Origin of the sequence: Rhodococcus sp. USK13, from assembly GCF_018343855.1 — a bacterium.
In the GTDB taxonomy this organism is placed as follows: Bacteria; Actinomycetota; Actinomycetes; order Mycobacteriales; family Mycobacteriaceae; genus Rhodococcus_F; species Rhodococcus_F oxybenzonivorans.
The window spans coordinates 1,665,778-1,893,749 of record NZ_CP069242.1 but is presented as its reverse complement, the minus strand read 5'-3'; the positions used below and the strand labels follow the sequence as shown (position 1 = coordinate 1,893,749).

Here is a 227,972-nt window from a genome sequence, read left to right as displayed (position 1 = left end):
GCGGTGGCGAGTCCGAGTCCCGACGCGCCGCCGGTCACCGCGGTGGAGATGCCTTTGAGTTCCATTGCCTGTGGGGTCCCTTCGGAAAAGTGGTGGTTCAGAGAAGTTCGAGAATGGTGGCGTTGGCGAGTCCGCCTGCCTCACACATGGTCTGGAGGCCGTATCGGATGCCGTTGTCGCGCATGTGATGGACCAGCCGGGTCATCAGGATCGCTCCCGATCCACCGAGCGGGTGCCCGACGGCGATGGCGCCGCCGACCGGGTTCAGCCGGTCCATGACGGCACCGGTCTCCGCCTGCCAGGCCAGCGGAACCGGAGCGAAGGCCTCGTTGACCTCGAACGCGCCGATGTCCTCGATGGTCAGTCCTGCCCGCGAGAGGGCTTTGTCCGTGGCTGCGATGGGACCGGTGAGCATGATGACGGGGTCGTCACCGACCACCGCGCTGGTGTGTATCCGGGCCATCGGACGCAGTCCAAGCTGCGCAGCCTTGTCGCTCGTGGTGATCAACAACGCCCCCGCGCCGTCGGAAATCTGCGACGAGTTGCCCGCGTGGATCACGCCGTCGTCCTTGAACACGGTCTTCAGTTTCGCGAGGGACTCGAGCGAACCACCGCGGCGGATTCCCTCATCTCCCTCGAGCACGCCGGGTATCGGTGCGAGTTGCCCGTCGAAGGCGCCGCGGTCAGCGGCACGCGCCGCGAGTTCGTGAGAGCGGAGGGCGTATTCGTCGAGCACCCGACGAGTCAATCCCCATTTCGCTGCCACCATTTCTGCGCCGGTGCCCTGGCTGAAGCCGTCGACGCCGTACCGGTCGAGAACGGTTGCCGGGAAGTGCTCGCCGTTCTTGCTGGCACTGCCCATCGGAACGCGGCTCATCGATTCGACACCGCCGGCGACGACGATGTCCTCGTGGCCGGCGATTACGGTAGCGGCGGCGAAGCTCACCGCCTGCTGGCTCGATCCACACGCCCGGGTGAGCGTGGTGCCGGGCACCCTCTCGGGCCAGCCGGCGGCGAGCACCGCGGTCCGGGCGACGTTGCCCGCCTGCTCGCCTGCCTGGCTGACGCAACCCCAGATGACGTCGCCGACCTCGTCCGGGGAAAGACCGGTACGGGCAACGAGGGCTTCGAGCACGTGGGCCGACACATCGGCCGGATGAATATCCGAAAGGGACCCTCCGCGCCGGCCGATAGGTGTGCGGACTGCGTCGATAATTACTGCATCATTCATCGCGTGCTCCTCACACTGTCGCCTCGAACCAATTTCTTGTCGCGTTCAGGGTTGGCCAGGATCAACGCGAGGACGGCGCATACCGCGGCGACCAGACCGAGCGCTTGGAACGCGGTCGCGTAGCCCGCGGCCGGCGAACTGGCGGCGTCGACGATCAAGCCGGTCGCATACGGGGCGACGAGGCCGCCGACCGCCATGATCGCGAGGAACACCCCGAGCGTGCCGGCCGTCTGACGCGGCGGGCAGATCTCGGAGATCGCGGAGTTGAGCAGCGGGAACACCGAGGCGGCGAAACCGTACCCGACCGACACGACGAGCACGGCCAGGGCGGGGGTGTCGATGGACGGCAGGGCAAGAAGGATCGCTCCGCAGATGAGCACCCCGACGGCCGGGACGATGATCCGCACGATCCGGGACGTCGAGCCGCGCACCAGGAGGCGGTCGCCGATCACGGAGGTGAGGAGCATCAGGATCAGCCCCGCGATGCTCGGGAAGGCGAACATCGATCCGGCCTGCAGGCGGCTGTAGCCGAGGCCGACCTCGAAGTAGGAGGGCAGCCAGGTGAGCACCACTGCGACCAGTGCGTACACGCTCATGACGAGGAGGGCGCCGCTGATGAACGTGCGTGTCCGGAAGATACGACTCCACGGTACGGCGGGCTCACCGGCGTCACCGTCGGGAGCGGTGGTCGCGCTCTTGCCGCTGCGAATGTAGGGACCCTCGGACCACGCGGTCAGCCAGACGGCACACCAGACGACTCCGATCACCGACAGCGCGATCAGGGCGTAGCGCCAGCCGAACGTGACGGTGACGAATGCGAGTGCCGGAGCAACAGCGATCTTCGCGATGGATGCCGCGCCGGCCAGCAGCGCGCTGGGCAGTCCGCGTTTTGCGGGCGCGTGCCAGGAGTACGCCCCGGTGTGCAGCAGCGCCGAGCTCGGGCCCTCGGCGAGGCCGAGGAGTAGTCGGCTGCCGAGTAGCACCACGAAGCTTGCGGCGACGACGAGCGGCAGCATGGCCACCGACCAGGCCAGCGCGAGTAGCACGAGCGCCCACCGCAGGGACATCCATCGGTTGAGCACGCCTGCGAAGAATCCGCCGATCGTGAAGGTCAGGAAGAACAAGCTCCCGACCAGACCGATCTGGGAGGAGCTCAGTCCCAGCTCCTGGGCGAGCGGTTGAGCGATGATGCCGAGTACGGCCTTGTCGGCATAGTTGACGACGTAGAGCAACACGAGGAGGGCGGTCAAGCCCCACGCACGGCGGCGGGACTCGGAGCCGATGTCGACGGGTGCGTCGAGGGTGGCGGTGGAGTGGGTCACCTGGTGATCCCTTCGGAGAATGGGTGGTGCAGGTCACAGCGTCAAGCCCATTCAACGGATGCGGGCCCACCCGATCAATACGCACTCGGCGAACGCACCGGCTGCCACTACCTATGGGTCAGGGCCGCCGCAGGTCACAAGGGAGATGCAAGAAGCATTGGAGTGCGCTATCCGACCGATAGCCGAAGGCCTCTAGCCGCTCCACGGGAAGTCGGGCAAGCTGAAATCCGACCTCGCGGCTCCCGAGGCGCTCGTCCGCGCCCCGGTTCCGCACTCCCCTGCTCGGTACAACTCGTACTCGGAGGACCCCTATGAGCCGCCTCGCCCAGACTCTCGGCCTCACCGAGTTCCAGACCGAGATCATCGACACCGTGCGAACCTTCGTCGATCGCGACGTCATCCCCGTCGCACAGGAACTCGAGCATTCCGACACCTACCCGCAGGCCATCGTCGACAAGATGCGCGACATGGGCCTGTTCGGGCTGATGATCCCGGAGGAGTACGGCGGCCTCGGCGAATCCCTCCTCACCTATGCCCTGTGCGTCGAGGAACTCGCGCGGGGCTGGATGAGCGTCTCCGGGGTGATCAACACTCACTTCATCGTCGCCTACATGCTGCGTCAGCACGGCACCGATGCCCAGAAGGAGCATTACCTTCCCCGGATGGCGACGGGTGAGGTTCGCGGGGCCTTCTCGATGTCCGAGCCGGAACTCGGCTCCGACGTAGCCGCCATCCGCACCAAGGCCAAGCTCGGCGCCGACGGAAACTACGTCATCAACGGCCAGAAGATGTGGCTGACCAACGGTGGCAGCTCCACCCTCGTCGCCGCCCTGGTTCGTACTGAGGAAGGTGCCGCCAAGAAGCACGACAATCTGACCGCGTTCCTCATCGAGAAGCCCGCCGGATTCGGTGAGGTCGTCCCGGGCATCACCATCCCCGGGAAGATCGACAAAATGGGGTACAAGGGCATCGACACCACCGAGCTCCTGTTCGACAACTACACCGCCGCGGCCGATGACATCCTCGGTGGCACACCGGGTCGAGGCTTCTTCCAGATGATGGACGGGATCGAGGTCGGACGGGTCAACGTGTCCGCGCGCGCGTGCGGTGTGGCGATCCGCGCGTTCGAGTTGGCGGCCCGATATGCGCAGCAGCGCAGTACGTTCGGTAAGCCGATCGCGCAGCATCAGGCGATCGCGTTCAGCCTCGCCGAGATGGCGACGAAGGTCGAAGCGGCGCACCTGATGATGGTCAATGCCGCACGACTGAAGGACTCCGGCGAGCGCAACGACGTGGCCGCCGGCATGGCCAAGTACCTCACCAGCGAGTATTGCTCGGAGGTCACCCAGGCCAGCTTCCGTATCCACGGCGGTTACGGTTACTCGAAGGAGTACGAGATCGAGCGGCTCATGCGTGAGGCACCGTTCCTGCTCATCGGCGAAGGCACCAGCGAGATTCAGAAGACGATCATCAGCAAGGGCGTACTGCGTAGTTACGCACTGTAAATCGAAGGAGAGATCCGTGCAGCGTACGGTGTTCAACGAAGATCACGAGGCGTTCCGGAAGACGATCCGCGACTTCATCGCCAAGGAAGTGGCTCCCGTCCACCATGATTGGGAGGTACAGGGACATCCCCCGCGTGATTTCTATCGTCGGCTCGGCGAGCTCGGGGTGCTGGGGATCCAGGTGCCGGAGGAGTACGGCGGGGGCGGCGAGAAGAGTTTCAAGTTCTCCGCGGTGGTCGGTGAGGAGACGGCGGCGGCCGGTGTCACGTTCGGCAGCTTCTCGGTGCACACCAATCTGATCCTGCCGTACCTGCTCGAATACGCGAACGATGAGCAGAAGCAGCGCTGGCTCCCGGGATTCGCTTCGGGCGACATCATGTTCGCCATCGCAATGACCGAACCCGGCACCGGTTCCGATCTCGCCAACATCGCGACTTCGGCCAAGCTGTCCGGGGACGGCAGCCATTACGTGTTAAATGGCGCCAAGACGTTCATCACCGGCGGCGCGCTCGCCGACCGCATTCTCGTGGTGTGCCGCACCGCTCCCAGCACGCAAGAGAACCGCCGGGCGGGGCTGTCCATTCTCGTCGTCGACACCGCCGCCGAGGGTTTCGCGGTGGGCCGTAAGATCGAGAAGATCGGCCTCAGGGCGTCCGATACCGCCGAGTTGTCGTTCACGGACGTCAAGGTTCCGGTCGAGGATCGGCTCGGTGAGGAGGGTGCCGGATTCAGCTACCTCACCCACAACCTGGCGCAGGAGCGGCTGACCATCGCGCTCGGCGCGTCGGCCACCGCCGCGGCCGCGTTGCAACACGCCCTCGCCTACGTCAAGGAACGCAACGTCTTCGGAAAACCGGTGGCAGCATTCCAAAACACCAAATTCGTGCTCGCCGAGTGCGCCACCGAGGTCGAAGCAATCCAGCTGATGGCCGATCGCGCACTCGAACTCCACGACGCCGGTGAACTGTCCGTGCCCGACGCGGCGAAGGTCAAACTTTTCTGCACCGAGGCCGCGGGCCGGGTGATCGACAAGTGCCTGCAGCTGCACGGCGGATACGGCTACGTCCTCGAGTACCCCATCGCGCGCCTGTACGCCGACACCCGGGTGTCCCGCATCTACGGCGGCACCAGCGAAGTCATGAAGACGATCATCGCCAAGGATCTGGGCCTCTGACCAACAGTATGGGCGTACTGTTCCGGGCGAGGAGGACTACATGTGGGATCCGAACAAGTACCTCGCCTTCGCGGACCATCGCGGGCGCCCATTCTACGAATTGCTGTCCCGAGTCGACGCGCGGTCACCGCGCCGCGTCGTCGACCTCGGCTGCGGCCCGGGAAACCTGACCGTCAGCCTCGCCGAACGATGGCCAGACGCCGTCCTCGAGGCCTCCGACAGCTCACCCGAGATGGTCGAGGCCGCGCGTGAACGCGGCCTCGACGCCAGCAGGCAGGACGTGCGCGACTGGACGCCGAAGCCCGACACCGACGTCGTCGTCTCCAACGCCGCCCTGCAGTGGGTGCCCGAACACCGGCAGCTGCTGCGTCGCTGGGCGACCCAACTGACGTCGGGGGCGTGGATCGCAGTGCAGGTTCCCGGCAACTTCGACGCGCCCTCGCATACCGTCGTCCGAGACCTCGCGTCGAGCGGCCGATGGTCCCGGTTGCTGCCGGACGCGCCGTTCCGGGAAAACAAGGTCGTCGACGATCCCACCGACTACGCCTGTTTACTCGCCGACGCCGGGTGCACCGTCGACGCCTGGGAGACCACGTACGTGCAACAGCTGACCGGGGAGAACCCGGTTCTGGAGTGGATCACCGGCACTGCGCTCCGCCCGGTCAAGGACGCCCTCGCGGCGCCGGAGTGGGACCGCTTCCGCGACGAGCTCGTCCCGCTGCTCGACGCGGCGTACCCTCGGCAACCGGACGGCAGCACGTTCTTCCCGTTCCGGCGCATCTTCGTCGTCGCCCAGGTGCAGTGATCGACCAGGTGCAGTGATCGACCGGCTCAGCCGTGATGTCTCCGGTACGCCGCGGCGGCACCAGGGTGCAACGGCACTCCGGCGGTGACGATCAGCGACTGCCGATCGAGGAACTGGCTGCCCGTCGCCTGTTCCGGCACCAGTTCCGCGGCATGGTCGATCAACACTTCCACGAGTGCACCGGCAGCGTTGTCGGTCACCGTGGGGCCGGCGAGGAGAAGGTTGGCCAAACCGATTGTCGCGACCGGTGTCTCACTTCCGTACGTGCCCGGCGGAATGAGCACGGACTCGTAGCGGGGGCCGAACCGTTGTCGCAGCAACTCTAGTTCTGCGGACAGATCGAGGAGTCGCAGCGCGATACCCAGGTTCGCAAACGATGGTGTGGGCACTCCGCCTGCCCACAGGACGGCGTCGACGCTGCCGTCGCGCAGAGCGTGGCCCGCGTCCGTCATCGACAGGTGCAGGCGCGTGACGTCGCCGGGACGGCCGAGGCCCAGCACCTCGAGAATCCGCTCAGCGGTGAGTTCGGCACCTGATCCTCGCGCTCCCAAACTTATTCGCGCTCCGGCAAGTTGGGACGTGTTCTCGATCCCGGAATCGGCGCGCACCGCGAGCTGCATGTAGTTCTCGTACACCCTGCCGATGGCGGTGAAATCGGCGACGGCATCTCTGGCCGACACCGCGGCAGTGTCCATGGCCGTCACCGCGGCAGTGTCCATGGCCGTCACCGCGGCGTCGGCGAGGCTCAGGGCGAGCTCTGCTTCCCCGGACCCCAGCGCCGCGAGGTTGTCGACGGACCCGGCAGTCCGCAGCGGGACGATCGTCACACCCAGGTCGGCACGTGCCGCGGCAGCAGCGGTCAGCTGTGCGAACTCCCAGAAGAATCCACCTTCCTCACCGGCGGCGAGTCGCAGCTGTTCACGGCTGCCACCGGAACAGGCGACGCCCGAGCCGGCCACCGCGGCCACTGCGGTGGCGGCGAGACCGCGGAACAGTTCGCGCCGGGAAATCACATCGCCTCCCCGGTACCGTCGGGCGATTCCGGCAGCGTCACGGTTACCTCGAGACCGTGCGGCTGCGCGGACGCCACCGTGAGGGAACCACCACCGTTGTCAGCGAGAGCGGTGGCGATGGACAACCCCAGCCCGGTGCCCGGCCCGCCGGATCCGGACCCGCGAAAGAAGCGCGAGCACAACTTGTCGACCTCGTCTTCGGACACCCCGACGCCGTCATCGCTCACCCGGATACGGATGCCGGACTCCGTCTTCCGCGTGTCGATCCGCACCGTCGACCCGGAACCCGCGTAGGTGTGCGCGTTGCTGAGCAGCACGTCGAGGATCTGAGCGAGCTGGCTGGACCGGAAGTCGGCGAACAGGGGTTCGTCGGGACCGTCCGATGTCGCGACCATCCCCGACTCCGCCAGTGCCTCCGCCCACGCGTCGAGCCGGTCGGCGACCACTGCGCCGACGTCGCAGCCGCCGTGCGAAGTCTCGGCGGGTGACTCGGCGACTGCCAATGCCAGCAGTCCGTCGAGGATTCCGCCGAGGCGGTCCACTTCCATACTCGTCCGGCGATAGGTTTCCGCCCCCGCCTCGCGGATGTGCGGGGCGAGCGAATCCAGTCGGATATGCAATGCCGCCAGGGGGTTCCGAAGTTGATGCGCGGTATCGGCGATGAGTCGGCGCTGCGCGTGGGCGGAAGCCTGAACCGCACCCGCCATGGTGTCGAAGGCCCGGGCGAGTTCCTGCACCTCCGGCGGTCCGGTGTAGCGGCCCCCCGAGTTGGCGGCAGCGCGACGGGTCCACGGCTTCGGCGACGGGACGGCGTCCGCGAGGGCACCGACGCGGGCGGTCAGTGCGCCGAGTGGACGAACGGTCCAGCGCGACAGCGCGATGGCCACAGCGGTCACCGCCACCAACGCCGCGAGCGCCCCGGCGGTGATCACCAGCCACGACGTCCGGATCGACTCGCGCGCCGCTCGGGTGGACACCTCGAGGACGACGGCGCCGTCGACCTGCGCTCCGGTGCCGACGGGGACGGCCGAGAGGACACGGTCCGCCGACCACGGTGCCAGCGAACCGCCGATGCCCTGCTTCTGATTTCGGAGTCCGGCCGTGATCGCCTCGCCCACGCCCGGGTCGGCCGGCGACAGCCCCGCTCCGGCGCGGACACCACCCCGAGCGTCCACGATGAGAACTCCCTCGCCGTACAACTCGTGGTAGCGCGCCACCTCCTCCCGCAACAACGCAGCGCTGCCGGTGGCCTGCGTCTGTCCGGCGAGGCTGGCGAAATGTGTCGCATCCGCTTCCCGGCTCAACCGGAGGGCCTGCGTTCTCCCGGCACCGGTGGCCAGAGCGAGGGGAACCGCGAACGCCACCACCGCGAGGGTCGCGAACACCAGCAGGACGGCGAGGACCCGTCGCCGCACGTCAGGTACCCCAGCGGTAACCGTACCCGCGGATAGTCGAAATGAGACCCGGCCGAGCAAGTTTCGCTCGCAGTCCGGTCATGTGCACGTCCAGGGTGCGTGAGATCGCCACATAGGCGTCGCCCCACACGGCGTCCATCAGCTGCTGGCGGCTCACGGCGGCGCCGGGCCGGGTGACGAGCACCTCGAGAAGCTCGAACTCTTTGGTCGTCAGCGCGATCGGTTCGCCTGCGACCTCCACTTCGCGTGCCGCCAGGTCGACCACTACGTCGCCTTCGGTGATTTGCTGCGAGGCCGGTCGTTCTGCGGCTCGGCGGCGCTGGGTCACCACGTCGAGCCTGGCCAGCAACTCCGCGAGACGCGCCGGCTTGACGAGGTAGTCGTCAGCCCCGCCGCGCAACCCGCGGACCACCGAACGCTCGTCGTCGCGGGCGGTGAGGATGACGACCGGAACGTCGCTGACGGCCCGCAGCTGCCGAAGCACCTGCAGGCCGTCCGCATCGGGGAGACCGAGATCGAGGATCACCGCGTCCATACCGCGATGGCCGAGGAGGAGGTCGGAGCCGCGTCGCATGCGCACCGTGTCGTGGCCGTGGTTCGCCAGCGCCTCCACGAGTGCGTCGCCGACTCCGTCGTCGTCCTCGACCACCGCGATCTGCACTGTCCGTTCCCTTCGATCAGCCCCGCGAGTCGACCAGCTCGACATCGTCGTCCGGGCTGTCGGCCCGGCTGCTCGCCCGGTCGAGCGGCGAGCCTTCCGACGTCTCCCGCATGAAGACGTAGACGACGAGCGAGATCGCGATGCATCCGGTCACATAGTAGAAGAAGAGCGATTCGTGACCGGCCCGTTTCAGGGCGAGGGCGACGGTCTCGACCGTGCCGCCGAAAATCGCCAGCGTGAGGGCGTACGGCAGTCCGACTCCGAGCGCGCGGACCTTGGTCGGGAACAGCTCGGTCTTTACAATCGCGTTGACCGACGTGTATCCGGTGACGACGGTGAGACCCAGCATCATCAGCCCGAAGGCAACCAGCGGATTCGACGTGTTTCCCAGCACGGTCATGAGCGGGACCGTCAGCAGGGTTCCACCGACACCGAAGAAGATGAGCAGCTTGCGGCGGCCGATGCGGTCCGACAGGGCTCCGCCGAGCGGCTGCAACACGATGAAGACCAACAGGGCCGCAAAGTTGATCCATGCGACCGTGTCCTTGGAGATGCCGGAGGTGTTGATCATGAACTTCTGCATGTACGTGGTGTACGTGTAGAACGCCACACACCCACCGAGTGTGAGGGCACACACCAGCAGGCACTCGCGTGGATACTGCAGCAGCATCCGGAGCGAACCTTCCTTCGGCCCGTCGTCCGGGGTGTCTGTGTCACGCTTCGACTCCACCTCGTCGGTGAAAGCCTCGGACTCGTCCATCGTGCGACGCAGCCACATCACCGCGACGGCACCTGCCGCACCGATGACGAACGGAATTCGCCAGCCCCACGACTGCATGGCCTCGGCAGGCAACAGCAGTTGCAGGACGATCTGCACACCCAGCGCGAACAGCTGTCCGGCGACGAGGGTGACGTACTGGAAGCTCGAATAGAACCCGCGCCGACCCGGTGAGGCGACCTCGGCGAGGTAGGTTGCGCTGGTGGCGTATTCACCGCCGACCGACAATCCCTGGAGCATGCGGGCGAGCACGAGGAGCACCGGAGCCACCAGTCCGACGCTGTCGTACGACGGCGTGAGTGCGATGACGAGCGAGCCCGCCGCCATCACGGTCACCGACAAGGTGAGCGCCGAGCGGCGGCCGTGCCGGTCGGCGTACCGCCCCATGACCCAGCCGCCGATCGGCCGCATCAGGAATCCGACTGCGAAAACAGCTGCTGTCGAGAGCAACTGGGCCGTGGTGTCGCCCTCGGGGAAGAACTCCTTCGCGAAGTACACACTGAACGCCGCGTAGACGTACCAGTCATACCACTCGATCAGATTACCGACCGAACCTTTCAAGACGTTGCCGATCACTCGGCGCTCACCAGTCTGTGTGGTGCTCACGCGGACTCCTTCCGATGTCCTGAATCTCTCCGTTCCCACCACAGTGGGGCAGGTCACAGACATTCGGAAGGGTCCGCGGGGGTTCCTAACACTCTCTTAGGAAAGTCCCCCTGTGAGTACTTCTTAACCACGAGGGGTTAAGAAGTACTCACAGGGGTGTCCTCTCCCAGCAGCGGCGGCGCGCTGCGGTACCTCGCCGGAGTGGCACTGAGCCGGATCGGGTTCGCCACCTGTCGTACCGGTGTGTCCCGGCGTGGATCGTCGATCTCGACCACCGGATTCAGGCCGAGCCGCTCGGCCAGCGCGACCGCATCGGCGATGTCGTTGAGCGGCCCGCACGGGACACCCTGCGCGGTCAGCTTCTCGAACCATTCATCCGCAGATCCTGCGGACAGCGCCTCGGTGAGGTCCCGGACCAGTTCTTCGCGGTGCGCCACCCGTTGCGTGTTGGTGGCGTACCGCTCGCCGTCGGCGAGGTGCGGAACTCCGAGAACCTTTATCAGAGAGGTGAATTGGCGGTTGTTGCCCACCGCGAGCACGAGCGGGCGGTCTCCGGTGTCGAATACCTCGTACGGCGCGATGCTGGGATGCCGGGTGCCCATGGCCTGCGGAACGACACCCGCGCCCACATACCCGGACGTCTGGTTCACGAGGGCGGACAGCAACGACGACAGCAGGTTCACCTCGACCCGCTGTCCCTCGCCGGTCCGGTCACGGTGACGCAACGCAGCCAGGATCCCGACCGCGGCGTGCAGCCCGGTGATGACGTCGACGACGGCCACCCCAACCTTGGTCGGGACGCCGGGTTCGGGACCGGTGATGCTCATCAACCCGCCGACTGCCTGGATGAGCAGGTCGTAGCCGGGCAGGTTGTTGTGCCCACCGAACCCCGTCACCGAGCAGTAGACGACGTCGGGATTGGAATCCCGCACCGCGTCGTAGCCGAGGCCGAGGCGGTCCATCGTGCCGGGCAGGAAGTTCTCCACCACGACATCCGCTCGGGCGACGAGTTCCCGCGCCTGTTGCAGGTCGGTGGGGTTGCGCAAGTCCCACGCGACGGACTGCTTGTTGCGGTTCACCGATTGAAAGTAGGTCGACTCCTCACCCACCCACGGCGGCCCCCACTGCCGGGTGTCGTCCCCGACGCCGGCGCGCTCGACCTTCACCACCTCGGCGCCGAGATCGGCGAGAAGCATCGTGGCGTACGGTCCGGCCAGCACCCGGCCGAAATCGGCGATCAGCAGACCGTCCAGCGAAGCACGCCGACCCGACTCGAGCGACCCGCTCACCTGAACGCGGCCTCGCCCGTCAACGCCTTCCCGATGGTGAGTTGGTGCACCTCGGACGTACCCTCGTAGGTGAGTACGGACTCGAGGTTGTTGGCATGCCGAATGACGGGGTACTCCAACGTGATTCCATTGGCACCGAGAATGGTGCGGCATTCGCGGGCGATGGCGATGGCCTCGCGGACGTTGTTCAGCTTGCCGGTGCTCACCTGTTCGGGCCGGACCTCGCCGCGGTCCTTGAGACGTCCGAGATGGTAAGCGAGCAGGTGCCCCTTGCCGACCTCGAGCGCCATGTCCGCGATCTTCACCTGAGTGATCTGATAGGCGGCCAACGACTTGTCGAACACCTGACGGTCCTGGGCGTAGGAGATGGCGGTCTCGAGGCAGTCGCGGGCGGCACCCATCGCACCGAAGATGATGCCGAATCGGGCCTCGTTGAGGCAGCCGAGCGGACCGGACAGCCCCTTGGCCTCCGGCAGCATTGCGGAAGCGGGCAGCCGGACATCCTCGAGCACGAGTTCCGAGGTGACGGACGCCCGCAGCGACATCTTGTGCTTGATCTCCGGCGCCGAGAAGCCGGGGGTATCGGTGGGCACGACGAATCCGCGAATGCCGTCGTCGGTGCGCGCCCACACGACCGCGACGTCCGCGACGGACCCGTTGGTGATCCACATCTTCGTGCCGTTGAGAATCCAGTCCTCACCGTCCCGCTTGGCATTGGTGCGCATGCCTGCGGGGTTGGAACCGAAGTCGGGCTCGGTGAGGCCGAAGCAACCGATCGCCTGGCCGGCGGCCATGCGGGGCAGCCACTCCTGCTTCTGGTCCTCGCTGCCGTAGTGGTGAATCGCGTACATCGCCAGCGAGCCCTGCACCGATACCAGGCTCCGGATTCCGGAGTCGACGGCCTCGAGTTCGAGGCAGGCCAGACCGTAGGCGGTGGCGCTCATACCGGCGCAGCCGTACCCCTCGAGGTGCATACCCAGCACGCCGAGCTCACCGAGGCCTTCCGCCAGCTCGCGCACCGGCAGCGCCCCGGCCTCGAACCACTCCCCGATGTGGGGGCGGATGCGCTCGTCGGCGAAGCGGCGCACGGTGTCGCGGATCGCGATCTCCTCGGTGTCGAGGAGGGAGTCGAGAGCGAAGAGCTGGGACAGGGACTGCGGGTCGGACATGGTTCCTCCACGGGGCCGGTGGGGCTGGTGTGCAAACGTTCGCGAGAACGATTGCACAAACGATTTCGTCACGTAGACTAGGGCGCGTTCCCGCTTGCCGTCAACCACGCGGCAGGCCGTACCCCCACCCCCGAGCGCGAGGATTGCCTGTGAACTTGCCGGACCGCCCGACACGCACCTCCGGGCGTCCGCCGACCCTGCGAGAGATCGCGGAACGCGCCGGGGTCCACGTATCGACGGCGTCCCGCGTGCTCAGGCAGCCCGAACCCGCGGACGGCTGGTCGGAGGCCGCGCTACGGGTCCGCGAGGTGGCGGTCGAACTCGGCTACCAGCCGAATTTGTGGGCCGCCAGCCTGCGGACGCGCAAGACCACCACCCTCGGTGTCGTCATGCCGCGACTCACCGACGGCGTGGTCGCGACCATGTTCCAGGGCATCGAGGAGACCGCTACGGCCGCAGGATATTCGGTGCTGTTGTCCAGCCCGCCGGACGATCTCGATGCCCAGCGCAAAGCCATCGAGTTCCTCGTCAGCAGGCAGGTGGACGGGCTGCTGCTCAGCAGCCTGCACAGCCCCGGACAGGAGTTCGTCGAATCGCTGTCGGTGGGTGCTCTGCCGATGCTCCAACTCAACCGGCATGCCGACGTCGGCCTGCCGTTCGTGGCCGGTGACGACCACCGGGGCGGATACCTCGCCGGCCGGCACCTCCTCGATCGGGGTTTCACCGACGTCGCCGTCATCGCGGGGCCCGAACACGCCAGCACCTCCCGCGGCCGGGTGGCAGGGTTCCGCGACGCGCTGGCCGAAGACGGGATCACACTGCCCGCGAACCGCCTCGTCCGCTCGGACTTCGACGTGTCGGGTGGCGTCGAAGCCGCCGGCATCCTACTCGACCGCGACGCACGTCCCGACGCGATTTTCACCGTCAGCGACACCATCGCCATCGGTGTTCTGGGTGTCGCCCGCGACCTCGGTCTGCGCATACCGGACGACCTCGCACTGGTCGGCTACAACGACATTCCGGTGGTCGCCCAGCTACCGGTGCCGCTGACGACGGTGCGATCACCGGCCCGTCTCATCGGGGCGACAGGCGTGCGTCACCTGCTGTCGCTGATCGCCGGTCACGACGTGGAGTCGGTGCAACTTCCCGTCGAACTCGTCGAGAGGGCGTCGACCAGGCGGTGATCAGAGTGCCGCTCTCAGTTCCCTTTTGAGCAACTTGCCGCTTTGATTGCGAGGCAGTTCGTCGACGAAGACCACCTGCTTCGGCACCTTGAACGGCGCGATGCGCTCCTTGACGTGCGCGATGAGCCCGTCGGGTGTCACTCCGGCAGCGTTCTCCCGCAGCACCACCACCGCGGTGATCGCCTCGATCCATTTGTCGTCCGGCGTCCCGATGACGGCCACCTCCGCCACGTCCGGATGCGTGTAGACGGCGTCCTCGACCTCCCGTGAGGCCACGAGAATGCCGCCGGTGTTGATGACATCCTTGATGCGGTCGACCACGGTGATATAGCCGTCCGCGTCGCGCGTGACCAGGTCACCCGAGTGAAACCAGCCGTCGCGGAACGCCTCCGCGGTGGCGTCGGGGTTGTCCCAGTACCCCAGGCACAGCTGGGGTGAACGGTAGAGCACCTCACCGGGGGTGCCGTCCGGGACGTCGTTGCCGTCCGGATCCACCACCCGCGTCTCGACGAAGAACACCGCCTTGCCACACGACGACGGCCGATCCTCATGTTCCTCCGGTTGCAGCACCGTGGCCAGCGGACCGATCTCGGACTGCCCGAAACAGTTGTAGAAGCCGAGGTCGGGGTAGCGTTCACGCAGCCTGTTCAGCACCGTCACCGGCATGATCGACGCGCCGTACTGCGCCTTCTTCAGCGAGGACAGGTCGCGTGTCTCGAGATCCGGATGTCCGGCGAGCGGCACCCACACCGTCGGGGCGAGAAACAGCGATCCGATGCGATCGGCCTCGATTCGCCGCAGAATCTCCGGGATGTCCGGAGCCTGCATGAGATTCACCGAAGCTCCCACCGACAGGTAGGGCAACATGAAGACGTGCATGCCCGCCGAGTGATAGAGCGGCATGCAGATCAACGGATTGTCGCGGTCGTTCAGCGCGAGCGCGATCACGGAAGACACGTACTCGCACACGAGGCCACCATGAGTCATCATGGCGCCCTTCGGCTTCGATGTCGTGCCCGACGTGTACAGCAATTGGGCCAGGTCGGTAGAGGCGACCGGCTCCGCGAGGACGGGTACGTCACCGGAACTGCTGTGGGACAGCAAGGAACCCTCGGCGTCGCGCAGGGGTACGACGTGGCGCAGGTCGAGCCCATCGCGGACGGAGTCGAGTGTTCCTGCCAGCGCCGGGTCCACTAGTGCCGCACTGCTGCCGGACTGCGTCACCAGGTAGGTCAGCTCGTCACCCTTCAGTGCGTAGTTGACGGGTACGTGCACCAGACCGGCACGCGAACAGGCGAGAAACCCGATGACGTAGGCATCCGAATTGGTGCCGTACGCGGCGACGCGGTCCCCCGTCCGAAGCCCGAGGGACCGCAGGTACGCGGCGGCCCTGCTCACCGCGTCGTCGAGTTCGCGGTACGTCCATGTGCGCTCCTCGAAGAGCAGAGCCGTTCGGTCGGGGAACTTGGCCGCCGAGCGGCGGAGCACTCCGTCGACGGTGTCGGTACGCGGATCCAGACTCATGCCCGAAGGTTATAGGACGTCCAACTATGCCGCCAGAGGTTTCACCATGCCGACGCCTACTTCCCCTGCCACTGCGGCGCCCGCTTCTCCACGAACGCCTGCATGCCTTCCTGCGCGTCACACGTGACGGCATTGGCCGCCATCGTGTCGGCCATGGCCTCGTACGCCTGATTCTGCGGCAATTCGATCTGCCGGTAGAAGGCCTGCTTGCCGATTTTCACCGTCAGTGGACTGGCCTGCGTGATCTTCCGGGCGAGGGCAGTGGTCTCGTCCGCGAGCTTCGCGGCGGGGACAACGATGTTGACCAACCCCCAGTCGGCGGCCGTCGCCGCGTCGATCGTGTCGCCGGTGAGAAGCATTTGCAGCGCCCGCTTCCGCCCGATCGTGCGGCTGAGCGCCACCATCGGAGTCGAGCAGAACAGTCCGATCTTCACACCCGGAGTCCCGAACACAGCATCCGACGACGCCACCACGAGGTCGCACGACGCGGCCAGCTGACAGCCCGCCGCGACAGCGGCGCCCTGCACCGACGCGATCACCGGCTGCGGAATGTCCTGAACCGTCTGCATCATTTCCACGCAGGTGTCGAAAATCGCCTGCTCGTCCTCGAGGGTGCGACCGATCATCTCCTTCAGATCGTGCCCCGCGGAGAAGACCGGTCCTTCAGCCCTGATGACGACGACACGGGTGGTGTCGTCGCCGCCCAGTTTCCGAAGCGCTGCGGTGACCTCCCGCATCGCCTCGGACGACAGCGGATTGCGCTGTTCGGGCCGATTCAGGGTGAGGAACGCGACGCCGTTGTCCGGCTCGACGGTGGTGTCCACGAAGTTCTGGGTCATGCCTACTGCCTACCACCTGTGAGCACTTGTCAACCGTCCGCGGTTAAGAAGTACTCACAGGTGGTGTTGCCGGCAGAATACGACCGCGGACGTCACCGAAGCCGATGCGACTGCCGTTCGGGCCCGGTGCGGTGGCGGAGATGACGATCTCGTCGCCGTCCTCGAGGAAGGTACGGGTCTCGTCGCCGACCTGGACCGGTTCCTTGCCACCCCAGGTGAGTTCGATGAAGGCACCGCGCTGATTCTTCTCGGGACCCGAGATGGTGCCCGACGCGAACAAATCGCCGGTACTGGCGGCGGCACCGTTGACGGTGGTGTGTGCGAGCATCTGCGCAGGCGACCAGTACATCTGCGCGTACGGCGGCCGCGACACGACGTGCCCGTTCCACTCGACGGTCAGATCGATGTCGAGGCCCCACTTCTCCTCGCCGCGCAGGTACGGCAGCGGCTCGGGATCCTGGGTCGGGGTGTCGATGCGAGCGGCCTCGAGGGCGAGCAGCGGCACCACCCACGGCGAGATGGAGGTGGCGAAGCTCTTGCCGAGAAACGGGCCGAGCGGCACGTACTCCCACGCCTGGATGTCGCGGGCCGACCAGTCGTTGACGACCACGGCGCCGAACACGTACTGCGCGAACTGGTCCGGGGTGATGGTCTCCCCCAGCTTCGTCGGGACGCCGACGAGGAAACCCATCTCCGCCTCGATATCGAGGCGGAGGGACGGACCGAAGTCGGGGGCGTCCTGAGCCGGGGCTTTGCGTTGCCCGCACGGCCGGATGACGTCGGTGCCCGACACGACGACGGTGCTCGACCGACCGTGGTACCCGACCGGCAGGTGCTTCCAGTTCGGTATCAGCGGCTCGGAGTCGGGCCGGAACAGCCGTCCGAGATTCGTGGCATGGTTCTCGGACGCGTAGAAGTCGACGTAGTCCGCCACATCCACCGGCAGATGCATGGTGACCTTGTCGACCGCGAACACTGCAGCCGAGTCGACGTCTCCCTGCACCAGTTCGGTGATCTGCCGGCGGACCTCCACCCAACGGTCCCTGCCCTGCGCCATGAAGGCATTGAGGGTCGGCTGCGCGAAGACGTCCTCACCGAGCGCGACGGCGAGATCCACGACGGAATCCCCCACCCGCACGCCGACCCGTGGGGCCGAGCCGGCGGTCGAGAACACGCCGTACGGCAGGTTGTCGATCCCGAAAAGCGAATCGTCGGGGATGTAGAGCGTGGTCATTTGGAGGTTCCCTGTTCTGTGGAGAGGACGGATGACGGAACGAGCTGCAGCCCGACGAGGTCTTCGAGCGGCTCGAGGACGCTGCAGGTTCCGAAAGAACGGAACGAGGAGCGCACGGCGTCGACCACGTCGCCGGAGGGGTCACCGAGCTCCTGCGCGAGAAGTGCGCCGTCGCGTTCGGCGAGTGTCGCGGCGAGTTGGGTGACCGTGGCGCCGCCGAGTGCGTGCCTGGTGGCGAGTAGCACGTTGAGGAAACCGTGCTGCTCGAACCCAGTGTCCGGGTCCGTGTTCCGCACGGCATGGTGCAGTCCGGCCGTCGCTTTGAAAGGGACCCCGGTCGCGACCACGGTGTGGATGGCGGCGGCGAGTTCACCTTCGTCCGGGTAGGCCTCCGCAACGACACCGCCTGTACGGAACTTGGCCGAGACCGCCGTACCCACGAGTGCGGCCAGCACTTCACGACGCCTCTCGTCGCGTGGAATCTCGACGAACACATCGAGTCCGGCCGTCAAGGTCTCGAGGGCCTGCACTGCGGTCATGAAGTCCGCGGCCGACTGCTCCGCCGGAACCGCGATTTCGAGGGCGACTGGGGTGACTCCCTCCACCGCGGCAATGCGCGTGAGCGCGGCCTCGAGAGTGGCAGGGCCGCCCGGCAGAGTAAGACTCACGTCGAGCTCGGCCGGGGAGAGTTCGTTCACCCGGGACGCCGGAAAGACGAACGGGCCGACCAGGTCTGCGTACGGTGATGTCCGGTGACGTGCGTGCGCGGGGATGGCATCGGGCAAGGGCGCATTGCCGGGGGGAAACAGGGCGGCGTCGTCGCACAGACCAGTGAAGAGCGCGGGAATGCCGGTCACTGCGCCGGCCCCCGTCCCGCCCAGGTCCAGGCGTAGCCCGAATCCTCGCACGCCAGCGCTCCTTCGCCGAGCTCGAGGGGCCGGAAGGTGTCCACCATGACCGCGAGTTCGTCGAAGAACTCGGCCCCGATGCTGCGTTCGTAAGCACCGGGTTGCGGACCGTGGGCATGCCCGCCGGGATGGACTGAGATGGAACCCTGTCCGATGCCGGAACCCTTGCGGGCCTCGTAGTCGCCGCCGCAGTAGAACATGATTTCGTCCGAGTCCACGTTGGAGTGGTAGTACGGCACCGGAATCGACAGGGGGTGATAGTCGACCTTGCGGGGCACGAAGTTACAGATGACGAAGTTGTTGCCCTCGAACGCCTGATGCGCCGGCGGCGGCTGGTGCACGCGCCCGGTGATGGGTTCGTAGTCGGAGATGTTGAAGGTGTACGGGTAGAGGCAACCGTCCCACCCGATCACGTCGAACGGATGTTTGGCGTACACCATCCGGGTGCCGACGATGCCGTGCGAGGTGCGGTGCTTGACGAGCACCTCGACGTCGGTGCCCTCGGCCTGCAATGTCTCGCCGGGACCGTGGAGGTCGCGTTCACAATATGGTGCGTGCTCGAGCAGCTGCCCGAACCGAGACAGGTACCGCTTCGGCGGGACGATGTGACTGTTGGCCTCGATTGCGTAGGCGCGCAACGGGTCCGGACCGGTCGGAATCCACCGATGGGTGGTCGACATCGGGATCAGGACGTAGTCGCCCTGCTTCGCCTCGAGCGCACCGAAAACTGTTTCCACTGTGGCCGCGCCGGATTCGACGTACACCATCTCGTCGCCGAGAGCGTTGCGGTAGAGCGGCGATTCCTTGCCGGCGACGACATACGAGATGCGCACGTCACCGTTGCCGAGGATCAACCGACGTCCGGTTACGGCGTCGGTTCCCGCCCATACCGACTCCGGGAAGAGGTCGTGAAGCTTCAGGTGCCTCGGCGAGAGCGGATGGTTGGGCGTGGTTGTCTGGTCTGGCAGCTCCCACACCGTGGCGTCGACGATCGCCGAGGGAATGTGCCGGTGGTACAGCAGCGACGAATCGGAGGAGAAACCCTCCTCACCCATCAACTCCTCGAAGTAGAGCTGACCGTCCTCGTCACGGTGCTGCGTGTGCCGCTTCGGCGGGATGTTGCCCGCCTGCCGATAGAACGCCATGACCGGCCTCCTCGATGTGTCGTCGCTTAGTAAACACATTAACTAGTTTGAGGGCGTGATGGCAAGCACAGACCGATAACGACGCCGGGAAGGATCTAGTTGCGTCCGCGAACGTCGAACTGGCTACGGTTGGTGATCAGCTTGTCGAGCAGCATGACGAGGATGCGCTGCTCAGGTTCGGTGAGCACGCTCGCCCACGCATGTTCGCGCTCGTTCTGCTCACGATAGATCTCCCCGATCTCCCGGCGACCGCGCTCGGTGAGCGACAGCTGCACAGATCGGCCGTCCCGCTCATCGGGTGTTCGTTCCATCAGACCGGCGCCGACCAGGGACTTCGTGAGATTGGAGACCGCAGCCCGACTCATGCCGGTGAGCTCGGCCGCACTCTTCGCATCGATCGGCCCGGCCAGCCAGGTGACGAACATCAGCCGGAACGACGACCACGACAGCCCTCGCGGGCGGTGGATCGACGACTCGAGGTCGTAGGTCACCACATTGGACGCTCGGTTCAGTGTGAGCAGAACCTGCGTCGCCAGTTGGTGCGTCGATCCGTACTCGGTGCTCAGACGTCGGTTGGCCAGCTCGATGAACGACCAGAAGTCGAGGCGCTCGGGCACCTCGACAGGCACCGGCGCAGCGTCATCGGTCATAAGGAAACCCTATCGCGACCGGGTGGCGGGCCGACTGCCTGCCACCGTCACATTTAGTATATCTATTAACTAACTGCGCCCGTGAGTACTTATTAACACTCGGTGGTTTGTTGAGTCTGGGGACATGTGAGACAGATGATGTCCACCCAGATGTGAGACACGCTGCTGTCGATTGAGGTGTGAGGCACCTGACTGGTCGTGGACTTGGTTCATGACCGGAACGGAAGCCGTCATGGAACTGCTACACGCCTTGCTGGTGGTCTCCCAGACCACCGGCGCCGACATGTTCGACGGGAACTTCGCCCGCTGGTGCGCCGACCACGGGATCTCCCGCGCCACCGCCTACCGGCACAAGAAACGGATCGAGGAGGACGGCCGGTGGACCGCCCGGTCCCGCCGGCCCTCTTCCTGCCCGCACGCCACCGCGTGGGAGGTGGAGGCCGAGATCGTGCGGCTTCGCCTGAACCTGCCCCATCACGAGCGCGGCGCCGACACCATCGCCTACCACCTGAACGCGGTCGCCGAGAAGCAACACTGGTCCGAGCAGGGCTGGACCATCCCGTCCCGGGCCACGATCAACAAGATCCTCTCCCGCTACCACCTGGTGATCCCCGAGCCGAAGAAACGCCCGAAATCGTCCTACCGCCGGTTCTGCTACCGCAAACCCCGCGACTGCTATCAGATCGACGCCACCGAACTCCGGTTGGCGACCGGGGCCAAGGCCACCGTCTTCGAGGTCCTCGACGACTGCACCCGCACCCTGGTCGCCACCCGGGTCGCGGACGCCGAGACCGCCGCCGGGGCGATCGCGGCGATCACCGCCGCGTTCACCGACTTCGGCGTCCCGGCACTGGTGCTCGCCGACAACGGCAGCGCGTTCACCTCCCGCCGCACCAGGGGCGGCACCTCGGGCTTCACCCGGGTCGTGGAGCGGGCCGGGGCCCGGCTGATCCACTCCACCCCGTACCACCCGCAGACCTGCGGGAAGGTCGAACGCCACCACCGCACCTTCAAGCAATGGTTGGCCACACACCCCACCCAACCGACCACTCTGATCGAACTGCAGCAGCTCTGCGACACCTACCAGCGGTTCTACAACACCGACCGCCCGCACAGTGCGGTCAAGATGCCGCCGCGGCAGGCCTGGCAGAACGCGCCGCTCCTCGGTGGGCCACAAGCACTTCCGATCCAACACGACGCCACCGTGCACGCCCTGATCGTCTCCTCCGCCGGCACCGTGTGCGTCGACTCCCACACCCGCCTGAGCGTCGGCCGGCGCAGAGCCGGGCAGACCATCACCCTGCTGCGCGACGACGACCACGTCACCGCCTACACCGCCGACGGCAACCTGATCGGACACCTACACCTCGACCACACCAAGCGCTACCAAGGACAACTTCAACCCGTCTAAAATCTGTCTCGCATCTACGTAGACACCCGTGTCTCACATCAACGTAGACAGCACAAACACTCGGTGGTTAAGAAGTACTCACAGGCGGCGGAGCCGCCGCCTCAGCGCTGGTAGCCCCTACGCATGTCGTCGACGATGCGCGGCCTGTCAAGCGTGGAGGGCTCGAGTTCGCGCGGGGGTCGGTCGCGGGAAAAGACCGCGGACGCCGCGAGAGTGGGGCCGTCCAGGAATCGCAGTTCGGGCGCGTCCGACGGGAGGCGTAGCGACGGCGCCTCGGACTCCGGGGAGGCGAGGACGAACCCCCAGTCGCCGAAGCTGGGCACCAGTACGTGGTACGGCGTGACACTCAGGCCCGCCGACGCGACCGTGGAGGTGGTCCGCCAGAACGCGTCCGGTGTCGAATAGGGGCTCCCCGCTTGCACGACCATCAGGCCGCCGGGTTCGAGCGCTCGGGCCGCGAGCCCGTAGAACTCGGTGGAGTACAGGCGTCCGAGTGCCGGGGTGTCGGGATCCGGAAGATCGACGATGACGGCGTCGAAGCCGGTGACGGGTGGATCCCGCAGCCACCGGAAGGCGTCGTCGATCACGACGTGCACGCGGGGATCCTGCAGTGCACCCTTGTTGAGGTCGGCGAGGCGGGTGGTGGCGAGTTCGATTACGGCGGGGTCGAGTTCTACTTGCACGATCTCTCGCACACCGTTCAGCCGCAATACTTCGCGGGCGGCGAGACCGTCACCCCCGCCTAGGATCAGCACCCTCTCCGGGTTGCGGGCCATCGCCGGGTAGACAAGGGATTCGGTGTAGCGGTGCTCGTCGGCGCTCGAGAATTGGAGGTCGCCGTCGAGGAACAGTCGCACGTCGCCGCCGCGTTCGGTGATGACGATTTCCTGGTACTGCGACCGTTCGGCAGCCACCACCGGGTCGGTGTACAGCCGTTGCCGTGATGTGGTTTCGATATTGTCGGCGCGCACCAGCAACACCGCGATACTTGCGGCCGCCACGAGCAGCGCGACCACCGCGAGCAGTCGGGTGCGCACGCTCAGCTGCAACCTCAACAGGATCAGCGCCACGACCGCAGCCGCCACGAGATTGATGATCCCGGTGATGGCGGCGCCGCGGATCATGCCGGCGATCGGAAGTAGGACGAACGGCCACAGCAACCCACCGACGAGTGCGCCCGCGTAGTCGGCGGCGTTCAGGTCGGCCAGCACCTTGCCCGTCGTTTCGGCGTCGTTGTCGCTCCGCCCCGACTGCAGCAGAGTCATCAGCAGCGGCACTTCGGCGCCCACCAGGACACCGATGAGCGCTGTGGCGAGGACGAGAACCACTGCGCTGGAACCGAAGAACGTGAACGTCACATACAGCGTGACTGCGCTGAATCCCCCGGCGAGGCCCAGCACGATCTCCACGGCGACGAACGACACGGCGGCGTGGGAGAGCAGTGGTTTGGCCGCGAGAGCGCCCACACCCAGGGCCGCCACGAATCCGGCAACGATCAGGGAGGTCTGGGTGATGCCGCCGCCGGTGAGGCTGATCGAGAGGGTGAGCAATGCCAGTTCGTAGATCAAACCGCAGGCTGCGCAGGCGGCGACCGCCGCGAGCAGGAGGACGCGGGAACGTCCGTCGAGCGCCCGCTTCGCTTCGGACTGTGCCGCCACCGTGGTCATCGGTTCAGGTGAGCGCGGCGGCGTTGACGAGCCCGATGGCGAAGAGCGACGTTCCGACCGCCCACGCGGCGCCACACATCTTCGGGTTGCCGACCAGTTCAACGAGCTGCCCCGGCAGTAGACGGTTCATGAGACGCAGCGCGATCACCTGCAGGAGCACCCCGAACAGACCGTAGACCGCGGAATCGGCGAGACCCTGGGCGAACCCGTCGTCGCTCGTGAGGATGGCCGAGACGACGATGACGGCGAGAGCAAGGTGGTTGGACGCGAGCAGGATGGCCGCATTCGGGTTCTTGTCGATGTACACCTGGTGCCGGAGGTTGCCGGGCGTGGCCAGGTCGAGAACCAGGAAGCCGACCCCGAGGACGGCGATCCCGACCACGAAGTACGCCAGAGTTCCGAGCATGCCGACTACGAGGAGCCCGGCGTCGACGGTGCCGATTTCGGTGGCTGCGGCCGTATAGGTGATGTTCACGCACTACTCCCGAGTTGTAAGTCGATGGTCATTTGGCATCGCCGGATCCGCCACTGCCGCCCGCGCCGCCGGCCGGTGAGCCGGGGTTGAATCCCGGCCCCAGGTAGGCGAATCCACCGCTTCGGTATCGGCCGTCGATGTCTTCGACGCGGATGAGGCTGCCGCCGCCCGGAGCCCCGCTGACGGTGACGATGTCGTCGTCGTAGCGCAGGTACTCGCTGCCACCGTCGGCTTTGCGGGCGGCCGGGGCTTCTTCGCTGACAATTTTCGACACCGTGGTTCCGATGGGGTCCTTGGACGTGTACGTCCTGGCGTCGCCGGAGGTGTTCTGGAGCGCGTACGTGTCTCCGATGAAGTCGCGGATGTTGCCGCCGCAGGCGGTGAGCACCAGCATCACGAGTAGGAGCGGGGCGATCAGCGCCCGCCTGGCGTTGCGTGTCATGGCTGCCACCTGCTTCGCGTCTCCACGATTACCCCGTCCTTCTCGCCCGGATACAGGTGCCAGGTCTGCCAGGCCCACCCGCCCGCGTGCCCGGACTGTGCGGTCAGGGCCGTCAACGCGGTGGGGTCGCCGGGGAACGATCCGCAGATCCACCCGTCTGCCTCGGTGGCCTGACGGCGCAACCAGTCGGCGGTCTCTTCGAGGTGGACGCGGTCGACCGTCCGGGTGTCGGAAGTGAAGTGGTATCCACTCGCCGTCTCGGACACGGGCAGCGGCTGTCCACCGGCCCGCACCGCATCACACGACACCTGCTCGGTGATGTGGTGCCCGCCGAGAGAGGCTCTGACCGCGTGTGACGCACCGAGCACACCGAGGACGACGGAGTCGTCGCCGTTCACGACGGTGAGTTGTGCCAGCGGAACCGGTATTTCGGCGTTCACGACGAGACCGAGTGCGCGGGCCGTCACATCCCGTGACTCGACGTCCAGGATGTGCAACGTCATTGCGGTGGACCCGAATGGATGACGGTGAGCTCACTGCGGGTGACGGCGCGGCCTGTGGATACCTCCCACGACTGCGTCCGGGCCCAGCGCTCGAACGACAGCAGTCCGGTCTTGTCGGCGGTCTCGTAGTCCGCGTAGTCGACGATGCCGCTGGGCGCCGTCCCGGTAGTGCCTTCCGCGGTGAACGAGGCAGTACCCCGCTCGATCTGCCGGTGCACCCGGTCGTCGAGGATGACGTCACCGTTCGGCTCGAGTCCGGTGCCTTCACGCCGCATCCACAGCGTCATCTCGAGGTTGCCCTCGTCGTTCTCGACGGTCAGCCACCGTTGCCCGGTCGAGCCGTCGAGAAGGTGTTCGTGCCAGATGTATCCCTCTTCGTCGAGGGTGATCGTGCCGCGCACCACGTGGTCGATGCCAGCGTACGTGATGATGTCGCCGACACCGATCTTGTACGGGTCGTACACCTCAGGGTAGTCGGCGAGCGGATCGACGCGGGCTGGGGGCGCAGACTTCTTGCCTGTCCGGCTCCGCAGAATCAGCACGATGCCGACGATCACGACAACGATCAGCAGCAACAACAGCAGCTTGGTCAACGGTCTCTCCTGGCTCGGCGGCTCCGGCACGTGAGGCCCGTGACCGGCCCCCACCGGTGTGTCACCTTACTGTGCGACGCCTCCTCCGGTCTTCCCCAGCGCAGGACGTACCGATTGCACAAGCGATCGAGCAAAGGTTAGCCTAACCGAATGTCCGAGGGGTTCTTCCAAGGCTCGACCGACAGTGAGGGAATACATGGCCATCCCGCCGATTGCGACGTACCCGATTCCGGATGTTTCCGAAGTACCCGAATCGAAAGCCTCCTGGCGTCTCGACCCTCGACGGTCCGCACTGCTCATCCACGACATGCAGAACTACTTCATCGACGCCTACGACGTGCACGCGGAGCCGATGTCGACCGCGCTCGCCAACATGATCCGGATCCGCGAAGCCTGCTCGCTTGCAGGGATTCCCGTCGTCTACACGATGCAACCGGGCGACCAGCACCCCTCACGACGTGGCATTCTCGCCGATTTCTGGGGCCCCGGACTTTCGTCGGGCCGCGACACCGAGGTGATCGAACCGCTGGCACCACGCGCCGGCGACATCCAGGTGACGAAGTGGCGGTATTCGGCATTTCAGCGCACCGACCTCCGGCAGTTGCTGGGCCACCACGGTCGTGATCAGCTGATCGTCACCGGCGTCTACACGCACATGGGGTGCATGCTCAGTGCGGCCGAGGCTTTCATGTCGGACGTCCAACCCTTCCTCGTTTCCGACGCGACCGCGGATTTCAGTCGCGAAGAGCATCTGATGGCATTGACGTACGCGTCCAAGCGATGCGGCTCGGTGCTCACCACCGACGCCCTGGTATCCGCGCTCGCCCCCCTCGAAGTCGGCTGACCACCGCAGAGGTCGCAATCCGGAAATACCACGCCGACAACTACCAGGAGCACCGTCAGATGTCCCTCTCGATATCGTCGCCGTCCGCCGCGGAAACTGCGGAGGGCAGTACAGCACTGTGCCTGACCGCTGCTCAATGTGAGTTGTGGGCCGGGCATCAGCTCGACGAGACCGGATCGGCCTACACCACAGCCGAGTACGTCGACATCGACGGAACCGTGGACATCGGGGCGCTGACGAGGGCCGTACGCACGGTGATCGACGAAGCCGAGGTGCTGTCGGTTCGGTTCGACGCCGAGCCGGATGCCGAACCCGTCGACGTACTGCAGCTGCACGATCACAGTCCCGAGGTCGAAACCTTGGAGCTGAGCCGGGACGCCGCACTCGAGTGGATGCGGGCGGATGTCCGCCGACCGCTCGACCTCCTCTCGGCCCGTCCGCTGTTGCGCACTGCCGTCATCCGCGTGGACACCGGTGCTCTCTGGTATCTGCGGGCCCCACACGTCCTTCTCGACGCGTACGGCTATTCGCTTCTCACGCGACGGGTCGCGGCCCTCTACACCGCTTTCCACCAGGGCACCGATCCACGGCCGGCCCGATTTCCCACACTGCGGGATCACGTCGAGCAGGCCCGGCAACTCGACTCCGCGCTACCCGAACCGCAGCCGCGAGCAAGCACTTCCGTCACCTTCACCGACACCACCCGCCGCCCGACTGCGGATCCGCACCGCGTCGCACTCACACTCGGGCCGGACGTGTCGACCGGCTTGCGCGACTCCGCCTCTGCGCACGGCGCCACGTGGGCGGACGCGGTCTACGCTGCGGCCGCCGGCTACCTCGCCGCCCACACCGGCGCCGACGAGGTGACTCTCCGGGTCCCGGTGCTCGCACGCACAGGCGTGGAACTCGCGTCGCCGGTCACCGCGACGAACGTCGTGCCGCTCCGCGTCTCACTCGGCGGGCGCCCTACCTTCGGCGACGTGATCGCCAGGACGACGGCCGAGCTGACGAAAGCGCGCCCGTTCCAGCGGGTCCGGAACACCCATCGGAGTGCAGTCGGCGGGCCGGTGGTCAACGTCAAACCCTTCGACGCGACACTACGTTTCGGCCCGTCGCGCGGTGTGATCCATCAGGTGGCCACCGGGCCGGTGGACGACGTGGTGATCTCGGTGACCGGCGCAGGTGACCACCTCACCCTCGAATGGGCCGGAAATCCGCTGGTGTACAGCGCAGACGAGATGCGGGTCCACCTGCACCGGTTCGCGCAGTACCTCGAGCGACTCTCGTCCGCGCCCGGGCCGGTAGCCACCGTAGACCTCTGCGCCGACGACGAGTGGGCGCTGTGGCAGTCGTCGGCCGGACTGCACCGGACGCAGCAGGCCGATGCCGATGCCGATGCCGATGCCGATGCCGAAACGATCGTCTCGACGTTCCTTGCGCAGGCCGGCCGTCACGCGGATCGTCGGGCGGTGAACGAGCTGACTTACCGGGAACTCGCCTGCCGCAGTGGGATTCTCGCGCGTCGACTTCAGGACGCAGGCGCCGGCCGCGGCACCGTGGTGGCCGTCAGCCTGCCGAGGGGCACCGAACTGATCGTCGCGATCCTCGCTGTCCTGCGGTGCGGTGCGACCTACCTGCCCATCGATCCCTCGTCACCGGCAGAACGCGTCCGCTTCATCCTCGAAGACGCCGAACCGACTCTGGCCATCGGCTCCACCGAACTGCTGGGCCACCTCCTCCGTATCGACCACCACGTCACCGAGACCGAACCTTCGACCTACCCGGACAGCAGGGTTCGCGCCGGCGACATCGCGTACATCATCTACACGTCCGGCTCCACCGGTGTGCCCAAGGGAGTTCCCATCCCGCACCGCAACGTGATGCGCCTGTTCGCGGCCTCCCGTGAGTGGTTCACCTTCACCGCCGACGACTGCTGGCCACTGCTGCACTCGTATGCCTTCGACTTCTCCGTGTGGGAGATGTGGGGAGCCCTGCTCTACGGCGGGCGTCTCGTCACCGTCCCGGAGGATGTCGTCACCTCGCCCGCGGACCTCGCGGCGCTGCTGGTCGACGAGGGTGTCACCGTGCTGAACCAGACACCGTCGGCCTTCGGCCATCTGGTCGATGCACTGGACGCCGAGGGTGCGCGGGAGCGACTTCGCCTGCGCTACGTCGTCTTCGGCGGGGAGGCACTCGATCCCGCCGTACTGCGTTCCTGGTTCGCCGCGGGTTCGCCTGGTGACACCGAACTGATAAACATGTACGGCATCACCGAGACCACAGTGCATGTCACGGCAGCTCGGGTCACCACTCCAGATTCCCTCGACATCGGGGTTCCCCTCCGTGATCTGCGCACCTACGTCCTCGGACCGGGGCTGCGTCCGGTACCGCCGGGCATCACCGGAGAAATCTATGTGTCCGGGCCCGGTGTGTCGCCGGGGTATCTCGGCCGTCGCGGGTTGACCGCGAACAGGTTCGTCGCCGACCCGTTCGTGCCGGGTGGGGAACGGATGTACCGCACAGGCGATCTCGCGCGCTACGACGCCACCGGCTCTCTCGACTACCGTGGCCGGATCGACGACCAGGTCCAATTGCGTGGGTACCGCGTCGAACTCGGCGAGATCACGGCCGCGATGACCGCGGTGTCCGGGGTACGTGCCGCCGTCGCCACCGTCTATGCACCGAAGTCCGGGGACGACAGGATCGTCGGGTATGTCGTGCCCGAACCCGGGACCGATCCGGACGACATCGAGGACGCGGTGCGGGGGCACCTGATACGCACGCTCCCCGGGTACATGACACCGTCCACGTTGATGCTTCTCGATCGGTTGCCGCTCACGTCCCACGGCAAGGTCGACAAGGCAGCACTGCCCGTCCCGCGCTGGCGTGGGGCATCCGCCGACGGTCCCCACACGGACACCGAACACCGCATCCTTCCCCTGTTCACCGCTGTGCTCGGGGCCGAGCAGATCGGCATTCACGACGACTTCTTCACGCTGGGCGGCAACTCCCTGCTGGCGGCCGCGCTGGTGTCGTCGATCGGTGCGGAACTCGGTGTCGCGCTGCGTGTCGCGACGATATTCGACAATCCCACCGTGGCTGCAGTGGCCGCGCGCGTCGACGAGACCGGGAGAACGGGCACCGCCTCCGGCCCCCGGTCCCGGAACATCACCGAGGGCACGGCTGTGCCGTTGTCTCCTGCCCAGGAACGGCTCTGGTTCCTCGACAGCGCCGCGGGCGGCGGAACGTATCTTCTCGGCCTGGCAGTGGACTTCGACGTCGCGCCGGACTCCGACGCTCTCACCCTTGCACTCGCGGACGTCGTCACGAGGCATCAGTCGCTGCGTACGGTCTTTCCCCTCGTCGACTCCGTTCCGCAGCAGGTTGTGCTGCCCGCCGAGCAGTCGCAGGTCCGCCTCGAACGCATCGGCAACATCGGCAACATCGGCAACATCGAAGCCCACATCTCGGCAATCACCACGGTGGGCCTCGGACTGGCCGAGCAACCACCGCTGCGTGCCGTCCTGTACGAACCGCAGCACACCCTCGTCCTGTTGATCCATCACATCATCGGGGACGAGTGGTCGCAGTCGAAACTGCTCGGCGACCTGGCCTTCGCCTACAACGCCCGCCGCGCCGGCCGCCCGCCGGTGTTCGAACCTCTCCCCCTGCAGTATCCGGATGTCGCGGTCTGGCAGCGAGAACGTGCCTCCGGCGGCCGGCTCGACTACTGGGAGAAGCAACTGGCAGGGCTGCCACTGGAGCTCGGTTGGCGCACGGACCGTCCGCGCCCAGCGTTGCCGACCCATCGCGGTGCCAGCGTGCACCGCACCTTGCCGCCCTCGCTGCATGCCGCGATCGAAGCGCTCGCGACGGAACGGCGCGCCAGTTTCTTCATGATCGTCCACGCCGCCGTCGCGGTGCTGCTGGAGCGACTCGGTGCCGGTGAAGACATCGCCCTGGGCGTCCCCGTCGCCGGCCGCAGCCACCCCGACCTCGACGGCATGGTGGGCTGCTTCGTCAACACCGTCGTCCTTCGCACCGATGTGTCGGGGGCTCCCACATTCGACGAGCTGCTCGACCGCGTGCGGAGGGTCGACCTCGAGGCGGTCGACCACTCCGACGTCCCCTTCAACCGCATCGTCGAACTGGTCAACCCGCCGCGGTCCAGCGCCCGCCATCCGCTCTTCCAGGTGATGCTGTCGCACTGGAAGGACGACGGTTCACCGCAGCGGTTCGACGGCACGGAATCGTCGGTGCGGATGCTCGACGCCACGTCCGCGAAATTCGACCTGGCACTTCGCTTCCAGGAACACGCCGGTCAGGGTGGGGTCGACGTGACCATCGAGTACTCCACCGAACTGTTCGACGATACGACCGTCGATTCGCTGGCCGATCGCCTCGCCGTGGTGATCGAGCGACTCGTTGCCCGTCATGGCGAATCCATTGCCAGACTCGACATCCTCACCGACGTCGAGCGTGCGCAGGTGCTCGGTACGTGGTCGCACCGGGGCCACAGCATCGAGGCCCGCGCGTTCGACGAGTACTTCTCCGCGCAGGTGGCCCGCACGCCGGACGCCGAGGCTCTCGCCGTGGGACGCGGTGTCAGGCCGGCGACGTCCCTTTCGTACGGCGAGCTCGACGCGCGCGCGAATATGCTTGCACGCCTTCTCATTGCGAGGGGCGCCGGACCGGGAGACGTGGTCGCCCTCGCGCTCGATCGATCAGCCGAGTTGATCGTCGCCGTTCTCGCCGTGTTGAAGAGCGGTGCCGCCTACCTACCGATCGACCCCACGTATCCGGCGGACCGGATCGCGCACATGCTCGCCGACGGCTCCCCGGTCGCCGTCGTCACCTCGTCCGTCGGGGTACCGGATCGCAGCGCGCTGGGCACCGGCGTTCCGCTGATCGACCTGGACGACCCCGAGGTTCGGACGCTTCTGTCCGCGCACCCCGCCGTACCTGTCACGGACCGTGATCGCATCCGGCCACTGCGACTCGATGACGCGGCGTATCTGATCTATACGTCCGGTTCGACGGGTGTGCCGAAGGGCGTCGTGGTTCCGCATCGCGGTATCGCGGACCTGTTGTCGTTGCAGTCGGACGTGATCGGGATGGACTCCACTACCCGGGCACTGCACTTCTCCTCGATCAGTTTCGATCTCGCGTTCTGGCAGATCATGTGGGGTCTGCTGTCGGGCGGAACCCTGGTGGTCGCCACGGACGCAGACCGGGTCCCGGGTGAACCGCTCGCGCGCGTCATCCGCGACCACCGCGTGAACTTCGTGGGTGTCCCCCCATCTTTCGCGGCCGCGTTCCCGCCCGAGCATTCGATCCCCGACGGAGTCGACCTGATGCTCGGTGCCGAGAAACTCCCTGCCCAGCTGATCGAGCGGTATGCGCCCGGTCGGCGGTTGTTCAACGCCTACGGTCCCACCGAATGCACGGTCAATGCCACGCTGGCCCTGGTGCGGCCGGGACACGAGGGCCCGGTGCCGATCGGCGTCATCGATCCGGGTAAGCATGCGTACGTATTGGATTCCGGCTTGCGGCCGGTGCCACCCGGGGTATCCGGTGAGCTGTATCTTGCCGGAGCCAGTGTCACCCAGGGCTATCGTCACCAGAGCACCAGAACCGCCGAACGATTCGTCGCCGACCCGTTCGGAGACCCCGGCACCCGCATGTACCGGACATCGGACGTGGTGTGGTGGGGTCGGGACGGGCAGATCTACTTCACCGGCCGCGCCGACACGCAGGTCAAGGTGCGGGGGTTCCGCATCGAACTCAACGAGATCGAGTCCGTGCTCGCCGGCGACCCGGACGTCGAGCACGTCGTGGTCGTGGTGCGTGAGGACCGGCCCGGTGATCAACGTCTGGTCGCGTATGCCACGTCGGTTCCCGGCGGCCGCATCGACCCCGACCAACTGCACCGCCGTGCCGCCAGCCGCCTGCCCGACTACATGATTCCCGCGGCATTCATTGCGGTCGAGAGGTTTCCGACCCTCCCTAACGGCAAGCTCGACCAGTCGTCGCTGCCCGTCCCGCACCTGTCGTTGCAGGTGTCCGAACGCGGTCCCCGCACGGCACGCGAGGAAGTGCTGTGCCAGTTGTTCGCCGAGGCGCTCGGTCTCGAGCGAGTCGGTATCGACGACAGCTTCTTCGACCTCGGTGGCCACTCGCTGATGGCCGCGGGGCTGATGAGTGAGATCTCGAAACGGCTGTCCGTGACCGCGACGGTGGCGTCATTGTTCGCCGCGCCGACCGTCGCGCAACTCGCGGGCCGCCTCGACGACGATTCCGACGCCGACGCGCTCGCCGTCCTGCTGCCGTTCCGCACCGAGGGCTCGCGGCCGCCCGTGTTCTGCTTCCACCCGGCAGGCGGGATCAGCTGGGGGTATTCGGGACTGCTGCGGCACATCGACTCCGACTACCCGCTGTACGGGGTGCAGGCGTCGAACCTGTCGACCTCATCCCGCCCACCCGAGACCCTTCAGGACATGGCCGCCGAGTACCTCGAGCACATGCGCGCGGTGCAACCGACCGGGCCGTACCACCTCCTCGGTTGGTCGCTCGGTGGCGTGGTGGCACACGCTATCGCGGGCGCGCTTCAGGAGCAGGGTGACGAGCTGGGCATGCTGGTGATGCTCGACTCCTTCCCGTCCGACGCCTGGGCGTCCATGCCGACCGAGCAGGACGCGCTGGCCGCACTGCTGTACATGGTCGGGTACGACCCGGAACCGCTGCTCGCGGAGGGACTGACGAGGCAGCAGGTGATCGACATCCTCCGCGGCGAGGGCAGCGCACTCGCCGGCATCAACGAGCACACCCCCGCTGCGATGATCGACAACTTCGCCAACGCCGTGCGCCTCGAGTCCGAGCCCTCGCAGATCGTCGTCAATTCCGACCTGCTCTTCTTCACGGCGGCACGCAATCCCGCCACTGCGGCCACGCACCGACTCTGGGAGCCCTTCGTGAACGGCACGATCGTCAATCACGACCTCGACTGTGAGCACAAGGACATGACCCAACCCCGCTGGATCGGGGAGGTCGGCACGGTGGTGAACGAGGCACTGGCCGCGTTCGGCTCACACACCCCACAGACCCATCAAGTAAGAGAACAGGGAGATCGATGACAACGTCCGGAAGATATTGGCGCAGAGCCGGGATCGTGATGCTCGCGGCAACCGCTCTGCTCGCCGGTGCCTGCAGCGAGTCGACATCCGACTCGACCGACTCGGCGGCATCCGCCACCGGACAGGCCGATGCGTCGGCCTTCCCGGTGTCGATTTCGTCGGCACTGGGCACCGCCGAGATCACGGAATCCCCCGAGCGTGTGATCACGCTCGGCTGGGGCAGCGAAGATGCCGCACTCTCGCTCGGCGTCGTTCCCGTCGCCGTCCAGAACATGAAGTCCGATACCGGAACCGATGACGGCCTCCTGCCGTGGTCGCGCGCACGCCTCGAGGAACTCGACCCGAACGCCGAGCCCACCCTGCTGACGGCGTCGAGCAAGGAGATGCCGTACGAGCAGATTGCATCGCTCGATCCCGATGTCATCCTCGCCGTGCACTCGGGACTGAACCAGGAGCAGTTCGACAAGCTGTCGGCCATCGCACCCACGGTGGCATATCCGGAACGGCGCTGGGCGACCAGCTGGGAAGACCAGATCACCACCGTCGGAAAGGCTCTCGGACGGTCCGCGCAGGCCGAGGAACTGGTCACGAAGACGCAGGAGACGCTGGCCGAGCAGAAGTCGCAGCATCCCGAGTTCGCCGGCAAGACCGTGGCGTTCGGTAGCGGCACCGAGCCGGGCTCGTACAACTTCTATTTCGACACCGATCCGCGGCTGAAGATGCTCGCGAGCCTCGGGTTCACCGTCGACCCGCTCGCGCAGCAGCTTCGGGAGAAGAGCGATCAGACCAAGTTCGCGGCTCCGGTCAGCCTCGAACTGCTGCCCACGTACGACCCGGATGTTCTGCTCGCGTGGTATCTGTCGCCGGAGCTGAAGAACGAGGTGCAGTCGAACCCGCTGTTCGCCGGTCTGAAGTCGGTGCGCACCAACTCCTACATCGGCCTGACCGACCCGCCGCTGGTGTTCGCGTCGAGCTCCCCGAATGTCCTGAGCATGCCGTGGCTGCTCGAGAAGCTGGTTCCGCAGCTCTCGCAGGCCGCAAACAACGTCTCGACCAGCTAATTTCTGCCCAGCGTCACTGTGCCGCCGCCGAGAGGTCTTCGGCGGCGGCACTGCTGTAGGTGCGCAGCCCCTTCAGGACGAGCGCCAGGACGGCGAGCACGACGATGCCACCGGCGCCGTAGAGCAGGAACGCTTCCCGCGGCCCGACTGCGGCACCGACGGCACCGGCGACGAGTGCTCCCGCTGCCGAACCGGTGGAGATCTGCGCACCCCACACACCGGCGACGCGGCCCCGGTATTCCTCCGGCGTCTCGGTCTGGATCACGGCGTATCGAAGAATGTCGCCGACTACCCGCCCGAATCCGTGTGCTGCCAGGCCGAGGAACGTGACGGCGAACATCGGCACGGCGCCCACCCCAACCAGGCCTCCCGCTGCGATCATCGCGGCCGAGAACACCACGAGCCCGCCTCGACGGGCCGTCCCGGTCCAGCCGCTGGTGAGCGATCCGGTGAGAGCGCCCACGGCGGGGGCGCTGTAGAGGAATCCGGTTGCGGCGGGGCCGGTGTGGAGCACCTCGCTCGCATAGGCGGGTAGCAGAACGTTCCAACCCGTCAGCATCATCGCGCAGAAGCCCACGAGCAGCGTGCCGCCCACCACGGAATCCTTGGCGGCGTATGTGAACCCGCTGGCGATCGAACGCAGGGGACCCTCGGTGTTCTTGACAGGTGGTGGCAGCGAAGGCAACCGGGCGATGCAGTAGGCCGTGATCGCCGACGAGACAGCGGCGAGCACGTAATTGGTGCCCACCGACGTGGTCGCGATGATCACGCCACCGATCGCCGGCGACGCGACGGTGCCGAGGTCGGCCATGACCGTCATCAGTGCCCCAGCGGCCGCCATCTTGTCCTTCGGCAGCAGCGATGGGATCACGGCCATCAAAGCCGTCGACGAGATTCCGCCTGCCAGTCCCTCGATCACGCCACACAGGTAGATCACCCACAGCTGCGGCGTCGGCAGAAACGCGTTGACCGCCAGGATCGCGAAGGCGATACCCGCGCTGGCTCGCGCGAGGGCAATCACGGGTCGTCGGTCGTACCTGTCCGCGATCACTCCACCGAACAACGTTCCGATGAACACCGACGACCCCACGACGATGCTGGCCGCGCCGACCGAGAGTGTGGAACCGGTCATGTCGTACACCTGCAGCGGCACCGCCACGAGCAGCAGTCCGAGGCCGAAGATCGAAATGGTACGGGCAACGAAGATGTACCGGAATTCGCGACTCGTCCGTAGCGGTGTCAAGTCGATTGCGTACCTCGAGAATCCAGCCATCGTCATCCATTCACACTCGGTCGCAGCAGTTCGCCATTCCCGCTCGCGGACGCGACGAACTATGCTTAGGCTTCACTAACCCAGCAACCTACCCCATGTCGCCGAAGACGCTCAACGAGTCGAGTTCCGAGCGACGAACCGGAGGGAAACCCGTGAGCTCTGCCCCGAAGACCGCACTCAGCCGGAACCGAATTCGCGAGGACGTCGCCGACGTGCTCGGCGTTCCGGTGACCGAACTGGACGATTCGGCGAACCTCCTCGACGAGGGCATGGACTCGGTGCGCGTCATGGCGCTGGTGGAGCGGTGGCGGACGGCCGGGGCCTCCGTCGATCTCGTGGACCTCGTCGGCGAGCCGACCCTCGACGCCTGGTTCGACGTCACTGCGGCCCGATGAGTGCGCCCCGCCTCCCACTTGTTCTGCGGGTCGCCGACATTCGACCGGTCACCCCACGGATGACCTGCGTCCGGTTCGCCGGGACGGAGGTACTCGACTACGCCGCGGGATCGTGTGTACCCAACATCAAGTTGTGCTTTCCGCATCCCGTGCACGGACTACTGCTTCCCGATCCCGACGTGGACGGCCGCTACCAGTGGCCGGAGCCCGAGGGACGGCAACTGGTACGCACGTACACGGTGCGGCGGCTCAGCCAGGAGAACGCCGAGCTGGACGTGCATTTCGTCGACCACGGCGACGACGGTGTCGCGGCGCAATGGCTCCGGAGCGCCGCGCCCGGTGATCGACTGGGTGTGCTCGGCGGCGGCGGTAAATCGATCCGTCCCGCGCAGTGGTACCTGCTGGCGGGCGACGAGTCGGCACTTCCCGCCATCGCGGCCATCCTCGAGGAGCTGCCCGCCGATGCGTCGGGGCGGGTGCTGATCGACGTCGCCGACGAGCACGAGCGCCAGGATCTACGTCATCCGGCCGGAGTCGAGGTGGAATGGCTGTACCGCCGCGGCGGTGCCAGTCGCCTCGCCGACACCGTCCGTGCCGCTGTCCTGCCCGCCGACCGGTCCGCGATGTTCGCGTGGGTGGGTGCCGAATCCGCGACGGTCCGCGAACTCCGCCGATACCTGCGCACCGAGGTCGGGCTCGATCGGTCTCAGGTGCTGCTCATCGGGTACTGGCACCGCGGCATGTCCGAATCGGCGTACAAGGCGGCCGCCGACAACGACCGGGATCCGGCCGAGTCCTCGAGTCGGCCCGGCATTTCCCGGACGACCGCCTAGGCTTGACCCGGCTGGTCGGGTGTGCGGGTCGACCGGTGTCGACACGGGAGGACGCGAGGGGCAATGGCACACGAGACGAGCGGGTCCGGCAAGACGAGCGTGCTTCGGACACCACGCTTCTGGATCGCCCCACTGCTGCTGGTGTCGATCGTCATGTCGCTGTTGGCCGCGCTGTACATGGGCGGCATGCTCGACCCCACCAAGAACCTCGACCATTTCCCGATCGCGCTGGTCAACCAGGACGAGGGTGACACGCTGCCCGGCTCGACTCCGCCCGAGCAGCAGAACCTCGGCGACCAGATCGAGGCGGGGCTGATCGAGGGTGTCGACCCCGAGAAGGTGGAACTCCGGCGAATCGGAATCGCCGAGGCGCAGTCGAAACTCGACAACGGTGACCTCTACGGTGCCATCGTCATTCCGAGCGACTTCACGAAACGCACGTTCATCCTGGCTCAGGCGAGTGTGATTCCCGGTGACGTGGAGCGGCCCGTCATCACCATCTACACCAATCCGCGTGCAGGAACGATCAGCGCCAATCTGGTGTCGAACATCGGTCAGATGGCGATGGACAAAGCCAATCAGACGATGGGCGAGCAACTCACCGCCCAGGTGACGCAGCAACTCGCTGCCACCGCACCCGATGCCCAGCTGTCGGGCGCCAGCCGGCTCGTCCTCACCGACCCCATCGACGTCCGGACCGTCGCCCACAACCCGCTGCCCGAAGGCACCGGATACGGTCTGGCGGCGTTCTACTACGCCCTGCTCCTCGTCCTCGCAGGATTCACCGGCGCCACCATCGCGAGCACTCTCGTCGACGGCATGCTGGGATTCACCCCCACGGAGGTCGGGCCGCTGTACCTGCACAACGAGGCGGTGCCGATTTCGCGTTTCAATACCTTGCTGGTCAAGTGGGCCCTCATGACACTGCTCGCGGGAATCGTTTCCGGGCTGTACTTGTGGATCAGCTCGGCCCTGGGACTGCCGATCACGGACCCGCTGGCCCTGTGGGAGTACGGCGCTTTCGCCATCGCCGCTGTGGGTATCACGGCAATGTCGGTGATGGCCGCGTTCGGCAATCTCGGGCTACTCATCAATCTGATGATCTTCGTCGTCCTCGCGCTGCCCTCCTCGGGAGGAACCATCCCGCTCGAGGCTGCACCACGCTTGTACACCTGGCTCGGCGAATTCGAGCCGATGCACCAGATCTACATCGGGGTGCGCGCCATCCTGTTCTTCGGTGCGAAGGGCGACGCAGGACTCATCCATGCAGTGTGGATGACTGCCGGAGGTCTGCTCATCGGCCTGATCTTCGGGGCCGTCGTCACCCGTTTCTACGACCGTAAGGGACTGCATCGCCGCCACAAGGCACCGAACGCACCCGAAACGGTGGACGTGGCCGGATCATGATCAGGCGGACGAACTCGACCAATACGTTCCGAACTGTTCGTACCAGGGATGCAGGGCCGGCGCGGCCGCCAGGATCCTTTCGACGAACTGATCGGGATCGCCGAGTTCGGACACTCTGACTCCCCGAGCCTTGTAGTCGGCGAATGTGGAGTGAAGTCCGGCGATCACCTTGTCGGTTACCGACCGCTCGAACTCCTCGATGGTTGCCATCGGATGCGCCTCCTTCCGGCGAGAAGCATCTTGCCTCAGTGTACTGCCCTACCTGCGGGTTTCCTCGCTGCCGACGGGGGCGTCCCGGCCTGTCGGAGGTGGGGAGCAGACTGGGCCCGTGAGAGTGGTGATGGTTCCGGACGCCGACGGTGGTGCGACGACGATCCGCACCGATCCGGCCGGGGTTCCGCTCGAGTCGCCACGACATCACTCCGACGCCGCGACTGCGGTGGCCGACATCGAAGCCGCCGATCATCCCCGCTGGATCTGGGTCGGCACCGCGGCCGTCTACCCGTCGTTGCTACGGGCCGGAATACGGGTGGGGCGTTGTCACGACCTCGCCCTCACCCACGCGATCCTGAGCATGCGCGACGGGGTTCCGGCGCCGCCCGCCGAGGAACCGCTGACCGACGATCGTCTCGGCCTGTTCGACACCACACCGGTCGCCGATCCTGAACAGGTAGTCGCCGATTTCGCTGCACAACGGAAAACGATCGGCAGCGATTCCCGGCTGGATCTTCTGGTGGCGGCGGAGTCGGCGGGCGCGCTCGCCGCCGCGGAGATGGGCTTCGACGGATTACCCTTCTCGGCTCCCGCCCACGAGGCGTTCCTCGAAGCCGCGCTGGGACCACGCCCCGAGGGGTACGACCTTCCCCAGCGCATCCAGACAGTGTCCGCAGAGATCGGCGCGGCGTTCGGCCGCAGCATCAACCCGGCGTCCCATGTGGAGGTAATCGACGCCTTCCGCCGCGAAGGCATCGAACTGGTGTCGACGCGCAAGCACCTGCTGCGCGAGATCGACCATCCCGCCGTGCCCCTCCTCCTGCATCACCGCGACCTGTCGAAGTTGTTCAGCACCAACGGCTGGCAGTGGCTCGACAGCTGGGTCCGCGACGACCGCTTCCGGCCGGTCTACGTGCCTGGTGGTGTGGTGTCCGGCCGCTGGGCGAGTCGTGGTGGCGGGGCGCTGCAGATTCCGAAGCCGCTCCGGTCGAGCGTGATCGCCGACCCGGGTCACACCTTCGTCATCGCCGACGCCGGTCAGCTGGAGCCCCGCATTCTGGCGGCCATGTCGGGTGACCCGCGCATGGTGGCTGCGGCGGGCGCGGACGACCTGTATGCCCCGGTAGCCGCAGAGACGTTCGACGGTGACCGCGCCAAGGCCAAGGTGGCGATCCTCGGTGTTCTGTACGGTGCCACGGCCGGTGAGGCCCGTTCGCTACTCACCCTGCTGCGCACACGTTTCCCTGTCGCAGTCGAGTACGTGGAGAAGGCTGCCCGGGCAGGCGAACGGGGTGAGGTGGTGCATTCGTGGCTCGGCCGGGCCTGCCCACCGCCGGCACCCGATTTCTGGTCACACGGTGACGCCCGTTCGCGTGGGCGGTTCACGCGCAATTTCGTCGTGCAGGCCACCGCCGCCGAATGGGCGCTCTGTGTGCTGGCCGATCTGCGACGCCGGCTCGCCGACGATTCCGACAGCGAACTCGTCTTCTTCCAGCACGACGAGGTGATGGTGCACACCCGGAACCCGGAGACGGCTACCCGGCACGTTCTCGGAGCCGTCGAGGTGGCCACCCGCCTTCTCTTCGGTGACACCCGGGTGCGGTTTCCCATGGACGTGGCGGTGCGGGACTGCTACGGCGAGAGTTCTATCGAGCCCTGACCACACCAATTTCCGGTGTCGCCGACGGGCTACGCGTGGTGTACTGGGACCCATTGCTGGTGGGGGCGGCGAAGGAGAACCCATGACCAAGTTGGATTCGACGGGCGCGAGCACAAGCGGTGAGGCGCCGCGCAAATTCCGCTGGCCCGCGTTCACCATCGTGGCCATCGCGATCATCGCCTTCTTCGCGGGGGGATTCGGTGGGTCGTTCCAGGGAAAGCTGGCCGAGGTCCAGAAGAACGACAACGCCGCCTACCTGTCGAGTACCGCAGAGTCGACCGTCGTCACCAACGAGTCGTCGAAGTTCCTCACAGTGGAGACGATTCCCGGCTTCGTACTGTTTCATCGCGACTCGGCACTCACCGATCAGGACAAGGCTGCCATCGCGCAGGCCCGCGAGGACATCGCCACCGTCGAGGGCGTCGATGCGGAGGGGATGTCACAACCCCAGTACTCCGAGGACGGCACCACCGCGTCGATTTTCGTTCCCCTCGTCGCAAAGGAGAACGGCACTGCCGTCGCCGGTGACGTGCTCGCCACCACGGAACAGGAGGTGCTCACCGCAGCCGAGAACGCGGCCGGCGGGCTCGAGGTGCTCCCCGCGGGACCCGGTGGTCTCCTCGTGGCCTTCATCGACGCGTTCGCCGGGCTCGACGGCGCCCTACTCGGTGCCGCCCTGCTCGTCGTCGTCCTGATCTTGCTGGTGGTGTATCGGTCCCCGGTGCTGTGGTTCTTCCCGCTCTTCTCGGCGCTACTCGCCCTGGGCATGGCGTCGATGGTGATCTACTTCCTCGCGAAGGCGGAGGTGCTCACGCTCACCGGTCAGAGCCAGGGCATTCTCTTCGTCCTGGTGATCGGTGCGGGCACCGACTATGCCCTGCTCTTGATCTCTCGGTATCGGGAGGAGCTCCATTTCTATCCCAGCCGCTTCGACGCGATGGCCAAGGCCTGGCGGGAGTCGGCTCCCGCCATCACGGCGTCCGCGGTCACCGTCATCCTGGGCCTGCTGTGCCTCACATTCTCGGAGCTCAATTCCAACAAGAGCCTCGGTCCCGTGGCTGCCATCGGCATCGTCTGCACGTATCTGGTGATGATGAGCTTCCTGCCGGTGGCTCTGGCCACCGCAGGTCGGTGGGTGTTCTGGCCACGCAAGCCTCGGGTGGACGAGGCAGCGGATCTCACCACGCACGGTCTGTGGGGCAAGATCGCCGCCCAGGTCGGCAGCAAGGACCGGCCGTTCTGGATCGGTACGACAGTGCTGTTGGCCGCACTGTTCCTGGTGGGCATCGGCAGTTTGAAGACGGAGGGGCTGACGTCCTCGGAGAGCTTCACCAACCGCCCGGACGCCGTCGTCGGACAGGAACTCTACGACTCCAAGTTCGATCCGGGCGCCGGCGCTCCGGCCGTCATCCTGACCAACGCCGCACAGACGCAGGCAGTCATCGACGCGGTCAGTGCTGTCGACGGGGTATCGAAGGAGCCCGGCGCCGTGTGTCCACAAGTCGACGTGGAGAAGCTGTCCGCATTGGTCAAGGCGAACCCCGAGGCGGTGGCGTCGGCCGCAGCAGGACAGACGGGCTGCCCGCCCGACTTCCTCACCGCGGCGCCGATCGACGGTCGCATGGTGGTCAACGCGACTCTCGCCGACTCGTACGATTCCCCGGAAGCCCTAGCGACCGTGGAGCGACTACGTGAGACGGTGCACGCCGTTCCCGGCGCCGACGGCTTGGTCGGTGGAGGCACCGCAACCACCCTCGACGTGCAGACGGCGTCCGTGCACGACCGGAACCTGATCATCCCCATCGTGCTCGTCGTCATCTTCCTGGTGCTGGCCGTGCTCCTGCGCGCACTGCTGGCACCGGTCATCCTCATCGCCACGGTGGTGTTGTCCTTCGCGGCGACTCTGGGCGTGTGCGGATTCTTCTTCACACACGTCTTCCACTTCGCCAACGCCGATCCGGCGTTCCCGCTGTTCGCGTTCGTGTTCCTCGTGGCACTGGGCATCGACTACAACATCTTCCTGATGACCCGTGTGCGCGAGGAAACCCAGGAGCACGGCACACGGTCGGGCGTGTTGCGCGGACTGGCGGTCACCGGTGGTGTGATCACCTCGGCCGGTGTCGTCCTCGCAGCAACGTTCGCGGTGCTGGGTGTGCTACCTCTGGTGTTCCTCGCCGAGGTCGGTTTCGCGGTGGCCTTCGGCGTGCTCCTCGACACGATCATCGTGCGCAGCATCCTCGTTCCCGCCCTCTCGCACGACATCGGCAAGAAGATCTGGTGGCCGTCCGATTTGGCGAAAGCGAAGGACTAGGTTCCCGAAAGCGAAGGGCTAGAACGCTTCTGCGGTCCAGAGGTGGAAGAGGGCATACGCGCGCCACGGCCGCCACGCCTCGGCGAGAGCGGCAGCTTCGCTGCCCTTACCCACCCCGAGTGCCCGCCTGAGAACGAGATCGTCGGCAGGAAACGCGTCCGGGTCGCCGAGCACTCGCACCGTCAGATAGTCCGCCGTCCACGGACCGATTCCGGGCAGCGCGAGTACACCGGCCCGGAACTTCGCCGGTTCGGTGTCGGCGTCGAGTGGCAACCCGTCCGCGGCGGCGTCCGCAAGCGCGTGCACGGTGCGTGCCCGGGCTCCGGTCAGACCGATCGCGGAACGCAACTCCTCCGGCGATCGATCGGCCAGTACCTCGGGTGTGGGAAACGCACGGAACTCGCCGTGCACCGGCCGCCCGTAGGCGGCGACCAACCGGGCACCGAACGTCCGCGCCGCGGCGAGCGACACCTGCTGGCCCAGCACGGTGAGGACTGCGGTCTCGAAGCCGTCGACGCTGCCCAGCCGCCGCAGCCCCGGTCGCGACGCCACCAGCGAAGCAAGTTCCGGGTGCCGGCCGAGTGCGGCGTCGATCGCGAGCGGGTCTGCGTCCAGATCGAGCCAGCGGCGCACGATATCGGTCAACTCCCCGACATCCGCGGAATGCGCCGGGACGATGCGGGTCTCGACATGCCGTTTCTCGGGGCGGACGACAACGGTGACCAGGGCGGGTCCGTGTGCGGCGTTCACCACGCGTGTGTGGGCACCGGTGTCGGGATCGTGCCGCTCGAGACCGGCGATGGTGTGGGCCCGCAGTGCACTCCACAGCGGAGCGTGGGTGAAGGGGTCGCGGTAGGGCAGGAGAACCCTCACGCTGCAGCTTCCAACGTCAGTAGCAGGGACTTCGCTGCGGCCCCGCCCACGTACTGACCGAGGCTGCCGTCGCTGCGTACCACTCGGTGGCAGGGCACCACCACCGGCAGAGGGTTTGTCGCGCAGGCGGTTCCGACGGCCCGCATGGCCCGGGGACTGCCCGCAGCGGCCGCCACGGTGGCATAGCTCCACGTCTGGCCATAGTGGATCTCGGGTAGGTGGGTGAGCACCTCCCGCCGGAAGCCCTTGGCCAGGCGGAAGTCGAGCGGGACGTCGAACGACGTGCGTTGCCCCCGGAAGTACTCCTCGAGTTCGCGGGCCACCGCGTCCAGCCGGGCCGGCGCGCGGAGTATCCGGGGACTGATGCGCTCGGCGAGTCTCTGCAACACGGCATCGTGGCCCTCGCCGGCGAAGGCGACACGTACCAGGCCACGGTCGGTCGCCGCCAGGAGCAACGAACCGACAGGACTGTCCACGGTCCGGTACGCGACGTCGAGGAGTCCGGCGTCGGCGGCGGCGGCGGTGAGCCGGGTGCGGAGTCTTCGCTCGACATCGGAATCCGATACCGACAAGGCGTCGATGATGTCCGGAATGGTGTTCATCCTCTTTCTCCACTCACTCTGTCTCCCAGCATCGAGATCGAGCGGGACCTACGCAGGGCCGCAATACCGTCGGCCGCGGCGCGTCTGGCAGCGTCCGGCGAGTTGCCGAGGATCACTGCGATGTCGGCGTAGGGCAATCCTGCCAAGTAGCGGTAGGCCACGGCGGCGCGTTGTTTCATGGGCAAGGCGCCCACCGCCTCCCACAATTCGGGGTCGCTGCTTCCGGGCAGCCCGCGGTCGGTGGTCTGCTCGGGAACGTGATCTGTCGGAACGGCCCGGCGTTCCCGGGCCCGAATGTGATCGAGCGCCTTGCGGTGCGCGATGGTCACGAGCCAGGCCTCGACGTTACTTCCAGGCCGCAGATCCGGATACGCGCGCATGGCGGCGAGAAACGTGTCCGACCAGGCGTCTTCGGCGTCTATCGGCCCGACCACCGCCCGGCAGACCCGCAACACCGTGGGGCCGTGCTCGGCCACGATCTGCTCGAACGGAATCAGGCCCATCGGCTCAGCCGGATTCCCGACCGTTCCGCCTCCTGGTTCAGCAGGAAACGCTTGCGGTCGAGCCCTCCCGCATACCCCGTGAGGCTGCCGTCGGTTCCGACGACCCGGTGGCACGGAACGATGATGCTGATCGGATTCTTGCCGTTCGCCGCGGCCACCGCCCGGATGGCCGTGGGACTGCCGAGCGCCTCCGCCAATTCGCGGTACGTCCACGTCTCCCCGTACGGGATGGTCCGCAGCGTGTCCCATACCCGCTGTTGAAACGGTGTGCCGCGGGCGGCGAGGGGCAGCGTGAACTCGGTGCGTCCACCGTCGAAGTACTCGGTGAGTTGTGTCGCGGCGGCTTCGAAACCACCGTCGCCGCGCTCACCGAAAGTCGCGACTTCGGGCTGATGCCGATGTTCGGCCATGTAGATGCCGCTGAGAACCCCTTCCACGCTGACCAGCGTGAGGGGACCGATCGGGGAGTCGATGACGGTGTGCGCTGCTCGTTCGGCATTCACGGGAACAATCCTTCCAGGTGTGCTGACCTCTGACAGGTAGACGCCTGGGAACGCCGAAACGTGAGATTGTCCCGATGCCCCGTTCTCGCGGGCCCGTCGTGAGACGGCCCCGCGAGGGCATCAGGCAGGATGTGGGAATGGCTCTCGCATTCCCCAGCCCTGACGACCTCGTGCGCACTGCCACGGGTGTGGCCCGCTGGTCGATGGACACTGCTGGTTTCGCTGCCTCACTCCCCGATCGGGTCGCCGCGCTGCTCGACCGAGTGGAGGTGCTCATCACCCGGATCGAGACAATCAGCGAACGCGCCGAAATGGCCGTCGCCAAGGCGAACGAGGTAGCCGACCGAGCCGCGACCGTGGTCACCTCGAGCACGGAGTTGTCCACCTCGGCTCAGACCCTGATCGGCCTGTACGAGCCGCTCGCAACCAAGGCGGCGCCGATGGCTGCCCGGTTCGTCGAGGACCTGTCGGAGGACGAGATTCATGCGGCGATCGGGTTGGTGAATCATCTTCCCGAGCTGACACTGCGTATGGAGGGGTTGCTGCCCATCCTGGCCAGCCTCGACACGGTGTCCCCCGAGATCCACCTACTCCTCGAAGAAGTGCAGGGTGTGCGTCAGGCGATCCAGGGCGTTCCCGGCTTCAAGTTCTTCCGTAAGCGCGGCGAAGCGAAAGGGGACGACGAGGTCTGACGTCCGCTCAGGCTCGGTACCCGTCCGTTCCCGCGCGCCCGACGACGATCTTGGGCACCACCGCGCGGGACGACAGTCGCAGCAGCGCATCGACCAGTTCGACGATGTCGTTTACCTCGATCATCGACTCCGGCGGAATCTTGTCGTGGGTCCACGCGGACATATCGGTGTCGACGAACGCGGGAGCAAGGGCCGTAGCGGACACTCCGTTGCCCGACTCCTCCACGTTCAGTGTCTCGACCAGTGACATCAGGGCGGCCTTGGTGGCCCCGTAGACGGCCAGTCCCGCTTCGGCGTAGACACCGGTGATCGAGGCCAGGGCGATGACCTTGGCGCCTTTCGCCGGATTCTCGGTCGCGGCGGTCCGGAGCATCGGCAGCGCCTGCTGCAGCAAGCTGAACGGGGCCCGCAGATTCACATCGACGCTCTTGGCGAAGCGGCGCATCGGAAACTCGCCGATCGGCCCGGCCGTCCCCACACCTGCGTTGAGCACCAACGCATTCAGTGAACCGAAGGTGTCGGCATGCGCCGTTGCCACGCGGCCGGCAGAGGCTTCATCGGCGAGGTCGCCGGCCACGACGACCACCTCCTTCGCGCCGGCCGCGCGCAGCTCGTCTGCCACCACTTCGAGGCGCTCGGCGTCACGAGCACTGAGGGTCAGCCCGTAGCCTGCTTCGGCGAGGCGGGTGGCGATACCGCGACCGATTCCGCGCGACGCTCCCGTGATGAGTGCAGACCTGCTCATGCGGACTTCCCCTTCAGTGCGCGCAGTCCGGCGTCGACGAGCGCGGGCACCGCCTCACCTGCCTTGTCGAATCCCTCGGCTGCCGTGGCACCCGCGCGGTACCGGTGGTGGATACCCTGGGCAATGACAGCCAGTTTGAAATTGGCCAACGCCAGGTAAAAATTCCAATTCTTCAGTTCGCGACCGGACGCCACGGTGTACCGCTGGGCAAGGTTGTCAGCGGACGGCATCCGCGGACTCGTCCACGCCGCTGCTTCACCGAGCACGAGGTCGAAGGCGGGTGCGCGATAGACGCACATCAGCGCCACGTCGGTGAGAGGGTCGCCGAGAGTCGACAGTTCCCAGTCCACTACCGCCGCAACCTTGGTCACGTCCGCCGCCGACAGGATGGTGTTGTCGATCCGGTAGTCGCCATGCACGATCGACGACTCCGACCGATCGGGCACGGATTCCGCGAGAGCGGCGTGCAGACGATCGACGTCGGCCGAATCCTCGGTCTTGACCCTGGCCCATTGCCCCGCCCACAGCTTCACCTGCCGGGCGACATATCCGTCCGGGCGCCCGAACTCTCCCAGGCCGACGGCCTGATAGTCCACGTTGTGCAGGTCACCAATCACCCGGACCAATTCGTCCACACAGGAATCGATTTCGTTGTCGGACAGCGCATCGAACTCCGACTGGGTGCGGATCACCTGCCCCGTGACATGTTCGACAACGGTGAAAGGGGCCCCCATCACGCTGTTGTCCTCACACAGCGCCACCGTGGCTGCGACGGGAACGCTCGTGCCCTGCAGCGCCGACGTGACCCGGTATTCGCGGGCCACGTCGTGCGCGGACGGTGTGAGCCCCGCGGTGGGCGGCCTTCGCAGCACCCACCGCGAGGAGTCGTCGAAAATTGTGTAGGTGAGGTTGGATTTTCCGCCGGAGATCAGTTCGGCCCGCAGTTCGCCGTCGAGCGGAACCTCCATCTCTGTCAGGAACTTCTCCAGAGCAACGAGGTCGAGCCCGCGATGCTCGGTCATGCCCCCGCCTCCCGCGCCGCTTTCTTGGCAGCACCGATGACACGCTTGGCGATCGCCCAGCGATGCACCTCGGACGGGCCGTCGTACACCCGGAAGGGACGCACCTCACGAGAGAGCCGTGCGAGAGGCAGATCGCCGGACACTCCGAGACCGCCACACATCTGGATCGAGCGGTCGACGATCCGGAAGATCGCCTCTGCGGCATAGGTCTTGGCGATGGAAGTGGCGTTGCTCGCGTGCCCGCCCTGATCGAGTTCCCAGCACGCCTGTGTCAGCAACGCCCGAGTAGCGGCGATGTCGATCTCGTTGTCCGCGACCATCTTCTGGACCATGCCCAGATCGCCCAGCTTGCCGCCGAACCCTTCACGCCGAGCGACGTGGGCCACCGCGACATCGTGACCGCGCCGCGCCGCACCGAGCCAGCGCATGACGTGCGTCATCCGCGCCGGGCCGAGCCGCACCTGCGCGTAAGCGAATCCCTCGTCCACCTCACCGAGCACACCGCTGTCGGGTATGAACAGATCGTCGAAGAACACCTCGCAGTGGCCTCCGATCATGGACTTGTCGAGCGTGTCGATGTGCCGGCCCACTTTCAGACCGGGCACGTCGGCTGGGGTGAGGAACATGGTGGCACCACCGCGGTCGCCGGGCTGCCCCGACGTGCGCGCGAAAATGATGAAGAATCCGGCACCGTCGGCGCCGGTGATGAAGTACTTGTGCCCGTTGATCTTCCACCCACCGGGCACCTTCTCGGCCCTCGTGGTCAAAGCCGACGGATCGGACCCGGCGCCCGGGGAGGGCTCGGTCATGGCGAAAGCCGACCGCACGTCACCGTGGGCGAGGGGAGCGAGGAACTGCTCCTTCTGCTCCGCACTGGCGATATGCGCGAGCATGTGGACATTGCCCTCGTCGGGCGCGCCGATGTTGAGGGCGATAGGGCCGAACAGCGAGTAGCCGGCTTCCTCGAAGACCGGGGCGCGGTCCGTCATGTTCAACCCGTGTCCGCCGTATTCGACGGGAGCGTGCGGGGCGAAGACACCGGCCTCCTTGGCGGCCTTCTGCAGCTCGACTCGCAGGGTGTCGCCACCTGCCGCGGTGATGTCGCCGCCGTGTTCGTCCTCGACAGGCAGCACCACCTCACGGGTGAACGCCCTGGTCTTCTCGACCAGCACCGTCACCTCCGGCGCATAAGACAGATCGATCGCCACCACTACCTCCAGTCAAAACGAACACCGGGACCGACCGATCACTCGCTCGGTCGCACTGGCGTCGACCATCCCACAGGAACGCGACGTGGTCAAGACGTCAGTCGACGGCCCCTACCGTGCTACGAGCAATCACCAGATACCGTTCGACGATTTCGTCGGGCGACAACGGCCCGTCCTCGCGGTACCAGGTGGCGACCGAGACACACATCGTCACGACAGCGCGGCTCGCGTCCTCCGGGAAGGGTGTCCGGAACAGGCCGGCCGCGACGCCGTCGCGCACGATGTCGTCGACCAGTTGCTGCTGCTCGTCCCGCAGGGCAATGTAAGCCTGCCTGCTGTCGGGCTCCATGCTCCGCGTCTCCCGGGACGCAACGAAGGACTGTTCACGCCGATACATGTGAAAACGCAGCAGTGATTCGATCACCGCGTCGAATCGCTCGCCAGGAGTCGGCCCTGCCTCGGCGACGGCCGCGCGACTGCGGTCGAGCAGGTCACGCATCACCGCGTTGGTCAACCCCACGAGCAGTGCCTGCTTCGAGGGGTAGTGATGGTAAAGACCGGGTACGGACAGTCCGGCACGGGCCGCGATCTCACGAATCGAGGCGCCGTCGTACCCCTTCTCGACGAACGCAGCCAGGGCGGCCGCCAGAACCTTGGACAACCCCTGGTCCGTGTATTCGCGCCACGAACTACCGGCCTCCGTGCCGTTAACCGTCATGGGTCATACGGTAGAGCGTCCCCTCAGTAGTCGTCGTCCGAGTACACGATCAGCCCACGCAGGTTCTTCCCGTCGAGCATGCCCCGGTATCCGTCGTTGACCTGCTCGAGGCGATATGTCCGGGTTACCAACTCGTCGAGCTTCAGCGTTCCGTTGCGATAGAGGTCGAGGAGCGCCGGGATCTGCGACCTCGGGCCGACGCCGCCGAAGATGGCGCCCTGCAACCGCTTCTGCAGCAAGGTGAGCTCGAAGAGACTGAGGGTGACCTGCGTGTCTGCCGCGCTACCCATTCCCGTCACCACCACTTGGCCGCCCTTGCCGGTGATGCTCATCGCCGGCTGAATCATGTCGCCTTCGATCTCACCGACCGTGATGATCGTGACCTCGGCCATCCGCCCCCAGGTGATCTCGCCGATCGTCGGAGCCGCCTCTTCGAGCGACGCAAAGGCGTGGGTGGCACCGAATTCCTTCGCCTTCTGCCGCTTGAACTCCACCGGATCGATGGCGACGACGAAACGCGCACCGGCACTGGCCGCGCCCTGCACCGAATTGATGCCGACACCACCGACGCCGATCACCACGACGGTGTCACCGACCTGCGTTCCACCGATCTGCGTGGCCGAGCCCCATCCGGTCGAGACGCCGCAGCCGAGGAGCGCCGCCTTGTCGAGAGGGATGTCGTTCTCGATCTTGATGACCGACGCCTCGCTCACCGTCACGTAGGGGCAGAAGGTGCCGAGCAGGCACATCTGCAGAACAGGCTCACCGCCCAGGGTGACCCGGAAGGTCTTGTCGGCGATCGCCTGCCCGGTGAGGAGACCGGCACCTTCGTCGCAGATGTTCTGCATGCCCTTCGCACAAGAACGGCACCGTCCGCACGCCGGGACGAAGGCGAGGACCACGTGGTCCCCTTCGGCAAGATTCGACACTCCGGGCCCACCTTGGTCACCACGCCTGCGCCCTCGTGGCCGCCCAGGACCGGAAAGAAGGGCAGGGGGGTGGCCAAGCAAAATCAGCCGCGCATCGACGGCCCAGAAGGAAGGGGGGACCCGGCGACGCCCTGCTTCGGTACCGGGAGTTCACTAGACTCGAGCGAGGTCGCCCAGATCGACAGTCATTTCCGACAGAGAGCCAGGGACCACCCGATGATCCACGTCCGTCATTCCGCGGTAGCCGCCGTCCCCATCGACGTGGCGTTCACGTATATCGACGACTACAGGACGGTCCCCGACTGGATGTTCGGCGTGTCTGATTTCCGTCCCATCGGCGGTTTCGATCAGGGATTGGGCTCGACGTTCGATGCGGCGATCCACATCGGCCCGACCACGCTGCGGTCCCGCCTCGAGGTCACCGCCTGGGAGAAGGATCGGGTGATCACCTTGGCATCGCTCGACGGCGCGGCCAACTCGTCTACGTGGACGTTCGTGGCGCTCGGCCCGGACAGGACCGAACTCGGCGTCGACTTCGCGTACAAGCTCCCCGGAGGTTTGGCCGGCAAGGCCCTCGGGCTCATCGTCGAACCGTTCGTCGAGACGGCCGTGAAGAACACCGAGGCGACCTTGCGGCACAACCTCGAGGAGCTGTACGAGAAACGCGACGCCGACGGCAGCTAGCGGCCCGGCAGGAAAGCGAGCCGGCCGACCGTCGTTCCCTCGCCGAGTCGGGCGAGTCCGTCCGCTACCTCGCTGAGTCCGAGGCGTTCACTGATCATCGGCTTGATGTCACCGGCATCGGCCAACCGTGTCAGCTCTGCGTGGCACTCCCTGATCGCCGCGGGATCGTAGGCGTTGTAGAGACCCCAATGCAGTCCGATGATCGAGTAGTTCTTGATCAGCGCATGATTGAGGCCGGGCGAGGGAATGGTGCCACTGGCGAAACCGATCACGACGATTCGCCCCTCGAACGCGATGCACTTCGTGGACTTGGCGTACGAGTCGCCACCCACCGGATCGAACACGACGTCCGCGCCCCGCCCCCCGGTGAAGTCCTTCACCGCGGCGACGAAGTCCTCACTGTGCCGGTCCACGACCAGATCGGCGCCGAGAGCCCGGGTGTACTCGGCCTTCTGAGGGCCGCCCACCACACCGATCACCTTTGCGCCGGCCGCCTTGCCCAACTGGACGGCCGCGCTACCCACTCCACCGGCTGCCGCCTGCACGAGAAGTGTCTCGCCCGCCCGCAGCTGTGTCCTGCGGTGCAGCGCGAACCACCCCGTCTGATACCCGATCGACAACGCCGACGCCTCCGCGTCGTCCAATGTGGCCGGTGCCGGGAAGGTCGTGGCCACCGACATCACGGCGAGCTCCGCGAAACCGCCGTTCGGCAGGCTGGGCATGCCGATCACCCGGTCACCGACCGCGAACTCGGTGACACCCTCGCCGAGCGCCACCACCTCGCCGCACAATTCCACCCCGGGAGTGAAAGGCAGCGGCGGCTTGATCTGGTACTCGCCGCGGCACAACAGCACGTCCGGGAAGTTGGCGGGAGCTGCAAGAACCTTGACCAGCAGCTCCCCGGACTTCGGCTCGAGGTCGGCGACGTCCTCGAAAGTGAGGACCTCCCTGGGTTGTCCTACTTCGTGCACACGCCATGCCTTCATCGATCAGTCCTTCGGTCCGCCGGCGACGTAGACGACCTGCCCGGAGACGAATCCGGCGCCTTCACTCGCGAAGAACGACGCGGTGTGGGCGATGTCCTCGGGCTGACCGACACGAGCGACAGGAATCTGTGACGCCGCGGCGGCTTTGAAATCCTCGAAGCTCATACCGACGCGCTCGGCCGTGGCGGCGGTCATCTCCGTCTCGATGAATCCGGGTGCAATCGCGTTCGCGGTGACGCCGAATTTGCCGAGCTCGAATGCCAGCGTCTTGGTGAAGCCCTGCATGCCTGCCTTGGCGGCAGAGTAGTTGGCCTGGCCACGGTTGCCGAGCGCCGACGTGCTGGACAGGTTGACGATGCGGCCGAACTTGGCGTCCACCATGTATTTCTGGACGGCACGTGACATCAGGAAGGCGCCACGCAGATGCACGTTCATCACGGCGTCCCAGTCGTCGACCGACATCTTGAACAGCAGGTTGTCGCGGGTGATCCCGGCGTTGTTGATCAGGATCGTCGGTGCGCCCAGTTCGGATGCCACGCGCTCGACCGCCGCCGTGACCGAGGCCTCGTCCGCCACATTGGCACCCACGGCGAGGGCCTCGCCGCCGGCCGACGTGATCGCGTCGACCGTCCCGGCACAGGCGGACTCGTCGAGGTCGAGGACGGCGACTGCATGTCCGTCGCTCGCCAGCCGCTGTGCGACGGCGGTGCCGATACCGCGGGCCGATCCGGTGACGATGGCGGTTCTACGGTCCTGGCTCACTTGTTTCCTCCATGGTGGTTGTTGCCGGTTGTCGAACGGTATTTACGCAGTTCTCGTCTTGCGATGGAAAGTTTGTGCACTTCGTCCGGACCGTCCGCGAGGCGCAGCGTCCGCATATGGGCATACATCATCGCCAAGGGGAAGTCATCGGTGACACCCGCGCCGCCGTGCACCTGGATCGACCGATCGATGATTTTCAGCGCAATATTTGGTGCCGCCACCTTGATCGCCGCGATCTCCGTGCGCGCCTCCTTGTTCCCGACGGTGTCCATCAAGTAGGCCGCCTTGAGCGTCAACAGGCGCACCATCTCGATCTCGATCCGGGCCTCGGCGATCCAGTCCTGAATATTGGCGTTGTCGCTGACCGGTTTCCCGAACGTCACCCGCGACGACGCCCGCCGGCACATCAGCTCGAGCGCCCGCTCGGCCATCCCGATCGCCCGCATGCAGTGGTGAATGCGTCCCGGGCCCAACCGGGCCTGGGCGATCGCGAAACCCTCCCCCTCCCCTTTCAGCACGTCCTTGCCCGGAACCCGCACGTCGGCGAAGTCGATTTCCGCATGCCCCTCCCGGTCCTGATATCCGAACACCGGCAGGCCCCGCATCACCGTGACACCGGGCGCATCGATCGGAACCACCATCATCGACTGCTGCCGGTGCGGCGCCGCCGACGGATCGGTCTTACCCATCACGATCATTACCTTGCAGTTGCGATGCAAGGCATTGGACGCGAACCACTTCCGGCCGTTGAGCACGTAGTCGTCGCCGTCGCGGACCATCGACATCTCGATGTTCGTCGCATCCGAACTCGCCACCGCGGGCTCCGTCATCGCGAACGCGGACGCCATCGTCCCGTCCAGCAACGGCTTCAGATACTTCTCCTTGTGCTCATCGGTGCCGAACAGCGTGAGCACTTCCATGTTCCCGGTGTCGGGTGCGTTGCAATTGCACGCCTCAGACGCGAGATGGCTGCGGCCCATGATCTCCGCCAACGGTGCATACTCGAGGTTCGTCAGGCCCGGACCCCACTCCGGATGCGGATGAAACAGATTCCACAAACCCTGGCTACGCGCCTCCGCCTTCAACTCCTCGAGGATCGGCGGCTGGAAGTGCGGATCGCCCGATTCGCGCATCTGCTCGTCGTACACCCTCTCCGCGGGATACACGTGCGAGTCCATGAACTCCAGTAGATCGGTCTGATACTTCTTCGCGCGGTCGGATACGTCGAACACAGACATGCGAACTCCTCGTGGAGGTGGGTCAGGAAGTCTGGCCGAGTAGTGCGGCCTGATAGCGGCGCATTCCCCGGATCCATCGGTCGTAGTCGGCGCCCTTGTGTCGATACATCTCCAGCACCTCGGCGTGCGGAAGGATCAGGAACTGCTCCGCTTCGATTGCCGCGAGAGCACATTCGGCCACGTCGGCCGGTTCGAGTACCGCTCCGGCAGTGGTGACAGCACGTGCAGCCGTGGCCGACAACGCAGCGTCGTCCGTCAACAGCTTGGTGTTGACACCCATCGGGCACAGGCAACTGACGCGCACACCTTGATCGCCGTAGGTGACGGACAGCCACTCGGCGAAGCCCACGGCCGCATGTTTGCTCACCGAATAGGGCGCCGAGCCGATCTGCGTCAGGAGTCCGGCCGCCGAGGCCGTACTGACGAAATACCCTTCGCCGCGCTCGACCCAGCCCGGTACCAGCAGACGCGCGGCCCGAATGTGCGCGCGAACGTTGACGTCCAGTGCGAGGTCCCACACTGCGTCGTCGAATTCGAGGTCGCTGCCTGCCGCCACACCTGCGTTCGCGAAGTAGAGGTCGACGGGACCGAATTCGCTTTCCGCTGCCGAGATGAGCGATGCGATCTGCGTCGTGTCCGATGCGTCGGCTCCCACCGCGATAGCGGCACCCGGACTGGTGGCGGTGATCCGGTCGACGACGGACTGCGCCGCCGCGGCGTCGAGGTCGGATACGACCACGCGGGCGCCTTCCGCGGCCAGCCGCTCCGCCAGAGCACCACCGATTCCGCCTCCGCCTCCGGTGACGATGGCAACTTTCTGCGCGATCTGCACGAGATTCCTCCCTCGGGGGACACGCTGATGAGCCCCAGTCTTCCACAGAACATATCTGAATCCGGTGTCGGATTCAGCTTTGCGGACCTGGTGTTGCCGTCACCGAGCCACGGTGTTCAGTCCCGATCGGGGAACCGCAGGCCGTTCGCCCAGATTCGGGTAGTGGTGAAGACGACGTCGTCGAATTCGATGGGGGTGCCTCCCGAGCCGTGCTCGTTTGCCACGAAGGCGCTGTAGGCCAGGCGGCTGACCATCCCGGACAGCGCCCGAGACGCCAGCATCGGATCCAGCTTCGTGTCGGCAATTCCGCGCGCCTGCAGTTCGGCGATGCCCCTGGCGTTGCGGGCAATGAAGGCGTCGGCACGCTGCCGGCGCAGATCCGCGAATACCGGGTCGATGTGAGCTACCTGCTCGAGGAGTCCCATGAGCTTGGCATTGCGACGATAAGCCTCGAGGTACGCACGATTACTGGCCTCGAGCACCGCGTACGGATCATCGGTGTCCTGCACCCGCTTCATCCCCGGGTGCATCATGTCTTCCTGCGCCGCCTCCAGGACAGCGGCGAACACCTGCTCCTTGTTGTCGAAGTAGGTGTAGAACGACCCCGTCGAGCACTGCGCTTCCTTGGTGATGTCGGTGAGCCGCGCGTCGAGGTACCCGGACCGCTCGAACACCGTGCGCGCTGCCGCCACCAGAGCCGCACGAGTACGTGCACCCCGAGGGGTCGCGGGCGGCTCCCGCAGCAGAGCGGTGGCCGCCATCGACGGGGCGGGTTGATCGTCCCAGTCTTCGTGGGCGGTGCGCGTGGTCATTTCCTACTTATACGCCAGCGCACCGACCCCGCCCAATCCGACGCTCAGGTGATCGTGATGCCGCCGTCCACCGCGATCGTTTGTCCCGTGACGTACGCGGCAGCGTCCGACGCCAGCCAGACCACGGTCGCAGCCAGTTCCTGCGGGTCACCGAGTCGGCCGAGCACCAGCCGCGACCGCATCGATTCGAGGTACCCGTCCTGGTACTGGTCTGTCATCTCCGTCTCGAAGAATCCGGGGGCGATCGCGTTGACGCGGATCCCCTTGCGGGCACCCCACTGCTGCGCGAGGTCGCGAGTCAAACCGATCACCCCGGCCTTGCTCGCGGCGTACGCGGCCTGGGGTAGCCCCGCGGTGGTCAACCCGAGCACGCTCGCAATGTTGACGATGGCACTGCCTGGCTTCATTGCCTTGCCGGCCGCCTGAGCCGCCCAATAGGAGCCGTTCAGGTTGATGTCGACGACCTGCCGGAACTGCTCGGGGGTTTCCCTCGTCGCGGGCACGGCGGTACCGACGCCTGCGTTGTTGATTAGCACGTCGACTCGACCGAACTGCTCCATGGCCTTGTCGATCATGTTCTGCGCTTGCGCCGGGTCCGCGATGTCCGTCGCCACACTGAGCGGCGTCCTCCCCGCAGCCCGTACCAGCTCCGCAGTCTTCTCCAGACGGTCCGTGCGCCGGGCGGCGAGCACCACATCGGCGCCCGCCTCCGCCGCAGCCTGCGCGAACGCAACCCCGAGACCCGAAGACGCACCTGTCACGACGACCACCCGGTCGGTCAAGCTGAACTTGTCGAGAACGGACATACGAAGCGACTCCTTTGTCGTCGGGCTACGGGGTACGGGCTCAGAGGCCGAGGTCGCGGCCGATCAGTTCCTTCATGATCTCGTTGGAACCGGCCCAGATCTTGGTGACACGCGCATCCATCCACGCGCGGGCGGCGCGGTATTCCGTCATGAAGCCGTATCCCCCATGGAGCTGGACACAGTGGTCGAGGACCTCGTTCTGCACCTGTGCAGTCCACCACTTCGCCTTGGCCGCGTCCACGGCAGTCAGTTCACCGGCGGCATGGGCGGCGACACAGTTGTCGACGAAAGCCTGGGTCACCTCGACGCGCGTCACCAGATCTGCAAGAAGGAACTTGTTCCACTGCAGCGATCCGATGGACTGCCCGAACGCCTTGCGCTCCTTGGCGTACTGGATCGTCTCCTCGAGGATCGGCGCTGCGTGCGCAATGTTCGAGATGGCGGCACCGACGCGTTCCTGGGGAAGCATCTCCATCATGTGGATGAAGCCGCGGTCGATCTCGCCGATGATGTTGGTGGCCGGCACCCGGACGTTCTCGAAGAACAGTTCCGCCGTATCGGCCTCGTGCTGGCCGACCTTGTCGAGCTTGCGGCCGCGCTCGAAGCCCGCCATCCCGGTCTCGACCGCGAACAGGGTGATTCCCTTGGACTTCTTCTCCGGGCTCGTGCGTGCAGCGACGATCACCAGGTCGGCGTTGTAGCCGTTGGTAATGAAGGTCTTGGAACCGTTGATGATCCAGTCGTCGCCGTCCTTGACCGCGGTGGTCTTCAGCGCAGCCAGGTCGGAACCGCCGGACGGCTCGGTCATCCCGATTGCGGTGAGCAGCTCGCCGGTGCAGAACTTCGGCAGCCAGCGCTGCTTCTGCTCCTCCGTGGTGAGCTGAACAAGGTAGGGCGCGACGACGTCGGCGTGAATCCCGAAGCTCGACGACACAGCAGCACTCGCCCGTGAGAGCTCCTCGGCGAGAACAGCGTTGAACCGGTAGTCGCCGGCTTCGCTTCCGCCGTAGGCCTCGGGGACTTCGAGTCCCAGGAGGCCGTTACGGCCGGCCTCGAGCCAGATTTCGCGGTCGATGAAGCGCTGCTCGATGAGCTTGTCTGCCACCGGCAAGATGTTGCGGTTCACGAACTCGCGGGCGGACTCGCGGAACGCCTCGTGATCGGGGCCGTACAGGGTGCGTCGCATGACCAATCCTTCTGGGTTCGAACTCTTCGCTGTGTGACACTTCGGGCATGTAAGCGTCTGCTTATTTTCTAAGCGCTTGCTTATAGTGATACTGCGACACGGTATTGTCAACCGCCGCAGAGCCGAGGATGGAGAGAGTCATGAGCGAATCACCGAGTCAGGTGATCAGCCCCTCCAAGGCTGCCGCGCGCATCCGCGCTGCTGCTGTCGACGCCTTCGCCACCAATGGGTACGGCGGGACCACTACCCGCGAGATCGCGGCCCGGCTCGACATGAGCCCGGCAGCCATGTACCCGCATTACCGGTCCAAGGAAGAATTACTGTTCGCCATCAGCTACGAGGGGCACACCGCGGCCCTCGACGTCGTGACCGGTGCCGATCTACCGGACGAGCCGCCGTCGACCCGACTGAAGGCGCTGATCGGAGCCTTCGCCAGTTGGCAGGCCACCCATCACGCCCAGGCCCGTGTCGTCCAGTACGAACTCAACGCCCTCACCCCCGAGCACTATCGCGACGTCGTCAAACTTCGACGGGACATCACCCGCATCGTCCGGGCCGTCGTCGATGCCGGTGCCGCCACCGGCGAGTTCACCGTTCCGGACGGCGAAGGCGTCACTCTGGCACTCATGTCCCTGTGCGTCGATATCTGCCGATGGTTTCCGGCCGGCGCCTATACCGAACCCCACGTCGTAGCCGACCTCTACGCAGACCTTGCCATGCGCATGGTGGCAGCCAACTGACCCTTGCTCTTGCCTCGCCCTGCGAGTACTATCGAACATAGGTTCGATTCGGGGGATTCGACGGTGGGGGCTTTCGGTGGATTCAGCAGCAGTGTCTACATTTCTGGCCGAGTTGCCGGAACTGGGCAGCGATATCGGTGATGCTGCGCGAATCGACCTACTCCGCACGTTGGAAGAACTGAAGGCCGCATGCGCGGGGGCACAGGCCCGTGTGACGGCCGACCTCGATGCCTCCATCCGCGCGTCCCGCGCCGATCAGGGAGTGCCCAGGAATCAGCAAGGGCGGGGCATCGCCAACCAAGTGGCGTTGGCACGGCGCGACTCCCCCTTTCGCGGTGGGCGCCATCTCGGAATGGCCACCGCGCTGGTCCACGAGATGCCTCGCACGCTCAGGCTGCTCGAGCAAGGAATCCTCAGCGAGTGGCGGGCCACCATCCTCGTCCGCGAAACCGCCTGTCTCACGCGAGAAGATCGCACTGCCCTCGACTTCCTGCTCTGTGCCGATTCCTCGACACTCGACGGACTCGGCGACCAAGCCGTGTGCGCCAAGGTCCGGGCTGCCGCCGCGCGGATCGATGCGGAGGCGGTAGTTCGTCGGGCACGGAAGGCCGTCTCCGATCGGCGCGTCACCTCACGACCGGCACCCGACACCATGGCCTACGTCAGCGCACTCCTGCCAGTGGCGCAGGGAGTAGCCGTACATGCCACCCTCGCCCGCGATGCCGACGCGATCCTGGCCGCAGGCGATGCGCGAACCAGGTCGCAGATCATGGCCGACCTCCTGGTCTCCCGCGTCACCGGCAGCACCACCGCTGCCGAACGGCCCGTCATCACAGTGAACCTGGTGATCTCCGACCAAGCCCTTCTCGGCGGCGGATGCGAACCCGCTCACGTGCAAGGGTACGGTCCTGTTCCCGCAGCGCTTGCCAGGCAATGGGTTTCGGACGCCGCCAGCGCCGAGTCCGAGTCGGGAGCGTTGTTGCGACGGGTGTACGCCAACCCGCAGTCGGGGGCGTTGACCGCCACGGAGTCGCAGGCACGGTGCTTCCCGACGGGACTGGCCAGGCTGATCGATCTCCGCGACAAAACTTGTCGAACGCCATGGTGTGACGCGCCGATACGACACCACGACCACATCCAGTCCCGGCATACCGGAGGCCCCACCACCGCACACAACGGTGCCGGGCTGTGTGCTGCGTGCAACTACGCCAAGCAGGGGGTCGGGTGGAACGCCAGTGCGCACCAGCCGCCCGGCAAGGCACACGAAATCGAACTGCGCACGCCCACCGGACACCGATACCGGTCAACGGCACCCCCGCTGCCCAGGCCGCTACGAATCCGCGGAACCGAGGTCACCTCCCCGATCGAGCGCCTCATCATCCACTACCTTCACGCGGCCTGAACATCAGCAAGATTTGCAATCCGACCCCAACACACGCGTGCGGTAGCATCACCGCACGCGACCGTGGGGGTCCAGTCGAGCAGGGGGATGGGGAATGAGCAACACACTGCGTCTGGATGATGACGCGATCGAAAAGTGCGTGGGGGTCTGCGACACGATGTTGGAGCAGATTGATGATGCGATCGTGCGCGTTGACGGGCTACGAGCGGTAAGTGGCTTCGGAGGATTTGAGTCCGCACAGGAACTGCAGTCCGGTTACCAGCAAAAATTCACTGGAAATAGCGAATCCGTTCGGCAACGACTGAACGATTTCCGTTACGCGATCGAACTGATGCGCGAAACATTCGCCGCTGGCGGTCAGGCATTCGGGGATGCCGACAGCACGATTGGAATAGCACTGGCCACACTCCAGGAGAGTACTGATTCATGAACCGTCCAATTCGCTGGATCGGCACGATCTCGACGGTTATCGCTCTGACTGGATGCGGAACTCCTGCGGGTCAGGAAGACTCAACTGCGGACGCGGCCTCGGCATCGACAACCACCAGAGCTCCCCGTCATATTGACAAATCGGATCGGCCACAGGTGACGTTTGATCCATGCCTCGACATACCTGACTCCGCGCTGATCGAGGCTGGTTACGACCCACGAAGCGAAAGGAACGCTGACTTCACTCCGGACGAGTACACATTCCTCGGTTGCAGCTATAAAACGCCCCAACGGCTCTACGGAATGAACGTACTTTCTGGGAACATCACTTTCGCCGAGGAGCAAGCAAAGACTAAGAATCTCGCCACGCCCATAGAGATCAACGGTCGTCGTGCTCTTCTAAAATTCGATCCCGGAATTGCCGACGCTTGTGACCTAAGCATCGAAACCGCGGACGGGTTCATGGGAATTACCCGCACCCTCTTCAAAGGCACGGGAATGCCCGCACCCGAGTCTGAGTGGTGCGCCGGCCTGGAGGACACCGCCCGCATTTTCGAACGCTACATCCCGAAGGAGGGATGACTCGTGGCACCGAAGGACGTCGTATCGGAGTTGCTCACTTCGCTGAGTCCGAACGGAGCAGGGCAGGACCGCCGATCGACCTTGCAGACCTCCGCAACTACGCTTACCGGCGATGCAGCGATCGATGATCCATACATCCGAACCATGGAGAGTTTCCACGGTATGAGCCATGAGGAGATGTACTCGCAGGTTCAATCCATGGTCCCCGACGCCATTGGCGAGCTCGCACAGGCCTGTCACGGCATCTCCAACTCGCTACCCCTCGCCTTCGGTTTCGCAATTCTCCGCAACACAATCAGCGAGAAGTGGGAGGGCGCAGCCGCCGACGCCGCGTTGCTCGCCACGGAAAAACTGGCACAGACCAGCGGTCAGCTCACCTCCAGCCTTGCCGCAATCGCGGTCAAACTGGACATCTTGAGCAGTACGGCGGCAGATGTCAAAGCCGCTGTGCCACAGCCTGATAATTCTGTTGGCATACTCAGCCAGCTCCCACTCAGTCCGCTTGCGGCGGAAAACTCGGAGACGGCGCGCGAAGCTGCGCGCCTCGAGGCTGTCCGGAAGCTGGAAGCAATCTACGTTCCGAACTATCGCGATGTTGGAACCAACGTCCCGCGATTGCCCGAGCCTTACGCCCCATCAGGCGCAGCTGCTGACGGTGCGCGAATCCTCGGCGTGGACGGCGCGGGTTCTCCGGGTGCGACTGACCGATCTGTGCTGAATGGCGACGGAGGGTTCACGTCCGGCACCGGCGACTCCCCCGCGATCGGTGATGCCGCGACGGACGGACAACATAACGCCAATGACCCGGCGGCTACGTCTGCCGCCAGTGCCGAGGGTGCCGGACAGGGCGGAGGTACTGGATCCGGATCAGCAGGTACTGCGGCCCCGACTACCGCCGCGAACAGCCAGAACGCCGGGGCGGCCGGTTCGGGTGTGGGTGGTTCCGCAAATTCCGGCGGTGTCGGCGGCTACGGCGGAGGTTCGCGGTCGGGCAGCTCCGGACCGGGTAGTGGTGGCAGTGGCGCTGGCGGATCGAGCACCCGCAAGCGCAATGACAAGCGGGACAACGAATCACAGGGAAGCTCCGTGGTATCGGGAAGCCCGATACCCCCTGGTGGTGCAGCGGCAGGAGCTGGTGCTGCGGCCGCCGCAGCTACGGCGACACCGGTGAAGCCGAGCATGAGCCGACCCGGAATGGGCATGGGTCCAGGCATGATGGGTGCCCCCGGACGGGTAGGCGGCAACGGTGATGGTGACACCGAACACCAAACCCCCAGCTACCTGATCAACGTCGACAACGGCAACGAATTGATCGGCAAACTCGACCCCGTAGCCCCACCGGTCATCGGCGCATGAACTGGCAGCTGTCCTCGGCGCAGTTCATGTCTCTCTGGGAGGCAACGAATCTCGACAGAATGCCGTACCCGTTGTTGTATCGTTCGGCGGCTGCGACCGCGGACGGGTACGCCCGCCAACAGCGCGAACTGGAAGAGTGGCGGCTCGCCCTCCGCGAGCCGGAACTCGACGCCGCGATAGCTTCCCTACGGAACCCCGACATGTCGGTTACCGTCGTCGCCCCCTCCACCGAAGCCGACTCTGGGGTACGGCGGAGGGGCAGCATCCGCGGCCCGGTTGCGGTCGTCGCCGAACAATTGCGTGGTGCCCCCGGGCGCGGAGACATACAACTCGACTTGAACACCTCCACGGACAGCGCAAACCTCGACTGGCTCACTACCCGGTTGCTGCTCGATCTTCCCGACTGCACAGCCGGACGAACCCCCTCGCTGACGGCACACCCCGACGACCTCGGCACCGGTGGCCACCGTTCCTCGGTACTCCAAAATGCTCAGGCTTCGGACGGCGCATTACTGAGGCGACTGGTCACTCGACCACGGACGGGAATCGGATACATCTGCATCCGGGGACCACGTCGGGAGCTCGACGAGCCGGTGCTCGGTGAACTGACGTGGATCGATGTGGAAACCGACGGACGATACCTCTACCACCAGCATCACGGCGTCCATCTGCGATCGGCGACCGTTGAGACCGTCCGCGAAGAGCTTGGGAAACGTCTGGGCAGTGCGCTGGCCGCACCTTCGCCGAGACGGCGCTGAGCGTTACTCTGGTCGCATGGCCGATCGGGACAGGGACGGAACAGGCAAACCCGTCAATGCGCGCCCCCGCGACGAACTCGGCCGCCCGCTGCCGCACGACGCCGAGGGTGTGCCCCGAATCCCGGATGACTTGCGGTTACCACCCGACGAGTCGATCACCGAAGCGCAACGCCTCCTGGACCACGGTATGCCCTTCCACGCCCATGAAGTTCTGGAAGGCACGTGGAAAATCGCGCCCGAGGATGAGCGGGAACTGTGGCAAGGACTGGCCCAGCTCGCCGTCGGATTGACGCATCTGATGCGCGGCAACAAGACCGGCGCCCGCTCACTTCTGCGCCAAGGTCACGACCGTATCCGGCATTACGAGGTCGAGGCACCGCACGGCCTCGACATCTCCGGACTGCTGACGTGGTCCGAACACCTCACCGATGAGATCGATCGCGTCGACCCGCTGCCGGCGACGCCCGTCCCCCGATTGCGAATCCCCTGATGCCACTGCTCCCCATGTTCCCGCTGGGATCGGCGATACTGCCCGGCCAGCAGCTGCCGTTGCACGTCTTCGAACCGCGGTACCAGGAGTTGGTTCGCGACTGCCTCGCTTCACCTGACGGCCCCCGCTTCGGTGTCGTTCTGATCGCCCGCGGCCACGAGGTGGGTGGTGGTGACGTGCGCCATGATGTCGGGACCATCGCCCGCATCGAATCCCATGCCGTTGTCGGCGACGGGCGTTACGAGCTGTTCTGCCGGACCGAAGATCGCATCAAGGTGTCGAAGTGGCTGCCCGACAATCCTTATCCGATCGCCGAGGTCGATCTGTGGCCAGACGAGAACACCGGCACACAGACCGCCGACTACGAATTTCCGGCCCTCGTCGAGCGACTCGAGTTCCTGTACGGCCTGTTGCGGCGGCTGGCGATCGCCACCGACAACGTCCCACCCGAGGTTCCCGTGGTCAGCGGTTTCCGAGGTGACCTGGGTGCGCGGCTCTACGAGCTGGCCACCTACATCCCGATGGGCGACGCCGATCGCCTCGAAATTCTCGCCGCTGCCGGCGCCGACGAACGGACCAGGGTGGTGTCCGAGGCCATCGAGAACGCCATCGAAATGGTGCAGTTCCGGCTGCTGTGATCCACCCCTCCCCGAGGGTGGTCAAGAGCGGTCCGGAGAGCGTGTACAGTAGGAAATGCAACGCGGGGTGGAGCAGCTCGGTAGCTCGCTGGGCTCATAACCCAGAGGTCGCAGGTTCAAATCCTGTCCCCGCTACCACAGAGAACGGCCCCGGAGATTTCGATCTCCGGGGCCGTTTTTGCATGCGTACGCTCATGCCGCCCCATCCTCCCGAACTAGAAACTATTCTCGACGGGGAGGCTCAGGAGGCGGCGTGCAGCTCGAAGACGTGGATCTTTACGACCCGGACACGTATGTGAACGGCGTGCCGCACGAGATGTTCGCCGCGCTTCGACGAGATGCACCGATCTATCGGCATTACGACCACAGCGGTCAACCGTTCTGGTGCGTCACCCGCCACGCAGACATCGTGGCAGTGAACCGGGATGCCACCACCTACTCGTCCTGGCGAGGCGCCACCTACATCGACGACCTCGACCCAGCGGATCTGGCCGGCCAGCAGTTGATGATGCTGAACATGGATCCGCCCGACCACACGGCATTGCGCAAAATCGTCAGCAAGGGCTTCACACCGCGGCGGATCGGTGAACTCCACGACATCCTCGCGCGCCGAGCCACCACGATCGTCGATGCGGTGATCGAACGGGGCGAATGCGACTTCGTCGTCGATGTGGCGTCAGAACTTCCGTTGCAGGCGATTGCCGACTTCCTGGGTGTACCGCAGGAGGATCGTAAGCTCATCTTCGACCTGACCAACCAGATGATCGGTTCGAGCGACCCGGAGTTCCATGGGGAGGCAGGTCAGGAGCGCGACGCCGCCGCTCAGATGTTCGCGTACAGCCAGTCGATGTTCGAGGACCGTCAGCAGCATCCGCGCGACGACATCGCGACCGCGTTGATCAAGGCCGACGTCCACGGTGAGAAACTCAGCGAACTCGATTTCAACATGTTCTTCATGCTGCTCGCGGTCGCCGGCAACGAGACGACCCGCAACGCCATCTCGCACACGCAGTTGGCCCTGATGGAACACCCCGACCAGCGCCGGAAGGTGCTCGACGACCCAGCCAAGCTCGACTCCCTCATCGAGGAGGGTCTGCGCTGGGCCACCCCGGTCATGCAGTTCCGGCGCACCGCGACCACCGACACCGTGCTCGGTGGTGTGGAGATCGCCGAGGGTGATCGAGTGGTGATCTGGCACATGTCCGGCAATCGCGACGAAGCGGTATTCGATGACCCCTATGCGTTCGACATCGACCGCTCCCCCAACCACCACGTTGCGTTCGGCGGCGGCGGTCACCATTTCTGTCTGGGCGCCAATCTCGCACGGGCCGAGATGAAGGTGATGCTCGCGGAAATTCTGCGTCGTATGCCCGACATGGAGCAGACCGAGCCCGCCCAGCGACTGCGATCCAACTTCATCAACGGCCTGAAACACCTGCCCGTCCAGTTCACGCCGGCAGCTCCTTCGTGACGGGGCACCGCGAAAACACCGCCCAGCCATAGCTATTCGACGGGCAGGCTGCGGCCTACCGGTTTTTCTGTCAGGCTGAGAGAGTGAACAACGTCGACGCAGTGGTCATCGGATCCGGCCCCAACGGCCTCGTCGCTGCCGCGACTCTGGCGGACGCAGGGTGGGATGTCGCAGTTGTCGAGGCACAGCCCACAGCTGGTGGCGCCGTGCGATCCGCGGAGCTCGTGCCCGGATACTGTTCCGACCTGTTCAGCGCCTTCTATCCGCTGTCCGCGGTCTCCCCTGCGATCCGCGGGCTCGACCTCGAGGCGCACGGGCTGCGGTGGAGTTACGCGCCCAAAGCCCTCGGACACGCCCGGTCGGCGGACGACGAGGATGCGCCCGTCATTCATCCGGATCCCGCGGACACCGCCGCGGATCTCGAACGCAGGCAGCCCGGTGACGGTGACGCGTGGATGCAGCTGGTCGAGCAATGGCACGACATCAAGGACCCGTTGATCAACACCTTGTTCAGCCCGTTCCCGCCCGTGCGCGGCCCGGGTCGTCTGCTGCGGCAGCTGGGCACTGCGGACACTCTGCGGCTGGCTCGGTTCCTCCTCCTTCCTGCCCGGCGGATGGCTCACGAGCTGTTCCGCAGCGAGGCTGCCCGCGTGCTGCTGCTCGGCAACGCGATGCACGCCGACGTTCCGCCCGACTCGGCCGGCAGCGGCGTCATGGGCTACATCCTGACGATGCTCGCCCAGGACCACGGCTATCCCGTGCCGATGGGTGGGGCGGGTGAGCTGGCAGCCGCCATGGTGCGGCGAGGAGAACGCGCCGGGGCGCAGTATCACTACAACGACGCCGTCACCGCCATCGACGTGCGCGCCGGGCGCGCCGTCGGCGTGCGAACGGCGTCGGGTGCACACTTCCTCGCACGCCGGGCTGTGGTCGCCGATGTCTCGGCACCGGCCCTCTACGGATCACTGCTCCCGGACGCCGCCGTCTCGTCTCGGCTGCGCGACGATCTCCGGCACTTCGAATGGGACACACCGGTCGTCAAGGTGAATTATGCTCTCTCACAAAAGATTCCTTGGCGTTCCGCCAGCCTTGCCGGGGCGGGCACCGTCCATCTCGGGGCCGGCGACGACGGACTCGTGCATTGGATGGCCGATCTGACCACCGGAATCGTTCCCGAGATTCCGTTCCTGCTGTTCGGTCAGATGACCACCTCGGATCCGACGAGATCACCAGAAGGCACCGAAAGTGCGTGGGCATACACGCATCTTCCGCGCGGCGTCAGCGACGACGCGTCCGCCGAACTGCTGGCACAGCGGGTGGACGACGTGCTCGAGGCGCACGCGCCCGGGTTCAAGGACATCGTCGTCGGGCGCGTCGTGCAGCGACCCTCCGATTTGGAGGCGTCCAATGCCAACCTCGTCGGGGGCGCCGTGAACGGCGGGACTGCGCAGCTCCACCAGCAGCTGGTGTTTCGGCCAGGACCGGGCAATGCCCGCGCAGAGACGCCGATCAGCGGTCTCTACCTGGGCAGTTCCTCGGCTCACCCGGGCGGTGGCGTCCACGGCGTCTGCGGGCTGAATGCCGCCCACGCCGCGCTGAGCGCGGACGGTCCGCGCGGTTGGCTGCGACGGCGCACCTCGACCAGTGTCATCGACCTCTTGTCGAAGGGACCGAAAGGGAAACCCTTCGAGAAATGATCCCGCGCGTCCCGTGATTCACGCCTTGCCGAGCCCCCTTACCGTGCGATGATCTGAGTCGTCGAACTGGGACAACGAAGGGGCGTCATGCACCATCGAGAATCATCCTTCGCCGGTGTCGGTGGAGTCCGCATCGCCTACGACGTGTGGCTCCCGGACCGTCGCCCTCGCGGCGTGCTGGTCCTGTGCCACGGATTCGGCGAGCATGCCCGGCGCTACGACCACGTGATCGAGCGGCTCGGCGAACTCGACCTCGCGATCTACACTCCCGACCATCGTGGCCACGGTCGATCGGGTGGCAAGCGAGTTCATCTGCGAGATTGGACCGAGTTCACCGACGACCTGCACCAGTTGTTCGGTATTGCGTCCACCGACTGGCCCGGCACCGATCGTTTCCTCCTGGGCCACAGCATGGGAGGTGCCATCGCCCTGTCCTACGCGCTCGATCATCAGCAGGACTTGAAGGCCTTGATGCTGTCGGGGCCCGCCGTCGACATCACCAGCGGGACGCCGCGGGTGGTCGTCGAGATCGGCAAGCTCGTGGGCCGGTTCCTTCCCGGGCTGCCGGTGGAGTCACTCGACGCGAAACTCATTTCCCGCAATCCGGCTGTGGTGTCGGCCTACGAGGATGATCCGCTGGTGCATCACGGGAAGGTTCCAGCCGGCATCGCCCGCGGCATGATCGTCACCGCCGAGAAGCTGCCCGAGCGGCTGCCATCGTTGACCATCCCGCTCCTGCTCCAGCACGGCAAGGAGGACGGACTCGCCAGCGTCCGTGGTACCGAACTGATTGCCGAGTACGCCGGTTCCCCGGATCTGACGGTCGAGATCTACGAAAACCTCTACCACGAGGTGTACAACGAACCTGAGAACGAAGAGGTTCTCGACGACCTCGTGAACTGGTTGCGTCCCCGCGTTCAGAGCTGATCGCGCGCGTCCGCGGCAGGGGTGCACTGCACACCCGTTCGGAGGATGTCAGGATGGGCGGATGAAACGTCACGTCTCCGCCACTCTCGACATCGAGGTCACCGACGCCACCAGTCTCGAGTTCAAGATTGCGGTGGCGCGGAATCCGGCCTCCGAATTGTCGGAGTCGCTGACGTTCACCCTCGACGGCGACCGTATCGATGCACGGGAGATCTTGGCAGAGCACGGTACTCGCGTGCACCTGCTCGAGGTAGCGCCGGGATCACTGCACGTCGAGTACTCGGCTTCCGTTGCGGGCAAGGGTGACCCGCCGCCGGTCACCGACTACGACATCTCGAAGTACCTGCGGCCCAGTCGATATGCCGAGGCGGACAAGTTCTTCGGATTCACCGGTGGCGAGTTCGATCTATCCAAGCCGAGGGCCGAACTCGTGCAGGACATCACGAACTGGGTGGGGTCACGGTTGCTGTACCAAGGTGGATCGAGCAGATCCACCGACAGCGCGGTAGACACCATGCTTTCCGGCGCTGGGGTATGCCGTGACTTCGCACACCTCACCGTGGCGCTTCTGCGCGCCGTCACCATTCCTGCCCGCCTCGTGGCGGTGTACGCACCGGGGTGTGATCCGATGGATTTTCATGCCGTGGTCGAGGCGTTCGTCGACGAGCAATGGCGGGTGGTCGACCCAACGCAACTTGCCCCACGCGAGTCCCTGATGCGGATCGCGACGGGTCGCGACGCCGCCGACACGGCGTTTCTCGACAATCACGGCGGGGCCATCACTCTCGAGAACACGGTTGTCACCGCCGTGGTGGACGGCGAATTCCCCTCCGACGACTACCGCACTCCGACGTCACTCACCTGACGGTCAGGTTGCGTCCGAGAGCTTTTCGTTGAGAACGGCCAACTGAATCTTCTTGGCGTCGGCGTGCACCTGACGCCCGTGTTCGGTGACGTCCACGAACACGCCCCTCCGATCTGCTTCACACAAGGAACGGGCGACGAGGCCGGCTTTCTCGAGTCTGGCCACGCTGCGGGACAACGCGCTGGCGCTGAGGTACATCTCTGCGGCCAGGTCCTGCATGCGCGGCCGGTCACATGTGGCGTCCATGAGGCGGTCGAGCGTCTCGAAATCACTCATGCTCAAGCTGTGAGCGTGTTGCATCTCACGGTCCAACTCGCAGGCTATGTCGTTGTACCTGCTTGCAAGCAGCCTCCACGTGTCGCGCAGGTCTGCATTCGATCCCATGTCCGCATCCTAGCGCGGGATCGAATTAGATGCAAAGGAATTAAATGCAGGAGAAATTAGTGCTTGCGCATTGATTGCATGTGCATCTACATTCCCTTCTGTGACTATCCTCGAGACCACCCCGCCGACCGAGCAGACCTGGACTCCCCGCCTCTGGGGCATCCTCGCCGTGCTGTGCCTCGTAATGTTTCTCGACGGTCTGGACGTGTCGATGGTGGGCGTCGCGCTGCCCTCCATCGGCACCGAATTAGGACTGTCGACCACCTCGCTGCAATGGATCATCAACGGCTACGTCCTGGGATTCGGCGGACTGCTGTTACTCGGTGGCCGCACCGCCGACCTGCTCGGGCGGCGTCGGGTGTTCCTGATCGCCCTCACCGTGTTCGCAATCGCGTCCCTGGTCGGCGGTCTCGTCGACAACGGCACGCTGCTCATCGCCAGCCGCTTCGTCAAGGGACTCGCCGCGGCGTTCACCGCGCCTACCGCGATGTCGATCCTCACGACGACGTTCAAGGAGGGCCCGGCGCGCAACCGGGCGTTGTCGATCTTCTCGGTGTTCGGAGCAAGCGGCTACTCGTCCGGGCTGATCCTGGGTGGCCTCCTGACCAGCGCCGGCTGGCGTTGGACCTTTCTCATGCCCGTGCCGTTCGCAGTTCTCGCACTGGTGGCCGGCACCATCCTGATTCCACGCGACCGAGCAGCCGACACGGGCGGGCACGACGTGGTCGGAGCAGCGACACTGGTGTCCGGGATGTTGCTCACCGTGTACACCGTCGTATCGGCGCCGGCGCGCGGATGGTCGGAACCGCTCACTCTGGGGTCCTTCGCGCTGGCCGCAGCACTTCTCGCATCGTTCTTCGTGGTGGAGCAGCGGGTGGCACATCCACTGGTGCGGCTGAGCATCCTGCGGGTGGGAACGATCGTTCGGGCCAACCTCAGCATCGTCGCGCTGTTCGGCTCCTACTTGAGCTTCCAGTTCATGATGACGATCTTCTTGCAGTCGGTACTGGGCTGGTCGCCCCTGGAAATGGCCCTGGGCCTGCTCCCCGCCGGCGTGATCGTCGCCTTCGGATCGCCGTTCGTCGGACGGCTCATCGATGCGTTCGGCACGGCACGCATGATCATCGCCGCGCTGACGTCCCTGAGCCTGGGCTACCTGTGGTTCCTCTTCGCCGGTAGTGACGATCCGAACTACGTTTTCGCCATCCTGCCCAGTGTGATTCTGCTGGGGGTGGGATTCGCCTTCGGATTCACGTCGATCATGGCCCAGGCCACGTCGGGCGTCGACGACTCCGAGCAGGGCCTGGCGTCGGGACTGGTGCAGACCTCTGCACAGGTGGGTGCCGCACTCGTTCTGGCACTCACGACTGCGCTGGTCACCGCCGGCTCACATGCCGCGACCAGCATCAGCGGTACCGGCTTCCACCAGTTCCATTCGGGTCTGGTACTTGTCACCGGGGTCGCGCTGGCCGGCCTCCTGGTCACTGTCTCACCGTTGCTTCGCCGAGTAATCAACCCGGCGTAGCGGATTGGAGGCGGCGTTCGGCTCAGGCCGAGCGCTGCCCTCGATCGCGACAGTGCCCGGGCCGCAAAGTCGGTCGAGTCCGTTCGGCTGTTCAGCTCTCCAAACGGCGCTCGAGCTGCGCAATGATGTCGGCGGCCACCTCGGTGGGCGAACCACCCACGTCCACGACGATGGCGTTCTCGTCCGGTTCGATCGGCTCGAGCGTCGAAATCTGCGTGTCGAGAAGCGAAGCCGGCATGAAATGGTCGAGCCGGGTGGTCAGTCGCTGCCCGATCTGTTCTCTCGATCCGGCGAGATGGACGAACACGACCTGATCGCCGCGCAGCACGTCACGATAGCTGCGCTTGAGGGCCGAGCACGTGATGATTCCCGGGAGACCCTTGTCGGTGTGGTCCTTGATCCAGGCCGCGATCAGGTCGAGCCACGGCCACCGGTCTTCGTCGGTCAACGGCTGCCCGGACGCCATCTTCGCGACATTCGCCTGCGGATGCAGGGCGTCACCCTCCTGCAGGTCCCATCCCATGGCGCCGGCGATAATTCCGGCCACCGTGGACTTCCCCGACCCGGACACACCCATCAGTACCAGTACCGGAATTGTCTTGTCGTTACGCGTCATTGGTCTGTCCCTCAGATGAATGCGCTCAGCGCGAGGACACCGGCCAGGCCGGTCACGGAAATGATGCACTCCATCACCGTCCATGTCTTCAGGTTCTGAACCACGGTGACTCCCAGATACTCCTTGACGAGCCAGAAGCCGGCGTCGTTGACGTGGGAAAGGAAGAGTGATCCGGAGCCGATGGCGAGAACCATCAACGACACGTGAGTGGACGTCAGTTCGGCAGCGACCGGGGCGAGAATCCCGGATGCGGTGACGGTCGCGACGGTGGCCGAGCCCGTGGCGACACGGATCAATACCGCGACCAGCCAGGCGAGGAACAGCACCGGAAGGGCGCTGCCCTTGATGGCCTCGGCGATCACATCGGCGATACCCGTGTCGATGAGAACCTGCTTGAATCCGCCGCCCGCTCCGACGATGAGGAGGATTCCCGCGATCGGGGGCAGCGAACTCTCGAGCGACGACGCAATGGCCTTGCGGTCCATACCGCCACCGCGGCCGAGCAGCGCCATCCCGGCGAGCACGGCCAGACCGAGGGCGACGACCGGGGTTCCGAGGAAGTCGAGCAGGTTCTTGGCGGCGGCCTCCGAATCGGGGGCGATGACGTCGGCGATGGCCTTACCCAGCATCAGGACGACGGGCAGCAGGATGGCGGCGAGGGTCGCCGCGAAACCGGGGCGTTGACGCTCGGCGGCTGCCTCGGCACCCTCGAGGTCCTCGGTGGTGACATACAGCTCGGGTACCGGCACGTCCACCCAGCGCGCCGCCAGCTTGCTGAAAAGCGGGCCGGCCACGATCACGGTCGGAATCGCCACGACAACACCGAGCGCGAGGGTGAGCCCCAGATTGGCGTTGAGGGCCGACACCGCGACGAGTGGTCCGGGGTGCGGTGGGACGAGGCCGTGCATGGCCGACAAACCGGCGAGGGTGGGGATGGCGATGCGCATCAACGACAGGCCCGACCGTCGAGCTACCAAGATGATCACCGGCATCAGCAGCACGAGGCCGATCTCGAAGAACATCGGCAATCCGATGACCGCGCCGACCAGAGCCATCATCCAGGGCAGTGTGCGTGGTCCGGAACGTCCGACGAGCGTGTCGACCACCCGATCTGCGCCACCGGAGTCGGCAAGCAATTTTCCGAACATTGCGCCGAACCCGATGAGGATGCCGACGCTTCCCATCGTCGCGCCGAAGCCCTCCACGAAGGCGGCCACCGAGTCCGTGGCTCCGAGCCCGGCGGCGATACCGACACCGACGGCACCGATCGCCAACGCGAGAAAGGGATGCAGCTTGAGCCAGGTGATCATCGCGATGATGGCGGCGACGCCGACGACGGCGGCCGTGATCAAGCGCGCGTCATGACCGGCGCTGTCCGCGGCGGCGAGTAGTGAAGCGGTACCCATCTGTTGCTCCCGGGTTATCGGTGGTGGACTCGGCCCATGTTCGTGATGCCCGTCACTTTGCCTCATAAATCCTACGATTACAAGATGTCTAGTGATTACGTAGTACTTAGAAGCGAAGTTGGGCGTCAATGTGTGTTCAGGGCGGGCGACCATGGGAGCATCGGCGAATGACCAACTCAGACGCCGTCGAGTACCGGCAATTGCACGAGACGGTGCTCGACCGGTTGGGAAGCGACATCGTGGCGGGTGTCGTCGCGCCTGGCACCCGCATCTCGGCCGACGACGTGGTGACGCAGTACTCCGTCTCTCGCACCGTGGTCCGGGAAGTGGTGCGCGTCCTCGAATCTTTGGGACTTCTCGCGGTGCGGCGCAGAGTAGGCATCACCGTCCTCGGCGAGGACCACTGGAACTCCCTCGACCCCAGCGTCATTCGATGGAAGCTGGCAGGGCCACAGCGCTTCGAGCAGCTGTCCAGCCTGAGCGAGTTGCGGTCGGGTATCGAGCCTCTCGCGGCCCGTCTCGCAGCAGAGCGCGCCACACCGGAACAGTGTGGCGCGCTGACAGCGGCAGTAATCGGCATGGCGTCCACCGCCCGGGCTGCGGACACCGACGCCTATCTCGGCCACGACTCCGACTTTCACCGGACGTTGCTGGCCGCCTCGGGCAATCCCTTACTGAGGGCGATGTCGCAGATCGTGGTGGAGGTTCTCGAGGGCAGGACCCGGCATTCGCTCATGCCGCACGTCGCCGAAGACGAGGCCATTGCGCTCCACGGCGTCGTCGCTTCGTCCGTTCAGAGGGGCGATGCGGCTGCCGCGGAGGCGGCCATGCGGGCGATCGTCACCGAATCCGCCACCGCGATCGAAGAACTGAAGGACGACGCCGAGAGCTGAATATCTACACCACCGGATCCGATTGCATGGCTTCGAGTTCCACACCCTTGGTCTCTTTGACCCAGCGGAGGACGAAGACGAGCGACAGCACCGCACACACGGCGTAGAAGCCGTAGGAGATGCCGAGCGAGAAATCCTTCATCGACGGGAAGCTCACGGTGATCAGCCAGTTCGCCGCCCATTGTGCGCCGGCCGCCAGGGACAGGGCCGCCGCCCGGATGCGGTTGGGGAAGGCCTCTCCGAGCAGGACCCAGACCACGGGTCCCCACGACATTCCGAAGGCCACCACGAAGAGGTTGGCGGCGATCAGCGCGATCGGACCCTGCAGACCTGTGAGCTGGGGAGTTGTCACACCGTTCACGACGGTGGTGGAGGCGGTGCCGAAGATGACGGCCATGGTCGCGAGCGTCACGGCCATGCCGGCCGAGCCGATGATCAGGAGCGGTCGACGGCCCACCCGGTCGATGTACGCGATCGCGATGAGAGTGGTCGCGATGTTGACCACCGAGGTGATGACGGTGATCTGCAGCGAACTGCCCTCGTCGAAACCGACCGCCTGCCACAGCACGCTCGAGTAGTAGAAGATCACGTTGATGCCGACGAACTGTTGAAAGACCGACAGACCGATCCCTATCCACACGATCGGCAGGAGACCGAACGCCGGCCCCTTCAGGTCCTTGATGGAGGGTTCGTTCTCGCGAGCAAGAGTGGCACGAATGCTCTCGACTTTGAGGTCGAGACCCTTCTCCCCGAGAAGCACTGCGAGAACGCCACGGGCCTCACCGAGACGACCCTGGGCAATCAGGTAGCGGGGCGATTCAGGGATGGTCAGCGACAGCAGTCCGTACGCGAGCGCGGGAATGCACATGGCGAGGAACATCCATCGCCAGGCTTCGAGTCCGAACCACAATTCCTCCTGGGACCCGCCGGCAAGGGCGGCCAGTGCGTAGTCGACGAGGAGCGAGACGAAGATGCCGGTGACGATCGCGAGCTGCTGCAATGAACCCAGGCGTCCCCGCACTCGAGCCGGAGAAATTTCCGCGATGTATGCGGGGGCGATCACCGAGGCCAAGCCGACACCGAGGCCGCCCACGATGCGGAACACCACCAGGACTTCGACATCAGGGGCGAACCCCGTCCCCAGCGCGCTGAGCAGGAACATCACCGCGGCAGCCTGCATCGTGACGAGCCGTCCGTACCGGTCGGCGATGCGGCCGGCCACCATGGCGCCCGCGGCAGCACCCAGCAGGGCCGAAGCGATGGCGAAGCCGAGCAAGGCCGACTCGACCTGGAACTTGCCTTCGATCGCCGTGACCGCGCCGTTGATCACCGCGCTGTCGTATCCGAACAAGAGGCCGCCCAGGGCAGCGACAGCCGCGATCCGGAAGGGCACAGCCGTGCCCTCCCCTGTGTCGCCGGGCGGCACCGTTGCGCCGGGTGACAGAACGTTTTCGGTCATGGGACTCCTCGGGAGGAAGGGGGGTATGCGAGGCCGAGACCCGCCGCGCGGCGAAGGCGCACGCAGTAAATGTGGTGTGGACCACAGTAGGCAAGAAAGGCGCGAATCGTCAACCTATGAACATAGGAACCCGAAAATACCGAGCGTGATGTTCGGAAATGAATACTTCGAGTCAGGCAGGTAGTGCAGAACGCAAGCCCAGCGCGACGGCACCGAGCACCTGAGCCCGGGAGCCCAACTCGGCGACACGCACCTCGAGCGATCGCACTGCGCTGGGCACGGCGTAACGCGCCAGCACCTCACGAAGGGGACCGAGCAACAAATCGCCCGCAAGGGCGAGTTCCCCGCCGATGACGAGACGCTCAGGGTTGAGGAGGTTGCAGAGGCTCGCGGCGGCGACGCCGACATGCCTGCCGGTGTCGGCGAGCACCCTGACGCAGGCGGCATCACCGTCCTCGGCCATGGCGACGACGTCGGCGATACTCAGGCCGGTGCCGCGGCTCGGCTCGAGCAGGGCGATGACGACGTGGGAGGCGACGAGCGTCTCGAGGCATCCACGGTTGCCGCAACGGCATACCTGACCGAACTCGTCGAGAGTAACGTGGCCGATTTCGCCTGCGGTGCCGCCTCTTCCACGGTAGAGCCGGCCGTCGAGGACGAGGCCGGCGCCCACACCGTCGGACAGTTTGATGTATGCGAGATCGGTGGTTCCCCGGCCTGCGCCCCACATGTGCTCGGCCAATACACCGAGGTTGGCATCGTTGTCGACGTGGACGGCGATACCGAGATGATCGGACGCGATGGCGGCGGCGTCGACACCCACCCAGCCGGGGAGGATCGACGGGCCACCGACCTCACCGGTGTCGGTTTCGAGCGGCGCGGGCAGGCCCATGCCGACGGCCAGGACGGACGTGCGGCCGCAGCCGAGACGATCGAGGGCCGCGTCGAGAAGGGTGCCCGCCTGCACCACGCCTTCTTCGGCGCGATGTCCGGCTGCGAGTTCGACTCTCTCCTCGGCCAGGACATCATGCGCCATGTCGGCGACTGCGACGGTGAGGTGCCGGTGGCCGAAGTCGATCCCGACCGCGAGCCCCATCTTCCGCGTCAGTCGCACCGCCCGACCGCGCTGGCCGGGGTGGTCGCCGTCAGGCACGGTGACCATTCCGGCCGCGGTCAGTTCCTTGACCATGTTGGAGACGGTGGCGGGAGCTAAACCGGTGCGCCGGGCGATCTCGGCCTGGGTCAGCTCGCCCGACATCTGCAGGGCGCGCACCACTCGGTGCTGATTGGCGGACTTCAGCGAAGACTGCGAGCCCGGCCGTCCTGGATCACCGTTTTCCTTGTCTCGCACGACCTCACCGTACCGCGCGTTCTCGGCCTAACGAGCGAGTGCTGCCGCCTCACTGGCCAGCGCGCTGATCCGGTCCCAGTCCTTCTGCTTCACGGCGTCGGAGGGCGTGAGCCAAGATCCGCCGACGCACCCGACGTTGGGCAGTGCCAGGTAGTCCCGCACATTCGAGGTCGACACCCCGCCGGTGGGGCAGAACCTGGCCGCGGGAACGGGCGAATGGATCGAGCCGAGGAACTTGGCACCCCCGGACGCCTCGGCCGGGAAGAACTTGAGCTCCCGGTAGCCGTGTTCGAGGAGGAACAACACCTCGGACACGGTCGCGGCACCGGGGAGGTGCGGCAGACCGGTGTCGGTCATCGCCTTCAGCAGCGACTCGGTGCTACCCGGCGACACCAGGAACTGGGCACCGGCTTCTGCTGCACGCGCCGCCTGGTCCGGTCCCACAATGGTGCCTGCACCCACGCAGATGTCCGGCACCTCGGTCGCGATCGCCTTGATGGCGTCGAGTGCACAGGATGTGCGCAGGGTCAGTTCGATCATGGGGATGCCGCCGGCCACCAGCGCGCGCGCCACCGGAACGGCATGTGCAACGTCGTCGATCACGACGACAGGGATGACCGGGACACGGTCGAGGAGAGAAGGACTGACAGTCACTGGAGTTGCTCCTTAAGCGGGTTGGGGATGAAAGACGCTGGCGCCCTGGGTGGCCGGCCCGACGGCGGCGCGGAGTCCTGCGAAGAGTTCACGCCCCGTGCCGACCCATTCGTCGACACCGAGCGCACGACCGGTCGCCGGACGGGCGGCCAGTTCTTCGTCGTCGAGATGCACGTTCACAGTTCCGGTCACGGCATCGACGGTCAGGAGGTCGCCGTCACGCACACGCGCGAGCGGTCCGTCTGCGGCCGCCTCCGGGGTGAGGTGAATAGCTGCCGGCACCTTGCCCGAGGCGCCGGACATCCGGCCGTCGGTGACTAATGCGACCCTCCGGCCCTGGTCCTGCAGGACACCGAGTACAGGTGTGAGCTTGTGCAATTCGGGCATGCCGTTGGCGCGTGGGCCCTGGTACCGGAGCACGGCCACGAAATCGCCCGTCAGCGTGCCCGCCTCGAACGCGGCGAGGAAGTCGAGCTGGTCGTCGAAGACCCTCGCCGGGGCGGTCACTACGCGGTGGTCCGGGTGGACGGCCGACGTCTTCATCACGCACGAACCCAGATTTCCGGTGAGCATCTTGAGCCCACCGTTGACGTCGAACGGGTCTTCCGGTCCGCGCAACACGCTGGTGTCGAGGCTGATTCGCGTACCCGGCTGCCATTCGACGCCGTCCCCGGACAGCTTCGGCTCTTCCGTGTAACGGCGGAGTCCGGAACCGGCAACGGTCTTGACGTTCTCGTGCAGCAGGCCCGCATCGAGCATGGAGGAGACCACGTAGCCGAGGCCGCCGGCGGCGTGGAAGTGGTTCACGTCCGCCGAGCCGTTGGGGTAGATGCGGGCGAGCAAGGGCACGACCGCGGACAGCTCCGCCAGATCGTCCCAGGTCAGCGTGATTCCCGCGGCCCGGGCGATCGCGACGAGGTGCATGGTGTGGTTGGTCGATCCGCCGGTCGCGAGCAACGCGACGCAGCCGTTGACCACGGCACGCTCGTCCACGACCTCGCCGACCGGCGTGTAATCGTCGCCGAGTGCGGTGAGCCCGGTGACGCGCTTCCCCGCTTCGGACGTGAGGGCATCACGCAGCGGGGTACCGGGGTTCACGAAGCTCGATCCGGGCAGGTGCAGGCCCATGACCTCCATGAGGAGCTGGTTGGAGTTGGCCGTGCCGAAGAACGTGCAGGTGCCTGCGCCGTGGTAGCTGGCCGCCTCCGCGTCGAGCAGTTCCTCGCGTTCGGCCTTGCCCTCCGCGTAGAGCTGGCGAACGCGGGACTTCTCGTTGTTCGGCAGACCGGATGTCATCGGTCCGGCCGGAACGAAAATCGTTGGTAGATGCCCGAATCCCAGTGCGCCGATGAGCATTCCCGGCACGATCTTGTCGCACACGCCCAACATCAGCGCGCCGTCGAACATGTCGTGTGACAGTCCGATCGCCGTCGCCATCGCGATCACGTCACGGCTGAACAACGACAACTGCATGCCGTCGCGGCCCTGGGTGATGCCATCGCACATCGCGGGAACACCACCGGCGAACTGGGCGATGCCACCGGCCTCCATGACCGCGGCCTTCAGCTGTCGCGGGAAATGCTCGAACGGCTGATGCGCCGACAGCATGTCGTTGTACGACGAGACGATCGCGATGTTGGGCTTGACGAAGCTGCGCAGCGCCTTCTTGTCGGCCGGGCCGGACGCGGCGAAGCCGTGCGCGAGGTTCGCGCAGGCCAGTTTGCCGCGCGCCGGTCCGTGGTCGCCCGCCTGCCGGATCCGGTTCAGGTAAGTCGTGCGCTCGGGCCTGCTGCGTTCGATGATTCGCTCGGTGACGGCGGCGAGGACGGGGTGCACGTCGGCGGTCGGTGTGGGTGCGTCGGTCATGCGGGAACTCCTTCGTGCCAGGCGCGGCCGTCGCGCTCGATCAGGGTGGTCGCGTCGGTGGGTCCGTTGGTGCCGGCCGGGTAGCGGCGCGGGCCGCGCTCGGACTTCTCCCAGCCGACGAGGATCTGCTCGACCCACTCCCAGGCGGCCTCGACCTCGTCGCGGCGCATGAACAGGGTCGGGTTACCCCGGACCACGTCCATCAGCAGCCGCTCGTAGGCGTCGGGTGACGGACGCTTGAACGTTTCGATGTAGTTGAGGTCCAACGACACCGGCCGCAGGCGGATACCGCCGGGGCCGGGTTCCTTCGCCGTCATGTGCAGCCGCATGCCCTCGTGGGGCTGGAGCTGGATCACGAGACGGTTGGGTTCGCTGTGGCCTTCACTGCCGGGAAACATCGGGTGCGGGACGGGCTTGAACTGCACCACGATCTCCGAGCATCTGCGGTCCATCCGCTTGCCGGTGCGCAGGTAGAACGGCACACCGGCCCACCGCCAGTTCTGGATCTCGGCCTTCACGGCAATGAACGTCTCGGTGCGACTGTGGGGGTTCTCGACCTCGTCTCGGTAGCCGGGAACGGCCACACCCTCGGCCAGTCCGGGACCGTACTGTCCTGCGACGGTGCACCGTTCGACGTCGTCCGGGCTCATGGGCTTGAGAGCTTGCAGCACCTTCAGCTTTTCGTCGCGCACAGTCTCACGATCGACGTAGGTGGGGGGTTCCATCGCGACGAGGCACAGCAGCTGCAGCAGGTGGTTCTGCAGCATGTCGCGCAGCGCTCCGGCCGACTCGTAGTACCCCCCGCGACTCCCGACACCCAGCGATTCCGCGACATTGATCTGCACGTGGTCCACCGACGTGGAATTCCACAACGGCTCGAGAAACGTATTGGCGAAGCGAGTGACGAGGAGGTTCTGCACACTCTCCTTGCCGAGGTAGTGATCGATGCGGAAGATTTGCGATTCGTCGAATACGGCGCCGACCGCGTCGTTGACGGCGCGTGCCGAGGCAAGGTCGTGTCCGATCGGCTTCTCGAGTACCGCCCGGGACTGCGCACTCGCAAGGCCGTGCAACTGCAGGTTCTCGCAGATCGGCCCGAAGAGTCCCGGTGCGCATGCTAGATAGAAGACTCGGATGAGCTCCTCCCGCCCCGCGAGACATTCGGTGATGCCCGTCCAGGTGTCGGGATCGGCGAGGTCGACGCTCACGTACTCGAGCCGACGGAGAAATCGGTCACACGTCTGCGCATCCAGTTGATCATTCGGGACGAACCGCGCGAGTTCCCCCCGGACCTTGTCCCGATAGCCCTCGGTGTCGAGGCCCGCTCGCGAGGCGCCGATCACCCGGGTCTCCGGTGGTAGCTGTCCGTCGCGATCGCGCAGGTAGAGCGCCGGAAGCAGCTTTCGGACGGCGAGGTCGCCTGTTCCGCCGAAGACGACGAAGTCGCAGGGATCCACCGTCTTGGCTGGAAAGACCGTGTTCGCAGGTGGCATGTCATTCTCCCTCTGAAAGCCGATGTGTGGGCCGTCACAGATGAGAGTAAGGCAACTTCGGCGCTCAATCAATACAGACTTAGGTCTTTTTAAGAACAAAGGCGCATCGCTTACGTTGTCAGTCGAGCGACCGGGTTGGTTGAATGGCCATATGCGGACGACGCCACGATCGACTACTTCCCCGGCGACGGGCGGCGACGTCTTCGCGCTCATCCGCGACGGCCAAGCAACCACCCGAACCGAGATCGGGAATCTCACCGGCCTGTCCCGCACGGCGGTGGCGGCCCGCGTCTCGACACTGCAGGCGTCCGGACTCGTCGTGGAACGAGAAGAAGGCGTCTCGACCGGCGGCCGGCCACCGGTCAAGCTCTCCTTCCACGTTCAGGCAGGGGTGGTGCTGTCCGCCGCGATCGGCCGGAGTCGCACCCAGCTCGCGATCTGCGACCTGGCCGGGGACGTCCTCGTCGTCGAGGACGTCGAGCAGGAAATCGGCACGAGCCCAGCGGAATTGATGCCGGTCATTGCGCAACGCCTGATCGCGCTCCGCGAGAGCCTGGGCGAGACGGCCCGCCGCGCCGTGGGAGTCGGGATCAGCCTGCCCGGCACCGTCGACATCGAGCGCGGGTGCAGCCTCAACTCACCGATGATGTCGGGGTGGGACGGGGTGCCGTTGCAACCATTTCTCGCCGAGGTGACCGATGCGCCCGTCTTCGTCGACAACGACGCCAACGTCATGGTTCTGGCGGAGCGGCGTGGAGAGCGCCGCGACTTCGCCGACATGCTCCTGATCAAGGCATCCACCGGCCTCGGCGCCGGGATCGTGTCCGGAGGAGCCCTTCAGCGGGGCGCTCTCGGCGCTGCCGGTGAAATCGGGCATACGAAAACCGCAGCGGCACAAGGTGTGGTGTGCCGCTGCGGCGACGTGGGATGTGTCGAGGCCGTTGCGGGTGGGTGGGCCTTGGTCCGTAACCTTCAGGGACAGGGACGCAACGTCACCCACATCCGTGACGTAATCACGCTGGCGCTCGCGGGCGACGCGGAGGCGCGGCGGATGATTCGGGAGAGCGGGCGTCAGATCGGCGAAGTGTTGTCCGGCGTGGTCAATCTCCTCAACCCGGAGGTCGTCATCGTCGGCGGCGACATGGCACAGGCCTACGACACTTTCGTCGCCGGACTTCGGGAAACCCTGTACGGCAACGCTATTGCCGTGGCCACCCAGCAGCTACAGATTCTGCCCTGGACGCACGGGGAGCTGTCCGGGGTGGTCGGTAGCGCCACCATGGCGCTCGACCACGTCCTCAGCGTGCGGGCCGTCGACCGGCTCCTCGCGCAACAACGATAGGGCGCTCCGCGCCTCGTGAGTGGTTGACGAGTCCCTGGACTCGTTAACCACTCACGGGCGGCGGAGCCGCCTACTTGACGTCGGAACCGTGCCGGGTGAGCGCGGTGATCTCGATGTTCATGTAGGGGAACAGCGGCAGATTCCACAGTATTTCGTGGAGTTCGTCGGCCGAGTCGACGTCGAAAATGCTGATGTTGCTGTACTTTCCGACGATTCGCCAGATCTCCGGCCACTTACCGGAGCGCTGCAGCTCCTGAGAGTATGCCTTCTCCTTGGCGATGGTCTCGTCCCGGACGTCCGGGTCGAGGTCGCGGGGAATGTTGACGTCCATCCGGACGTGAAAGAGTGCCATCGGGTGGTGTTCTCCTCAGTTCCTGGTCCAAGTCTTGACGGCATCCATGTTGAGCTCGACTCCGAGCCCGGGACCTTCGGGCAGATGCACCTTGCCGTCGCCGTACCGCAGTGGTTGCTGCAGCAGTTCTTCGCTGAACAGCAGGGGTCCGAACAGTTCGGAACCGAAGTCGATGCCGGGTTCCGAGCAGGCGAAGTGAATGGACGCCGCTGTGCCGATCGGCCCCTCGATGGACGTGGCTCCGTGGCAGGCGATGCCGGCCGCCTTGGCGATGGCCACCACCTCGCGACTGCGCCTGAGGCCACCGCATTTGGTGGTTTTCACGGCGATGACGTCGGCCGCGCCGCGCCGCGCGACCTCGAGAGCATCGTGCGGCGTCTGGACGCTTTCGTCCGCCATCACGGGGACGGGGACGAGCCGGTTGAGTTCGGCGAGGACCTCGAGCTGTTCACCGGGGGTGGGCTGCTCGATCAGTTCGACGCCGCCTTCGACGAGGAGGGGCACGTACTTCAGCGCGGTGAGCCGGTCCCAGCGGGCATTGACGTCGATACGGACGCCGGCCTTGCCCTGCAGTGCCTGGGCGATCCGGACGACCCGGGCAGTGTCGACCTCCGGGTCGAGGGCGCCCATCTTGAGTTTGAAACTGAAGTGCCGCTTCGACTCGACGAGGCCGAGGGCCTCCTCGACGATCTCCTCGGCGGGAGCGGCGCCGAGAGCCCAGGTGACCTCGACGCTGTCCCGGAAGGCTCCGCCGAGCAGCGTATGCACCGGCACACCGAGGCTGCGCGCCCAGGCGTCGTGCAATGCGACGTCGACGGCGGCCTTCGCGAAACGCGCGTTCGCGACCACCCTTTCGATGTCCGACATGATGCCGGTGATCTCGTCGACGCCCCGGCCCAGCAGGACCGGGACGAGGTAACGCTCGACGATCGCCTGCATCGTCTCCACCGATTCGCCGCCCCACCACGGGCCGCCCGGAACGACACCTTCGCCGTAGCCGGTCACGCCGCCCGCGGTGGTGACGGCGACGAGCAGCAGCGGCTGCGCCGTCATCGATGTGGTGGCGAACTTGTGGGGACGCACCAGCGGCACATCGAGGATCGTCGTTTCGACGGAAACGATAGACAGGTCGGTCATCGAATCACTCTCTCTACGGGTGGAACAGCTCACGCGGGGTCGAGCACGAAGTTGTAGGTGACGTAGTTCTTGCCGTCGTCACCGGTCTTCGGGTCGAGGATGAGCTCGGGCTTGGTGGCGGACGCGACGTCGCTGTCGATCCACTCGCCGCCCTTGAAATACAGCTGCGTGGTCACCGACTCCTTACCGGGAGCCGACACGATGAGATGCAGGTGCGCGGGACGCCACGGGTGACCGTTCTGCGCCTCGATGAACTGACCGGTCGGGCCGTCGGTCGGAATCTTGTAGGGCGCCGGCTGGATCGTGGTGATCTCGTAGCGGCCCTCCTCGTCGGCGATGATCGTGCCGCGCAGGTTCCACTCGGGCAGGTGCGGGGCGAACTGCGAGTAGTAGCCGTCGTTGTCGGCGTGCCACAGCTCGACCTTCGCGCCGGCGAGCCCGTTCCCCTCGAGGTCGGTGACCTGGCCGGAGAAGACCAGCGGGGTGATCTTCCTGTCTTCCTCGCGCATGGGCAGGGTGCAGGTGGCGGGCAGTTCCGGCGCACCGGCGATGTAGTACGGGCCCTCGATGCTGCCCTTGGTTCCCTTGCGGGTGCGGGCGAGAACCTCTTCGACGGAGTGCTCGATGAACACGTCGAGGAACAGCGGCCACTCCCCGCCCTCACCGACGTCGATGAGCCACTGCTTGAACACGCGGTACTCGGGGTAGGTGACGCCGTGCTTCAGGATCACGTCGTTGAGCGCGCCGAGGGCATCCTTGGCGATCGCCGCGAGCCGCTCCGGTGAGGTGTCGGCGCTGACGCGTTCGGACTTGAACTTGTCGGTGGCTGCGGAGCCGGAACCGGCGGCGGTGGGGCTCTCGGTGGTGGTCATCTGTTTCTCCTTGGGCTGGGAGGGAAGCGGATAAGGCTGATATCGAGTTGTGGGCGACACGGTGGGTGTTCACGTGCCGAGGTCTTGCGTGATGTACGCTGTGCGTACTAGTATCACGCTGTGCGTACACATCTACTGTGCGCGCAGTCACATTGAAATGTCAACCCCGACTTCCGTGCACCCTGACGAAACCGCTGGTGGAGGCCGCAATGCCCGAGAACGATCGCGACTACATCCAGAGCATCGAGCGTGGCTTCGCGGTGCTTCTGGCCTTCGATGCGCAGCGCCCCAACCCGACACTGGCCGAACTCGCCACCGAAGCGGGGCTCTCGCGTCCCGCGGTCCGTCGGATCCTGCTCACCCTGCAGAAGCTCGGTTACGTCGCCGGCTCGGGAGGCCGGTGGTCGCTCACCCCCCGCGTGCTCAGCATCGGGCAGCACTACTCGGAGTCGCACGCCCTCATCGAGGCGGCGATGCCCCGACTGCTCGAGGTGGCGGAGAAAACGCAGGAGTCGGCCTCGCTGGGAGTGCTCGACGGGGCCGACGTGGTCTACGCAGCGCGCGTTCCCGTCCGCCGAATCATGAGCATCAACGTCTCGGTAGGCACCCGGGTTCCCGCGTACGCCACGTCGATGGGGCGCGCACTGCTCGCATGGGCTCCCGCCGACGTCGTCGAACGCGTGGTCAGCGAGTCGACCTTCGCCAAACTCGGACCCGACACCATCGGCAGCGCCGCAGAGCTCGAACGTGAACTCACCAAGGTTCGTGAGCAAGGATTCGCGTTGACGTCCGAGGAGCTCGAAAAGGGACTCATCTCGCTGGCCGCCCCGGTCCGCGACGCGGCGGGCTCCGTCGTGGGCGTGGTGGCCTGCTCCACCTCCACTGCACGCAATACGCCCGCACAATTCCGGGAACAGGCCGTGCCGTGCGTCCTCGCCGCCGCGGCCGCCCTCAGCGCCGACATGGGGTTCGCGGGCTGACAGCTGCAGTCCGGCTACAGCGGGTCGAGCACGAATTCGCACGACATCTGGTGCGTTGCACCGGGCGGCGGCACCACCCGCGTCCCGAGCGAGCGGTAACCGCGCGCATGCACGATCACGTTGATGTGACCCACCTCGTTACCGCTTGGGACGCTGGAGAATTCGCACGGCGCGGGCTTGATGGTGGCGATGTCGAAGCGACCCCCGGCGCAGGTGACGACGATGCCGCGCAGGTTGTTGCGCAGAATCTCCACGGAGTACCCGGAATAGCATCCGTCGGCGTCCGCGTGCCACACCTCGAGCTCTGCCCCCGACAACGTTTCGCCGTCGCGCGACCGCACCACTCCCGTGATGCGCAGCGGAGTTCCGGGTTCACCGGGGAGTGCCGCGAGGTTTGCCTTCCAGGGCAGCACTCGCTGGGCGGGGAGGTAGAACTCCAGGTCGACGTGGTCGAGGCTTGCCCGGTCCACGTGCGGTGCGGACGTGGTCGACGTCGAGGTCATTATTAGATCCGATCACTCTCGTACGCTATGCGTACCGCGAGAACGCTGTGCGGTCGCTTCCGAGTGTGCTTGTAGTCACACGGTTCGTCAACCCGCGGCCCGTTCACATCGGGGACGGGTGGGTCCGGTACATCCGTGGGATAATTACCCCGCCATCGGCCGACAACGACGTTTCGCCGCCCCGGTTCGCGCTTTGTGCCGGCCACGTCGCATCCCCGAGGATTACATCGATGAACACCCCTCCCCGCAGCATCACACTCCGCTTCCTCGCGGCCCCCACGGAGGTAGCAACCCTGGGCGGATCGATCCAGGGCGGACGCATCCTCGAGTGGATCGACAAGGCCGCCTACGCGTGCGCGGTCGGCTGGAGTGGCGGCTACTGCGTCACCGCCTATGTGGGAAACATCCGCTTCACCCGATCGATCGAGTCCGGTCACCTGGTGGAAGTTGAGGCGAGGCTGGTGCACACGGGCCGCTCGAGCATGCACATCCAGTGCACGGTGTCCTCCGCAGACCCGCGGACCGGTGAGTTCACCGAGGCCAGTAACTGTCTGGTGATCTTCGTGGCCGTCGATGATTCCGGTAAGCCGAAAAACGTCCCGGCGTGGCTGCCCGTCACCGCCGAGGACCACGCCGAAGCCGACGAGGCGATCATGCGGATCGGGCTCCGCGCCGACATCGAAGAGGCAATGAGCAGGCAGGAATACACGGACGAGGGCACGGCACCCGTGTCGGTCATGCGATTCCTCGCAGCCCCCACCGACGTCAACTGGGGTGGCAAGACCCACGGTGGCACGGTGATGCGCTGGATCGACGAGGCCGCCTACCTCTGCGGTACCGCCTGGAGCGGCGGTCCGTGCGTCTCGGTGTACGCCGGTGGGGTCCGGTTCTACCGGCCGATCCAGATCGGTCACGTCGTCGAGGTCGATGCCCGACTGCTCCATACCGGGGCGCAGACCATGCACATCTCGGTGCACGTGCGATCAGGCGATCCGCGCACGGGTGAGATGAATCTGACCACCCACTGCCTCACCGTGGTCGCCGCGATCGACGAGGAGGGCGCCGCAACCACAGTGCGGCAATGGATTCCGCAGTCCGACGAGGATCGCGGGCTCGATGCCCACGCCCGGGAACTCATCGCGCTGCGGGCCCGCGCGCGGATCGGTGCCCTGTCGTAGCCAGGCCGAACGGCGACCGACCAGACGACGTCAGCCGCGCAGCACGTCCGACGGCGCCGCCCCGTACTTCTTCCGGAACGCCGCCGCGAACCGGCCGGTGTGTGTGAACCCCCACCGCATCGCGACATCGGACACCGTGGCCGAGGTGTCGGCGCGGAGCAGGTCGGCGTGGACACGATCGAGTCGCACGTCGAGCAGGTAGTCGCGGGGGCTCACCCCGACGTACTCCTGGAATCCCTCTTGAAGGCGGCGGACCCCGACACCCGCGATCTCGGCCATCTCGGCCGCCGTCCACGCCCGCGCGGGGTCGGCGTGGATCTCGTCGATGACCCGCTTGACGATGCGCGGCCGGGTACCGGCACCGGCCGTCTCGTCGTCCGGGATCGCTGCCAGGACGAGTGCCGTGGTGACCGCCCCCGACAGCTGCTCGGCGACGAGGGGGTTGGCGTAGACACCGTCCGAACGCAACATCTGATCTAGGAGTGAACGCACCAACGCCAGCCAACTGGCACCGTTCGCGCTGGTCAGATCGAATTGCGGGGGAAGTCGCAGCCCTGGTCGCGCCAGAATCCGCGCCATCTCCCTGTGGAGGTAGTCGCGGTCGACCCGCACCCCGATGATCGAGCAGTCCTTGCTCCAGTCGGTGATGAGCGTCGTGGTGTCGGGTGGACAAATGGTCCCCGACCCGGGTGCCGACGACACCTCGGTTTTCCCGGTCACCGACTCCAGGTGTCCCGACAACGGCACGTTCACCGCGTACGCACCCGGGTGATCCGACTGGATCGATACGTCGGCTCCCCACCCGATGTGGGTGATCTTCACCGGGCCCAGCTCCACGGCTTCCGCGACTGTATTGCCGGCGGTCTCTCTGCTCAGCGGGGTCAGGCGGTGCGGGAAGTAGACGTCCGACACCACGTGCGACGCCTCGTCCCAATCATCGGAACGGACGAACCTGGACGTGGTCGACATGGCACAAGTGTGACTGCGGACACCATCGATTGCAATTTCCGCCGTGATCCGAGTCACTGCGCAAAGTGGATCGGCACCTCGCACAGCGGATCGACGCGCGGTGGACCTGGTCGTACCTTCGTGTTCACCGCACCAGCGCCCCGACACGAAGGGAGGCTTCCGATCATGGAACAGCGCGAACTCCGGAACATTTTCGGACAGTTCGCCAGCGGAGTCACTGTCATCACATGCAGCAACTCCGACGGCGAACCGCACGGGGCCACCGTCACCGCCTTCACCGCCGTCTCCCTCGAGCCACGGCTGTGCCAGGTGACGCTGACCCGTAAGTCGAAGGCGTGCCGCTACCTCAGCAACGCGCCCTTCGCGGTGAACATCCTGGCCGCCGACCAGGTCGACACAGCACTGCATTTCGCCGGCCGGCCGCAGGAGCCGCAGCCGACGTGGACGGACGGCCCCACCGCCCCCGTCCTCTGCGGCTCGGCCGCCACGCTGTCGTGCGTGCCGTGGGCCGAGTACGACGGCGGCGACCATCTCATCTTCATCGGCGAGATCGTCGACGCTCAGACCACCGGAAAGGATCCGTTGCTGTTCTACCGCAGCACATTCCACGACCTCGGCGCCCCGTCGGCTTCGGCCGCCTGGAACGGTTCCATGGACGACCCGCACAGTGGCTGGTTCGACGCCACCACCTCGTTCACCCCGTTCCATCTCCACACCGTCTCCTGATTCCGATTCCCGAAGAAAGGCCATCTCGATGACCACCACCGAATCCGCCCCCGACACCGCCGTCGACCGCACCAAGGTCAACGTCGCCGCCGACAGCGAGGTGAATCGCACGAAGAACTTCGCGTCGCGGCCGATGACCGGCGACGAGTACATCGAATCGTTGCGTGACGATCGTGAGATCTGGTTACACGGCGAGCGTGTCGAGGACGTCACCACACACCCGGCGTTCCGGAACCCCATTCGCATGACTGCCCGTCTCTACGACTCGATGCACACCGGTGAGCACGTCGACAAGGTCACCACCCCCACCGATACCGGCAACGGCGGCGTCACCATGCCGTTTTTCAAGGCGCCGACCTCGTCCGACGACCTCCTGAAGGAGCGCGACGCCATCGCTACCTGGGCGCGGATGACCTACGGATGGATGGGCCGCAGCCCCGACTACAAGGCGTCCTTCCTCGGAACCCTCCACGCGAACAAGGAGCTGTACTCGCCGTTCCAGGACAACGCCGAGCGCTGGTACAAGGAGTCGCAGGAGAAGGTCCTGTATTGGAACCACGCCATCATCAATCCTCCCGTGGACCGGCAGCTGCCTCCGGACGAGGTCGGCGACGTGTTCATGAAGGTGGAGAAGGAAACCGACGCAGGCATCATCGTCTCCGGTGCCAAGGTGGTCGCGACCGGTTCGGCTATCACCAACTACAACTTCATCGCCCACTACGGTCTGCCGATCAAGAAGAAGGAATTCGCGCTCATCTGCACGGTGCCGATGGACGCACCGGGCGTGAAGCTGATCTGCCGGTCCTCGTTCACCCAGAACGCCGCGGTGATGGGCACCCCGTTCGACTACCCGCTGTCGAGCCGGATGGACGAGAACGACACCATCTTCATCTTCGACAAGGTCCTCGTGCCGTGGGAAAACGTTTTCATGTACGGCGACGTCGACAAGATCAACGGCTTCTTCCCGCAGTCGGGCTTCCTGCCCCGCTTCACCTTTCAGGGCTGTACCCGCCTCGCCGTCAAGCTCGACTTCATCGCCGGCATGTTGATGAAGGCACTCGACGCCACGGGAGCGGGCGGCTTCAGAGGCGTGCAGACCCGCGTCGGTGAAGTGATCGGCTGGCGCAACCTGTTCTGGTCCCTCACCGAATCGATGGCACGCAACCCGGAGCCTTGGATCGGCGACACCGTCATCCCCAAGCTCGAATACGGCCTCACCTACCGCATGTTCATGATCCAGGGCTACCCCCGCATCAAGGAGATCATCGAGCAGGATGTGGCATCCGGGCTGATCTATCTGCCGTCGTCGGCCGCCGACTTCAAGAGTCCCGACGTGCGTCCGTACCTCGACAAGTACGTTCGCGGCTCGGACGGCATGACCGCGGTCGACCGCGTGAAAATCATGAAGGCACTGTGGGATTCGATCGGCACCGAGTTCGGTGGCCGCCACGAACTCTACGAGCGGAATTACTCCGGCAACCACGAGAACGTCAAGGCGGAGCTGCTTTTCGCCGCCGAGAACCGTGGTGACGTCGCCTCCATGAAGGGCCTGGCCGAGCAGTGCCTGGCCGAGTACGACCTCGACGGCTGGACGGTGCCGGACCTCATCGGTAACGACGACGTCTCGTACTTCGGCAACAAGTAACTACACACGCGCAATCCCCGTCAGAAGCGCACGAGCTCTGACGGGGATTTGCCGTACCTGCGGCGATATGCAGCGGAGAACCGGCCGGCGTGGGTAAACCCCCACCGCGCAGCGATGTCGGAAACCGTGACACCTGGCTCCCGCGCCCTCAGATCGGCGTCGGCGCGGCTCAAGCGGATGTCGAGGAGGCATTCGGACGGGCTGCGCCCGACGTACTCGCGAAACCCTTCCTGCAGCCGGCGAACGCTGGTGCCCGCCAGCTGGGCCATGTCTGCCGCCGTCCACGCGCGGGCCGGGTCGTCGTTCAGCCCGTCGAGTACGCGCTTGACGATGCGGGGACGCGGCGCCGTCCTGCGCACGTCCTGATCCGGTGTGACTGCCAGGACGAAGGCTGCGGTGATGGCGCCGGCGAGCTGCGGTCCCACTACCGGATTGGCGAGCAGGTCGGATGGTTCACGCAGTTGCGCGGTCAGCGACCTCAACAGTCGAAACCAGCTGTTGCCCGAGGCGTCGGTGAGGTCGATCTGGGAGGGCAGCAGCAACTTCGGGCGCACGTCGGTGCCGAGTATGCGATCCGCTTCCCGTTCGAGGTATTCGCTGTCGAACTTGACGCCGAGCACCGAGCAATCCCCGCTCCATCGGCTGATCAAAGTGGGTTCGTTCGCCCGGAACACCGTCGCCTGGCCGGGCCGTGACACCACGTCGCCCGCCGGGGAGCGCGACTCCAGGGAGCCGCAGAGCGGGATGTTGACCTCGTACGCGCCCGGGTAGTCGCAGGCGATCGATACGTCCGCACCCCAGCCCAGTCTGCCGAGGGTGACCGGCCCGAAATCGACGGTACGCATCGAGAGTGTCAGGGAGCCGTCCGGAGACAGGTCCGTCAACGTGTGCGGGAAGTACGCACCGGCCACCGCCCTCGACGCCGCGCCCCAGTCATGCGTCTCGGTAATCGTCGATGCCATCGCCTACACCTGCCTCGTCCACACGTCGTTCCGACCTCCATTGAAGCTGTGCCGTCCCGCTGAGTCGAGGATAACTGAGATACCAATCACAACTAGTCGCGCACATCGTCCAGCCGTCGCGCGAATCGGCTAGACGCGCCCGAGAGCCGGCCCCTACATTCTCCTTAACCCGCCGTTGCAGCGAAAGTTGTTATCGAACAAGGAGAATCACATGACTGCGACCCTTTCCTGGATCGACGAGATCACCATGACGGAACTCGAACGCAACCCTTACCCCGTGTACGAGCGGTTGCGTACCGAGGCTCCACTGGCGTACCTCCCGGTTCTCGGTTCCTACGTGGCGACCACTGCGGAGCTGTGCCGAGCCATCGCCACCAGCCCCGACTTCGAGGGGATCATCACCAAGGCAGGCGGCCGCACGTTCGGCCACCCCGCGGTGATCGGGGTCAACGGTGATATCCACCGCGACCTCCGCTCGATGGTCGACCCCGCTCTGCAGCCGTCGGAGGTGGACCGCTGGGTCGATTCACTCGTCCGCCCCATTGCCCGGCGTTACGTGGAGCAGTTCGAGAACCACGGGAAGGCCGACCTGGTGTCGCAGTACTGCGAGCCGGTGAGCGTGCGGGCATTGGGCGACCTGCTCGGCCTGAACGACGTCAGCTCGGACACGCTACGCGACTGGTTCCACCGGCTGTCGAACTCCTTCACGAATGCCGGCGTGGACGAGAACGGTGAGTTCACCAACCCGGAGGGCTTCATCCAGGGCGATGACGCGAAGGCCGAGATCCGGGCCATCGTGGACCCCCTGATCGACAACTGGATCGTCAATCCCGATGACAGCGCCATCTCCCACTGGCTGCACGACGGGATGCCCGAGGGACAGGTACGCGAGCGGGACTACATCTATCCCACACTCTTCGTCTTCCTGCTCGGCGCGATGCAGGAGCCCGGGCACGCAATGGCGTCGACCCTCGTCGGCCTGTTCAGCCGTCCGGAGCAGCTCGAGGCGGTGATCGACGAACCCGCGTTGATCCCGCGGGCCATCTCCGAGGGCATGCGCTGGACTTCCCCGATCTGGTCGGCGACGGCCCGCATCAGCACGAAGGACGTCACAGTCGGCGATGTCTTCCTGCCCGAGGGTTCGGTCGTTCTGATGTCCTACGGCTCCGCCAACCACGACGCCGAGGTGTACGACGCTCCGACGGAGTACGACATGACGCGCCCACCGCTGCCCCATCTGGCGTTCGGCGCCGGACAGCACGCCTGCGCCGGTATCTACTTCGCCAATCACGTGTGCCGCATCGGGCTCGAGGAGCTTTTCGAGGCGATCCCCAACCTCGAACGGGACACCGGCGCCGACGTCGAATTCTGGGGCTGGGGTTTCCGCGGCCCGACAGCACTGCACGCCACCTGGGAGGTATGACCATGACCCGCACCGAGACACACACCGTGTCCGTCGGCACCGACACAGTCCAGTGCGGTCCCGATCAGGCCATCCTCGACGCCTTTCTCCGCGGCGGCGTCTGGATGCCCAACTCGTGCAACCAGGGCACGTGCGGGACCTGCAAACTTCGGGTCGTGTCGGGTTCGGTGGATCATCGCCGATCTCCCGACAGCACACTGAGTGCGGCCGAGCGCGACGCCGGGTTCGCGCTGGCCTGCCAGGCTGCTCCCTGCGGTGACACGGTGGTGGAGCGGCTGGACTCGGCACCCGCGACGACCGTTCATGCCCTGCGGGATCTGGTAGGCACGGTCAGCGGAATCGAGGACATCGCCCGCGACACCCGGCGCTTACTCGTCACTCTCGACAGTCCGCTCGAGTTCTCGGCCGGGCAGTACGTGGAACTACGGGTGCCGAGCTCGGATCAGGGGCGCCAGTACTCGATGGCGAACTCCCCCAGTGAGTCGAAAGTGCTCGAATTTCACATTCGCCGCCAAACCGGCGGGCTGGCCACCGACAACTGGATCTTCGGACCGTTGAGTGTGGGCGATCGGGTCGACATGGTGGGTCCGCTCGGCGACTTCTGCCTCGACACCGACGACGACGGGCCGATGATCCTGCTCGGCGGCGGAACCGGGCTCGCGCCGCTCAAATCGATAGCAGCCCAGGCACTCAGGGCTATACCCGACCGCACGGTTCATCTGTATCACGGCGTGCGCGAAAAAGCCGACCTCTACGACGTGGACCTGTTCCAGGAGTGGGAACGCGCGCACCCCGGCTTCCGCTACCGGCCATGCCTGAGTGACCAGACGTGGCCCGGTCGGACCGGCTACGTCACCGATGCATTCGTCGACGATTTCGATACCTGTCGCGGCTATTCCGGTTACCTGTGCGGGCCACCCGCCATGGTCGACGCCGGTGTCAAGGCGTTCAAGCGTCGGCGTATGGCTCCGCGGCGGATCTTCCGCGAGAAGTTCACCCCGGCCGTCTGATCGTCGCGCACACCGGGGTTGCCGGCCCCGGTGTGCGCATCGCGAACATGTCCTAGGCAGTACTCGGTAAATGCCTAGTGTGATGCAGCGCACAGGCTGTAAGAGTGGAATCCATTGCCGGACCCGGGCGCCCTCGCAGGGCGCAAGCCCCCGGAGATCTTGGAGGATCCCATGACTGAAACCCTGTACACAGCGCCGTCCGACGACGTGCGCGCCAAGCTGGCCGACGCACTGATCGAGGACGCGGAAACCGGACGCTACCAGGTGCGACGCAGCGTCTTCACCGACGAGGACCTGTTCGAACTCGAGATGAAGCACATCTTCGAGGGCAACTGGATCTACCTGGCCCACGAAAGCCAGATCCCGAACGTCGGCGACTACTTCACCACGTACATGGGCCGTCAGCCGATCGTCATCTCCCGGAACAAGGAGGGCGAACTCAACGCCCTGGTGAACGCGTGCAGCCACCGCGGCGCCATGCTCTGCCGGCGGAAGACGGACAACCGGACCACGTTCACCTGCCCGTTCCACGGCTGGACGTTCAACAACTCCGGCAAGCTCCTCAAGGTCAAGGACCCGCGTGAGGCCGGCTACCCGGAACAGTTCAACAAGGACGGTTCCCACGACCTCACCAAGGTCGCGCGGTTCGAGAACTACCGCGGATTCCTGTTCGGCAGCCTGAACCCCGATGTCCCGCCGCTCGAGGAACACCTCGGTGACACCACGAAGATCATCGACATGATCGTCGACCAGTCACCCGAGGGCCTCGAGGTGCTGCGCGGTGCGTCCACCTACACCTATGACGGCAACTGGAAGTTGCAGACCGAGAACGGCGCCGACGGCTATCACGTGTCCGCCACCCACTGGAACTACGCCGCGACCACCTCGCGTCGGGAGTCGGGCGAATCCACCAACGCCACCAAGGCGATGGACGCCGGCAAGTGGTCGAAGCAGCAGGGCGGGTACTACTCGTTCGACAACGGTCACCTGCTGCTGTGGACCAAGTGGGCCGACCCCGCCAACCGTCCCCTCAACGAGCGTCGTGACGAACTCGTCGCCGAGTACGGCGAGGACCGCGCCGACTGGATGATCGGGGTGTCCCGCAACCTGTGCCTGTACCCGAATGTGTACCTGATGGACCAGTTCGGTTCGCAGATCCGGCATTTCCGTCCGATCTCCGTCGACAAGACCGAGGTCACCATCTACTGCATCGCCCCCAAGGGTGAGAGCCGGGCGGCACGTGCCGCCCGCATCCGCCAGTACGAAGACTTTTTCAACGCCACCGGCATGGCCACCCCGGACGATCTCGAGGAGTTCCGCTCCTGCCAGAAGACGTACCAGGCCGGTGCCGCACCGTTCAACGATCTCAGCCGCGGTGTCACCCACCAACTGCGGGGCCCCGACGAGGATGCAAAGAAGATCGGTATCAACCCCATCTCCAGTGGTGTGAAGACCGAGGACGAGGGCCTCTACCCGATCCAGCACGGCTACTGGGTGCAGGCGCTCACCAACGCGCTCGACGCCGACGCTGCCGCTGCCGCGAACAACCGCTGAGGGAGAAAAGTTACATGACTGCAGTAGCCGAAAACACCGTCACCCAGCACGATATCGAGCAGTTCCTCTACCGTGAGGCCCGCTACCTCGACGACCGTGAATTCGAGAAGTGGATCGAGTGTTATCACCCCGACTCCGAGTTCTGGATGCCGGCATGGGCCGACGACGGTGAACTGACCACCGACCCGATGACCGAAATCTCCCTGATTTACTACGCCAACCGCGGCGGCATCGAGGATCGGGTGTTCCGCATCAAGACGGACAGGTCGAGCGCAACGAGCCTGCCGGAACCGCGTACAGGTCACAACATCTCGAACGTCGAGGTGACCGAGCGTCGCGGCGAGGTCGTGGACGTCCGTTTCAACTGGTTCACGCTCTACTTCCGGTACAACACGGTCGACACGTACTTCGGGAATTCGTTCTACACCATCGACTTCTCCGGTGAGCAGCCACTGATCCTGAAGAAGAAGGTCGTGGTCAAGAACGATTACATCCACCACGTGGTCGACATCTATCACATCTGATCTTCTTTCCCATTCTTCGCGAATCGAGCTGTTTTTCATGACTTTCCAAGTTGCACTGAGTTTCGAAGACGGGATCACCCGCTTCATCAAGTGTGACGGCGACGAGACGGTCGCCGACGCGTCCTACCGCGCGCGCATCAACATCCCCCTCGACTGTCGGGACGGGGCGTGCGGCACTTGCAAGTCGCTCTGCGAATCCGGCACCTACGACGGCGGCGACTACATCGAGGAAGCACTCACCGACGACGAGGCGGAGCAGGGCTACTGTCTTCCGTGCCAGATGATGCCGGAAAGCGATCTGGTGCTACAGATCCCGACGACCTCCGACGTCGCCAAGACCGCCGCAGGAACGTTCTCGTCGACGATCACGGAGATCCGCAGGTTCTCCGACACCACCATCGGGTTCACGATCGAGATCGCGAACCGCGACGATCTGGTGTTCCTTCCCGGGCAGTACGTCAACATCACCGTGCCCGGGACCGAGGCGACGCGCTCGTACTCGTTCAGCACCGGGCCCACGTCCGAGGAACTGTCGTTTCTGGTCAAGATCACCGACGGCGGCCTGATGTCGGAATACCTGCGCGACCGCGCACAGGTCGGCGACACGCTCGAGTTCACCGGCCCGATGGGAAGCTTCTTCCTCCGCGAGCAGAAGCGTCGCGCCCTGTTACTCGCCGGCGGCACCGGGCTGGCCCCGCTGTTGTCGATCCTCGACAAGATGCGCACCGACGCCGCCGACCACCCCGTGCACCTGGTCTACGGAGTCTCGTCCGACGCGGACCTGGTGGAACTGGACAAGCTCGACGCATACACGAAGTCGCTGTCCCAGTTCACATTCGACTACTGCGTATCGGATCCGGCGAGCAGCGCGCCGAACAAGGGATACGTCACCGGGCTGTTCGAGCCGGCGCATCTGAACGACGGTGATGTCGACGTGTACCTGTGCGGGCCGCCGCCCATGGTCGAAGCCGTCCGCGACCACCTGAAGTCGGAGGGGATCACGCCGGCAAACTTCTACTTCGAGAAGTTCAACAACGCGGCGACGTCCCACGGATCCGAGACACCCGCTCCGCGACCGGCCGACACGCCCGAATCCGCTGTGCCCGAGTACGAGATCGGCGAGGAGCACCAGCCGCTGTCCGAGTCGGATGCGCAGTTCGACGCCCGCATGGCACTCGAGCTGGGCGCGCTCGAACTCACCATCGGCAGACTGACTCCGGAACAGCTGGGCGAGTACCGCATCCTCGCCGAAGCGTCCGGCGCTTCGATCGACCGGGACCACTTCACCGACGCCGACGCGTTCACCGACGCCAACTTCCGATTCCACGAGTTCCTGTTCCGCTGCACCGGCAACGAGGTGCTGCTCGAGGCGTACAACCGGCTCGAGGTCACCCAGCTGATGCGCAAGGTCCTCCGGAACTCCGGCTGGGTCGACGAGCACATCCCGCAAGAGCATCTCGACATCGTCGCCGCATTCGACAGGGGCGACCGCGACTCCGCGCGGAAACTGATCGTCGCGCACAGCGCACACGCGAAAGCCACCATGTGCCGCGCCATCGAGAACAGCACAGTCGCATGAGGCCGGCGTTCTACGCGAATCGGTTCGACGGCAGGGCCGTCACCGTCACCGGCGCCGCACAGGGAATCGGGCTGGCCGTCGCAACCCGGCTCGCCGACGAGGGCGCGTCCGTCGTCCTCGTCGACCGCGCCGAACTCGTCCACGACGTCGCCAAGGAACTGCGGGAGAAAGGGGCCGAGGCACACAGCATCACCGCGGACCTCGAACAGTTCACCGACGCGCAGGACGCGATCGACGAGGCCCGCGCCCAGCACGGCCGGATCGACGTGCTGATCAACAACGTCGGCGGAACGATCTGGGCCAAACCGTACGAGCACTACACGCCGGAACAGATCGCCGCGGAGGTGCAGCGGTCATTGTTCCCGACGCTGTGGACGTGCCGCGCCGCACTGCCGCACCTCATCGCGCAGCACAGCGGCACGATCGTCAACGTGTCGTCGGTTGCAACCCGCGGAGTCAATCGCGTGCCCTACGCAGCCGCGAAAGGCGGGGTCAACGCTCTCACCGCGTCGCTCGCGCTCGAGGCGGCGCAGTACGGAATTCGCGTGGTGGCCACCGCTCCCGGAGGGACCGAGGCACCGGCGCGCCGCGTCCCACGCGGTCCTGGTACGGAATCCGAGCAGGAGAAGGCGTGGTACCAGAACATCGTCGACCAGACCGTCTCTTCGTCGCTGATGAAGCGGTACGGCACCCTCGACGAACAGGCCGCTGCGATCCTCTTCCTCGCCTCCGACGAGGCCTCCTACATCACCGGCTCGGTACTGCCCGTCGCCGGTGGCGATCTCGGCTAGCAGCCCCACATATCTCCACCGCCTCATCGGCGGGCAATCCGGCTCGCCGTCACACTTCCCGAGCGGAGATCATCATGAACCCGTCCACGACCGACAGCTGGGCAAGCCCTCGCCATCGCAGGGCCGTCACCTGGATCGTCACACTCGCGACCATCGCCATCGTCTTCGACGGCTACGACCTCGTCGTCTACGGCACCATCCTCCCGATGTTGCTCGACGACCCCAGTCAACTCGGGGCGATCTCGCCGGCCCAGGCCGGCGCGCTCGGTTCCTACGCCCTCGTCGGTGTGATGGTCGGCGCGCTGGCGTCGGGCGCCATCGGCGACTATCTCGGCCGCCGCCGGATGATGCTGATCAACATCGTGTGGTTCTCCGTGGGTATGGGGCTCGCGGCGCTTGCCACGAGCATCACCACCTTCGGACTGCTCCGATTCTTCACCGGGATCGGTGTCGGTGGACTCGTCGCCACCGTGGGCGCGATGGTCGCCGAATTCGCGCCTCCCGGAAAACGCAATCTGTACAACGCCATCGTCTACAGCGGAGTACCCGCCGGCGGTGTGCTCGCATCTCTGCTGGCCATAGTGCTCCGCGACGCGATCGGCTGGCGCGGCCTGTTCTGGATCGGCGCACTCCCGCTCGTCACGCTGCTGCCACTGGCCCTCATGAAGCTGCCGGAGTCCCCGAAGTGGCTCGTCGCACGCGGGCACGATGACCAGGCCCGCCGCATCTCCGAACACACGGGTATCCCCATGCCCGACGCAGAGGAGATCGCCCTCGAACACGCTTCGGTCGAGAAGGTCGGATTCGCGGCCCTCGCGACCCGACGGTATGCCTGGGCGACAGGACTTCTCGGTGTGATGAGCTTCTCCGGTCTCCTCCTCACCTACGGACTCAACACCTGGTTGCCGAAAATCATGGGAGACGCTGGTTTCAACGCCAAGGGGTCACTGTCCTTCCTGCTGGTCCTCAACGGCGGCGCCATCATCGGCGGTCTGATCGCCTCCAAGATCGCCGACGGTATCGGCCCTCAGCGCGTCGTGGCCGCCACGTTCTTCCTCGCTGCGGTCGCGCTGGTGGTGCTCACCCTGGGATTCCCGCTCCCGGTGCTGCTCGCCTCGGTTGCGGTTGCCGGAGTGGGCACGATCGGAACTCAGGTGCTGATCTACGGTTTCGTGTCCAACTACTATTCGACCTCTGCCCGCGCTGCGGGAGTGGCATGGTGCGCCGGATTCGGCCGATTGGGCGGGATCTTCGGACCCCTCATCGGCGGCGCACTCATCAGTGCAGGGATCAGCAGCCAGGTCGCATTCTCCGTGTTCGCGGGCATTGCCGTACTGGGCGCCTTCGTCACGTTCTTCGTACCGCGCGCACGAGTCGCCCTCCGCGCCGAGGTTGCGCCCGTCACCGCCTAAACGGTCCAGGTGTCGTGACCGGTCAGAAGCCGCTGGAGCGAGCCGTCGTCTACGGGATCCCTCTCGCGGGCGAGGTCGTTCTGCCTGCGTACCGCATCGTCGTAGGTGTCGCGCACAACGCTGCGGAATACGCCGGTCACCGTGTGGGTGAGGTCCTGGTCGGACAGCCGCGAGAGGGCGTACGCGTAGTCGGGATCATCGGTATGGGCGTCGTGCACGACGATCTCGTCACGGTCGACGTCGGCGGTCTCGACCACCTTCAGACCGAAACCGGCACGCACGACGCAGTATTCGCCAGCGTTCCCGAACACTATCGGTTCTCCGTGGGTCAATGGAATCAGCCGCTGCTCCGCACCATCCTTGCGGAGCACGTCGAACGAGCCGTCGTTGAAAATCGGGCAGTCCTGAAAGATCTCCACGAACGACGTGCCCCGGTGCGCCGTGGCCGCACGCAGTACCTCGGTGAGGCCCTTGCGGTCGGAGTCCAGGGCGCGGGCCGCGAACGTCGCCTCGGCACCGAGCGCCAGGGACAACGTGTTGAACGGGTGGTCCACCGACCCCAGCGGGGTGGACTTGGTGACCTTCCCGACCTCCGAGGTCGGTGAGTACTGGCCCTTCGTGAGGCCATAGATCCGGTTGTTGAACAACAAGATCGTCAGATTCACGTTGCGTCGCAACGCGTGGATCAGGTGGTTGCCACCGATGGAGAGGGCGTCACCGTCACCGGTGACCACCCACACCGACAGGTCCGGACGCGTAACCGCCAGCCCGGTCGCGATGGCCGGGGCACGGCCGTGGATCGAGTGCACGCCGTACGTGTCGAGGTAGTAGGGGAACCGGCTCGAACATCCGATGCCGGAGACGAACATCATGTTCTCGCGCTTCAGGCCGAGCTCCGGCAGGAAACTGCGGATCGTGGCCAGGATGACGTAGTCGCCACAGCCCGGACACCACCGCACCTCCTGGTCCGTGGTGAAGTCCTTGGCTTTCTGCGCTACATCGGTGTGTGGGACGTGCGCGGTCGCGCTGAGCCCGAGAGTCCTCCCGATGCGATTGATCATCTGGGTCACGCCGGTTCCTCCTGCCGGGGGCGGTTCGTCCGATAGGTGGCCGAAGCGAGCGCGTCGGAGGTCTTGGCCAGCTCCTGCTCGCGCAACGTTCCCGCCAGCGCCGCGTCGATCACCCTGTGTATTTCGTCGCTGAGGAACGCGAGACCCTGCACCTTGGTGACCGACTGCACATCGACGAGGTACCTCGACCGAAGAATCATCGCCAGCTGCCCCAGGTTCATTTCGGGTGCCACCACTGTGGGATAACTGCGAAGCACCGCACCGAGATTCGACGGCAAGGGGTTGAGGTGTCGCAGGTGCACCCGGGCCACCTTCTTCCCCTCCCGCCGGGCCCGGCGGCACGCCTCACCGATGGGACCGTACGAACTACCCCACCCGATCAAGAGCAACTCCGCCTGACCGGACGGATCGTCGACCACCACGTCCGGGACGGTGATGCCGTCGATCTTCGCCTGCCGCAGCCGGACCATGAGGTCGTGGTTGGCGGGATCGTAGGAGATGTCACCGCTGCCGTCGGCCTTCTCGAGCCCACCGATCCGGTGCTCGAGCCCGGTGGTGCCCGGCACCGCCATGGCGCGGGCCAGCGTCTCCGGGTCGCGCGCGTAGGGCGCGAACACCCCCTCCGGCGGAGGCACCTTCTCGTAGTCCACGTCGATCGGGTCCATGTCCGCCACATTCGGAACAGCCCACGGTTCACTGCCGTTCGCGATGGCACCGTCGGACAGCAGAAGCACCGGCGTGCGATAGGTGAGGGCTATCCGCGCGGCCTCGACGGCGGTGTCGAAGCAGTCGGCGGGTGACCGGGGCGCCAGCACCGCGACGGGCGATTCACCGTTGCGCCCGTACATCGCCTGCAGCAGATCCGACTGTTCCGTCTTGGTCGGCAGTCCGGTGGACGGCCCACCGCGCTGCACGTCGATCACCAGCAACGGCACCTCCGTCATCACCGCCAGCCCGATCGCCTCACTCTTCAGCGCCAGGCCCGGCCCGGACGTGCTCGTCACCCCCAGCGCCCCGCCGATCGACGCCCCGAGGGCCGCCCCGATACCGGCGATCTCGTCCTCCGCCTGGAAGGTGGTGACACCCAGGTTTCGATGCTTGCTCAGCTCGTGCAGGATGTCCGACGCCGGAGTGATCGGGTACGTACCCAGGAACACCTCGCGCGAGGCCAGCTGCGCTGCCGTCACCACTCCGTAGGCCAGCGCGGTGTTGCCGGTCACCTGACGGTAGGTGCCCCGCGGCAGGGTCGCGGCCGAGACTTCGTAGGTGGTGGCGAAGGTTTCCGTCGTCTCCCCGTAATTCCACCCCGCCGTGAAGGCGAGGAGGTTACCCTCCGCAACCTGGGGTTTCGCCGCGAACTTGGTGCGCAGGAACTGCTCGATACTGCGTGTGGGCCGGTTGTACATCCACGAGAGCAATCCGAGCGCGAACATGTTCTTGGCCCGCTCACCGTCTTTTCGGCTCAGGCCCGCAGGTTGCACCGCGCCCACCGTCAGCGTCGTCATCGGGACCGGGTGCACCGTGTAGTCCGCGAGGGAATCGTCCTCGAGCGGACTGGCCGCATACCCGACCTTCGACAGGTTCCGCTTGGTGAACCCGTCCATGTCGACGATGATCATCCCGCCGCGCGGCAGGTCGGGCAGATTCGCCTTCAACGCGGCCGGGTTCATTGCCACCAGCACATCGGGGCGATCACCGGCGGTGAGAATGTCGTAGTCGGCGATCTGGATCTGGAACGACGACACCCCGGGCAATGTGCCCTGCGGGGCACGAATCTCGGCGGGGAAGTTCGGTTGCGTGGCGAGATCGTTGCCGAATGCGGCCGCCTCCGAGGTGAACCGGTCCCCGGTCAGCTGCATGCCGTCACCCGAATCGCCGGCAAAGCGGATCACCACCCGCTCCAGCTTGGTGGAGTTCGCGTCCGTCGTCATAAGTGCACCGGATCTCTCGACTGCTGCGTCCGTGTCGATCAGCTGCTTCTCACCTCACGTTACAAGCGTTCCGCCGTTCTGCCAGGCACCCGCCCGAAATCGCGTCGCGATACGGTGAGCCTTGTGAGTGACCCAGCCAACAGCGAACTCGTCGGCCGTTCGCGTGAGCTCGCAAGTCTCGAGGCTTTCCTGCACGGGGCGACTCCCGACATGCCGGCCGTCGTGCTGGTCGAAGGGGCCGCCGGCATCGGCAAGACCACGCTCGTCGAGGCGTTCCTTGCAGCGCACTCCGAGGTACCGACGCTTGCCGCAGTGTCTACGCCCTGGGCGACGGGGCACCCGTTCGGCGTGGTCGAGCAATTGCTGGGGTCCGCAGGTACCGCACGACATCCTCTGGGCGTCGCCCACGAGCTCGCCGCCGCGGTGACCACACTTCCCGGGGAGAAGGTCGTGGTCGTGCTCGACGACGCACACTGGGCCGACCTCGAATCTTTGCAGGCCGTCACGTCGGCGACTCCTCTTCTCGACCGCCCTGCCATGCTGGTTCTGATCACGACGTCGGAACCGACCGCCGACGTCTCGCCCGACGTGCTCGAGCTCCTCGACAGACATCACCGTCACCGGCTGTGCGTCCCGCCCCTCGATGCGTCCGACATTCGAACACTCGCGAACCGTATTGCGCACGTGGACCTTCCAGCTCCCGTAGCGCACCAGCTCACGCAGCACACGGCCGGAAATCCACGACACGTCACGCAACTCCTGCACGAAGTGGATCCGGACGCCTGGTCCCACTGGCAACCCGTGCTGCCCGTCCCCCGGGCGGTCACCGCGTCGGTGCGCTCGCGGCTCACGGCGTGCTCGGCGCCCGCGCGCGCCCTGGTCGAATCGGCCTCCGTCCTCGTCGGTGATCCGCGTTTCGCCGATGCCGCCGAACTTGCGGACATCGCGAATCCCGTCGAAGCACTCGACGAGGCGCACCGAGCGGGACTGCTGACGATGGGCGAGCATCGCGGCGTCACCGTGCTGGTGTTCCCGTCGGCACTCACTCGGGCCGCCGTCTACCGGGACCTCGGCCCGATCCGTCTGCGCGACCTGCACGAGCACGCAGCACGCATCGTCGACGACGACAGTCAGCGCCTCGACCATCTGGCCGCCGCGTCGCCGTTTCCCGACCCCGAACTCGCCGATGAACTCGACCGCCACGCCGTCCACCGGGCCACGGTCGGGGCCTGGTCCGCCGTCGCGGACGCCCTGATCAAGTCGAGCCGTCTCAGCGCAGACCGACGAATGCGAGAGCAACGCCTCATCCGCGCCGTCGACGCCCTGGTCGGGACCGGAAATTTGCCGCAGGCGATCGCGTTCGCACCCGAGATCGAAAGCTTCCCCGCAAGCCCGCTCCGTGACGCCGTCCTCGGCTATCTGGCCATCCAGCGAGGCCGCCCCGCGGAGGCCGACCTGCTGCTCACGCAGTCGTGGTCTGCCTGCGACCCCGCCGCGGATCCGGCGACCGCCGCACTGATCTGTCAGCGCCGGGTCCTCGACTCCCTGGCCCGGTGGCACGGGCCCGACCTCGTCCAGTGGGGTTCGCGGGCAGTGTCACTCGTCGACCCGAGCGATCCTTCGGCCGTGGAATCCGCGGCGATCATGGGCCTAGGACTGGCAGCGACGGGCAAGACAACCGAGGCGCGGGCCGCGTACGACCACCTGTCGGCCACAGTCGCACTGGGCGCCCAGTCGCAACGCTTCGAGATGGCCCGAGGGTGGCTCGACCTGGCGTTGGACGAACCGCAGGCCGCGCGGCAGGAACTCGAAAGTGCCGTGCCGACGGCATTCCGGATGGGGTCTGCCCGTATTTCGCTGTGGGCGCAGGCCTGGTTGGCACGCACCCAGTTCGCCCTCGGTGACTGGAGTGGAGCTGTGACCACCGTCGAACGTGCCGCGCGTCAGCTGGAGGATGTCGGGCTGGACCTACTGCGGCCACTCGTGCACTGGACGGGAGCACAGACGCAGGCGCTGCGTGGCAACCGCGATGCCGCACAGCACCACCTCCGGCGGGCGGCCGCGAGCCTCCACGACTACCCGATCATGTTCCTACCTTCCTCGCTGGCACGCGCCCAGTGCGCCGAAGTGGAAGCCGACTACCCCACGGTGATTCGCGCACTCGAACCCCTCACCCGGCTCCAGCCGCGAGAGGGCGTCGACGAACCCGGGTTCTGGCACTGGCCGGACGTCTACGCGAATGCGCTCGTCATGGTCGGGAGGGTGGACGACGCCGACACCTTCCTCATCCCCCACGAGGAACGGGCCGCAGCGCGACAGCACCGTTCCGCCCAGGCGCGGCTCGGCTATGCCCGCGGACGCATACTCGGTGCCCGCGGCGATATCGACGCCGCCCGAGCCGTCTTCGAGCAAGCACTGCAGCATCTCGACACGCTGCCCCTGCCCTACGACCGCGCCCGGGTCAACTTCGCGTACGGCCAGACCCTGCGACGGGCCGGTAAACGCCGTGAGGCCGATGCGGTGATCCAGGCCGCGCGGGAGGGATACTCGGCCCTCGGCGCAACGTCGTACGTGTTGCGGTGCGACCGCGAGATCAAGGCGGGCGGACTCAACCTCGAGCGCAGTCGTGTCTCACTCGCGGACCTGACGCCTCAGGAACAGGCGGTGACGGAACTCGTCGCAGGTGGTGCCAGCAACAAGGAGGCAGCGGGAGAACTGTTCCTGTCGGTCAAGACGGTGCAGTACCACCTGACACGGGTCTACGCGAAACTCGGCGTTCGCTCCCGCAGCGAACTCGCGGCGCAGTTCCGCAACGACGGCTGAGGTCGGGCGGGGGCCGGAAACCACCCCAGGGTGCCTTTTCCCGGGCACCCGTTGCGCGAAGGCTGGCACCTGAGCGTCCTGACAACCAGGCGCCCATCCGACCACAGGAGGTCTTCGAGATGAAGGACACGATCGACGCGGTCGAGGCCGACCGCGAGCTGAAAACCCGGCACCGCGCCATGTGGGCGCTCGGCGACTACCCGTCGCTGGCCGGCGAGGTGATCCCGGACCTCGGACCGGTGCTGGTGGCAGCGTGCGAGGTGCGGTCGGGCGACCACGTACTGGATGTCGCAGCGGGGTCGGGCAACGCCGCTATTCCTGCCGCGCTCGCAGGGGGACACGTCGTCGCCAGCGACCTCACCCCGGAACTTTTCGATGTGGGACGCCGGGAGGCTGCTGCGGCGGGGGCTGCTGTCGAATGGCAGCAAGCGGACGCCGAGGCACTGCCCTTCGACGACGAGGAGTTCGACGTCGTCATGTCCTGTGTGGGTGTCATGTTCGCGCCGCACCACCAGCAGAGCGCCGACGAGATCGTCCGTGTCTGTCGTCCGGGTGGAAGGATCGGACTGCTCAGCTGGACGCCGGAGGGTTTCATCGGTCAGATGTTCGCGACGATGAAACCGTATGCCCCTGCTCCCCCACCCGGCGCGCAACCCCCACCGCTCTGGGGTCGCGAGGAACACGTCCGGGCGTTGTTCGGCGACAGAGTCACCGATCTGACGTCGACGCGGCAGACATTGCACGTCGAGAAGTTTCCGACGCCCGAGGAGTTCCGCGACTATTTCAAGGAGCGTTACGGCCCCACGATCGCCGTGTACCGCAACATTGCCGGTGACCCGGAGCGGGTGGCCGCACTGGACGGTGAACTCGCCGACCTCGCGCGACGCCACTTCGACGGGACCGCCATGGAATGGGAGTACCTCCTGGTGACCGCGCGCAGACGGTGACCACCCCGGGACGGTAGGGTCGTCAACGGTGCGCCGGGAAGTCTGGTCGGCAAGTATTTTGTCGACCCGATTTCCAGGAGTGTGCCGTGAACGAATCCCAGACCCGATCGACGCTGTTTTCCCGCGGATCGTGGGCGGAGACCGCACGGATCTCGGACATCCTCCGCAAGGAAACGGTGGGCGGAGCGCTGCTCCTGATCGGCTCGGTCATCGCTCTGGTCTGGGCGAACTCGCCGTGGTCCGACGGGTACACGGCGCTGCGCGACACCACCGTGGGGCCGGCCTCACTGCACCTGAACCTCTCGCTCGGGACGTGGGCCGCCGACGGTCTGCTCGCGATCTTCTTTTTCGTCGTGGGCCTCGAACTCAAGCGGGAGTTCGTGGCCGGCGACCTGCGTGATCCTCGCCGCGCCGCTCTTCCCATCGCCGCAGCCGTCGGCGGCATGGCCGTCCCCGCGCTGGTCTTCGTTCTGGTCAACGCCCGCACCGGCGAGGGGGCGCTCGCCGGCTGGGCGATTCCGACGGCCACCGACATCGCGTTCGCGGTGGCCGTCCTCGCCATCGTGAGCACTCACCTTCCGGCAGCCCTGCGCACCTTCCTCCTCACCCTCGCAGTCGTAGACGACCTGCTGGCCGTCACCGTGATCGCCGTCTTCTACACCGACGAGCTCGCGTTCGGTCCATTGCTTCTCGCGCTGATCCCACTGGCACTGTTCACCGTTGCCGTGCAACGACGCGTTCGCTCCTGGTGGATCCTGCTGCCCCTCGCCGCGGCCACGTGGATCCTCGTGCACGAGTCGGGGATTCACGCGACCGTGGCAGGCGTCCTCCTCGGCTTCGCCGTTCCCGTGATGCGCAGTGAGAAGGCCGGCGGTCCCGAGGCCGGACCCGGTCTGGCCGAACACTTCGAGCATCGAATTCGGCCCATCTCGGCGGGATTCGCAGTGCCACTGTTCGCCTTCTTCGCCGCAGGGGTCACCATCGGCGGATTCTCCGGACTGAGCACCTCACTACGCGACCCGGTCGCGCTCGGTATCGTCGCCGGCCTGGTGATCGGCAAGGCGGTCGGAATCTTCGGCACCACCTACCTCATGTCGCGGTTCACCCGGGCGACCCTCGACTCCGGCCTCGCCTGGCTCGACGTCCTCGGAGTCGCCCTGCTCGGCGGCATCGGGTTCACCGTCTCCCTCCTCGTCGGCGACCTCGCTTTCGGCATGGACTCCCTGCGGGGTGATCACGTCAAGGTGGGCGTACTGACCGGATCGTTGACCGCCGCGGTCCTGGCCGCGGCGGTCCTGCGAATGCGCAACGGCGCTTACCGCACCATCGCGCTTGCGGAGAGCCGGGACGACGACGGCGACGGCATCCCCGACGTGTATCAGCGGTGACCGTCTGCCCCGGTAGTTCCGGTGGCCCCGGTAGTTCCGGGCTTCGTCTGCGCGTCGGATGAGCCGGTCTCCCCGACCGGACCGGCCGCGTATTCGGCCATCAGCCGGGTGATCTCGTCGCGATCGGCGAGTCCCGGAAGTCCCCACCCGTCCCGGTAACCGTAAAGCTCGGCGAGAGTAGTCGCGCGGCGGTTGCCGTCCGCGACCTCCACATCCGAAGCCGTGATCAGTCCGGGATGTGCGACTCCGCACGCCTCGGCCACCTTGAACACGTCCCGCCGCAGCGATCGGATGTAGTTGTCGGCCCGCACCGACTTCGCCTGGGCGTCGAGGCCGTGTTCCAGCCAGCTGCTCTGGGTGGCCACTCCCGTGGGGCATCGATCGGTGTGACATTTCTGGGCCTGGATGCAGCCGATTGCGAGCATCGGCTCGCGGGCAACGTTGATCATGTCGCAGCCCAGAGCCATCGCCACCACAGCGTTGTCGGGCAAGCCGAGTTTCCCGGAGCCGATGAACGTGACGCCGTCGGTGAGTCCCGCCTCGGCGAACATCGAGTACACCCGGGCGAATCCACTGCGGAACGGCAACGAGACCGCGTCGGTGAACACCAGCGGCGCCGCCCCCGTGCCTCCCTCGCCGCCGTCGATCGTCACGAAGTCGACGCCCCGGTCGGAGTGGGTCATCTCCTCGATCAGCGATTCCCAGAACCGGGAGTCTCCGACGGCCGACTTGATGCCCACCGGCAGTCCCGTCTCGGCGGCGACGAGTTCCACCCAGTCGAGCATGCTGTCGACGTCGTGGAACGCGGTGTGCCGTGAAGGACTGACACAGTCGCTGCCTTCCCGGACGCCGCGGATCTCGGCGATCTCGGCCGTGACCTTCGCGCCGGGCAACAGGCCACCGAGGCCCGGCTTCGCACCCTGGCTGAGTTTGATCTCGATGGCCCGTACCGGGGCGGAGTCGACGAGGGACATCAGTCGATCGAGATCGAACCGGCCGTCCTCGTCCCGGCACCCGAAGTAGGCGGTACCGATCTGGAACACCAGATCCGCACCGTTCCGGTGGTACCGAGACAGCCCGCCCTCACCGGTGTTCTGCAGGCAGTCCGCCGCCGTGGCACCGCGATTCAAGGCGGTGATCGCCGCCGACGACAGCGAGCCGAAACTCATCGCCGAGATGTTGACGAGTGAGTGTGGACGAAAGGCCTTGGCCCGGCCGCGTGCCTCACCCAGAACCTTGGCCGACGGAAGCTGAAGTGTGTCACCACCCCCGGGAACGGCTGACGGGGCGATGTCGGAAAACGTGCGGTGCTTGATGATGGTGTAGCCGTCGGTGAACTCGATGTCGTTGTCCGTGCCGAACCCGAACGTGTTGGTTTCCTTCTTCGACGACGCGTACACCCAGCGACGCTGATCGCGGGTGAAGGGACGCTCCTCGTCGTTGTTGGTCGTGATGTACTGCCGAAGCTCCGGCCCGAGCGACTCCAGCAGATATCTGCCGTGGCCCAGGACGGGAAAATTGCGCAGCAGAGCGTGCCGTCGCTGGAGCAGGTCATACGAGGCCACGGCGGCCAGCGCGGCGGCCGGGATCCCGAGGGCGTTCGACCACTTCATGAAGCCACCGTACGTCGCGGTCCGGGGGCGCCGTTGGCGATTTCGGTGTGGTCGCCGGCTTCCGGTGCCACGCTTGTCGGTATGAAACCTATTCGCCCCAGGAGTGATCGATACAGGAGTGATCGATAATGGCCCGGCCGGTACGCGTCGTCGTTCTCGGAGCGGGCTCGTGGGGAACTACTGTGGCCGGACTGGCGGCGCGGAACACACCGACCCTCTTGTGGGCGCGGAGCTCGGACACCGCCGACGAGATCAACACCGTCCACAGGAACTCCCGGTACCTCGGTGACCGCGTCCTCCCCGACTCGATGCGCGCCACCGCCGACCTCGTCGAGGCAGCGCAGGAGGCAGACGTCCTCGTCGTCGGGGTGCCCTCACATGCCGTCCGCGGCACCCTCTCGCAGATCGCCAACGAGGTGCGCGCGTGGGTACCGGTGCTGTCGCTGGCCAAGGGACTCGAGCCCGGCACCCGGTTGCGTCCCACCGAGGTGATTGCGGAATGCCTCCCCGGCCATCCCGTCGGGCTCCTCGCGGGGCCGAACATCGCTCGCGAGATCGTCGACGGACTTGCCGCTGCTTCCGTCGTGGCTACCCAGGACGTTCGAGTGGCCACCGCCCTGCAGCCACTGTTCGCGTCCCCCGTCTTCCGCGTCTACCGCAACACCGACGTGCTCGGGTGCGAGCTCGGTGGCGTGCTCAAGAACATCGTGGCCATTGCGTCGGGCATGGCCGACGGACTCGACGTCGGCGACAACACGCGGGCCATGGTGCTCGCCCGAGGGCTGGCCGAGATGACGAGGCTCGGCGAGGCGATGGGCGCCAACCCGCGAACCTTCGCCGGCCTCACCGGTGTCGGTGACCTGATCGCGACGTGCATGAGCCCCAGTTCCCGTAACCGCCGGGTGGGCGAAGCGCTGGCCCGCGGGCTGACCGTGGAGGAGGCCGTCGCCCAACTCGGCCAGGTCGCGGAGGGTGTCAAGACCGCACCGACCGTCATGGAACTCGCCCGTGACCACGGCGTGGACATGCCTATCGCCGCCGAGGTGGAAGCCGTGGTGGCGGGGCGACAGACGGCGGAAGGTGCCTACCGCGGCCTGCGCAAGGTCGCCGCGGGCAGTGAGCACGAGGTCGCGTGACGAGCGGGGCACCCGATCACGCCCAGACCGGACGGAGAATCCACCAGCCCCCGAGCAGGAGACATCCGATGTTGACCAGCAGGAAGAGACCCACCCAGACGATGCCGGGAACACGGGTGAGCCGCGCCAGCTGATCGGCGTCGGAGTCTGGGGCGGCCCGCCGTGCCCGACTCCGCTGTAGTTCGATGACCGGCCGCGGCGACGCCACCAGCATGAAGGACGTGATCAGGTAGGCAGCCGCCACTTGTTGTTGCTCCGTGCCGAGCCAGACCAAACCGAACAGGAGGGCCCCGACGACGGTGAGGGAGAACAGCCCGTAGAGGTTCCGAACCAGGATCAGCATGGCGGCGAGTGCCACCACCCCGATCCAGAGCACCGCGACGGCATGACGGGTACCGAGCACCCAAGCTGCGCCGAGGCCGAGGACCGCGGGACCCACATACCCCGCAAAGGTCATGAGAACGACACCTAGTCCCGTGGGCTTGCCCGACGAGATCGCGACCCCGGACGTATCCGAGTGCAGCCGGACACCTTTCAGTCGCCTACCGAAGAGCAGCGCGACCACGAGGTGCGCACCCTCGTGGATGATCGTCACCACGTTGCGCGTGATGCGCCAAGCGTGGGGCTCGAGTACGAGCACCACCGCTACCACTGCCACCACCTGGACGATCCACGTCGCCGGGGTGGGGCTGATCGCGCTCACGCGCTCCCACAGCGATCGAATACCGTCTACACCCGCCGCGTCGTATGCGGCGGCCCCGCTCACTCGAGTCATCGGCGCCGAGTGTACGGAGGAGCGGCGTGGCCCGAGGAGCAGGATCGTTCGCAAGGCTACGGTCACGAGTAGGTAAACATGCGGAGAGCTACGGTAGCGCTGGCCTAGGCTCGATAGTTGCCCGCGATCGACCCGGCGGGTACGAGTGCGGATGGATCGGGGTGTCCAGATGCGGATCGCGGATGTATTGCGGAGCAAGGGTACGGCGGTAGCGACGGTCGACGCCGATACGTCGGTGAGCAGCGTCGTCGACGAGCTCGCCCAGCACAATGTCGGCGCGCTGGTGGTGCTCGAGAAGGGCTCGCTGGTCGGCATCGTGACCGAGCGCGACGTCGTGCGCAAGATTCACGAACGTGGACCCGACGTGCTGAAGGCACGGGTCGCGGACATTATGAGCACCTCGGTGTTCACCTGTCTGCCCACCGACAGTGTGGACAGCCTCGCCGAGACCATGACCGAGCGCCGGATTCGGCACCTGCCCGTGGTGGTGGAGGGGCAGCTCGTCGGCATCGTCAGCATCGGTGACGTGGTGAAGAGCCGGATCGGCGAGCTGCAGAGCGAACGCGACCAGCTCGAGCACTACATCGATCAGGGCTGACCTCCACGACTCCCGCTAGCGTCGTATTCGACTCTCTAGCGATGAGCCTAGAAAGCGGTAGATTGCACTACCGATCCCTCAGTCACTCTGGCCGCGCAGATACCGGCCGAAATGCGGGACGGTGAACCCGATCGATCCGCGCTCGGCCGAATAGATCAATCCCTTCTTGATCAGCCCGTCCCGGGCGGGTGACAACGAGGCCGGTTTACGACCGAGTTCGGCGGCGATCGCCGCTGTCGCGACCGGGCCGTCGTCGCCGGCGAGATCCGCCATCGCCCGCATGTACTCGCGCTCGGCCGGGGTGGCGCGCTCGTAGCGGGAACCGAAGAACCCCACCGCGAGTTCCTCTTCCGCGGTCGGTGCCGCCACCCGCACGTCTTCCTCGGTGATCGGGCTGGCCGCAGCCACATCCCAGGTGGCCTTCCCGTACGCCTGCACGAAATAGGGATACCCGTCGGCGGCCGCGTACAACGCATCCAAGGCCTCATCGGCGAACTTCACATCTTCCCGCTCCGCGGGCGCGATGAGCGCGCGATCCGCCGACGCCCGGTCCAGCCGGTCGATGCGGTGGTAACTGAAGAGGCGCTCCGAGTAACTCTTCGATGCCGACAACACCGCAGGGAGGTGCGGGAGACCGGCACCGACCACGATGAGCGGCGCCGCGTCCTGGCTGAGTTCGTGGCACGCGCCGCAGATCGCGGAGACGTCCGCGGCACCGAGGTCCTGCATCTCGTCGATGAACAGCGCGATCCCGACGCCCACATCTCGCGCCAGCGAGGAGGCGTCGAGCAACAATTCCACCAGATCGATCTCGATGTCTCCCGAATCCGCCCGACCCTTCACGGCCGGGGCGTCGATCCCGGGTTGCCATCTCTCCCGCATGCCCTTGTCCGCCGTCGCCCGCAACGCAAACGACTTCAGCACGCCCAGGAACTCCTCGACTCGATCGGGGTTGCGGTGTGCCCCCGCGATCTCGCGCACAGCCATGTGCAGCGCCGACGACAGCGGTCGGCGCACGTCCTGGTCAGGGCGGGCCTCGATCTTGCCGGTTCCCCAGCTGCGGGAGATGGCCGCCGACCGCAGATGATTGAGCAGCACCGTCTTCCCGACTCCGCGGAGTCCGGTGAGCACCACACTGCGTTCCGGACGGCCGCGGGCGATCCGCTCGAGCACCACGTCGAACGCGTCGAGCTGTCTGCTTCGGCCCGCGAGCTCCGGTGGACGCTGGCCTGCACCGGGGGCGTAGGGATTACGGACGGGGTCCATGGCCTCGAAGGTAACAACCTCGATAGCCGAATCTGCGGACATCTAGCGCGTGTCCTAGATCCCGCTATGAAGTCCACGACGCGCACGAGGGGGTGGGTGTTCGTCACCCTTCGGTGCCTATCGACGGGCGCCCGTTCCGCCGAGGCTGGAAGCAGTCACACGGAACGGGAGAACACCATGATCGAGACGGACGTCAGAGCGCAGCTCGAGCGCCTCGCACCCCTCGCCGCCGTCGGGGACGAGGAGGCCGTGGAGGAGATTCTCCGCATCGCCCACCCGGTGGTGCATCGCTACTGCACGTCCCGACTCGAATCGGTGGAACACCCGCACGCCTCGGCCGACGACGTCACCCAAGACGTTTCCCTCGCATTGATGAGCGCACTGCGCACCTACCGCGACGAAGGTAAATCCCTGCTGTCGTTCATCTTCGGTATCGCCGCACACAAGGTGTCCGATGCCCGTCGGCGCGCCAATCGCCTGTCGGTGCCCACTGCACAATCGGCCACCGCGCATCACACCGTGGATATCGACGAGGGGCCCGAGCACCACGTGCTGCGCGCCGAACTTCGGGGGGAGATGGACGAACTGGTGCAGACGCTCCCGGTCCGGCACCAGCAGATCGTGTTCATGCGCATCGTGGTCGGGATGTCCGCCGAACAGACCGCGCGCGTACTCGACACCACCCCCGGGGCCATTCGCGTCGCCCAGCACCGCGCGCTCGCCCACCTGCGGTCCCGGATCCACGCGTCGCATTCTCTCGCCAGCTGACCTGGCCATCGAGGTGCGATCGCACCATTGCCATTCGCCGGACCGAGTGGTCCGATGTAACGATGAGCGCAGCCGACACAGTTTTGCTCGCGATCGGAACCAAGAAGGGCCTCTGGCTGGCCACCAGCCGAAACCGCACCGCGTGGTCGTTTTCGGGCCCACATTTCTTGATGCACGAAATCCCCAGCATCGGCATCGACACCCGCGCGGGCCGCACCCGCATTCTCGTGGGGGTCCGGTCGGAGCACTGGGGACCGACCGTCGCGCACTCCGACGACCTGGGCGCCACATGGGTCGAACCCGACCACGGGGCGATCCGATTCGGTGACACCGACGACGCCGCGCTCGAGCGAATCTGGCAACTCCAACCGGACAGCGAAGACCGGCCCGGTGTCGTATGGGCGGGCTGTGAACCGATTTCGGTGTGGCGATCCCTGGACAACGGCGAGCACTTCGAACTCGAGCGCGCACTGTGGGACCACCCGCACCGGTCGCAGTGGGGTGCCGGGTTCGGCGGCGCTGCAGCTCATTCCGTGGTTCCGCATCCCCGCGACCCGGAGACGGTGCACGTCGCCATGAGCACGGGCGGCGTCTACCGCACCACTGACGGCGGCCGCACCTGGCAGCCGCGGAATGCGGGCATCTCGGCGGGCTTCCTGCCGGATCCGAATCCGGAGTTCGGGCAATGCGTCCACAAGATCGCCCGTGACGCAGTGTCCGAGAATCGGCTGTATGCGCAGAACCATCACGGCGTGTACCGATCCGACGACAACGGCGACACGTGGAAGTCGATTGCCGACGGGTTGCCGTCGGACTTCGGTTTCGTCATGCTCACCCACCCGTCTCGCGAGGGCACGGTGTGGGTGGTGCCGATCGAGGCGGACGCCGAACGGATCCCACCGGACGGCCGCCTCGCCGTGTACCGCAGCGAGGATGCCGGCAATACCTGGACCCGGCTCGACCGTGGCTTACCGGAACGCGAGTACAACGTGGTGCTGCGTGACGCCGCGTCCGTCGACACCGCCGACCCGGTGGGAGTGTATTTCGGTACGCGCGGCGGTGCCGTGTATGCGAGCGCCGACGAGGGCGCCACGTTCACCGAGGTGGCCGGACACCTGCCCGACGTCCTCTGTGTGCGCGCGGCGGTAGTGGCCGCGCCGTGACCGGGGCCGTGTCCGTTCGGGTTCCGCGCGCCCTCGCCTCGATCGTGGGCGGTGAACGCACCGTCGACGTGGCTCTCGACTCCGTGGCGACAGTGGCCGCCGTCCTCGACGTTCTCGCCGAGAAATACCCGGTGCTCGGCAGGCGCATTCGCGACGAGACGGGCGCCCTGCGCCGGTACGTCAACGTCTACGTGGACGGCGAGGACGTTCGCCTACTGAGCGGCGTGAGCACCGAAGTGGCGCCGGGACAGGAAATACAGATTCTGCAGTCGGTCGCCGGAGGCTGACACTCACCGCACGTGCACGTCGTTCTGGCCCGCCGTCGACATCAGTACCCGAGGTCGAGTGCCACCGCACGGGTGGGGGCGCCGTCCGAGCCCTCGATGGTGATCGGCAACAGGCTGACGAGGGGGTCGGGGAAGTCGATGAGGTCGAGGCGGCACAGGTTCTCGCCGATCACTCCCCCGGCAGCGGCGATCAGGTGGTGCACCGGATATCCCTTCTCGGCCTGCCCGTCGGCCGGCGTCTCGTCGACACTCGGTGCGTCGACGCAGAATGTTCGAACTCCCCGAGCGAGCAGTAGTTCGCAGGCATCGGGATCGAGGTAGGGATGCGTGTAATAGGCGTCGCTGCCGTAATAACGCGACCATCCGGTATGGAACAGGGCGATGTCGCCGGGCCGTACGCGTTCAGCCGCGGCTCGGATCGCATCAACGGTAATACGTTCGCGCGCACCGAGATCGCGGACGTCGAACAACACTCCGCGGCCGACGAACAGCTCGGGCGGCAGGGCGTCGACGGTGGCGCCGGTTGCGTCCATGTGGACAGGCGCATCTACATGGGTGCCGGATTGAGATCCGAAGCGGACACCCAAGACGTTGTAGCCATCGCGTTCGATCGTGCGGTGCGGCGTCAGCATCGGCACCGGATCACCGGGATACACCGGCATTCCGGGACCGATCGTGTGGGAAAGGTCCACGATTCTCCGCACGTATGGCATCGTTCGATTGTCCACGGTTCGCGGGCATGTGCACGCTGTGGCGGCGGCACGGCACTGCGCGCCACGATATGCTCGACGGCGAGCAAAGAGGTGGTTGCATGCCCGCGCGGTTGCTGACGCCACAACGTCAGGTCGAGGCCGACGATGGCCGAATTTGATCCGCTCGCGACTCAGCGTGGCGCTGCTCCCACGCTCGCAGCCGAACTCTCCGCAGTCGGGCTCGAGGATGCCGTAGAAATCGGCCGCGGCGGATTCGGAGTGGTCTACCGCTGCGTGCAACCCCAGCTCGACCGGACCGTCGCCGTGAAGGTGCTCACCGCAGAACTCGACGCAGAAAACCTCGAACGATTCTTGCGCGAACAACGCGCGATGGGCAGATTGAGCGGACACCCACACATCGTCAACATCATGCAGGTCGGCGCTACGGACAGCGGCAAACCCTTCATCGTGATGCAATTTCATCCCCACGACTCGCTCGACATGCAGATCCGCAGAAGGGGTCCCGTGCCGTGGAGCGAGGCGCTCCGAATCGGCGTCAAACTCGCCGGCGCCCTGGAGACCGCCCACCGGGTGGGAATACTCCACCGCGACGTGAAACCCGGCAACATCCTCCTCACCGAATACGGCGAGCCGCAGCTCACCGACTTCGGCATCGCACGGATGTCCGGGGCATTCGAGACCTCGGCCGGCACAGTCACCGGATCACCGGCGTTCACCTCCCCCGAAGTGCTGTCGGGGCGGGCACCGACCGCGGCGTCCGACGTGTACAGCCTGGGCGCCACGCTGTTCAGCGCCATCACCGGTCATGCCGCGTTCGAGCGGCACCACGGCGAGGAGGTGATCGCCCAGTTCCTGCGGATCACCACCCAGCCCGTGCCCGATCTGCGCCAGGAAGGCTTTCCCGCCGACGTGAGCGACGTGATTCAACGGGCGATGTCCGGCAACCCGGAGGAGCGTCCGGCCTCCGCCGCCGCATTCGGAGACGAACTCCGCGACATCGAACGCCGTCACGGACTGCCCGTCGACGAGATGGCGATGCCCGTCGACAAAGGCATCGTCGTCGTCCATCCCGCCGATGCCGCGCCGTCCGGCACCGGCACCGGTGACACCCCTCGTTCCACCACCGGCAGGCGACGGGACACCTCGACGCCTCCGCCGACGCCGGCTACCCGGTTCCGGCCGCCCGTGCCCACCCGGCGACTGGTGGAGCGTGCACGCCTCATCGACTTGTTGCGGGCCGGCCGTCGCCGGCTACTCACAGTCATCCACGGCCCGACCGGTTTCGGGAAGAGCACCCTGGCTGTGCAGTGGCGTGATGTCCTGACCGCGGACGGTGTGGCCGTCGCATGGTTGACCGTCGACAACGACGACGACAACGTGGTCTGGTTCGTCGCGCACCTCATCGAGGCGATCCGGCACGTGCGGCCGAGTTTGGCCGAGGAACTCGGTCAGGTTCTCGAGGAGCACGACAACGAGGCCGAGCGGTATGTACTCACCTCCCTCGTCAACCAGATCCACACGAGCGGTGAACGCGTCGCGCTGATCATCGACGACTGGCAACGGGTGTCCGATCCGGCGACGATCGCCGCCCTGGAGTTCCTCCTCGACAACGGGTGTCACCACCTGCAGGTGATCGTCGCGAGCCGAACCCGGGCGGGCTTGCCGATGAGCCGAATGAGAGTCAAGGACGAACTGGTCGAAATCGATTATGCCGAGCTCCGTTTCGACAACGGTGAAGCGCGAGAGTTCCTCGTCGACCTCGGTGGCCTGCCCCTCGAGAACGACGACGTCACCGAACTCCGAGATTCCACCGACGGCTGGGTGGCGGCGCTGCAACTGGCCTCGTTGTCGTTGCGGGGCCGATCCGATCCCGGGGAACTCATCGCCGGGCTGTCGGGACGGCATCATGCGATCGGCGAATTTCTCGCCGAGAACGTCCTCGACACCCTCGAACCGGCGATGCTCGACTTTCTGCTCGCCACGTCGATCACCGACCGCATCTGTGGACGCCTCGCCTGCACCCTCGCGGACACGGCACGTGGGCAGGCCATGCTCGAGGAGGCGGAGGACCGGGATCTGTTCCTCCGTCACATCGACGACGAGCGGACGTGGTTTCGCTACCACACCCTCTTCGCCGAATTTCTCCGCAGGAGGCTCGAACGCGATCAGCCCGAACGTCTTCGGGAACTTCATCGGGCAGCGTCGGATTGGTTCTGCAACCACGGACTGCTCCGGGAGGCTGTCGAACATGCTCTCTCGGCCGGTGACGAACAACGGGCGCTCGAGTTGGTAGAGGCCGACGGGTTGTCGCTCTTCGAGCATTCGCAGACCGCGACGCTGCTCTCCCTCGTCGGCAAGCTCCCGCCGCGGTTGGTGCAGCGCAGCGCCCGACTGCAGATCACCGTGGCATGGGCAGACATGATGTTGAGCCGCATGGAACCGGCGCGGCGGGCGCTCGAACTGGCTGAGCGTGCCCTTGAACACAGCGCACTCGCCCCGGGGGACATCGCGGATCTCCGCGCCGAGATCGGTGCGGTTCGCGGGGTCGGGGAGCTGCGCGTCGACCGGATCGACGATATCGACGAACTCGTCGCCGAGAGCCTCGCCCAGCCGGAATCATTGCACCCCTGGGTGGTGTCGGCCGCTTCCAACGTCGCCACCTTCGCCGCAGTGTATCGATTCGACTTCGCCGAAGCGCGACGGCTCCAGGAACGAGCGCAACCCTATTACCAGCGGAACAAGGGACCGCACAACATGGTTCACGGTGAGTGCTACGTGGGCATCTGCGCGCAGGAAGAACTCGACGTCGACGAGGCGGAGAAGCGCTTCCGCAAGGCAAGGGGTGGCGCGAGGAAAGCCGGCGGAGTGCACGCGCCCTCGGGCCGGCTCGCGGGTTCCCTTCTCGGCGAGCTCCTCTACGAGCGGGGCGAACTCGACGAGGCGGAGCAGCTACTCGACGACGGGTACCGCCTCGGCGCGGAAAGCGGCGGCGTGGACTTCAAGATCGCCCGGTACGTCACAGGGGCCCACATCAAGGCACTCCGCAACGACCGCGACGAAGCCGCCCGCCGGTTGCACGAAGGCTACGAAATCGCCACTGCGCATCGACTTCCGCGCCTGAAGGCCCGGGTGGAGAACGAACGCCGAAGATTGGGAATCTCCGCCCATCCCGCACTCGGAGCAGCCACACCGATCACCTATGCAGAGCGGCGCCGACCGGTGCACGGCCTGAACTCGATCACAGCGCAGGTAGAAGAAGCCACCGCCATCCGTCTCCTCCTCGCCACCCGTTCCCGAGAGAACATCGAGCTGGCCTGCACATGGGCGCACGAGTGGACCGGCAGGCTGGAGGGCAGCGGACGCCGACGGGCGCTGCTCCTGGCCGATCGACTGCTGGTGGCGTGCCTTGCCGCGGCGGGCCGCGAAGACGAGGCCAAGAAAGTACTCGCTTCCGTGGCGTCCATCTGCGCCGTCCGGGGCCTTCGCCGCATTCTCCCCGACGGTGGACCGCTCGTCGTCGCCCTCTGCGCGGATCTGCGGGCAGATCAACTGGCCGGCGACTGGCAGCCGGAGTGGCCTGCCGTCCCACCCGAATTCCTCGAACAGATCCAGGCGTCGACTGCCCCGTACACCTTGTGACGATGGATTACCGTGAGCGGATGACGAACCCCGGCACGCCCCTCCTTCTCGATGTCCTGCGCACCGAAGGGCAGCGCATCGCGTCGATGCCGGCCGACGCTCTAGCCGCGCCGGTACCGTCGTGCCCGGGTTGGACGCTCGAACACGTGGTCCGGCACACCGGCAAAGTCCACCTATGGGTGACCGCCGTGATGCAGGCAGGCCCCGGAGCCACCCTCGACCAGGCTCGACCGGCGCGGCAGATGCCGCGGGGACCGGAGTGTCTCGACGCGTACCGTTCGGCTCACGAGTCGATGATGACCGAGTTCGAGCAGCGAGACCTCGACGAGCCCGCACCCACCTTCGTCGGACCGGCAACCGCGCGGTGGTGGGTTCGCCGACAGGCCCACGAGGCGACGGTCCATCGTTTCGACGCCGCCGATGCCGTCCACACGGCCGGTGGGCCACTGCCCGAACCCGCAGACCCCACCGCAGCGGCCGACGGCGTCGACGAGTGGATCCAGGCCATGGCCTCACGATTTCTCGGTGCAGGGCAGGTGCCCGAAAGCCTGCTCGGCCGCACCGTACACCTGCACGGCACCGACACCGGTGACGCCGAGTGGCTGCTGGCCTTCACCGACGACGGCATGGCCGTCACGACCGAACACACGAAAGCCGACGTCGCGTTGCGCGGCTCCGCGCAACAGCTACTCCTCGCCGTGTGGCGGCGGCGGCCGCTCGACAGCCTCCAACTCTTCGGCGACGCAGCAGTTGCCGAAGCCCTCCTCGACACCGTGCAGGTCTGAGGCGTTTCACCCGGGCATGGGAGCGAGTCAGCTCGATCCCATGTCTGCCGATCGCCAGTGCTCGGGCCGGAGGTAGATCGCAACCTGCTCGCCGAGTTGAGCCTTGGCGAAGTGGAGGTAGGCGTCGACCTTCTCCGGCGCGAGATAACGCTGAGCCATTTCCCGCATCATGTCGTCCGTTCCCGGGGCGGTTCGCGTCACCGCGCCCTCGACGGAGACGTATCGGACGGTGGGTTCCACTCGTTCGACCATCATCGTGAATCGCCCGGCCGCCTCGATGAGGCGCGCCTTCTCCGACCCGGGGCCGGTGAGCACCCATACTTCGCCACCGGGGTGGTACTGGTACCAGATCGGGACTGTCAGGGGTCCGCGGTGCTCGCCCGCGGACACCGACAGCGCCGCGATGTGCGGCTCGGCCAGGAACTGTTCGCGCTCGTGCGCAGAGAGTGGCATGTCGCCGACGGTAGACGCACCCACCGACATCGTGTTCCGTCAAGGATTGCGGTCCCGAGTCGACGGATTCAGCCGAGGGTGTTGAATGGGACCCGTCGGTCGGTGCAGCGTCGTTGTCGAGATGATCGGAGGCCGTGATGCCGGGTCCAGTGCCGAGATTGGCTGCGCAAGCCGTTCTCACACCACCTAGTGCGGCGTCGCTCTTCCTCGTCGTGGTGGCGGGTGAGTCGCGCGAGGACGCGCTGACGGTCCGCGACGTCGTCGCCGACCTCGAAAGTCTTCTCAAGGCCGTGGGTTTCCGGGAACTGGCGGGTTCGCTGTCGTGTGTGGTGGGCATCGGATCCGAGTTCTGGGACCGTGTGAGCCCCGCCGCCAAACCGGCTCTCCTGCACCGCTTCCTCCCCCTGTCCGGACCCGTCCACAGCGCCCCGTCCACTCCTGGTGACGTTCTGTTCCACATCAAGGCTGCCCGCGCCGACCTCTGTTTCGAGCTGGGCCGCTTGCTCGTCGCAGCGCTCGGGTCCGCTGCCACCGTTGTCGACGAGGTGTCCGGCTTCCGGTATTTCGACGCCCGCGATCTCCTAGGATTCGTCGACGGCACCGAAAACCCCACCGACGCCGAGGCCGACGAGGCCGCCCTCATCGGAGACGAGGATCCGGATTTCCGTGGTGGCAGCTACGTGATCGTGCAGAAGTATCTGCACGACATGAGCGCCTGGACGTCGCTCAGCGTCACCGAGCAGGAACGCGTCATCGGGCGTACCAAGCTCGAGAATGTCGAGTTGGACGAGGACGCACAGCCCGGCAACTCTCACGTCGCCCTCAACACGATCGTCGACGATGACGGTGTCGAACACCAGATCCTCCGCGACAACATGCCGTTCGGCAGCCTGGCGGCCGGTGAGTTCGGCACCTACTTCATCGGTTACGCCAGGGATCCGGGCGTCACCGAACTGATGCTGCGACGCATGTTCCTCGGCGAACCGCCCGGCAATTACGACCGCATCCTCGATTTTTCTACGGCCGTCACGGGCACGCTGTTCTTCGTTCCGAGCCGGGACGTTCTCGAGTCCCTCGCCGATGAGCCGGAGAGCGCCGAGGCGCCATCGAATGCCACCGGCGAAGCCGAGCAGCCGGACCCGTACGACCTGTCCTTGAACATCGGTGGTCTCAAAGGAGTATCGCAATGAGTGATTCGAGCAATCTGCACCGCAACCTCGCCCCGGTGACGGAGGCAGCGTGGCAGCAGATCAGCGAGGAGGCGGCTCGTACGTTCAAGCGCCATGTCGCCGGGCGACGGGTCGTCGACGTCGCGGGGCCGTTCGGTTACTCCTACTCCGCCCACAACATCGGGCGGGTCACCCCGATCAGTACCTCCGACAGCCGAATTCGGGCACAATTGCGCCAGGTCCATCCCCTCGTCGAACTGCGTTTCCCGTTCACGCTCAGTCGCGCTGAGGTCGACGACGTGGCCAGGGGCTCTCTCGACTCCGACTGGCAGCCCGTCAAGGACGCCGCGAAGGCCATCGCGTTCGCCGAGGACCAGTCGATTTTCGACGGGTTCGAGCAGGCCGGGATTCGCGGCATCGGCGCGTCCAGCGACAATCCCGTCCTGAGCCTGCCCGAAGATCCGCTTCTCGTTCCCGACGCCGTGGCCTCGGCATTGTCGGCGTTGCGTCTCGCCGGTGTCGAGGGACCGTACTCGGTGGTGCTCGACGCCGACACGTACACGGCAGTCAGCGAGACCCGCGACGCCGGGCACCCGGTGTTCCACCACCTCGACGCCCTGGTCACCGGCGACATCATCTGGGCCCCGGCGATCCGCGGCGGGTACGTGCTCTCCACCCGTGGCGGTGACAACCAACTGACCCTCGGCGCCGACCTGTCCATCGGCTACGACAGCCACACCGCGACCGACGTGACGCTGTACCTCGAAGAGACGTTCACGTTCTCCTCGCTCACCGCCGAGGCCGCCGTCGTTCTCCAACGCTGACACTCTCCACGCCGGGCGGGCGCTTCAGCCGCCGAACAGCAGGTACAGCCCACCGAAGGTGTACGTGACCATGGTGAGCAGCAGTGCCAGCTGTCCGGTGAGCTGATGCCCCCGCGGCAGGATCCGCACCGATGCGTCGTGTGCCGCAACCACGCCCAGGACGTGCCCGATCAGCACACAGAGCACCTTGATCGACGCGGTCGCGGACGGGTGTTCGGACAGTATGTACGCCACCTCGGCGTTGCCCAGTCCGAGCAGATTCCATCCGCGTCCCAGCGGGTCGGCCAGCAGGATCACCGTCGCCTGACCCTTCTCCACCAGGTACGTCAGGTAATGGGCGAACACGTAGCCGATGATGATCGGGATCAGCGAGTGTGAGAGCAATCCGGGGAGGGCGGCGCGCTGTTCTGGACGTAGTCCGCCCGTCGCCCTGGTGGCCGCCCAGAACGACACACCCACGAAGCCGATGAAGACAAGCAGTCCGGCCGTGCGCGCCAGCGTCTCCGCTACTGGCCCGCCGGCTGCGTCGAGGGTTCGCTGCCACCATGGAAAGGCGGAGAAGCTGTCGAACGCCGTCGACCCCAGCAGGGTCGCCATCAATGCCACCGACCCGGCGCGCACGGGCATCGACCCCAGATGGTCGAGCGGATTACGTAAGGCGATCCGGCCGTCACCGCGATTGCGGCTCAGCGGCGACAACCGGGATGCGAGGGTGCTGTAGACCTCGAAGGGATCACCTCGCTCGCACCAGCGCTCCCCCGCGACAACAGCGCCGGCCAACGTCACGACGAGGTAGGCCACACACCAGGTACGCACGGCGGCAACCGAACCCGGATCCGAATACGCGAGTTCGAGCCACACGAAAGCGAACAGGCCCACCACCGCCGGCCGATATCCCCAGGAGTCGCCGTACCGCCGGTTCCGTTCTCCGGGTGAGCGCCCGAGCACAGCGCACACCATTCGGTGCACTGTCCGTACCGGGGACAGCACCCGCCAGATCGGGCCGAACGCCAGCGACACCGCGACCAGGCCCACCCACAGCAGCACGTAGAACACACCGGGCAACGCATTATCCGCGGACGTGGACGGGCCGAAGAACGCGGCCAGAGCCACCCACACGGTGAGGACGAGCGCTACACCCGCCAGGACGTTCCGGGTGATGGGCGAGTCCGCAAACCGCGTGACCCAGTCGGGGAGGGCGCGGCCGGGCCGGTCGGGATCGAGTTTCGGGGTCTTCCACGCGAAGGCCAGAACGACGAACGACACGGTCAGCGCCCAGCTCGCGCCGATCAGGGCAAAGGTGAAGGGAATCGGAAGATCGGTGGACCCACCGAGCCCGTGTGCGAGCACAGCGGTCATGGACGCACGAGCAGGGTGGCCACCGTCTTGCCGGTCTCGTGCAGCTCCAAGGCGACCTGGCCCGGAACCTCTACCGAGAACTGGGTCTGCTGGCCCGTCCCCGGGTGGATCTCGAACGAGTGCTCCGGCACCGCATGTACGTGCAGTTCATCGTCGGCGTCGCTGTCGACGCGCACGGTCACGGTCTGTCCTACCGCGACGTCGATGCGCTCGTTGGTGGGCGTCACCGTGCCTTGGCTGATCCGGACGTCGATCACGACACTGTCCTCGGGAGTACCGCTGCCAGGGGCTTCGGTTTCGGTACCGCACCCGGAAGCTCCGACGAGAACACCCGCGGACACCGCCACCACGGCGGTCAACCGCCTGATCACCTAGACGTCCTCCTCTTTCCGCTTCGTTGATTCGTCATCGGTGTTCTCGGCATTCTCGGCTGCCTCGGCTTTACGGTCCCGGACCGCCAGATAGACGATCAGACCGACGACGAGGAATGCCGGAACGAAGGCGGGAATCGCCAACAACACCGAGTGGTCCGCGAGATACACGACATTCGGGTCGCTCGCCGGACTCATGTCACGTTCACGTCCTCGCGGGTGTCGGCGGTCGCCTGCCCCCGGGTGTACTTGCCGATCCGTCCGGCACCCCATGCCAGGGCGGAGACGAGTGCGAGCGTGCAGGCCAACACGACCAGGGAGGCGGCGGCGAACAACCAACTGGGATGATCGAAGTTGCGCTCCCGCTGCAAGATGGTGATTTCCGGGACGAACTCACGGGTGAACGACGATTCCGCGGGCAGTTCCTCGGCGCCGATCCCCGGGTCGCTCGGCAGGAAGATCGGCACCGCCGTCATGGTGCGCCCGTCCTGCACGCGCAGCAAAGTCTTCCACGTTCCGTGCACCGGCACGGGCTCGTTGGTCCGGTAGGTTCCCGGCCCGGTGCGTTCGAGGTTGTCCACGGTGAAACCGTTGTCGAGGTCGGGCCCGCCCTGCCAGGACAGGATGGACACCCAGGCCGGATCGTCGCTCGCCAGATCGGGCGGATCGATGGTGACCTCGGCATTGACCATTCGGCCGCCGTCGGGTGCCGCGTCGGTGAGGACCACTGTGGCGGTCGCGTTCTCCGGGACGGTGGCAATCAGGCCGTTGGCGGTTGCACCGCCGATCACCAGAACGGTGGCGACCACGATGGTCCGGCTGAGCGCGGGACGCGGCAAACCCTCGGACCGCAGCACCCGGCCGAGCAGCGCACCACAGGCTCCTGCTGCGATACCGACGGGCACGGCCATCGCCAGTGCCTCCGGCCACATGCTGGTGGGCCAGGGGTAGAGGTACATGGCGTCGATCCACAACGATTCGAGCCAGAGTCCGACTGTGGCGACGAGGAATCCGCCCACGGCGCCGAACGCCACCCGATTCTTGATCAGCGGGGTGAGGGCGAGCAGTTCGATGACCACGGCCGCGCCGAGGCACAATTCGAAGACGTTGGTCGGGGCCCCGAGTACCGGGCCCACCATCAACGCGGTCGCAGCGCGCACCACTCCGGCGACGGCGACCGCGACGAGTGCCGCGAAAGGACCGAGGACGATGCGCGCGGCAACCAGTGCGAATGCGGCAGCACCGGCGATCATCATCGGCTGCAGGACCAACCGGAACTGTTCGACACCGAAGTCGTACTCGATCTGGAAGACGGACAAGCCGATGATCAGTCCACCGAAAGTGCCGCACCGGAGGAACCAGATGAGCCGACTGTCGGCGGCCGTCTCACCCGTCTTGGCGGCGCGACCCTCGAAGTCGAGGAGGAGAACGCCGATCAGGGACAGTCCCGCTCCGCCGATCAGCATGAGGTGAGTGGGGCCCCACAACGTGACATCCTGACCGAAGATGCGGTGCCAGACGTCGTCGAGCGGAAAACCGATGAGGGCGTACAAGCCTGCCCCGGCAACCAGGACCCCGCCGACCGGGACGTACCAGGTGCGGGTGATCTTCAGCGCGGCCGGACCTGGCTTCTCGTCGCGGGGCAGGATCATCGCCAGCATGCCGGTGATGAACAGCAGGAAGAGACCCACGAGGATGAAGTAGTGCGCCGGGTTCGCCAGCGGGCCGTCGTCACGCCCGCGTCCGATGTGCAGACTCACATCCCAGATGAAGCCGAAGAACGCGGTGAGAATGGTGCCCACGAAGGTGAACAGCGGGAGCGCCACCCACGCGGGGCGGTCCAGCTTGCGACCCGCGGCATCGGCAATCGACTGTAGCCACGTGATCTTCCGCGTACGGTGCAGGTACGCGATCCACAGCAGGCCGATCGTGATGACCGCCGTCGCCACCGTGATCCCGATGATCTGGTCGAACGCTGCGCCGCCACCCTCTCCGCCAGACTGCGCGAAGATGAGTGAACTCGAAGTAACAGTAACTTGGCTCACGTGGTGATTATGTGCGTCCCGCGCCGAAAATGCCAGCCCCTCGTCGGGGAGGTCACCGTTCCGTAGACGAATCTATGCCTTTCTGCGATCAGACGTAGATCTGCGTAGAAGCCGCTATCGCAGTCTCTACCAGGACTAATCGCCAACGTCCGCAACTGCAGCCCGTGTAGGACACCACCCCTGTACTCGTCAGATGTCGCGATACTTCCCGCCAGGCGTGCTCGTGCCGTTCACTCATGGCTCCAGCGTGATGTAATGGCATTGTGCATCTCAACCCTTACGGTGAGTATGCGGTGGAACTCGCCGCTGATCTGGCGAATCGCCGACCCCGGACCATCGACGAGCTGGTGGCCCGATGCATCGAGGCCGGAGTCGTGGTCGATTTCCCGGTCTCCGAGGACGACCTCGGCGACGTGCTCGCCGTGCTCGACCGGTGGGCGGTCATCGTGGACGCCGGAAACGAGCAGGACCGCGCAGAGCAAGTCAATCTCCTCCTCGCACAGGCGTCCGCCTACCCACGTCTGACCAACCACGCCGGCGACGGCTGGCATCTGCACTATCGCGACGACCAGCGTTCCCTCGCCGGAGTGCTCGAGGCACTCATTGCCGTCGGAACCGCATTGCATCTCGTCGGCCGAGGGATGAGCCGGCTCGGCCGGTGCGCGGTGGAGGAATGCACAGTGATCTATGCAGACACCTCGCGGAACGGGCGGCAACGCTACTGCTCGCCTCGCTGCGCCAACCGGGACGCCGTCCGCCGTCACCGGTCGCGCTGCTGATCGTCCTCGGGCGAGCTGACTGTTCTGGGATGATCAGTGCGGGAAATCTTCGCCCGTGAACTCGCGCTTCTCGACCAGCACCAGCCAGTTCCCCGAATTGTCGCGCATCACCGCCTCGACCCCGTAGGGGCGTTCGGCCGGAGGCTGCGTGAACTCGACCCCCTTCGCGCGCAACTCCTCGTAGGTCTTGCGGCAGTCGGTGGTGGTCAATCCGAACCCGCCCATCGTCCCACTCGCCAGTGCGCGCCGGATCGCCTCTGCCATGTCGGCGTCGAGCGGCGGTCCCGGCTTCATGAGGGTGACCTCGAGCTCGGAGTGGTCCGGGTGCATGATCGTCACCCAGCGGAACCCGTCACCCATCGTGACGTCGGTGCCCTCGACGAAGCCGAGCGTGTCGACATAGAACTTCTTCGCCTCGTCCTGATCCGTGACGTACAGCGTCACGAGGGATACGCCTGTAATCATGTGCTGCCCCTGCCTGTGTGGTGTTCTGCACCGAACCTACGTCGGGGCCGCTTCGTCGTGCTTCTCCGAAATTGCGACGTTCAGCGGCGATCACTCAGGCCGTGCATGAAGACGTAGCAGCCCGGGATGCGCGGGGCACCGTTCTCGGCGAACTTGGCCTGATACATCGACGGTGAGGTCCCGACAAGCTGCCGGAACTTGGCGCTGAACGACCCGACGCTCGTGTAACCGACGAGATGACAGACCTCCGTCACGGTGAGGTTGGTGGCCCGCAAGAGGTCCTGGGCTCGTTCGATACGCCGCTCGGCGAGATAGACCCCGGGTGTCTTCCCGTACACGGCGGCGAAGCACCGCAGGAAGTGGTACTTCGACACGGCAGCCGATGCCGCCAACTCCCCCAGCTCCAGCGGCTCCGCGTAATTGCGGTCGACGAGATCGCGGGCGCGGCGCAGGTGCGGGAGAAGCTCCTCGGGAACTCGAGCAGCCGCCGTCATGCTCCCAGTCTGGCAGGACCTACCGACGAGAGGACAGGAACGCCGTCGAGCCCGACAGGTCGCCCGGGCGGTGGCTGCGTGGCTGGACGAGCCCGCGACGCTCGAGAATGGGCCGCACGCCCTCTCCGAAGCGGTACGACTCCTCGAGGTGGGGATAACCGGACAGCACGAAATGGTCGAGTCCGAGTGCCGCGTATTCGGCGATGCGGTCGGCGACCTCCTCGTGCGAGCCGACCAGCGCAGTGCCGGCGCCACCCCGCACCAGTCCGACACCTGCCCACAGGTTGGGCGCCACCTCGAGACTCCGCGCGTCACCCGCCTGTGAATACGCGCTACCTCCGCCGTGCAGCTCACGCATCCGCCGCTGCCCCTCCGAGCCCGAGCGGGCGAGGCTCTGTTGCGCCTGTTCGACCGTGGCCGGATCGAGCGCTGCCAACAGCCGGTCGGCTTCGGCCCAGGCCTCCTCGGAGGTGTCGCGGCTGATCACGTGCAGTCTGATGCCGTAGTCGAGCGTGCGTCCCTGCACCTCGGCGAGGTCCCGGATCCACGCGATCTTCCCGGCGACGGCACTGGGCGGCTCACCCCAGGTGAGGTAGGTGTCGGCGAACTGGGACGCGACGGTACCGGCCGCAGGTGACGACCCGCCGAAGAAGATCGGCGGCACAGGATCGGGAATCCGCTGCAGCGAAGCGTTCTCGACCCGGATGTACTCGCCGGCATAGTCGACCGGACCGTTGCCCGACCACAGACGCCGGATGACGTCGAGGAACTCTCCGCACCGTGCGTATCGCTGATTCTTGTCGAGGTAATCGCCGTACGTCCGCTGCTCGTGGTCTTCTCCACCGGTCACCACATTGAGCAGCAGACGCCCCTGCGACTGCCACTGGAATGTCGACGCCATCTGGGCGGCGAGCGTCGGGCTGAGCAAGCCTGGCCGCAGTGCCACCAGGAATTTCAATGTTTCAGTGGTCTCCACCAACATCGCCGTCGTGAGCCACGCGTCCTCGCACCAGGCGCCGGTGGGGGTGAGAACCGATTCGAAACCGCTCGCCTCCGCGGCTGCCCCGATCTGGTTGAGGTATTTCAGCGTTGCGGGACGATCCCCCGCCATCGAGCTTCCGTGGCCGCCTGCCATCAAGTTGCGGGAGTCACCGTAGGTGGGCAGGAACCAGTGGAAATGCAGAGACACGCGGGATCCTTGTCGACGAAGATGGTCAGCGCTGCCCAGTTCATCAACCTGGCGGCCCCGGCGGGAGGGTTTCATTCACCGTGATTCGGAGGGTGAAGGCCGGCGACGGACACCGATAACGTCACCGGCCCATGACCACGCTCTCCCAACCCGCCTCCTCGCCGTCGACCGAGTCCGACCTCGAGCGGCGCAAGCGGTTACGCACCGTCGTGGCAGCCAGCCTCCTGGGCACGACAGTGGAGTGGTACGACTTCTTCCTCTACGCAACTGCCGCCAGCCTGGTCTTCAACCAACTCTTCTTCCCCGACCAGACGTCCTTCGTCGGCACCATGCTGGCTTTCGCGACATTCGCAGTCGGTTTCGTGGTCCGCCCGATCGGTGGAGTCGTGTTCGGCCACATCGGCGACCGCATCGGGCGCAAGAAGACGCTCGCGCTGACCATGTTCATCATGGGCATCGCCACCGCCCTGATGGGCGTGCTGCCGACCGCCGAGCAGGTCGGTGTTCTCGCCCCCGTGCTGTTGCTCCTGCTCCGGATTCTGCAGGGGTTCGCCCTGGGTGGCGAATGGGCGGGCGCCGTGCTTCTCGCCGTCGAGCACAGCCCTGCGCGGCGACGCGGGCTGTTCGGAAGCATCCCGCAGATCGGCCTCGCCCTGGGTCTCGCACTGGGGACCGGAGTCTTCGCGGCCCTGCAGGTGATCTTCGACGACGCCCAATTCCTGTCGTACGGGTGGCGAATCGCGTTCTTGCTCAGCCTGATCCTCGTCGTCATCGGCTTCGTCGTGCGACTGAAGGTCGAGGAGACCCCGGCATTCCGGGAAGTGCACGAACTGCAGACGCGTTCCTCCGCTCCGTTGAAGGACGTGTTTCGCGGCCCCATCCGCCGCAGCAGTGTGCTCGGATTGCTCTCACGCTGGGGTGAAGGGGCCGCGTTCAACACCTGGGGCGTCTTCGCAATCACCTACGCGACGAAGAGTCTGGACTTCGCGAAAGTGCCCGTCCTGCTGGCCGTCACGATCGCGGCAGTCGTCATGGCGGCCCTGCTTCCGTTCTCCGGACTCTTGGTGGACCGCTACGGGGCCGCGAGGATCTACATCATCGGAATCGCCGCCTACGGCCTGGCGGTGTTCCCGACTTTCGGCCTGTTCGGCACCGAGAACATGCTCTGGTTCACCGTCGCGCTGGTCCTGGTATTCGGGATCATCCACGCTCTGTTCTACGGAGCGCAGGGCACTCTCTATGCAAGTCTCTATCCCACCGAGATCCGCTACACCGGACTGTCGGTGGTGTATCAATTCTCCGGGATCTACGCCTCCGGTGTGACGCCGATGATCCTCACCGCCCTCATCGCAGTCGGCGGCGGCGCCCCGTGGCTCGCCTGCGGCTACCTCGTCGCCACCTCGATCGTCAGCGTCGCCGCCACATCTGCGATCCGCAAGCAAGACCTCTACCTCTGACCCGGACATCCGTCGGCACTCTCTCGGTACACCGACTTCGATACACCAGCGTATTCGATACGTTAGTGTATCGAGTGAGTCCACCGACCCCGGCGCCGAGGAGGGAACATGGCGACATCTTCGGCGCCTACCCCTCACCATGCCACCGACGCGCCGAGGAGGGTGACGAAACGGCGAGGCCAAACACGGCGGCGCCTACTCGACGCAGCGGGCGAGGTGTTCTCGGAGAACGGGTTCGGGCGCTCGACGGTCGAACAGATCTGTGAGCGCGGCGGATACACGCGCGGCGCCTTCTACTCCAACTTCGCCTCCCTCGACGAGATGTTCTTCGCCATGTGGGAGCAGCGATCCACCGCCATGCTCGAGCACATTCGACTGGCAGCCGAGTCGTCGGACATCGACCTGACCGATCTCCCGCCGTCGGAGAAGGTGCGTGCAGGTACCGCCCTGATACTCGACGTCGTTCCCGTCGACGACCAGTGGTACCGGATCAACGCCGAATTCACCGCGCATGCGCTACGTAATCCCGCCTTGAAGAAGGCCCTCGCGGCGCGCGAACAAGCGATCCTCGACACGATCGTGCCGATCCTCGAGAGTGCCCTCGGCCGACTCGGCCGCACCATTGTCGGCGACCCGCAGACATTGGGCCGCGCCTTGGTCGCCGTACACGACGGCACCAGCGTCCAGTGCCTGATCGAGGACGCCAGCGCGTCCGCCCGGGAACTGCGCGTCGATCTGTTCACCCACGTCGTGACGGCATACAGCCGGCCCGACACCACCCCACCACGCACCGCCCGACAAGAGGAGTCTTCGTGACCGAACAGGCTGATGTCATCGTCGTCGGCGCCGGCTTGGCCGGTCTCGTCGCCACCTATGAAATGGTGAAGGCGGGCCGCAAAGTCCTGCTGGTCGAGCAGGAGAGTTCCTCGAACCTCGGCGGGCAGGCCTTCTGGTCACTCGGCGGGTTGTTTCTCGTCGACACGCCCGAGCAGCGGCGTCTCGGTATCAAGGACTCGTACGAGCTCGCGATCCAGGACTGGATGGGCACCGCCGCCTTCGACCGCGAACGAGAAGACCAGTGGCCGCGGCTGTGGGCGCAGGCGTACGTCGAGTTCGCCGCAGGCGAGAAGCGCCAATACCTGCACGACCTCGGCCTGCGTCTGATGCCCAATGTCGGGTGGGCCGAGCGCGGTCGGGGATCTGCTCTCGGGCAAGGCAACTCGGTGCCCCGCTTCCACATCACCTGGGGCACCGGACCGGGTGTCGTCGAAATCTTCCTCACCCGCGTCATCGCCGCCTCACAGCGCGGACTGGTCACGTTCAAGCATCGACATCAGGTCGACGAGATCGTCGTCACCAACGGCGCCGCCACCGGGGTGCGCGGCACCGTCCTCGAACCCTCCACCGAGCCGCGCGGGGTGAAGAGCTCGAGAACGGCGGTCGGGGACTTCGAATTCTCGGCGCAGGCGGTGGTCGTCACCTCCGGCGGCATCGGCGGAAACCCCGAACTGGTCGCGAAGAACTGGCCTGCCCGGCTGGGCAAGGCGCCCGAGAACATGCTCGCCGGGGTCCCGGCGCACGTCGACGGCAGAATGCTGGAAATCACCGAGAACGCGGGCGGCAACATCGTCAACCGCGACCGCATGTGGCACTACACCGAGGGCATCCAGAACTGGGACCCCATCTGGCCCAATCACGGAATCCGGATCATTCCCGGCCCGTCGTCCATGTGGTTCGACGCCAACGGGAAACGGCTGCCCAGCCCCAACTTCCCCGGGTTCGACACCATGGGAACGCTGGAATACATCATGAACAGCGGCCACCACCACACGTGGTTCGTGCTCGATCAGAAGATCATCGAGAAGGAGTTCGCGCTGTCGGGCTCCGAACAGAACCCCGACATCACCGGGCGGGATTTCAAGCTCCTCGCCGCGCGCCTGAGAAAGGGTGCACCCGGACCAGTCGAAGCATTCAAACAGCACGGGGTCGATTTCGTGGTCCGCGACAACCTTCGCGACCTCGTCGACGGCATGAACGCGCTCACCGACCAGCCCCTGATCAAGTACGAGGACCTCGAACATGAAATCGTGGCCCGAGACCGCGAGGTGAAGAACAGCTACAGCAAAGACTTCCAGGTGATGGCTATCCACAATGCACGGAACCTTCTCGCCGACAAGATCACTCGCGTCGTCGCCCCACACGAGATACTCGCCCCCGAAAACGGCCCGCTGATCGCTGTCCGGCTGCACCTCCTCACCCGCAAGACCCTGGGTGGTCTCGAAACCAACCTCGACTCACAGGTCATCAAGCCGGACGGCACCCCGTTCGAGGGCCTCTACGCCGCGGGTGAGGTCGCCGGATTCGGCGGCGGCGGAGTGCACGGTTACAGCGCCCTCGAGGGCACCTTCCTCGGCGGCTGCATCTTCTCCGGGCGCGCCGCCGGCCGGGCCCTCGCCCGGTAGGCGGCTCCGCCGCCCGTGAGTGGTTAACGAGTCTCTGGGCTCGCTAACCACTCACGGACACAAGCCTCTCGGCCGCCTCCAGTTCGCGGACGAGGGGCAGCACCTTGGCGCCGAAGTATTCGATCTCCTCCTGGAAGTGGAGGAAGCCGCCCAGAATGAGATCGACGCCGCGGCGACGGTATTCGACGATGCGCTCGGCGACTTGCTCGGGTGTGCCGATCAGCTGGGTACGGAACCCATCGTTGTACTGCACCAAATCTTCGAAGGTCGAATCCGCCCACATACCCGATTTGTCGGCGGTGGACGCACCCGCTTGCTGGACGGCCGACTTGAACCCTTCGACGGCCGGCTTGTTGGCCTTGTCGATGATTTCCCGGAGGGTATCGCGGGCTTCTTTTTCGGTGTCGCGGGCAATGATGAATCCATTGAGACCGAACTTCACTTCGCGGTTCGCCTCACGCGCATGCCGGCGGAGGTCCACGATCTGCTCGGTGACACCGTCGTAATCCTTGCCATTGGAGAAGTACCAATCCGCGTATCGTCCGCCGTTCGCCCGGGCCGCTGAAGAGTTTCCGCCCTGGAACAGTTCCGGGTTGGGCCGTTCCGACGTGTTCAGCGGTTTCGGCTTCAGCGTGAAGTCGTGGATGCGGTAGAAGTCCCCTCGGAAATCGACCTCGTCTTCGGTCCAGATCTTGCGCAGCACTTGCAGGAACTCGGCGCTGCGCCGGTAGCGCTCGTCGTGTTCGAGCCAGGGCTCTCCGAGGTGGGTGAACTCGTCTTTGAACCAGCCGCTCACCACGTTCACCGCGAACCTGCCGTTCGAGAGGTGGTCTGCTGTGGCCCCCAGCTTCGCCAGTACGGCGGGCTGCCACAATCCGGGGTGCACCGCCGCGATCACCTTCAGCCGCTCGGTGGCGAGCAGCAGCGCGAGGCTGAAACTGGTCGACTCGTGCTGGAACTCCGCGCCGTAGCTCGCCTCGTAGCGCACCTGGCTGAGTGCGTACTCGAAACCGTTGTTCTCCGCCGTCTGGGCGAGCTTCTTGTTGTATTCGTAGTCCCAGCTCGTGCGCTGTTCGATGTCGGACGTGACCAGTCCGCCACTGACGTTGGGCACCCAGTAGGCGAACTTGATCTGATCGGCGATGTGTTCCGTTGACATACCCAGGATCGAACCTGTTCGCCACGGTTGCGGCCACCCTTCCGATCATGACGCGTGCAACCCTTCCTCCTTCCTGCGGAGGCGTGTGAGCTTCGCTGACATGACAGCCGTACAGGAGCGAAGAGCTGCTCCCCCGATCGCAAGCGAGACGGACTACAACACGCTCGCCAATACATTCCGCCCCATCTTCTCCGACATCGCCGAGGGGGTGGTGCAGCGCGAACGCGACCATGTTCTTCCCTACGAACAGATCGACGCCCTGAAGAGAGCTGGTTTCGGCGCAATCCGGGTACCCACGTCGCACGGCGGTTTCGGCGCGAGCATTCCGCAGCTGTTCCGGCTTCTCGTCGAACTCTCGGCCGCGGATTCCAATGTCACCCAGGCTCTGCGTGGCCATTTCGCATTCGTCGAGGACCGTCTGGTGGCAGCCGAAGGCGTGGACCGCGACCTCTGGCTGCAGCGTTTCGTCGACGGCCAACTCGTGGGAAACGCGTGGACGGAGATCGGAGACGTTGCCCTCGGGGAAGCCAACACCAAGGTATCGCCCTCACCCGACGGTGATCACTTCCTCGCGAACGGCGCCAAGTACTACAGCACGGGGTCCATCTTCGCGGACTGGATCGACCTGTATTCGCAGCGCACCGACACCGGTGCTTTCGTCATCGCCGCCGTCGACGCACGCCAACCGGGTGTGACCCACAGCGACGACTGGAACGGTTTCGGGCAACAGACCACCGGTTCGGGCACATCGACCTACGAGAACGCAGTGGTCCGGCCGGAGAACATCTTCGACTTCTCCACGCGCTTCAAGTATCAGACCGCCTTCTACCAGTTGTTCCACCTGGCGACTCTGGCCGGGATCGCCCGAGCCGCGACGGACGCCCTTGCCGCACGCGTCGCCGCCCGCACCCGCACGTTCAGTCATGGCAACGCACCCACCTACGCTCAGGACGCCCAGATCCAGCAGGTGGTGGGTGAGGTGTCCGCTGCCGCGCACGCAGCCGAGGCCATCGCGATTCATGCGGCGGAGCCGGCGCAATGGGCCTACGAGGCCGCGTTCGGCAGCGACCCCGATGAGGAGAAGGCAGCCAACATCGCCGCCGAAATCGCCTCCGCGCAAGGACAGATCGCCTCGACGTCCCTAGTCGTCCCGGCGACGGCGAAGATTTTCGACGCACTCGGCGCCTCGGGTGTCGACCGCGGCTGGGGCCTCGACAGGTTCTGGAGAAATGCGCGCACCGTGGCGAGCCACAACCCGGTGGTGTTCAAGGCGAAGGTCGTCGGCGACTACGAAATCAACGGAACCGAGCCCATCTACGTCTGGGCCATCGGAACCGCACGGAACGACACAGGAGATCAGTCATGACAGTAACCACGGCAGATACAGTCTGGGCAGAGACCCCGACCACGAGCGCAGAGTGGATTGCCCGCGCAGAGAAGGTGAGCGACATCCTCGCCCGCGACGCCGTCGAACGCGACCGCGTCGGAGCCGCCCCCTACGCGGAAGTCCAGCTCCTCAAGGACAGCGGATTGGTCACACTCCTGGGCCCCACCGAGTTCGGTGGCGGCGGACAGCGCTGGGAGACGGCGTATCAGGTCGTCCGGGTGATCGCCCGCGGCGACGGTTCGATCGGGCAGCTCCTCGGATACCACTACCTGTGGGCGTGGGCCGTGCGGCTCGTCGGCACCGAACCTCAGATCGGCGCGGTGGAGGAGCTGTACACCAGCAACAACTTCCTCTTCGGCGGTGCGGTCAACCCGCGGGACACCGACCTCACCATCGTCGACCGTGGCGAGACCCTGGTGTACAACGGCGTGAAATCGTTCTCCACCGGTGGGCGTGCCACCGACCTCACCGTGCTCGAGGGCATCATCGAGGGCACCGCCACCCATGTGTTCGCCATCGTTCCGACCGCTCAGGACGGTATCGTCTTCCGCGGTGACTGGGACAACCTGGGCCAACGCCTCACCGATTCCGGTTCGGTGGAGATCAATGACGTAGAGGTGGACTGGGCGGGGGCAGCGGGGTTCGTGGACAAGGAGTTCCAGCCCCTCGTCTACAACACGCTGAATTTCCCGGCACTCGAGATCGTGTTCGCCAACTTCTACGTCGGAATCGCCCGCGGCGCTCTCGACACCGCCGCCGAGTACACCCGAACGCGCACGCGCCCGTGGCCGTACGGGGGCGACAACAAGGAATTCGCCACCGACGAGTGGTACCTGCGTGAAGGCTACGGCGACCTGCAGGCGAAGCTGTGGGCAGCGGAGGCCTTGGTCGATCAGGTCAATCGCGAGTCCGACGCGGTCCTGCACGACGCGCGGGAAAACCTCACCGAGCAGGCTCGCGGCGATCTCGCCGTGCGGATTGCCGCAGCGAAACTACGGGCTGCCGACGTTGCACTCGAAATCGGAACGAGAGTCTTCGAGTTGACGGGTGCGCGCGCCACCTCCAACAGTGTCGGGCTGGACATCTTCTGGCGTAACGTCCGAACGCATACCTTGCACGATCCCGTGGCGTACAAGCGTCGCGAGGTGGGCGGCTACGTCCTGACCGGCGAGATTCCCGAACCTACTTGGTACACCTAGGATCTCGCACATCTACGTTTCACTGATCGCCGAGTCCGGCTGCCACACCCGGTAGCCGGACTCGGCACGTCACGACCACTCGGAGGACCATGACCGCCGTCCAGAACGCTCACCGGATCACCGACGAGGCGCAGGCCCTGGCCGTCGCCGCCGATCTCGCCGCACAATTCGCCGTCGACGCCTCGGCCCGTGACGCGGAACGGACACTGCCGAACGACCAGATTCGGGCGCTGGCACAGTCTGGCCTTCTCGCACTGAGCGTCCCGCGCGAGCACGGCGGAATCGATGCCCGAACGGAGACGCTCACAGAGGTGTTTCGCCTTCTGGCAGAATCCGATCCGAGTATTGCGCAGATCCCGCACAGCCACTACACGTTCCTCGAGGTCTTGCGGCTTCAAGGAACTTTCGATCAGCGCAAGTTCTTCTACAGCGAAGTTCTCGCCGGTGCGCCGTTCGCCAATGCGCAAAGCGAGCGCGGGACGACGACCATCGACGTCGACGCCACCACTCTGGTCGAGGAGGGCCCCGACTTCGTCGTCGACGGAACGAAGTTCTACAGCACCGGCGCGCTCTTCGCCGACTGGATCGCCGTACGGGCCACACTTTCCGGGGCCACCGCAACAACCGGAAAACCGGCCAAAGCTGTCGCTTACGTCCCGAGGACCGCACCGGGACTCTCGATCGTCGACGACTGGGACGGCATGGGCCAGAGAACCACCGCGAGCGGCACCGTCACCTTCGACTCCGTGCGGGTGCCCACGGCCCATGTCGTGCCGTTCTCCCCGATCTTCGACGCACCCACCACGTACGGTGCCCAGGCACAGATACTGCACGCAGCCATCGACGCCGGCATCGCGTCCGCCGCGCTGAACGAGGCGGTACGGTCGGCACGTCGGGCGCGGCCGTACTTCGAAGCCGGTGTCAGCGACGCCGTCGACGACCCCCTGCTCGTCCAATTGGCCGGTGAAGCATCGCTCGGGGTGCGGGCGGCCACCGCTCTGCTGCGAGAGGGGGCCCGGAGCATCGATACCGCACGCAGAGACCTGACCGAGTCGACGGCCGCCGTCGCCTCGATCGACGCGGCCGCTGCCAAGGTGGCGTCGGCAAGAGCGTCACTCGAGGCGTCGTCCGTGCTGTTCGAGCTCGGGGGCACGCGCAGTGCGTCGGAGTCGGGCAATCTCTCCCGTTTCTGGCGCGACGCGCGTACCCACACCCTGCACGACCCCACACGCTGGAAGATCCAGCACATCGGCCGGTGGACGTTGTCGGGGACCATTCCGCCCCGGCACGGGCTGCTGTAGGCCCTCCGGGCTCGTGAGTGGTTAAGGAGTCCCTGGACTCGTCAACCACTCACGGGCGCTAGCCGCCCAGCTTCGCCCTCATGAGGAACACGTTGTAGTCGGACCACGTCGACAGGGTGAAGTACAAATCCTCACCACTCGACCACGGGTGGATGAAACCGCCGTACAGCTCCGGATACTCCATGGCGCTGACCATCGGGGCGCCGTCCGACCATTCACCCTGCGGCGAATCGGACTCCCGGAGAACGATGGCCGCCTTGGAGGTGTCGAGGTAGGACATCTGCCACTTGCCGGTGGCCTCCTCATACCGCACGGACAGTTCGCCGGCCGGCGCGTTCACGATGGGGGTGGCCTCGTTGAAACCACCGACCGGGGTCCAGTTTCCGTGCTGCCAGTACTGGTAGGCCGACTTGTTGAGCACCTGATCGGCGGGAACCCGCGCGAGGCCGATCGAACCCAGCCGGGTATTGGGAGTACCGAACATGTAGACGAAGTCGCCGACCGGAACCATCGAGGCCACCTGGAATTTGGTGACGCCGAAAATGTTGTCCCACTTGGCGTAGGGGTCCTTGGTCCACGTCGACCCGCCGTCGTCCGAGTAGGCGATACCGCCATAGTTCGTCCACCACGTTGCGGGAATGCTGTTCCACGTCCGGATCGACATGTAACTCATGTACTGCCGGTTGCCGACCGCGAATCCCGACGTCGGAATGGTCGTGATCTCGACGTTGTCGAGTTTCCGGCTGTCCAGCAGTTCCGCCGCGTGACAACGGCTGTCCTGCACCATGCTGTCGAGGCTCATACCGTCTGCGAGGTTGCGGTCGGAACTGAAGCCGAGGACGTTGCTGCGCCAGTCGCCGCCCTGGCCACCGGGTGGCATGAAGCCCTTGCCGACGGTGTCACCGAAGGCGACTGCGACCTGGTCGGGCGCACTCTCCCACATGATGCCCAGGTCGGTGCCGTTGACTTGGTAGCGCTTGTCGGTCCGGCTGACGGAGCCGGCCCCGGTCACCTTGGCCACCCGGGTCACGTCACCGATCTTCGGGGTTGCCGGAGCAGGACTCCGGGGCGCTTCCTCGGTCGCGGGATGCACCAGCGGCGGTGGAGGCGGTAAGGCCACGTCTGCGCCGGGGACGGGAATGCCGAGGTGGAAGGGCGTGAATTTCACGCTGACATCCGGAATGTTCAACACACTCGACAGGTTTCCGGGATCGAGCTCGGTGTCGTCGGTGAGGTCGGGGCAGGGATCCATGCACGGGTCCGCGGGCAGCGGCGGCGGAGCAATACGCGTAGGTTCCGTGGTGGGCGCCGGGTACGGAACGGTGGTGATCTTCGGGTACGGGATCGGAATTTCGAGCTTTTCCGGTATGAGCGAAGCGGTTTCGTTGGTGCTGTCGCTGGCGCACGAACCACTACCCGGCACCCCGTTGGACACCGTTTCGGGTTCGGCGCCGGCCGAGCTCTGATTCGAGTAGACGATCACGCCCGAACCGATAGCCACCGCCGCGAACGACGCGACCCATCTCTTCGACATCCCCGAACCCCTCCGCTGTCCACTCTTTCCGCGCACAGGTCCGTCTCGGCCACACCTGGCGAGGGCAACTTAGCATCGCCGGGTTACGTCCACCGATTCCCACACGCCATACCCGGGGGTAACATTCAGCGGCGCCGACTGTCGCTACACCTCGAGCCCCAGCACCCGGGCGAACAATGCCTCCACGCGTGCACTGAAGCCGGGGATCGCATCCGCGTTGACCAAGCCGCCGCGCAGTCGTCGCGAGAAGCTACCCGACGCTGTACGCGCGGTCCTGACGACCCGAATGTCCCCGCGGAAGGTCACGGCGAGTCTCAGCCGCCCGTCCCGAACAGCATCCCCAGCGCGTAGGTCGCGGCCGCGGCGCCGTAACCGATTGCCAGCTGGCGTAGAGCCCGCTTGACGGGTGGGCCACCCGAAAGCAGCCCGACCACAACACCGGTTCCGAGCAGCGCCACGCCGACGAGCGCAGCAGCGACGAGGAGCGCTGCAGTGCCCTCCAGCCCGAACAGGTACGGCAGTACGGGAATGATGGCACCTGACGCGAAGAAACTGAAACTGGCCGCGGCAGCACCGATTCCGGTGCCGACGGCCTCGTGCTGGTCGACGCTCTCGGTCGCAGGTTCAGGGTGATACGTGGTCTGCAGCACCTCGTTCGCGCGGTTCTCGGCCTCCTCCACCGACATTCCGCGCGCCCGGTAGACGAGGGCAAGTTCGTTGGCATCGACGTCGAGGAGAGCCACCGCCTCACGGGCGGCACGTCCCGGCGTGGAGGCCTCGAGCAGCTCGCGCTGCGATCGGACCGACACGTACTCGCCTGCTCCCATCGAGAGTGCGCCGGCGAGCAGACCCGCAAGACCGGTCAAAAGAACGATCGAATTGGAGACGCCACTTCCGCTGATGCCGAGCACGAGCGCTAGATTGCTGACCAGACCGTCGTTGGCACCGAACACGGCGGCACGGAAGGTGCCGGAGAGCCGATTCCGTCCCCGCGCAGCCAGTGCGCGTACCACTTCTTCGTGGATTCGTTCGTCGGCGCCCATGGCATCGGTGGCGTCGACGTCCGTCGGATAGGGCGATCGCGTCTCCGCGCGCTGCGCGAGGGCGAGCACGAACACCGAGCCGAATCTTCTCGCGAGGACACCCAGGATCCGAGTCCGGAGGTCACCGCGCACGGGCTTGCCGACGTGCTCCCCGAGGAGCGCCCGCCAGTGCGCTTCGTGACGACCCTCGGCATCGGCGAGCGCAAGGAGGATCGCGCGTTCCTCACCCGTCCGACGCTTCGCCAGGTCCCGGTAGACTGCCGCCTCCGCGCGCTCGTCGGCGAGATAGCGACGCCATTTCCGGATGTCCTGGGAACTGGGATCCGGTCTGGCACCGGAATCGGACACCATGCTCAGCCTCCGATCGTCGACTGTGAGAAGGATACCGAGGCGGCATGTGACTCACGCCGGAAGTCAGTCCTGGCGTGCGAGGGCCTTCGCGAGTGCATCGTCCCGAACCGACACCACCGCGGGGTCCCGGCCGGACAACAGGTCGAGCACGGCTTTGGGCCTGGACAGTGGTTCACGGATGGTGTTCCTGGCCCTCGCGAACACACTGCAGTCGCAGCCCGCGTTGACGCCGTCGGCGTCGATGCCCGCGTCGCGGCACAGCGCGACGGCCCGCGGCACGTGGAATTCCTGGGTGACGATCAGAGCCTTCGTCACACCATACGTATGTATGGCCCGCGCGCAGGTGTCGTAGGTGTCGAGCCCATAAGGGTCACCGACGATCACATCTCGGTCGATGCCCTTGTCCACCAGGTACTTCGTCATCGCCGCGACCTCGTCGCCGGACCTCCCGCCCGCGTCACCCGACACGAGGACGGCACGCGCGCGGCCGTCCCTCACGAGCTGGACGGCGACGTCGAGCCGGCCGGACAGGTACGCCATCGGCTTGCCGTCACGCACCTGCGCACCGAGGACGATGACCACGGGAGCTGCCGGAGCATCCTCGAGGTCATAGATGTGGCCGGTGGCCTGACGCGACACCCAGACCGTCGACGCGGCCACGACGATTCCGGCGAGGATCCCGGCCACCGCTCCCATCCCGAGCATGCGGCGGACCCACCGTCGTTTCCCCATGCGGGTATCCAACCACAGGCCGGCTCGCCGACCCGCGGATGTTTCTACTACACCGGCTCGGTCCCTCAGGGAACCGAGACGGCGTGCGTGTGGGACTGGACCGCCTGCCGAAGTTCCGACCGAGAAAGGGTGCGGGAACCGCACGCGCACCGAGCCGGAATCTGATCGTCCTCGAATCTGGAGGCGTCGAGCATGTCGATGTAGTCGGTGCCGGGTCGATCGCCATGATGTCCGGTGCCCGCCCGATCACGTGATCCGTGGCCTCCGGGACCACCCCCGGCGACGACCACAGGGCCCTCGTCCGTCCGGTACACGGTGGCAACGCGGTGACTGGCCGGGCAGGTCACCCGGACGATGGCGTGATCACTGCGTTGCGTACCGAGCGACTCCACGGCTGACCGCGCAATCCTTCGACGATCCGTCGGTAGAAGTTGTTCTGTGTCCATACAGACATTCCACACCCGATCGGCGCGTACTTGAAGGGTATTTCGCAGTTCTACGCACTCGGCCGGGACACATGGTGATCGTCCGTGCGACTGATGGCCACGGCCGACACGATCACGCCGATCACCACGCCGACCAGGGTGTCGATCACCCGACTGACCGCGATGCCGGGGGTGACTGCCGACCCCAGACCGGTGAGCAGCAAAGCCATCGGGGTGATCACGACGGACGCGAAGCCGTAATTCCTGATGACGACGAGTTCGGTCACCGTCTGCAGTACGACGATCACGACCACCGTCTGCCAGTACCCCAGAGCCGCGGCGATCAACGCTGCCGCGAGGACTGCGCCGGCCAGATTTCCGGTCAAACGCTGGATCCCGCGCTGCACCGTCTGACTGAAAGTCATGCCCTGCATGGCCGCCATCGCACCCATCGATGCCCACAACGGATGCTCCAACCCCACAGTGAGGCAGAAGCATCCGGCGAGGAGCGCTGCCACCGCAATGCGGGCAGCACTGACCGCCGCGCCCCGTGACCGCAGCCGGCGCATGCCGTCCGGAAGGAAACGGCCGGCCGCCGGCAGATCTCGATCGGGACCCTCGACCCCGGGAAGAACACTGCGGCGCTTCACCTTGCGAAGTTCGCTCTCGTATTCGGCGAGGGTGTGCAGGGTGGCGCAGTCTCGATCCGACGTCCACCGCTCGACCACCGTTTCCGCGTCGGCGAGCAGTGCGGAGAGTTCACGGACGTGCGCGTCCTGGCGCCTGCCGGTGTGTATTAGCACCTCCCACGCACGATCGACGGCCCGGCGGGCAGAGGTCAGAGATCCGCCGTCGCACTCACGACCCAGTTCCGACACCGCGGCGAGGGCCCTCGCCACCGCGAGCCGCGCAGGTCCGAGCGGAAGGAAGAAATAGGGCGTCATGACGGCGAGCCACCCGACGACCACTCCCCCTGCGACAGCGGCCACAGCCGGTCCCACGTCGGAGAGATTCCAGGCATACCCGACTGCAGCGGTGGCGGCGAAGATCAGGATGACGGGACCGGGGCCGGCGATCCGGAAGGCGGCCAGCAGCCAGGCAGCGGCACCCGCGGCCACAGACATCAGGGCGATCTGCCACCACACCGCCCAGCCGGCCGCACCGAGCAGTGCGCCGGCAGCGACGTAGACAACCAAGGCGATCCCCACGAAACCCGCCTTGCGGGCGAGCTGCGGATACGGCTCGTACCGCCCGAACGCCGCCGTCAGCGCACCGAGCGCACCGAGTCCCGCCAGGTTTCCGTGCCCGAGCAGTCCGCCCAGCACCAGCACCAGCGCTGTAGCGGCACCCACGCGTATCGCCGGCGCGATGGTGGCATCGACCGGATGGACCTCGAGCGCTCGACGCCAGGTGGCGGGGGTCACCGAATGCTTCAGCGCAGTGCGGCAGTGTGCGAGTCGACTGCTGTCGGGCACGTATCGAGGGAGAACCGGCATTGTTCGAGCGTAGCTTATACTTCATTAGTAAAATAGTTGTGAACTAGTGTGAGGTCGGTCGCTACCATGGCTGTCATGAGCAGCACTTCCCGTCCGGACGAGGACTTCACCGACCGCGTCCGACGCGAGTGGGCCGAAACCTATCCCGAGGTCGATACCTCACCGATCGAGGTGATCGGGCGGATCACCCGCATCGGGTCGCGCGCTTTGCAGCAGCTGGACCATTCGCTCGACGAACACGGCGTCTCCCGCCCCGAGTTCGACGTGCTGTGCGTGCTGGCCCGGAGCGGGCGGCCGTTGCGGGCCAGTGAAGTAACCGCCGTGACCATGCTCAGCGGCGCATCCACCACCAAACACGTCGACCGCCTCGGCAGGCTCGGCCTCGTCGAACGCCTGCCCTTCGAGCGCGACGGGCGGGTGGTCCTGATTCACCTGACCGACGCCGGCCGCGCGCTCGTCGACGCCGAGTTGCCGCGAAGAATCGAGCGCGACAGGCGGCTGCTCGACGGTCTGGACGAGGACGAACGCTCAGTCCTGGCCGGGCTGCTCCGCCGCATCGCCACCAACGTCGAGTCCGGAGTCCACCCTTAGCTGATCAGGGCATTTCGACGGTTTCGGCGCGGGCGATCTCGTCGAGCGCCCGCCGCAGGTAATCGGTAGCGGGCACTGTGGCCGTGGCCGACAGGTCGGCGATCACCAGAACTGCCGCCTCGAACACACGTTCCGGTGATCGCGGGTGCTCCTCCATCTCGGTCACCCCGAGTGCGCCCGTGAGCACGCTGACGAAGGCGTCGACCGAGACGGCAGGGAGCCAGAGGGCGGCCGCGCGAGCGCAGCGCCCGAGCACGTCCTGTATATCTTCGCCGGTCAGGCCGTCGGGGTGGAGTGTCTCGAGCAGTTCCCGGACGACGGCTGCCAGCACTACCCGAACCTGTTCCGGCGGTGCCCCGGCCAGCTTCGCCGCTGCGTCGGTCAGCGCTGCCGCGTCCGACGAGCGAGCAGCGGCGAGTGCGGTGTCGACCGCTTCGGCAATGTCGCGGGCGACCGTCGGCCAGTGTGTAGGCCACATCGGATGATCCTCTTTCTCCGGGAGAAGTGCGCCATCACCCTCTCACGGCGGCCCGACACCTCCATTCCCCCGCACGCGGTCGATCAGCCGGAGCGCATCGAACGGTGCATACCCCTTCATGTCGTTGTCGAAGTACACGAACACATCGAGCCCCTGCTCCATCCACCGCTCGATCTTGAGTGCCCACCCGTCCAGCGCTTCGTCGTCGTAACCGCTTGCGTAAAGTTCCTTGTCGCCATGCAACCGGATGTAGACGAAGGTGCTGGTGGTCGCCTCCACCAACGGATACCGGCCCGCGGTATCGGCCACCACGAAGGCGATGTCGTGGGCACGGAGCAGTTCGGTCGCCTCCGCCGTGTCGAAGCTGTGGTGGCGAACCTCGAGCGCGTGGCGTAGCGGGCGGTCGGCATCGGTCTCGAGCAGAACTCGATCGCCGGACAGCTTCTCGTCGTGGTGAGCCGCGAGCGCCGCCGCCTCCGCGGTAGTACGCGGAAGCTGGTCGAAGAAGGCGGCCAGGCTCGCCTCGTCGAAGGCGAGTGTCGGGGGGAGCTGCCACAGGAACGGGCCGAGCTTGGGGCCGAGCGCGAGCACACCCGAGGCAAAGAAGTTGGCCATCGCGCTCTCCGCGTTCACCAGCCGCTTCATGTGGGTGATGTAGCGGCCGCCCTTGACCGCGAACACGAAGTTCTCCGGTGTCTCGCTCCGCCACTTCGCGTAGCTGGTGGGTCGTTGCAACGAATAGAACGACCCGTTGATCTCGATGGACGTCAAACGCCCCGCCGCATAGGACAATTCCTTCCGGTGAGCCAGCCCCTCCGGATAGAAATCGCCACGCCAGCCCGGATACGTCCAACCGGAGATACCTATTCGGGCCTGCGCCATATCACGACACTAACGGCGTTGCCCCTTGCGCGCGATCGCTCCCGGGGAGAAGCATGGGACGGACCACAACCGAGGAGGCCCCATGCCGAAATACCTCTGGCAGGTCACGTACTCATCCGAAGGCGCGCAAGGCCTCCTCACCGAGGGTGGCACCGCCCGACGCGAGGCGATCACGCGGATGGTCGAAAGCATCGGCGGGACAGTAGAATCCTGCTACTTCGCGCTCGGCGGACGAGATCTGTTCGTCATCGGCGACGTACCCGACGAAGTCGCGGCCGCCGCTCTCGGCATCCGTACCGCCGCATCCGGTGCCGCACGGTCGGAGTCGGTCATGCTGTTGACGCCCGAACAGATCGACGACGCCGTACGCCGTGAGGCCGACTATCGCGCACCGGGAAGCTGACGGTCCGCCGAGTACGAGTCGCCGGAATGAAAGGCGAACAGGGGAGGTTGCACGCCACATGACAGAGACCACAGCGAATACCCCGCAGCTCGGACAGTTCGGCGTATGGCGACACGTGGGCGGTCTACAGCCCGAGGTGGGCGCTGCCATCGAGAAGGCAGGCTACGGCGCCATCTGGATCGGCGGGTCTCCGCCGGCCGACCTCGAGGTGGCGGAGCGCCTGCTCGACGCCACGTCCACGATCACCGTGGCCACCGGCATCACCAACATCTGGACTGCGCCCGCCGAAGAGGTCGCGGAATCGTTCCACCGCCTCGAAAAGCGTCACGCCGGGCGTTTCCTCCTCGGGATCGGCGTCGGCCATCCCGAACAGCCGGGACTGAACTACAGCAAGCCGTATTCCTCTCTGGTGAGCTACCTGGACGTCCTCGACGAAGCCGGAGTGCCGGCCGATCGCCGGGTTCTGGCCGCCCTCGGCCCGAAGGTGCTGGAGCTGTCGGCGGCGCGCAGCGCCGGCGCCCACCCGTATCTGACCACTCCTCAACACACCCGCGAGGCCCGCGCACTCCTCGGCACCGGTCCGATACTCGCGCCCGAGCAGAAGGTCGTTCTCGACACCGATACCGCGCGGGCCCGCCCGATCGGACGGGCCGCCGTCGACAACCCCTACCTGCACCTGCGCAACTACGTGAGCAACCTCGAACGGCTCGGGTACACCCAGGAGCAGATCGCCGACGGCGGCAGTGACGACCTGATCGACGCCCTGGTGGCTCACGGGGATACGGAATACATCGCCGGACGCCTGCGCGAACACCTCGATGCCGGTGCCGACCACGTCGCTATTCAGGTGCTGCCGGCCGGGGACGATCCGGTTCCCGCGCTTCGCGAACTCGCGGCCGCGCTGGGGATCTGACTTGCGCTAACGAAATAGTGTGACAGCACGTCCCGCATACCGGCAGAAGTCCGGCTCATCGGTCGGGGTAGGGTCCCTGCTGAACGGCAGCCAGGACTGAACGCAAGGTAGGAACTGTGCAAGAGCCAACGGCACGTCCAGTCGGCCCCTACGCCTCGGGACCGCCCGAAGCAGCCTTAACCGTCGACGCCGTCACCCTCGACCGGTTTCGCGGCGCGGAACTGTGGCGAGCGGTGGTCATCGGCGTCGTCGTCGTGGCCTACGTGCTGTTCTCCGTCGCCAGCTGGCCCTTCCGTCGCCGCGGGCGCACCCTAGCGGACGCGGCGTCGGAAGGGTTGGTCGACGGTTTCGAGGTGCTCGGCCCTACCTTCGTGAAGGTCGGGCAATTGATGGCGTCGTCGTCCGGGGTGTTCCCCGCCCCGCTGGCCAACGCGTGCCTGCGATGTCTCGACGACGTCCCACCGGTACCCGCTGCCGAGGCACGCAGGGTCATCGAGCAAGACCTGGGACATCCGGTGGACGCACTGTTCGCCGCGTTCGAGGACACCCCCCTCGCCGCCGCCTCCGTTGCGCAGGTCCACGCCTGCGTTCTGCACGACGGCCGGGAAGCGGTCATCAAGGTACAGCGCCCTGACATCTTCCGCCGCATGGTGGTGGATCTGCGCACCGCGTACTGGGGAGCGCGAATCCTCGAGCGGCTCTTCGAGTTCTTCCGCATCGCCAACGCCACCGCCATCATCCGCGACCTGCACGCTGCCACGATGACGGAGCTCAACAGCGCAGTAGAGGCTGATCGCCAGGCCCGATTCCGTACCAACATCGGGGCGTTCGGGGACAACAAAGGGGTCACCACCCCTGAGGTGTACTGGGACTACTGCGGTCCCCACGTGATCTGCATGGAACGCATGTACGGACTGCCCCTCGACCGGTTCCCCGACCTCGCACACATGGACACCCGGATGCTGATCCGCCGGGGCGTGAAGGTCTGGCTCGAATCGGTCATCGTCCACGGGCCCTTCCACGGCGACGTGCACGCAGGAAATTTGTGGGTGCTCGACGACGGCCGTATCGCGATGCTCGACTTCGGCATCGTCGGGGAGCTCCCGGAGTCGTGGCGTCAGATTCTCCGCGACATGTTCTATGCGACGCTGATCGACGGCGACTTCTCCCGGATGGCCCGCGGTATCCGGAGCCTGGGATATGTGACGGACAACCCTGCGACCGACGAGGAGGTCGGACTGCAGGTAGCGGCCGCCCTCGCGCCCCTCCTCGGGCGTGACCTCGGCGAACTACGCCTCAGCGAACTGATCATGGCGTTGGTCGGGATCGGCAAGAAGTGGGGTGTCGCGAGCCCCGAGGAGTTGGTGCTGTTCGGCAAGCAGCTGGGCTACTTCGAGCGCTACGCGACGGAACTCGCGCCCGGGTGGGTTCTCGGACAAGACCTGTTCTTGTTCCGCAACGTGTTCCCCGACGCGGTCGCCGCGAAGGCGCGGGAACTCGGGATCGAGCTACCGGACGAGTAAGGGTTACCGCCCGGTGAGCGAATCGAGCACCGATGCACGCTGCAGCGGATCAGCGGGAAGCCGGTCGGGCGTGAGGATCCACTGGTTGCCCGTCCACGGGTCGGACACGGTGAGAACCCCCAAAGACGGAACTTGTTGCGCGATTCGCTCGAGCACCGCGACACCGGGGTCCGTCTCCGCCGCACTGTCGTCGCCGACGATGATCAGGGACGTCCCCACTGCCGGACCGTGGTCGGCCAGATGGAGGATGCGCGCCGCATCCTCGGCTCCGTAGCCGTGCGGAAAATCGTTGAGGATGACGAGGCGCGAGGACGGCACTGTATCCGCGATTCCGTTGCGTGCGGCCATTTCTGCAAGGTCGACGCTGTCCGAGAGTGCGGCGAGCCGTGCCGAGATGTCGGCGGCGATAGTCACCACCGGGGCAGCCAGTAGCGCGGCGAGCGGCTCGGTGAGAGCGCGCAACGAACCGCTGAGGTCCACGACTTCGAGCGTGGGCGTTGCCGCGGCGGATGCCACCAGCATGCGTACCGCCAGTGCGGCGACGACGGGCGCGGCCTCCGCCGAGTCCCCGACGATCCACAGCGGGCGAGCCAGCGGATAGTGCACACAGAACGGCACCCGAAGGTCGCCGAGATCGGGTGCGGACAATTCGCCGAGCCGCAGACCGTCGGTCCTCGCACTGCTCGCGTCCCGGGCTGACCACGAGGTCGATTCGAAGGTGGCCAGCGAGCGCGGCAGCAGCGGGTCGATGACGCGGAGTTCCTCGGCCAACTGCGTTGTCTCACCCGCGAATTTCGACTGCGCCTCGGCGAGGAGCGCGTCGTGACGTTCCTGGGCTCGGGCCTGCAATCCCGCCGCGGCGGGGCTGTTTCTCGTGGACTGGTCGGCCACCGACGCCGACAGCTCGTCGTCCAGCCGTGCCTGGGCATAGTCGCGGGATGCCCGGAAGGAGGCGGCAGAGCGAGCTGCATCCTCGAAGATCATCCACGCCCGCTCGAACGAGTGGGCTGGGTCGAGAGGCACGGCGGCAGGTCCGGCAGGCGTGGGGGCAGGGACTGTCGGCTCGGGCTCGTCCACCTCGACCCCGTGCCGGGTGAGCAGCTCCGCCAGGCCACCGTCGTAGCCCTGCCCGACGGCCCGCACCTTCCACGCGTCGCCGCGGCGATAGAGCTCGAGGCAGATCGCCGCCGTCTCGCTGCCGACGAGCGGCACCTCGAAAGCGACCAGCGGAGCGCCGTACTCGTCGGAGAGTGTGGCCGACAATCCGCTACGAGGGAGGGGTGTTCCCTCGTCGGTCGCCGGGTCCACACTCACCACACAGAGCACCGCCGAAGCGGTGCCGTCCACCTCGCCTAGATCCAGCCGAATCACGTTGCCGTCGTCGAGAGTCACGCCGGCCGCGGATCGAGCGTTGTAGAACACGAAGTGATCCGACGACAGCGCGCGCAGGTTCCCGTCGACCACGAGCACCGACACGTCGATCGGGCTCGCGTTCACCGCCTGGAAACGCACCGAATGCGAAGGCAGCACCGTGTTCTGGCCGGCCGCGAGGTGAATCGTCACCGCCCAGCCCTAGATGCCGAGGAACCGGGTGAGTTGCGGAGCCGCTTCACCGGCGTGCTTGGCCTGGATGCCCTCACCGATTGCCTGGAGCTTCCATTCGCCGCCGACGCGGTACACCTTGGCCATCACCATTCCGGTGAACGGCATGCCACCCTGCAGGGTGAACCGGGCCAGCTCCGCCTGCGAGGTGCTGTCGACCAACCGGCAGAAAGCGTTCTTCACCTGTTCGAAGGTGTGCCCCCGGTAGGAGGTCACGATGAAGACGATGCTGGACACGTGCGGCGGGATACGGGTGAGATCCACCATGATCACCTCGTCATCGCCGGCGCCCTCCCCGGTGAGGTTGTCGCCCTGGTGCCGGATCGAACCGTCCTTGGAGGCCAACTGTCCGTAGTAGGCGACGTCGACGAGGTTGTTGTCGGCGAACAGCACTGCCGACGCGTCGAGATCGACGTCTGCGGAACGGCTGCCGAACATTCCACGCTTCTCGACGGGGTCCCAGCCGAGGCCCATCTGGATGTACGTGAGCGCGACGCCCCCCTCCTTGCGGAGAGTGACCTTCTGCCCCTTGGTGAGGCTGACCGGCCGCGACTTGGTGAGACTGACCTCGGCCGGGGCGGCCGGCGCAGCCGGAGGCGGAGTGGAAGCTGCCGGGGGCGGAGTGGGAGCTGCAGGTGTGGGTGCGGCCGGGGGCGGTGTGGGTGCAGGTGCGGGCGCGTCGTCGACGGAGACGCCGTGATCGGTGACGAGTGCCGCGAATCCGCCGGCGTATCCCTGGCCCACGGCCCGCACCTTCCAGGCACCCTGACGCCGATACAGTTCGAGAGCGATCACGATCGACTCGGAGTTCAGGCCCTCGATCTTGTACTCGTACAACGGGTTACCTGCACCATCGGCCACCCGAGCGGTCGGCGGTGCGAATCGGCCGAAGTTACTGTTCGTGTCGTCGAGGGTGATCACCGCGCGCACCTGCTCGATGTCGGCGGGCACCGACCCGAGCGCCACCTTCAGCGAGGCCGCCTGACCGGCAGGTCCCGGAACCAGCTGGACACCCGGACCGCTCGGCTGGTTGAAGAAGACGAAGTCGGCGTCGGAGCGCACCTTTCCCGATTCGGTCACGAGAAGTGCGGACAGGTCTGCGGCGGCCGTCAGTTCGAGAGAGACGACGACCTCGTTGACGCTCAGTGGGCCGTTCTGACCCTTGGAAAGCGGAGTGGACACTGCGTGATTCCTTCACTGTGGGGAGCGTCGGGTTCGTCCCGTTCGACCGGTTTGCCTACCAACCTACAAAAGAGAGGTGACCGACGTCGCCGCCGCACCGTGGGCGACGCGCGCCGACATCCACCGGAGAATCTCCTCACCAGCGGCGATGCCGCTGCTCTCGGTGATCGACAGCGTCGGATGCTGCCAGTTCGCCAATTCGAGTTCACCGTGGCGTGGGCGGATCGCGGCGTCGGCGGCGCTGAGCATGTTGGCGTCGAGCGCACCGTCACCGGCTGCGAGAACCGGTGCGTCCGGCGGAAGCACGCCGTCGTCGATCAGCCGCGAACGAACCTCGGCGACCGCGAGGCTCTTACAGACCGCGTTCGGCATCGTGTAGATCTTGCGACCCTGCTGCGACGCCCCCCATCCCCGCGCCGCACACCATTCGTCCCACTCCTCGACGAATCCCGACGGCATCGCTTCGGGATCGACCACCAGGTAGGAAAACAACTCGTCGGCGACGCGGAAAGTGCGGACCCAGCTGTCGTCGATCCGGCGACCCAGTTCGGCCCCGACCTCCTCGAGTGAGGCGCCATCGGCCGCGAGCGCGGTCTCGACACCGGTGCGCCATTGCTTGTCGGGTACCCCGTCGACCAGGATGTTCCCGCCGTTCGTGGTGATGGCATACCGCCAGGGCGCGCCGGGCAACTCGATCCGCTGGAACTGCACGATGGTTCTCGTCGTCGTGGGGACCACCACCGCCGAAGCGGTGAGCTTCCTCAGCATGGCCTCAGCGGCGGAGGTGACGTACGACAACGGTTTTCCGTCGTACACCTCGACGCACAGCACGTCCTCGGCGTCCGGCGTGGACGCCACGTCGGACTCGGCCGTACCGAGCTCCATCGCGGTACGCGAATAAATCATGGTCCGGTCGAGGTCGGTGGCGATCAGCGCCGTCCTGCCCGAACTTTTCGTGTCCTGCCTGTTCATGTCACATCCTTGATGAGGCCCATGCACGAATACGCCAGGTCGGGCACTTCCTCGACCGGAACCGAGCGCGCCGCGGCGAGCAGTCGAATGTGCGCGTGCTCAGGCGCGTCGAGGTCGCGAACGAGTACACGCCACGGCACCCGTCGCAGCAGCACACGGGTGGTCTCACCGACTCCCGGTTTGACGAAGTTGACGGTGGAGATTCCGTACTGCTTGCGGATTGCCTCGACGGACTTCCAGCCGTCCCAGGTCGGTGTCCTGTCACCGCGGAGCAGCTTCTCCACGTCACCGGGAACGTGTTCGCGCACATCGGCGAAAGCGGCGGAGACAGCGTCGAGGAGATGATTGGACACGTCCTCACCCGCGAGGTGGGCGTAGAACTTGGCGCCGTGGAAGTCGCCCGGCCCGATCAGGGTGTCGTTGAGGACCGTGCGCGACACCAGTCCGGAGACCGTCGAGTTGAGGCAGGCGGAGGCGATGAGGAAATCGTCGCGGGTGCCGAACGTGCGTACGCAGTGCCCGGGGTCGGCGAGGACGGCGAGGTCGTCGTCGAAAACGGCACCCCCGGCGTCGCGGTACTCGGTGAGCGCCTGCGACAGCTCGCGCGCGATGGCGCCCTTACCCGTCCAGCCGTCCACGAACACCACGTTGCGGGAATCATGATGCGCCGCAATATAGTCGAGGGCGGTCGCATCGATACCGCGGTCCCGGACGATCGAGACGGCGTAGTGGGGCAGCGTCGCTCCGGCAACCTCGCGCGCCCACCGCCGCATCAACACGCCCACCGGGGTCCCGGCGCGCGCCAGCGATACGAGGGTGATGTCCCGGCCTCGTTCGGCCAGGACCAGTTCGGTCACGGTCCCCACTGCCCGGGCAAGTCGGATGGCACTGTCCTGCAGGACCTTCTCGAACAGCTCGCGGTACTCGGCGTCCGGCTGATACTCGATCGGCAGGGTTTCGGCGTAGTGGGCGTCACCCGCCTGGATGCGCCGTTCCCGCTCGGCCACGCCCGCCTCGAGGTTCACGTGGGAGAGGTCTTTGAGGAGCCACGCCACCTCTTCGGCGGCGTACGACCCGAAATCGGGTCCGGTCAACGGGTCGGGTCCGATCGGGCCCGTCACGACGACGCACCCTCTCGTGCGGCCCGTAGCCGGGCGGGGTCGGCTCCCGACACCACGGCAAGCACCACGTCGGTGCCCGATGCGGTGAGCACGTCGAGCAGGCCGCCTTCGGAAGTCAGCCGGTCGGTATCGGCCGGCGCGTCGACCATCACGACCGCCACGGCATCTTCGTCCGGCCACTGGGCGTTGTACAGGAATCTGGGCTGTTCCTCACCGGATTCGGGTGCGGTGAAGCGGAATCCACGGCGCAGCGGATAGCCGGCCTCGTTCAGCACGTACGCCGGCGACCGCGTCGTCGTCTGGAATCGCACCCGATGGCCGGACGTCGAGAGCGCTTCTGCAACCCTCAGCGGCAAGTACATCAACTCCTCGTGCCCGACGACGATCACGGGGCGCCGAGAATCGAGACGTTTACCGAGTGCGGCAGCCACGGATCCGACAGCGTGATCGAAGGCGGGAACGTCTTCGCTCAGGAATCCGTGACGCCCTCCGTCGGGAACCGTTGCAGGCCATGCCAGGTCGATGCGCTCGACCGTACCCGCCCGTTCGGCGACGCCATTGAGCACCGGGTCGGGAAGAGCGGCGACAGACGACACCAGCCCGTCCGGGAGCTCGGTGCGGCCCTGCGCCAAGCTGACACTGTCGATCCGCACACCCAGCTCCGCCGCGGCGACGTCCATGGCGTCGCGATGCTCCGAGGTACGCATGTCCACGAGCGACGCCACCACGTAGCGGCTTCGCGGGTTGTGCCGGTGCAGTGCGCGTATCGCGTCGACGGCGGTGGCCCCCGTGGAGATCTCGTCGTCGACGAGGACGAGTGGCAGGTCGTTGGCGAACAATTCGCCGCTGGTCGGTTGCAGCTGGTGGCTGGTGGCGTGGGAGTGCCCTTCCTCGAACCCGGCGAATGTCCCGACCTGCGGGACGTCACGACGAGTCGAGTGCAGGTAGCACCGGGCGTGCAGCCGGGCGGCGACACAGTGCCCGAGGCCGGTCGCGGTCTCGGCGAATCCGAGCACCACTGGATCGGCGTCCGAACCGAGTACCTCGGCAACCAGGTCACCGAGGGTGTTGCCCGCGGAGATCACCACCCCGGGTTCGGTGGGCAGGTGCTTGCCGAGGACCGTCGAGACGAGCAGGTGCGCACGGCGCGGGTTGCGGCGCAGCCCCGGCTCGATCAGCTCGGGAACGGTGAGCCCGACCGCCGAATCGACGTGGGCGAGCGTCAGCCCGAGATGCTCGGTGGCCCAGGGCACCTCGCGTAACGCGGTCGGTGACGTCATCGGACGGCCAGAGCAGTCAACAGATCCACGAATGTGATCCCCTCATTTGTCACGCCGAACACTTTGGCTCGGACGAGCGTCTTCTCTGCCCAATTGCGATGAGGGCGCATCTCGTTCATCTTGTTGCGGTACCCCGAGGCGCGCACCCCGCCGACGCCGTCGGCGCCGAGGATGTCGAGAGCGTCGTGGTACTCCTCGTGCGTGACCGCGGACAGGGCGTGCACGGCGGCCACGTGGGTGGGGTGGATCACCGTTTTGCCCTGGATACCGTTGGCCCGGTCGAGCGCGATTTCACGGAGTAGTCCGTCGAGATCACGGCTCACCAATTGCTGACGGAACCGCACCTCGTCGTGTTCCTCGAACGGAGTGGCGCGCAGCGTGGGCCGGAACATCCGCTCGTGATCGGCGAAGTACTCCCACACCGGTCCGGTGATGACGTGCCCGGTGTCGTCGCTGCGCCCGAGGTAGTTGACGATGGCGGCGATCGCGTCGGCCACCACCCGGACGTCGTAGATCGTCAGGTCGCGGTCACGTCTGATCCCGAAGGTGCCGCACATGTCGGTGGCCCCGACCCGCACCGCGAGGATCTGATAACGACGCTCGGCCAGCAACTCGCCGATACGCGCGAGTTCGTGGTCACGGGTCTCACGGTGTACCAGTTCCGGCGATTCGAGCACGGGCATCGCGTACAGGTGCTTGCCGAGACGATCGGACGCCGCGGCCAGCTCGTCGAGGAATTCGCGGCCGGTGACGCTCCCGAACTTCGGTACCACGAACCCGGTGAGGACATCCGCGCCCGTGGTCAGCAGCTCGGCGATGCGCCGAAGATCCGCGGCCGCCCGCACCCGCACGAACAGCTGCAGCCGGGCACCACCCGAAGCGGCCAGCCGGTCGAGCGCGTCGACGGCATTGAGCAGCGCGAACTCCACTTGATCGTCGGCAACGGCGTCCTCGAGGTCGAGGACCATCGAGCACACGCCCTCCGCGGACCGGCGACGCACGATGTCCGCCAGGTCGGACCGCGTGGCCGGCACGTACAACGTCGCACCGAGGGCGACGGCCAGCACCACCCTGTCCTCGTCCGGTTCCAGTGACTGCGGTGCGTGCAGGAACAACCGTTCGTGGGTCTGTGAGTCGAGGTGGTGAAAGTGCCGTACCCGCGGCATCGTGGTACCCCGTGCCACGGCGCCTGCCGCGGTCTGTTCGCTAATACTCATCGTCCCCCCATGTCATCGCTGCGCTGTATGTCCTCTCATCTTCTGAACCACCTCGGCAATGAACGCCGACACCGCATCGAGCTGGGTGATGTACGCCCAGTAGTCGGGGTGCCTGCCCGTCAGTGTCCCTGCGATCCGGTCGATCCGCTCGAGCTGGGCGTCGAGGACCGACCCCCATTCCCGCACGAGCCCGCGATTGACAGCCAACATCTGGGCATCGCGCAGGCGAAATCTGATCTCGTTCTCTTTCGCACGCGGATTCTCGCGGACATGCCGCAGTAGTCGCAACCGGTCGGTGACACCGTCCACTTTCGCCTCGGCATCCGCCAGATGAGTCCGCGCCGCGCTCGTCAACTCGAGCGCGCCTTCCGGGTTGCCCGCGGTCAGGGCCTCACGCGCCTTCTGCAGATCGGCCTCGGCCTGTTCGATCTGCAGGCGACTGACCTGTTCGTTGTGGACGAGATCCGCCGAACTTCTCGCGTTGAACTCCCGCAGCAGTGCGGAGTAGGCAGGCGCGAGCCGCTCGGCACGGGTCTGCACGGCGGCGATCCGGGTGGTCACCGACGACACGGCGTGTGAGGCGTCCCGCTCCTTGGACGGCGCCGCCGCCAGCGCACTGTCGAGGGCCGCCGCAGCATCTCGCACCCGACCCGCGGCTTCGCGCACCGGGTTGGCCCCCCGGGCTGCCTGCAAGGACGCGACGGCGTCGTCGAGCGCCGCAGCGGATGCCCGCACCGACGGATAGTCGCCGTACGCCTGGTGTCGCCGCAGTCCGTCCCGAGCGGCCTCGGCTGTCTGCAGGGCCTGCTGCGCCACCTGCGGAATCGCGGCCAGCATCGCCGTGGATTCTTCGAGATGACCGCGATGCGCGCGGTAGAACTCGTCCAGCGCCTGTGTCGCGGCCACCAATTGCGCTGTGGCCTGCTCGAATGCGGCGGTTGCCGCCGGCGACTGGACGCCGTCGAATTGATCTACCGCCGCGAGATACGCGGACGCCGCCTGATAGCACCCGTCCCGAACCGGCTCCCACAGCCGCTGGACTCCGCGTTCCGGGGTGAGCTGTTTCGAGGCGTCGACCGCCGCGGCGGCGATGCTCTGACGGTTGTCCATGTCGAGAAACGCTGCGACCATGGTGTCGTGGGCGCGACGAGTCGACTCGTCGCTCCGGGCTCTCCCTCGGAAGCGTCCCGACCATCCGCTCGTCACACCTGAAATCGTACTGGTCGGCGCAGTCGGCCCGAGCTGACCGGAATTGCCTGTGGACAAACCTGTGGACAGCTAACGGATGGGACAAGTCGGACAAATTCATTATCGTGGTGGTGCACGACGATCTCGAGACTTCGACAGCCGTCGAGGTCGAACACCTCCTCTCGAAAGGACCCCTGAATGGGCGTCAGCTTGACCAAGGGCGGCAACGTTTCACTCACGAAGGAGGCGCCGAACCTGACCGCGGTGGCTGTCGGACTCGGATGGGACGCTCGTTCGACCACCGGTACCGACTTCGACCTCGACGCCAGCGCCATCGGTGCGGGTGCCGACAAGAAGGTTGTCTCCGACCAGCACTTCGTCTTTTTCAACAACCTGCGCTCGCCGGACGGCTCCATCGAGCACGTCGGTGACAACACCACCGGCGCCGGCGAAGGCGACGACGAGGTGATCAACGTCAACCTGGCGGCGGTCCCCGCGAACATCGAGAGCATCATCTTCCCCGTCTCGATCTACGACGCCGAGACCCGCTCGCAGTCGTTCGGCCAGGTTCGCAACGCGTACATCCGCGTCGTCGACCAGGCGAACGGCAACGAGCTCGCTCGTTACGACCTGTCGGAGGATGCGTCCACCGAGACGGCCATGGTCTTCGGGGAGCTGTACCGGAACGGCGCAGAGTGGAAGTTCCGCGCTATCGGCCAGGGCTACGCGTCCGGGCTCGCCGGTATCGCCCGCGACTACGGCGTCAACGTCTGACGGTAGTTTCGCTTACATCAGCCGGGTAGGGTTTCGCGTCGCTGACGTGGAACCCTCCTCGGCGTTCGTACTCCAGCAGTAGCCACCCGGCATTGCCCAACAAGAAAGGCCACGCTCAGTGGTTCTGCGAATATTCGGTCTCTCCTTCGCTGTCACGGTGGTGTCCATCATCATCGCGGCGCTGTACGGAGGCCCCCAAGCCGTCCTCCTCGTCGTCATCCTCTCGATCCTCGAGATCTCCCTGTCGTTCGACAACGCCGTCATCAACGCCACCGTGCTGCGGCGGATGAGCGAGTTCTGGCAGAAAATCTTCCTCACAGTCGGCATCGTCATCGCCGTGTTCGGCATGCGCCTGGTCTTCCCGCTGGTCATCGTGTGGCTGGCATCCGGCCTCGGCCCGGTCGCCGCCCTTGACCTCGCACTCAACCCGCCCGCCGACGACGCCGCATACTTCCCCGACGGCAGCCCCAGCTACGAAACCCTGCTCACCGACGCCCACCCGCAGATCGCGGCGTTCGGCGGCATGTTCCTGCTGATGCTCTTCCTCGGATTCATTCTCGAAGAGCGCGAGATCACCTGGCTGTCCTGGCTGGAGAAGCCGCTCGCCCGCGCAGGCAAGCTCGACCAGCTCGCGGTGATCGTCGCCGGTGGCCTGCTTCTGCTGACCGCCTCGTACATCGCTCCCGAAGACACCGTTTCCACCGTGATGGTCGCCGGCGTCCTCGGCATGATCACCTACATCGCCGTCAACGGCCTCGGCGAACTGTTCAATACCCCGGAAGAGGATGAGAACGGCGAGGTCGTCGAGGGCTCCAGCGGCGGCCCAACCGAACTGGCCAAGGCCACCGGCAAGGCCGGATTCTTCCTGTTCCTCTACCTCGAGGTCCTGGATGCGTCGTTCTCCTTCGACGGCGTGATCGGTGCCTTCGCGATCACCTCCGACCCGATCATCATCGCCCTCGGCCTCGGCTTCGTCGGTGCGATGTTCGTCCGCTCGATCACCGTGTTCCTCGTTCGCAAGGGAACCCTGTCCGACTACGTGTACCTCGAACACGGTGCGCACTGGGCCATCGGCGCCCTGGCCGTGATCCTGCTCGTCTCCATCGGCTACCACGTCAACGAGAACGTCACCGGACTCGTCGGCGTCGCCCTCATCGGAGCCGCGTTCATCTCCAGCATCTTGCGCAACCGCAAGGCGGCAGCAGCCGGCGGGAGCTCGGACAACGACGTGGACGAGCCGAAACCGGCCACCATCAGCTAGGTTCTGCCTGTACTCACATCCCGCGGCAGTGTTCGTGACCCGGTCACGAACACTGCCGCTCGGCACTGGAAAGGGCACCTATGGCGCGGCTGCTCGAGAAGTCGAAGAAGGTGGTCGAAGCCCAACTGGCCGGAACCACCATCCGGGCAATACAGGGATCGATGATTGCCTACGAAGGCAATGTCAGCTTCAAATCGGCCGGTTTCGGTGGCGGCGACGGGGTACTGGCGGGGATGAAGAGGCGCGCCACCGGCGAGTCGCTGTCCTTGATGGAATGCTCCGGCAACGGTGTCGTCTACTTCGCGGTGGGCGGCCAGCACGTCACCGTCATCGAACTTGCGGGTGAAACGCTGCAGGTGGAGTCGCAGCAACTCCTGGCACTCAGCGGCAACCTGAACACCAACGTCACCTTCACGGGTCTCCGCGGCGGTGTCGGCGGCCAGGGCCTGTTCACCACGACGGTGTCGGGGCAGGGGCAGGTGGCCCTCCTCTCGGCCGGCGGCCCGCTCATCCACCTCGAGGTGTCGCCGCAGTATCCACTCGTAGTCGACCCCGACGCCTTCGTCTCGGCCCGCGGGCAGTTGACCCAATCCTTCGTCACCGATGTGTCGTGGCGGACCGCCGTCGGCCAGGGCAGCGGTGAAGCCTTCTCCCTCAAGTGGGACGGCCACGGCGTCGTGTCCATCCAGCCGGCGGAACGGTGATCAGCATGGTGTTCACACAGGTCAATTCGAAGGTCGTCAAGGTCGATGTCGGGGCAGCGGGCGGAGTCGTCGCGCGCACCGGGTCGATGCTGTTCTACACCGGTCAGGTCCAGTTCTCACCGCACCAGGTTCCCGGTTCGCAGTCCATGGCCGGGATGGGCGGGTTCACCCGCATGGCCGGACGGATGATGCAGGGCGAACACGAGCGCACGATGCTCGCGCAGGGACAGGGCGAGGTGCACTACGGTCACGCCGGTCTCGAGGTGCACGTGGTCGACATGTCGCAGGGTGGAACTCTGTGCGTCGAGGCGTCCCGACTGCTGGCCCACAACGCCGGACTGCAGAGCTCGGTGGTCTCGGTGATGAGTCAGGGCGGCGGCGGTGGTCGCGGGATGCTCGGTGCCCTCCGCGGCGCCGCTGCGGGTGCGTTGTCCGGGACAGGCATGTTCACGACCCAACTGTCCGGGTACGGATCGGCGGTGTTGTTGGCGCACGGCGGTTTCCTGGAGATCCCCGTGGGCGGTCCCAACCCGATCCTGGTCGACCCCGACGCCTTCGTCGGTACGTACGGAAACGTTCAGGTAGAACTGAAGTCCGCGGTCGGCTGGCGTGATGCCGTGGGCCGCGGCGCCGGAGAAGCGATGCAATTGCAGTGCAGCGGACAAGGAATCGTCTACGTTCAGGCTTCGGAGGAAAAACTGTGAGCACCGTGCTGAATCCGTCGACCCTGGGCGCCAGCGACAACATTCCGGACAACAGCTACGCCTACTGCATCGACCTCACTGCGCCCTGGTTCATCCGCAAGGGTGCGATGATCGCCTACTACGGGCAGATGCAGTTCCAGGCACTGACCCACGGATTGCACGGCGCCGCACTGCACATGGTGGCCAATCAGTTCTCGGCGCCGCTCTATATGGGTGAGTATGCGGTAGCCGAAGGCTTCGGCAAGCTGATCATCGGTGACCGCGGCTACGACATCAACTCGTATGATCTCGACGACGGCAACCTCACCATCCGGGCGTCCAATCTCCTTGCGTTCGAACCGGGTTTGTCGCTGAACCAGTCGATCGTCCCGGGGTTCCTGACCCTCATCGGAACCGGCAAGTTCCTTGCCTCCTCCAACGGCCCGGTGATGTTCGCCGAGCCGCCACTGCGGATCGACCCCGAAGCACTGGTCGGGTGGGCGGACTGCCCGTCGCCGAGCCACCACTACGACCAGGGGTGGATCAGCAACTTCCTCGCCGCCGGCGCCCACATGATGGGCATCAACTCGGGAGAGGAACGACAGTTCGACTTCACGGGCGCCGGAACGGTTTTGATTCAGTCCAGCGAGAAGGTCCTGAGCGACACACATGTCGTGCGCAGCATCGAGGGCCAGATCCACGGCCTCACCCCGAGCGGTCTGCAGCGGCTCAACGGTGTGATCGCCGCCAAGCTGGCCGAGCAGCCTCGCTGACGTCGAGGCGAATGTACCTTTCGACGCTGCTACCGCGCCGAAAGGTACATTCACCCTGTCACCGGGCGGGATTGGGGCCCAGCCGGATGACGTCGGTCCGGGCATGCAGCCCGATTTCCGGCCACCCCACGGTCAGGGTGATGACCCCCGACTCCGGGTAGGCGGCGACCCAGTAGCGGGGCTCGGTGTGATACTCGGACGCCTCGCTCGTGGCCACCCTCGACGTGGACTGCAGGTGGCTCGGGTCGGCCTCACCGACCACGTCGTCCACCCGCACGTGCACCGCGAGATACGACCAGCGGGCGGACGGGTCGTCGGGATCGTCGAGGGGGCGGGTTTCGTGACGCGCCCTGTCGGCCGTGCGTCCGGTCGCGGTGAACTCGATGCGCAGCTCGAGACCCGCCGGGTGAGCGACCACCTCTGCCAGCCGCAGCGTCAGATCACGGGTAGTCGCGAGTTCGACGGGGCCGTATACGACGACCCCTCCCGTGGCGGGCGGCGCGGCCGCCGGCCACCGCCTCCTGCGCATGCACCCCATGGTCCCACCGGGGGCGGCGGCCTGCCACAACTACGTTCCGGGCCGAATGCTCACGGCAGCTGGGCCATGCCGTACAGGTGTGTCGCGCGCACCCGGAGTACCTGCCGTCGCTCGGACACCATCGCGCGACGAAAGTCTTCCCAGTCGTCGTGTTCCCGACCTGCTGCATTGCGGAATACCTCGACGAGCTCGTCGGTGGCCGCGTCGTGGGGGTCACTGGCGACGGCACTCAGCTCGGCGTCACCTTCGACGACCGCGTAACTCCAGAAGTCGGGCGCGCTCACGTGCAGCGACACCCGGGGGTCCCGCGCGGCGTTGCGGGTCTTCGCCCGGTCCGCGGTCACCGAGATCCGGGCGGTGTTCGTGTCGGGGTCCCAGGTGTAGAGAACGTTGGACAGCTGCGGTCGGCCATCCCTTTTGATCGTCGTGAGGACGGCGTGCGAGTGTGTCGCGACGAGGTCGAGCAGGGGACGCTGCGCGTCGTTCACTTCCAGGCTCATACCGACACCCAACCACGGTGCGGTCGGTGATGTTCCCGTTGCGGACACGTCGTCGACCTCAGCGCAGTCTCACCCGGACTCGCCCGGTGATCCTTCCGCATCGAGCAGGACGCGCGCAGAACCGGCGAACGATCGAACCTGCGCGTCGTCCCAGAGGTGTGCGGGCACACCACCACCCAGTAGTCGCCGAACCAGTGCGGGGTCGTCGCCGAGGGGCACGTCACTTCCGGCGATCACGATGTTGCCGTAGCGGCGGCCCTTGAGCATGGCCGGGTCCGCGATCACGGCGGTGTGCGGGAACACGCTGCCGATGGTGGCCGCTTCCCGCCGCGCCTTCACGAGGTCGCGGGTGTCACCGCAGTTGACGACGTAGATCCCGCCCGGTGCCAGGACCCTGCGAACATGGCCGGTGAATTCGACGGTGGTGAGTGACGGAGGCGTCGTGTTGCCGGCGAACACGTCACGAATGATCAGGTCGCGGCTCGACTCGGTGAGGGTTTCGGTGACAGCCCTGGCTTCACCGACGCGGAGTCGGAGCAGCGGTGCCCGCGGCAGATCGAACCATCGACGCACCAGTTCGGCCAGCTTGCCGTCCAGTTCGACCACTACCTGCCGGGCGTCCGGGTACACAGCCGACAGATAGCGGGCAAGTGAGCAGGCGCCGCCGCCGAGATGCAGTGCCCGCACGCGGTCCGCGCGCTGCCAGCGGGATCCGATCAGGTCGGCCATCCACCGCATGTACTCGAAATCGAGGTGTTCGGGATCCGTGAGGTCGATGTGTGAACTTTCGACGCCGTTCACTTTGAGGACCCAGCCGTGGGGATTGACGTTGTCCTCGGCGAGTTCGCAGGTTCCCGTGTCGATCGGATAAACCCCGGCGACGGGCCCACCTTCGGCTGCGTGCGCAGTTCGGCCGCCGCGCTGCCTGCCCATATACCGACTTCCCTACCGTTCGCATCGACTGCGCGTGTCTGCTGCGACAATCGTCATCCCACGATACCGGCACGACTGCGCGGTGACCTACCGTAGTGGCGCGCACGAGAGAGGGAGGCGATGGAACCTCAGGAAGTCGACTTCGCCCACACCGAAGGCGCGGCGCGCAAACGTCGCGAGAAGGCCGTGGGCCTCGCCAAGTACGTCTGGGATCGCGCTATCAGCGGGAAAGAACTGCTCGACCTCACCGACGGCACACTGCGGAAACTGGCCCGGGCAGCCGGATCCAACCCACCGAGCACCATGGAAACGTGGCTCACCGTGGCCGAACTGCTGGACCAGAAGTCGGCGTGGGCCGAGCGCCACCCGGATCATCCGTCTGCATCGCCCGCACACGCGGACGAGAAGATCATGTGGGTGAAGCCGCCCGTCGCGCCCTGGACCGACTGACCCCCGGGTCACATTCAGGCCGACGGCCGCACCGCGAGGATGCGGTCGTCACTCTCTGCCGGCGACCCCCGACCGTCACGGTTGCTCGTGCTGAACCACAGCACCCCGTCCGGTGTGGCGACGACGGTGCGCAGCCGCCCGTACTCCCCTGCGAACAGCGACTGCGGTTCACCGAGCGAGCCGTCCCCGCCGACGGGTATCCGCCACAACCGTTCGCCCCGCAATGCCGCCACCCACAGCGACCCGTCGAGGTAGGCGACGCCGGACGGTGACGCCCCGTCCGTGGGCCACTGCACCACCGGGTCCACGAATTCGGCCTCTTCCGCCTGCCCTTCGACCTCGGGCCATCCGTAGTTGGCGCCCGGCCGGATCAGGTTCACTTCGTCCCACGTGTGCGCGCCGAACTCGGTGGCCCACAACCTGCCTGCGTCGTCCCAGGTGATGCCCTGCACGTTCCGGTGTCCCAGCGACCAGACCGGTGAGCCGGACAGCGGGTTGTCGGGCGGAATTGTTCCGTCCGGATTGATCCGCAGGATCTTGCCGCCGAGAGAGGAGGGATCCTGGGCGAGCGGCCGATCGCCGGCTTCACCGGTGGTGACGTAGAGCTTGCCGTCGGGTCCGAAGGCGATTCGGCCCCCGTCGTGGATCGACCCGGCCGGAATTCCTGTGAGGATCGGGACGGGCTCGCCGAGGCTGCGGCCGTCGTATCGCACAGCGACCACGCGGTTGTCCTCATCGGTGGTGAGGTAGGCGAAAATTGTCTGGTCCGACGTGTAGGCGGGCGACACGGCGAGCCCGAGCAGTCCCGACTCCCCCCGCGCTGCCACCTCCGGCACCTCTCCGACCTCGGTCACGTCACCGTTCGGTTGCAGACGACGGATGGTGCCGCTGTCCCGCTCGGCGATCACCGCGGCGCCGTCGGGCAGCAGCGCGATTCCCCAGGGCACCTCCAATTCGGTCGCGACCACGGTGGGAGCGGCCACGGGTGGTTGCGCCGCCGATGTCGCAGCCGACTCCCTCGTCCTCGAATCGGTCTGGCAACCGGTGGCGGCAAAGCCCACCAGCAACGCGGCAGCCGCAACACATCCCCGTTTCATGAGAGTCCTTCCGCCGCGCGCCGGTCTCCGCCCATACAAGTGCGAAAGTACGCTCGCGCGCACGATGCCGCTCACCGGACGCGAACGGCGCCTGATCACCCATTCGGGCGTGCTTACACTGAGGGTCATGGGAACTGCAGGCGATCTCGACCTCGAGCGGTACTTCGAACGGATCGGATACGACGGGGACCGATCCGCGACGACGGCAACACTGAACGCCATTGCCGCCCACCATGCCCGGTCGATTCCGTTCGAGAACCTCGATCCGTTCCTCGGCACACCGAATCGGCTGGACCTCGGGTCGCTGCAACGCAAACTGGTGGAATCGCGCCGAGGAGGTTACTGCTTCGAGCAGAACCTCTTGTTGCGCGCCGTCCTCCTCGAACTGGGCTTCGAAGTCACCGCCTTGGCGGCTCGGGTGCTGTGGGGGTCGACGTCGACCGACGTGATCAACCCGCGCTCGCACATGCTGCTTCTGGTCGATGTCGAAGGTGACCGGCGCATCATCGACGTCGGGTTCGGCGGCATGACCCTCGACACCACGTTGCGCCTCGAAACGAACACGGTGCAGGACACTCCGCTCGAGCCGTTCCGGCTGCTCGACTTGCGCGGCGACTACCTCTTGGAGGCCCTCGTCGGGGACGAGTGGCGTCCCATCTACCGCTTCGACCTCACCCCGCAGCACCCCGTCGACTACGAGGCGCCGAACTGGTACCTGTCCACCTGGCCCGGCTCCCATTTCGTCACCGGACTCCTCGCTGCCCGGGTCGCGGAAGGGCGCCGGTACGCACTCAACGGAACCCGGTTCACCGTCCACCCGCTCGGTGGTGAGTCCGTCCGACTCGAGCTGACGAGCGCCGACGAGCTCCGGAAATGCCTCGAATCGGAGTTCCTCATCGACACCAGCGGGCTTCGCGGACTGGACGAGGCGTTCCACCGGTTGCCCTGACAGGGTGCTCGCCGGGCAACCGGCTCGACGCTCAACTCCAGCGTGCCTGGCCGCCGTCGAGCGGGATGGTGGCGCCGGTCAGGTAGCCGGCGTCGGGTCCGACGAGGAAGACGACGGCGCGTCCGATGTCCTGCTCACAGTCTCCGATTCGGCCCAGCGGTATCGATCGCACGAACTCGGCCGCCTCCTCCGAATTGTTCTCTGTCCACCACTGCAAACCGGGAGAGAGGGCATGCGGCGCAATGGCATTGACCCGGATTCCGTCGGCGCCCCATTCACTGGCGGCGGTGCGGGTGAGCGAGCGCATGGCCTCCTTCGTGGCCGCGTACAGCCCGTAACCGCTGGTGTCCCAGCGCACCGCCGAGGAACTCACGAGATTGACGATCGAGCCGCCGCCGCGTGCTTTCAAGTGGGGATGGCACAGCTGCATGAGGAACAGAGTCGCCACGGGACCCACCGCCATGGCGCGGTCCAGCAGCTTGGGAGTGACCTCCAGCAACGGGCCGAGCGCACTCGCGTTGGCGTTGTTGATCAGGATGTCGATGCCGCCGAACACCTGGACCACACGTGTGACCATCGGACCCAGTTGCTCCCGCTTGCTGATGTCACACACGACGGGCTCGGCGACACCCCCGAAGTCGGCGATCGCAGCGCACGTTTCGACGAGTTTCGATTCCGTACGCCCCACCACCGCGATCCGCGCGCCCTCCTTTGCCAGTGCACGTGCCATACCGGCCCCGACGCCCTGCCCTGCTCCGGTGATCAGTGCCACCTTGCCGTCCAGCGCGCCCATCAGGGATGCGCCGTCAACCGGAAGCTGGGGATGTCGGCGAGAGACATCACCGCCTCGAAGGTCCGCTCGTAGCCGGTGTGTGCGATGCGCCACCGCCCGTCCGGCCCACGAACGTAGCGGTCGGAGTAGAAGGCGGCTCCGCGCAACGCCATGTCGTGTTCGGGGATCAGCACGAGGTCGGAGAGGTACCACCGGCCGGTAGCGGTGTCACCGTCGACGTCGATCTCCGGGTGGCCACAGTGATGCTCGGTGATGGTTTGCGGGCCGAGGCTGGTTCTCATGAACTCGACCACCGCGTCGCGTGAGGCGAATGTCAGATGCTCGCCGTAACTCGCGGTCGCGTCGGGAAGCAGGGTGTCGGCGAATTCGTCCCAGTGCTTGGTGTCGAGGGCGCGCAGGTAGGCGTACTTGAGTCTGCTGATCGCGGCGACAGCTTCCAGGTCCATGATCACCCTCCGGGTACCAAAACTGATACCTGTTCTACCACGGATGGACGGTTCGCGGACTAACTCGACACTACGTCGGCCAGCTGCGGATCGACCACGTCACCGAGAACGTCCCAGGGGACGGTGACGGTCACCAGCCCGACGGCGTGCGGCCCCACCTGATAGTCGTCGAAGTGGATTTCCATCCCGGCGGAGGTCGCGAGCCAGTTGGCGAAGTTCTTTTCGACGGGTTCGATGCCGGTGCGGTCGAACTCGGGGCCGGCAGCCGTGGCCGGCAGCAGGGTTGCGCAGTGCTCGGACAACCTCCGTAGACCGGCATCGAGATCTGGGAAGAGATCGGCGAGCGTGATCGGCTCGGCCGAATCGGCATTCACCACCACCGTCGCGACGATCGGGGTGGGATGCGCACCGGGTGGATCGGCGTTCCACGACGTCACCAGCAACCCGCTGATCACGTGCTCGCCGATGTGCACGACGCGGTGCTCCTGGCTGCTCAGTGTGAAGGCGTCGGTGCCCGAACCGTCGATCTGGTCCTGGAGCGCGGCCTGCATCGATTCGTTGAACTCGGCGGTGACGGCCGAATTTCCGCCCTCGATCTGCGGGATGAGGACGTCGTAGGTGACGCGGCCGGTGGAACCGTCGACCCGCAGCTCGGTCTCCGTGTAGGGCAGGCTCTCGGGCGTCGTCGTCTCGGCGCCTGCCGTGTCCGTAGCCAGGGCTATCGTCGTCGTCGACGGCTCACTGACCGCCGTTCCTTCCTGGCCGGAGCAGGCGGCCAGGGCGATGATGACCGCCGCGAGCGCTACTCCCCGACCAATTCTCCGGATGCCGCTCATGAGGTATCTCTATCACGCCGATTCCGTGAGGTCACCTACCAATCGGGTCGACGATGGTGTGCAGCGTGTCGACGAAATCCTGTGCGGTGGAGGCGTCGTAGAGGTCGGCGGAATACACGAGTTCGGCGTCGATCCCGGTGGGCTTTCCGTCGGCGTCGTGTCGCTCGGTGAAGTGGAAGTGCAGATCGCACTTGGCGATGTCGAGTGGCCGCGGAGTCACCTCGAAGTCGAGCCCGGAGACGTCGAAGGCCGCCGGAGCGAAGTTGTTCAGCGACAGCGCCACTTGGAAGAGCGGGTGCAGCGACCCCGATCGAGGTGGGTCGAGTACCTCGACGAGCCGTTCGAATTGCACATCCGCATTCGCCAGCGCACGTAGCTCCACGTCGCGGGATCGATCGACGATGTCGGACAGTGTCATGCTCGGGTCGACCCGGGTTCGCAGAACCAGTGTGTTGACGAACATTCCCACCACGTCGTCGAGCACCGGATCTCCCCGGCCCGCGATCGGGGTTCCGATCGCGATGTCGGGATCGCCGCTGAGCCGGGCGAGCAGTACCGCCACGGCCGACCTGAGCGCCGTGAAGAGGCTGGCGTGGTGTTCGTGCGCGGTGGCGAGCAGCCCCCGATGCGCATGCTCGTCGACTGTGAACGGAAGTCGCCCCGCTCGATAGGTCCACCTGTGCGGCCGGGGTCGGTCGGTGGGCAGCGCGAGTTCTCCGCGAAGGCCCGACAGTTCCTTCGTCCAGTGGCCGATCTGTTTCGACGCGACACTGTCGGGGTCGTTCTCGTCCCCGAGCATCGTTCGACGCCACATGGTGTAGTCCGCGTAGTGCACGGCCGGAGGCTCCCACTGGGGTTCACCGCCCATCGCCCGGGAACGGTAGGAGTCGGCGAGGTCGCGCGCCAAGGGAGCCAGGGACCACCCGTCCGCGCAGATGTGATGGAGGACGCAGGACAAGAGGTGGTCGTGGTCGCCCAGACGGAAGAGCCGGGCGCGGAGCGGAGGGTCGCGGCGCACGTCGAATCCCGCCGTCAGCAGGTCCGAGGTCTGGTCCTCCGCAACCGATTCGCCGGCGGGCACCGGCGACAGGTCGGGCACGGCGTCGACCACGTCGAGCACGCGCTGGTACGGACCCGCCGGTGAGTCCGGATACACGGTTCTCAGCGAGCGATGCCGGTGGAGGACGTCTGCCATCGCCGACTGCAACGCTTCGGCATCGAACGGCCCACGCACTCGTACCGTGAAGGGGATGTTGTGGAGAGCGGGATCCACGAGCGTGCGGTCGATGAATTGTTGCGAGGGAGACAGCGGTACGAGTTCGGGCATCACTTGGCCGCCCTGAAATCCTGCGGCGCCCAATCTCGGTGCCCCCCGCGCCTGCGCTCTCGACGGGTGTTCACAAGCGTCCGCAATCGACAGTGCGAGTGCTGCGACCGTCGGTGCATCGAACAGTTCTCGCACACCCAGCGTTGTGCCCAACTCGGCGTTGAGCGTCCCGACCACCCGGATGGCCGACAACGAGTCGCCGCTCAGGTCGAAGAAGGAATCGTCGGCGCCCACCGAATCCACCCCGAGTACTCGGGAGAAGACCCGGGCGACGCGGTGCTCGGCGAGTGTCTCCGGGTCGCGATGAGGCACCGAATCCGAGCCGAACTCCGGAACGGGTAGCGCCGACCGGTCGAGCTTTCCCGTCGGTGTCAACGGAATCGAATGCACGAGCATGAACGATTTCGGAATCATGTAGTCCGGCAGGAATCGCGCCGCGTGCGCTTTCAACGCTTCCCGACCGATCGGCGCGTCTCCCTCGACCATGAGGTAGGACACGAGGTTCGGATCACCAACCGAGTTCCTGTGCACCATCGTCGTGGCATAGGTGACGCCCGGATAGGTGTTCAGCGTGGCGTTGATCTCGCCGAGCTCGACCCGAAACCCACGGATCTTGATCTGGTCGTCGGCCCTGTCGAGAAACTCGAGAGTTCCCGCCACCGTCCAGCGCACCACATCGCCGGTGCGAAACATGCGGGATCCGCTGTCGCCGAACGGATCGGCCACGAATCGTGCGGCGGTCAGGCCGCAACGTCGATGGTATCCCCGGGCGAGGCCTGCCGTGGTGAGGTAGAGCTCACCGGCCGCGCCCGGCGGCAGCGGACGCAGACGATGATCGAGCACCACCGCATCCACACCGCGCATGAGACCGCCGATCGTCACTCTTCCGTCCGGTGACATCGGCTCGGTCAGAGTGACGCTGCATGTCGTCTCCGTCGGCCCGTACGCGTTACGCATTTCTCGGCCACCGGCCCAGCGTCGCACCAACTCCGGAGAAAGCACTTCTCCTCCGACCAGCACCAACTCCAGCTGGTTCTTCGCGGTGGAGTCGATTGCCGCCAGGGCCGAGGGCGTCGTCAACAGGTGGGTGACGTGTTCCTCGCGCAGCAACCGCGACAGCTCGTCGCCGCCGAAGTGCCCGGGCGGGGTCACGACGAGCGTTGCGCCTCCGATACACGCCGCGAGCACTTCGACGAGCGCGGTGTCGAAACTCGGTGAGGCGAAATGCAGAACACGAGAACGCGTGGACACCGCATACTTGTCCCGAATTTCCTGCGCCAGATTGGCGAGACCGCGATGAGTGACAACGACGCCCTTCGGCGCCCCGGTCGACCCGGATGTGTAGATCAGATAGGCGGGGTGGTCCAGACGCAGGGGGCTCGCTCGTTCCACATCGTCCGTCGTCCCGGAAAACGTTCCCAGACAAGCTTCTTCGACATTGTCGATATCGACAGTCAGCCAATCGACCGTGTCGGGTAGACGATCGAGCTCCGAACGTACGGTCAACCCGAGCGTCGCGCCGCAGTCGGCCAGGCAGTAGGCGACGCGGGCGCTCGGGTGTGCCGGGTCGATCGGGACATAGGCCGCGCCGGCCTTCGCGACCGCCCACAACGCCAGCACCGATTCGAGGGACCGGGGGACGGAGACTGCGACGAAGCTCTCGGGACCGATACCCCTGACGATCAGCTCCCGGGCGAGGCGGCCGGCGACGCGGTCCAGATCACCGTAGGACAGCGCACGCCCCCGGTCGCGTATCGCGACAGCCTCGGGATCATCGGCCACGGACGCCGCGAGGAGACGGTCCAGTGTCTTCGGGACGACATCCGGAAGTCCCTGCGCGGGGGCGAAGTTCTCGCGTTCACCGGCAAGGAAAACATCGAGATCGGAGATCAGGAACTCCGACTCGATCGAGGCGGTGAATCGGTCGAGGAAGGCGAGGAATCGGTTGTGGTGCCCGGCCAGTTCGGCCTGACCGTACAGGGACGAGTTCCCTTCGAAGTCGATCCGGGCGGCACGGTCCGACGATCCGGGATAGATGTTGACGGCGAGGTCGGCGACCGGACCGGTGGTGAGGACCCGAACCGTTGCCTGCACGGCGCCCAGCGTGATCTCCTTGAACATCATGAGGTTGATCACCGGGCCGAAATGCATGAGTTCCACCCCGCCCGAGGCGAGGTCGCGGCCGATGTCCTCGCGGCGGTAGCGCTGGTGGCGCAGGGCCGCCGTCACTGCAGCCTCGGTCGTTGCCACCGCGTTCCGAACCGTGCCCGAGCCGATACCCCCGAGTCGCAACGGGATGACGTTGGAGACGCATCCTCCTGACGTCCGCAGGCGGGCCGTCGTTCTCGCCGATACCGGCAGGGAGAGCACCACGTCGTCGCTGCCGGTCATCCTGGCGAGGTACGAGGCGAAGGCGGCGACCGTCACTGCCGTGGCATTGCGCGAACTCGCGCTTCGAGCTGCGTGTCCGGTTGCAGTCCGGGCGGTCGGGCCGGAACGCGCGGCGCGTCCGCTCAATCCGACGACGGAAGGGAGATCGCTGCCCTGCTCCCGCCAGTAGTCGCGGTCCCGGACGAAACGGGTGGAGGTGCGGTACGCGGCGTCCTCCTGGATGACGCGTTCCGGTCCCACGGCGCGGCAGTCCGGCGGTTCCCTGCCCTCGACAGCGGCGACGTACAGCTCGGCGGTGCGGCTCATCAGCATCATCGCGGCGTACCCGTCCGACGCAATGTGGTGCGCGCGCGAATACCAGTAGTAGTGCTCGTCTCCCAGTTGCAGAATGTGTGACGTGAGGAGCGGCCCGTCGTACATGTCCGTGCGCGCGCTTCGGTCGTGGTGCATCCACCTGTGGGCCGCCTCGACAGGGTCGTTCTCGTCACGAAAGTCGGTAGTGGGCACCCGATCTACCACAGTCGGGTCGATCACCTGATGTGGCTGCCCGTCGACATCCAGGAGACGGATTGCTCCCCAACCGAATTCGAGGTGCGCGCGACGGGTGCAGTCACAGAGGACTGCGAGGTCGACAGGCCCGTGCAGCTCGGCGTAGTGGGCGATGACGTACGGAATCTCCGGCGTGAGCTGCTGCGCGAACCAGATGGACCGCTGCGCGGCGGTCAAGGGCAGGGCGGTGGTCATTGCCACAAGTGTGCGCGCCTGCCGCACCCCTCACCAGCCACCCCAGGGTGTGCAACTACCCCCGCGAGATAAAAGGGGTGCCTTCGCCGCGATCCGGGTAGCGTCGAGCGCGTGACTATTCGCCTTGGTTACCAAATGCCGAACTTCAGTTACTCCGACTCCGTCGCGGATCTCTTCCCGACGGTCATCGCGCAGGCGCGCGAGGCCGAGTCAGCCGGCTTCGACACCGCGTTCGTGATGGACCACTTCTACCAGTTGCCCGGGATAGGCAAGCCCGACGAGCCGATGCTCGAGGCCTACACCGCCCTCGGCGCTCTCGCCACGGCCACCGAGACCATTCAGTTGTCCGCGCTTGTCACCGGCAACACGTACCGCAACCCACCCATGCTCGCGAAGACGGTGTCCACACTGGACGTCGTCAGCGGCGGCCGCGCCGTCCTCGGTATCGGGGCCGGCTGGTTCGACCTCGAGCACCGCCAGTTCGGCTACGAATTCGGAACGTTCACCGACCGCTTCGAACGCCTCGACGAGGCACTACAGATCATTGCGCCGATGCTGCACGGGGAGCGTCCCACCTTCGACGGCAAGTGGTACCACGTCGAAGACGCCATCAACGAACCCCGGATCCGCAACGACCTGCCGATCCTCCTCGGCGGTTCCGGCGAGAAGAAAACGTTCCGGCTGGCCGCCCAGTTCGCAGACCACCTGAACATCATCTGCAACGCGGCGGAGATCCCGCGCAAGCTCGAGGCCTTGGACGCACGCTGCGAGGAGGTCGGGCGAGACCGTTCCACCCTCGAGACCAGCTACCTGGCTTTCGTCATCATCGACGAGGACGGCGACCGCGCCCGGCAGCTTCAGCAGGAATTCCTGCTCACTCAGGGCGTCGACCTCTCCACCGCCTCCGACGACGAGCGGGCCGCGGCCACCCAGCGTCAGTTCTGCGGATCACCGGACGAGGTGGCCGAGCAAATCCAGACCCGCGTTCTCGACAAGGGCATCGACGGCATCGTCCTCAACCTCGTGGTGAACGGGCACGAGCCCGGCATCGTCGAGCTCACCGGGCGCACGTTGCGTCCGCTGGTCGACGCCTGACCGTTCCGGCAGCCAGGAATACGCGCACTGCCTCCGCGGTTGGACTTCGGAGGTAGTGCGCGAGGCTAACGTCTCGCGCCTGTTCGGTGACGAAAGGTGACGAAGTCCGTGAGTGCTGCGCTGTCGATTCTGGATCTGGCCCACATCCGCGAGGGCGACTCGGCGCGGAACAGCTTCGAGGCCAGCGTCGCGCTGGCCCAGCTCGCGGAGACGCGCGGCTACCGCCGCATCTGGTACGCCGAACACCACAACATGGCATCGATCGGGTCGTCCGCGACGAGCGTGCTCATCGCCCACGTCGCCGCACACACCAGCACCATTCGTTTGGGTGCGGGCGGCATCATGCTGCCCAACCACGCCCCGCTGACCATCGCCGAACAGTTCGGCACCCTCGAGACCCTGCATCCCGGTCGCATCGACCTCGGACTCGGACGCGCACCCGGCAGCGACCAGAAGACGATGTACGCGCTGCGCCGCGACCCGGCGTCGGCCGACAGATTCCCGCAGGACGTTCTCGAGCTCCAGGCCTACCTGGCAGGCAAGTCCCGGGTTCCCGGCGTCGACGCGATCCCGGGCAAGGGCACCAACGTCCCCCTCTACATTCTCGGTTCGTCGCTGTTCGGTGCTCAGCTCGCCGCGAAGCTCGGTCTCCCCTACGCCAACGCGTCCCACTTCTCCCCCGACTCTCTGGTCGACGCCGTGACTCTGTACCGGGACCGCTTCGAGCCGTCCGAACAGCTGGCGGAGCCGTATGTGATCGCCGGTGTCAACGCCATCGCTGCAGACACCAGCGAGGAGGCGCATCGGCAGTTCGAGTCCTCACTGCGGCGTCGCGTGGTGCAGATGGTCGGCCGCGGGCAGAAGTTCACGCCCGAGGAAGTCGACCTGATCATGACCTCACCCGCAGGTCAGCAGATCACCCAGATGGTGCGCTACTCCGCCGTCGGAACGCCGACCGAGGTCAAGGCGTACCTCGACGAGTTCGCCGAGCACGCACAGGCCGACGAGCTGATCGTCGCCTCGATGGCCGAGGACACCGAGTCCTGGCTGAAGTCGTACGACCTCCTCGCCGACGTGTGGCGCTCCGCGCCCGTGCGCGGTTAACGAGTCTCTGGACTCGTCAACCGCGCACGAGCGCCGGAGGCGCCTACTGGTGCACGATCACGCCACGCAGGTTCTTTCCGTCCCGCAGATCCTGGTAACCCTCGTTCACCTGCTCGAGCGTGTACTTGGTGGTGATCAGCTCGTCGAGCTTGAGCTGACCCGCGTCGTACAGGCGCAGCAGGCGGACGATGTCGTACTGCGGGTTGGCCGAACCGAACAGCGAACCCTTGATCGTCTTCTGGTTCAGGGTCAGGTCGGTTCCCGAGATGTGCACCGTGAGCTTCGCTGGGTCGGCGAGGCCGGTGATGACGACAGTGCCGCCCTTGCCGATGACGGCGGTCGCGTTCTGCACCACCTCTTCGTCGACGGTGCCCACCAGGATGAGGGCCTGATCGGCGCCCTGCCCCCAGGTCAGTTCGTTGACCTTCTCCGCTGCAGTCGCGGCGTCCGCGAACGCGTGGGTGGCGCCGAACTTCAGGGCGGCCTCCCGCTTCATCGCCACCGGATCCACCACCACGACATACTTGGCGCCGGAGCCGACCGCACCCTGCACGGCGTTGATGCCGAGACCGCCGATGCCGTAGATGACGACCGTGTCACCGGCGCGAACTCCGCCGGCGTACACCGCGGTGCCCCAACCGGACGGCACACCGCAGCCGACGAGGACGGCGGTCTCCAGCGGGAGCCAGTCGTCCACCTTCACCACCGAGTGCTGCGAGATGGTGGCGCGCTCGGCGAACGTACCGAGCATGCACATGGCACCGAAATCCTGCTTGCCCGAGTGGAACCGGAACGAGCCGTCGGGCATCGAACCCTCGAGGATGGTGGCGCCCATGTCACACAGGTTCTGGCGGCCGGTGGCGCAGTACCGACACGTGCCGCAGTTCGGAATGAAGCTGCAGACCACGTGGTCGCCGGGCTTTACCTTCGTGACACCGGGGCCGACTTCCTCGATGATGCCGGAACCCTCGTGCCCGCCGACGATGGGGAAACGCGGTGGCAGATCGCCGTCGGTGAGGTGCAGGTCCGAGTGACACAGGCCTGCTGCCACATACTTGATGAGCACTTCGCCAGGGCCCGGACCGTCGAGCTCCAGTTCCACGATTTCGAACGGCTTGTGCGTTTCGAACAGAACCGCTGCTTTGGTCTTCATGTCTTCTCCTCGTTGAGTGACGGTCAGAGTGCGATATTGACGGCTTTGGTCTGGGTGTAGAGATCGATGGCGGTCGCCCCGAGCTCACGTCCCCAACCGGACTGCTTGTATCCGCCGAACGGCATGGCGGTGTCGAACCCGTTGTACTGGTTGATCCACACCGAACCGGCTTTGAGCTGACGGGCCGTGAGGTGCGCCTTGGACAGATCCTTGGTCCAGATTCCGGCGGCGAGGCCGTAGATGCTGCTGTTCGCCGCCTTTGCGACTCCCTCCTCTGCGTTGAACGGGAGCGCTGCGACGACGGGGCCGAAGATCTCCTCCTCGACGATGCTGAACTCGGGCTTCACGTCCACGAACACCGTCGGCTCGACGTAGAAGCCGGTGTCACCCCAGCGCTTTCCGCCGGTGAGGGCGCGGGCGCCGTCGGCGAGTCCGGCGGCCAGGTAGCCGGTGACCTTGTCGAACTGCTCCTGCGACACCAGCGGTCCGAGCTGGGTGGTGGGGTCGAGTCCGGGACCGATCTTGACCTGGCTCGCGGCCTCGGCGACCGCTGCGGTGAAGTCGTCGAAGATGCTGTCCTCGACGAACATCCGGGTGCCCGCGACACAGCACTGGCCGTGGTTGAACAGCCAGGCGTTGAGCGATCCGGTGACGGCGGCGTCGAAGTCCGCATCCGCGAACACGACGTTGGCGCTCTTGCCGCCGAGTTCGAGCGACACCTTCTTGAGGTTGCCCCTGGCGGCGTCGACGATCTTCTTCCCGACCTCGGTGGAGCCGGTGAACGCGATCTTGTCGACGGCGTCGTGGGCGGATAATGCCGCGCCGGCGTCGCCGTACCCGGTGACGATGTTGACCACGCCGGGCGGGAAGCCTGCCTCCTCGAACACTTCACCGAGCAGCAGGGCGGTCAGTGGTGTCTGCTCCGCGGGTTTGAGGATCACCGTGTTGCCGGCCGCCAGTGCGGGCGCCAGCTTGAATGCGGCCATGAGCAGCGGGAAGTTCCAGGGAACGATCAGACCGCAGACGCCGACGGGTTCGCGCAGCGTGTACGCATGGAACTGGCCACCGGGGACGAACGGCATGCTCACGTTGACCGTACTGCCCTCGATCTTGGTGGCCCAGCCTGCGAAGTAACGGAAGATGTCGGCCGACCAGGCGACGTCGACTGCCGCGGCGATGCCCGCCGACTTGCCGTTGTCCAGCGCCTCCAGCTGACCGAATTCCTCGGCGCGCTCGGAGAGGATGTCGCCGACCCGCCAGATCAGCCGTTCCCGCTCGTTGGGCTTCATGGTGGCCCACGGGCCCTCGTCGAATGCCGTACGTGCGGCCCGGACTGCACGGTCGACGTCTTCGGCGCCACCGCGTGCGACGGTGGTGAGCACCTGCCCGGTGGCCGGGTCGATCGTCTCGAACGTCGCGCCGCTCGCCGCTTCCACCCACTGCCCTCCGACGAGGAATCGCTTGGTGCCGGACAGAAAGTTCCGTACCGACGGCAAGAGTTCCGCTTGGCTGGGTTCGATCGTCGCTGTCATCAAAACCTCCGAAGTTGTGAATGTGACGTGGCTCATAGTGCACTGGTTGCCATATCACTAACTGTCCTGACTTCGGACACCTCCGGACGGTCGCGGATCGGTGGATGAAACTGCAGTTAGACGGGGATATCGAGGGCTCGGATCCGGACGTAGAGCGTGCTGCGGCTGATGCCCAGCGCGGCCGCGGCATGCACCTTGTTGCCGCCGCATTCCTCCAGTGCGTCGACGATGGCCTGGCGTTCGGCGCGCTCACGCCCGGCGAGACGGGTCACTCGCTGCGGCGTCCGATATGACTCCGGCAGATCGGAGACAGCGATGTTCGCGCTGGTGCGTCGCCGCACCGCAGTCCGCAGGACGACGGACAGCTCGGCGAGATTCCCGGGCCACTCGCGGGCCACGAGCGCTTCGATCGTGCTTGCCGTGAGGCACAATCCGGGTTCCAGCGAGTCGAGAATCGCCTGCGCGATGTCCGCGAACTCGCGGCTGCGTTGCCGCAACGGCGGGAGCACCACCTGTCCGGAACACCGACCGATCAACCCGGCAACGCTCGGTGGGACACTGTCGAGAGGTGTACTCGTCAGGACGATGCGCGGCCCTGCTTCCGATTCGAGCATCTTCGCGAGAATCGGTTGCATCGACTCGGGAAGCAGCTGCACCTCTTCGATCCCGAGGACGTCCACCGAACTGGATGCCAGCGTCACCAGCCTGTCGAGCCATCGCTGCGTGCCGTCGAGCGCGATGCCGGCAGCGTCCATACATTCGAGCGACTTGTCACCGGCGAGGTCGCGAATCGCGGTGGTTCTGCCGGTGCCCGGCTCACCGCTGATGACCACCGGTTCCCTGGTGTCCCGCAGCCGTGCGAGTTCAGACCTGCTGCGCTGCAGCACCGAACTGGACGCCAATCTCCCGCGGCGAATCGGCGTGGTGGTCCGATGTTCCGGGCGCACGACGAACACCGCCCCGCCCTCCGTGCCCTCGACGTAGTCGGCCTGCACCATCGCCGCTTCACCGGATGACAGTCGAATACGAGCCGTCTTCGACTGATCGGGGCGCAGATCTGCGACCATGCTCCGGAGCGTCGCATGGTCGGCCACCTGGAGAAGGTCCAGCGCGACCCGATTACTGAGATGGATGTCCTCGCCGATCGCGGTGACCGCGAGCTGATTCTGGGGCGAGATGCGCTGGAACGCGTCTACCAGGCGCTGTTGTGACACCCGAGACCCCTCGAGCAGGCGTCGTTCGATGTCACTCGCCGCGCGCGCGAGGAACGGGGCGAATAGCGGGTTTGCCCGGGCAGCGGTCCCCGTCATGTCGAGGATGCCTTCCACCCGGCGAGTCGCTGGATGGACGATGGGGTGGCCGTAACAACTGAAGTCCTTGAACCGTTCGAGGTAGTGCTCGTCGCGGTGAATGACGACGCCACGGCGGATCTCGAGCGGCGTGCCCAGCGCCGTCGTTCCGACACAGTCCTCACCGAATCGTGTGCCCAGCACAGCGCCGGCCGCGTCGATCATTCGCTCGACCTTGGCCCCGTCGAAGAGCCTGGCCACTATGCGGCAGTCGCGGTCAGCGAGGAGAACGCAGAAGCCGGTGCCCTGGATCTGGGATTCCATTTCGGTGAGGATGGGCCGCGCGGCCTGCAGTAACCGGCTCGATCCGTCGAGGTCGCTGCAGGGATCGGCGTCCGGCGTCGAACTCGGTTCCAGGCCGCTGAGCGCCGACCGCTTCCACGACAATGCGATTTCGGGCCGCATTGCCGCAGACCCTGTCGAGCCGCCGAATACCACCCTCGCCTCCTTGGCCTGTGCGGGGCCGTGCACACGACGCGCGCCCCCTCCTGAACGTACCGACAGCCTGTGACCCACGCCATAGTGCCGTGCGGCCGGGTCCGTAAGTGTCCGAGATCTGCACACGTGCCGCTATCCGGCGAAGAGTTCTCTCACGAACGGGATGGTGTCCGCCTGGGACTCGATCAACGTGCCGCTGTGATCGGTGGGATAGGTCTTGAACGTCACCGGCTCACCGTTCGCAGTGAGTGCCGCCACCAGGGAGAACGCCGAAGGAGCAGGAACGTCGATGTCCGTGAGTCCTTGCCCGATGAACAGCGGGCGGTCGTAACCACTCGTGGGCACACCCATGTAGTCCACCAACAACGGGTAGAAGTTCGGGATCTCGTTCAGCGGCTTGCTGAAGAGGTCACCGACGATCACCCCCTCGGCGGCCTCGTGCATCTCGTGGACGCACAAATGCTCGGCGGCGTCGACATACTGCGCACCGAGTGGGGTGAGGTAGGCGTCGAGGCCGATCTCGGGATGAGCCGAGCGCAGGCCGGCCAGGATGTAGAACAGATACGACGTGAGCCCTGCCGGAATGGCGGTCGGGGGAACTCCGGGACCGAGCGGCAGCAATGCCAACTCGATGTTCGCAGGGACGCCGGTACCGACGGCGCCGCGGTAGTCGAGCGACTTCCCGCCGTACTCCGTCGCATAGCGCCCGGTGATGACAGCGGCCCCGCCGCCCTGAGATTGGCCGACCACCACCCACTTGTTCGACAGCGAATCGTCGACGGCGCGCGCAGCCTTCACGGAGTCGACGACGCTGTGCGCCTCTACCTTGCCGTCGAGATAGGGCATCACTCCCGGCGTGCCCAGCCCGACATAGTCGGTGGAGACGATGGCATATCCCTGCTCGAGCCAGCGCCCGAGGTACGGATAATCCCGCTCGGGCAGGGCCGGCCCGACGAGAGAGGGAGCGCAGTGATCGGCCAGACCCGAAGTGCCGTGCGCCCACGCGACCACTGGCCAGCCACCGTCGGGCGCCTCGCCGGGGGGCACGTACATCGCCCCGGTACTGAGTGCAGGATCGCCGTCCGGGCCGATCGACCAGTAGGTGATGCGCTGCGCGTCGGCGGCACCGGGAATCCATAGAGCGGATGGGAGCGGAGCCACTTCCACGACATCACCGGGTGCCCCGGCGGCATCGTCTGCGAACGCGGAAGGGGCGGCGAGGCACGTGCCGACCATCGTCAGGGAGGCTACGGTCACACTCGCGGCCGCCCGTGACATACGTATGAGGGGTCTCTTCACCGACTCACCGTAGAAGGGGTTATAGCGTCGACACCAGCACTTCCATCGACCATTGGAGGACGACGCCGTGACGCTCGACTCGTCTGCCCCCGACTACCGCGCCCGGATTGTGGCCGAACAGGCCGATGCGGAGCGTCGGCTCGCGTCGCTGAGAAGGCGCTTCACCGCCATCGTCGAAGGATCGGAATTCACCACGGACGACGACGAGCACGACCCGGAAGGGTCGACCATCGCGTTCGAACGGGCCCAGGTCTCGGCCCTGCTCACCGATGCACGCCGGGACGTGGAAGAGCTGACGGCCGCGCTGGCGCGACTCGAAGCCGGAACCTACGGCACGTGCATCCGGTGCGGAAGGTTGATCGCCGACGTCCGACTCGACGCACTTCCCGCCGTCCGCACCTGCATCGAGTGCTCGGGCTGACGCGCGTGCCGTAGCCTCGTTCGGCGCTTGATCGGGGTCAGTGGAGGATCGAAATCAGTGCAGGATCGGGGTCAGTGGAGGATCGAGGCCCACGCCCGGCCTGCCACCTCGCGTGCTCGCCGATGACCGTCGGGCGGGTCTACGCCCTCCGCAAGATCGGCGAGTGCTTCCGCCAGGTCTCCGATATCCACCTGATGTCGCATCGAGGTGTCGAGCAGTTCGTCGAATGCTTGGTCCGGGCTGTACGAGTCCCCTCGCGCGTCGGTCAGGATTTCTATCGCTGCATCCAACGCGGAAAGGTGGCGCGTTTCGCGGGTGTCGCGGTGAGCTTCAATTGTCAATCTTTCGCCCCAGAGTTGTCGCTGCTCGGCGTTTTCCGATCATGTGTGGGCACATCACATCACGATTGGTGCCGATTCGTCGCCTATTTCCCCGCAACAGCCAAAGTTGTTTCCGGACAGTGACATACGCCAGCTCCGAAACTACTTGTAACCGCCGTTCTTACCGAGGGGTTCTACTCGGCGGTATTCCTCGCACGCGTGCGGGAGGTTCGGTACGACAGTTCTGAACAACTCCAGAACAGCGGATCCGAACCGTACAGACCGTCCGCTCCGGGATACTGACAACCGGCGGCATTTTCGCCGGTTTCGAACGGGCGGCCGTGCGCCGCGCTGTCCCAGTGGACGCCTCGGCAACGGAACTGTTCAGGATCGGGTGATGGACGTGAAACTCGTCGTCGACCTCAATCGGTGCCAGGGATACGCACAGTGCGTATTTCTCGCACCGCGTGTCTTTACGCTGCACGGCGAGGAGTCCCTTCTCTACGACGCCGGACCGGACGACGGCGAACGGGAGCGGGTCTCGCAGGCCGCGGCCGCCTGCCCGGTGCAGGCCATCACCACCGACATTCGGCCGCAGTCGCATGAGCAGTGACATGCGGGTCGTCATCGTCGGTGCATCGCTCGCCGGCTTACGCGCAGCGGACGAGTTACGACGACTGGGGTTCGGCGGCCCACTGACCATGATCGGTGACGAACCCTACGAACCGTACGATCGGCCACCACTGTCGAAAGCGGTGTTGCTCGGGATCATGCCGCCAGAACACGCGACGCTGCCCGCCCGGACCGAACTCGACGCCAAGTGGAGACTCGGTGTCCCGGCAACCGCGCTGGACCTCGAGGACAACCGGGTCGTTCTCGGCGACGGCGACAGCGTCCCCTTCGACAAGGTTCTGCTCACGACCGGGGTGCGGGCACGCCCGTGGCCGAAGCCGGAGGAAAGCGGCCTCGACGGTGTCTTCACGGTTCGCACCTTGGACGACTCGCGGCGCCTCGACGAACGGCTGTCTGCCGGTCCCGGTCATGTGCTGGTCATCGGTGCCGGATTCACCGGTTCGGAGATCGCATCGGTGTGCCGCGAGCGCGGGTTGTCGGTCACGGTCACCGAACGTGGACCGGCACCGCTGGTGGGCGCCCTCGGCGGGGTTGTCGCGGCGGTCGCGGCTGACATGCAGCGCGACCACGGTGTCGACTTACGATGCGGCATCACCGTTGCGCGATTGGAAGGTGACGGGCATCGCCGACTGCGCCAGGCACACCTGTCGGACGGAACAGCCCTCGACGTCGATGTGGCCGTCGTCGCTCAGGGCAGCATCCGGAACACCGAATGGTTGGCCGGGTCCGGTCTCGCCGCGGGACCACGGGGAGTGGCCTGCGACGCCGGCTGCCGCGCGTTCGACCTCAACGGGCTCGTCACCGACAACGTTTTCGTGGCCGGTGACATTGCCCGGCAACCACATCCGCTCTATGACTACCAACTGATCGCGCTCGAGCATTGGGGCAACGCCATCGGGCAAGCGGAGGTGGCTGCGCACAACATGATTCACGAGGGGTTGCACCGCCGCCCTCATCTCGACATTCCGGCGTTCTGGTCCAGCCAGTTCGGGGTCAACATCAAATCGGCCGGTATCCCCACCTATTCCGATCAGGTGGTCGTCACCCAGGGGTCGGTCGAGGAACGCCGATTCGTCGCCGCCTACGGTTTCCGTGGACGCCTCACCGCGGCAGTCGCGTTCAACCACGGCAGGTGGCTGGACTTCTACCGCGACCTCATCGAATCGGCGGCTGCCTTTCCGCCCGACTTCGCCGTGATGGACCGGACAGACCCCTGGGAGGTGCGGTCGTCGGAGCTGCCCGACCCCGCCATTCTGAGCCACGGCCCGACCGTGTCTGTGACCGGACACCTGCCCACCGAGCGCCACGTCGAGTTCGTCGCGGCACCGAAGTAACCGAAGCAACAGGGAGACTCGTCATGTCGCGTGCGCAGTTACTCGAACGCATCACCGACCAGTCGAATCGAGCGAACCCATATCCCTTGTACGAGGAACTTCGCGAGACACCGGCGGCGCTGCAGGACAACGGTTCCTACCTCGTCGGGCGATATTACGACGTCGCCGCGCTGCTGCACGATCCGCGTATCAGTTCCGACTTGCACAACCGCCGTGCAGGAATGCCCGGGGCCGATCGGGCCGACAACGGTGGACCGGCATTCATCCGTTTGGACCCGCCCGAGCACGACCGGCTTCGGCGATTGACGACGCGGCAGTTCGGACCGCCACACATGCCCGGCAGGGTCGACTCCATGCGCGGAGAACTCGCGGACCTCGTGACCGCCCTTGTCGACAACCTCGAGGGAAAGGACCGCATCGATCTCGTCGACGACTTCGCGTATCCCTTCCCGGTGTCCGTGATCTGCCGACTGCTGGGTGTTCCCCGCGAGGAGGAACCGCGTTTTCACGTGTGGGCGGATGCACTGGTGGCCTCCATCGAACCGACCCGCGATTCGGACAGCGACGCGAAGATGAAGGCAGCTCAACAGGCGCAGATGGAAATGGGCATGTTCATGGCCGGGCTGATCGAGGAACGCCGAAAGAATCCGGGTGGCGACATGTTGTCCGGGTTGGCGGCCGATCACCATGAGGGCGGTCTCGACACCCTCGAGTTGGTCACCAATTCGATCATGTTGTTCATCGCCGGCCATGAGACGACCGTCAATCTCATCACCAATGGAATGCTCACCCTGCTCCGCAATCCGGGCGAGCTGGATCGCCTGAAGCGCCATCCGGAGCTGATGCCTCTGGCGGTCGAGGAGTTGCTGCGGTTCGAACCGCCCGTCCATTTGGTTCCCCAGCGAACCCCGATCGTCGACATCGAGGTCGGCGGCGTGACCGTGCCGAAGGGTTCACCGATCGTCCTGGCTTTGGCCTCCGCCAACCGGGATCCGGAGCGGTTCACCGACCCCGACCGGTTCGTTCCCGACCGCGCCGACAACCAGCACCTCGGCTTGGGCAGCGGCATACACAGCTGTTTCGGCGCACCACTCGCCCGGCTCGAAGGTCAGATGGCGCTCAATGAACTGATCCGCCGACTCCCGAACCCGCGCCTCGTGGAGGACCCGCCGCCGTACCGACCCAACCCGGTGCTGCGCGGTCCTCGGCACCTCATGGTGGATTGCGGGTAATTCCTGCTGCATCACCCTGCACCTCACTCTGTTCGGTGCAGACTCCGGCCTCGTGTTCCACCCGCCCGCGCATGCTCGATCAGTTCACCGGGGTGGTGCCGGTGATTGATTCGCGGAGCTCGTGCGGGATCGATCTGCGGTGGTGGGATCCATTCGGTCCTGCCCGGAAATTCTGAATCAGGCCGGGTTGATGTGGTGTTCCAGCCGGCTGAGCCATCGTTGACCTGTGCGTGGCACGCATCGCATGCGAGGGTGAGGTTGTCGATGTCGGTCCCGCCGCCTTTCTGCCAGTCGGTGACGTGGTGGACGGCGCACAGACTGGCCGGCGCGGCGCATCCCGGACGGGTGCATCCACCGTCGGAAGCGATCAGTGCAAGCCGCTGATCGGCATTGGCGAGCCGGCGACGTCTACCGAGGCGCAGAGGACGGCCGGAATGGTCGAACAGTACGAGAACCGGATGAGCATGCTCGGCGAGCTTCAATGCGTCCTCGAGGGGTAGGAGGCCACCGCTCGCTGTCGTCGCGAGACCGCCTGCGGCCTTTTCGAGTTGATCCAGCGTCATCGTGATGATCGCGGTGACGGGCAGGCCGCGATGTCTGCCGAGTACCCCCGTTTCGAGCAGTGCCCGGAATATGGCACTGAACGCGTCATGGTTACGTTGGGCCGCCGAGCGGGTGTCGTGCGCCGCCGCCGCTGCGAGTGCTGTGCGATCGAGTGTGGGGTCTTCGCTGTCACCCGTCGGTGATTCCGGATCGCCGGGGTTGTTCATTCCGGGGCGGGCCCATTTGGCGAGGATCGGGTCGAGCAACGCTCGCGCCGTGGGGTCGAGTTCACCGGAGATTCTCGACATCAGTTCCGAATCCTGCCGCGCGAGCGAGATGCCGCGTCTGCGCCTGCGGTCACGGTCGTCACCGAGGTTTCCGTCTGGGTTGAGGTACGCGAGGATCCGGTGCCCGGCCTGCTCGACGTCCTCGGGTGTCCCGGTTCGCGCCAGCTGGGCCAGGATCGATTCGGCGTGGGAAACGTCGTCGTTGCCGACAGCGTGCGGGATCTTCCGCATCACCTTGGCCACTGCGCGCGCGTGTCCGGGAACGATGTCGCCGTCACGTTGCGCTGCAGCAGTTTCCGGCAGTGATGGGTCGATCGAATCACCGGGCAACGTATGCCACCCGCCGAGGCTCCGCGCTGCCGTGACGCGGGCGGATGCGTCCACCGCAGACACACGGAGAACATCGACTAGTAATTTGTTCGGCGAGTTGTATCCGAGCGCGGCCGGTATCGAGCGTTCGACACTCTCGACGACCAACCGATGTGACACCGCGTCGGCGCGGCGCAGCGACTGCTCCAACCGCCGCATGGCCTCGAGCACGTCGGCGTCGCGCAGTGCCGTCGAATCGCTTCCGAGGAGCACGTCAATAGACGCAGACAACGTCGACAGCTGCTCTGCCACCGGACTATTCAACACTGAGCTAATCAACAATGAGCTAATCAACAATGAGCTAATCAACAATGAGCTAATCAACAATGAGTTATTGAGCACTGCGCTATTCACCGACCCCCCAGTCGAACTGACGAGTGCAACACTACCCCAGGGGTCCGACACGTTCCGCAGATCAACGCGTCAGGACTCCCCGCCCCGCAGGGTGTCGGACGGCGTCACCCCGTACTTGCGCCGGTAGGCGGCCGCGAATCTGCCGGTGTGCATGACACCCCAGCGCGAAGCGACGTCGGAAACCGTTGTCGGAGAGCAGCTTGCACAAAGGTCTGCGTGGACGCGCTCGAGCCGGACGTCGCTGAGATATTCCATCGGCGTCATGCCCACGTATTCGCGGAATCCCTGCTGCATGCGGCGGACGCTGACGTCGACGAGTTCGGCCATCTCGCCCGCTGTCCAGGGGCGGGCGGGGTCTTGTTGGATCGCGTCGACCACCCGTTTGACGATGCGCGGTCGGATACCCGATGCGCCGGCGTCGTCATCTGGCATCGCGGCGAGCACCAGCGCGGTGGTGAGTGCACCGCAGAGCTGCCGCGACACCTGCTCGCTCTGCAGGAGGATGCTGTTGTGCAACGCCTGGTCGGCGACGGATCGGACGAATCCCAGCCATTCGGCGCCCGCGCCGGACCGCAGATCGAGTTGCCGCGGCAACTGCCGGCCCGGCCTTGCGAGTACGCGATCCATCTCCCGCTGCAAATAGTTTCGCTCCACCTTGAAACCGATGATTTCGCAGGAGCTACTCCAGTCGGTGATCACGGTGCGGGTGTCAGGTGGGCAGATGGTCGCGAATCCTGGCGTCGAGGTCACTTCCCTCGCACCGGTGACGGACACGATGTGGCCGGCCAGCGGGATGTTGATGCCGTATGCGCCCGGGTGGTCGGATTCGATCGACACGGCCGCGCCGAACCCGATTCGCGCGAGCCGGGAGGGGCCGAGTTCGGTGGACTCGAGCGATGACCTTGCCGCGTCGTCCCGGGACAGCGGACGCAGGTCGTGAGGGAAGTACGCGTCGGCCACCACCTCGTGGACTTCGTCCCAGTCCGTGAAACCCGAACCCACCAGCTGTTCTCGCATGCCTGCTTCCAGACCTCTCACCTCGCGCTACGGCCGCGCACGGGCAATTCCCGACCTTAGCATCGCCTGTGATGTCCGTCACTACAAGGGCGTGGACGCCGGCCCCGGCAACTCTCTTTCGCGATCCGGATCGCGCCTTCGCAATGCGGATCGACGGGTTGTGACGGCCGTCATATGTTGTGTGCATGCCCCGGAAATGCAGGGGCGTTCGCACGAATCGTGCAGAAAGGCGGTCTCGAAATGGATCAACGCACTCTGCGTAACATCTTCGGCCAGTTCGCCAGCGGCGTCACCGTGATCACGTGCACCAACGCAGACGGCACTCCGCACGGAGCTACTGTCACGGCCTTCACCGCCATCTCGATCGAGCCTCGGCTGTGCCAGGTGACGCTGACCCGGAAATCGAAGGCGTGCGGCTACTTGACCGACGCACCGTTCGCGGTGAACATCCTCGCCGCCGATCAACTCGCCACGGCCATGCACTTCGCCGGGAAGCCGCAACGGACGGAACCGGTGTGGGACTCCGCGGGTATCGCTCCCGCACTGTCCGGCAACGCAGCAACGCTGATCTGCTCACCCTGGGCCTCCTACGACGGCGGTGACCACATCATTTTTATCGGCGAGATCGTCGACGCGTCCGTCGACTCGACCAAAGATCCGCTGCTGTTCTACCGCAGTACTTTTCATGACCTGGGAGCCACTTCAGGTACCACGGCGTGGAACGGCTGCCTCGACGACCCTCACAGCGGATGGTTCGACGCCGCCGCCTCGTTCACTCCGCTCCACCTGCAACTCGCCCAGGCTGCCTCGTAATTCTGATCGAGAGGAACACCATGACCACCACCGAATCCGCCCCCGAGACCGCCGTCGACCGCACCAAGGTCAACGTGGCCGCCGACAGCGAGGCCAACCGCACGAAGAACTTCGCGTCGCGGCCCATGACCGGTGACGAATACATCGAATCGTTGCGCGACGACCGCGAGATCTGGTTACACGGCGAGCGAGTGAAGGACGTCACCACCCACCCGGCGTTCCGGAACCCCATTCGCATGACCGCGCGTCTCTACGACGCGATGCACACCGGCGAGCACGTCGACACATTGACAACACCCACCGACACCGGAAACGGAGGCGTCACCATGCCGTTCTTCCGGGCGTCGAAGACTTCGGACGACCTGCTGAAGGACCGCGACGCCATCGCCACCTGGGCACGGATGACCTACGGCTGGATGGGCCGGTCCCCCGACTACAAGGCCTCCTTCCTCGGAACCCTGCACGCGAACAAGGAGCTGTACTCACCGTTCCAGGACAACGCCGAACGCTGGTACAAGGAGTCACAGGAGAAAGTCCTCTATTGGAACCACGCCATCATCAACCCGCCGGTCGACCGGCAGCTGCCCCCGGACGAGGTCGGCGACGTGTTCATGAAGGTGGAGAAGGAAACCGACGCGGGAATCGTCGTCTCCGGTGCCAAGGTGGTCGCGACCGGTTCGGCTATCACCAACTACAACTTCATCGCCCACTACGGTCTGCCGATCAAGAAGAAGGAATTCGCGCTCATCTGCACGGTGCCGATGGACGCACCGGGAGTGAAGCTGATCTGCCGCACGTCCTACACGCAGCAGGCGGCGGTGATGGGAAGCCCGTTCGACTACCCCCTGTCGAGCCGGATGGACGAGAACGACACGATCTTCGTCTTCGACAAGGTACTCGTGCCGTGGGAGAACGTTTTCATGTACGGCGACGTGGAGAAGATCAACGCTTTCTTCCCGCAGTCAGGTTTTCTGCCGCGCTTCACCCTGCAGGGGTGCACGCGACTCGCCGTGAAGCTCGACTTCATCGCCGGACTTCTGATGAAGGCGCTCGACGCCACGGGAGCGGGCGGCTTCAGAGGCGTGCAGACCCGCGTCGGTGAAGTGATCGGCTGGCGCAACTTGTTCTGGTCCCTCACCGAATCGATGGTCCGCGACCCGGAGCCGTGGGTGGGCGACACGGTCATCCCCAAGCTCGAGTACGGCCTCACCTACCGCATGTTCATGCAGCAGGGTTACCCCCGCATCAAGGAGATCATCGAGCAGGATGTGGCATCCGGGCTGATCTATCTGCCGTCTTCGGCCGCCGACTTCAAGAGTCCCGCCGTCCGGCCGTACCTCGACAAGTACGTCCGCGGGTCGGAGGGCATGACCGCGGTCGACCGCGTCAAGATCATGAAGGCGCTGTGGGATTCGATCGGCAGCGAGTTCGGTGGCCGCCACGAACTCTACGAACGCAACTACGCCGGTAACCACGAAGGCGTCAAGGCGGAACTGCTCATGTTCGCCGAGAACCGGGGAACCGTCAGCTCCATGAAGGGCCTGGCCGAGCAGTGCCTGGCCGAGTACGACCTCGACGGCTGGACGGTGCCGGACCTGATCGGCAACGACGATGTCTCCTACTTCGGCCGCAGCTAGCCCCTCAGACCAGGAGAGAATATGACCACCACCGAAAGCCCCACCGCGGTCGGCTCCGGCAACGCCGCGACGGACAAGTTCAAGGGCGCCAGATTCACGGCCGATACCTCGCCGGAGCGTCTGTCGGCCATCGCTACCGAGGCGCTCGCCGGATTGAGCGCGCTGATCAAGAAGCATGCCGTCACCTATCCGGAGTACCGCGTCCTCAAGCAGTGGCTCATCGATGTGGGCGAGGGTGGCGAGTGGCCGCTACTTCTCGACGTGTTCGTCGAGCACGACATCGAAGAGGTGAACTCGCGGAACTTCAAGGGCACCAAAGGAAGCATCGAGGGGCCGTACTACGTTCCCGGAGCCCCACAGCTCCCGGCCCGGTGCACGCTTCCGATGCGCGACGAAGATCGGGCGCACCCGGCGCTGGTCCTCCGTGGTCAGGTGACCGACCTGGACGGCGCAGGACTCAGCGGGGCAACCATCGAGTTGTGGCATGCTGACGACGAAGGCTACTACTCTCAGTTCGCGCCCCACCTCCCGGAGTGGAATCTGCGCGGCACCATCGTGACCGACTCGGAGGGAAGATACGAGATCACGACTATTCAGCCTGCGCCGTACCAGATCCCGACCGACGGACCCACCGGCCAGTTCATCGAGGCTGCCGGGTGGCACCCGTGGCGTCCGGCGCACCTCCACCTGCGGGTGACCTCTCCCGGCAAGCGGCCGATCATCACGCAGCTGTACTTTGCCGGTGGGGACTGGGTCGACGACGATGTCGCCACTGCGACCAAACCCGAACTGCTGCTCGATCCAGTGATCGACGACGCGGGACGTAAGGTGGTCGACTACGACTTCGCGCTCGATCCCGCCACGGACTGATACCCACCATCTCCCCGGGTGAGGCGATGCGAATCGCCTCACCCGGGGCATTGCTGTACAGGACAGGAAGCATGATGACAGGCAGAACGACCGAGTTCGTGCACACTCGCGACGCGGTGATCGAGGTCGTCGTCGAGGGGAACGGTCCGTCGGTAATTCTCCTGCCCTCGCTGGGCCGAGAATCGTACGACTATGACGACGTCGCAGAGGGTTTGGCGCAAAACGGGTACCGCGTCTCCCGCCCGCAGCCGCGCGGAATCGGCCGGAGCGAAGGACCGCTCGACAACATCACCTTGCATGACCTCGCCGCCGACGTGGCGGCAGTGATCGAGGCGCAGGACAACGGCGCGGCAGTGGTGGTCGGCCATGCCTTCGGGCATTACGTCGCCCGGATGCTGGCGGCCGACCGGCCGGAGCTGGTGCGCGGCGTCGTGGTCGCGGCGGGTGGGGCGCGACACTATCCTGCCGAGTTGACCACGCTGGCGGTGCGGTGCGCCGACTCGTCCCTGCCCGAATCCGAGCGGCTCCGCCATCTGCAGACCGGGTTCTTCGCACCGGGCAACGACCCTGCCGAGTGGCTCACCGGCTGGTACCCGGACGTGTCGAAGAGGCAGCTCGCAGCCTCGGCCGCTACACCCAAAGACGAGTGGTGGGCCGTGGCGTATCAGCCGATTCTCGACCTTCAGGCAGCTCTGGACCCGTTTCGACCCCGTGAGACGGCGAACGAATTGCGGGACCAGTTGGGCGAAGTGGTCACCGTGTCCGTCATCCCGAACGCCAGTCACGCACTACTGCCGGAAGCGCCCGCACAGGTTGTGCGGGCGCTCACCGACTGGATTCGGACTCTCGACAGCTGAGTGGCTATGCCCGCTCGAAGATGGCCGTCAATCCCTGGCCGCCGCCGATGCACATCGTTTCGAGTCCGTAGCGGGCGCCGCGACGGTCCATCTCGCGCAACAGGGTGGCGAGGATCCGCACTCCCGTCGCACCGACGGGATGACCGAGCGAGATGCCCGACCCGTTGACGTTGGTGCGGTCGAAATCCTGTGTTCCGAAGTTCCATTCCCGCGTGACGGCCAGCGCCTGTGCCGCAAATGCCTCGTTCAGTTCGATCAGGTCGATGTCTGCGAGCGTCAGCCCCGCACGCTTCAGTGCCCGCTCGGTGGACGGCACCGGTCCGATACCCATTTCGGACGGCTCGACCCCGGCCACGGCCCAGGTGACCAGTCTTGCGAGTGGCCGAAGGCCGAGACGCTCCGCCTGGGCACGGGTGGTGACGAGACAGGCTGCGGCGCCGTCGTTCTGCCCACTTGCGTTGCCTGCGGTGACGGTCGCATCGGGGTCGCTGTGGCCCATGATCGGGCGCAATCGGGCGAGTGACTCGACCGTCGTGTCCGCCCGGGGATGTTCGTCCCGATCGACACGCTGCGGGTCGCCCTTGCGGCGGGGGACCTCCACCGGAACGATCTCCTCAGCGAACTTCCCCGACTCGATCGCGGCGACAGCCCTCTGATGGGATTTCACCGCAAGTTCGTCCTGCTCGCTGCGGCTGATGGCGTACTTGCGACGTAGGTTCTCCGCCGTCTCGAGCATGCCGCCGGGAACCGGGTAGTTCCGGCCACCCGCGGTCACCCGCCCGCGCGCCAGACGGTCGTGCAGTGCTGCCGGCGCTCCGCCCGCTCCCCAGCGCATCGACTCGGTGTAGTACTCGGCACGACTCATCGACTCCACGCCGCCGGCGATGACCAACTCGGCCACCCCCGTCTGCACACGCATCGCTGCGTCGAGCACTGCTTGCAGGCCGGACCCACAACGGCGATCGAGTTGCTGTCCGGGAACGGTCACCGGCAGGCCGGCGTCCAGGGCCACCACCCTGCCGATGGCGGGTGCTTCACCGTTGGGATAGCACTGCCCGAAGATGACGTCGTCGACGCTTTCCGGTTCGATCTTCGTGCGGGCCAGAAGCTCGGACACCACGCGGGCACCGAGGTCCGCGGCGGGAACGTCCCTGAACTGCCCGCCATAACGTCCGACCGGGGTACGCAGGGGCTCACAAACGACGACATCGTTCGCCTGGGCATTCGAATTATCAGGCACTGCGGAAATCCCTTTCGTGATCGGTCCACTGCTGCGCCCATTCGCGCAGCTCGACCGCTCGGATCTTGGTTCCGTTTCCACCCACCGTGGTGGGCATTCGTTCGATGATGTGCACGGCGCCCGGAACCTTGAACGCTGCCAACGACTCTGCGCACCAGGCCTTGAGTTCGGCAGCGCCGGTTTCTGCACCCTCGATGGGCACGACGAAGGCGATTGCCTGGGTGTACCCGCCGGCGCCGGTGATCCCGACGACCTTCGCCAGGTGCACGGACTCGTGCTCGGCCAACCGGTGCTCGATCTCCGCCGGATCCACCAAGAATCCGCGCAACCGCAGTACGTCACCCATCCGGCATACGTACGTATAGCCGCCGTCGCCCGTCGCGACGGCAAGATCGCCGCTGCGAAACCACCCGTCCGCTGTGAATGCTCGCGCCGCTGCATCCGGATTACCGAGATACGCGTCGACGACGTTCGGTCCGCGGACCTGAAGTTCACCCTGCTGACCGTCCGGTAGTACCGAGTCGTCCAGAGGGTCGGCTATCCGTACCTCGATCTCCGGGGACACCGGACGTCCACCACCGTTCCACCGCAACGACTCCGGGTCGTCATCCGTCCAGAGCAGCATCAGGGCGAACACCTCGGACGACCCGAAGACGCCGGTGGTGACGGCACCGAAATCGTCACGCACCCACGCTGCCACCTCATGAGATCGGCCGAGGAAATCGGCGATGCCGATCCTCTTCAGCGAAGACAGGTCGGCGCGTTCCCCGCCGTGCCAAGTGTCGTACAGGCGGGTGAAGAGGTCGTCGCCGCCCACGACGTGCGTGACCTTCTCCGACTGCATACGACGCAACGTCGCGGAGGCGTCGAACACCGGTTCCATCAACAGCGCACCACCGCCCGCGAGTGTCGCCATCGCGGTACTGAATCCGAAGACGCCGGAGACCGGTAGCACACACAGGGTCACATCACCGGGCTCGATGCCGAGAAGGCGGGCGTCCGCGCGTGCGTGGCGAACGATTGCACTTTCCCGATGTGCGGCCAGTTTAGGTACCCCGGTGGATCCCGAAGTCGTAAATGCCACTGCGAGCGGGTCGTCGGCGTCCGCGTGGGCGCCGGCCACGGTCGTGGTGGCCATGTCGGGCGTCTGCGGTACCCGCACCGAACCGTCGGTCCCGTCGCCCACGTTCCAGGCGCCACTGCCGAGGTCGAATGCGGCGCGCTCGAGCTCGGACGCGCCCTCTTCCGGCCCTCGCACGACGGCGATCACCGGAGCCGGGATGTCGAGGGACTGCTGCGCATCCCGTAGGCGTCCGAACAGATCGAGTCCGTGGAACCGGGCGGCCACCGCGACTACCGCCGGCCTGGCCGAGGTGAGAATGTGGGCGATCTCCTGGGTGTTGTAGCGGGTGTTCACGCCGATGACGTGTGCCCCGACCGCCGACGCCGCCCATTGCCAGAGCACCGCATCCGACCAGTTCGGCAGCAGCACAGCCACACACTGGCCACGCCGAATACCGGCCTGTCGCAGTTCCGACGCCACACCGCAGGCGCGTGCAGCGAACTCGGCACGGGTCGTGGGTACCCGCCTGTCACCCACGACGTCGATCGTCATGACAGCATCCGGGTCGGCCGTCACCAGTTCGTCGAGCAGCGAAGCGAGCGTGTCATGGCGGGTGGCCGTGTCGTGTGCCGTCACGAGAGCACCTCGGCCGCACGCAGCTCGGTCAGCCACTGGTCCGCCAACGACGCGAAGTCGTCGACCTCCTCCATGGGGTAGTGGCCGATTCCGTCGAGCATCGTGTAGCGCGCGTAGTCCGGTCGCGCCGAATTGATCAGTGCTGCCACCTTCTCGACCGCACCCGTCTGGATCCAGGGGTCCTGTTCTCCGGCGACGACGTGGAGGGGGCACGTGATGCGGGCCAGCCTGTTCCGGACGTCGTGCGTTCCCCAGGCGATGAGATCCGAGGACGAGATCTCCGGGTCTTCACGCTTGTGCATCGTGGCGATCAGCTGGGCGGCCTCCGCGGGCACGGCGTGACCCACCGAGGCCAGGGTGCCGAGGTAGGTGCGGTCACCGCGACTCGGACCGGCGACATCCTCGAGTTCGCGCCGCAGTCCGCCGACGTTGACCCGGCCGGGCCCTGCCTCGGCTGCCATCGCGATCGCGCCGGCCAGTGGACGCTCGGGGCGCGTCGCCAGCTCGAGGGTCAGCTTCCCGCCGATCGAGCAGCCTATGACATAGGGCCGCTCGACTCCGAGCAGGTCGAGCACTTTCCACAGCCAGTTCCCGTAGACGACGAGATCGGTGACGGGTCCGCCGACCGCAGGCTCGGAGCGGCCGTGACCGGGAAGGTCGGGCACGATCACCCGATAACCCCTCCTCGACAGTGCCGATGCCACGTGCCGCCATTGCACCCCGCTCTGTCCCGCGGTGTGCAGGCACAGCACCGTGGGTGTGCCGTCCGTGGACGTGTCGGGTGTGAGGATCTCGACGAACCCGAGAGCCCCATCGATGTTCAGATAGCGGGCCTCGATCATGAGCGGGCCTCCCTTCCCCCGGTGAGTGGCGAAGTGTCGTTCTGCGCGCGTCGTCGGTCATTCGCGGCGGCGCGGGCGTGGGTGACGAGGATGTCGAGCGGTTTGGTGAGACGCAGGTATTCGTAACCGTCTCCCGCGGAAGAGAACTCGCCTCGGATCGCACGTCGCATGAAGTCGTGATGTTCACCGAACACCAAGTCCACCCACGTCGACGCCGGCGCGCGAAGCGTGAACGTCGCACCCCCGGGAACACGCCTACTGATGTCGATGATGCGTCCACGGTAAATCCTCAGATGCACCTCCCGGTTGTGCCCCGAACCGTCGAGGCAGCACAGGCCTATCGTCCCGTCCCAGGTGGCCAACGACGAGGTGAAGTTCCGGTCGTCGGCAAGTGGTTCGCGGAGAAGCTCCGCCCACGCGACGGTGCAGAAATCCGTGGCCGGATCGGTTCCGACGGCAGACCCCTCAGGCAGCCGCCAGGTTTCGATTCCTTGCTCCCGGACGTTTCCGTTCTCGTCGATCAACCGCAGATCCCGGTCGACCTCCACCGTGTCCTCGGACCGCTGAACGCGGGTGATCACCGACTCGGCCCGAACGACGTCGTCGGCCTCTACCGCCGACACGGTGTTCCATTGCAGACCAGTTCGGGCTGCGCCGTCCAGGTTCGATGCGTCGAGCACTCCGGCGACCACGACCCCCGTGAGTGACGCACCCGATCCGGGGAAGGTAGCGCCCGACGCGGCAATGACGTCGGACACCCGGCGCTCGGCGCTGACGGCCCGATCGCCGACAGCCAGGCGCTGCCGTTGTGTGAGGACACTCATTCCGACACTCTCCCCAGCAACTCGTCCGAGATGATCCGCATTTGAATTTCACTGGTACCTTCGAAGATTTTCGTCAATCGTGCGTCGCGCCAATGTCTTTCCACTTGGAAGTCGGTGGTGTAGCCCGCGCCCCCATGGATCTGCACGGCCTCACTGGTGACGCGTTCGGCCATCTCGGTCGCGACGAGTTTGCACATGGACGCTTCGAGGGAGCACCGGCGTCCGGTGTCGATATCGGTGGCCACCGAGTACATGAGCTGGCGGGCAGCTTCGATGTCGGCCGCCATCGTCGCGACCTTGAAGCGCAGATGCTGGAAATCTGCCAGTTCGTGACCGAACTGCCGACGGGTGTGGAGGTAGGCGATCGAGTCCTCGAGCGCGGCCCGGGCGAGGCCGATGGCCCGCGCAGCGGTGTGCGCACGACCCACCTCCAGACCACTCACTGCCAGGTAGAAGCCCTTGCCTTCCTCACCCAGCATCGCGCTGGCCGGCACCCGGTAGTTGTCGAACGACAACTCCCACGTGTTCCAGCCGAAATAGCCGATCTTGCGGATCTTGGTACCGCTGATGCCCTGCGGGAACTCGCCGCGCTCCTTCTCGATGAGGAAGGCGCTGATGCCGCGATGCGGCTTGGCGGGATCCTTCTGCGGGTCCGTCCGGGCGAAGAGAACGAGGTAGTCGGCCTCGTCGGCGTAGGTGCACCACATCTTGGTGCCGCTCACCACCCAGTCGTCGCCGTCCCGGACCGCACGGCACGAAATGTTGGCGACGTCCGAACCGGCCTCCGCCTCGGACAACGCGTAAGCACCCAGATACTCACCGCGCGCCACCTTGGGCAGGAGATCGGCTTCCTGCTCGGGCGTGAAGCCGCCCCCCATCCCGTTGCCACGCGCCAGGAGCCCCGACACGCTCATCCACGCACGGGAGAGTTCTTCGGCCACAAGGCAGTACTCGAATACACCGAGACCGAGACCACCGTGCTCCTCGGGGATCATGATGCCGAAGAACCCGACGTCCGCCATGGCCTTCTTGAGGGTATCGGGGATGGTCCCCTGAACCGGATCGAGTTCGTTGGCGACGGGCAGCACCTGGCTCATCGCGAAGTCGCGTGCCAGGTCACGGATCGCCAATCGATCCTCGGTGAGATATCGCGGCGAATCGGTTCGCGGCTGTGACGGCCGGTGAGTCATGGACACTCCTCATCCATTCGAGATTCGGGGCGCGAGACGGGGGAACTCAGGTTCCACACCCGAATCACATTAACGCTTGTTCACCCAGTACAGCACGGGTGCGCCGCCGGCGTCAACGGTGACCTCGGACAGCGCCGACTCAGAGCGCGCGGTATCCCACGAGGTTGAGCGCATAGACGCCGTACGAATCGGCAACCGCTTGCGCCGAGAGAGGACCCTCGGCCCGGTACCAGAGAGCGATGCCGGCACACATGGTCAAGACCGCGGTGACAGCCTGATGGACGTGGGGAACATCGAAGTCACCGCTGGTCACACCCTCTTCTGCAATGGTGACGAAGAGATGTTCCTGCGCGTCCCGGGATCCGACCACCCGCTTGCGATCGACTTCTTCGAGGTACCGCAATTCCGTGTTGGCGACCAGGCAGGCGCGCTGGTGTCGCGCGGTGTACAGCGAGTGCGCCACCACGGCAGCTCGCCACCGGTCCGCCGGCGCCGGGCCCGCTTTCCGCAGGGCGTTCCGGGTAGCGGTGAACTGCTCGTCGCTCGCGGAACGCAGAATGTCGACGAGGAGCTCGGCCTTGTTCTCGAAGTGGTTGTACACGTTCGCCGCACTACAACCGGCATTTTTCGCGATGTTCCGCATCGTCGCCGCGTGAAACCCCGAGAAGTAGAACTCGTCGAGCGCAGTGTCCAGAATGCGCTGCCGAACGGTCGGCTGAGCGGCGACGATTGACCGAGTGTTCATCTCTCGGAGGGTAGAGCGACCAGGACAGATGGGCAACAACCGTCGTCTTGACTACCCTCCCACCCTCGATTATGGTCCCCATCACATGAACGGTCGTTAATGACCGTATCGTCTCATCCGCTCTGCACCGTGGAGGTACGCCGCCTTGAGCACCCTCGAAGAACGAATCCGCCGACTGGAAGACCTCGAGTCCATCCGGACACTCGACGCGCAGTACTGCCGTCTACTCGACGACGGAGACTGGGACGCTCTGATGGACTTGTTCACCGACGACGGGGAGTTCGACGGCTTGTCGAACCCCCGCGGTAAGGCCGAGATGAAGGAGTTCTTCTCCGGGCTCGCCGCCGGTGGCCTCACGGCGTTCTGGCACTTCATCACCAACCTCGAGATCGACCTGGACGGGGATCGCGCGGTCGTGCGCTCGTTTCTGTGGCAGCCGTGCGTGTCGGGTGGCACGTCGTCGATCGCGGCGGGCCGATACACCGACGAGGTGGTCCGCGTCGGCGACCGCTGGCTGTACCGTCGCAAGCAGGTCCGCTTCCACTACTTCGGGCCGCTGACCGACGGCTGGGACGAGAATCGGTTCGCGCTCGACTCCGCGCGCCGTGCGGCGGTGCACGCATGACCACCGACGCCTCCCTCACCGAATCCGGCGCCGCGATCTGGTCACCGATCCTGGCACTCCCGGAGTTCGTCGAACTGCGACGACGTCGCCGCGCCGTGACGGCAAGCCTCGGTGTCGTTGCGGTCGGATTGTTCACCGGCTTCCTCGTCGGGTTCGCCTTCTTCCCCGAAGTCCTCGGCGGGACTGCACTTTTAGGCATACCGCTCTCACTGTGGGTGGTGTTCTCCCAGTTCGCCGGCACCTGGCTTCTGGTGTACGCCTACTTCCGGCTATCCCGGACCTACATTCAGCCGGCCGCCGATGCGGCCGTACTGGCCATCGAACTACGCCAACAGGAGCGTGCCGCATGACGGGCGAAGCCGATTACCTTGCCATTGCCATTTGCTCTGCGGTCATCTCCCTGACCCTCTGGGTCACCTTTGCCGCGTCCCGGCGCAGTCGCAGCGCCACCGGCTTCTTCGCCGCCGGCCGCTCGATCACCGGCTGGCAGAACGGTTTCGCGATTGCCGGCGAGTTCATCTCGGCGGGTAGCTTCCTGGGTACCACCGGACTGATCTTCTACAAGGGCGTCGACGGGGCGGTGATCCTGTGCACCTCCGTCGTCTCCTTCCTGCCGGTGCTGTTCCTCCTCGCCGAGAAGATGCGCAACGTCGGAAAGTACACCCTTGCTGACGTTCTCGTGTTCCGGACAGGTGCCCGGCAGGTCCGGGTGGTGGTCGCACTCAGCACTATCGTCACCGGCACATTCGTGCTGCTGGCCCAGCTCGTCGCGGCGGGCGTCCTCCTCGAATCGGTATCGGGCATTCCCTTCGGGCTCTCCGTCGTCGTCGCCGGAAGTTTGATGGGCATCTACGTCTTCGTCGGCGGCATGCTTGCCACCACCTGGGTCCAGGTGATCAAGTCGTCCATCCTGTCCGTCCTGGCCGTCATCGTCTGCTTGGGAATTCTGGCGAAGTTCGGGTTCAGTCTCCCCTCCGTCTTGTCCGACGCCACCGACAACGCCGCCGCAGGAGATGCGATCCTGACGCCCGGACTCATCTTCGGACAGACCGGCGCAATCAATCTCATCTCGTACTCACTGGCTTTCGCCCTCGGCACCGCGGGCATGGCGCACATCCTCATTCGCTTCTTCACGGTCCCGGAGGCCGCGACGGCACGGAAGTCTCTCGGCTGGACTGTCGCGCTGTGCAGCGCCTTCTACCTGATCGTCATCGTCATGGGATTCGGCACCGCTGCACTTCTCGGACCCGACGGAGCAGATCGCGTCGGTGCCGGAGGCAACCTTGCGGCACCCACGCTGGTCACCGAACTCGGCGGTGGCGTCGGCACGGTAGGCGGATCCATCGCCTTGGCCATGGTGGCGGCCGTGGCATTCGCCAGCATCGTCGCCGTGGTCGCCGGTGTGGTGATCTCGGCGGCGGGCACTTTCGCCCACGATGTCTGGCCCACCGTCACCCGCACGAAGATCGCCGACACGGAATCCACGGACATCCGGGAAGCGAAGATCGCCCGATATGCGGCGGTTGCGTTCAGCATCATCGCCATCGGGCTGACCATGGCAATTGGCGACAGCACGAATATCACCTATTTCATGGGAATGGCGTTCATGGTGGCGGGAAGCGCTCACCTGCCCAGCCTGCTCCTCAGTCTCAACTGGCGACGGTTCAACAGCACAGGAGCCGTGTGGGGAATCTCGGTGGGGCTGGCGTCGACCGTAATCAGCCTGATGTTCACAGAGGCGCTCTGGTTAGGTAGCGGACCGGCACCGCTCACCATCCAATTGCCCGTCATCATCACGATGCCTCTGGGTCTGGCTGCAGCAGTGATCGGCTCGCTCGTCGCGGAACGGCGGAACGGCATCAAGTCCGACCGAGACGAAAAGTTCGCCGAAATGCTGGTGCGGGCCGAGACCGGCATCGGAGCGGAACTCGCCGAGGCGCACTGAGAGCTTCGCCCCCGTGAGTACTTCTTAACCGCCCGATGTTAATAAGTACTCACGGGGCGCGGAGCGCACAACCCACGACCGGTGATGAGTGGCAGATCCAGTGCAGTGACGAGTCCGGGTTCGGCCTCGACGACGGCGTGCACCGAGTTCACCAGTCGCATCGCGGTGACGATCATGCCCGACACGTTGTGGTCACCGTTTTCGCCGTTGTGGTTGAACTCGACGGACATCATGGGCTCACCCGTGATGTCGATGCGGTAGCAGCCATCACCGCGGTTCGGCTTCGGCCACTCGGGCATCTGATCCGGATGTGTCCGGGTGATGTGCTCGAGTACCACGCGCGGTACGCCGTCGACAGTGCCGATGACCTCGAACCGCACGGCAGCCGTGGTGCCCGCGGGGATGTGACAGGACACGACATCGAGGTCGCTTTCAGCCGGAATCCGTGCGACCTTCTCCACCAGCGGCTCGTCGAGTGTGATGTCGAGGCCTGCCGCGATCTGGCGGACGACGCTTCCCCACGCCAGCGACAGCACTCCGGGCTGAAACAGCATCGGCGTCTCGTCGAGAGGTTTCCCGAATCCGAAGATGTCACGCATCACCACGGGCTGGTAGTACGTGGAGTAGTCGGCGATCTCGTAACAGCGGACCTCGTCGATGCGCTGCGACAAACTTGTCATAGCGAGCGGCAGAACATCATTGGCGAACCCTGGGTCGATGCCGTTGACGTGCAGACTGGCGCCACCCTGCTCGCCGGCACGGCGGATGCGGTCGACGAGGTCGGCCGGGACGACGCCGATCGGATATTGCAGCAGCACCGGACCCGACGACACGACGTTGACGCCCGCTTCGAGAAAGGAGATCAGCTCCTCGACGGCCTCGAAGATGCGGTCGTCCGTCATCGCGGTATGCACGATGCAATCCGGTTTCAACGCGAGCAGGGCCGCCTTGTCGTCGGTGGCCCTCACCCCGAGTTCACGGTCGAGGCCGGCCAGTTCACCGGCGTCCTTCCCGACCTTGTCCGGATTCGACACCCAGATACCGACCAGTTCGAGGTCGTCGCGGGCTTCGATCCCTGCGATGGCATGTCGCCCGACTGTGCCGGTGGACCATTCGACGACGCGGTAGCTCATGACTTCTCTCCGAGTTTCAGATCAGGAAGGCCGAGGTCGAGGTTCGGCTGGTCGAGGCCTCCGTCGACCTCGAGTACCTTGCCGGTGATGTACGAACCCGCCTTCGAGGACAGGTAGAGCACGGCCGCCGCGATGTCTTCGGGGTCGCCTATCCGACCGAGCGGGGTGACACTTTCCATCGACGCTTTCACCGCCTCGTCGGAGGCGACGAATTCAAGCGCCGACGTCAATACCGACCCCACGGCGATGGCATTGACGCGGATGCTCGGGCTCAGATCGCGCGCCGCCAGCCGGGTGTAGTGCGCCAATGCGGCTTTCGCCGTTCCGTAGGCCAGATAACCGCGGCCGGACAGCCTTCCCATCACCGACGAAATGTTCACCACCGACCCGCCGTCGTGCGCGAGCATGTGCGGTACCGCCGCCCGTACCAGTGCATGTGCGGTGCTCACATTGAAATGGAACGCCTCCTCGAGATAGTCCGAGTCGGTGTCGAGAAGGGCGTTGGGGATGGTGCCGCCGACATTGTTGACGACGATGTCGAGCCTTCCGAACTCTTCCTGCGCGGCGGCCGCGAGGGCGGCGACGGCTTGGAGATCCATGAGATCGGCGGGCACGACCAACGCGCGTCGCCCGGCCTCCTCGACCTGCGCCGCCACCTTCTGCAGCTGATCGGCATGGCGGGCGGAGATGACGACGTGAGCGCCCGCCTCCGCAAGCCCCACCGCGGTGGCCGCGCCGATACCGCGGCCCGCGCCCGTGACGACGGCGACCCGGCCGTCCACTCTGAACCGATCGAGGATCATGGCGGCTCCTGTTGTCGTTCCCCCTTCGGCGAATGTAACAGGTTCTAGTTTGTGAGTGCAGTCGTTTCCCGACAGAAGCGGCTCCGCCGCCTGTGAGTACTTATCAACCGCCCGCGGTTAATAAGTACTCACAGCTCGAGCGGGGTGCCCACATAGTTCTCGGCGATGAGGGTGCGTCCGGCGACGGACCGGGTGACCATGTCGAGTTCGGCGATCTGCCGCTTGTGGCCGAATCCGGTGTCGTCGGGGAGCCGGTGCAGCATCGAGGACATCCACCAGGAGAAGTGCTGGGTGCGCCAGACGCGCGGCATCACCGTGTCGGTGTAGCTGTCGAGCCCGGCCCGACTGCGGGTGGTGAAGTACTCGGACATCGCCTTGGACAGGAAGTAGACGTCGGCGATCGCGAGGTTCATGCCCTTCGCGCCGGTGGGCGGCACGGTGTGGGCGGCGTCGCCGGCCAGGAAGAGGTTGCCGTGCTGCATGGGCTCGCACACGAAGCTGCGGAACTGCAGAATCGATTTCTGAAAGATCTTGCCGTCCTTGATTTCTGCGCCCTCGCCGTCGACGCGGGCGTGCAGTTCGGACCAGATACGGTCGTCGGACCAGTTGTCCACCGAATCGTCGGGGTCCACCTGCAGGTAGTGCCGCTGCACCTGCGGGGTGCGGGTGCTGATCAGCGCGAAGCCGCGCGGGTGGTTGGCGTAGATCAGCTCTTCCGACGACGGCGGGGCCTCGGCGAGGATGCCGAACCAGGCGAACGGGTACTGACGGAAGTGGTCCGTCCGCACGGTGGTCGCCGGGATCAGGGCGCGGGTGCTGGTCCGCGACCCGTCGCATCCGCCGACGAGGGCGCACGTGAGGGTCTGTTCGTTGCCGTCGGCATCGCGATAGGTGATCTTGGGCGCTTCGGACGTGTGGTCGTGCACGTGCACGTCCGATACGCCGAAGCGGAGGTCACCGCCGTCCTCGAGCCTCCGCGCGATGAGGTCCTTCAGCACCTCGTGCTGCGGGTACACCGTCACCGCGCGGCCGCCGGTGAGTTCGTCGAACGCGATGCGGTGTCCCCTGCCGCCGAACCGCAGTTCGATGCCCTGATGGGTGTGCCCCTCGCGCTTGATGCGGTCGCCGAGCCCGGTGTCGACCATCAGATCCACCGTGTTCTGCTCGAGCACACCGGCGCGGATCGTGCCCTCGACCTCCTCGCGGGTGCGGGTTTCGAGTACCACCGACTCGATGCCCTGCAGGTGCAGAAGGTGGGACAGCATCAGTCCTGCGGGGCCTCCGCCGACGATCCCGACCTGTGTGTTCATGCGCAGACTCCTCGCGTAGTTCGTGACACCAGGCACTGTTGCGCCCGAACCGCACTCCCGACACCCCCACTTTCACTGAGTGAAAGACGACTAGGCGACGCCGCGGGAAATGCCTCGTGCCGCCGCCCGCACGGCCGGAATCAGTGGTGCCGGATCCTTCTCCGCAGGCACCACGACCGACACGGCGGCCACGACCTCGCCCGTCGACCGCGACACCGGCGCAGCCACGGCCAGTGTCCCGACATTGAGATGCTCACGGCAGGTGACCCATCCGGTTCGGCGAATGTCGTCGAGGGTGCTCCGAAGCCGGTGCTCGGTGGTGATGGTCGCCGGGGTGAAGCGCTCGAGGCCGGCTGCGAGCACGGCGTCGAGCAGCTCGCCGCCGCCGAATGCCAACAGAACCAGACCACCACTCGACGCGTGCAGCGGCAGCCGTCCCCCGGCACGCCCGACCACGGTCACGGCACCCCGCGCGGACAGTCGCTCGATGTACAGCGCTTCGAGTCCCTCCCGGACCACCAGCTGGACGTTTTCGCGGGTGGCCTCGTAGAGGTCCTCGAGATACGGCAGCGCCACCTGCCGCAGCCCGTGAGCCCGGGGTGCGAGAGCCCCCAATTCCCACAGCCGAACCCCGATTTCGTAGGTTCCGTCGTCGGCCCGCTCGAGCGCGCCGTGTTCCACCAACTGCCTGCACAGCCGATGCACTGTGGGCAGGGGCAGGCCGGTACGCCTGCTCAACTCCGACTGGGACAGACGCGGCCGTTCCGACGTGAATGCCCCGAGAACGAGAAATGCCCGGCGCAGCATGCTGCGTTCGTCGGCTCCGGCCATGCCGCCAGTATTCCGGGTGTGGTGCGGCGAACCGACGCCGTTTGACACGGATCTATGACTCACCCCACAATCGGTACGCAATATGAACTTGTGTTCAACTAACGAACACTGCTGAAGCCGAGGATCTGATGACCACTTCCGAACGGAGCGCGATGCGCTCCTCCACTACCCTCTGGGTCGCACCCCTCTGCTGGGTGGCGGTGCTACTCGACGGGTTCGATCTCGTGGTGCTCGGCGCCGTGATCCCCTCCCTTCGGGACGACGCCGACTGGAGTCTGTCGACAGGCACGATCACGTTCATCTCGACATTCGGCCTGGTAGGCATGACGATTGGGGCGCTCGTCATCGGCACGCTCACCGACGTGATCGGCCGCAGGCGCGCGCTGCTGTACGCGGTCGCGGCCTTCTCGATCCTGACGCTGCTGTGCGCGGTAGCGCCCAACCCGTTCTTCTTCGGACTGTTCCGATTCCTCGCCGGTGTGGGACTCGGTGGCGCACTCCCGACGGCGCTGGCTCTGGTCAACGAATTCTCGAAGAAGCAAGGCGGCGGTTCGGCCTCGACCCTGCTGATGACCGGGTATCACGTGGGTGCGGTCGCGACGGCCGCGCTGGCCATCGTGCTGATCGAGCCATTCGGCTGGCGGTCGATGTTCGTTGCAGGTGCGCTGCCCGCGATCGTGCTGATTCCCCTGATGTTGCGTTACCTCCCCGAATCGCCGTCGTACCTCCTCGCCCAGGGCAAGCGGTCCGAGGCCGAGGCCATCGCGAAGCAGTACGGACTGGAACTGGAACCCGCGCCGGCCGCTGACGCACCCGTCGCGTCCGCCGCCAATCCGGTGCGCGCCCTGTTCTCACGTCCGTTCCTGCGCAACAGCATCGCTATCTGGGTCACGTCCTTCATGGGGCTGCTGCTCGTCTATGGACTCAACACCTGGTTGCCGACCATCATGCGCGAAGCCGGATACAACCTCGGGGCATCGCTCACCTTCCTGCTCATCCTGAACGCCGGCGCAGTGGTCGGACTTCTGATCGCTGGCGGCGTGGCCAACAGGATCGGCCCGCGTCCTGCGGCGATCATCTGGTTCGCCGGCGCCGCGGTGTTCCTGGCGTTGCTCAGCGTCAAGGTGTCCTTCGGGATTTACGTGCTGGTGTTTCTCGCCGGGTGCTTCGTGTTCAGTGCGCAGGTGCTGGTCTACGCATTCACGTCGGCGAACCATCCGCCGCAGATCCGTGCGACCGCGCTGGGCTGGTCTGCAGGCGTGGGCCGCGTCGGCGCGATCTGCGGGCCCATTCTCGGTGGGGTGATGCTGGGAGCCGGTTACGCCGTCCCGTGGGGCTTCTATGCGTTTGCCCTGGTGGGGTTGCTCGGTGCGATTGCTGTGGCTACGACTCGGACGGTCCGCTGAGATTCGTGGCCGCCGGGCGATGAGTTTCGGGCATGTGCGTGGTCCATATCGGTGAGGATTGATCGAAATCACCCGAGAGGACCACGCCATGAAACCCATCACCCCTTGCCTCTGGTTCGACGACCGCGGTGAAGAGGCAGCAAAGTTCTACACCTCCCTCTTCCCGAACTCGCGAATCACCGACGTGACCTATTACGCGCCCGGCACACCCGGCCCCGAGGGCAAGGTGATGACGGTGTCCTTCGACATCAACGGGCAGCCGTTCACCGCACTCAACGGCGGCCCGCAATTCACGTTCAGCGAAGCCATCTCGTTCGAAGTGAGGTGTAAGGATCAGGAAGAGGTAGACCGATACTGGGCGGCTTTCACGTCAGACGGTGGCGAGGAAAGCCAGTGCGGGTGGGTGAAGGACCGCTTCGGAGTCTCCTGGCAGGTGGTCCCCGATCGCCTGTACGAGTTGATGAGCGACCCCGACACCGCCGCGGCCCAGCGCGCAGTCCAGGCGATGCTCCAGATGCGCAAGTTGGACATCGCCGCACTCGAGAAGGCGTTCGCGCAGCCGTGAGCTCCGGCGAGAAGAGGTGACGAGAAGGGGATGACGCCGTGACCGCACAGCGCAAGACACACATCAACGGGGTGCATACGGTGGCCGTGCCTGTCACCGATCAGGACAGGGCCCTCGAATTCTACGTCAGCACACTCGGTTTCGAACGCCGCATGGATGCCGAGTTCGACGAGGGGCAGCGCTGGGTCGAGGTGGCACCCCCAGGATCAGTCACCTCCATTGCCCTGGTTCCGGAACGTGAGGGCGCACCGGCCGGCGTCGAGACCGGCATTCGGCTGTCCACGGCGGACGCCGACGCCGATCATGCGACTCTCGCGGCGCACGGTGTCGATGTGGACGCGGAGGTCATGCGCCTCGGCGACTACGTACCGCCCATGTTCTATTTCCGCGATCCCGACGGCAACCGCCTCGTACTCGTCGAGCTTCCACGAGAAAACTAGGCAGACACAGAGAACTTCCCGGACACAGTGGCGTCCGTCGGCACCTGAAGAGACCCGGCCGTCAACGTCAGCGTGCGACCGGCGCGCTCGGCATCGAGCAGTTCGTGGGTGGCCACCACGACGATGGCACCTCGTGCGGCTTCTTCGTCGATCACGTCGTTGATCACGGCGCGGGCCTGCGCATCGAGTCCGGTGGTCGGCTCGTCGAGGAGCAGTAGGTCACCGCGTTGCACGAGCGCCTGAGCGAGCAACGCGCGTTGCCGTTGACCGCCCGACAGCGCACCTACTTGCCGCGCAGCGATATCCGTGATGCCGAGCCGCGTCAACGCGGCCTCCACAGCTTCGCGGTCGTCGGGGGTGAGGCGGCGAAACAGACCGCGCCGCTGCCACGCGCCCATGCCGACGAGCTCGCGCACCGTGAGGGGCAGGTTGTCCCCGACCGCCGTGCGTTGTGGCACGTAGGCGACGCGCCGCCCGCGAAGGCCGTCGATGCTTCCGGACGTGGGGCGCAGGATGCCGGCGAGTGCGTGGAGCAGCGTCGACTTGCCGGACCCGTTGTGCCCTATGAGCGCGGTAACCGTCCGCTCGGTGAAGGATGCGCTGACACGGTTCAGCGCCACGGCGGTCCCGTATCGCACGGTGAGTTCGCTTACGACAATCATTATCGCTTAGGTTAGCACCATGCAGTGGCTACTCGATCCGTTCATGGTGTCTTTCGTTCGCCGGGCGCTGTTCGCCGGGATGCTGGTCTCCGTTCTGTGCGGGTTGGTGGGCACCTGGGTGGTGGTACGCGGAATGGCGTTCATGAGTGAGGCCATCTCCCACGGGATGTTGCCCGGCGTGGCGGTCGCATACCTCGCGAGCGCCAACCTCGTCCTCGGCGCAGCCGCGAGCGCGGTGGTGATGATCCTCGGCGTTTCGTGGGTGTCGAAGAATTCCCGGCTGTCCGAGGACACGGGCATCGGTCTGCTGTTCGTCGGCATGCTCGCACTCGGTGTGGTCATCGTCTCACGGGCACGATCGTTCGCGGTCGATCTCACGGCGTTCCTGTTCGGGGATGTGCTGTCGGCAACGTGGAACGACCTGATCTGGCTCACCGCAGCCGTTGTCGTCGCAGCCCTGATTTCCGTGGTGGCCTATCGGCCGTTCGTTGCCCTGGTCTTCGACGAACGCAAAGCACACACACTGGGACTGCGCCCGCGGTTGGCGCACCTGGCGCTGCTCGCCCTGGTAGTCCTCGCCGTCGTAGCGTCGTTCCGCATCGTCGGAACATTGCTCGTCTTTGGACTCCTGGTTGCGCCGTCCGCCACCGCGGCACTCTTCGGCCGCTCGCTTGTCGCAACCATGGGTCTGGCCGTGCTGCTCGGATGGTCGGCCACAGTCCTCGGACTGATCGTGTCGTGGAATGCCGACACCGCCGCGGGCTCCACCATTGCCGGACTGGCCGTGCTGCAGTTCTTCGTCGCCGTACTCATCCGAACTGCAGTGATGCGCCTTCGTGCAGCGAGTTCGCCCGCGCCTGTGCCGATTGGCTAGCCTATCAGTAATGATTATCGTTATTAATAGATGGAGTGCATAGTGCAGAACACGACACTGGTGCGCGCGGTGATCGCCACGTCGATCACCGCGCTGGTATTGACCGGGTGCGGCTCGGACGCGACGGGCGAGACCGCGCCCACCGGCCAGACCAGGCCGGGCAGCGACCTCGCGGCCGAAGCAGGAGCCACCGAGGTAGAAGGGCCCGAGCCACGACTGGTCGTCGCGGACGCGCTGTCCGGCCGTGTCGACGTCCTCGATCTCACGACCGCGGATAAGGTCCATTCGTTCCAATTCGACCATCCGACGGTCCTCACCACAGTCAAGGACCGCTACGCGTTCGCAGTCGATGCATCGGGCGGCACCGTGCATGTGGTCGACGCCGGATCATGGACCATCGACCACGGCGACCACAACCACTCCTACACCAAGGCCCCCATCGAGATCGGCAAGCTGACCGGCGAACAGCCGGGAGCCGTCGTGATCGGTGACGACAAGGTCGCCACATTCTTCGATGCCGACGGCCGCGCCGACGTGATCGACTTCGCGCAGCTGCGCAAGGACAGCGCCGAGGTCGGCGAGGTCGTGCCGTCCGCATCTGCGCACGCCGGAATGGTGATACCCGTCGCCGATCGCTACCTCGTCTCTCGATCGGGCACCGGCGCAGGGGCTTTCGCACCGGCTTCGTTCGAGCTCCGCAACGCGGACGGCCGGGTGGAGACGGTATTCGACGTCGCGTGCCCGGCGGCGAACGGACACGCCGTCTTCGACTCCTACGCGCTCGCGGCGTGTGACGACGGAGTCTTCCTCGCACGCGTCACCGGCGGACAGTGGACGGCGGAGAAGATTCCGTACCCGGAAGGCATCGGACCGAGCACCCGCCCCACCGCGTTCCGGGGGACCGACGGAACGCCCCTCCTGGCCGCGACAGCGGGATCACCTACCGCCAATGACGGTGTGCTGCTCCTCGATCCACTGACCCACCACTGGACCCACGTTCGGACGCCGACCGCGGCGCTCGACGTGAACCTGTCCGGCGACGGCCGCTCGCTCTTCGCCGTCCTCGCCGACGGCACCTTCCGGGTGTTCGACGCAGCGTCCGGGGCGGAGACGGCATCCGCCCCGGCCCTGACCGGCGACAAGCTGCACGAGTCCACAACGATCACCGTCGGCGGCAATCGCGCCTACGTCACCGACCCGGAAGCGAAAGCCGTGATAGAGATCGACTATCGAGACAACGCACGAATAGCACGCAGGCTTGATGTCGGGATTTCCGCCTCCTCGGTCAGCGTCGTGGGTTCATGACGGCGACGTTGCGGCGCCTGGTGCCGCTCGGTCTTCTGCTCGCGCTCACCGCCTCGGCCGTCACCGCGTGTACCTCCTCCGCCTCCGATGGCCCGTTGGTGGTGGTGACGACGAACATTCTGGGCGACGTGGTAGAGAACGTCGTCGGGGATCAGGCCGACGTCATGGTGCTGATGCCGAGGAATGCCGACCCACACTCGTTCGAGATCTCGGCGCCGGAAGCCGCACGGGTGGACAGCGCCGATCTCGTCGTATCCAACGGACTCGGACTCGAAGAGGGACTGGGAAGCACTGTAGAAGCTGCCCGGGCCGAGTCGATCCCGATTCTCGAGGTCGGTGAGCGTGTGCGGCCCATCGAGTACGGCACCGGGCAGTCCTCGGGCTTACCGGACCCACATATCTGGACCGATCCGGACCGCATGCGCGAAGCTGTCGCCCTTGTTCGCGACGCGGTCATCGAGCACGTGACCGGTGTGGACGCACAGGTGATTCGAGATCGATCCGATGACTACTCGGGTCAACTCGAGGAGCTGACCGAGCGGATGACGTCTCGGTTCGCAGGCATTCCGGAAGAGCGCCGCGCACTGGTCACCAACCACCATGTATTCGGCTATCTCGCAGAGCGATTCGATTTCGAGGTGGTCGGCGCCGTCATTCCGAGTGGGACGACGCTGGCGTCACCCAGCGCTTCTGACCTGTCGCAACTCGCCGCCACCATCACTTCCGCGAAGGCACCGGCAATCTTCGTGGATTCGTCACAACCGAATCGGCTCGCCGAAGTGCTGGCTTCGGAGGCGAGGTTGCCCGTCGCCGTCGTTTCCCTGTTCACCGAGTCACTCGGGGACGTGGGGTCGGACGCCGGGACCTACATCCAGATGATGGACTCCAATTCCATGACGATCAGCCGGAGCCTGGCGTAGTGACACATCGCCACATGCACATTCATGGCTTTGACAATCATTTGCGATAAGGAGTACTTCTCATGGGTGACTCTTTTGCGTAGATCTCCCCTGCCCGCGGCCGTCGTTGCTCTAGGACTCTCGGCTGCGCTCTTGACCTCCTGCTCTTCCGACTCGGCAGACGCTGCCACCGACAACGCAACGCGCACCGACTCGGCAGACGCTGCCACCGACAACGCAACGCGCACCGATTCGGCGACGCCCCGCCTCGCGTTGAGCTACGACGGAGGTGTTCTCGTGCTCGACGCGAAGACACTCGATGTCGTCGGAACCGCCGAGATGGATGGGTTCAACCGCCTCAATCCGGCGGGTGACGGCCGGCATGTACTGATCAGCACGGGCAGCAGTTTCACCGCGCTCGACACCGGAACCTGGACAGACGGCGACAGCCATTTCGTCAGCGATCCGGCTGTCACGGACATCTCGTTCGACGCGACGACGCCCGGGCACGTGGTCCGGCACGACGGCAAAACGGTGCTGTTCGACGACGGAACCGGCCTGGTGCGCGTCTTCGACCCGACAAAGCTCGCCGATGGCCTGCCCGAGACCACCGACTACACGACACCGGAAGCGCACCATGGTGTGGCGGTCGAACTGTCGGACGGCAGCATGCTCACCACGGTGGGCAACGAAGACGAGCGGACCGGCATCGTCGTACTCGACCGCGACCGCAAGGAGATTGCGCGCAACGAGGAGTGCCCCGGCGTACACGGCGAAGCCGTGGCGGCGGACGAAACCGTGGTTGTCGGTTGCCAGAACGGCCTGCTGATCTACCGTGACGGCGTCATCACCAAGGTGACCAGTCCCGATCCGTACGGACGCATCGGCAACCAGGCCGGGGACGAGAATTCCCCGATCATCCTGGGCGACTACAAGACCGACCCGGACGCCGAGCTCGAGCGTCCTCAGCGGGTCAGCCTGACCGACACCACCACCGGACAGCTGACGCTCGTCGACCTCGGCACCAGCTACACGTTCCGTTCCCTCGGCCGCGGTGTGCACGGTGAAGCGCTCGTCCTGGGTACCGACGGCGCACTGCACGTGATCGATCCCGCGGCCAAGACGGTGACCCGTACGGTGCCGCTGATCGACCCCTGGACCGAGCCGGAGCAGTGGCAGTCGCCTCGGCCCGCCCTGTTCGTGCAGGACGGCACGGCCTACGTGACCGATCCGGCGAAGAATAGGATCCACGCGGTCGACCTCGAGTCCTGGACCGTGTCCGATTCGGCCGATCTTCCGCAGACGCCGAACGAGATCACCGGCGTCACCGGCTGACGCAGTGAAGGCGTGTCGGATTCGGACCCGCGAGGAGTGGGTCCGAATCCGATACCGTCACGACGCGTCGGTTGTGCCCGCGAGCGGACCGAGTTCCTCGTCGAGGGCTTCCTGCACCACAGCCATCGCCGACAACCCGGCGGGGGCACCGCAGTAGGCGCTGGCGTGAATGACCGCCTCCACGATCTCCGTGCGCGTCAGACCGTTCCGGAGAGCTCCGCGCACATGTCCTTTCAGCTCACCGTGCGCCCGCAGTGCGATCAGCATGCCGAGGTTGAGCAGGCTACGGCTGCGCCGATCCAACCCTGGCCGGTTCCATACAGCCCCCCAGACGTGTTCGCTGACGAATTCCTGCAGAGATTCGCTGTCGGTGCCGGCAGTGCGGGTGAGAGCCCGCTCGACGAAATCGGCGCCCATCACCTCGCGGCGCACTGCCAGCCCCGTCTCGACTGCGGGACTTCGACCACCACCGGTCGGGCCGGCCGGTTCTGCTTCGGTCATCGGTTCACTCCTGTTCCGGTGCCTCGATCGTCACCACCGTCACTCTACGAACTCCCACCTGCCGTGCTCGCATCACCTGAGCGATGTCGGTGCGGCCGGATATAACGGAACCCGACAACCCGAGGAAGTGTGGGAGCTGCGATGCCGACCGAGCACGAGGTGCGCACGATGATGCTGGCTCTGCCAGAGGCACACGAGGTGGTGGTTGCCAACTGGGGTGACCAGCCGACCTTCCGGGTGCGCAACAAGATGTTCGGTCTGGTCGGGTACGGCGCGCCCACGGTGTGTCTGAAAGCCACCCTCGAAACCCAGACCGCCCTTGTTCAGGAAGATCCCGAGGTGTTTCTCGTGGCGCCGTTCTTCGGGCGCTGGGGGTGGATCGACGTGGTTCTGGAGGCGGTGACGTCGACCGAACTGGCGGAGCTGGTCGAGGAGGCGTGGCGCCTCACCGCCCCCAAACGCGTCGTCGCCGCGTACGACAAGGAACGGGGTGCTACTCCCCTGTCGTGAATCGCCCGAGCTGATGCCGCAGTGCACTTTCGAGATCGGGGCGCCGGAACCGGTGCTCGCGCGCGAGAAGCCGTCCCGGGACAACTCGCTGATTCGCGAGGGCCAGTTCTCGGGCCCCTTGCTCACCCAGGAGTAGTTTGGGTCCGAAGTCGGGCACCGGCAGGAACGCTGGCCGGTGCAGCACCGACGCAAGTACCGCCGTGTACTCCTCGTTGCGCACGGGGTTCGGCGCGACGGCATTCACCGGACCGGTCAAGCGCGTGTCGACGACGGCCCGGTGGTAGATGTCCACCAGGTCGTCGAGGTCGATCCACGACAACCATTGCGTACCGGCACCGAGCCGGCCACCGAGTCCCACTTCGAAGAGTGGCCGCTGTAGCCGCAGGACACCACCTTTCGGAGATTGGACGATACCGGTCCGCACGGCCACCACCCGCGCGCCCGCATCGGAGGCTGAAGCGGTTGCACCTTCCCACTCCGCCACCGTGTCGGCGAGGAAGCCGTCACCACGCTCGTCGTCTTCGTGCAGGAGCTCGTCGCCGCGGTCCGGACCGTAGTAGCCGATCGCCGACGCAGTGACGAAGACCTTGGGGCCGTCGGCGGTGGAGGCGATCAGCTCTGCCAGCCGCCGAGTGGGTTCGATGCGGCTGTCCCTAACGGCACGGCGGTGGCTGTCGGTGAAGCGGCCCGCAATGGACGCGCCGGCGAGGTGGATCACCGCGTCGACGCCCGCGAGGAGATCGGCGGCCGGAGCGGCCGGGTTCCAACGCCGCTCGTCCCGGGTCCGCGGCGTGCGGCGCACCAAGCGGACGACCCGGTGCCCTCCCGTGGCGAGGAACGCGGTGAGGGCCGAACCCACCAAGCCCGAACTACCGGTCACCGCGATCGTGCGGGAACCCGGCGCCAGGGTCGACGCCCACTGGTGGCGGGCCATGTCGTCGGCGACCTGACGATGCCGGTAGAGGAACGTCGAGGCCAGGAAGCGGCCCGGGACGGCGGTGTCGACGCGGTCGGTCATCCGGGTCTCGTGTTCGGATACGACCTCGAACGTGTGCGTGTGCCGCCACGGCACCAGCAGCCGCATCGGGAGCGCCGCCGAATAGTCGACGAACTGCCGCGGCGGGTCGTACCCCGCTGGGTCGTGTCGGGCTGTCCACCGCAGGCCGCCCGGCAAGCGCAACACCGCCCGCCCCGCCTTCAGGGATTCCGCTTCCTCGTCGAGCGACAGCGGCTGCCACGGCGGCGACAACCGAGTGAAGGCCCCGGGTCTCGTATGCCACGCGAACAGCTCGTCCCGCGCGGATCGGATCACGCTCGAATGCACGATGCCCATCACTCGACCCTAGCGTTGATCGAGCGAGGCGGCACTCATGACGGGTAGCGTATGGGAATGACACAGTTACGCGTACTGGTCACGGGTGCTACGGGATACATCGGTGGACGCCTCGCACCCCGACTGCTGGAAGCCGGATATCAGGTGCGGGTGCTGGCACGTTCCCCCGAGAAGCTGACCGATGTTCCGTGGGCATCGGACGTCGACATTGCTCGCGGCGACCTGAGCGATCCCGAATCCCTTTCTGCCGCTTTCGCGGACGTGGATGTCGTCTACTACCTCGTCCACTCCATGGGCGGCCCGGACGAGTTCGAGAAGGCGGAACGGGTCAGCGCGGAGAACGTCGCTCGAGCCGCCCACACGGCCGGGGTGGGACGCATCGTCTATCTGGGCGGGCTCCATCCCGATTCCGCGGACCTGTCTCCGCACCTCCGTTCTCGGACGGAAGTCGGGAAGATCCTCACCGAGTCCGGCGTGCCCACAATGGTTCTACAGGCCGGGGTTGTCATCGGATCCGGTTCGGCCTCTTTCGAAATGATCCGTCACCTCACCAACAGACTCCCCGTGATGACGACGCCGCGGTGGGTGAACAACAAGATCCAGCCCATCGCCGTCCGCGACGTCCTGCACTACCTCGTCGCGGCAGCGGAGGCCCCGTTACCGCGCAGCCGCGCCTACGACATCGGCGGCCCCGACGTGATCCGGTACGGCGAGATGATGCAAATCTATGCGGAGATCGCCGGACTGCGGCAACGCAGAATTCTCGTCCTGCCCGTGCTCACACCGAAACTCGCCGGTTTGTGGATAGGACTGGTCACCCCCATACCGCGTTCGCTGGGCCGGGCACTGATCGAATCACTGCACAACGATGCCGTCGTCGGCGAGCACGACATCGACGACGTGATCGCACCACCCGCGGCAGGGCTGACGTCGTACCGTGACGCCGTTCGATTGGCGTTGCGGCGCATCGACAACGGTGAGGTCGAGACCACCTGGGCAAGCGCCTCCCCCGTGGGTGCCCCATCTGATCCGCTCCCCTCCGACCCCGACTGGGCCGGTGAGGTGGTCTACACCGACGAGCGCAGCAAGGAGTGCGCTGCGGATGCGCACATCCTGTGGAGCGTCGTCGAAAGTATCGGCGGGGAAAACGGATGGTACTCGTTTCCGCTGGCATGGTCGGTACGTGGCTGGCTCGACCGGATCGCCGGCGGTGTCGGGCTCACCCGAGGTCGTAGAAATCCGAAGCAGCTCAATACCGGTGATCCACTCGATTTCTGGCGTGTCGAGCATATCGAGCGTGGTTCGCTGTTGCGGCTGCGCGCGGAGATGCGGGCTCCCGGCGGCGCCTGGCTCGAATGGCGTGTCCGCCCCGTCGATCAGAACTCGTCACGGTTGGAACAACGCGCCATCTTCTTCCCGAAAGGGCTGGCGGGCCGGATGTATTGGTACTCCATCCTTCCGTTCCACGGGATCATCTTCCGGGGAATGATGGAGAACATCACCGGCGCCGCCGCCCGCCTCGGTCACACGGTGCAGAGGGGTTGAATGTTGTCTCGACCTCCGGTGGTCGGTGAGGTCAGCAGCAGGCAGGAGTTGTAGCCCCGCGATTCCACCACCTGGCGGATCTGCTTCCAACCGGAATCATCGACCGCAGGAGTCCGCGACAGGACGAAACCAGACGTGCGCGCCGGATCGCCGACCAGTGCCCACGAATAGTCGTCGGCGATGTAGGTCACCACATAGTTGGTAGGACCGTCGGGTCCGCTCTGAAACGGTACCGAGGGGAAACTCACGTGCAACTGTGCGTTGGTGACGGGATCGTTGACGCGCGCGTTCCCTTCGATGCCGCTCGTTCCTCCCGCCCACGTCGTGCAGGAGTTCGACACGCTCACATTCGTGGAATCGCGCACTCCGTAGACGGCTCTGGTGTCGCGCGCGCAATCGAGGTTGAACGGTTGCGGTACCGCTGCCAGTTGGTACCAGGTGCCGGCATACCGCTCCACGTCGAGGCCGGCGACAGGGGCCAGCGCCCCAGGAAACTCCGCCTGCCCCATCGGTTCTGCCTGCGCCGGGCCCGCTGCAAGCAACACAGCGGCGGCAGCGGTCGCGAGTCCGACGGCACATCCACACTTTGTCGAAACGCCCATGTCGAGCCCTCTTCCGGTGATCGAGTTCGCGGTGACACGCACACCCCGAAGAGAGGGCTGCGCGGCACCCTTGCGGAAGGAATTCGACGCCGCCTCGCCACCGGATGGGTTGGATACCAAAATAAAAAGCGGACCCATCCGCTTCGCGAACCGCTCCGAATGGCTGTCGATGGTGCGCAACCGCACCCACATCGGAGAGAGGCAATTTCCATGAACATCACCACACGGGTACTGGCAGTCGCAGCGAGCACGTCCTTGGTGTTGCTGGGTGCAGCATGCTCCTCGGACGACAGTGACTCGTCGAGCACTGCCGGCGCCGCAGACACCATGACTTCCGAGTCGAACTCCGGCTCCGGAGCCACTACTTCGTCCGCGATGGCCGACCCGGCCGCCAACCTGGTGGGTCCCGGTTGCGCCGAGTACGCCAAGACCGTGCCCGAGGGCGCAGGGTCGGTCAACGGAATGGCGCAGGATCCGGTGGCCACCGCCGCTTCGAACAATCCGCTGCTCACCACGCTCACCGCGGCGGTCTCGGGACAACTCAATCCGCAGGTCAATTTGGTGGACACCCTCAACAGTGGACAGTTCACGGTCTTCGCGCCTGTGGATGCCGCATTCGCCAAAGTCGATCCCGCCACCATCGAAACGCTGAAGACCGATTCTGCTCTGCTCACCAAGGTGCTCACCTACCACGTGGTGCCCGGGCAGATCGCACCGGACGACATCGATGGCGAGCACGCCACCGTCGAGGGCGGTTCCGTCACCGTCACCGGTTCGGGTGACGACCTGAAGGTCAATGACGCCGGCGTGATCTGTGGTGGCGTGCAGACCGCCAACGCGACGGTGTACCTGATCGACTCCGTCCTGATGCCGCAGTAATTTCCGGCTCACCCATCACACACAGATACCGGTGGTACCAAATCTCGGTGCCGCCGGGTTTGTGCGTTGAAGGAAGGGGCCAGAGGACCGGCCACAACGATGTATTCCATTGGGCACGAGTCGATCCGGCAATCCATGGCCACTTCAGCTTCGAATCACTGATATGGAATTCGGTTTCGCCACAGCGACGAGGCACGTGCGCAAGCGCTCATCGTTCGACGCGGCAACCCGATTGCTGGAGAGGTCGACGTCCCCGACCTGGTCGCACAGGCCGCAGGCTGGGATTAGGCTCAAGTTCGATGAACGGACAAGGCCGATGACCGGCGTCGACAGGGCCACGGAGAACGTGACGCTGACGGCTTTGCTCGCGCAGATTGCCGCGGGTGAAACCGAAGCGTTCACCGTCTTCTACGAACGCACGAGCGCGCGCGTGTTCGGCATGGTGTTGCGCGTTCTCCGCGACCCCGGCTACAGCGAGGAAACCACCCAAGAGGTGTATCTGCAGGTCTGGAAGTCCGCAGCAAGCTTCGACCCCCGCCAGGGCTCACCGCTGTCGTGGCTGATCACCTTGGCGCACCGGCGTGCGGTTGATCGGGTGCGCTCCGAGCAGTCGGGCACCGACCGGGAATCGACCTACGGCGCGGCGAGCTACTACGGCCCGTTCGACGCCGTGTCCGAAGAGGTTGCCCGTCGTGGTGACAAGAATGACGTCATCGACTGCCTGGGCACTCTCACCGAGATCCAGCAGGAGACCGTCGTCCTGGCCTATTACGGCGGACTCACCTACCGCGAGGTGGCAGAGCGGTTGTCCGTGGCCCTGCCCACCGTGAAATCGCGGATCCGAGACGGATTGAGAAGGCTCGGGCAGTGTTTGGGGGTGCAGGTCGATGGATGAGTCCACCAACCCTCTGTTCGATCTCGCCCCGGTATACGCCCTCGACGCGGTCGACGACGTGCAACGGCGCCAGATCGACGCCGCGGTGCGGGACGCTACGCCCCAGGTTCGCGTCGAGTTCGCCGACGCGGTACGGGGCGTCCGGGAAACGATGGCCGCACAGTCCGCGTCTACCGCAGTGGAACCACCCGCCCATCTGATCGGCCGCATCCTCGGGTCACTGCCCGCCGCGACCACCCCGGTGTCGCTCGACGGCGCGCGCAGTCGACGCCGCAACCGGCTGATCGCCGCGCTGACAGCGGCGGCCGCGGTGGTCGTTCTCGCGGTCGGCGGTGTGACCGTGGTGCAGCAGTTCCGCGAAGATTCCACCGAGCCCGTTCCCGCCCAGATTCTGGCGGCCGACGACGTCCGCACGGCGGTAGCGCCCATTGCCGGTGGTGGTTCGGCCACGGTCGTCTTCTCCAAGGACGTCGACGCGGGTGTCCTGGTGATGAATGATGTCGCTCCGCCTGCTCCGGGCTCTGTTTACCAGATGTGGCTCCTCGGTCCCTCCCACGAACCGGTGTCAGCGGGGATCATGGACGCCGGCGCCGTGTCTCCGTCTACGACGGCCGTCGTCACGGGCATCGACGAGTCGACGGCCCTCGGGTTCAGTGTGGAGCCGCCCGGCGGTTCGCCTCGACCGACCACAATCTTCGCGACGATCAACCTCGCCTGACCACAACTCCACCGTCCTATCAACAAAGGTTGACGGAGTCGCATCATCAACATAGGTTGACAGCTGTGGGTGACGATCTGGATCCGGATACCGCGTTGGCTGCCGTGGTGGCACTTCGACGTCAGGCGGATCAACTGGAGCGCAAGGCAGTGGAGCTGGCTCTCGCTTCCGGCTGGACCTGGTCGGCGATCGGCCAGGCTCTCGGAATTTCAGGGCAAGCGGCACACAAGCGCCTGGGCCCCGGACGCAGAGAAACAGGCAACGCGAAGAGGAGAGGCACACGATGATGCTGACCCGCGGATGGCGCGACATGCGGTCGATGAAACGGCTGTTCGCCGAGACCGAAGCCGAAGCCGACCGGCTCGGTGACCGGGAGCCCGGTGCGGAACATCTCTTATTGGCGTCTTTTTCGTTGCCGGACGGCACTTCTCGTCGAGTGTTCGAGCATCTGGGGTCCGACCGGGACGCTCTGCGCGAGGCCATTACCCAGGTGCACCGTGACGCACTCGCTGCAGCAGGAATCGGTGACACCACCTCCGTCGACACGGCGCTGCGCCGGCCCCGTTCCGGCCCCCTGCATCTGTCGGCACCGGCGCGCGAGGCCTTCCGCGAGGCGACAGCGGTGGCGAAGGCGGGACGTCGACCGTTCACCGGGGCGGACATCGTCCGCGCGGTAGCGGGAGTCGAACACGGCACGGCGGCCCGCGCCCTGGAAATTCTGGGTCTCGAGCGGTCCGACGTCATCGATGCCGCCCGGGCCGAGGCTCGGACCTGACCAGCACCGCGCGATACCCTCGTAAGGTGGTTCTCTCCAGCTCGACCTCGGTGTCACCTGCGGATCTTCTCGGCTCGATGCGCGACGTCATCGACGGCTCGCTCCCCGACATCGCCGTTCGGTTCTCGAAATTTCTCGCCGACATCTGGCCGCACACCGCACTCGTGATCTTCACCCGTGAATGCACGGGACGTCCCCGGAAGGTCAGCGGAGATCCGTCGATCACCGAGCGGGTCACCATCACCGAACTCGATGCACTGCGCACCCAGCTGGCCGTGGACGAGGTCTTCGACGATCACGCCGTGATCGCCGGCTCGAAGCGGAAGGTGTGGGCACTGCTGGACGCCACCGGCACCTTGCTGCTCGTCGTACCGAAAACTCGTCAGCGCATCCGCGACGTCGACCTGGTCGGGGCCGCGTTCGGTGTCGTGGCCGTGTCCATTCGACTGCAGGTAGCGCAGGCCAGTCCGGCCTATCTGGCGGAGTCGCGGGCGGCGTCGAGCGAGAGGGCCAGGACCATCGTCGAATTGACGGATCTGCATGCCGCCACCCTCGAGTCGATCCTCGCCACTCTCCGGTCCAAGGATCTCGACGATCATCGGTCGCGCATCACGGCGAGCGAGACCGCGTCCACAGCCCTGGTGGCGCTGCGCTCGGCCGGTGAGTCCGACCGTCTCCTCACGGAGGAAGCCGTCACCACCGCATTCGCCCGACTACAGGGTGAACTCCGGCCCCTTCTGCAGCACCGGCCACTCGTCGTCGACTACGTCGATCCGCCCGTGGACGGACGGGCCCTTCCCGGTGAAGTCGCGCATGCCGCACGCGCGGTGGTGCGCAGCGCTGTTCTCGCCTTCGCCGCACAGGCGACGCTCGAACGGATTCGCATCGCCTGGGACTGCGACGGATCCAATCTTCTGGTCGAAGTCCGCGACGACGGCGCCGGCGGCCTGGACACCGACGCACTCGTTCGGCAACTGTCGGGCCGCGTCCACACCCTCGGTGGGCGGATCGCCGTCGAGTCCGTCGACGGGTGGGGCTCCCGCGTCGCCGTCGCCATTCCGCTCGATCCTCCGGCGGTGAAGCCCGACGAACAACAGCTCGGCGACCTCAACCCCCGCGAACTCGAGGTGCTGGGCCATCTCGCCACGGGCAAGCGGAACAAGGCGATCGCCGACAGCCTCGGCATCAGCGAGAGCACCGTCAAGTTCCATGTTGCCGGGGTGTTGAAGAAGCTCGGGGTGGGGTCGCGCGGAGAAGCAGGGGCGATTGCGCTCGAGGCAGGTATCCGCGCCGACAGCCTCAGGTGATGCGGTCGGGGTGGGTGTAGATGTTCATGGTGGTGCCGCGGAGGAATCCGATGAGGGTGAGTCCGGTGTCGTGGGCGAGGTCGATCGCCAACGAGGAGGGGGCGGACACGGCGGCGAGGACCGGGATCCCGGCCATCACTGCTTTCTGGGCGAGTTCGAACGATGCCCGCCCCGACACCAGCAGGATGCTCCCCCGCAGCGGGATGCGGCCCTGTTCGGTGGCCCAGCCGATCAGCTTGTCGACCGCGTTGTGCCGTCCGACGTCCTCCTTGACCGTCAGCAGGTCCCCGGTAGCAGTGAACAACCCGGCCGCGTGCAACCCGCCGGTGCTGTCGAACACCTTCTGCGCCGCCCGCAGCCGGTCCGGCAGCTCGGCGATCGTCGCGGACGGCACCCGCACCGGGTCGGTGGCCGGGGAATGCTTCGTGCGTTGCCGGATCGCGTCGAGGGACGCCTTCCCACACACTCCGCAGGAGGAGGTGGTGTAGAAGTTGCGTTCGATGCCGGTGTCGGGCAGGAAGATCCCCGGGGCGAGGTCGACGTCGAGGACGTTGTAGGTGTTGACCCCGTGCTCGTCGACGCTGTTGCAGTATCGGATCGACGCAATATCCGCCCGGTCGGCGATGATCCCCTCGGTCAGCAGGAACCCCTGTGCCAGTTCCACATCCGAACCCGGGGTGCGCATCGTCACCGCCAGCGGGGTCCCGTTCACCCGAATCTCGAGCGGCTCCTCGACCACCACCGTGTCCGGGCGGGTCGACTGCCGGGTATCGGTGATCCGGGTGACCGGGGTCCGCAGCGTCACCCGCCCCATCAGGACCGCCTCTCGAGCCGGATCAGCACGGCCTTCGACACCGGAGTATTCGACGTCACCGCCACGTGATCGAGCGGAATCAGCGGATTCGTCTCCGGATAATAGGCGGCCACATTCCCCACCGGCGTCGGATATGGCACCAGCCGGAAATCATCCGCCCGCCGCTCCTGCACGGTCCCGTCCGGGGTGGTCCACTCCGACACCAGATCCACCCGATCCCCGTCGGTGAAGCCCAGCGCGGCAAGGTCGTCGGTGTTGATGAACAGCACCCTGCGGCCGCCCTTGACGCCGCGGTAACGGTCGTCGAGCCCGTAGATGGTGGTGTTGTACTGATCGTGCGACCGCATGGTTTGCAGGATCAGTTTCCCCGCCGGCACCGGCAACCAGGACAGTGCGTTGACGGTGAAGTTCGCCTTCCCCGTCGTGGTGTCGAACCGGCGCTCATCCCGGGGTGGATGCGGCAGAGCGAACCCGTCGGGCGCACGCACCTTCCGGTTGAAGTCCTCGAACCCCGGGATCACCCGGGCAATACTGTCGCGGATCCGGTCGTAGTCGGCGGCGAACTCCTGCCAGGGCACCGGATGGTCGGGACCGAACAATGCCTGGGCGATCCCGCACACGATCGCGACCTCGCTACGTAGATACTTACTGGCCGGGGGCAGGCTGCCGCGGGACAGATGCACCACCGACATCGAGTCCTCCACCGACACCTGCTGCTTTCGCCCGGACTGCACATCCTTGTCGGTGCGGCCCAACGAGGGCAGGATCAGTCCGGTTCGCCCGGTCACCAGGTGGGAGCGGTTCAGTTTCGTCGACACCTGCACCGTCAACGCACAGTTACGCAGGGCGGCCTCGGTGGTGGCGGTGTCCGGGGTCGCGGAGACGAAGTTGCCGCCCATCCCGACGAACACCGACGCCTTCCCGTCCCGCATCGCCCGGATGGAGTCGACCGCGTCCAGACCGTGCTTACGCGGGGAAGCGATGCCGAATTCGGTGTCCAACGCGGTCAGGAAGGGTTCGGGCATCTTCTCCCAGATCCCCATCGTCCGGTCGCCCTGGACGTTGGAGTGCCCGCGGACCGGGCACACTCCGGCACCGGGTTTGCCGATCATCCCCTGCAGCAGAAGCAGGTTCACCGCGTCCTGAATGGTCGCAACCCCGTGCGTGTGCTGGGTCAGCCCCATCGCCCAGCAGATGATCGTCTTCTTCGACGCGATCAACGCCTCCGCCGTCTGCTGGATCTGTTCGAGGGTCAGCCCGGTCGCCTCGACGACAAGGTCGAGGTCGACCTGCCGGATGGCGGCGGCATAGTCGTCGAATCCGGCGGTGTGCCGGTCGATGAAGTCGCGGTCGATCACCGTGCCCGGGTTGCGGTCCTCTTCCTCGAGCAGGAGCCGGCCCAACCCCTGGAACAGGGCCTGGTCGCCGCCGATCCGGATCTGCAGGAACTCGTCGGCGATCTGCACCCCGTTCCCGACCACCCCGTGCACTTTCTGGGGGTCCTTGAACCGCAGCAGCCCCGCCTCCGGGAGCGGGTTGATCGCGATCACTTTCGCCCCGTTACCTTTGGCTTTTTCCAGGGTGGAGAGCATGCGAGGGTGGTTGGTGCCCGGGTTCTGCCCGGCGATCAGGATCAGGTCGGCGTTCTCGATATCCGGAACGGTCACCGAGCCCTTCCCGATCCCGATCATCTCCACCAGAGCCGACCCGGAAGATTCGTGGCACATGTTCGAGCAGTCCGGCAGGTTGTTCGTGCCGAACGCCCGAATCATCAACTGGTACACGAACGCCGCCTCATTACTGGTGCGCCCGGACGTGTAGAACACCGCCTCGTCCGGCGATCCCAGCGCGCGTAGTTCCCCGGCGATCATCGCGAACGCGGCGTCCCAGCCGATCGGCTCGTAATGCGTACCCCCCGGCAGCAACACCATCGGATGCGTCAGCCGGCCCTGCTGCCCCAACCAGAACTCGGTCTTGCCCAGCAGCTCCGCCACCGAATGCTCGGCGAAGAACTCCGGTGTCACCGTGCGGGTGGTGGCCTCCTCCGCGACCGCCTTCGCCCCGTTCTCGCAGAACTCCGCGTGCTTGCGGTGCCCCGGTGTTTCCGGCCACGCACACCCCGGGCAGTCGAACCCGTCCCGCTGATTCAACTTGAACAACGTGCGGGCCGTGCGCACCGGACCCATCTGCTCCAACCCGCGGCGCAACGACACCAACACCGCAGGAACACCTGCCGCATAGGACTTCTCGTGCGTGACGACGACATCATCCTCGTCGAAGGTGTACCTGTCGGTGGTGTCGGTCATGAACTCAGTTTCCTCGTGCAATCCACTCGGCGAGGTGCGGGGCCTCGGTGCCGATCGTCGTTCCGTCTCCGTGCCCGGTGTGCACGGTCGTCTCCTCAGGGAGGGCGAACAGCCGATCGCGGATCGATCCGATAATCGTCGGGAAATCGGAGTACGACCGTCCCGTCGCCCCGGGGCCACCGGAGAACAGGGTGTCGCCGGAGAACAGAGCACCCACCTCGGGCAGGTACAGGCAGGACGAACCCGGCGAGTGCCCCGGAGTGTGGATCACTTGAATGTCGGTGCCGGCGATAGCGATACGTTGTTCGTCCTCGAGCCGCCAGTACTTCGCGTCGGGGTGCGTCATCTTCCAGAGGATGTCGTCACCCGGGTGCAACAGCACCGGAGCGTGCAAGCGCTCCGCGAGCTCCGGAGCGACGGTGACGTGGTCGTTGTGACCGTGCGTGCAGATCACGGCGTTCACGTGCCGGCCGTCGACCGCGTCGATGATCGGCTGCGCCTGATGGGCGGCGTCGACGATCACCACGTCGGTGTCGTCACCGATCAGCCAGATGTTGTTGTCGACGTTCCACTCTCCGCCGTCGAGAGCGAAAGTACCCTCGGTGACGACCCGCTCGATCCGCAGCTTCCCGCTCACAGGACCACCACCGAACGGAGCACCTCACCGGCATGCATGGTGTGGAAGGCCTGTTCGACCTCGTCGATCTTGATGCGCTCGCTGACGAACTTCTCGAGGGGAAGCCGGCCCTGCTGGTACAGATCGACGAGCATCGGGAAGTCACGCTCGGGCAGGCAGTCGCCGTACCACGACGACTTCAACGAACCACCGCGGGAGAAGAAGTCGATCAGCGGCATCTCGAGCTTCATATCCGGGGTCGGCACACCGACCAGGACGACGGTGCCTGCGAGGTCGCGGGCGTAGAAGGCCTGCTTCCAGGTCTCGGGTCGGCCAACCGCGTCGATCACCACGTCGGCACCGAAACCGCCGGTGAGCTCCTGCACGGCCTCCACTGCATCCACGTTCGAACCGTTGATCGTGTGGGTGGCACCGAGATCCTTCGCCCACTCGAGCTTCTTGTCGTCCCGATCGATCGCGATGATCTTCGACGCACCGGCAAGCCGGGCTCCCATGATCGCCGCATCACCGACGCCGCCGCAGCCGATGACGGCGACGGAATCGCCGCGGCTGACGTTGCCGGTGTTCACCGCGGCACCCAGACCGGCCATCACACCGCAGCCGAGCAGGCCGACGACAGCAGGGTCAGCCGACGGGTCCACCTTGGTGCACTGACCAGCGTGCACCAGCGTCTTGTCCGCGAAAGCCCCGATACCCAGCGCGGGCGTGAGTTCGGTGCCGTCCTCGAGGGTCATCTTCTGCGTCGCGTTGAATGTGTCGAAGCAGTACTGCGGACGGCCACGCTTACACGCGCGACACTGACCACACACAGCACGCCAGTTCAGGACCACGAAGTCGCCGACCTCGACCGAATCGACGCCCTCACCGACGCTTTCCACGATGCCTGCGGCCTCGTGACCCAAAAGGAACGGGAACTCGTCGTTGATCCCACCCTCACGGTAGGTGAGGTCGGTGTGGCAGACCCCGCACGCCGCGATGTCGACGACTACTTCTCCGGGTCCGGGGTCGGGAATGGTGATGGTCGCGATCTCAACGGGGGCACCCTTCGAGCGGGCGATGACACCTCGTACCTGCTGCGGCATGGGACTCGTTCCTTCGGTCGATCAGTGTGGCGGATCGATGCATCGCTATATATGCACCTCTCCCCGGAACACTACGGACCGCAGCACCGAGGGGGGACTGATCAAAGGGACTGGCCGACCTGGTCGGATTGCCAGCCCGGCCAGGTCGCAGCCCGTCGGCCGCCCGTGTTGTTACCCGCGCTCAGCCCATCGCTGCGAACGCGGCAGACACGTCTTGAGCACAGTGCCGGACCTCGACGTCGCCCCTGCCGCTCGCAGCAAACTCCAGCCAGTACCGAGCGACAGGCGCGTACACGTCGAGCAGCCCTCGATCGACGAGCACGAGCGCGGCCAGCGCGGTCACGGTCTTGGTGCACGATGTGGTATCGACGTGCTGTGATTCAATCACTCGATCGCCGTGGACCAGCTCGGGAGCACCGTGCGCGCCGCGGTCACAACCAGCCGCGGCGCTTGAACACCACATAGAGCAGGGCGGCGGCGGCCACGATCACGACCGCGCTCGACACCACTCCGCCGTTGTGCCCGAACCCAGGGTAGGGAACGTTCTGCCCGTACCAGCCGGTGACCGCGGTCGGTACGGCGATGATCGCCGCCCACCCGGTGAGCTTCTTCATCACCGTGTTCAGTCGAGCGTCCTGCAGGGACAGATTGGTTTCGAACACGGTAGTCACCATGTCCCGCAACGATTCCGTCCATTCCGTGGCACGGATGACGTGGTCGTAGAGGTCGGCATACCAGCTGTCCAGAGCAACGCTGCTGCCGTGCTCCTCACGGTGCCGCATCACCGCGGTGACCACTTCGCGCATCGGCAGCACGACGCGCCGCAGTTCCACCAGTTCCTTCCGCGCCCGGTACGTGTGCCGCTGGATGACGCGGGTCTGTGCGCGGTCGTCGAACAGTCCCTCTTCGAGGTCCTCGATGGCGTCGTCGAGCGACTGGATGGCGTCGAACTGTCCGTCGACGATGACGTCGAGGAGACCGTGGAGCAGGGCGGCCGTTCCGTGCTGCAACAGGTCGGAATTGTCGTCCCAGCGCCGCAGCACCTCCTCCATGTCGAATCCCGCCGAGCCGGCGTCCGCACGCCGCACCGTGACGATCCCGCGGGGAAGGACGAACACCGACACCCTGCTGGTACGCAGACGCGACCCCAGACTGTCCGGCGGCGCGTCCACCGTCAGCCGGGTGGCATAGACAGTGAGGAAGGTGTGGTGCGCGTACCGCGTCGCCTTCGTGCGCTCGGCATGCGCGAGGACGTCTTCGACTGCGTGCTGGTCGAGCGCGAGCTCCTCGGCGAGCTCACACAGTTGCGCGTGGTCGGGGTCGCAGAGGTCCAGCCAGACAAGGGCACCGTCCTCCTCGAGGTGGTCGGACACCTCAGCGAGAGGAAAGTCCGTGGCGGCGAGCCGGCCCTGCCGCCACAGACGAGTCCTGACAGGTTCCTGCGTACCGATGGTCACACCGTGCAGTGTGCCCGAAGCCGGAACGGCAGTGTGCCCGAAGCCGGAACGGCACACTGCCCGACCGAGCGCTCAGCCGACCTCGGCGTCGCGACGCGGAAGCTTCCACCCCGGCCGCACGAAGTGGCAGGTGTATCCGTCCGGCAACCGCTGCAGATAGTCCTGATGTTCGGGCTCCGCCTCCCAGAAGTCACCTGCCGCGGTCACCTCTGTGACCACCTTGCCGGGCCAGAGTCCGGAGGCATCCACGTCGGCGATCGTGTCCTCGGCGACGCGTCGCTGCTCGTCGCTCGTATAAAAGATGGCCGAGCGGTAGCTTGCTCCGATGTCGTTACCCTGCCGGTTCTTCGTCGACGGGTCGTGGATCTGGAAGAAGAACTCGAGAAGGTCGCGGTAGGA

General features: G+C 66.0%; 215 protein-coding genes, 1 tRNA gene and 2 pseudogenes (2 of these 218 only partly in view). 100 read left to right on the top strand and 118 right to left on the bottom strand.

Translation table 11 applies throughout. From position 1 onward, the window contains the following. The 3 genes in view from JQT59_RS11585 to JQT59_RS11575 are tightly spaced (at most 32 nt apart) and all read right to left on the bottom strand, a layout consistent with a single transcriptional unit that may run on beyond the window. Positions 1 to 65: the start of an SDR family NAD(P)-dependent oxidoreductase gene (locus JQT59_RS11585; protein WP_109333685.1), read on the bottom strand. 700 nt of this gene lie to the left of the window's left edge; 65 of the gene's 765 nt are visible here — the first part of the coding sequence; it begins with the start codon at positions 63 to 65; the stop codon falls past the left edge of the window. Between the two features lie 32 nt (positions 66 to 97). Continuing rightward, on the bottom strand, positions 98 to 1,231 hold the full coding sequence (locus JQT59_RS11580) for a thiolase family protein (protein WP_213576260.1): 1,134 nt from the start codon (positions 1,229 to 1,231) through the stop codon (positions 98 to 100). After that, complete coding sequence (locus JQT59_RS11575) at positions 1,228 to 2,553, bottom strand: MFS transporter (protein WP_213576259.1); 1,326 nt, start codon at positions 2,551 to 2,553, stop codon at positions 1,228 to 1,230. The genes JQT59_RS11580 and JQT59_RS11575 overlap by 4 nt, the downstream gene beginning before the upstream one ends. Before the next feature lie 311 nt (positions 2,554 to 2,864). On the opposite strand from JQT59_RS11575, the gene JQT59_RS11570 reads away from it, so the two are divergent. From JQT59_RS11570 to JQT59_RS11560, 3 genes are read left to right on the top strand one after another with little or no spacing between them, the layout of a single operon-like run. Further along, positions 2,865 to 4,058 carry an acyl-CoA dehydrogenase family protein gene (locus JQT59_RS11570; protein ID WP_213576258.1) on the top strand — a complete coding sequence of 398 codons (1,194 nt, stop codon included), beginning with the start codon at positions 2,865 to 2,867 and terminating at the stop codon, positions 4,056 to 4,058. A gap of 16 nt (positions 4,059 to 4,074) precedes the next feature. Further along, on the top strand, positions 4,075 to 5,232 hold the full coding sequence (locus tag JQT59_RS11565) for an acyl-CoA dehydrogenase family protein (protein WP_213576257.1): 1,158 nt from the start codon (positions 4,075 to 4,077) through the stop codon (positions 5,230 to 5,232). A gap of 40 nt (positions 5,233 to 5,272) precedes the next feature. After that, positions 5,273 to 6,037 (top strand): trans-aconitate 2-methyltransferase, encoded by a 765-nt coding sequence (locus JQT59_RS11560; RefSeq protein ID WP_213576256.1) that lies wholly within the window; start codon positions 5,273 to 5,275, stop codon positions 6,035 to 6,037. A 26-nt stretch (positions 6,038 to 6,063) separates the two neighbouring features. Here the strand turns inward: JQT59_RS11560 and JQT59_RS11555 are convergent, their stop codons facing one another. The 6 genes from JQT59_RS11555 to JQT59_RS11530 form a co-directional block, all read right to left on the bottom strand. Then, the gene (locus JQT59_RS11555; protein ID WP_213576255.1) at positions 6,064 to 7,050 is read right to left on the bottom strand and encodes a TAXI family TRAP transporter solute-binding subunit; all 987 of its coding nucleotides are present in this window, start codon (positions 7,048 to 7,050) and stop codon (positions 6,064 to 6,066) included. Further along, the gene (locus JQT59_RS11550; RefSeq protein ID WP_213576254.1) at positions 7,047 to 8,465 is read right to left on the bottom strand and encodes a sensor histidine kinase; all 1,419 of its coding nucleotides are present in this window, start codon (positions 8,463 to 8,465) and stop codon (positions 7,047 to 7,049) included. The genes JQT59_RS11555 and JQT59_RS11550 overlap by 4 nt, the downstream gene beginning before the upstream one ends. A 1-nt stretch (position 8,466) precedes the next feature. Then, complete coding sequence (locus tag JQT59_RS11545) at positions 8,467 to 9,126, bottom strand: response regulator transcription factor (protein WP_159923734.1); 660 nt, start codon at positions 9,124 to 9,126, stop codon at positions 8,467 to 8,469. Positions 9,127 to 9,142: 16 nt separating this feature from the next. Further along, the gene (locus tag JQT59_RS11540) at positions 9,143 to 10,510 is read right to left on the bottom strand and encodes an MFS transporter (protein WP_213576253.1); all 1,368 of its coding nucleotides are present in this window, start codon (positions 10,508 to 10,510) and stop codon (positions 9,143 to 9,145) included. A 137-nt stretch (positions 10,511 to 10,647) separates the two neighbouring features. After that, positions 10,648 to 11,799 carry a CaiB/BaiF CoA transferase family protein gene (locus JQT59_RS11535; protein WP_213576252.1) on the bottom strand — a complete coding sequence of 384 codons (1,152 nt, stop codon included), beginning with the start codon at positions 11,797 to 11,799 and terminating at the stop codon, positions 10,648 to 10,650. Next, positions 11,796 to 12,968: an acyl-CoA dehydrogenase family protein gene (locus tag JQT59_RS11530; protein ID WP_213576251.1), complete on the bottom strand. Its 1,173-nt coding sequence runs from the start codon at positions 12,966 to 12,968 to the stop codon at positions 11,796 to 11,798. The genes JQT59_RS11535 and JQT59_RS11530 overlap by 4 nt, the downstream gene beginning before the upstream one ends. 149 nt (positions 12,969 to 13,117) lie before the next feature. Between JQT59_RS11530 and JQT59_RS11525 the strand changes: the two genes are divergently transcribed. Then, a complete protein-coding gene (locus tag JQT59_RS11525) occupies positions 13,118 to 14,152 on the top strand; it encodes a LacI family DNA-binding transcriptional regulator (protein WP_213576250.1) in 1,035 nt (344 codons plus the stop codon). Here the strand turns inward: JQT59_RS11525 and JQT59_RS11520 are convergent, their stop codons facing one another. The 6 genes from JQT59_RS11520 to JQT59_RS11495 form a co-directional block, all read right to left on the bottom strand. After that, positions 14,153 to 15,676 (bottom strand): acyl-CoA synthetase, encoded by a 1,524-nt coding sequence (locus JQT59_RS11520; RefSeq protein WP_213576249.1) that lies wholly within the window; start codon positions 15,674 to 15,676, stop codon positions 14,153 to 14,155. Positions 15,677 to 15,732: 56 nt separating this feature from the next. Continuing rightward, positions 15,733 to 16,515: an enoyl-CoA hydratase gene (locus tag JQT59_RS11515; RefSeq protein WP_213576248.1), complete on the bottom strand. Its 783-nt coding sequence runs from the start codon at positions 16,513 to 16,515 to the stop codon at positions 15,733 to 15,735. Positions 16,516 to 16,558: 43 nt separating this feature from the next. Further along, the gene (gene fahA, locus JQT59_RS11510) at positions 16,559 to 17,749 is read right to left on the bottom strand and encodes a fumarylacetoacetase (RefSeq protein WP_213576247.1); all 1,191 of its coding nucleotides are present in this window, start codon (positions 17,747 to 17,749) and stop codon (positions 16,559 to 16,561) included. Then, positions 17,746 to 18,636, bottom strand: a complete 891-nt coding sequence (locus tag JQT59_RS11505; protein WP_502939846.1) for a hypothetical protein — start codon at positions 18,634 to 18,636, stop codon at positions 17,746 to 17,748. Before JQT59_RS11505 ends, fahA begins: the two co-directional genes overlap by 4 nt. Further along, positions 18,603 to 19,802, bottom strand: a complete 1,200-nt coding sequence (locus tag JQT59_RS11500) for a homogentisate 1,2-dioxygenase (protein WP_213576246.1) — start codon at positions 19,800 to 19,802, stop codon at positions 18,603 to 18,605. Before JQT59_RS11500 ends, JQT59_RS11505 begins: the two co-directional genes overlap by 34 nt. Positions 19,803 to 19,897: 95 nt before the next feature. After that, positions 19,898 to 20,452 (bottom strand): MarR family winged helix-turn-helix transcriptional regulator, encoded by a 555-nt coding sequence (locus JQT59_RS11495; protein ID WP_159923716.1) that lies wholly within the window; start codon positions 20,450 to 20,452, stop codon positions 19,898 to 19,900. Positions 20,453 to 20,663: 211 nt separating this feature from the next. On the opposite strand from JQT59_RS11495, the gene JQT59_RS11490 reads away from it, so the two are divergent. Continuing rightward, positions 20,664 to 21,863 carry a DDE-type integrase/transposase/recombinase gene (locus JQT59_RS11490; RefSeq protein WP_249354345.1) on the top strand — a complete coding sequence of 400 codons (1,200 nt, stop codon included), beginning with the start codon at positions 20,664 to 20,666 and terminating at the stop codon, positions 21,861 to 21,863. 101 nt (positions 21,864 to 21,964) lie between these two features. Here JQT59_RS11490 and JQT59_RS11485 read toward each other — a convergent pair whose 3' ends face one another. Genes JQT59_RS11485 through JQT59_RS11465 form a run of 5 tightly spaced genes read right to left on the bottom strand, consistent with a single transcriptional unit; the run spans position 21,965 to position 25,543 of the window. Beyond that, positions 21,965 to 23,530, bottom strand: coding sequence for a polyamine aminopropyltransferase (locus JQT59_RS11485; RefSeq protein ID WP_213576245.1), 1,566 nt, complete (start codon positions 23,528 to 23,530; stop codon positions 21,965 to 21,967). Between the two features lie 4 nt (positions 23,531 to 23,534). After that, positions 23,535 to 24,005: a DUF350 domain-containing protein gene (locus JQT59_RS11480; RefSeq protein ID WP_213576244.1), complete on the bottom strand. Its 471-nt coding sequence runs from the start codon at positions 24,003 to 24,005 to the stop codon at positions 23,535 to 23,537. Positions 24,006 to 24,033: 28 nt separating this feature from the next. Continuing rightward, on the bottom strand, positions 24,034 to 24,447 hold the full coding sequence (locus tag JQT59_RS11475) for a DUF4247 domain-containing protein (protein WP_201453403.1): 414 nt from the start codon (positions 24,445 to 24,447) through the stop codon (positions 24,034 to 24,036). Then, positions 24,444 to 24,950 (bottom strand): DUF2617 family protein, encoded by a 507-nt coding sequence (locus JQT59_RS11470; RefSeq protein ID WP_213576243.1) that lies wholly within the window; start codon positions 24,948 to 24,950, stop codon positions 24,444 to 24,446. Before JQT59_RS11470 ends, JQT59_RS11475 begins: the two co-directional genes overlap by 4 nt. Further along, the gene (locus tag JQT59_RS11465; RefSeq protein WP_109333725.1) at positions 24,947 to 25,543 is read right to left on the bottom strand and encodes a DUF4178 domain-containing protein; all 597 of its coding nucleotides are present in this window, start codon (positions 25,541 to 25,543) and stop codon (positions 24,947 to 24,949) included. Before JQT59_RS11465 ends, JQT59_RS11470 begins: the two co-directional genes overlap by 4 nt. A 196-nt stretch (positions 25,544 to 25,739) precedes the next feature. Here JQT59_RS11465 and JQT59_RS11460 point away from each other — a divergent pair, with 196 nt between their 5' ends. The 3 genes from JQT59_RS11460 to JQT59_RS11450 are packed head-to-tail and all read left to right on the top strand — an operon-like array spanning position 25,740 to position 34,581. Continuing rightward, positions 25,740 to 26,387: an isochorismatase family protein gene (locus tag JQT59_RS11460; protein ID WP_213576242.1), complete on the top strand. Its 648-nt coding sequence runs from the start codon at positions 25,740 to 25,742 to the stop codon at positions 26,385 to 26,387. 59 nt (positions 26,388 to 26,446) lie between these two features. Then, entirely contained in the window at positions 26,447 to 33,520 is a 7,074-nt protein-coding gene (locus JQT59_RS11455) for a non-ribosomal peptide synthetase (RefSeq protein ID WP_213576241.1), read from the top strand. Beyond that, positions 33,517 to 34,581, top strand: a complete 1,065-nt coding sequence (locus tag JQT59_RS11450; protein ID WP_213576240.1) for an iron-siderophore ABC transporter substrate-binding protein — start codon at positions 33,517 to 33,519, stop codon at positions 34,579 to 34,581. The genes JQT59_RS11455 and JQT59_RS11450 overlap by 4 nt, the downstream gene beginning before the upstream one ends. A gap of 13 nt (positions 34,582 to 34,594) precedes the next feature. Here JQT59_RS11450 and entS read toward each other — a convergent pair whose 3' ends face one another. Further along, positions 34,595 to 35,854, bottom strand: a complete 1,260-nt coding sequence (entS, locus tag JQT59_RS11445) for an enterobactin transporter EntS (protein WP_213577639.1) — start codon at positions 35,852 to 35,854, stop codon at positions 34,595 to 34,597. A gap of 152 nt (positions 35,855 to 36,006) precedes the next feature. Here entS and JQT59_RS11440 point away from each other — a divergent pair, with 152 nt between their 5' ends. From JQT59_RS11440 to JQT59_RS11430, 3 genes are all read left to right on the top strand, one after another. After that, the gene (locus JQT59_RS11440; RefSeq protein WP_109333732.1) at positions 36,007 to 36,249 is read left to right on the top strand and encodes a phosphopantetheine-binding protein; all 243 of its coding nucleotides are present in this window, start codon (positions 36,007 to 36,009) and stop codon (positions 36,247 to 36,249) included. Beyond that, a complete protein-coding gene (locus tag JQT59_RS11435; RefSeq protein ID WP_213576239.1) occupies positions 36,246 to 37,082 on the top strand; it encodes a siderophore-interacting protein in 837 nt (278 codons plus the stop codon). Before JQT59_RS11440 ends, JQT59_RS11435 begins: the two co-directional genes overlap by 4 nt. Before the next feature lie 63 nt (positions 37,083 to 37,145). After that, positions 37,146 to 38,489 carry a YhgE/Pip domain-containing protein gene (locus JQT59_RS11430; RefSeq protein WP_213576238.1) on the top strand — a complete coding sequence of 448 codons (1,344 nt, stop codon included), beginning with the start codon at positions 37,146 to 37,148 and terminating at the stop codon, positions 38,487 to 38,489. On the opposite strand, the gene JQT59_RS11425 is transcribed toward JQT59_RS11430, so the two are convergent. Continuing rightward, a complete protein-coding gene (locus JQT59_RS11425) occupies positions 38,490 to 38,699 on the bottom strand; it encodes a hypothetical protein (RefSeq protein WP_159923704.1) in 210 nt (69 codons plus the stop codon). 118 nt (positions 38,700 to 38,817) lie between these two features. On the opposite strand from JQT59_RS11425, the gene JQT59_RS11420 reads away from it, so the two are divergent. Next, the gene (locus tag JQT59_RS11420; RefSeq protein WP_249354344.1) at positions 38,818 to 40,362 is read left to right on the top strand and encodes a bifunctional 3'-5' exonuclease/DNA polymerase; all 1,545 of its coding nucleotides are present in this window, start codon (positions 38,818 to 38,820) and stop codon (positions 40,360 to 40,362) included. 82 nt (positions 40,363 to 40,444) lie between these two features. Further along, the gene (locus JQT59_RS11415; RefSeq protein WP_213576237.1) at positions 40,445 to 42,673 is read left to right on the top strand and encodes an MMPL family transporter; all 2,229 of its coding nucleotides are present in this window, start codon (positions 40,445 to 40,447) and stop codon (positions 42,671 to 42,673) included. A gap of 18 nt (positions 42,674 to 42,691) precedes the next feature. Here JQT59_RS11415 and JQT59_RS11410 read toward each other — a convergent pair whose 3' ends face one another. From JQT59_RS11410 to JQT59_RS11395, 4 genes are read right to left on the bottom strand one after another with little or no spacing between them, the layout of a single operon-like run. Then, complete coding sequence (locus JQT59_RS11410; protein WP_213576236.1) at positions 42,692 to 43,546, bottom strand: DNA-3-methyladenine glycosylase family protein; 855 nt, start codon at positions 43,544 to 43,546, stop codon at positions 42,692 to 42,694. Further along, on the bottom strand, positions 43,543 to 44,148 hold the full coding sequence (locus JQT59_RS11405; protein ID WP_213576235.1) for a methylated-DNA--[protein]-cysteine S-methyltransferase: 606 nt from the start codon (positions 44,146 to 44,148) through the stop codon (positions 43,543 to 43,545). The genes JQT59_RS11410 and JQT59_RS11405 overlap by 4 nt, the downstream gene beginning before the upstream one ends. Beyond that, positions 44,145 to 44,651, bottom strand: coding sequence for an RNA polymerase sigma factor (locus tag JQT59_RS11400; protein WP_213576234.1), 507 nt, complete (start codon positions 44,649 to 44,651; stop codon positions 44,145 to 44,147). The genes JQT59_RS11405 and JQT59_RS11400 overlap by 4 nt, the downstream gene beginning before the upstream one ends. Further along, complete coding sequence (locus JQT59_RS11395) at positions 44,642 to 45,154, bottom strand: methylated-DNA--[protein]-cysteine S-methyltransferase (RefSeq protein ID WP_213576233.1); 513 nt, start codon at positions 45,152 to 45,154, stop codon at positions 44,642 to 44,644. Before JQT59_RS11395 ends, JQT59_RS11400 begins: the two co-directional genes overlap by 10 nt. Positions 45,155 to 45,291: 137 nt before the next feature. Between JQT59_RS11395 and JQT59_RS11390 the strand changes: the two genes are divergently transcribed. Beyond that, positions 45,292 to 45,846 (top strand): ribulose 1,5-bisphosphate carboxylase large subunit, encoded by a 555-nt coding sequence (locus JQT59_RS11390; protein WP_213576232.1) that lies wholly within the window; start codon positions 45,292 to 45,294, stop codon positions 45,844 to 45,846. Between the two features lie 7 nt (positions 45,847 to 45,853). On the opposite strand, the gene JQT59_RS11385 is transcribed toward JQT59_RS11390, so the two are convergent. From JQT59_RS11385 to JQT59_RS11365, 5 genes and pseudogenes are all read right to left on the bottom strand, one after another. Next, entirely contained in the window at positions 45,854 to 46,591 is a 738-nt protein-coding gene (locus JQT59_RS11385) for an SDR family NAD(P)-dependent oxidoreductase (protein ID WP_213576231.1), read from the bottom strand. Continuing rightward, on the bottom strand, positions 46,588 to 47,613 hold the full coding sequence (locus tag JQT59_RS11380) for a phosphotransferase family protein (protein ID WP_213576230.1): 1,026 nt from the start codon (positions 47,611 to 47,613) through the stop codon (positions 46,588 to 46,590). The genes JQT59_RS11385 and JQT59_RS11380 overlap by 4 nt, the downstream gene beginning before the upstream one ends. After that, positions 47,610 to 48,821, bottom strand: a complete 1,212-nt coding sequence (locus tag JQT59_RS11375; protein WP_213576229.1) for an acyl-CoA dehydrogenase family protein — start codon at positions 48,819 to 48,821, stop codon at positions 47,610 to 47,612. The genes JQT59_RS11380 and JQT59_RS11375 overlap by 4 nt, the downstream gene beginning before the upstream one ends. Before the next feature lie 97 nt (positions 48,822 to 48,918). Continuing rightward, positions 48,919 to 49,539 carry a TetR/AcrR family transcriptional regulator gene (locus tag JQT59_RS11370; RefSeq protein ID WP_213576228.1) on the bottom strand — a complete coding sequence of 207 codons (621 nt, stop codon included), beginning with the start codon at positions 49,537 to 49,539 and terminating at the stop codon, positions 48,919 to 48,921. A 23-nt stretch (positions 49,540 to 49,562) separates the two neighbouring features. Further along, positions 49,563 to 50,542, bottom strand: a pseudogene (locus JQT59_RS11365) (NDMA-dependent alcohol dehydrogenase); the annotation flags it as partial. Between the two features lie 142 nt (positions 50,543 to 50,684). On the opposite strand from JQT59_RS11365, the gene JQT59_RS11360 reads away from it, so the two are divergent. Further along, positions 50,685 to 51,152, top strand: coding sequence for an SRPBCC family protein (locus JQT59_RS11360; RefSeq protein ID WP_213576227.1), 468 nt, complete (start codon positions 50,685 to 50,687; stop codon positions 51,150 to 51,152). On the opposite strand, the gene JQT59_RS11355 is transcribed toward JQT59_RS11360, so the two are convergent. The 7 genes from JQT59_RS11355 to JQT59_RS11325 form a co-directional block, all read right to left on the bottom strand. Beyond that, positions 51,149 to 52,138: an NADPH:quinone oxidoreductase family protein gene (locus JQT59_RS11355; protein ID WP_213576226.1), complete on the bottom strand. Its 990-nt coding sequence runs from the start codon at positions 52,136 to 52,138 to the stop codon at positions 51,149 to 51,151. The two genes, JQT59_RS11360 and JQT59_RS11355, sit on opposite strands and share 4 nt — an antisense overlap. Positions 52,139 to 52,141: 3 nt before the next feature. Beyond that, positions 52,142 to 52,900, bottom strand: coding sequence for a 3-oxoacyl-ACP reductase FabG (fabG, locus tag JQT59_RS11350; RefSeq protein ID WP_213576225.1), 759 nt, complete (start codon positions 52,898 to 52,900; stop codon positions 52,142 to 52,144). Further along, positions 52,897 to 54,138, bottom strand: a complete 1,242-nt coding sequence (locus JQT59_RS11345; RefSeq protein WP_213576224.1) for an acyl-CoA dehydrogenase family protein — start codon at positions 54,136 to 54,138, stop codon at positions 52,897 to 52,899. Before JQT59_RS11345 ends, fabG begins: the two co-directional genes overlap by 4 nt. A gap of 22 nt (positions 54,139 to 54,160) precedes the next feature. Further along, positions 54,161 to 54,970 carry an SDR family oxidoreductase gene (locus JQT59_RS11340; protein WP_213576223.1) on the bottom strand — a complete coding sequence of 270 codons (810 nt, stop codon included), beginning with the start codon at positions 54,968 to 54,970 and terminating at the stop codon, positions 54,161 to 54,163. A gap of 116 nt (positions 54,971 to 55,086) precedes the next feature. Continuing rightward, positions 55,087 to 55,782 carry a TetR/AcrR family transcriptional regulator gene (locus JQT59_RS11335; protein WP_213576222.1) on the bottom strand — a complete coding sequence of 232 codons (696 nt, stop codon included), beginning with the start codon at positions 55,780 to 55,782 and terminating at the stop codon, positions 55,087 to 55,089. Positions 55,783 to 55,826: 44 nt separating this feature from the next. Further along, a complete protein-coding gene (locus tag JQT59_RS11330) occupies positions 55,827 to 56,588 on the bottom strand; it encodes an SDR family NAD(P)-dependent oxidoreductase (protein WP_213576221.1) in 762 nt (253 codons plus the stop codon). Positions 56,589 to 56,628: 40 nt separating this feature from the next. Then, positions 56,629 to 57,774 carry an acyl-CoA dehydrogenase family protein gene (locus JQT59_RS11325; RefSeq protein WP_213576220.1) on the bottom strand — a complete coding sequence of 382 codons (1,146 nt, stop codon included), beginning with the start codon at positions 57,772 to 57,774 and terminating at the stop codon, positions 56,629 to 56,631. A gap of 140 nt (positions 57,775 to 57,914) precedes the next feature. On the opposite strand from JQT59_RS11325, the gene JQT59_RS11320 reads away from it, so the two are divergent. From JQT59_RS11320 to JQT59_RS11260, 13 genes are all read left to right on the top strand, one after another. Next, a complete protein-coding gene (locus JQT59_RS11320) occupies positions 57,915 to 58,514 on the top strand; it encodes a TetR/AcrR family transcriptional regulator (RefSeq protein WP_213576219.1) in 600 nt (199 codons plus the stop codon). 76 nt (positions 58,515 to 58,590) lie between these two features. Then, on the top strand, positions 58,591 to 59,916 hold the full coding sequence (locus JQT59_RS11315) for an HNH endonuclease (protein WP_213576218.1): 1,326 nt from the start codon (positions 58,591 to 58,593) through the stop codon (positions 59,914 to 59,916). 94 nt (positions 59,917 to 60,010) lie between these two features. Continuing rightward, positions 60,011 to 60,346, top strand: a complete 336-nt coding sequence (locus tag JQT59_RS11310; RefSeq protein ID WP_213576217.1) for a hypothetical protein — start codon at positions 60,011 to 60,013, stop codon at positions 60,344 to 60,346. Continuing rightward, positions 60,343 to 60,927, top strand: coding sequence for a DUF3558 domain-containing protein (locus JQT59_RS11305; RefSeq protein ID WP_213576216.1), 585 nt, complete (start codon positions 60,343 to 60,345; stop codon positions 60,925 to 60,927). The genes JQT59_RS11310 and JQT59_RS11305 overlap by 4 nt, the downstream gene beginning before the upstream one ends. Before the next feature lie 3 nt (positions 60,928 to 60,930). Further along, entirely contained in the window at positions 60,931 to 62,283 is a 1,353-nt protein-coding gene (locus JQT59_RS11300; protein WP_213576215.1) for a hypothetical protein, read from the top strand. Continuing rightward, complete coding sequence (locus tag JQT59_RS11295; RefSeq protein WP_213576214.1) at positions 62,280 to 63,041, top strand: ESX secretion-associated protein EspG; 762 nt, start codon at positions 62,280 to 62,282, stop codon at positions 63,039 to 63,041. Before JQT59_RS11300 ends, JQT59_RS11295 begins: the two co-directional genes overlap by 4 nt. A 16-nt stretch (positions 63,042 to 63,057) precedes the next feature. Next, entirely contained in the window at positions 63,058 to 63,531 is a 474-nt protein-coding gene (locus tag JQT59_RS11290) for a DUF309 domain-containing protein (RefSeq protein ID WP_159923662.1), read from the top strand. Then, positions 63,531 to 64,169, top strand: a complete 639-nt coding sequence (locus tag JQT59_RS11285) for an LON peptidase substrate-binding domain-containing protein (RefSeq protein ID WP_213576213.1) — start codon at positions 63,531 to 63,533, stop codon at positions 64,167 to 64,169. The genes JQT59_RS11290 and JQT59_RS11285 overlap by 1 nt, the downstream gene beginning before the upstream one ends. A 61-nt stretch (positions 64,170 to 64,230) precedes the next feature. Beyond that, a tRNA-Met gene (locus JQT59_RS11280) sits at positions 64,231 to 64,307 on the top strand. A 115-nt stretch (positions 64,308 to 64,422) separates the two neighbouring features. Continuing rightward, positions 64,423 to 65,640 (top strand): cytochrome P450, encoded by a 1,218-nt coding sequence (locus JQT59_RS11275; protein ID WP_213576212.1) that lies wholly within the window; start codon positions 64,423 to 64,425, stop codon positions 65,638 to 65,640. Between the two features lie 83 nt (positions 65,641 to 65,723). After that, on the top strand, positions 65,724 to 67,337 hold the full coding sequence (locus tag JQT59_RS11270; protein ID WP_213576211.1) for a phytoene desaturase family protein: 1,614 nt from the start codon (positions 65,724 to 65,726) through the stop codon (positions 67,335 to 67,337). Positions 67,338 to 67,424: 87 nt separating this feature from the next. Next, the gene (locus JQT59_RS11265; protein ID WP_213576210.1) at positions 67,425 to 68,264 is read left to right on the top strand and encodes an alpha/beta hydrolase; all 840 of its coding nucleotides are present in this window, start codon (positions 67,425 to 67,427) and stop codon (positions 68,262 to 68,264) included. Between the two features lie 61 nt (positions 68,265 to 68,325). Next, the gene (locus JQT59_RS11260) at positions 68,326 to 69,129 is read left to right on the top strand and encodes a transglutaminase-like domain-containing protein (RefSeq protein ID WP_213576209.1); all 804 of its coding nucleotides are present in this window, start codon (positions 68,326 to 68,328) and stop codon (positions 69,127 to 69,129) included. A gap of 3 nt (positions 69,130 to 69,132) precedes the next feature. On the opposite strand, the gene JQT59_RS11255 is transcribed toward JQT59_RS11260, so the two are convergent. Further along, positions 69,133 to 69,405, bottom strand: coding sequence for a MarR family transcriptional regulator (locus JQT59_RS11255; protein ID WP_249354343.1), 273 nt, complete (start codon positions 69,403 to 69,405; stop codon positions 69,133 to 69,135). Between the two features lie 208 nt (positions 69,406 to 69,613). On the opposite strand from JQT59_RS11255, the gene JQT59_RS11250 reads away from it, so the two are divergent. Next, a complete protein-coding gene (locus JQT59_RS11250; RefSeq protein WP_249354342.1) occupies positions 69,614 to 71,038 on the top strand; it encodes an MFS transporter in 1,425 nt (474 codons plus the stop codon). 91 nt (positions 71,039 to 71,129) lie between these two features. Here the strand turns inward: JQT59_RS11250 and JQT59_RS11245 are convergent, their stop codons facing one another. Together JQT59_RS11245 and JQT59_RS11240 are read right to left on the bottom strand one after the other, a co-directional pair. Continuing rightward, positions 71,130 to 71,654 carry a gluconokinase gene (locus JQT59_RS11245; RefSeq protein WP_213576206.1) on the bottom strand — a complete coding sequence of 175 codons (525 nt, stop codon included), beginning with the start codon at positions 71,652 to 71,654 and terminating at the stop codon, positions 71,130 to 71,132. 11 nt (positions 71,655 to 71,665) lie between these two features. Continuing rightward, positions 71,666 to 73,060 (bottom strand): GntP family permease, encoded by a 1,395-nt coding sequence (locus tag JQT59_RS11240; protein WP_213576205.1) that lies wholly within the window; start codon positions 73,058 to 73,060, stop codon positions 71,666 to 71,668. 167 nt (positions 73,061 to 73,227) lie between these two features. Here JQT59_RS11240 and JQT59_RS11235 point away from each other — a divergent pair, with 167 nt between their 5' ends. Continuing rightward, entirely contained in the window at positions 73,228 to 73,953 is a 726-nt protein-coding gene (locus tag JQT59_RS11235) for a FadR/GntR family transcriptional regulator (RefSeq protein ID WP_213576204.1), read from the top strand. Between the two features lie 4 nt (positions 73,954 to 73,957). Here JQT59_RS11235 and JQT59_RS11230 read toward each other — a convergent pair whose 3' ends face one another. The 5 genes from JQT59_RS11230 to zwf all read right to left on the bottom strand — a co-directional run bounded on the left by JQT59_RS11230 (position 73,958) and on the right by zwf (position 80,776). Beyond that, positions 73,958 to 75,412, bottom strand: coding sequence for a sugar porter family MFS transporter (locus JQT59_RS11230; RefSeq protein ID WP_213576203.1), 1,455 nt, complete (start codon positions 75,410 to 75,412; stop codon positions 73,958 to 73,960). 172 nt (positions 75,413 to 75,584) lie between these two features. Then, entirely contained in the window at positions 75,585 to 76,763 is a 1,179-nt protein-coding gene (locus JQT59_RS11225) for an ROK family transcriptional regulator (RefSeq protein ID WP_213576202.1), read from the bottom strand. Positions 76,764 to 76,790: 27 nt separating this feature from the next. After that, complete coding sequence (gene eda, locus JQT59_RS11220; protein WP_213576201.1) at positions 76,791 to 77,417, bottom strand: bifunctional 4-hydroxy-2-oxoglutarate aldolase/2-dehydro-3-deoxy-phosphogluconate aldolase; 627 nt, start codon at positions 77,415 to 77,417, stop codon at positions 76,791 to 76,793. Between the two features lie 12 nt (positions 77,418 to 77,429). Continuing rightward, a complete protein-coding gene (gene edd / locus JQT59_RS11215) occupies positions 77,430 to 79,283 on the bottom strand; it encodes a phosphogluconate dehydratase (RefSeq protein ID WP_213576200.1) in 1,854 nt (617 codons plus the stop codon). Then, positions 79,280 to 80,776 carry a glucose-6-phosphate dehydrogenase gene (gene zwf / locus JQT59_RS11210; protein ID WP_213576199.1) on the bottom strand — a complete coding sequence of 499 codons (1,497 nt, stop codon included), beginning with the start codon at positions 80,774 to 80,776 and terminating at the stop codon, positions 79,280 to 79,282. The genes edd and zwf overlap by 4 nt, the downstream gene beginning before the upstream one ends. Before the next feature lie 151 nt (positions 80,777 to 80,927). Here zwf and JQT59_RS11205 point away from each other — a divergent pair, with 151 nt between their 5' ends. Continuing rightward, a complete protein-coding gene (locus tag JQT59_RS11205) occupies positions 80,928 to 82,118 on the top strand; it encodes an ROK family transcriptional regulator (RefSeq protein WP_213576198.1) in 1,191 nt (396 codons plus the stop codon). 70 nt (positions 82,119 to 82,188) lie between these two features. Here the strand turns inward: JQT59_RS11205 and catC are convergent, their stop codons facing one another. Genes catC through catA (JQT59_RS11190) form a run of 3 tightly spaced genes read right to left on the bottom strand, consistent with a single transcriptional unit; the run spans position 82,189 to position 84,479 of the window. Beyond that, the gene (catC, locus tag JQT59_RS11200) at positions 82,189 to 82,470 is read right to left on the bottom strand and encodes a muconolactone Delta-isomerase (RefSeq protein ID WP_109333824.1); all 282 of its coding nucleotides are present in this window, start codon (positions 82,468 to 82,470) and stop codon (positions 82,189 to 82,191) included. Positions 82,471 to 82,485: 15 nt separating this feature from the next. After that, entirely contained in the window at positions 82,486 to 83,607 is a 1,122-nt protein-coding gene (locus tag JQT59_RS11195) for a muconate/chloromuconate family cycloisomerase (RefSeq protein WP_213576197.1), read from the bottom strand. 29 nt (positions 83,608 to 83,636) lie between these two features. After that, on the bottom strand, positions 83,637 to 84,479 hold the full coding sequence (catA, locus tag JQT59_RS11190) for a catechol 1,2-dioxygenase (protein ID WP_208960276.1): 843 nt from the start codon (positions 84,477 to 84,479) through the stop codon (positions 83,637 to 83,639). A gap of 209 nt (positions 84,480 to 84,688) precedes the next feature. Between catA (JQT59_RS11190) and JQT59_RS11185 the strand changes: the two genes are divergently transcribed. After that, complete coding sequence (locus tag JQT59_RS11185) at positions 84,689 to 85,459, top strand: IclR family transcriptional regulator domain-containing protein (RefSeq protein WP_213576196.1); 771 nt, start codon at positions 84,689 to 84,691, stop codon at positions 85,457 to 85,459. A gap of 14 nt (positions 85,460 to 85,473) precedes the next feature. On the opposite strand, the gene JQT59_RS11180 is transcribed toward JQT59_RS11185, so the two are convergent. Continuing rightward, positions 85,474 to 85,962, bottom strand: coding sequence for a dioxygenase family protein (locus JQT59_RS11180; RefSeq protein ID WP_213576195.1), 489 nt, complete (start codon positions 85,960 to 85,962; stop codon positions 85,474 to 85,476). A gap of 230 nt (positions 85,963 to 86,192) precedes the next feature. Between JQT59_RS11180 and JQT59_RS11175 the strand changes: the two genes are divergently transcribed. Next, a complete protein-coding gene (locus JQT59_RS11175; protein WP_213576194.1) occupies positions 86,193 to 87,140 on the top strand; it encodes an acyl-CoA thioesterase in 948 nt (315 codons plus the stop codon). 30 nt (positions 87,141 to 87,170) lie between these two features. Here the strand turns inward: JQT59_RS11175 and JQT59_RS11170 are convergent, their stop codons facing one another. Then, positions 87,171 to 88,109 (bottom strand): AraC family transcriptional regulator, encoded by a 939-nt coding sequence (locus JQT59_RS11170; protein ID WP_213576193.1) that lies wholly within the window; start codon positions 88,107 to 88,109, stop codon positions 87,171 to 87,173. A 165-nt stretch (positions 88,110 to 88,274) separates the two neighbouring features. On the opposite strand from JQT59_RS11170, the gene JQT59_RS11165 reads away from it, so the two are divergent. Both JQT59_RS11165 and JQT59_RS11160 read left to right on the top strand, forming a co-directional pair. After that, entirely contained in the window at positions 88,275 to 88,835 is a 561-nt protein-coding gene (locus JQT59_RS11165) for a flavin reductase family protein (protein ID WP_159923621.1), read from the top strand. A 28-nt stretch (positions 88,836 to 88,863) separates the two neighbouring features. Then, positions 88,864 to 90,480 (top strand): 4-hydroxyphenylacetate 3-hydroxylase family protein, encoded by a 1,617-nt coding sequence (locus JQT59_RS11160; RefSeq protein WP_213576192.1) that lies wholly within the window; start codon positions 88,864 to 88,866, stop codon positions 90,478 to 90,480. A 20-nt stretch (positions 90,481 to 90,500) separates the two neighbouring features. On the opposite strand, the gene JQT59_RS11155 is transcribed toward JQT59_RS11160, so the two are convergent. Then, positions 90,501 to 91,442 carry an AraC family transcriptional regulator gene (locus tag JQT59_RS11155; RefSeq protein ID WP_213576191.1) on the bottom strand — a complete coding sequence of 314 codons (942 nt, stop codon included), beginning with the start codon at positions 91,440 to 91,442 and terminating at the stop codon, positions 90,501 to 90,503. Positions 91,443 to 91,653: 211 nt separating this feature from the next. Between JQT59_RS11155 and JQT59_RS11150 the strand changes: the two genes are divergently transcribed. The 7 genes from JQT59_RS11150 (at position 91,654) to JQT59_RS11120 (ending at position 99,735) form a co-directional block, all read left to right on the top strand. Then, a complete protein-coding gene (locus JQT59_RS11150) occupies positions 91,654 to 92,865 on the top strand; it encodes a cytochrome P450 (RefSeq protein ID WP_213576190.1) in 1,212 nt (403 codons plus the stop codon). 2 nt (positions 92,866 to 92,867) lie between these two features. Beyond that, positions 92,868 to 93,875: a 2Fe-2S iron-sulfur cluster-binding protein gene (locus JQT59_RS11145; RefSeq protein ID WP_213576189.1), complete on the top strand. Its 1,008-nt coding sequence runs from the start codon at positions 92,868 to 92,870 to the stop codon at positions 93,873 to 93,875. Positions 93,876 to 94,046: 171 nt separating this feature from the next. Then, a complete protein-coding gene (benA, locus tag JQT59_RS11140) occupies positions 94,047 to 95,429 on the top strand; it encodes a benzoate 1,2-dioxygenase large subunit (protein WP_213576188.1) in 1,383 nt (460 codons plus the stop codon). Between the two features lie 14 nt (positions 95,430 to 95,443). After that, positions 95,444 to 95,953, top strand: coding sequence for a benzoate 1,2-dioxygenase small subunit (benB, locus tag JQT59_RS11135; RefSeq protein ID WP_213576187.1), 510 nt, complete (start codon positions 95,444 to 95,446; stop codon positions 95,951 to 95,953). A 37-nt stretch (positions 95,954 to 95,990) separates the two neighbouring features. Then, positions 95,991 to 97,532, top strand: coding sequence for a benzoate 1,2-dioxygenase electron transfer component BenC (gene benC / locus JQT59_RS11130; protein ID WP_213576186.1), 1,542 nt, complete (start codon positions 95,991 to 95,993; stop codon positions 97,530 to 97,532). Continuing rightward, a complete protein-coding gene (locus JQT59_RS11125; RefSeq protein WP_213576185.1) occupies positions 97,529 to 98,323 on the top strand; it encodes a 1,6-dihydroxycyclohexa-2,4-diene-1-carboxylate dehydrogenase in 795 nt (264 codons plus the stop codon). The genes benC and JQT59_RS11125 overlap by 4 nt, the downstream gene beginning before the upstream one ends. A 74-nt stretch (positions 98,324 to 98,397) precedes the next feature. Then, positions 98,398 to 99,735 carry an MFS transporter gene (locus tag JQT59_RS11120; protein ID WP_213576184.1) on the top strand — a complete coding sequence of 446 codons (1,338 nt, stop codon included), beginning with the start codon at positions 98,398 to 98,400 and terminating at the stop codon, positions 99,733 to 99,735. Here JQT59_RS11120 and JQT59_RS11115 read toward each other — a convergent pair. Beyond that, complete coding sequence (locus JQT59_RS11115; RefSeq protein WP_213577635.1) at positions 99,732 to 100,796, bottom strand: 2-oxoacid:ferredoxin oxidoreductase subunit beta; 1,065 nt, start codon at positions 100,794 to 100,796, stop codon at positions 99,732 to 99,734. The genes JQT59_RS11120 and JQT59_RS11115 overlap by 4 nt on opposite strands. Positions 100,797 to 100,801: 5 nt before the next feature. Next, on the bottom strand, positions 100,802 to 102,736 hold the full coding sequence (locus JQT59_RS11110; protein ID WP_213576183.1) for a 2-oxoacid:acceptor oxidoreductase subunit alpha: 1,935 nt from the start codon (positions 102,734 to 102,736) through the stop codon (positions 100,802 to 100,804). A 123-nt stretch (positions 102,737 to 102,859) separates the two neighbouring features. On the opposite strand from JQT59_RS11110, the gene JQT59_RS11105 reads away from it, so the two are divergent. The 3 genes from JQT59_RS11105 to nhaA all read left to right on the top strand — a co-directional run bounded on the left by JQT59_RS11105 (position 102,860) and on the right by nhaA (position 107,894). Beyond that, on the top strand, positions 102,860 to 105,559 hold the full coding sequence (locus JQT59_RS11105; protein WP_213576182.1) for an AAA family ATPase: 2,700 nt from the start codon (positions 102,860 to 102,862) through the stop codon (positions 105,557 to 105,559). Positions 105,560 to 105,678: 119 nt separating this feature from the next. Continuing rightward, positions 105,679 to 106,506, top strand: a complete 828-nt coding sequence (locus JQT59_RS11100) for a class I SAM-dependent methyltransferase (RefSeq protein ID WP_213576181.1) — start codon at positions 105,679 to 105,681, stop codon at positions 106,504 to 106,506. An 86-nt stretch (positions 106,507 to 106,592) separates the two neighbouring features. Further along, a complete protein-coding gene (nhaA, locus tag JQT59_RS11095) occupies positions 106,593 to 107,894 on the top strand; it encodes a Na+/H+ antiporter NhaA (RefSeq protein WP_213576180.1) in 1,302 nt (433 codons plus the stop codon). On the opposite strand, the gene JQT59_RS11090 is transcribed toward nhaA, so the two are convergent. Beyond that, on the bottom strand, positions 107,885 to 109,507 hold the full coding sequence (locus JQT59_RS11090; protein WP_213576179.1) for an FMN-binding glutamate synthase family protein: 1,623 nt from the start codon (positions 109,505 to 109,507) through the stop codon (positions 107,885 to 107,887). The genes nhaA and JQT59_RS11090 overlap by 10 nt on opposite strands. 128 nt (positions 109,508 to 109,635) lie before the next feature. Here JQT59_RS11090 and JQT59_RS11085 point away from each other — a divergent pair, with 128 nt between their 5' ends. Continuing rightward, complete coding sequence (locus tag JQT59_RS11085) at positions 109,636 to 110,643, top strand: NAD(P)H-dependent glycerol-3-phosphate dehydrogenase (protein ID WP_109333855.1); 1,008 nt, start codon at positions 109,636 to 109,638, stop codon at positions 110,641 to 110,643. Between the two features lie 16 nt (positions 110,644 to 110,659). Here JQT59_RS11085 and JQT59_RS11080 read toward each other — a convergent pair whose 3' ends face one another. Beyond that, entirely contained in the window at positions 110,660 to 111,346 is a 687-nt protein-coding gene (locus JQT59_RS11080) for a M50 family metallopeptidase (protein ID WP_249354586.1), read from the bottom strand. Positions 111,347 to 111,587: 241 nt separating this feature from the next. On the opposite strand from JQT59_RS11080, the gene JQT59_RS11075 reads away from it, so the two are divergent. Next, positions 111,588 to 112,016, top strand: coding sequence for a CBS domain-containing protein (locus JQT59_RS11075; protein ID WP_159927347.1), 429 nt, complete (start codon positions 111,588 to 111,590; stop codon positions 112,014 to 112,016). Positions 112,017 to 112,094: 78 nt separating this feature from the next. On the opposite strand, the gene JQT59_RS11070 is transcribed toward JQT59_RS11075, so the two are convergent. Then, positions 112,095 to 113,282, bottom strand: a complete 1,188-nt coding sequence (locus JQT59_RS11070; RefSeq protein ID WP_159927345.1) for an ATP-binding protein — start codon at positions 113,280 to 113,282, stop codon at positions 112,095 to 112,097. Positions 113,283 to 113,459: 177 nt separating this feature from the next. Here JQT59_RS11070 and shbA point away from each other — a divergent pair, with 177 nt between their 5' ends. From shbA to JQT59_RS11055, 3 genes are all read left to right on the top strand, one after another. Further along, positions 113,460 to 114,050, top strand: a complete 591-nt coding sequence (gene shbA / locus JQT59_RS11065; protein ID WP_213576177.1) for an RNA polymerase sigma factor ShbA — start codon at positions 113,460 to 113,462, stop codon at positions 114,048 to 114,050. A gap of 62 nt (positions 114,051 to 114,112) precedes the next feature. Continuing rightward, positions 114,113 to 115,213 carry a WD40/YVTN/BNR-like repeat-containing protein gene (locus tag JQT59_RS11060; protein WP_213576176.1) on the top strand — a complete coding sequence of 367 codons (1,101 nt, stop codon included), beginning with the start codon at positions 114,113 to 114,115 and terminating at the stop codon, positions 115,211 to 115,213. Then, complete coding sequence (locus JQT59_RS11055; protein WP_213576175.1) at positions 115,210 to 115,500, top strand: ubiquitin-like small modifier protein 1; 291 nt, start codon at positions 115,210 to 115,212, stop codon at positions 115,498 to 115,500. The genes JQT59_RS11060 and JQT59_RS11055 overlap by 4 nt, the downstream gene beginning before the upstream one ends. Positions 115,501 to 115,541: 41 nt before the next feature. On the opposite strand, the gene JQT59_RS11050 is transcribed toward JQT59_RS11055, so the two are convergent. Further along, the gene (locus tag JQT59_RS11050) at positions 115,542 to 116,213 is read right to left on the bottom strand and encodes a cyclase family protein (RefSeq protein ID WP_213576174.1); all 672 of its coding nucleotides are present in this window, start codon (positions 116,211 to 116,213) and stop codon (positions 115,542 to 115,544) included. Positions 116,214 to 116,357: 144 nt separating this feature from the next. Here JQT59_RS11050 and JQT59_RS11045 point away from each other — a divergent pair, with 144 nt between their 5' ends. Together JQT59_RS11045 and JQT59_RS11040 are read left to right on the top strand one after the other, a co-directional pair. Beyond that, complete coding sequence (locus JQT59_RS11045; protein WP_213576173.1) at positions 116,358 to 119,852, top strand: serine/threonine-protein kinase; 3,495 nt, start codon at positions 116,358 to 116,360, stop codon at positions 119,850 to 119,852. A gap of 20 nt (positions 119,853 to 119,872) precedes the next feature. Beyond that, positions 119,873 to 120,637: a maleylpyruvate isomerase family mycothiol-dependent enzyme gene (locus JQT59_RS11040; protein WP_213576172.1), complete on the top strand. Its 765-nt coding sequence runs from the start codon at positions 119,873 to 119,875 to the stop codon at positions 120,635 to 120,637. Between the two features lie 27 nt (positions 120,638 to 120,664). Here the strand turns inward: JQT59_RS11040 and JQT59_RS11035 are convergent, their stop codons facing one another. Beyond that, the gene (locus tag JQT59_RS11035) at positions 120,665 to 121,090 is read right to left on the bottom strand and encodes a pyridoxamine 5'-phosphate oxidase family protein (RefSeq protein ID WP_213576171.1); all 426 of its coding nucleotides are present in this window, start codon (positions 121,088 to 121,090) and stop codon (positions 120,665 to 120,667) included. Between the two features lie 137 nt (positions 121,091 to 121,227). Between JQT59_RS11035 and JQT59_RS11030 the strand changes: the two genes are divergently transcribed. Together JQT59_RS11030 and JQT59_RS11025 are read left to right on the top strand one after the other, a co-directional pair. Then, positions 121,228 to 122,280 carry a Dyp-type peroxidase gene (locus JQT59_RS11030; protein ID WP_213576170.1) on the top strand — a complete coding sequence of 351 codons (1,053 nt, stop codon included), beginning with the start codon at positions 121,228 to 121,230 and terminating at the stop codon, positions 122,278 to 122,280. Beyond that, entirely contained in the window at positions 122,277 to 123,083 is an 807-nt protein-coding gene (locus JQT59_RS11025; protein WP_213576169.1) for a family 1 encapsulin nanocompartment shell protein, read from the top strand. Before JQT59_RS11030 ends, JQT59_RS11025 begins: the two co-directional genes overlap by 4 nt. A gap of 24 nt (positions 123,084 to 123,107) precedes the next feature. Here JQT59_RS11025 and JQT59_RS11020 read toward each other — a convergent pair whose 3' ends face one another. The 4 genes from JQT59_RS11020 to JQT59_RS11005 are packed head-to-tail and all read right to left on the bottom strand — an operon-like array spanning position 123,108 to position 126,858. Continuing rightward, positions 123,108 to 124,442 (bottom strand): hypothetical protein, encoded by a 1,335-nt coding sequence (locus tag JQT59_RS11020; RefSeq protein ID WP_213576168.1) that lies wholly within the window; start codon positions 124,440 to 124,442, stop codon positions 123,108 to 123,110. Continuing rightward, complete coding sequence (locus JQT59_RS11015) at positions 124,439 to 124,813, bottom strand: hypothetical protein (protein WP_213576167.1); 375 nt, start codon at positions 124,811 to 124,813, stop codon at positions 124,439 to 124,441. The genes JQT59_RS11020 and JQT59_RS11015 overlap by 4 nt, the downstream gene beginning before the upstream one ends. Next, complete coding sequence (locus tag JQT59_RS11010; RefSeq protein ID WP_213576166.1) at positions 124,814 to 125,011, bottom strand: hypothetical protein; 198 nt, start codon at positions 125,009 to 125,011, stop codon at positions 124,814 to 124,816. Beyond that, complete coding sequence (locus tag JQT59_RS11005; RefSeq protein WP_213576165.1) at positions 125,008 to 126,858, bottom strand: hypothetical protein; 1,851 nt, start codon at positions 126,856 to 126,858, stop codon at positions 125,008 to 125,010. The genes JQT59_RS11010 and JQT59_RS11005 overlap by 4 nt, the downstream gene beginning before the upstream one ends. Positions 126,859 to 127,121: 263 nt before the next feature. Between JQT59_RS11005 and JQT59_RS11000 the strand changes: the two genes are divergently transcribed. Beyond that, the gene (locus JQT59_RS11000; RefSeq protein WP_213576164.1) at positions 127,122 to 127,637 is read left to right on the top strand and encodes a CGNR zinc finger domain-containing protein; all 516 of its coding nucleotides are present in this window, start codon (positions 127,122 to 127,124) and stop codon (positions 127,635 to 127,637) included. A 33-nt stretch (positions 127,638 to 127,670) separates the two neighbouring features. On the opposite strand, the gene JQT59_RS10995 is transcribed toward JQT59_RS11000, so the two are convergent. From JQT59_RS10995 to JQT59_RS10985, 3 genes are all read right to left on the bottom strand, one after another. Beyond that, entirely contained in the window at positions 127,671 to 128,102 is a 432-nt protein-coding gene (locus tag JQT59_RS10995) for a VOC family protein (RefSeq protein WP_213576163.1), read from the bottom strand. 80 nt (positions 128,103 to 128,182) lie between these two features. Next, on the bottom strand, positions 128,183 to 128,596 hold the full coding sequence (locus JQT59_RS10990) for a helix-turn-helix domain-containing protein (protein WP_213576162.1): 414 nt from the start codon (positions 128,594 to 128,596) through the stop codon (positions 128,183 to 128,185). A 19-nt stretch (positions 128,597 to 128,615) separates the two neighbouring features. Beyond that, positions 128,616 to 129,785: an LLM class flavin-dependent oxidoreductase gene (locus tag JQT59_RS10985; protein WP_213576161.1), complete on the bottom strand. Its 1,170-nt coding sequence runs from the start codon at positions 129,783 to 129,785 to the stop codon at positions 128,616 to 128,618. A 131-nt stretch (positions 129,786 to 129,916) separates the two neighbouring features. On the opposite strand from JQT59_RS10985, the gene JQT59_RS10980 reads away from it, so the two are divergent. From JQT59_RS10980 to JQT59_RS10970, 3 genes are all read left to right on the top strand, one after another. After that, positions 129,917 to 131,242, top strand: coding sequence for an MFS transporter (locus tag JQT59_RS10980; protein WP_208960247.1), 1,326 nt, complete (start codon positions 129,917 to 129,919; stop codon positions 131,240 to 131,242). Positions 131,243 to 131,350: 108 nt separating this feature from the next. Next, entirely contained in the window at positions 131,351 to 132,058 is a 708-nt protein-coding gene (locus tag JQT59_RS10975; protein WP_213576160.1) for a TetR/AcrR family transcriptional regulator, read from the top strand. Further along, positions 132,055 to 133,704, top strand: coding sequence for an FAD-binding dehydrogenase (locus tag JQT59_RS10970; protein ID WP_213576159.1), 1,650 nt, complete (start codon positions 132,055 to 132,057; stop codon positions 133,702 to 133,704). The genes JQT59_RS10975 and JQT59_RS10970 overlap by 4 nt, the downstream gene beginning before the upstream one ends. Positions 133,705 to 133,747: 43 nt before the next feature. Here the strand turns inward: JQT59_RS10970 and sfnG are convergent, their stop codons facing one another. After that, complete coding sequence (sfnG, locus tag JQT59_RS10965; protein ID WP_213576158.1) at positions 133,748 to 134,863, bottom strand: dimethylsulfone monooxygenase SfnG; 1,116 nt, start codon at positions 134,861 to 134,863, stop codon at positions 133,748 to 133,750. Between the two features lie 100 nt (positions 134,864 to 134,963). On the opposite strand from sfnG, the gene JQT59_RS10960 reads away from it, so the two are divergent. From JQT59_RS10960 to JQT59_RS10950, 3 genes are all read left to right on the top strand, one after another. Further along, positions 134,964 to 136,229, top strand: coding sequence for an acyl-CoA dehydrogenase family protein (locus tag JQT59_RS10960; protein ID WP_213576157.1), 1,266 nt, complete (start codon positions 134,964 to 134,966; stop codon positions 136,227 to 136,229). Then, positions 136,226 to 137,449: an acyl-CoA dehydrogenase family protein gene (locus JQT59_RS10955; protein ID WP_213576156.1), complete on the top strand. Its 1,224-nt coding sequence runs from the start codon at positions 136,226 to 136,228 to the stop codon at positions 137,447 to 137,449. The genes JQT59_RS10960 and JQT59_RS10955 overlap by 4 nt, the downstream gene beginning before the upstream one ends. Before the next feature lie 89 nt (positions 137,450 to 137,538). Next, the gene (locus tag JQT59_RS10950; protein ID WP_213576155.1) at positions 137,539 to 138,750 is read left to right on the top strand and encodes an SfnB family sulfur acquisition oxidoreductase; all 1,212 of its coding nucleotides are present in this window, start codon (positions 137,539 to 137,541) and stop codon (positions 138,748 to 138,750) included. Between the two features lie 58 nt (positions 138,751 to 138,808). Here the strand turns inward: JQT59_RS10950 and JQT59_RS10945 are convergent, their stop codons facing one another. The 6 genes from JQT59_RS10945 to JQT59_RS10920 form a co-directional block, all read right to left on the bottom strand. Then, entirely contained in the window at positions 138,809 to 140,284 is a 1,476-nt protein-coding gene (locus JQT59_RS10945; protein WP_213576154.1) for a glycoside hydrolase family 183 protein, read from the bottom strand. Between the two features lie 144 nt (positions 140,285 to 140,428). Beyond that, the gene (locus tag JQT59_RS10940; protein ID WP_213576153.1) at positions 140,429 to 140,590 is read right to left on the bottom strand and encodes a hypothetical protein; all 162 of its coding nucleotides are present in this window, start codon (positions 140,588 to 140,590) and stop codon (positions 140,429 to 140,431) included. A gap of 8 nt (positions 140,591 to 140,598) precedes the next feature. Then, positions 140,599 to 141,678 carry a VIT1/CCC1 transporter family protein gene (locus JQT59_RS10935; RefSeq protein ID WP_213576152.1) on the bottom strand — a complete coding sequence of 360 codons (1,080 nt, stop codon included), beginning with the start codon at positions 141,676 to 141,678 and terminating at the stop codon, positions 140,599 to 140,601. 63 nt (positions 141,679 to 141,741) lie between these two features. Beyond that, on the bottom strand, positions 141,742 to 142,410 hold the full coding sequence (locus JQT59_RS10930) for a SanA/YdcF family protein (RefSeq protein ID WP_213576151.1): 669 nt from the start codon (positions 142,408 to 142,410) through the stop codon (positions 141,742 to 141,744). Between the two features lie 65 nt (positions 142,411 to 142,475). Beyond that, positions 142,476 to 142,856, bottom strand: a complete 381-nt coding sequence (locus JQT59_RS10925) for a hypothetical protein (RefSeq protein WP_249354341.1) — start codon at positions 142,854 to 142,856, stop codon at positions 142,476 to 142,478. A 50-nt stretch (positions 142,857 to 142,906) separates the two neighbouring features. Then, positions 142,907 to 144,331 carry an FUSC family protein gene (locus tag JQT59_RS10920; RefSeq protein ID WP_213576150.1) on the bottom strand — a complete coding sequence of 475 codons (1,425 nt, stop codon included), beginning with the start codon at positions 144,329 to 144,331 and terminating at the stop codon, positions 142,907 to 142,909. Positions 144,332 to 144,406: 75 nt separating this feature from the next. On the opposite strand from JQT59_RS10920, the gene JQT59_RS10915 reads away from it, so the two are divergent. Then, a complete protein-coding gene (locus JQT59_RS10915) occupies positions 144,407 to 144,922 on the top strand; it encodes a MarR family winged helix-turn-helix transcriptional regulator (RefSeq protein WP_374432977.1) in 516 nt (171 codons plus the stop codon). A 4-nt stretch (positions 144,923 to 144,926) separates the two neighbouring features. Here JQT59_RS10915 and JQT59_RS10910 read toward each other — a convergent pair whose 3' ends face one another. Then, entirely contained in the window at positions 144,927 to 145,400 is a 474-nt protein-coding gene (locus JQT59_RS10910) for a hypothetical protein (RefSeq protein ID WP_213576149.1), read from the bottom strand. Between the two features lie 42 nt (positions 145,401 to 145,442). After that, entirely contained in the window at positions 145,443 to 146,282 is an 840-nt protein-coding gene (locus JQT59_RS10905; RefSeq protein WP_213576148.1) for a DUF72 domain-containing protein, read from the bottom strand. A gap of 82 nt (positions 146,283 to 146,364) precedes the next feature. Between JQT59_RS10905 and JQT59_RS10900 the strand changes: the two genes are divergently transcribed. The 3 genes from JQT59_RS10900 to JQT59_RS10890 all read left to right on the top strand — a co-directional run bounded on the left by JQT59_RS10900 (position 146,365) and on the right by JQT59_RS10890 (position 149,121). Next, the gene (locus JQT59_RS10900) at positions 146,365 to 146,685 is read left to right on the top strand and encodes a GYD domain-containing protein (protein ID WP_109333912.1); all 321 of its coding nucleotides are present in this window, start codon (positions 146,365 to 146,367) and stop codon (positions 146,683 to 146,685) included. 58 nt (positions 146,686 to 146,743) lie between these two features. Beyond that, positions 146,744 to 147,598: an LLM class F420-dependent oxidoreductase gene (locus tag JQT59_RS10895; RefSeq protein WP_213576147.1), complete on the top strand. Its 855-nt coding sequence runs from the start codon at positions 146,744 to 146,746 to the stop codon at positions 147,596 to 147,598. A gap of 116 nt (positions 147,599 to 147,714) precedes the next feature. Further along, positions 147,715 to 149,121 carry an ABC1 kinase family protein gene (locus JQT59_RS10890; RefSeq protein WP_213576146.1) on the top strand — a complete coding sequence of 469 codons (1,407 nt, stop codon included), beginning with the start codon at positions 147,715 to 147,717 and terminating at the stop codon, positions 149,119 to 149,121. A gap of 3 nt (positions 149,122 to 149,124) precedes the next feature. Here the strand turns inward: JQT59_RS10890 and JQT59_RS10885 are convergent, their stop codons facing one another. The 7 genes from JQT59_RS10885 to JQT59_RS10855 form a co-directional block, all read right to left on the bottom strand. After that, positions 149,125 to 150,684: a TerD family protein gene (locus JQT59_RS10885; protein WP_213576145.1), complete on the bottom strand. Its 1,560-nt coding sequence runs from the start codon at positions 150,682 to 150,684 to the stop codon at positions 149,125 to 149,127. A 9-nt stretch (positions 150,685 to 150,693) separates the two neighbouring features. After that, a complete protein-coding gene (locus JQT59_RS10880) occupies positions 150,694 to 151,905 on the bottom strand; it encodes a TerD family protein (RefSeq protein ID WP_213576144.1) in 1,212 nt (403 codons plus the stop codon). 63 nt (positions 151,906 to 151,968) lie between these two features. Further along, on the bottom strand, positions 151,969 to 152,877 hold the full coding sequence (locus JQT59_RS10875) for an HAD family hydrolase (protein WP_213576143.1): 909 nt from the start codon (positions 152,875 to 152,877) through the stop codon (positions 151,969 to 151,971). Next, positions 152,874 to 153,998: a cysteine protease StiP family protein gene (locus tag JQT59_RS10870; RefSeq protein WP_249354340.1), complete on the bottom strand. Its 1,125-nt coding sequence runs from the start codon at positions 153,996 to 153,998 to the stop codon at positions 152,874 to 152,876. Before JQT59_RS10870 ends, JQT59_RS10875 begins: the two co-directional genes overlap by 4 nt. Beyond that, positions 153,995 to 155,278 carry a phosphoribosyltransferase family protein gene (locus tag JQT59_RS10865; RefSeq protein ID WP_213576142.1) on the bottom strand — a complete coding sequence of 428 codons (1,284 nt, stop codon included), beginning with the start codon at positions 155,276 to 155,278 and terminating at the stop codon, positions 153,995 to 153,997. Before JQT59_RS10865 ends, JQT59_RS10870 begins: the two co-directional genes overlap by 4 nt. Further along, positions 155,275 to 156,495: an HpcH/HpaI aldolase/citrate lyase family protein gene (locus tag JQT59_RS10860; protein WP_213576141.1), complete on the bottom strand. Its 1,221-nt coding sequence runs from the start codon at positions 156,493 to 156,495 to the stop codon at positions 155,275 to 155,277. The genes JQT59_RS10865 and JQT59_RS10860 overlap by 4 nt, the downstream gene beginning before the upstream one ends. A 12-nt stretch (positions 156,496 to 156,507) precedes the next feature. Further along, positions 156,508 to 157,626, bottom strand: a complete 1,119-nt coding sequence (locus JQT59_RS10855; protein WP_213577631.1) for a hypothetical protein — start codon at positions 157,624 to 157,626, stop codon at positions 156,508 to 156,510. Positions 157,627 to 157,881: 255 nt separating this feature from the next. On the opposite strand from JQT59_RS10855, the gene JQT59_RS10850 reads away from it, so the two are divergent. From JQT59_RS10850 to JQT59_RS10830, 5 genes are all read left to right on the top strand, one after another. Beyond that, entirely contained in the window at positions 157,882 to 158,457 is a 576-nt protein-coding gene (locus JQT59_RS10850) for a TerD family protein (protein WP_109333930.1), read from the top strand. A 118-nt stretch (positions 158,458 to 158,575) separates the two neighbouring features. After that, positions 158,576 to 159,718: a DUF475 domain-containing protein gene (locus JQT59_RS10845; protein WP_213576140.1), complete on the top strand. Its 1,143-nt coding sequence runs from the start codon at positions 158,576 to 158,578 to the stop codon at positions 159,716 to 159,718. Positions 159,719 to 159,798: 80 nt separating this feature from the next. Continuing rightward, entirely contained in the window at positions 159,799 to 160,422 is a 624-nt protein-coding gene (locus JQT59_RS10840) for an AIM24 family protein (RefSeq protein ID WP_213576139.1), read from the top strand. A 5-nt stretch (positions 160,423 to 160,427) separates the two neighbouring features. After that, a complete protein-coding gene (locus tag JQT59_RS10835) occupies positions 160,428 to 161,126 on the top strand; it encodes an AIM24 family protein (RefSeq protein ID WP_109335402.1) in 699 nt (232 codons plus the stop codon). Continuing rightward, positions 161,123 to 161,878 (top strand): AIM24 family protein, encoded by a 756-nt coding sequence (locus tag JQT59_RS10830; protein ID WP_213576138.1) that lies wholly within the window; start codon positions 161,123 to 161,125, stop codon positions 161,876 to 161,878. The genes JQT59_RS10835 and JQT59_RS10830 overlap by 4 nt, the downstream gene beginning before the upstream one ends. A 58-nt stretch (positions 161,879 to 161,936) precedes the next feature. On the opposite strand, the gene JQT59_RS10825 is transcribed toward JQT59_RS10830, so the two are convergent. The 3 genes from JQT59_RS10825 to JQT59_RS10815 form a co-directional block, all read right to left on the bottom strand. Beyond that, positions 161,937 to 162,407: a hypothetical protein gene (locus JQT59_RS10825; protein ID WP_213576137.1), complete on the bottom strand. Its 471-nt coding sequence runs from the start codon at positions 162,405 to 162,407 to the stop codon at positions 161,937 to 161,939. Positions 162,408 to 162,466: 59 nt separating this feature from the next. Continuing rightward, positions 162,467 to 162,916 (bottom strand): PPOX class F420-dependent oxidoreductase, encoded by a 450-nt coding sequence (locus tag JQT59_RS10820; protein ID WP_109333938.1) that lies wholly within the window; start codon positions 162,914 to 162,916, stop codon positions 162,467 to 162,469. A gap of 69 nt (positions 162,917 to 162,985) precedes the next feature. After that, on the bottom strand, positions 162,986 to 163,849 hold the full coding sequence (locus tag JQT59_RS10815) for a spermidine synthase (protein ID WP_213576136.1): 864 nt from the start codon (positions 163,847 to 163,849) through the stop codon (positions 162,986 to 162,988). Positions 163,850 to 163,969: 120 nt separating this feature from the next. On the opposite strand from JQT59_RS10815, the gene JQT59_RS10810 reads away from it, so the two are divergent. Beyond that, complete coding sequence (locus JQT59_RS10810) at positions 163,970 to 164,299, top strand: hypothetical protein (protein WP_213576135.1); 330 nt, start codon at positions 163,970 to 163,972, stop codon at positions 164,297 to 164,299. 14 nt (positions 164,300 to 164,313) lie between these two features. Here JQT59_RS10810 and JQT59_RS10805 read toward each other — a convergent pair whose 3' ends face one another. Beyond that, positions 164,314 to 165,396, bottom strand: coding sequence for a PQQ-dependent sugar dehydrogenase (locus JQT59_RS10805; RefSeq protein ID WP_213576134.1), 1,083 nt, complete (start codon positions 165,394 to 165,396; stop codon positions 164,314 to 164,316). A 127-nt stretch (positions 165,397 to 165,523) separates the two neighbouring features. On the opposite strand from JQT59_RS10805, the gene JQT59_RS10800 reads away from it, so the two are divergent. Continuing rightward, complete coding sequence (locus JQT59_RS10800) at positions 165,524 to 166,345, top strand: arylamine N-acetyltransferase family protein (protein WP_213576133.1); 822 nt, start codon at positions 165,524 to 165,526, stop codon at positions 166,343 to 166,345. Positions 166,346 to 166,376: 31 nt separating this feature from the next. On the opposite strand, the gene JQT59_RS10795 is transcribed toward JQT59_RS10800, so the two are convergent. The 4 genes from JQT59_RS10795 to JQT59_RS10780 are packed head-to-tail and all read right to left on the bottom strand — an operon-like array spanning position 166,377 to position 172,882. After that, on the bottom strand, positions 166,377 to 167,138 hold the full coding sequence (locus JQT59_RS10795; RefSeq protein WP_213576132.1) for an SDR family NAD(P)-dependent oxidoreductase: 762 nt from the start codon (positions 167,136 to 167,138) through the stop codon (positions 166,377 to 166,379). Beyond that, on the bottom strand, positions 167,138 to 167,584 hold the full coding sequence (locus JQT59_RS10790; RefSeq protein WP_213576131.1) for a nuclear transport factor 2 family protein: 447 nt from the start codon (positions 167,582 to 167,584) through the stop codon (positions 167,138 to 167,140). The genes JQT59_RS10795 and JQT59_RS10790 overlap by 1 nt, the downstream gene beginning before the upstream one ends. Before the next feature lie 59 nt (positions 167,585 to 167,643). Further along, the gene (locus JQT59_RS10785) at positions 167,644 to 168,420 is read right to left on the bottom strand and encodes an RsiV family protein (protein ID WP_213576130.1); all 777 of its coding nucleotides are present in this window, start codon (positions 168,418 to 168,420) and stop codon (positions 167,644 to 167,646) included. 31 nt (positions 168,421 to 168,451) lie between these two features. Then, a complete protein-coding gene (locus tag JQT59_RS10780) occupies positions 168,452 to 172,882 on the bottom strand; it encodes a non-ribosomal peptide synthetase (protein WP_213576129.1) in 4,431 nt (1,476 codons plus the stop codon). Positions 172,883 to 172,993: 111 nt separating this feature from the next. Here JQT59_RS10780 and JQT59_RS10775 point away from each other — a divergent pair, with 111 nt between their 5' ends. Continuing rightward, on the top strand, positions 172,994 to 173,977 hold the full coding sequence (locus tag JQT59_RS10775) for an LLM class F420-dependent oxidoreductase (protein WP_213576128.1): 984 nt from the start codon (positions 172,994 to 172,996) through the stop codon (positions 173,975 to 173,977). A gap of 108 nt (positions 173,978 to 174,085) precedes the next feature. After that, the gene (locus JQT59_RS10770) at positions 174,086 to 175,081 is read left to right on the top strand and encodes an LLM class flavin-dependent oxidoreductase (RefSeq protein ID WP_213576127.1); all 996 of its coding nucleotides are present in this window, start codon (positions 174,086 to 174,088) and stop codon (positions 175,079 to 175,081) included. Positions 175,082 to 175,124: 43 nt separating this feature from the next. On the opposite strand, the gene JQT59_RS10765 is transcribed toward JQT59_RS10770, so the two are convergent. The 4 genes from JQT59_RS10765 to JQT59_RS10750 all read right to left on the bottom strand — a co-directional run bounded on the left by JQT59_RS10765 (position 175,125) and on the right by JQT59_RS10750 (position 180,831). Next, entirely contained in the window at positions 175,125 to 176,234 is a 1,110-nt protein-coding gene (locus JQT59_RS10765; RefSeq protein ID WP_213576126.1) for an NDMA-dependent alcohol dehydrogenase, read from the bottom strand. A gap of 23 nt (positions 176,235 to 176,257) precedes the next feature. Further along, complete coding sequence (locus JQT59_RS10760; RefSeq protein ID WP_213576125.1) at positions 176,258 to 177,766, bottom strand: aldehyde dehydrogenase family protein; 1,509 nt, start codon at positions 177,764 to 177,766, stop codon at positions 176,258 to 176,260. Positions 177,767 to 177,882: 116 nt separating this feature from the next. After that, on the bottom strand, positions 177,883 to 179,586 hold the full coding sequence (locus JQT59_RS10755) for a sigma-54-dependent Fis family transcriptional regulator (protein ID WP_502939813.1): 1,704 nt from the start codon (positions 179,584 to 179,586) through the stop codon (positions 177,883 to 177,885). Between the two features lie 99 nt (positions 179,587 to 179,685). Next, complete coding sequence (locus JQT59_RS10750) at positions 179,686 to 180,831, bottom strand: lipase family protein (protein WP_213577629.1); 1,146 nt, start codon at positions 180,829 to 180,831, stop codon at positions 179,686 to 179,688. An 88-nt stretch (positions 180,832 to 180,919) separates the two neighbouring features. On the opposite strand from JQT59_RS10750, the gene JQT59_RS10745 reads away from it, so the two are divergent. Continuing rightward, the gene (locus JQT59_RS10745; protein WP_213576123.1) at positions 180,920 to 181,273 is read left to right on the top strand and encodes a TraR/DksA family transcriptional regulator; all 354 of its coding nucleotides are present in this window, start codon (positions 180,920 to 180,922) and stop codon (positions 181,271 to 181,273) included. A 71-nt stretch (positions 181,274 to 181,344) separates the two neighbouring features. On the opposite strand, the gene JQT59_RS10740 is transcribed toward JQT59_RS10745, so the two are convergent. After that, positions 181,345 to 181,614: an ANTAR domain-containing protein gene (locus JQT59_RS10740; RefSeq protein WP_213576122.1), complete on the bottom strand. Its 270-nt coding sequence runs from the start codon at positions 181,612 to 181,614 to the stop codon at positions 181,345 to 181,347. A 373-nt stretch (positions 181,615 to 181,987) separates the two neighbouring features. Between JQT59_RS10740 and JQT59_RS10735 the strand changes: the two genes are divergently transcribed. Genes JQT59_RS10735 through JQT59_RS10725 form a run of 3 tightly spaced genes read left to right on the top strand, consistent with a single transcriptional unit; the run spans position 181,988 to position 184,792 of the window. Continuing rightward, a complete protein-coding gene (locus JQT59_RS10735) occupies positions 181,988 to 182,206 on the top strand; it encodes a ferredoxin (RefSeq protein ID WP_208960214.1) in 219 nt (72 codons plus the stop codon). Further along, positions 182,196 to 183,560, top strand: coding sequence for an NAD(P)/FAD-dependent oxidoreductase (locus tag JQT59_RS10730; RefSeq protein WP_213576121.1), 1,365 nt, complete (start codon positions 182,196 to 182,198; stop codon positions 183,558 to 183,560). The genes JQT59_RS10735 and JQT59_RS10730 overlap by 11 nt, the downstream gene beginning before the upstream one ends. Before the next feature lie 23 nt (positions 183,561 to 183,583). Then, a complete protein-coding gene (locus JQT59_RS10725) occupies positions 183,584 to 184,792 on the top strand; it encodes a cytochrome P450 (protein ID WP_213576120.1) in 1,209 nt (402 codons plus the stop codon). Between the two features lie 23 nt (positions 184,793 to 184,815). Here the strand turns inward: JQT59_RS10725 and JQT59_RS10720 are convergent, their stop codons facing one another. Beyond that, on the bottom strand, positions 184,816 to 186,243 hold the full coding sequence (locus JQT59_RS10720) for an HNH endonuclease signature motif containing protein (protein WP_213576119.1): 1,428 nt from the start codon (positions 186,241 to 186,243) through the stop codon (positions 184,816 to 184,818). Positions 186,244 to 186,414: 171 nt separating this feature from the next. Next, complete coding sequence (locus JQT59_RS10715; RefSeq protein WP_213576118.1) at positions 186,415 to 187,362, bottom strand: AraC family transcriptional regulator; 948 nt, start codon at positions 187,360 to 187,362, stop codon at positions 186,415 to 186,417. 240 nt (positions 187,363 to 187,602) lie between these two features. Between JQT59_RS10715 and JQT59_RS10710 the strand changes: the two genes are divergently transcribed. From JQT59_RS10710 to JQT59_RS10695, 4 genes are all read left to right on the top strand, one after another. Further along, entirely contained in the window at positions 187,603 to 188,175 is a 573-nt protein-coding gene (locus JQT59_RS10710; RefSeq protein WP_213576117.1) for a flavin reductase family protein, read from the top strand. Positions 188,176 to 188,195: 20 nt separating this feature from the next. Next, on the top strand, positions 188,196 to 189,812 hold the full coding sequence (locus JQT59_RS10705; protein WP_213576116.1) for a 4-hydroxyphenylacetate 3-hydroxylase family protein: 1,617 nt from the start codon (positions 188,196 to 188,198) through the stop codon (positions 189,810 to 189,812). 21 nt (positions 189,813 to 189,833) lie between these two features. Next, the gene (gene catA, locus JQT59_RS10700; RefSeq protein ID WP_213576115.1) at positions 189,834 to 190,682 is read left to right on the top strand and encodes a catechol 1,2-dioxygenase; all 849 of its coding nucleotides are present in this window, start codon (positions 189,834 to 189,836) and stop codon (positions 190,680 to 190,682) included. Positions 190,683 to 190,753: 71 nt separating this feature from the next. Further along, entirely contained in the window at positions 190,754 to 191,539 is a 786-nt protein-coding gene (locus JQT59_RS10695) for an alpha/beta fold hydrolase (protein ID WP_213576114.1), read from the top strand. Positions 191,540 to 191,543: 4 nt separating this feature from the next. Here the strand turns inward: JQT59_RS10695 and JQT59_RS10690 are convergent, their stop codons facing one another. From JQT59_RS10690 to JQT59_RS10665, 6 genes are all read right to left on the bottom strand, one after another. Further along, the gene (locus JQT59_RS10690) at positions 191,544 to 192,779 is read right to left on the bottom strand and encodes an acetyl-CoA C-acetyltransferase (RefSeq protein WP_213576113.1); all 1,236 of its coding nucleotides are present in this window, start codon (positions 192,777 to 192,779) and stop codon (positions 191,544 to 191,546) included. Next, complete coding sequence (locus JQT59_RS10685) at positions 192,772 to 194,478, bottom strand: AMP-binding protein (protein WP_213576112.1); 1,707 nt, start codon at positions 194,476 to 194,478, stop codon at positions 192,772 to 192,774. Before JQT59_RS10685 ends, JQT59_RS10690 begins: the two co-directional genes overlap by 8 nt. Then, entirely contained in the window at positions 194,475 to 195,320 is an 846-nt protein-coding gene (locus tag JQT59_RS10680; RefSeq protein WP_213576111.1) for an alpha/beta fold hydrolase, read from the bottom strand. The genes JQT59_RS10685 and JQT59_RS10680 overlap by 4 nt, the downstream gene beginning before the upstream one ends. Further along, positions 195,317 to 196,144, bottom strand: coding sequence for a hypothetical protein (locus tag JQT59_RS10675; RefSeq protein ID WP_213576110.1), 828 nt, complete (start codon positions 196,142 to 196,144; stop codon positions 195,317 to 195,319). The genes JQT59_RS10680 and JQT59_RS10675 overlap by 4 nt, the downstream gene beginning before the upstream one ends. Continuing rightward, complete coding sequence (locus JQT59_RS10670; RefSeq protein WP_109333985.1) at positions 196,141 to 197,334, bottom strand: acyl-CoA dehydrogenase family protein; 1,194 nt, start codon at positions 197,332 to 197,334, stop codon at positions 196,141 to 196,143. The genes JQT59_RS10675 and JQT59_RS10670 overlap by 4 nt, the downstream gene beginning before the upstream one ends. A gap of 139 nt (positions 197,335 to 197,473) precedes the next feature. After that, positions 197,474 to 198,079, bottom strand: a complete 606-nt coding sequence (locus JQT59_RS10665) for a TetR/AcrR family transcriptional regulator (protein WP_213576109.1) — start codon at positions 198,077 to 198,079, stop codon at positions 197,474 to 197,476. A 145-nt stretch (positions 198,080 to 198,224) separates the two neighbouring features. On the opposite strand from JQT59_RS10665, the gene JQT59_RS10660 reads away from it, so the two are divergent. From JQT59_RS10660 to JQT59_RS10650, 3 genes are read left to right on the top strand one after another with little or no spacing between them, the layout of a single operon-like run. Next, positions 198,225 to 198,704, top strand: coding sequence for a nuclear transport factor 2 family protein (locus JQT59_RS10660; protein WP_213576108.1), 480 nt, complete (start codon positions 198,225 to 198,227; stop codon positions 198,702 to 198,704). Then, positions 198,701 to 199,054 (top strand): DUF485 domain-containing protein, encoded by a 354-nt coding sequence (locus tag JQT59_RS10655; protein WP_213576107.1) that lies wholly within the window; start codon positions 198,701 to 198,703, stop codon positions 199,052 to 199,054. The genes JQT59_RS10660 and JQT59_RS10655 overlap by 4 nt, the downstream gene beginning before the upstream one ends. Next, on the top strand, positions 199,051 to 200,649 hold the full coding sequence (locus tag JQT59_RS10650; RefSeq protein WP_213576106.1) for a solute symporter family protein: 1,599 nt from the start codon (positions 199,051 to 199,053) through the stop codon (positions 200,647 to 200,649). The genes JQT59_RS10655 and JQT59_RS10650 overlap by 4 nt, the downstream gene beginning before the upstream one ends. 38 nt (positions 200,650 to 200,687) lie before the next feature. Here JQT59_RS10650 and JQT59_RS10645 read toward each other — a convergent pair whose 3' ends face one another. The 4 genes from JQT59_RS10645 to JQT59_RS10630 form a co-directional block, all read right to left on the bottom strand. Further along, entirely contained in the window at positions 200,688 to 201,782 is a 1,095-nt protein-coding gene (locus JQT59_RS10645) for an NAD(P)H-dependent amine dehydrogenase family protein (protein WP_213576105.1), read from the bottom strand. Beyond that, a complete protein-coding gene (locus JQT59_RS10640; protein ID WP_213576104.1) occupies positions 201,779 to 202,585 on the bottom strand; it encodes an SDR family oxidoreductase in 807 nt (268 codons plus the stop codon). Before JQT59_RS10640 ends, JQT59_RS10645 begins: the two co-directional genes overlap by 4 nt. Before the next feature lie 128 nt (positions 202,586 to 202,713). Continuing rightward, positions 202,714 to 203,895, bottom strand: coding sequence for a 4-hydroxybenzoate 3-monooxygenase (locus JQT59_RS10635; protein ID WP_213576103.1), 1,182 nt, complete (start codon positions 203,893 to 203,895; stop codon positions 202,714 to 202,716). 90 nt (positions 203,896 to 203,985) lie between these two features. Further along, complete coding sequence (locus tag JQT59_RS10630) at positions 203,986 to 204,726, bottom strand: IclR family transcriptional regulator (RefSeq protein ID WP_213576102.1); 741 nt, start codon at positions 204,724 to 204,726, stop codon at positions 203,986 to 203,988. Positions 204,727 to 204,854: 128 nt separating this feature from the next. Here JQT59_RS10630 and JQT59_RS10625 point away from each other — a divergent pair, with 128 nt between their 5' ends. The 3 genes from JQT59_RS10625 (at position 204,855) to JQT59_RS10615 (ending at position 207,137) form a co-directional block, all read left to right on the top strand. After that, positions 204,855 to 206,132 (top strand): MFS transporter, encoded by a 1,278-nt coding sequence (locus JQT59_RS10625; RefSeq protein ID WP_213576101.1) that lies wholly within the window; start codon positions 204,855 to 204,857, stop codon positions 206,130 to 206,132. An 88-nt stretch (positions 206,133 to 206,220) separates the two neighbouring features. Continuing rightward, positions 206,221 to 206,697: a VOC family protein gene (locus tag JQT59_RS10620; RefSeq protein ID WP_213576100.1), complete on the top strand. Its 477-nt coding sequence runs from the start codon at positions 206,221 to 206,223 to the stop codon at positions 206,695 to 206,697. 38 nt (positions 206,698 to 206,735) lie between these two features. Further along, a complete protein-coding gene (locus JQT59_RS10615; RefSeq protein ID WP_213576099.1) occupies positions 206,736 to 207,137 on the top strand; it encodes a VOC family protein in 402 nt (133 codons plus the stop codon). On the opposite strand, the gene aztA is transcribed toward JQT59_RS10615, so the two are convergent. Then, positions 207,134 to 207,799: a zinc ABC transporter ATP-binding protein AztA gene (gene aztA, locus JQT59_RS10610; protein ID WP_213576098.1), complete on the bottom strand. Its 666-nt coding sequence runs from the start codon at positions 207,797 to 207,799 to the stop codon at positions 207,134 to 207,136. The genes JQT59_RS10615 and aztA overlap by 4 nt on opposite strands. 19 nt (positions 207,800 to 207,818) lie before the next feature. Between aztA and aztB the strand changes: the two genes are divergently transcribed. From aztB to aztD, 4 genes are all read left to right on the top strand, one after another. Further along, positions 207,819 to 208,673 (top strand): zinc ABC transporter permease AztB, encoded by an 855-nt coding sequence (aztB, locus tag JQT59_RS10605; protein WP_213576097.1) that lies wholly within the window; start codon positions 207,819 to 207,821, stop codon positions 208,671 to 208,673. A gap of 42 nt (positions 208,674 to 208,715) precedes the next feature. Then, positions 208,716 to 209,978: an ABC transporter gene (locus JQT59_RS10600; protein WP_213576096.1), complete on the top strand. Its 1,263-nt coding sequence runs from the start codon at positions 208,716 to 208,718 to the stop codon at positions 209,976 to 209,978. Further along, a complete protein-coding gene (gene aztC, locus JQT59_RS10595; protein WP_213576095.1) occupies positions 209,975 to 210,898 on the top strand; it encodes a zinc ABC transporter substrate-binding protein AztC in 924 nt (307 codons plus the stop codon). Before JQT59_RS10600 ends, aztC begins: the two co-directional genes overlap by 4 nt. A 66-nt stretch (positions 210,899 to 210,964) precedes the next feature. Continuing rightward, the gene (aztD, locus tag JQT59_RS10590; RefSeq protein ID WP_213576094.1) at positions 210,965 to 212,212 is read left to right on the top strand and encodes a zinc metallochaperone AztD; all 1,248 of its coding nucleotides are present in this window, start codon (positions 210,965 to 210,967) and stop codon (positions 212,210 to 212,212) included. 57 nt (positions 212,213 to 212,269) lie between these two features. Here aztD and JQT59_RS10585 read toward each other — a convergent pair whose 3' ends face one another. After that, a complete protein-coding gene (locus tag JQT59_RS10585) occupies positions 212,270 to 212,713 on the bottom strand; it encodes a carboxymuconolactone decarboxylase family protein (RefSeq protein WP_213576093.1) in 444 nt (147 codons plus the stop codon). 141 nt (positions 212,714 to 212,854) lie between these two features. Here JQT59_RS10585 and JQT59_RS10580 point away from each other — a divergent pair, with 141 nt between their 5' ends. Continuing rightward, on the top strand, positions 212,855 to 213,223 hold the full coding sequence (locus tag JQT59_RS10580) for an MmcQ/YjbR family DNA-binding protein (RefSeq protein WP_109334021.1): 369 nt from the start codon (positions 212,855 to 212,857) through the stop codon (positions 213,221 to 213,223). On the opposite strand, the gene JQT59_RS10575 is transcribed toward JQT59_RS10580, so the two are convergent. Then, positions 213,207 to 214,556: a TIGR01777 family oxidoreductase gene (locus JQT59_RS10575; protein ID WP_213576092.1), complete on the bottom strand. Its 1,350-nt coding sequence runs from the start codon at positions 214,554 to 214,556 to the stop codon at positions 213,207 to 213,209. The two genes, JQT59_RS10580 and JQT59_RS10575, sit on opposite strands and share 17 nt — an antisense overlap. 57 nt (positions 214,557 to 214,613) lie before the next feature. Between JQT59_RS10575 and JQT59_RS10570 the strand changes: the two genes are divergently transcribed. Further along, positions 214,614 to 216,101 (top strand): SDR family oxidoreductase, encoded by a 1,488-nt coding sequence (locus JQT59_RS10570; protein ID WP_213576091.1) that lies wholly within the window; start codon positions 214,614 to 214,616, stop codon positions 216,099 to 216,101. Here the strand turns inward: JQT59_RS10570 and JQT59_RS10565 are convergent. Then, complete coding sequence (locus JQT59_RS10565; RefSeq protein ID WP_213576090.1) at positions 216,080 to 216,703, bottom strand: lipocalin family protein; 624 nt, start codon at positions 216,701 to 216,703, stop codon at positions 216,080 to 216,082. The two genes, JQT59_RS10570 and JQT59_RS10565, sit on opposite strands and share 22 nt — an antisense overlap. A 210-nt stretch (positions 216,704 to 216,913) precedes the next feature. Here JQT59_RS10565 and JQT59_RS10560 point away from each other — a divergent pair, with 210 nt between their 5' ends. From JQT59_RS10560 to JQT59_RS10535, 6 genes are all read left to right on the top strand, one after another. Then, positions 216,914 to 217,582 (top strand): fasciclin domain-containing protein, encoded by a 669-nt coding sequence (locus JQT59_RS10560; RefSeq protein ID WP_213576089.1) that lies wholly within the window; start codon positions 216,914 to 216,916, stop codon positions 217,580 to 217,582. 316 nt (positions 217,583 to 217,898) lie between these two features. After that, positions 217,899 to 218,477 carry a sigma-70 family RNA polymerase sigma factor gene (locus JQT59_RS10555; RefSeq protein WP_213576088.1) on the top strand — a complete coding sequence of 193 codons (579 nt, stop codon included), beginning with the start codon at positions 217,899 to 217,901 and terminating at the stop codon, positions 218,475 to 218,477. After that, entirely contained in the window at positions 218,470 to 219,195 is a 726-nt protein-coding gene (locus JQT59_RS10550) for an anti-sigma factor (RefSeq protein ID WP_213576087.1), read from the top strand. The genes JQT59_RS10555 and JQT59_RS10550 overlap by 8 nt, the downstream gene beginning before the upstream one ends. A gap of 65 nt (positions 219,196 to 219,260) precedes the next feature. Further along, positions 219,261 to 219,482 (top strand): hypothetical protein, encoded by a 222-nt coding sequence (locus JQT59_RS10545; RefSeq protein ID WP_213576086.1) that lies wholly within the window; start codon positions 219,261 to 219,263, stop codon positions 219,480 to 219,482. Next, positions 219,479 to 219,970: a Clp protease N-terminal domain-containing protein gene (locus tag JQT59_RS10540; RefSeq protein WP_213576085.1), complete on the top strand. Its 492-nt coding sequence runs from the start codon at positions 219,479 to 219,481 to the stop codon at positions 219,968 to 219,970. Before JQT59_RS10545 ends, JQT59_RS10540 begins: the two co-directional genes overlap by 4 nt. Before the next feature lie 77 nt (positions 219,971 to 220,047). Further along, a complete protein-coding gene (locus tag JQT59_RS10535) occupies positions 220,048 to 221,277 on the top strand; it encodes a helix-turn-helix transcriptional regulator (RefSeq protein WP_213577627.1) in 1,230 nt (409 codons plus the stop codon). Here the strand turns inward: JQT59_RS10535 and fdhD are convergent. From fdhD to msrA, 7 genes and pseudogenes are all read right to left on the bottom strand, one after another. After that, a complete protein-coding gene (fdhD, locus tag JQT59_RS10530; protein WP_159923260.1) occupies positions 221,270 to 222,091 on the bottom strand; it encodes a formate dehydrogenase accessory sulfurtransferase FdhD in 822 nt (273 codons plus the stop codon). The two genes, JQT59_RS10535 and fdhD, sit on opposite strands and share 8 nt — an antisense overlap. Next, complete coding sequence (locus JQT59_RS10525) at positions 222,091 to 224,397, bottom strand: FdhF/YdeP family oxidoreductase (protein WP_213576084.1); 2,307 nt, start codon at positions 224,395 to 224,397, stop codon at positions 222,091 to 222,093. The genes fdhD and JQT59_RS10525 overlap by 1 nt, the downstream gene beginning before the upstream one ends. A 4-nt stretch (positions 224,398 to 224,401) precedes the next feature. Continuing rightward, the gene (locus JQT59_RS10520) at positions 224,402 to 225,034 is read right to left on the bottom strand and encodes an MBL fold metallo-hydrolase (protein ID WP_213576083.1); all 633 of its coding nucleotides are present in this window, start codon (positions 225,032 to 225,034) and stop codon (positions 224,402 to 224,404) included. Next, positions 225,031 to 226,116: an S-(hydroxymethyl)mycothiol dehydrogenase gene (locus tag JQT59_RS10515; protein ID WP_213576082.1), complete on the bottom strand. Its 1,086-nt coding sequence runs from the start codon at positions 226,114 to 226,116 to the stop codon at positions 225,031 to 225,033. The genes JQT59_RS10520 and JQT59_RS10515 overlap by 4 nt, the downstream gene beginning before the upstream one ends. A 205-nt stretch (positions 226,117 to 226,321) precedes the next feature. Continuing rightward, positions 226,322 to 226,480, bottom strand: a pseudogene (locus JQT59_RS10510) (serine hydrolase domain-containing protein); the annotation flags it as partial. A gap of 67 nt (positions 226,481 to 226,547) precedes the next feature. Next, positions 226,548 to 227,573 (bottom strand): magnesium transporter CorA family protein, encoded by a 1,026-nt coding sequence (locus tag JQT59_RS10505; RefSeq protein ID WP_249354339.1) that lies wholly within the window; start codon positions 227,571 to 227,573, stop codon positions 226,548 to 226,550. Between the two features lie 72 nt (positions 227,574 to 227,645). After that, positions 227,646 to 227,972, bottom strand: the 3' portion of a protein-coding gene (msrA, locus tag JQT59_RS10500) for a peptide-methionine (S)-S-oxide reductase MsrA (protein ID WP_213576081.1). 192 nt of this gene lie beyond the right edge of the window; 327 of the gene's 519 nt are visible here — the last part of the coding sequence; the start codon falls outside the window, past its right edge; the stop codon is at positions 227,646 to 227,648.

What these genes read in the sequence shown, in the direction of transcription:
- JQT59_RS11580 (WP_213576260.1), bottom strand. Translation starts at nt 1,231, where the DNA reads ATGAATGATGCAGTAATTATCGACGCAGTCCGCACACCTATCGGCCGG.
- JQT59_RS11570 (WP_213576258.1), top strand. Translation starts at nt 2,865, where the DNA reads ATGAGCCGCCTCGCCCAGACTCTCGGCCTCACCGAGTTCCAGACCGAG.
- JQT59_RS11560 (WP_213576256.1), top strand. Translation starts at nt 5,273, where the DNA reads ATGTGGGATCCGAACAAGTACCTCGCCTTCGCGGACCATCGCGGGCGC.
- JQT59_RS11530 (WP_213576251.1), bottom strand. Translation starts at nt 12,968, where the DNA reads ATGTCCGACCCGCAGTCCCTGTCCCAGCTCTTCGCTCTCGACTCCCTC.
- JQT59_RS11520 (WP_213576249.1), bottom strand. Translation starts at nt 15,676, where the DNA reads ATGAGTCTGGATCCGCGTACCGACACCGTCGACGGAGTGCTCCGCCGC.
- JQT59_RS11515 (WP_213576248.1), bottom strand. Translation starts at nt 16,515, where the DNA reads ATGACCCAGAACTTCGTGGACACCACCGTCGAGCCGGACAACGGCGTC.
- fahA (WP_213576247.1), bottom strand. Translation starts at nt 17,749, where the DNA reads ATGACCACGCTCTACATCCCCGACGATTCGCTTTTCGGGATCGACAAC.
- JQT59_RS11500 (WP_213576246.1), bottom strand. Translation starts at nt 19,802, where the DNA reads ATGGCGTTCTATCGGCAGGCGGGCAACATCCCGCCGAAGCGGCACACG.
- JQT59_RS11495 (WP_159923716.1), bottom strand. Translation starts at nt 20,452, where the DNA reads ATGACCGATGACGCTGCGCCGGTGCCTGTCGAGGTGCCCGAGCGCCTC.
- JQT59_RS11490 (WP_249354345.1), top strand. Translation starts at nt 20,664, where the DNA reads ATGACCGGAACGGAAGCCGTCATGGAACTGCTACACGCCTTGCTGGTG.
- JQT59_RS11485 (WP_213576245.1), bottom strand. Translation starts at nt 23,530, where the DNA reads ATGACCACGGTGGCGGCACAGTCCGAAGCGAAGCGGGCGCTCGACGGA.
- JQT59_RS11475 (WP_201453403.1), bottom strand. Translation starts at nt 24,447, where the DNA reads ATGACACGCAACGCCAGGCGGGCGCTGATCGCCCCGCTCCTACTCGTG.
- JQT59_RS11470 (WP_213576243.1), bottom strand. Translation starts at nt 24,950, where the DNA reads ATGACGTTGCACATCCTGGACGTCGAGTCACGGGATGTGACGGCCCGC.
- JQT59_RS11460 (WP_213576242.1), top strand. Translation starts at nt 25,740, where the DNA reads ATGGCCATCCCGCCGATTGCGACGTACCCGATTCCGGATGTTTCCGAA.
- JQT59_RS11455 (WP_213576241.1), top strand. Translation starts at nt 26,447, where the DNA reads ATGTCCCTCTCGATATCGTCGCCGTCCGCCGCGGAAACTGCGGAGGGC.
- JQT59_RS11450 (WP_213576240.1), top strand. Translation starts at nt 33,517, where the DNA reads ATGACAACGTCCGGAAGATATTGGCGCAGAGCCGGGATCGTGATGCTC.
- entS (WP_213577639.1), bottom strand. Translation starts at nt 35,854, where the DNA reads ATGGCTGGATTCTCGAGGTACGCAATCGACTTGACACCGCTACGGACG.
- JQT59_RS11435 (WP_213576239.1), top strand. Translation starts at nt 36,246, where the DNA reads ATGAGTGCGCCCCGCCTCCCACTTGTTCTGCGGGTCGCCGACATTCGA.
- JQT59_RS11430 (WP_213576238.1), top strand. Translation starts at nt 37,146, where the DNA reads ATGGCACACGAGACGAGCGGGTCCGGCAAGACGAGCGTGCTTCGGACA.
- JQT59_RS11425 (WP_159923704.1), bottom strand. Translation starts at nt 38,699, where the DNA reads ATGGCAACCATCGAGGAGTTCGAGCGGTCGGTAACCGACAAGGTGATC.
- JQT59_RS11415 (WP_213576237.1), top strand. Translation starts at nt 40,445, where the DNA reads ATGACCAAGTTGGATTCGACGGGCGCGAGCACAAGCGGTGAGGCGCCG.
- JQT59_RS11405 (WP_213576235.1), bottom strand. Translation starts at nt 44,148, where the DNA reads ATGAACACCATTCCGGACATCATCGACGCCTTGTCGGTATCGGATTCC.
- JQT59_RS11400 (WP_213576234.1), bottom strand. Translation starts at nt 44,651, where the DNA reads ATGGGCCTGATTCCGTTCGAGCAGATCGTGGCCGAGCACGGCCCCACG.
- JQT59_RS11390 (WP_213576232.1), top strand. Translation starts at nt 45,292, where the DNA reads ATGGCTCTCGCATTCCCCAGCCCTGACGACCTCGTGCGCACTGCCACG.
- JQT59_RS11385 (WP_213576231.1), bottom strand. Translation starts at nt 46,591, where the DNA reads ATGAGCAGGTCTGCACTCATCACGGGAGCGTCGCGCGGAATCGGTCGC.
- JQT59_RS11380 (WP_213576230.1), bottom strand. Translation starts at nt 47,613, where the DNA reads ATGACCGAGCATCGCGGGCTCGACCTCGTTGCTCTGGAGAAGTTCCTG.
- JQT59_RS11370 (WP_213576228.1), bottom strand. Translation starts at nt 49,539, where the DNA reads ATGACGGTTAACGGCACGGAGGCCGGTAGTTCGTGGCGCGAATACACG.
- JQT59_RS11360 (WP_213576227.1), top strand. Translation starts at nt 50,685, where the DNA reads ATGATCCACGTCCGTCATTCCGCGGTAGCCGCCGTCCCCATCGACGTG.
- JQT59_RS11355 (WP_213576226.1), bottom strand. Translation starts at nt 52,138, where the DNA reads ATGAAGGCATGGCGTGTGCACGAAGTAGGACAACCCAGGGAGGTCCTC.
- JQT59_RS11345 (WP_213576224.1), bottom strand. Translation starts at nt 54,138, where the DNA reads ATGTCTGTGTTCGACGTATCCGACCGCGCGAAGAAGTATCAGACCGAT.
- JQT59_RS11335 (WP_213576222.1), bottom strand. Translation starts at nt 55,782, where the DNA reads ATGACCACGCGCACCGCCCACGAAGACTGGGACGATCAACCCGCCCCG.
- JQT59_RS11330 (WP_213576221.1), bottom strand. Translation starts at nt 56,588, where the DNA reads ATGTCCGTTCTCGACAAGTTCAGCTTGACCGACCGGGTGGTCGTCGTG.
- JQT59_RS11325 (WP_213576220.1), bottom strand. Translation starts at nt 57,774, where the DNA reads ATGCGACGCACCCTGTACGGCCCCGATCACGAGGCGTTCCGCGAGTCC.
- JQT59_RS11320 (WP_213576219.1), top strand. Translation starts at nt 57,915, where the DNA reads ATGAGCGAATCACCGAGTCAGGTGATCAGCCCCTCCAAGGCTGCCGCG.
- JQT59_RS11310 (WP_213576217.1), top strand. Translation starts at nt 60,011, where the DNA reads ATGAGCAACACACTGCGTCTGGATGATGACGCGATCGAAAAGTGCGTG.
- JQT59_RS11305 (WP_213576216.1), top strand. Translation starts at nt 60,343, where the DNA reads ATGAACCGTCCAATTCGCTGGATCGGCACGATCTCGACGGTTATCGCT.
- JQT59_RS11295 (WP_213576214.1), top strand. Translation starts at nt 62,280, where the DNA reads ATGAACTGGCAGCTGTCCTCGGCGCAGTTCATGTCTCTCTGGGAGGCA.
- JQT59_RS11290 (WP_159923662.1), top strand. Translation starts at nt 63,058, where the DNA reads ATGGCCGATCGGGACAGGGACGGAACAGGCAAACCCGTCAATGCGCGC.
- JQT59_RS11285 (WP_213576213.1), top strand. Translation starts at nt 63,531, where the DNA reads ATGCCACTGCTCCCCATGTTCCCGCTGGGATCGGCGATACTGCCCGGC.
- JQT59_RS11265 (WP_213576210.1), top strand. Translation starts at nt 67,425, where the DNA reads ATGCACCATCGAGAATCATCCTTCGCCGGTGTCGGTGGAGTCCGCATC.
- JQT59_RS11260 (WP_213576209.1), top strand. Translation starts at nt 68,326, where the DNA reads ATGAAACGTCACGTCTCCGCCACTCTCGACATCGAGGTCACCGACGCC.
- JQT59_RS11255 (WP_249354343.1), bottom strand. Translation starts at nt 69,405, where the DNA reads ATGAGTGATTTCGAGACGCTCGACCGCCTCATGGACGCCACATGTGAC.
- JQT59_RS11245 (WP_213576206.1), bottom strand. Translation starts at nt 71,654, where the DNA reads ATGACGCGTAACGACAAGACAATTCCGGTACTGGTACTGATGGGTGTG.
- JQT59_RS11240 (WP_213576205.1), bottom strand. Translation starts at nt 73,060, where the DNA reads ATGGGTACCGCTTCACTACTCGCCGCCGCGGACAGCGCCGGTCATGAC.
- JQT59_RS11235 (WP_213576204.1), top strand. Translation starts at nt 73,228, where the DNA reads ATGACCAACTCAGACGCCGTCGAGTACCGGCAATTGCACGAGACGGTG.
- JQT59_RS11230 (WP_213576203.1), bottom strand. Translation starts at nt 75,412, where the DNA reads ATGACCGAAAACGTTCTGTCACCCGGCGCAACGGTGCCGCCCGGCGAC.
- edd (WP_213576200.1), bottom strand. Translation starts at nt 79,283, where the DNA reads ATGACCGACGCACCCACACCGACCGCCGACGTGCACCCCGTCCTCGCC.
- zwf (WP_213576199.1), bottom strand. Translation starts at nt 80,776, where the DNA reads ATGCCACCTGCGAACACGGTCTTTCCAGCCAAGACGGTGGATCCCTGC.
- JQT59_RS11205 (WP_213576198.1), top strand. Translation starts at nt 80,928, where the DNA reads ATGCGGACGACGCCACGATCGACTACTTCCCCGGCGACGGGCGGCGAC.
- catC (WP_109333824.1), bottom strand. Translation starts at nt 82,470, where the DNA reads ATGGCACTCTTTCACGTCCGGATGGACGTCAACATTCCCCGCGACCTC.
- JQT59_RS11195 (WP_213576197.1), bottom strand. Translation starts at nt 83,607, where the DNA reads ATGACCGACCTGTCTATCGTTTCCGTCGAAACGACGATCCTCGATGTG.
- catA (WP_208960276.1), bottom strand. Translation starts at nt 84,479, where the DNA reads ATGACCACCACCGAGAGCCCCACCGCCGCCGGTTCCGGCTCCGCAGCC.
- JQT59_RS11185 (WP_213576196.1), top strand. Translation starts at nt 84,689, where the DNA reads ATGCCCGAGAACGATCGCGACTACATCCAGAGCATCGAGCGTGGCTTC.
- JQT59_RS11180 (WP_213576195.1), bottom strand. Translation starts at nt 85,962, where the DNA reads ATGACCTCGACGTCGACCACGTCCGCACCGCACGTGGACCGGGCAAGC.
- JQT59_RS11175 (WP_213576194.1), top strand. Translation starts at nt 86,193, where the DNA reads ATGAACACCCCTCCCCGCAGCATCACACTCCGCTTCCTCGCGGCCCCC.
- JQT59_RS11170 (WP_213576193.1), bottom strand. Translation starts at nt 88,109, where the DNA reads ATGTCGACCACGTCCAGGTTCGTCCGTTCCGATGATTGGGACGAGGCG.
- JQT59_RS11165 (WP_159923621.1), top strand. Translation starts at nt 88,275, where the DNA reads ATGGAACAGCGCGAACTCCGGAACATTTTCGGACAGTTCGCCAGCGGA.
- JQT59_RS11160 (WP_213576192.1), top strand. Translation starts at nt 88,864, where the DNA reads ATGACCACCACCGAATCCGCCCCCGACACCGCCGTCGACCGCACCAAG.
- JQT59_RS11155 (WP_213576191.1), bottom strand. Translation starts at nt 91,442, where the DNA reads ATGGCATCGACGATTACCGAGACGCATGACTGGGGCGCGGCGTCGAGG.
- JQT59_RS11150 (WP_213576190.1), top strand. Translation starts at nt 91,654, where the DNA reads ATGACTGCGACCCTTTCCTGGATCGACGAGATCACCATGACGGAACTC.
- JQT59_RS11145 (WP_213576189.1), top strand. Translation starts at nt 92,868, where the DNA reads ATGACCCGCACCGAGACACACACCGTGTCCGTCGGCACCGACACAGTC.
- benA (WP_213576188.1), top strand. Translation starts at nt 94,047, where the DNA reads ATGACTGAAACCCTGTACACAGCGCCGTCCGACGACGTGCGCGCCAAG.
- benB (WP_213576187.1), top strand. Translation starts at nt 95,444, where the DNA reads ATGACTGCAGTAGCCGAAAACACCGTCACCCAGCACGATATCGAGCAG.
- benC (WP_213576186.1), top strand. Translation starts at nt 95,991, where the DNA reads ATGACTTTCCAAGTTGCACTGAGTTTCGAAGACGGGATCACCCGCTTC.
- JQT59_RS11125 (WP_213576185.1), top strand. Translation starts at nt 97,529, where the DNA reads ATGAGGCCGGCGTTCTACGCGAATCGGTTCGACGGCAGGGCCGTCACC.
- JQT59_RS11120 (WP_213576184.1), top strand. Translation starts at nt 98,398, where the DNA reads ATGAACCCGTCCACGACCGACAGCTGGGCAAGCCCTCGCCATCGCAGG.
- JQT59_RS11115 (WP_213577635.1), bottom strand. Translation starts at nt 100,796, where the DNA reads ATGATCAATCGCATCGGGAGGACTCTCGGGCTCAGCGCGACCGCGCAC.
- JQT59_RS11110 (WP_213576183.1), bottom strand. Translation starts at nt 102,736, where the DNA reads ATGACGACGGACGCGAACTCCACCAAGCTGGAGCGGGTGGTGATCCGC.
- JQT59_RS11100 (WP_213576181.1), top strand. Translation starts at nt 105,679, where the DNA reads ATGAAGGACACGATCGACGCGGTCGAGGCCGACCGCGAGCTGAAAACC.
- JQT59_RS11090 (WP_213576179.1), bottom strand. Translation starts at nt 109,507, where the DNA reads ATGAAGTGGTCGAACGCCCTCGGGATCCCGGCCGCCGCGCTGGCCGCC.
- JQT59_RS11085 (WP_109333855.1), top strand. Translation starts at nt 109,636, where the DNA reads ATGGCCCGGCCGGTACGCGTCGTCGTTCTCGGAGCGGGCTCGTGGGGA.
- JQT59_RS11075 (WP_159927347.1), top strand. Translation starts at nt 111,588, where the DNA reads ATGCGGATCGCGGATGTATTGCGGAGCAAGGGTACGGCGGTAGCGACG.
- JQT59_RS11070 (WP_159927345.1), bottom strand. Translation starts at nt 113,282, where the DNA reads ATGGACCCCGTCCGTAATCCCTACGCCCCCGGTGCAGGCCAGCGTCCA.
- shbA (WP_213576177.1), top strand. Translation starts at nt 113,460, where the DNA reads ATGATCGAGACGGACGTCAGAGCGCAGCTCGAGCGCCTCGCACCCCTC.
- JQT59_RS11060 (WP_213576176.1), top strand. Translation starts at nt 114,113, where the DNA reads ATGAGCGCAGCCGACACAGTTTTGCTCGCGATCGGAACCAAGAAGGGC.
- JQT59_RS11050 (WP_213576174.1), bottom strand. Translation starts at nt 116,213, where the DNA reads ATGCCATACGTGCGGAGAATCGTGGACCTTTCCCACACGATCGGTCCC.
- JQT59_RS11045 (WP_213576173.1), top strand. Translation starts at nt 116,358, where the DNA reads ATGGCCGAATTTGATCCGCTCGCGACTCAGCGTGGCGCTGCTCCCACG.
- JQT59_RS11040 (WP_213576172.1), top strand. Translation starts at nt 119,873, where the DNA reads ATGACGAACCCCGGCACGCCCCTCCTTCTCGATGTCCTGCGCACCGAA.
- JQT59_RS11035 (WP_213576171.1), bottom strand. Translation starts at nt 121,090, where the DNA reads ATGCCACTCTCTGCGCACGAGCGCGAACAGTTCCTGGCCGAGCCGCAC.
- JQT59_RS11030 (WP_213576170.1), top strand. Translation starts at nt 121,228, where the DNA reads ATGCCGGGTCCAGTGCCGAGATTGGCTGCGCAAGCCGTTCTCACACCA.
- JQT59_RS11025 (WP_213576169.1), top strand. Translation starts at nt 122,277, where the DNA reads ATGAGTGATTCGAGCAATCTGCACCGCAACCTCGCCCCGGTGACGGAG.
- JQT59_RS11020 (WP_213576168.1), bottom strand. Translation starts at nt 124,442, where the DNA reads ATGACCGCTGTGCTCGCACACGGGCTCGGTGGGTCCACCGATCTTCCG.
- JQT59_RS11010 (WP_213576166.1), bottom strand. Translation starts at nt 125,011, where the DNA reads ATGAGTCCGGCGAGCGACCCGAATGTCGTGTATCTCGCGGACCACTCG.
- JQT59_RS10995 (WP_213576163.1), bottom strand. Translation starts at nt 128,102, where the DNA reads ATGATTACAGGCGTATCCCTCGTGACGCTGTACGTCACGGATCAGGAC.
- JQT59_RS10990 (WP_213576162.1), bottom strand. Translation starts at nt 128,596, where the DNA reads ATGACGGCGGCTGCTCGAGTTCCCGAGGAGCTTCTCCCGCACCTGCGC.
- JQT59_RS10980 (WP_208960247.1), top strand. Translation starts at nt 129,917, where the DNA reads ATGACCACGCTCTCCCAACCCGCCTCCTCGCCGTCGACCGAGTCCGAC.
- JQT59_RS10975 (WP_213576160.1), top strand. Translation starts at nt 131,351, where the DNA reads ATGGCGACATCTTCGGCGCCTACCCCTCACCATGCCACCGACGCGCCG.
- sfnG (WP_213576158.1), bottom strand. Translation starts at nt 134,863, where the DNA reads ATGTCAACGGAACACATCGCCGATCAGATCAAGTTCGCCTACTGGGTG.
- JQT59_RS10960 (WP_213576157.1), top strand. Translation starts at nt 134,964, where the DNA reads ATGACAGCCGTACAGGAGCGAAGAGCTGCTCCCCCGATCGCAAGCGAG.
- JQT59_RS10955 (WP_213576156.1), top strand. Translation starts at nt 136,226, where the DNA reads ATGACAGTAACCACGGCAGATACAGTCTGGGCAGAGACCCCGACCACG.
- JQT59_RS10950 (WP_213576155.1), top strand. Translation starts at nt 137,539, where the DNA reads ATGACCGCCGTCCAGAACGCTCACCGGATCACCGACGAGGCGCAGGCC.
- JQT59_RS10945 (WP_213576154.1), bottom strand. Translation starts at nt 140,284, where the DNA reads ATGTCGAAGAGATGGGTCGCGTCGTTCGCGGCGGTGGCTATCGGTTCG.
- JQT59_RS10935 (WP_213576152.1), bottom strand. Translation starts at nt 141,678, where the DNA reads ATGGTGTCCGATTCCGGTGCCAGACCGGATCCCAGTTCCCAGGACATC.
- JQT59_RS10930 (WP_213576151.1), bottom strand. Translation starts at nt 142,410, where the DNA reads ATGGGGAAACGACGGTGGGTCCGCCGCATGCTCGGGATGGGAGCGGTG.
- JQT59_RS10925 (WP_249354341.1), bottom strand. Translation starts at nt 142,856, where the DNA reads ATGGACACAGAACAACTTCTACCGACGGATCGTCGAAGGATTGCGCGG.
- JQT59_RS10920 (WP_213576150.1), bottom strand. Translation starts at nt 144,331, where the DNA reads ATGCCGGTTCTCCCTCGATACGTGCCCGACAGCAGTCGACTCGCACAC.
- JQT59_RS10915 (WP_374432977.1), top strand. Translation starts at nt 144,407, where the DNA reads ATGAGCAGCACTTCCCGTCCGGACGAGGACTTCACCGACCGCGTCCGA.
- JQT59_RS10910 (WP_213576149.1), bottom strand. Translation starts at nt 145,400, where the DNA reads ATGTGGCCTACACACTGGCCGACGGTCGCCCGCGACATTGCCGAAGCG.
- JQT59_RS10905 (WP_213576148.1), bottom strand. Translation starts at nt 146,282, where the DNA reads ATGGCGCAGGCCCGAATAGGTATCTCCGGTTGGACGTATCCGGGCTGG.
- JQT59_RS10900 (WP_109333912.1), top strand. Translation starts at nt 146,365, where the DNA reads ATGCCGAAATACCTCTGGCAGGTCACGTACTCATCCGAAGGCGCGCAA.
- JQT59_RS10895 (WP_213576147.1), top strand. Translation starts at nt 146,744, where the DNA reads ATGACAGAGACCACAGCGAATACCCCGCAGCTCGGACAGTTCGGCGTA.
- JQT59_RS10875 (WP_213576143.1), bottom strand. Translation starts at nt 152,877, where the DNA reads ATGAACAGGCAGGACACGAAAAGTTCGGGCAGGACGGCGCTGATCGCC.
- JQT59_RS10865 (WP_213576142.1), bottom strand. Translation starts at nt 155,278, where the DNA reads ATGACGTCACCGACCGCGTTACGCGAGGTGCCCTGGGCCACCGAGCAT.
- JQT59_RS10860 (WP_213576141.1), bottom strand. Translation starts at nt 156,495, where the DNA reads ATGAGTATTAGCGAACAGACCGCGGCAGGCGCCGTGGCACGGGGTACC.
- JQT59_RS10855 (WP_213577631.1), bottom strand. Translation starts at nt 157,626, where the DNA reads ATGGTCGCAGCGTTTCTCGACATGGACAACCGTCAGAGCATCGCCGCC.
- JQT59_RS10850 (WP_109333930.1), top strand. Translation starts at nt 157,882, where the DNA reads ATGGGCGTCAGCTTGACCAAGGGCGGCAACGTTTCACTCACGAAGGAG.
- JQT59_RS10840 (WP_213576139.1), top strand. Translation starts at nt 159,799, where the DNA reads ATGGCGCGGCTGCTCGAGAAGTCGAAGAAGGTGGTCGAAGCCCAACTG.
- JQT59_RS10835 (WP_109335402.1), top strand. Translation starts at nt 160,428, where the DNA reads ATGGTGTTCACACAGGTCAATTCGAAGGTCGTCAAGGTCGATGTCGGG.
- JQT59_RS10825 (WP_213576137.1), bottom strand. Translation starts at nt 162,407, where the DNA reads ATGCGCAGGAGGCGGTGGCCGGCGGCCGCGCCGCCCGCCACGGGAGGG.
- JQT59_RS10820 (WP_109333938.1), bottom strand. Translation starts at nt 162,916, where the DNA reads ATGAGCCTGGAAGTGAACGACGCGCAGCGTCCCCTGCTCGACCTCGTC.
- JQT59_RS10815 (WP_213576136.1), bottom strand. Translation starts at nt 163,849, where the DNA reads ATGGGCAGGCAGCGCGGCGGCCGAACTGCGCACGCAGCCGAAGGTGGG.
- JQT59_RS10810 (WP_213576135.1), top strand. Translation starts at nt 163,970, where the DNA reads ATGGAACCTCAGGAAGTCGACTTCGCCCACACCGAAGGCGCGGCGCGC.
- JQT59_RS10805 (WP_213576134.1), bottom strand. Translation starts at nt 165,396, where the DNA reads ATGAAACGGGGATGTGTTGCGGCTGCCGCGTTGCTGGTGGGCTTTGCC.
- JQT59_RS10800 (WP_213576133.1), top strand. Translation starts at nt 165,524, where the DNA reads ATGGGAACTGCAGGCGATCTCGACCTCGAGCGGTACTTCGAACGGATC.
- JQT59_RS10795 (WP_213576132.1), bottom strand. Translation starts at nt 167,138, where the DNA reads ATGGGCGCGCTGGACGGCAAGGTGGCACTGATCACCGGAGCAGGGCAG.
- JQT59_RS10790 (WP_213576131.1), bottom strand. Translation starts at nt 167,584, where the DNA reads ATGGACCTGGAAGCTGTCGCCGCGATCAGCAGACTCAAGTACGCCTAC.
- JQT59_RS10785 (WP_213576130.1), bottom strand. Translation starts at nt 168,420, where the DNA reads ATGAGCGGCATCCGGAGAATTGGTCGGGGAGTAGCGCTCGCGGCGGTC.
- JQT59_RS10780 (WP_213576129.1), bottom strand. Translation starts at nt 172,882, where the DNA reads ATGACCACCGCCCTGCCCTTGACCGCCGCGCAGCGGTCCATCTGGTTC.
- JQT59_RS10765 (WP_213576126.1), bottom strand. Translation starts at nt 176,234, where the DNA reads ATGAAGACCAAAGCAGCGGTTCTGTTCGAAACGCACAAGCCGTTCGAA.
- JQT59_RS10760 (WP_213576125.1), bottom strand. Translation starts at nt 177,766, where the DNA reads ATGACAGCGACGATCGAACCCAGCCAAGCGGAACTCTTGCCGTCGGTA.
- JQT59_RS10750 (WP_213577629.1), bottom strand. Translation starts at nt 180,831, where the DNA reads ATGTCACGGGCGGCCGCGAGTGTGACCGTAGCCTCCCTGACGATGGTC.
- JQT59_RS10730 (WP_213576121.1), top strand. Translation starts at nt 182,196, where the DNA reads ATGAGCAGTGACATGCGGGTCGTCATCGTCGGTGCATCGCTCGCCGGC.
- JQT59_RS10725 (WP_213576120.1), top strand. Translation starts at nt 183,584, where the DNA reads ATGTCGCGTGCGCAGTTACTCGAACGCATCACCGACCAGTCGAATCGA.
- JQT59_RS10715 (WP_213576118.1), bottom strand. Translation starts at nt 187,362, where the DNA reads ATGCGAGAACAGCTGGTGGGTTCGGGTTTCACGGACTGGGACGAAGTC.
- JQT59_RS10710 (WP_213576117.1), top strand. Translation starts at nt 187,603, where the DNA reads ATGGATCAACGCACTCTGCGTAACATCTTCGGCCAGTTCGCCAGCGGC.
- JQT59_RS10705 (WP_213576116.1), top strand. Translation starts at nt 188,196, where the DNA reads ATGACCACCACCGAATCCGCCCCCGAGACCGCCGTCGACCGCACCAAG.
- catA (WP_213576115.1), top strand. Translation starts at nt 189,834, where the DNA reads ATGACCACCACCGAAAGCCCCACCGCGGTCGGCTCCGGCAACGCCGCG.
- JQT59_RS10695 (WP_213576114.1), top strand. Translation starts at nt 190,754, where the DNA reads ATGATGACAGGCAGAACGACCGAGTTCGTGCACACTCGCGACGCGGTG.
- JQT59_RS10680 (WP_213576111.1), bottom strand. Translation starts at nt 195,320, where the DNA reads ATGATCGAGGCCCGCTATCTGAACATCGATGGGGCTCTCGGGTTCGTC.
- JQT59_RS10675 (WP_213576110.1), bottom strand. Translation starts at nt 196,144, where the DNA reads ATGAGTGTCCTCACACAACGGCAGCGCCTGGCTGTCGGCGATCGGGCC.
- JQT59_RS10670 (WP_109333985.1), bottom strand. Translation starts at nt 197,334, where the DNA reads ATGACTCACCGGCCGTCACAGCCGCGAACCGATTCGCCGCGATATCTC.
- JQT59_RS10665 (WP_213576109.1), bottom strand. Translation starts at nt 198,079, where the DNA reads ATGAACACTCGGTCAATCGTCGCCGCTCAGCCGACCGTTCGGCAGCGC.
- JQT59_RS10655 (WP_213576107.1), top strand. Translation starts at nt 198,701, where the DNA reads ATGACCACCGACGCCTCCCTCACCGAATCCGGCGCCGCGATCTGGTCA.
- JQT59_RS10650 (WP_213576106.1), top strand. Translation starts at nt 199,051, where the DNA reads ATGACGGGCGAAGCCGATTACCTTGCCATTGCCATTTGCTCTGCGGTC.
- JQT59_RS10645 (WP_213576105.1), bottom strand. Translation starts at nt 201,782, where the DNA reads ATGAGCTACCGCGTCGTCGAATGGTCCACCGGCACAGTCGGGCGACAT.
- JQT59_RS10640 (WP_213576104.1), bottom strand. Translation starts at nt 202,585, where the DNA reads ATGATCCTCGATCGGTTCAGAGTGGACGGCCGGGTCGCCGTCGTCACG.
- JQT59_RS10635 (WP_213576103.1), bottom strand. Translation starts at nt 203,895, where the DNA reads ATGAACACACAGGTCGGGATCGTCGGCGGAGGCCCCGCAGGACTGATG.
- JQT59_RS10630 (WP_213576102.1), bottom strand. Translation starts at nt 204,726, where the DNA reads ATGGCCGGAGCCGACGAACGCAGCATGCTGCGCCGGGCATTTCTCGTT.
- JQT59_RS10625 (WP_213576101.1), top strand. Translation starts at nt 204,855, where the DNA reads ATGACCACTTCCGAACGGAGCGCGATGCGCTCCTCCACTACCCTCTGG.
- JQT59_RS10620 (WP_213576100.1), top strand. Translation starts at nt 206,221, where the DNA reads ATGAAACCCATCACCCCTTGCCTCTGGTTCGACGACCGCGGTGAAGAG.
- aztA (WP_213576098.1), bottom strand. Translation starts at nt 207,799, where the DNA reads ATGATTGTCGTAAGCGAACTCACCGTGCGATACGGGACCGCCGTGGCG.
- aztB (WP_213576097.1), top strand. Translation starts at nt 207,819, where the DNA reads ATGCAGTGGCTACTCGATCCGTTCATGGTGTCTTTCGTTCGCCGGGCG.
- aztC (WP_213576095.1), top strand. Translation starts at nt 209,975, where the DNA reads ATGACGGCGACGTTGCGGCGCCTGGTGCCGCTCGGTCTTCTGCTCGCG.
- JQT59_RS10585 (WP_213576093.1), bottom strand. Translation starts at nt 212,713, where the DNA reads ATGACCGAAGCAGAACCGGCCGGCCCGACCGGTGGTGGTCGAAGTCCC.
- JQT59_RS10580 (WP_109334021.1), top strand. Translation starts at nt 212,855, where the DNA reads ATGCCGACCGAGCACGAGGTGCGCACGATGATGCTGGCTCTGCCAGAG.
- JQT59_RS10575 (WP_213576092.1), bottom strand. Translation starts at nt 214,556, where the DNA reads ATGGGCATCGTGCATTCGAGCGTGATCCGATCCGCGCGGGACGAGCTG.
- JQT59_RS10570 (WP_213576091.1), top strand. Translation starts at nt 214,614, where the DNA reads ATGACACAGTTACGCGTACTGGTCACGGGTGCTACGGGATACATCGGT.
- JQT59_RS10565 (WP_213576090.1), bottom strand. Translation starts at nt 216,703, where the DNA reads ATGGGCGTTTCGACAAAGTGTGGATGTGCCGTCGGACTCGCGACCGCT.
- JQT59_RS10560 (WP_213576089.1), top strand. Translation starts at nt 216,914, where the DNA reads ATGAACATCACCACACGGGTACTGGCAGTCGCAGCGAGCACGTCCTTG.
- JQT59_RS10555 (WP_213576088.1), top strand. Translation starts at nt 217,899, where the DNA reads ATGACCGGCGTCGACAGGGCCACGGAGAACGTGACGCTGACGGCTTTG.
- JQT59_RS10550 (WP_213576087.1), top strand. Translation starts at nt 218,470, where the DNA reads ATGGATGAGTCCACCAACCCTCTGTTCGATCTCGCCCCGGTATACGCC.
- JQT59_RS10540 (WP_213576085.1), top strand. Translation starts at nt 219,479, where the DNA reads ATGATGCTGACCCGCGGATGGCGCGACATGCGGTCGATGAAACGGCTG.
- JQT59_RS10535 (WP_213577627.1), top strand. Translation starts at nt 220,048, where the DNA reads ATGCGCGACGTCATCGACGGCTCGCTCCCCGACATCGCCGTTCGGTTC.
- fdhD (WP_159923260.1), bottom strand. Translation starts at nt 222,091, where the DNA reads ATGGGGCGGGTGACGCTGCGGACCCCGGTCACCCGGATCACCGATACC.
- JQT59_RS10525 (WP_213576084.1), bottom strand. Translation starts at nt 224,397, where the DNA reads ATGACCGACACCACCGACAGGTACACCTTCGACGAGGATGATGTCGTC.
- JQT59_RS10515 (WP_213576082.1), bottom strand. Translation starts at nt 226,116, where the DNA reads ATGCCGCAGCAGGTACGAGGTGTCATCGCCCGCTCGAAGGGTGCCCCC.